This window comes from Corynebacterium aquilae DSM 44791, assembly GCF_001941445.1.
Taxonomy (GTDB): domain Bacteria; phylum Actinomycetota; class Actinomycetes; order Mycobacteriales; family Mycobacteriaceae; genus Corynebacterium; species Corynebacterium aquilae.
On the sequence record NZ_CP009245.1, the window covers coordinates 2,477,039 to 2,707,724 of the forward strand.

The following is a 230,686-nucleotide window of genomic DNA, read 5'->3' on the forward strand; positions in this document are numbered from 1 at the left end:
GACGCCAAGGCACAGATCAAAGCGGTCGCCAGCGCCTACGGCCTGCACTACTGCCACGTCGACATCACGCTGAACACCATCACGATCTTCACCCATATTGGGCAGGAAAAGCGTCCCGTGAGCGCGTTCCGCGTGGTGCGGCGCCTGTCGATCGATTTCTCCAAGCTCAGTGAGGTCGACCGGCTGATTCGTTCCATTCAGGCGGGCGTGACCCCACCAGATGTCGCGGAGCGCGCCCTGGATGACCTGATGGCTTCTCCCCCACCGTTTGGCATGCGCACTTCCTTGTTCGGCTGGGCGCTGCTGGCCGGCGCGGTTGCCGTGCTGCTGGGCGGTGGCGCGATCGTGTCGATCATTTCTTTCTTTTCGGCGATCGTGATCATGGGCGGTTCCGCCTGGCTCGACAGCCGTGGCCTGCCGCCGTTCTTCCAGAACATCTATGGAGGCTTCATCGCCACCGTGCCCGCCGCCATCACCTACCGCTGGGCGATGCAATCCGGTGTTGATCTGGCACCCGGCCAAATCATCGCTTCCGGGATCGTGGTGATGCTGGCAGGTTTGACGCTGGTGCAAGCGATCCAGGACGGCATCACCGGCGCGCCGGTGACGGCGAGTGCCCGCTTCTTTGAAACCATCATGATGACCGGCGGCATTGTCGCCGGTGTTGGTATCGGCATTGAGGCCTCCGCTGCCCTTGGAATTACTCTGCCGGTGTACGAGTCGACTTCCAGCATTGGGTTTTCCTCCGCCGGCGTGAAGGTCATTTCCGGGGCGCTAGCCTCGGCCGGGTTTGCCATAGCCTGCTATTCGGAATGGGGCTCGGTGATCATTTCCGGCATCACTGCGGGTGCTGGTTCTTTCATCTATTACTTCGTGCTCATGCCTTTCGGGGTGGGCCCGGTTGTTGGTATCGGTATCGCCGCCACTGTTATCGGCCTGGCCGGTGGCTTGCTAGCCCGCCGATTCCAGATCCCGCCGTTGATTACCGCGGTGGCGGGCATTACCCCCCTGCTTCCCGGTTTGGCGATTTATCGTGGCATGTACGCGATGATGCACGACCAAATGCTGGTCAGCTACAAGCTGCTGGTGGTGGCGCTTGGTACCGCCTCCGCGCTGGCTGCGGGCGTGGTGCTGGGCGAATGGGTGGCCCGGAAGCTGCGCCGCCCGCCGTCATTTAATCCCTACCGCCGGTTGCGCCGTCGTAAGAAGTCCGCCTTCGCTTAAGAAAAAACTGCCTGCCCGCCCGGCTTTCACCGCTTTCAGGGCGGCGGACCCACCTGGTGGGCGCATTCCAGTGGCGTGTGGGTTAAACTTGGTCAGTTAACACGCGCCCCCTTTTTAGACGGTGCGCAACGCGAAAAGTCTTTTCCACTGACAATCGGCACATCATTTTCCCCGCGCTGGGGTGTGCCGGTGCTGATGCTCTAGGAGTGAGTGTGCCCCCTAAGGTCACGGATACCCGAAACAATCCCGCCGAGTCTTTGCACGCGGTCGCTGAGGAGACCGCCGCTGCTGCGCGCCGCATTGTGGCCACCTACTCTGATGATTTCTTCGACTTCGCGACCCTGGCGTGCATGCTGGGCGTTGAGCTAAAGGATCTGCGCTACGCGCCGATCGCCGCCGAGCACGCTGAGGCTGAGGCTGCGAAGAAGACCACCAAGAAGGCCACGAAGAAGGCGGCTAAGAAGGCCACCAAGAAGACGACCAAGAAGGCCGCGAAAAAGACGACGAAGAAGGCGGCCAAGAAGGCCACCAAGAAGACGACGAAGAAAGCCACCAAGAAGGCCACGAAGAAGGCCGATTAAGGTGGGTGCGCACGCGCACGACTTTGTCGTGGTTGCCAATCGCTTGCCGGTGGATGTGTCCACCGCCGCCGATGGCACCACAACCGTCACCCCCAGCCCCGGCGGGCTGGTCACCGCGCTGAAACCGGTGCTGGAAAAGCAGCGCGGCTGCTGGGTGGGTTGGCCCGGAACCATTGGGGAGATTCCGGAAGACTTTGCCAGCCCCGGCGATATTCACCTGCACCCGGTGGCCCTGAACCAGCAAGAATTCGAAGAATTCTATGAGGGTTTTTCCAACGCCACCCTGTGGCCGCTGTACCACGACCTGATCGTCACCCCCGTCTACAACTCCGACTGGTGGGAAAGCTACCGGGAAGTCAACCACGCCTTCGCGCGGGCAGCCGCAGAAGTCGCCGCCGAAGGGGCCGTGGTGTGGGTTCAGGACTACCAGCTGCAACTAGTGCCCAGCATCCTGAAACTGCTCCGCCCCGACGTCACCGTCGGCTTTTTCCTCCACATCCCATTCCCCTCACCGGAGCTGTTCCGCCAGCTGCCATGGCGGGAGGAAATCCTGCGCGGCATCTGCGGCGCCGACCTGATCGGCTGCCACGTCCCCACCTCCGCCACCAATCTTTTGCAATCGGCCCGCACCTCCGAATCAGTCGACAGTGTTGAGCTGATCGACCACACCAGCGTGCGGGAACCCCTAGGCCACATCATCACCACCACGGGCCGACGCATCGACGTTGGGGCATTTCCCATCAGTATCGATTCCCACAGCCTCAAGCAGGCCGCCGCCGAAGCCCCCACCCTGCCGGATCTGCCCGGCGCGCCCCAAATCGTGTTGGGGGTGGATCGGCTGGACTACACCAAGGGCATTTTGCAGCGGCTGAATGTGTTTGAGGAACTGTATGCGGCCGGCGCGATTGAGAACACGGTGTTTGTGCAGATTGCGACCCCTTCGCGGGAGCGTATCGACAATTATCGGGCAACCCGCGCCCAGGTGGAGCAGGCGGTGGGCCGGATCAATGGGCTCTATGGGCAGGTGGGGGCGCCGGTGGTGCATTATTTGCACCGGAATTTGAGCCGCCAGGAGTTGTTGTCGTTTTATAACGCGGCGGATGTCATGCTGGTGACTCCGTATAAGGACGGCATGAATTTGGTGGCTAAGGAGTATGTTGCTTGCCACGGTGATGGCAGTGGCGCGTTGGTGTTGAGTGAGTTTGCGGGTGCGGCGGAGGAGTTGACGCGGGCGTATTTGTGTAACCCTTATGACGTTGAGTCGATAAAGGCGCAGCTGGTTGCGGCGTTGAAGGCGGTGGCTGATGGTGCGGCGCGTGGCCGGATGTTGGATATGCATTCCCAGGTGATTGCTTGCGATGTCGCGTTGTGGGCGGAGTCTTTCCTGGCGTGTTTGAAAAACGCCGCGACCCGCACCTAACCCGGGCGCATGGCTGCCGGTGGCGCGCTAATGTGATGTGAGTAGTGTTCGGTGCCTGCGCCCTGTTTTTTCTTCAAGGAGTTTTGCCTACGATGTTTCCCCGCTTTTTCGCCCGCCGCGCGATGGGCGCCGTAGTGACGCTGTGTGGGGTGACGCTTGTGGGCTGCAGTTCGGATGCCCCCATTGAGGATGTGACCTGGCAGATCACCAATATTTATCAGCAGGGTTATCCCAGTGATGTGCCGGATGATGTGGCGGTCGCGCCGCGGATTATTTTTGGCTACACCAGTGTGGTGGGCGATACGGGGTGTGCGCCTTTCCACGCCCATATTGAGTACACCACTGATGATGGCACCAAGGTGGAGCCCTTATCGGCGACGAAGGCGCGGTTTAGTGATGTGCGGGTTGATGATGTTCGCCAGGGCTGTATTGGGCGGGAGGCTTTCGTCCATGATTCTTTGGTGTCTTTGTTGCCGCATGAGTTCAGCATTGATCGGCAGCCCGGCAAGCTGTTGCTGACCCAGACTGGGCCGGTGGTGGATGCCCCGGCGTTGTTGCTGATTAGTGAGCAGTCATGACGATCCCCCCGGTGGCGATTGAGGATCCTTCGGCTTGGGCGCAGCTGCCGGCGCTGAAGGAGTTGTGCGCGGCCGATGAGGTGCTTATCGTCAGTGATTTTGATGGCACCTTGGCGCAGTTCAGTACTGATCCTGACTGTGTGCCGGTGAATCGGCGGGCGGTGGATGCGCTGGTTCGGTTGGCGCAGTTGCCTGCCACTAAGGTGGTGGTGTTGTCGGGGCGTGATTATGCGGGGCTAAAGCGGGTGTCGGGTTTGGGTGCGCCGGTGGAGTTGGTGGGTTCCCATGGGGCGGAGTCAGCGGAGGGTTTCCCGCCGCTTAAACCGGCGCAGCAGCGTCTGCTTGATGAGGTTGGTGTTCGCCTGCGCCAGCTGTGCGCGTCCTATCCCGGGGCGTGGGTGGAGGATAAGCCTTTGCACCGGGTGTTGCACATGCGGGCGGTTGAGGATGCGGCTGCGGCTGCGCAGTTGGCTGCTGCCGCCCGGCAGGTGGGTGCGGGTCTGCACCTGGGTGAGGGCAAGTGCGTGTTGGAGTTTTCTGCTACCGCCATCACGAAGGGCACCTGGGTGGAGGAGCATCGGGGCGGGCGTCGGGTGTTGTATGTGGGTGATGATGTCACCGATGAGAATGCGTTGCGGGTGTTGGCGCCGGGTGATGTTGGGGTGAAGGTTGGTGCGGGGGATTCGGTGGCGGATTTTCGGGTCCCGGATGTGGATGCTGTCGCCGAGCTATTGCATGCGTGCTTGTCGATGCGTGCGGCGTGGTGTGCGGCGTGAGGGAGGCCTCCTAGCTGCGCCTTTAGTGAAACTTGTTGAAAATGCGGGGGTTGCATTTTCAACGTTTTTCACTTGACATTCGTTGTCGTCAAGGGTTGTCTAGGGGCATGAAACTCACCCGTATGCTCGCACCGCTTTTCATCGGTGTTTTGACCCTCGCCGGCTGCTCCAGCGCCGACAACACCACCAGCTCCTCGGAGGCCGCCAGCACCACCGTGGACGGCAACAACATCACCGTTGTCGCCTCCACCCAGGTGTGGGCCGATGTCGCCAAGGAAGTCAGCCCCGACATCGACGCCACCGCCATCATCAACGGCGACGAGACCGACCCCCACTCTTTCGAGCCGACCGCCGCCGACATGGCTAAGGCGAAGGCCGCCGACATCATCGTCGTCGGCGGTGGCGGCTACGACGCGTGGCTGTACACGGCCGTGGACCAGGACAAGATCATCCACGCCCTGCCGCTGACCACCCACGACCACGATCACGGTCACGATCACGGCGAGGAAGGCCACGATCACGACCATGACCACGGTGAGGAGGGCCACGATCACGATCACGACCACGGCGATAAGGACCATGACCACGATCATGGCGCCGCCGAGTCGGAATCCGCCGAAGCCCACGAGCATGAGCACGGCGAGGAAGGTCACGACCACGACCATGCCCACGGCGAGGAGGGTCACCACCACGACCACGACGCCGAAGCCAACGAGCACATCTGGTACGACATCGACGCCGTCGACGCCGTTGCCGAGCAGATCGCCCAGCGCGTCGCAGAGCTCGACCCGAAGGCCACCATCAACGCCGGCGCTGTCGCCGACAAGCTGGCCCCGATCCACGAAACCCTCAAGGATCTGCCCGCCATCACCGTGGCCCAGACCGAACCCATCGCGGACTACATCATCGAACAAACCCCGATGAAGGAAGCCACCCCCTCCGGCTACCGCCACGCCACCCTCAACGAGTCCGAGCCCAGCGCCGCCGACGTGGCAGCCTTCCTCAAAGCCCTCGACGATGGCAGCATCGACCTGCTGATCTACAACCCGCAGACCGCCACCGAAACCACCAAGAAACTGCGCGAAGAAGCAGAAAAGCACAACATCCCGGTGGTAGAGATCTCCGAAACCCCCGCCAAGGATCAAAACTTCTTCACCTTCTACGCCGACGAGGTAGACAACCTCGCCGCAGCTGCTAAAGCGCTGAATAAGTAACCCAGCTTTCCCCCTTGACCTAGGGAAACACCGTGCATCACCCCCTTGCCTTCCGCTCATTGGACGGGCAAGGGGGCTTGTCCGTGTTATCCCCCATGTAACTGATGAAGGGATTCGCGATGGTTTGTGAATTCACAAACGCCACCATCGAGCCCCTGTGGTCGGATATCTCCTGCCGCATCGAACCCGGCGAATTCGTGGCGGTGCTCGGCCCCAACGGGGTTGGAAAATCCACCCTGCTGCGCGCCATCCTCGGCACCACAGCGCTGACCCGCGGCCGGGTCATCACGGAAGGAAACATCGGGTTCATCCCCCAGCAACGCATGTTCCCCACCGAACTGCCCCTGCGCGGACGCGACGTGGTGAGCCTCGCCCTGGCCCACGGCATGCTACGCAACCGCCGCGCCGATAAACGTCGCGTGGATGCGCTCTTAAAGCGGGTCGGCGCCGACTTCTTCGCGGATCGTCGCGTCGGCGTACTTTCCGGCGGGCAGCAACAGCTCATCCGCCAAGCACAGGCGCTGGCCAACGATCCCGCACTACTGCTGTGCGACGAGCCGCTGCTCAGCCTGGATTACGCCATGCAACGCCGCACCGTCGACATGCTCGACCGGCAGCGCACCGAACACGGCACCGCCATCGTCTTTGTCACCCACTCCATCAACCCGATCCTCAAAGTCACCGACAAGATCTTGTATCTAGGCCCCACCGGGCACACCTTCGGCCCCATTGAGGAAGTCATGACCAGCGAAACCCTGAGCAAGCTGTACGGCACCCAGGTGGACGTCCTGACCATCGGCGACCGAGTGGTGGTGGTCTAGGTGAACCTGCATGAGTTTTATCAGGCAACCGTCGATTTGCTCGCCGTCGACTTCGTACAACAAGCACTCCTTGCTGCCGCCCTGCTGGGGCTGGTCTCCGGGGTGATGGCACCCCTGGTGGTGCTCCGCACGATGAGCTTCGCGGTGCACGGCACCTCCGAGCTGGCGCTCATGGGCGCCTCCGCGGCACTGCTCTTCGGCCTCAACGTGGGCGCCGGCGCCGTCGTCGGTTCGATCATCGCCGCGGTTGTGTTGGCCATGCTGGGCTGGAAGCAACAGGATGCGGCCGTCGGCGTGGTCATGAGCTTCGGTATGGGCCTGTCCGTACTGTTCATCTACCTCTACCCAGGCCGATCCAGCACAGCATTCGCCCTATTGACCGGACAGATCGTCGGCGTCACCGGCAACTCCCTGGCAATCCTGGCCGCCGTGGTCGTCATTGTGGTGGGCACCATCGCACTGATCTGGCGGCCGCTGCTCTTTGCCAGCGCGGACCCCATCATGGCGACCGCGGCCGGGGTGAAGGTCAGGCAGCTGTCCATCGTGTTCGCCATCCTGGTCGGCCTCACCAGCGCCCAGTCCGTCCAAATCGTGGGCGCGCTGCTGGTGATGGCGCTGCTGATCACCCCGGGTGCTGCCGCAGTCCACGTCACGGCCCGCCCCCTGGTGGCCGTCGTACTGTCCATCATTTTCGCCGAGGTCGCCGCCGTCGGAGGCTTCGTACTGTCGCTGGCGCCAGGACTACCGGTCAGCGTGTTCGTCACCGGTATTTCTTTCGCGATCTATCTCATCTGCCGCCTCACCGGGTACCTGCAAGCCCAACGCATCGGCGCGGATGCTGGCACCCACACCAAACAGCGCGCAGAAGGCTGCTGCGAGGCCTAAAGCCCACTAGCTAGGCCCCAAACCCACTCAAAAGGCCCTTATCCCCTCTAAGAATCATCTTTTAAGGGGGATAAGGGCCTTGCGGTGTACTGCGCTTGGCTTAAGGCCTACTTGCCGGATACTTCCGCGCGGCGCTGGCGGGCAAACTCGCTGAGCACCACGCCCGCGGCGACCGAGGCATTCAAAGACTCAACCCAGCCGGTCATCGGGATCGACATGATGGTGTCACAGGTCTCGCCGACCAGGCGAGAAATACCCTTGCCCTCAGAGCCGACGACGATCACGGTCGGATCGGTGCCGTCGTAGGTGTCCAGGGTGTGATCCCCACCGGCATCCAAACCGACAACCTGGTAGCCGGCTTTTTGGAATCGCTGCAGGGTGCGGGTGAGGTTGGTGGCGCGAGCCACCGGCAGGCGTGCCGCGGTGCCAGCACTGGTGCGCCACGCGACAGCAGTCACGGAGGCACTGCGCCGCTCGGGGATGACCACACCATGGCCACCGAAAGCGGCCACGCTACGAATCACCGCGCCCAGGTTGCGGGGGTCAGTGATGTTGTCCAACACCACGATCAGGCCGGCTTCACCCGTGGACTTCACGTTATCGATGAGGTCCTCAACATCGGCGTACTCATACGGGGGAATCATCAGGCCAATGCCCTGGTGCATACCGTTGCCGGTCATGCGATCCAGTTCGTGCTTCGGCACCTCCTGGGTAGGGATGCCACGGTGCTGCGCCAGCTGCACAGCCTCCGCCAAACGATCATCGGCGTTCGTGCCCTCCACCACATACAACAGGGTGGCCGGCACCTTGGCGCGCAAGCACTCGATCACCGGGTTGCGGCCCACCACCATCTCACCGGTATCCGGCTTCTCATGGCGACCGCGCGCACGACGCTCCTGCTCCTTTTTGCGCTTATAGGCCGCGTGATACACCCGGTCCTCAGCCTTAGGAGTCGGGCCCTTACCGGCCAAGCCACGACGGCGCTGACCGCCAGAGCCCTTTTCCATGCCCTTCTTATTCGTCTTACGCATAGCGCCGCGGCGCTGTGAGTTACCAGCCATAAATCTTCATCCTCAATAGGTCTTGTGCACGCGAAAGCAAAGGTCGCGTTGTCGTCGGTGTTCCCCGCGATTTCACAAGGCATATCGGGGAAAATAAAGAAAAGTTCACCCGGTGAGAGCACGCATCCGCACTACTGCGCGCTGGATGCCCTCACCGAGTACTCACAAATGCCTTAGAGCGACCACTTCTGGCCGTCAGCGGAATCTACCACGTTAACACCAGCAGCTGCGAGTCGATCCCGCACCTCATCGGCGGTCGCCCAGTCCTTGTTCGCCCGCGCTTCGGCGCGGCGCTCAAGCTCGGACTGCACCAAAACATCCAGGGCGGCATGCGCCTTGGAGTCCTCCCCGCCCTGATTCGCCCACGTGGGCGACTGGGGATCAACCCCCAAAATCGCAGCCATCGCACGCACCTGGCCGGCAAGCTCCACTGCGCGGTCTTTATTGCCCTCTGCCAGGGCAGAGTTACCCGCACGAACGGTGGTGTGCAGGACCGCCAAGGCCGCCGGAACACCCAAATCATCATCCATCGCATCGGTGAATTCCTGCGGCACCTCGGTCTTATCGACCTGGCCGACGCGCTCAAGGAAATCCTCAATACGGCGGTAGCCCTGTGCGGCTTCTTTCAAGGATTCCTCCGAGTACTCCAGCATGCTGCGGTAGTGCGCGGAACCCAGGTAGTAGCGCAATTCGACGGGACGAACCAGCGTCAACACATTCGGCACAGACAACACATTGCCCAGCGACTTACTCATCTTCTCGCCGGCCATGGTCACCCAGCCGTTGTGCATCCAATACCGGGCAAAACCATCCCCGGCGGCGTGCGCCTGCGCGATCTCGTTCTCATGGTGCGGGAACTTCAAATCGAGCCCGCCACCATGAATGTCGAACTCGGCACCCAGGTAAATGGTAGCCATGGCAGTGCACTCAATGTGCCAGCCCGGGCGACCCCGACCCCACGGCGTCGGCCACGACGGCTCACCCGGCTTCGCAGCCTTCCACATGGTGAAATCGCGCGGATCCCGCTTGCCGGTACCGGCAGACTCCCCCTGATCCATCTCATCCAGCTTCTGGCCAGACAACTGGCCATAATCATCCAAGCTCGCCGGCGACAAATACACATTGCCATCAGCCGCATAACCATGGCCCGCATCAATGATGCGCTGCATGTAGTCCACCATCTCAGTGATGTGGCCGGTCGCGCGCGGCTCCAGCGACGGGGGACGCACCCCCAAGACGTCATAAGCGTCAGCAAACTCGCGCTCATGAGTTGCCGCCCACTCCCACCAGGGGCGACCATTTTCCTCAGCCTTGCGCAAAATCTTGTCATCAATGTTGGTCACATTGCGGACGAACAGCACATCAAGGCCCTTGGCTTCCAGCCAATTACGCAAAATATCGAACGCCACGCCACTGCGGACGTGCCCAATGTGCGGGGTGGTTTGCACAGTGGCACCACACAGGTAGACGGTGGCCTTGCCCGGGGTCACGGGCACAAAGTCACGTTGAGTACGGGTCGCGGAATCGTAAATGCGTAAAGTCACGTGCTCAAGTGTAACTGCCCAACCCAAATGCCCCACCATGAGCAACGGGCCCCACCCAACGATGAGGCCCGCACACAAGGCAATCGACTACTTCTGCTCAGCAGACCACACCACAGCCGTCGCAATAGCCGCCCGACCCTCACTGCGGCCCGTAAAACCCATCTTGTCGGTCGTCGTCGCAGACACACTCACCGGAGCCCCCAACAGACGCGACATCACCTCCTGCGCCTCCTCACGGCGCGGCCCCATCTTCGGCGACTGCCCCACCAGCTGCACCGCAGCATTACCGATGGTAAAGCCATTATCACGCACGAAACTGCGCACTTCTTCCAACAACTGCGCGCCGCTCACGCCGGCGTACTCCGGGCGCCCCACCCCCACAAAAGACCCCAAATCCCCCAGGCCCGTCGCGCTCAGCACAGCATCGACCACCGCGTGGGCCACCACATCACCGTCCGAATGGCCCTCACAGCCGTCATCATCCGGAAAATTCAAACACGCGATCCAGCATTCCTTGCCGGGCTCGATCTGGTGGGCATCTGAGGCAATTCCAACGCGGGGGATAAGCATGCCAGCCATCCTAACCGACCCGCCACAGTGCTCCACCCCAACACAACACCACTACCCCACCCACTCACGGCCCCAGAAGCACTACACGCCTCGGCAGCACTTAAGCCAAATAGTGCTCGGCAATGACCACATCGATCGGGTGGGTGATCTTCAGCGCCCGCTCATCGCCCGGCGCCACCACCACAGTGCCCCCAAACCACTCAATCAAGCTGGCATCATCCGTCGGACAAAAATCACCGGATTCATCACGCTGAAAAGCCTCATTGGCTTTCAGCAAAGTGACCAAGCGGCACGCCTGGGGAGTTTGCACCGCACGCAACGCCGCACGCGCAGGAGTACCCACCACCCGCATCTGCTCATCGACCTGCTTAATCGTGTCAGACACCGGCAGTGCGGGAACCACACAATCCACCCCATCAGGCACAACCATCAACCGCTGAATCATCTCTACCGGGGTCAGCGCCCGCGCCGCATCGTGTACCAACACCACATCATCAGCGCCGGCCTCATGACCCAACTGGTCCGCGATCGCGTCAAGCCCACACAACACCGAATCGGCGCGCTCCTTGCCACCCGCGACGATCACCGCATCCGGGCACTCCAGTCGCGCCCGCTCATGCATATCGGGACTCGCCGCAATGATGACCCGATCCACCCCGGCAGCCACCAAAGACTCATACGCCCGGCGCAGCAGCGTCACCCCACCCAGTTCGAAAAAAGCCTTCGGGATGCCCGCGCCCAAACGAGTACCCATGCCAGCCGCGGGAATCACCGCAAAAATCTTGCCTGCCACAAACATCACCATCCATGCTTATCCCAGCCCCGCGACGCGCAGGCCATGTACTACCCTGCAAGTCTTGCACACCCACGCGCCCACCAAAACACCACCGCACCCCGCCCCGGGCCTGGACATAAAAACTGCGCCGGTGCTCTTTCCTCGCAATCGCAAGGCAAGCGCATCGGCGCAGCAATGAAGCGTCGTCTAGCTTCTAGTCGTCGAAATCGATGCTATCCAGGTCGACGTCGTCGTCATCGTCGAGGTCGTCGGCACCCTTGGTGTCTTCCTGAGGTGCAGACGCCTTCTGCTTCTCCAGAGCGTCCTGCATCAAAGCTTCCAGCTCATCGGCTTTCTTCTCGTCGACGTTGTCGGCCAACGCCAACTCGCCGACCAGCACCTGACGGGCCTTGGCCAGCATGCGCTTTTCGCCGGCAGACAGGCCACGATCCTGATCACGGCGCCACAGATCGCGTACCACCTCAGCGACCTTGTTGACGTCACCGGAAGCCAAACGCTCCTGGTTGGCCTTGTAACGGCGGGACCAGTTGCCAGCTTCCTCAACGTCGGTTTCGCGCAGCACGCCGAACACCTTCAACAGGCCTTCTTCGCCCACCACGTCGCGGACACCGACCAGCTCGGCATTCATGGCGGGCACGCGCACAGTCAGGTCGGACTGGTGGATCTGCAGCACCAAGTACTCGAGAGTCTCGCCGCCGAGCTCACGGTGCTCGATCGCTTCGATGACTGCCGCACCGTGGTGCGGGTACACAACGGTGTCGCCGACCTTGAAATCCATGGACTCTCCTGGCTGAGTGAGGTAAACAATGTGCGCCCGAGCTTGAGTTTAAGCTTTAACGAGTTCCCGGCATGCGCCTTAAAGTGTCAGAGGCATCTGGAAGCCCTGAGGGCGTGCGCCAGATATGCGCTGAAATCACCTGTAAGTCACTTACGAGAACCGCTGGTTCGGGCACTAATCCGAAACATTTTAGCACGCCCCACTGCCCTACTTTGCAGCTGCCCCCAAACCGCCTTTGCCCAGCCGGGGAGCCTTGAGTGGTGCGGGGCTGAAAACTGCCTTATCAACAATCCACCGAATGTGGTGCCCAGATGGCTTCAACTACCAATATCCCCCTCGTTTTACCCCCACCTGTGGGAGAAACAACCCCGGCAAGCCCAACAAAACTAGGTCTATGCCGGGTGAAACTAGTAGGCTATGGAAGAACTGACTTAACCACCCGAAGCCTTTAAATGGAGGGCAAGTAAAGTGATGTCCCGAACCGCGGTCGCACGCCGCGTCGCCGTAGCCGCCCTTGTTGGTGTCTCCGCCGCCAGCCTGGCCGCCTGCAGCGCCGGCCAAATTACCCAGACCTCCGACCAGGTTGCAGCCGTCGACGGCAACTCCGCTAACTCGGAGAACAACACCGTCGCCGTCCGCGACGTCACCGTCGTTATCGAGCAGAACAACGCCGCAGCCCTGAAGTTCACCGCCGTGAACCAGGATCCGAAGAACGTTGATCACGTCCTGAAGACCGTGACCATCAACGATATGGATGTTGATCTGCCGGGCGCACCGATCGCCATCAAGCCGGGCTGCTCCCTGGTTGCTGGCCCCGCCTCCATGGTGGATGAAATGCCGAACACCGATGGTGTCTGCATCAACTACATCGCCGTTCCGGTCGAAAATGTTGGCTTCGCTGCCGGCGGCAACCAGAACGTCACCTTCGAGTTCGACTCCGGAAACCTCGAGCTGCCCGCCACCGTCAACGGTGTCGTCCTGCCTGCAGGTGTCGAAGAGCGTAACGCCAGCCAGGACGTTGACGCGGTTCAGCACGGCGAAGGCCACGAGGGCCACAAGCACTAAGCTGCCCGCCTTGTTCTAGGACTTTTTTAAAGGACCGAGTCTCCCCCAGCCCGGGGAGGCTCGGTTTTTTCATGCCCTCCTCTCCCCTTTCGTCCGGTTGGCGCCGATGATGCTTGCTGCCGGCCGGCCCGAGAACTTGCGCCTCCTACACCTAGCACCTGGCGCCAACCTTGTTCATGCGGGGTTGATGCTGAATCTATGCCGGTGCCGGATTCACCGCACCGCGCCTGGATGGTGCTGACAGTCGCTTAGCACCCTGGGACGCGCTCAGGCGCCCTGACAATGCCGAAGGCCCCCTTGGAAGGGGTTTCCCTATGGGAAGCCTTTCAAGGGGGCCTAAGCGCGTGTGAGGGGCGTAAAGCCTGCCGTCACCCTAGCCCCGGTTGCCCGGGGTTAGGTGCTGGCGGTTGCTTTATCCTTCCTCGCGGCGGCGTCGTGCTGCACCGACCAGGAGTGCGCCTGCGGTGATGAGCAGTGCACCTCCGGCGACGATTCCGTAGACGCTCGCGCCGGTGTTAGCCAGGCTGCGAACTTCCTTGATCGTGCGCGGGATTCCCTTGGACGGGGTCTCCTGGGCCGGGGTCGGACGCTGCGGCTGCTGGGTGACACCCGGTGCCTGCGGGGCGTTGGGTGCCTGCGGGGCATCCGGTGCCGGTGCGGGCTGCGCAGGCACGGGCTGCTGTGCGCCCGGTGCCGGGGCATCGGAGCTGCCGCCACCGATGATCAGCGGGATGGTCAGCGGGATGAGCGACCACCACGGGATGTTGCCTTCGACGCTACCGGCCGGGGTACGGGCGGTGGTGACGGTTGCGTCATCCTCGTTGGAGGTGACCTTCTCGCCACCGGTGCTGGTGCCGGTTGCGGTCGCCTTGTTGACGACCACGCCGCGGGCAGCGTCTGCCTCAGTGATGGTGTATTCGCCACTGGTGCAGGTGGTGGAAGCACCCACCGGGAGGGTGGTGGCTTCGCAGGTGACGGTCACGCCAGCCTGCGCGAGCATCGGGTCGTTGATCTCCACGCCAGTCAGCTCGGTGTTACCGGTGTTGGTGACGGTGAAGGTGTAGACGACCTTCTCGCCAGCCTTGGCCGGTCCGGCGTTGTCGACTGCCTTGGACAGGCCCAGCGCGGGCTTGTCGGCCGGTGCGGTCGGCACCTGGAACTTAGCGACGGCCGGGTTGGACTTGATGGCAGTGCCATTGGCTTCCTTGGCCTGTGCGCCAGCGGTGTTGGTGACGGTGACCGCACGGGCGTCCGCTTCGGTGACCTTGTGAGTCTTGGTGCACTCGGTGGAGGCACCAGGCTCCAGGGTGGTCTCGCCGCAGACGAAGGGCTTGTCGCCGAACATCGGGTCGATGACGCGGACGTCGGTGACCTTCACGGTGCTGGTGTTGGTGACCTTCAGGAGGTACTCAACATCTGCGCCGACGGCGAAGGTCTTGTCGGCGTCGCCGTTGGTGATGGCCTTCTCCAGGGCGATGGCGCCGGCTTCCGGCTTAGGCTCCGGCTTCGGTTCCGGCTTGGCCGGAACGGTGAAGGTGGCGGTGCCAGGCTGGGAAGTCACGGTCTTGCCTGCCTCGTCGGCACCGGTTGCGGTTGCAACGTTGGTGACGGTCTTGGCTTCGGCATCGGCCTTGGTGACGACGTGGTCCTTGGTGCAGGTGGTGGAGGCCTTGGGCTCCAGTGCGCTGTCACCGCAGACGAACGGCTCGTCCCCGAACATCTTGTCGGCAACCTTGACGTCCTTGAGTGCAACGTCACCGGTGTTGGTGACCTTGAGCTCGTAGGTGACGGTTGCACCCTCGTCGAAGGAGGCACCGTTGGTGATCTTCTTCTCCAGGGAGATGGCGGGCTGACCCGGGGTCGGGGCGGGGGTTTCGGCCGGAACCTTGAACACGGCCTGGGCCGGGTTCGAAGTCACTGCGGGGCTGTCCGCATCTTCACCGGTGGTGCCGGTGGCGGTTGCCACGTTGGTCACGGTCTTCGCCTCGGCATCAGCCTTGGTGACGACGTGATCCTTGGTGCAGGTGGTCGAAGCCTTCGGGGCGAGGTTTTGTTCACCACAGGTGAACGGCTCGTCGCCGAACATCTTGTCCGAAATCTTGACATTGTGCAGTTCCACGTCACCGGTGTTGGTGACCTTGAAGCTGTACGTGACGTTCTGGCCCTCTTCGAAGGTGTCACCGTTGGTGATGGTCTTCTCGAGTGCGATGGCCGGGTTGGTCGGGGTCGGCTGCGGGGCGGGCTTCGCCGGGACGGTGAAGGCTGCCTTGTCCGGAGCGGACTCGACCGGTACGCCGTACTCGTCCTTGGCCTTGGCGGTCGCAACGTTGATGACGGTCTGCTTCTCAGCATCGTCGGGGGAGACGATGTGGGTTGCAGTACAGGTCGTGGAGATGTTGGGCTCCAGCTCGGTGTCTTCACAGGTGATTGCACCGATGATCATGTCATCGTCGATTGCGATGTCGCTGAGCTTCGTGGCACCGGTGTTGGTGACCTCGAAGGAGTAGTTAACGACGTCGCCTTCCTCGAAGCGCTTGTCCTCACCACCGTTGGTGATGGACTTCTTCAGGGAGATGGCCGGGACGGGCTTCACCGGGACGGTGAACTTGTCGTTGGCCTGCGGGGACAGCACCTGGTAGCCGGTCGGGTCGTTGCCTGCGGCCTGGGCGATGTTGACGACAGTGACGGCCTTTGCGTCAGCTGCGGTCACAACGTGATCCTTGGTGCAGGTGGTTACGCCCTTGGGCTCCAGTTCCTCGAGGCCACAGACGAACGGCTCGTCGCCGAACATCTTGTCGGAGACCTTGACGTTGGTCAGCGCGACATCACCGGTGTTGGTGACTTCGAGCTTGTAGGTGACGGTCTGGCCGACCTGGAATTCCTTGTCCTTGCCACCGTTGGTGATGGACTTGGTGAGATCCAGGCTGGGCTTGGTCGGAACCGGTGCGGGGGTCGGTGCCGGGGTTTCGGCCGGGACCTTGAACACTGCGGTACCCGGGTTAGAGGTCACAGTCTTCGCGTCATCACCCTCACCGGCGGTACCGGTGGCGGTAGCAACGTTGGTCACGGTCTTGGCCTCAGCATCAGCCGCGGTCACCACGTGATCCTTAGTACAGGTCACAGACTCAGTCTTCGGCAGAACCGCATCGGCAGGACCACAGTCGAACGGCTCGTCGCCGAACATCTTGTCGGCCACCTTGATGCCCTTGAGGTCAACGTCGCCGGTGTTGGTGACGGTGAACTCGTAGGTCACGGTCTCGCCGACCTTGAAGGTGTCACCGTTGGTGATCTTCTTGGCCAGTTCGATAGTCGGCTTGGTCGGCTCGGGCTGCGGTGCAGCCGGGACCTTGAACACTGCGGTACCCGGGTTAGAGGTCACAGTCTTCGCGTCATCACCCTCACCGGCGGTACCGGTGGCGGTAGCAACGTTGGTCACGGTCTTGGCCTCAGCATCAGCCGCGGTCACCACGTGATCCTTGGTGCAGTTCACGGACTCAGTCTTCGGCAGAACCGCATCGGCAGGACCACAGTCGAACGGCTCGTCGCCGAACATCTTGTCGGCCACCTTGATGCCCTTGAGGTCAACGTCGCCGGTGTTGGTGACGGTGAACTCGTAGGTCACGGTCTGGCCTTCGTCGAAGGATTCACCGTTGGTGATCTTCTTGTCCAGGGAAATACCCGGGTTGGTCGGGGTCGGAACCGGAGTCGGTGCGGGGACCGGTGCCGGGGTGACCTTGACGACCTTGAAGGCCTTCGACGGGGTGACTGCGGTGCCGTTCGGCGAGGTGCCGTTGGCCTCCGCGGTGTTGACGATGGTGCCGCTGGCCTGATCCTCCGGGGTCACCTTGTGCAGCTTGGTGCACTGGGTGGATCCGGACTTGACCAGGGTGTTGGTGCCACAAACGAACGGTTCGGTTCCGAACATCGGGTCGGTGACGGTGACGTTGTTGAGCTGAGTTTCACCGGTGTTGGTGACCTTCAGGGTGTATTCAACGTACTCGCCGACCTTGAACTCTTCACCGTTGGACTCCTTGGTCAGCTGCAGGGAGCTGGGCTTCGGGGCCGGGATGGTGAAGATTGCGGTGTCTTCGTTGCTCTTGACTTCGCGGTTTTGCGGGTCAAGGCCGGTGGACACTGCGGTGTTGCGGACGATACGGGTCGGGGATGCGGCCTCTTCGTCGGTTACGACGTGCTCACGGACACAGGTGGTTTGCTGCTTTTCAGCAAGTTCCTTGGTGCCACATTCGCTGGGCTCGCCGAACATGGGGTCATTGAGCATGACTCCGGTCAGCGGGACGTCGCCGTTGTTGACGATGGTGAAGGTGTACTTCACGGTCTGGCCGGCTTCGAAGATCTTGTCTTCGCCGCCGTTGCTGATGACCTTGGTCAGCTTCAGGCCGGGGTTGTTCGTCGCGGTCTTGATGGTCGCGCGGGCCGCGTTCGACGGAACGTTCTTGCCGTAACGGGTTTGACTGTCGGCGGTGGCAACGTTAGTGACGGTGCCTGCCTTGGCGTTGTTTTCCGTGACGGTGTATTCGCGTTCGCAGGTGGTGGACTTACCGACCAGGAGGGTGGTGTCGCCACATTCGAACGGTGCTTCGCCGAAGTTGGGGTCGTTGACCTTGACGTTGACGAGGTCAGCGCCGCCGACGTTGGTCAGCTTGAAGACGTAGGTGGCCTTCTCGCCTTCCTTGTAGACCTTCTCGGGATCCTTGACGGTCTTCTCGAGCACGAGGGCGTCTTGGGTACCGACCGGAACCTTTGCGGTGTCGGTGGGTGCGTTGTCCTCGGCGTAGATCGGCTCGTCACCGAACAGGCCCATGACGGCTGCGACGTTGACGATGTTGCCATCGTTGTCGGGCTCGGGCGCCTTATCCAGCGGCACGGACAACCAGCAGGTGGCGACTTCGTCAGGGATCATGGTGCCGAGGTAGGCGACGGTCTTGCCGTCGACCTCGGTGCGACCCTTGAGCTTTTCGCCCTGCTTGGTGGTGCCGGCGTGGCATTCGACGCTGTCAGCGACAGCGACCTGATCGTCGTCGATGTAGACCTCGGTCAGGGTGAACGGGGAGGGGTTGATGACCTTGATCTTCCACAGAACCTCGCCGTTGACCAGCACGGGGCTGGTGTTTTCGGCGGTCTTGTCGATGCCCAGCTTGGGGATACCGACGGTCACGGTTTCGGTGTCAGGGTTGGAGGTCGGGAGGAACTCCTCGCCGGTGCTGTCGTTCTGGTTCGGTCGCATTGCGCGAGCAATTGCGGTGTTGACCAGCTTGCCCTTGGCGGCGTCTTCCTCGGTCAGCTCGACGGGCTTGTCTGCGGTGCAGGTGATCGTCTTGCCGGGCTCGATGACATCGGGGTCACAGGTGACCTGGATGCCACGCTCTGCCAGGGTCGGGTCGGCGATCTTGGTGCCGTGCAGGGTGACGTTTCCGACGTTGGTGACGTCGAATTCGTAGCGGACGGTCTCGCCGGGGACGTAGGTTTCCTTGCGGACCTCGTCCTTTGCGAGTCGCTTGTCGAGTCGGATTTCGCTGCTGGGGGCAGGAACCTCAACGGTAGCTTCGGACTTCTTCGGCTCGAGCTTGTCCTTGCCGAACTTCGGGGTCATGGTGACTTCGTTGACCAGGGTTTCGCCTGCGTCGACGTCTGCCTGGTTGACGGTGTAGTCGGCGGTGCAGACGAACTGCTCGCCGGGTGCGAGGTCGTCACCGATCTTCCATTCGCCACATTCAAGCTTCAGCTTGTCCTTGTTGCCTGCTGCCCAGTTGTCGTCGAGGTCGACGTCGGTGAGCGGAACGTTGCCGGTGTTGCGGCCAACGATCGTGAAGTAGGCAACATCGTCCTTGCCGAGGGTGACGGACTTGTTTTCGGTGGCCTTGTCGCCAGCGGTGTAATCGACGGTCTTGTTGAGCTCGAAAGCGGGCTCAGCACGCAGCGGGGTGACCTTGGCGGAGCTGGTCAGCTCGTCGCCTTCGGCTTCCTCGCCTTCGTCGTCGGTGTACTTGAAGTTGGCGGTTGCCTCGTTGACCTTGTCTTCACCGTTGATGACGTCTTCCATGGTGATGAAGCCGTCGGCGACGCCAGTACAGGTGTAGGTTTCCTTCGGCTTGAGGGTGAAGCCTTCGTCGAAGGTGAACTTGGTGCCTGCGCTGGTTTCACAGGTGAACTCAGGTGCGTCCTTGCCCTTCGGGTAGGTGTCACCGATGGTGACGTCCTTCAGGGTGACGTTACCGGTGTTGGCACCGGTGATCGTCCAGGTCACGCCGTCGCCGGCTGCGCGGGTGACTGCCTTTTCACCATCAACGGTCTTGTTGAGGGTGAGGGCGGGTCGGGGGTCGCGCATGACGACGGTGGCGTCAGCGTCCTGGGTCAACTTGGTGGTGTCGCCCCAGCCGTTGGTGTAGTCGGCGGTGAGCTTGACGTAGTTGCGCAGGGACTGCTGTGCGTCCTGGTCGTCCTGGGTGACGGGGTATTCGCCGTCACAGACGAAGGTCTGGCCGGGGAGAAGGACGCCGGGGCCGGTGCCCATCTCGAAGTCGGCACCCTTGACGTCTCCGATGTCATTGGTGTGGCACTGGAAGGTCAGGGCCTCGTCCTTGGCCCACTCGTCGGTGAGCAGGGCGTTTTCGAGGGTGACGTTGCCGGTGTTTCCACCGTTGATGCGGAAGTAGGCGACTTCGTTGCCGTTGCGCTTGACGGTGTTCTTGTACTTGCCGTCGAAGGTGGGGGCAACTGCCTTGTCAACGGTCATCTGCGGGGATGCAGGCGGAACGTTGATGACGGCGGTGTCGTCGTCGGTCGGGGTGATCTTGGTGCCGCCGGACTTCTGGAAGACGGAGGTGACGACTGCCTTGTTGGGCAGGGGTCGCTGGTCTTGCATGTCGTCCGGGGTGACGGTGTACTCGGCAGTCTTGCAGATTGCGGAGTCCTTGGGCTCGAGCACGAAGCCGGCCTTCGGATCAACCTTGCTCTGATCGGACTGCTTGACACATTCGACGATGTCGAGCGGTGCCTTGTTGAGGTCGTACACCTGGGCGAACTGGTCGTCGATCTTGACATCAGTCAAGGTGACGTTACCGGTGTTCTGGACGGTGATGGTGAAGTGGGTTGCTTCACCGGGCTTGAGAACCTTGCGCTGTTCCGGACCGTCGCCGACGACCTTGGTGAGCTCGATCTGCGGAGCTGCCGGAGGCATGTGCAGGGTGGCGTCGCCGGATCCTTCGACGTTGACGTTTTCGGGATCCTGCGGGTCCACCTTAGAAGTTCCCGTAACAGTGACGTTGTTGACGATGTCTCGACCAAGGTTCACGTCAGCCTGGGTAACCGTGTAGGGCTCCGCCAGCTGGCAGCGAATCTCGTCACCCGGAGCCATGTCCAGGTTGCCGAGCTGAATCTTGTCTTCGCCCTTGTAGCACTCGAGTGCCGGGGTACCCTCAGCGCCGCGGAAGGAATCCTTGGCCTCAGAGTTGTAGTCGAAGATATCCGTCACATTGACGTTGTGCAGCGTGGAGGAACCGTTGTTACGGAACCAGAAGTCGAACTGCATTGCCTGGTCGGCAACAACGTCGCGGCTCTGCTTCTCCTCGTCGCGGTTGACCGGCTCGGAAGCGTCACGGGTGCGCTTGAACACGGTGATCGACGGCACGCCAGCCAACGGGGTAACCGTTGCAGAGTCCTTACGGATCTGCGGTTCGGCGTCGGGCTTGCCCGGGTGGCCGGTGACGGTTGCTTCGTTGGTGAAGGGCTTACCGTTGTCGATGTCGTCCTGGGTCAGGGTGTATTCACCCTCGCACAGTACGGACTCGCCAACCTGGAGGGTTTCGGTGCCGTCCAGCTTGAAGGATGCACCGTCCTTGCCGGAGCAGGTGAAGTCGATTCCGCGGAATTCGTCGTCCAGCTTGACGTTGTACTGACGCATGTTGGACTCGTTGGTGACACGGATGGTGTAAGCAACCTTGTCGCCAACGCGCTTATCGTTCACTTCCTGCTTGGCGTCGACGCGCTTATCGATGCTGATTGCACCGTCAAGCTGCGGCACGGTCACAGAGGCCTGCGGGTCGGGCTGGATGTTTTCAACGGTGGTTTCTTCACCGTCCGGGCCGGTGGCCTTGGCGGTGATGTGAACCTTGTTGAACAGCTCCTTACCAGCGTCGATGTCGTCCTGCGTCACCTGGTAGGTGGCGTAACAGGTCATCGTGGTGCCGGCAGCGAGATCCTGGCCGGGCTTCCAACCGCCGTCACAGCTCAGGTCGAGCTGCGGATCCTTGTCCCAGGTGTCAACCAACTGGACGTCACGCAGGGTGACGTTGCCGGTGTTGGTGAACTCGATCTTGAAGAACGCGTTCTGGTTCAGGTCACGCGGCAGGGTCGACAAGGTGGCCGTGTTACGGGAGTCACCCACGGTCTTGTTCACCAGAACAGACGGAGCTGCTGCCGGCGGCTGGATCGTGGCGTCGTCCTCTTCGCGCACCGGCATGGTGGCGTCAGGATTCTTCGGGTCAACAACCTTACCGGTCAGGGTTGCGGTGTTGGTGATCTTCTTCTGCGCATCCTGATCTGCGGTCGTCATTTGGTAACGAACGGTACAGGTGATGCGCTCCTGCGGGGCCAGGTTGCGAGAGCCGTTGAGGGCAACAGCCTTCGGCGGATCCTGACTGTCGAAGCAGGAAGTGATCTGTGCACCCTTGTCCTGATCCATCACATCTTCGAGGTTGGCCTCGGTGATGGTGACGGCAGAGTTGTTCACAATGGTGATCAGGAACTCAGCGTTTTGCTTCGCTGCAACTTCCTTGTTGTTGTCGAACTGGTCGTCGACAACATCGACATTGCGGACCTGCTTGACCAGGGACACATCCGGGGTGCCGTCCGGAACGGTGATGGTGGCCTTAGCCTCATCACCTTCGTAGACGGTACGCGGATCGGCCGGGGTGTAGTACTCACCGGTCGGCTTTGCAGTGTTCGGGATCTCGCGCTGGGCGTCAACGTCTGCCTGGGTGACCACGTAGTCAGCGTGGCAGGTTGCGGCCTGCTTCGGTGCCAGTGCGGACTGGCCCAGGACGAACGGGGCGCCGTCCAGGTCATCACAAGCAATGGCGGAGACGAACTTGCGGTCGCCGAAGTTGTCGGCAATGTTCACCTTGTTCATGGTGACGTTGCCGTCGTTGGTGACGGTGAAGTCGAAGGTGGCGGTCTCGCCGGCAGCCTTCTGCTTGGAAGCTTCGCCCTCAACCAGCTTGGTCAGGGTGAGGTGCGGCTCGGCCGGCTTCAGCGGAACCTTGGCCTCAGACTTCTGCGGGTCGATCGGCGGGTTTTCAAGGTAACGACCGGTGATCGATGCCTTGTTGAGCAGATCTTCCTGCTTATCGATGTCGGCCTGGGTGATGGTGCCATCAGCCAGCGGCTCGGAGATGCAGCGGTACTTATCGCCACGGGCGAGGTTTGCGCCTTCTTCGCTGAGAAGGTCGCCCTTGGCCTTGAGCTCTTCGCCTTCGTAGGCGACACCATCGGAGTTCATGATGGTGCACTGGAAGGTGAGTTCACCCTTGACCCAGTTGTCGGTCAGCTTGACCTGGTTCAGCGGGACGTTACCGGTGTTGGCGCCTTCGATGGTGAAGACAGCCTTGCCGTCAACTTCGCGCGGGGTATCCGGGTTGTCGACAGACTTCTCGATGCTCAGCTTCGGGTCGGCATTGTAGTAGCCGAAGTCGATGTCGCTGATGCGCTCGGGGTTACCACCGTTACGTTCCGGGGAGATGCCGTAGATCTGCAGCGGGTCAGACTCCCACTTGCCAACGTTGGCAGGGTTCTTGCCGGACTCGGTGTTGATCTCCGTATTGTCATTGTGACGAACCACGACCTTGTAGATACCTGCGGGCAGGTTCTTGAAGAGGTATTCGCCATTGGCCGGAAGCTCCAGGGTTTGAACCGGCTCAGTCTCGTTACACACGAGCTCGCCAGTGTCATTGGAGCAGGACAAAAGCACCACGTTACGGGGCGAACCCGGTGCCTCGCCGTTTTCGTAATCGCCGGATTCGTTCGCATCAACGTAGACGCGACCGGAGATTTCACCGGCGTAAACGCGGGTCTTCACGACCTGGGTTGCGGGAACCGGCGCGACCGGTCGGCCGGCGACACCCTGCACCGATACCGGACCAGCGCTGTTGGCGTAGACGTCGTCGGCGTGGTTACCACGGGTAGCGAAGGTCAAGACCGCAGCGTTGTATGCGCCACCGGGGAAGTTCTTGGAGGTGAACTTCAGCGCGGTGATCTTCTCGCCCTTACCCTGGTTCTTCGCCAGCTCAGCGACGATCTGCGGCGTCAGCGGCTTCCAGTCAGTATTGGAAGGCTGACGGTCGATATTCGGCGCGCGCTGATCGTCACGGTTAATGAGGTCCGGGCTACAGATTGCGGCCTGAGCATCAGGGGCAATACCGTTCGGACACATCGACACGGTCTCGGGCGGAGCGGTGGTGTAGTAGACATCGAAGAAGCCCGCCGGAACGACGGTCGGCATCTGGCTCAGCCAGTATTGGCCACTGTAATCACTTCCGCGGCCGTCCTCAGGGTAGGGCAGCACGTCAATGAACTCGGTGGCACCCAGCATGGAGTCGGCGGAACGGTCCGTCGAGGCCAGTGCCAAGGAGTGGCTGAAGGTGTTGTTCACCGGGATGAGCTTGTCATTCTCGGTCTTGGACAACGCGCCGGAGGACACCTCGGGCACCCAAATACGCATGGTGCCAATGCTGCTATTCAGCGGCTTGTAGTTGTTCGGCCAGGGATCGATGTTGTCGGGGCCGGCAACAACCTGCGGGGAATTCGGCGGGTCGCTCGGGCGCGGCTGCGGTGCGCGGGAATCGACCGGGCCGGCGCCAGGGGCGTTCGGGTCGGTGATTGCCGGGGTACCGGTGAGACGCCACTCGGACATGATGTTGAACTGGGACTTAGGACCAGTCCAGCCCGGGGTCACGAAGCCGAAGGTCGGCTGGTAGCCCCAGTCGGCGGCGTTGCCAGCGTTCTTAGACCAGGTACCGGAGGTCAAAACATCCGGCTTCTTCAGTGCAGGCCAACGGGGCACCAACGGGTCGTTGGAGGACTCGGTGGACAAAGCCCAGGTGGTCTCGATGTAGCGATCCTTGTCATAGCCACAATCCAGCGGATTGTCGCTCTTCGTGCTGGGATCTGCGTGAATGACAGCATTCGGGGGCAGCACGTCCGTGTCGGGCTCAAGACACTTGGAGAAGTAAAGACGGTTGTGGATACGGGTCTTTTCACCATTGGAAGAAACTCCGTTGATGAAGTCGTTACCGTTATTCCAGTTAATGGTCGGCACCAGCTTGAAGGAGTGGTGCGAGGGGCCGAGCTCGGTTGCCTGAGAGGTCTTGGAGTCGAGAGTGTTGCCCTGCGCGCTGATGGACTGGGTGGAAACGCCAGCCTCCGGGCGGGAGAACATAATGCGAGACTTGCGCAGCTGCGGAGCTGCACAGCCGCTTTGAACCTTCATGTAGTTGAAGGTTTCCATGTAGTCTTCACCGGCGGTGTCCTGGATGATGTTGTATCCGGGGTGCTTGCCGTCGAAGAGTTCGCGGGACTTTGTCGCGTCAATGGAGGACACGCGGTATGCCAGGGTGGTCGGCGCGGAGATTGCGCCGTCGCCCGGGAATGCAACATAGAAACCAGTGACTTCGTTAATTCCACCCTCGAAGACATTGGCCGGATCCGTGTTGAGATTCTTGCTGCTGTCGTAAGCGAGGGTCCAGTCTGCACCCTTACAGTCGATGGGCGCGTCTGCGTTGCCCTGGTTCACGAAGGAAGAGTTGGTGTAGTAGATCTTCGCGTCGGGGAAGATGCTCTGCAGTTCCTGTGCACGCCAGCCGTTGATGTACAGCTTGCCGTCCGACATGCGCTGGGTGCCTTGGGCCCAGCCGACACACATGGTGACGTCGGAGCCAGGGGACACGGAGAGCTTGACCTCGGAGGAGTTCACCGGCTCCTTGCCACCGTTGATGGCCATGGAGGGGCTGAAGGTAGCACTACGGGAAAGAATGCGGTCGTCCTTGCGGAAATCCTGGCAGCCATCAGCTTCCGGGTTTTCGTCACACTGATAGTGCTTGATGACGACGTTTGCCAGTGCACAGTTGTTGTTCGGCAGACCCTTGCCGCCGACAATGCCTTCGTCGTTGTTGGTGGTCGCAACGGAACATGCCTGACCGTTGCCGGGGTCAGTGGTGTTGTTGCCGTCGGCGGCGTTGCCAGCCAAACGCGGAATGTACATGCCGAGATCGTCGGCGGTCATGACGCGAGAGTCAGCACCCTGCTCGTCGACGGTGTCCATGCGGACGTTCCACTTGTAGGTGCCATCCTGGTAGCTGGAGACCGGCACGAAGAACTTGAAACGCGCCTGGCTACCGGACTGACCGGTGCTGGTGGTGTAGTGACGATCGAAGTAAGCGTTACCCGCATCGTCGAACTTGACCTCAACGTCCTGCCCCTCATAGGTGGCACGGATCTTCTTCATGTCCGCATCCGGCATATCGGCCGGCTTTTCGAGCATGAATCGGGTCATAGTCGACTGGGAGACACCATTGTCAATACCAATGGTCTTGTCGTACTTGCCGGGGATCACCGACGCGTAGGTCTGGTCCCAGGACTTCGTCAGGTTGGAGACAGCGGAAATACCGATGTATTCCTCGGACTTCTCAGCGGGATCCTTCGGGGCGTCATCGGCAACACACTCACGATCGGAGTTCGGATCCAGATCAACCTTGGGAGCCGGACGATCGAAGTAGGTGAAGTTGCTGTCCACCAGGAGCTGGTCGATGCGCTGATCCATGCGGTTAACAGCGAGGACGTTCAGGTCCTGGTCAGCCTTAGCAATGCCCACTTCCTTGCCGCTGGTGTCGCGACCAACGAAGACCTCGGCACCCATGCGCCAGGAACCGGCCTGATTCTGGGTGGCCTGGTTCTTACGGCGGGGCTCAACGGTGGAAACCATTGCCTTCCAGCCGATCGACTTGGTCACACCCGGGGAGGGAGCGAAGGTGAAGGTGTAGCTGCCGTCCTTGTTACGGACGTAGCTGACGGTGTTGCTGTTGGTCAGCTGGTAGACGATGCTGGGCTCCATTTGGGGAGTACCCATGCCCTCGATCGGCTCAACGTCAGTCCACTGCGGCATGATCGTCATGGTGACGGGCTCTTTACCGGTGCGGTAACTGAAGCCAACGTTGTACAGCGCGCCAACACCGTCGCCGGCACACATGTTGTTGTCATCGGGCGACTCATCGCCGATGGGGTAACCCATGTCCTTGGTGACGACACAGGGCCTATTCTTCGAGTTCGCGGGGTTCTGGCCACGGCCAGCACCCTCGAAGTCGATGGTCATTCGCACGAAGACTTCGCCATCGGAATACTCAATCGAGCGGTCCGGGTCGAAGGCTTGGGGCTCCATTACGACGCCATCGTCTTCGGCAGCATCATCGCCCGCAGCAACCTGGGCCAACAGGGCCGGCTGCTGCGCAGCATCTTGATGCACTGCAGGCTGTGCGTGAGACACGGCAGGCTGCGAAACCATCGCGATGACGACAAAGAGAGATCCGAGCAACGCAACGACACGTGTCGCGAAGTCCCTGATCGGGCTTGTCTTTAACATCTATTCTCCAAAAATCTTTCGATCACAGTCCCTGGCATGGACTCTGACCGTAAGCGGCGTGAGCCTCAAAGCGTCTGACCTGCATCATCCGGCCGGGTGAGGCGGTACCTAACCCATTCAGATAACCCTATGGACAGACTGCTCCCAGGTAATCAACACCATCTTTCCAAAAGGTGTCACTTTAAACAACTTTTCTTCACAGTTTTCTCACAGGTAGACCGAGCCCTTAGGTCCCGTCGCCCACCCAAAACATGCCAAAAGCAACACGGCAACTACATGCAGATTTGCTTTCCTTTACCCCCGGGTGACTTCTGACCAGTGGGTTATAGGCAACCCTGCAGGTACTACTGGAAGCAAAGTCGGACATTTAGCGTCGTCTCAGCAAAGAAGCATTAAATAGTACGCATGTAAAAATTACCCCCGCAGATTTTTTCAGCCAGCCCCAAAAACCCCCAGTTCCCCACCTCTTTCTATGCTGTAACCCATGGCCAAAAAGCAACGCAGCGTCCACGTTTGTTCCGACTGCGGATATTCCAGCCCCAAGTGGCTGGGCCGCTGCCCGGAATGCGGTGCCTGGGGCACCCTCAACGAGTCTTTACCCGCTGTGTCCGCAGCAACGGTCACTGGGATCAGCTCCTCCCCCACCGGGCTCACGCCCACCTCACCCGCGACCGCAATCACCAAGATTGATGCCAACGCGGCAGTCAGCTCCCCCACCGGCATTTCTGAATTGGACCGGGTTCTCGGCAACGGCATTGTGCCGGGCAGCGTTGTGCTGCTCGCCGGCGAACCCGGAGTGGGTAAATCCACCCTCCTATTGGAGGTCGCCAGCCGGTGGGCCACCACCGGTCGCACCGCCCTATACATCACAGCCGAAGAATCCGCCGGCCAGGTGCGGCTGCGCGCGGAACGCACCGGCGCGCTTCACGACAGTCTGTTCCTAGCCGCCGAATCAAATCTGGACGTAGTCTTCGGACACGTCGATCAGCTCAAACCCTCCCTGCTGATCGTGGACTCCGTCCAAACCTTGCAAGCCCCGGGCGTTGAGGGCGTAGCTGGTGGCGTTGCCCAATCTCGTGCCGTCACCGCCGCGCTGACCTCCTTGGCGAAAACCCGCGGACTACCCATCATCCTGGTCGGCCACGTCACCAAGGACGGCCAGGTGGCCGGCCCCCGCGTCCTTGAACACCTGGTGGATGTGGTGCTCAACTTCGAAGGCGACCGGCATTCCTCCCTGCGCATGCTGCGCGGCATAAAAAACCGTTTCGGCGCCACCGACGAGGTCGGCTGCTTCGAGCAGCGCGCCGAAGGCATCGTAGAAATCCCCGACCCCTCCGGACTGTTCCTCTCCCACCGGGACGCCGCCCCCGATGGCACCGCCGTCACCGTCGCCATGGACGGGGTGCGCCCCATCCTCGCCGAAGTACAAGCACTCCTGGTCGACAGCCCCAGCAAAAACCCCCGGCGCGCCGTGACCGGCTTGGATTCCACCCGGGTACCGATGGTGTTGGCCGTGTTGTCGGCGCGGGCGGGCTTGGATTCTGCCGCCAAGGAGGTCTACATCGCAACGGTGGGTGGTATGCGGATCGCGGAGCCGGCGTCTGATTTGGCGGTGGCGTTGGCTACGGCCTCGGCGGCTGCGGCGCGCCCGTTGCCGGAGTCGACGGTGATTATTGGGGAGGTGGGTTTGGCTGGGGAGATTCGGCGGGTGCCGAATGTGGCGCGCCGGGTGCAGGAGGCGCGGCGTCTTGGTTTTTCTCACGCGATTGTGCCGAAGGGCAGTGAGGTTGCGGGGGCTCGTGAGGTGGGCACGATTGCGCAGGCCCTGGAGGCTGTGGGTTTGTCGGGTGTTGCCCGGGGTCGTTCCCGCCAGTCCTAGTGGGCCGGTTGGGGTTGCGTTGGATGCTTAAAGCCCGCACCGTTTTTGCGGTGCGGGCTTTTGAGTGTGTTGGGGTTATTTGAGGTTGAAGGGGTGGGCGTCGGAGTGGTTGTTTCCGACGAGGGTGTGCAGGTAGTAGGCGCCGGCGGGGACGGGCTGGCGGTCGTTGCACTGTTTGGGTGCGCTGGTGGTGCGCGACCATTTTGCTTCGTAGTAGGTTTCGCTGCCGGCCGGGTAGACGCGCTTTTTGGTGTCCTCTGGGGGGTTGCAGTCGACGTCGGACCAGATGCGCCGGTTGGTGGTCATGTCGTAGACCTCGAAGCGCAGGATGTCTTTGCTGAGGTCGATGTCGCAGTCGGCGCCGGTGGGGTTTTTGACCGTCATGTAGAAGGTGGGCTGCGTTTGCTGATCGTAGGTGGGGCGATCGGTGTTTGCGGTGACGATGAGGTCGTCGAGGGTGCAGCTGTCTTTGACGGGTTGTTCCGGTTTTTGTTCCTCGCTGGTGGGCGGGGCACTGGTGGGGGCGGCGATGGCGGCGTCGGAGGGTTTGGACGGGTCACCGGTGGGGGTGGTGTCGGCGTCCTCCCGGGTGGGGGTGGGGCTGGGCTGCTCGGTGTTGGCGGCCTGGCCGACGTCTTCCTGGCTGTTGCTGCCGCCGAGTTTGGTCATGGCTATGACAGCCAGCACCACTAGGAGCAGCACGATGATGACTGCCGCTACGCGGCGTCGGACGTAGTAGACCTCGGGAAGACGCTTTTGACCAGTCACAGTGTTAAACCTTATACGCCGAGCGCTGCGACGGGTTCTGCCATGCCGTCGGAGAGGCGATAACGTACGCCGACGATGCCGACTTTGCCCTGTTGCAGTTTCGCTTTGATTTCGGGGGATCGTGACAGCACCATATCAACGGTTTCTGCCACGTGGTAGGCCTCGAATTCGGCGGTGGTGGTGCAGCCGGCGGCCCGGGCTTCCAGGATGGAGGGGCTGACTTTTTCGATGAGGACGCGCTGGAATCCGCCGGGGATTTCGTGTCCGTCGAGGGCTGCTTGGGTGGCGGCGACCGCACCGCAGGATTCGTGGCCCATGACCACGATGAGGGGCACGTGGAGGGATTCGACGGCGTATTCGAGAGAACCCAGAACTGCGAGGTCGGTGATTTCGCCCGCGGTGCGGATGACGAAGACGTCTCCCAGGCCCTGGTCGAAGATCATCTCGACCGGGACACGCGAGTCGGAGCATGCGAGAACAGCGGCGATGGGGTCTTGCCCCTGCGTCAGCTGTGAGCGGCGACCCTGGTCTTGGTTGGGTCGTTCTTCATTGAAGTGCATGAAGCGCTCGTTGCCTTCGCGCAGTGCCTGCCACACGGCGGTGGGGGTTCTTTCAATAGCCATGTTCTTATTGTGCACCACGACACGGTGTGCTTCAGCCCGTCACACACCCCCATTGCGCGGGGCTTCACCCCCGCTAAAACACCCCGGGGGCGCAGGCGCCCTAGCGCGCGTTCGACGCACGCGCCCGCCCCGGCCGGGGCGGGCTGGCTTGGCGCCACAATGCACAACTACAGTGTGTGCTCATGTCCTCCCCCTTAACGCGCGCGCAGCTTGATGATCTCCGCTCGGCTCTGGTGGAGTGGTTCGACGCCAACAGCCGCGATCTTCCCTGGCGTGCGCCCGGCACGAGCGCCTACGGGGTCCTGGTCTCTGAGGTGATGAGCCAACAAACCCCAGTGTCGCGGGTGGCACCACGCTGGGTGGAGTGGATGCAGACGTGGCCCACCCCAAAAGATTTGGCGCAGGCCCCTACCGCTTTAGTGCTGCGGGCGTGGGGCACGCTGGGATACCCGCGCCGCGCCCTGCGCTTACAGGAATGCGCCCAGGAGATTTGCCAAAGCTACGGCGGGGTAGTGCCGGACGATGTTGAAACCCTTAAGAAGCTGCCCGGGATCGGGGACTACACGGCCGCCGCGATTGCGAGTTTCCACTACGGGCAAGCCGTGGTGGCGATCGATACCAACGTGCGCCGGGTGGCGCACCGGGCATTAGGCGGGCGGCTTATATGCCCCCGCCCAGCCGCCGCGGACCGACAACTAGTCGAACAGTTCATGCCCGCACCCGGCGACCCGTTGGGGCCGCGGCTGCCAGTGGCGTTAATGGAGTTAGGCGCGCTGGTGTGCGTAGCCCGCACCCCCAAATGTCAGCAGTGCCCAATCACCCAATGGTGTGCGTGGCAGCGGCAAGGATGCCCACCACCCCAGCCGGAGGAAATAGCCGACGCAAAGCGCCGGGTACAAAAGTTCGCCGGCACCGACCGGCAATGCCGGGGTCGCATCATGGCCGCCCTGCGGGAGCACCCCACCGGCTGGCGCCTAGCGGATGTGGCGTGGCCCAATGAGCAACAAAAACTCCAATGCGCAGCCAGTTTGCTCAGCGACGGCCTAGCCGAACAAGTAGATGGATTGTGGTTTTTGGCCGGGGAAGCCCCCACCGACTAAACATCAACGGCCGAGTTGGGCTTCACCGTCAAGGGGACGGTTGAAATCAATCAGCCGGCCCAGTGCCCAGTCTTTGTCGGTGAGCATGCGCGCCACCGCCAGCCCGGCGGAAATATAAACCACGATCAGCGCCGCGGTGGTGGCGCTAGCCAGGGCGGTATCAATGTCGTGATTATTCAGCGCATAGGTGGCCTGATACATGGCCGCGCCGGGCACCATGATCACGGCCGCCGGGACGGTCATGGTGATGCGGGGCAGTCGGGCGGGGCGGGCGATCAGGGCTGCCATAAGCCCGATGAGGACGCCGGAAAGAAACGCCGCAAGCTGGGGTGGAGCGTCATAGTTGGCGATGGCGATGATGCGCACCATGTTGGCGGCCCCGCCGACAAGCGAAGCAATCAGGATCATGCGGCGCGAGGAGTTGAACAGCACCGCGAATCCGGCGATGCCGACCAGGCTGGCCAGCAGCAGCACCGGCCAGGGTAGTTCTTCGTGCACCTCCGGCAGCGGGGGCATGCCGGTGATCATGCCGAACACGCTCACTGACAGGGTGGCGGCGGTCATGATGACCAGTGCGTAGGCCAGGCGGGACAGCCCGGCGGTGATATCGAAGCGGATAAGGTCAAGCAGCGCGCTAAACAGGGGGAAGCCGGGGATAACGAACAACACCGCGGCAACGTATCCGGAGGCTAACTCCACTACCCCGCTCATCAGGTAATACACCGCACAGGCCACCAGTGCGCTCAAAGCGACGACGCCGGGGGTGTTGAAGTGGCGGCGGGCGAGAAAACCGCGGGTGGCTTGCCCACACACGGCGGCCAGGAAGATACCGGCGGATTCTTTGGGCGGGTAGTGGTTGAGCAGCGCGAAGGCCGCGCAGGCCACCCCGGCGGCGAAAGCCACCAGCCAGGGCGACCACCGCCGGGTGACGTTGTGTTCGATCTCGTCGAGACGGGCGTTGAGTTCTGCCGCGCTGATACGGCGGTGGAGGTGGTGGGCGAGGTCCTCGATTGCTTCGATGCGGGAGGCGTCCACGGTGGGGTCGTGTTGGTTGGCGACCACGGTGCGAAACTCTTTGCCGCGGTGGAAAGTGCAGGTGATGGTGTTGACGCTGACGACGATGTCCAGCCGGGTAAACCCGAGGGCACGGGCGGCGCGTTTCATGGCGCGCATTACCCGGTACCCGGAGGTGCCTGCCCCCATCAGCAGCAGCCCGAGGCGTAAAACTGCGTCCGCTTCAACGCCCATTTCGAATTGGGCGTGAAAGTCGCTCTCATCTGTGTCGCGCATGCAACAACCACGTACCTTGTCTGGTCAACTTTTGCTTCCTGGCCGATTCGGGCGTGCACGTGGGGCGGCATCAAGTCGTGGCGCGAATCGCGGTGCCGTGTGGCACCCTGTTAAAACTTCTAGCACCGTCGCCCGCCTGGCGCCACATGGCGCCGCTGTAAAGACGACGAAACCCCATACGCCCGGAAACTGTGGGCGCATGGGGTTTTTCAAGTCGATATCACGAAGATGGCGTTGGCTGTTGGCGACCTAACGCCAGCGGCCGCGGAACGTGAAGCCGCCAGGCAGCTTCACCCACATGCCTCCCCGGCTGTTGAAGGTGACCGGGCCAACCTTGGTGGAGCCAGATACCCCGGACCCGGATACGTTGATCCAGGAGTTCTTGCCGAACTTCTTGCGTTTGCGGTAGTTCAGGCCGGAGGGAAACAGTGAGTTGCGTGCCATGACTTTTTACTCTTCCTTATCGTTGTCGTCGGAAGTATCGGCGGCGTCATCGGCGGCCTCGTCGGAAGCGGCGATGGCGTTGTCGATTTCGAGTTCCTCGGCGGTTGCGGTCTCCGGGACCTCACCCTCGGCGGCGTCGGCGACGTCGCGGATGGCTTCAGCGGCCTCGTGGCTCAAGTCGGAGATCTCGGGAAGCGGCTTGGGCTTCGGGGTGAAGGTGTAGCCAGCCTCGTCCTCCGGGTCGACGTCGACGACGACGATCTCGCCGGCACCGATTTCGCCGAACAGAATCTTCTCACTCATCGTATCTTCGATGTCGCGCTGAATGGTGCGGCGCAGCGGGCGGGCACCCAACACCGGATCGAAACCACGCTTGGCGAGACGCTTCTTGGCGGCCTCGGTGACCTCCAGGCCCATGTCCTTGGCGCGCAGCGCCTTCTCCAGGCGGCCCAGCAGCAGGTCGACCATCTCGACGATCTGATCCTGGGTGAGCTGGTGGAAGACCACCACGTCATCGATACGGTTGAGGAACTCAGGCCGGAAGTGCTTCTTCAGCTCATCGTTGACCTTGTTCTTCATCCGCTCGTAGCGGCCCTTTTCGTCGCTTTCACCCGTGGAGGAAAAGCCCATGCCGACAGCCTTGGAGATGTCCTGGGTACCCAGGTTGGAGGTGAAGATCATGACGGTGTTCTTGAAGTCCACCACGCGACCCTGGCCGTCGGTGAGGCGGCCTTCCTCCAGCACCTGCAGCAAGGTGTTGTAAATCTCCTTGTGGGCCTTTTCGATCTCGTCGAACAGGATCACACTAAACGGCTTACGGCGCACCTTCTCGGTAAGCTGGCCGCCCTCCTCGTAGCCGACGTATCCGGGAGGCGCACCGAACAGGCGGGACGCGGTGAACTTATCGTGGAACTCGCCCATGTCGATCTGGATCAGGGCGTCTTCCTCACCGAAGAGGAACTCAGCCAAAGCCTTCGACAGCTCGGTCTTACCGACACCGGAGGGACCGGCGAAGATGAAGGAACCGGAAGGACGCTTCGGATCCTTCAGACCAGCACGGGTACGACGGATCGCACGCGAGACCGCCTTGACCGCATCGTCCTGGCCGATAATCCGCTTGTGCAGCTCGTCTTCCATGTGCAGCAGGCGGGAGGACTCTTCCTCGGTGAGCTTGAACACCGGGATACCAGTCCACGCGCCCAGCACCTCAGCGATCTGCTCCTCGCCGACCTCAACGATGTCCTCGAGCTCACCATTACGCCAGGCTTCCTCGCGCTGCTTACGCTTCTCCCCCAGGGTGCGCTCCTGATCGCGCAGGGAGGCAGCCAGCTCGAAGTCCTGCGCATCAATGGCGGCTTCCTTCTGGCGGCGCACATCAGCCAACTCCTCATCGACCTCACGCACGGATGCGGGGGCGGTCAGGCGCTTGATGCGCATACGCGCACCAGCCTCATCAATGAGGTCAACAGCCTTATCCGGCAGGAAACGATCATTGATGTAGCGATCCGACAGGTTCGCGGCCGCAGCCAACGCACCATCGGTAATGGAGACACGGTGGTGCGCCTCGTAACGGTCACGCAGACCCTTCAAAATCTCGATAGTGAGATCCACGGAAGGCTCCGGCACGGTCACCGGCTGGAAACGACGCTCCAGGGCGGCGTCCTTCTCAATGTGCTTGCGGTACTCATCCAACGTGGTCGCACCGATGGTCTGCAGCTCACCACGGGCAAGCTTCGGCTTCAGCAAAGAAGCAGCATCAATAGCGCCCTCGGCGGCACCCGCACCCACCAAGGTGTGGATCTCATCGATAAACAGGATGATGTCGCCGCGCTGGTTAATCTCCTTAAGCACCTTCTTCAGGCGCTCCTCGAAATCACCGCGGTAACGGGAACCGGCAACCAAAGAACCCAGGTCCAGCGAGTACAGCTGCTTATCCTTCAGGGTTTCCGGCACCTTGCCGTTAACGATGTCCAGGGCCAAGCCCTCCACCACGGCGGTCTTACCCACACCGGGCTCACCGATGAGCACCGGATTGTTCTTGGTGCGGCGGGACAGCACCTGCATCAGGCGCTCAATTTCCTTCTCGCGGCCAACAACCGGATCCAGCTTGCCGTCCTTGGCAGCCTGGGTCAGGTTACGACCAAACTGGTCCAACACCAGCGAGTTCGAGCGCTCACCAACGGAAGACTGCCCGCCACTGCGGGAGCTTGCGCCAACAGTATCGTTGCGCTCCGGCTCGCCCTCGTTGCCTTCGTAACCGCTCAGCAGCTCAACCACCTGCGCGCGCACGCGCTTCAAGTCAGCACCCAGCTTCACCAGCACCTGAGCGGCCACGCCTTCGCCCTCACGGATCAGGCCCAGCAGCAAAAACTCAGTACCGATGTACTTGTGGCCCATTTGCAGGCCCTCGCGCAGGGAAAGCTCCAGCACCTTCTTGGCGCGGGGAGTGAAAGGAATGTGGCCCTGCGGCGGAGTGGAGCCGTGGCCAATGATCTCTTCCACTTCCTGGCGGACAGCCACCAGAGAAATACCCATCGACTCGAGGGCCTTGGCAGCTACGCCCTCGCCCTCGGCGATAAGACCCAGCAAGATGTGCTCGGTACCGATGTAATTGTGGTTGAGGTTTCTAGCCTCTTCCTGCGCCAACACGATGACGCGGCGCGCCCGGTCGGTAAACCGTTCAAACATGGCGTTCAAACCCCTTCGCTAAACAAGATTCACTAATCCTCTAGTTTTCTAATGCCTTCACCCTAACGCGCCCAGCGCCCAGATATTGCACCTCTTAGGCCCCAAATCCCCCCCTCCCACTTCCCACACCACCAACCTCAACACTAAATACACTGGTCAGAGGCAATAAATCCAAATGTAAAGCCCCTGTACGCCGGTAGCGAACATGAGCTACTCCGCGACTAAAATCCTCACGGTTTCTTTGCCCGGGTAAGCATAGAAATCCTTCACACCGAATCGCTTCTGGGGTAAACCCCAAGTTGTAAACAACACGGAAAAGGGCGACACCACACAAATGGTGTCGCCCTGCGACCAGTGGGGCTCACCTAAACGAAGGTCACGACAGCCCTAGTTAGGCGGGCTCACGAAGCTCAAAATTCGAGCGGAAGGAAGCCGTTTCGCCTCCACGCAACTGCTTCTTCCAACTGACGGCCATACCGTTGTCGTATCGTCCATCTTCAGCCATGTTAGGAAGATCGTCAGCTCCACCAATGAGCAGCCAGGTGGTGTCGTATTGGCCTACAAATCGTCGCTCACCTTCAGTGAAAGATTCGAAGGCAATCTGACGACCATCATCCGCAATGCACGCGGCTCCACGGGGGGTCAGCACGCCATGACCCCAATCGTCTCGGTTCAGGTAGCAGTCAACGCCACGATAGACAATAATCTCTTCAGCTTTATCACCTTCGTTTGTGACGTTGATTGTCGTCATGTAGCTACCGGACCCCTCAACGAACGTATCAATTTGCTCAATCAATAGCTTCCGACCACTCGGCCGGACCTTTGTTCGTATCACGAGGGGATCATCAGCCGTACCTGCCCCTGAAACCTCAGGACCACTGACCGGCTCAAACTCATTGCCGGTGATCCAATCATCACCGGAATAGGTCATCCGATCGACAGCAACCGCTAGCGATGTTGAGCAGTGGTCATCACCATAGAAGACACTTCGACCATCGGCGGGAGAATCCACACGACACCGCAGGAATTCGTTAACAGTCAAACCTCTCAGTTCGCCTAAGCGAGAATACAGATTCGGTTTGCTAGGTTTGTCCACCGGCGGCGTCGGCTCATCGGGTGTTGGCGAAGGATCCTTGGGCGATTCTCCACGGCTGACAAGTTCACAGGGCTTGTCAATCCTGCTCCGCGACAACTCCTTTTCCATTCCCGATTCCACCTTGAGAACAAAAATGATGGATGCCCGAACACCACCCCACAGCCTCATTGAACGTTCAAATACAGGACAGGTCTCAACCGTAGTGATAACCGCACCATTAGATTCGGTTTTCGTTGTCTTCGTCGGGTAGGTCGCCTCAATGCTGTAAATGGTGTCCAAGTCAACGGAGACCTCACCAATCCTAGGGCCACCCGCAATTCCGATGCTGGCCCCCAGATCAATTTGGAAGTGCAGCGATTCTTTGGATTCGACAGAACGATCAACGACAGGAGCATGAGGTTTAAGCATCGGAGCATACTTACCCCATCCAGCAGCAACTTCAATCGGCACACGCAGTGAAACCGTGTCTGTTTTAGAAAGCTTATTGGTGACCGAAAAGCCCGCAAGGGGACTTAGCTTCGCCATAAAGGGGCCACCGAGTGGAAGTGCAAACCGGCTCGTCAGGAAATCCGGAAGGGAACAAGTTAAGGACCCCTCCAATTCACTTAATTCACCGTTTGAAATCAACTGGATCCCTGGCGTCACCGCAAAGTAAAATCCTCCATCTTTGCCAGTGAGGTCAGCATCGGCGCGCATATCTGTAAAGTTGATAAGAGATTTCAACTTAGCTTCCTGCTTGGCTTCACCTTTGACCCCACAGAAGAGCGAAAGTTCAAAGCTTGTACCAAACGCCGCTCTATCCATCCTGTTATTAGGATTGCCTGGATCATAGAAGATAATGTCGCCGTCGTTGTATTCCCTGCTTACTTCAAATTTCTCATAGGCATCGTCGACCGATACCGGCTCCGTCGTAATCTTTGTTAACCCACCAGATGTTTTTCCAACCTCGGCCACCCGCCCCATGACGCCTTGAAGATTGTTACGGCCGACCTCGAGGACGTATATTTGCCCAATCTTCGGGGCGTCTTCGAATGGTGTACGAACAATCGAGACCTGCTTCTCCCCGAGTGCACCCTGGACAGAAACCGCTTCCTGATCAGGAGAAATGTAGGTACCGGGCTTAGGAATGATCTCATTGTTACCTTCACCGGTATACGGAATCCGATCCTTCTCCTCTGGGGTAGGGGATTTTGGAGGAGTAGAGGGCTTGGGAGCGGGTTTCTTGATTGGATCCCGGTGAGTAGACGGCTTCGAATCAGGCTCTTTTGTTGGAACCGGATTACTGGAAGGCTTCGGTTCGGGCCTTTTTGTTGGAACCGAATGAGTAGATGGCTCAGAAACTGGATCCTTGGTGCGCTTCTTGGCGGGGCGATCTGAAGATCCGCTGGAACCGCCGCCAAAGAAAGCTACGAAAACAGCGATAAGCGCGAGCAAACCTGCACTAATTGCTGCAATCAGATGGCCTGAGGAAAATTTGCCCCAAGGTGTATCGACCTCAGCTGGTGACGATGAGATGCCAGGAATCACCTGGCCGATGCCTTCCATCATGTTGACGGCCGGTTCGTCACCGCGGGACTGATGATGAACAGTAACCGCCGGTTCCTGTGGAGCCGCCTGTACAGCAGGAGCTGAAAGACTATTTGCGACGACCGCCGTAACAGTCACAATCGCCACAATTGCCATCTTAAAGGGCGGGGAGTGTCTCATAAGTTCTCCAAATTTGTCGAAGGAATGGTCTTAAACACGACGCTTCGTAGTCACGACACGTTTTCCACCCTCACAATACGAACGGGTCTGAGCCCCCACTATCGGGTTTCCTTCATTTAGCCCGTTTTTTCACCCCTCTACGGGTGTCCCATTTATTGGGGTCCCCATTTAAAGGGGCCGAACTCTGAGGCCCCTTTTGTTGATCCTCAACAAATCAATCCCTAATATGAGGAAATGCTCAAGATTATTGTTCGGGTGCTGGGCGCCGTGCTGTTCGCACTAGGCGCGGTCTCTGTGGTGCTTTCCGGCATCGATGCTGCCATCCACCCCTTTACCCCCTGGCCGGCCTTTGATAGCGCAGGCTCCAAATTGGTTGCGGAGTATTCCTACTTCACCTTGTGGTCAGCCATCATTGGAACTGCTGTTGCCGGTTTTTATGCCCTCGGGCACGGCACTCGCAGTAGTGCGTGGGCGAAAGCGTTGCGCTTGGATGCGGCGATGATGCTCATCGTGACGGGGTTGGTGTACAACCTCATCATCGCCGATGGCAGCCCCCACCTGGGCTTGCAGGCCTACACCAACACCATTAACCACGAGCTGCTTCCCATCGCCATGCCCGTCCTGTGGGTTTTGTCGATGCCGCTGCGCACCCAGCGCGATATCACCTGGCCCACGATCGGCCGGGCGCTTATTATCCCCACCATTTGGGTCGGCTACTGCCTCATCCGGGGCACGATGACGGGCTTTTACCCCTATGACTTCCTCAACGTCACCACCTTGGGTTACGCGGTCGCCCTACGCAACATCGCCGGCGTGTATGCCCTGTTCTTCGTCCTCGTGGCCATCCTCGGGCTTATCGAGCGCGTGTTGACCTCTCGCAGTTACAACCCCACCTCCCGGCGCGCCACGCCCATCGCGCCCGCGAAGATCCCTGTCGCGCACTAGGCCTGGCTTTCGCAATAAAAGCGCTGCCCCTCACCGTGTGGTGAGGGGCAGCGCTTTGTGCGTTGTGACGCGTGGGTTACTGCTTCGGTTCGGGCTTGACCATCGGGAACAGGACGGTCTCGCGGATGCCGAGTCCGGTCAGGGCCATCAGGAGGCGGTCGATGCCCATGCCGCAGCCAGCGGTCGGGGGCATGCCTTGTTCCATGGCGGTGAGGAAGTCCTCGTCGAGAACCATGGCTTCGTCGTCGCCACCGGCGGCCAGGCGTGCCTGGTCTTCGAAGCGCTCGCGCTGGATGACGGGGTCAACGAGTTCGGAGTAGCCGGTGGCGAGCTCGAATCCGCGGACGTAGAGGTCCCATTTTTCGGTGACGCCGGGCTTGGAGCGGTGCTGGCGGGTCAGCGGGGAGGTTTCGACGGGGAAGTCGCGCACGAAGATGGGGCCTTCGAGCTGGTCTTCGCACAGGACTTCCCAGATTTCCTCAACGAGTTTGCCGTGGCCCCAGCCACCCTTGGCGGGAACCTCGAGGCCGATGACCTTGGCGATTTCTTTGAGTTCTTCGACGGTGGAGTCGATGGTGACCTCGGGCTGGCCGGGGTATTTGCGGGCCAGTGCCTCGTTGAGGGAGGGGTACATCTCGATGGATTTCCACTCGCCGCCGAGGTCGTATTCGGTGCCGTCGGCCAGGGTGACGGTGGTGGAGCCGAAGACGTCTTTGGCGACGGATTGGATGAGGTTTTTGATCATCTCGGCGCCGTCGTCGTAGGTGCCCCAGGCCTGGTAGGTCTCGAGCATGGCGAATTCGGGGCTGTGGGAGGAGTCGACGCCTTCGTTGCGGAAGTTGCGGTTGACTTCGAAGACGCGGTCGATGCCGCCGACGACGCAGCGTTTGAGGTAGAGCTCTGGTGCGATGCGCAGGTAGAGGTCGATGTCGAGGGCGTTGGAGTGGGTTTCGAAGGGGCGTGCTGCGGCGCCGCCGTGGAGGGTTTGCAGCATGGGGGTTTCGACCTCGACGAAGCCTTCGCCTTCGAGGTGGTTGCGCAGGGCGCGCATGACCTTGATGCGGGTCATGGCGTTGGTGCGGGCCTGTTCGCGCATGATGAGGTCGGTGTAGCGGTGGCGGATGCGGGTGTCTTCGCTCATGTCCTTGTGTGCGACCGGCAGGGGGCGCAGGGACTTGGCGGCCATGTGCCAGGTTTTGGCCATGACGGACAGTTCGCCTCGTTTGGAGGCGATGACGCGGCCGCGTACGGAGACGAAGTCGCCGAGGTCGACGTCTTGTTTCCAGGCGGCAAGGGCTTCTTCGCCGACTTCTGCCAGGGAGAGCATGGCTTGGATTTGGGTGCCGTTGCCTTCTTGGAGGGTGGCGAAGCAGAGTTTGCCGGTGTTGCGGACGAAGATGACGCGGCCGGCGATGGCGACTTCGTCGTCGGTTTCTTCGCCGATCTCGAGGACGCGGGCGCCTTCGGGGGCGACGGGGGCGGGTTCGCCATCGGCGGCGGGCTTGTTGACGAAGTACTTGGAGCGTAGTTCGTCAATGGCGATGGTGCGGTCGACCTCTACGGGGTAGGGTTCGATGCCGTTTTCCAGCAAGCGGGCGCGCTTTTCGCGGCGGATTCGCAGCTGTTCTGGAACGTCGGGGGTGTTTTTCGCGTCAGTCACAATCGTCCAGGGTAGTCGAGGAGGCGAGGTGCTTCCAATAGTGTGCGCCTACTTAACCCCGTTAAACCCTGCGTGGGTGCGGCCGGGTGGAAACCTGGTGGGGGTTTCGGGGTGACGTGGTGGCTGCGGTGGTTGCCGGTGGGCTGCGTTTACATGGGCACGGCAGTCAGGGTGTAGAGGACGGTGACGTAGACGCTGAGCCACACCGCGATGGTCAGCAGCACGGAGGAGGCTGGCGATGCGGTGGTCATGCGTAGCCAGGCGGCTGCGAAGGGGGTTGCGATCACGACGATGGGCACGATCAGGAGGAAGGGGCTGCTGAGCAGCTGGAGCACGGCGGCTACGAGGCCGGTGGCTATTAGGGCTGGGATGGGGGCGAGTTTGGTGTTCAGCAGTGGTTGCAGCATGCCGGCGAAGTAGCCGCTGTTGAGCAGGGGGATGATGATTGCGAGGGGGATGACCAGGGTGATGCCGACGAAGCTTGCTTCGCCGGCGCTGAGGAAGTAGAAGGCTTGTGCACCGGGGCGGGGTTCGGCGCCGGGGGAGCTGTCCCAGGGGCCGAGGATGAGTAGTTGGGTGCCGAAGATGATGGCCCACAGCAGGAGGGTGGGTAGCCATGTGATGTCGGACCAGTGCCCAAGGGCGCTGCGCAGCTGGAAGTTTTCGTGTTTGGCCAGCTGTGCGGTGGCGTAGACGGTGAGCACCGCGGAGAGAGTCACCCCGAGCGCGAAGGCGATGAAAAACCAGGCTTCGTGGATGCGGCTGGTGGCCATCATGTTGATAGCGCCGAAAACTACCGCGTAGACAATCAAGTTGATGACTGCATAGATCACGGGCGCGAGCAGAACCAATTTGGTGCTGGGAATGCGGGGGGTTTCGGGCATTGCTTCACCTAGCGCTTTAGGGGTGATGGACAGGATCATGGTAGCGAAATTCACTACCTGGTGCTGGTGTTTTTTAGGTGCGCCTAGGCGGGGGTGCGTGTGGCGTAGATGAGGGCTATCAGCAGGAAGGTGGTCCACACGGCTTGGGCTAGCACGATTGATGAGGCGGCGTTGCCGGTGCGGGCGCGCAGCCAGGCGCACGCCACGGGTGTGCCGATGGCGGCACCGGGTAATAGCAGCATCCAGGGGGTGGCAGTGATGTGGATGGCGCAGCCGATGGTGGCGCAGCCTAGCCAGCTGGCGCGGTGGGTAAACCGCTGCGCAAGGTAGGGGTAGACGATGCCGGTGTAGTAGGCGGATAACACCGCCGGGTAGGCCATGCCGACGATGGGTATTCCGAAAAATGCCAGGGTGAGTGCTTGGGAGCCGGTGAGGTGCAGCCAGTCGCTGGCTGGTGCATCTGGGCTGGCGCCTGGTGAGGGGCCGGCCCAGGCAGCCAGGGCGAGAATGGGAATAAGCCAGCTTAAGGTGATGGCCGCCCACAGCAGCACGGTGGGTCGGACGCGCAAGCACCGGGGGTGCCCGCACACCTCGGCCAGGCTGGTTCCGTCCGCGCGCAGCAGGGCCTGGGTGCTCAGCACTGTCAGCCCTAGGGCTAGAGCGTGTGCTGCCAGCAGGGCCGTCAGGATGGAATCCGGGTGGGCGGGGTTGGTGGTGTGGGAAGCAAAGAGTACCACCGCGCCATTGCCGAGCAGGCTGGTTGTGGTGTAGACGATGACCGGTTGGATGAGGTGCTTCAGGCGTGGCGGTGGGGGCATGGCGGTGGTTGGTTGGGTTGCTGTGTGGGTTTTGGTGTGGGGTGTTTTTGGTGGTTGCTATGGGTGCGCCCCCGCTCGAGGCGACACTTGGGTTTCGCTTCTGGCGGGGGCGGGTGGGTTGCGCGCTGGACTGCTGTGCGCTGGACTGTGGGGTGCGCTTGGGGGGCGCGTTTGGGGCTAGTCCAGGTATTCGGGCAGTTTCTTGGACCAGGCGACGGAGTCTTTCACACCTTGGGCGATGGATAGTTCGGTGTGCCAGTCAAGCAGTTTGTTGGCTTTGTCGGTGCGGGTAGCGCAGCCGGCGACGTCGCCGGGGCGGGGCGGGGCGGTGGCGACGTCAAGTTTCACGCCCATTGCTTCGTTGAAGCCTTCGACGAATTCGAAGACGGTGGTGCCCAGACCGGTGCCCAGGTTGATGACGTCGTAGTTCGGCTTGGTGGCTTGTGCCATGACGTCGTCGAAGTGGTTCAGTGCTGCGACGTGGGCGCGGGCCAGGTCCCAGACGTGGATGTAGTCGCGCAGTCCGGAGCCGTCGCGGGTGGGCCAGTCAACGCCGGTGACGGTGAAGGTTTCGCCCTTGGTGAGTGCTTCGATCATTTTGCCGAGCACGTGGGTTGGGGCGGGGTTTTGCAGGCCGGTGCGCATCTGGGGGTCGGCGCCGATGGGGTTGAAGTAGCGCAGGGCGATGACGTTCATGGCGCCGGTTGCGGCGTAGTCGGCGAGCACGCGTTCGAGCATGAATTTGGAGGCCGAGTAGGGGCTGTTGGGGTTGGTGGTGGAGTTTTCGTCCACCATGAAGTCGGCTTCCGGCTCGTACATGGAGGCGGTGGAGCTCAGGATGAATTTGTCGACGCCGTGTTCGTGGAGTTTGTTCAGCAGTACCAGGGGCTTGGCGACGTTGTTGTCGTAGTAGTCCAGGGGCTGCTCCACGCTTTCGGGCACGACGATTTTGGCGGCGCAGTGGATGACGGCGTCGATGTCGTTGTGTTCGGTGAGTACCTTGTCGAGCAGCGCTTCGTCGGCGATGTCGCCTTGGTAGAAGGGGAAGCGCTGCCCGAAGGCTTTGAGGCCTTTGGACAGGTCGTCAAGGATGACGACGTCGATGCCGTTGTCGTCGCAGCAGGATGCAATGGTGGAGCCGATGTAGCCGGCGCCGCCGGTGATCAAGACCTTCATGGAAAAGCTGTCCTTTGAGAGGTGTTTTCGCCCCCTTTGTCGGGGGGCGAGTGCGGGTGTCTTTTCCTCGACCTTAGCACCGGCGGGCCGGCGGCGGGTGGGGGTGTTGGCGCCTTTCGGCGGGGTTAGCGGATGAGCCAATCGTTGGGGCTGAACAGCTCGTAGGACACGGTTGCGGGCTGTTGGTCTGCTGGTAGGGCGGCGATTTGTTCGCGCATGTTTTGCAAAAAGCCGGTGCCGCCGCACAGGTAGACGTCCGCATCGCGCAGGTTTTTGCCACAGTCGGTGCCGCCGCAGCCGCAGTCCCCGCTCAGGGTGAGGCGTTGTCCGGCCTGGCGGTAGATGGGGGTGAAGGTGATGTGGGGGTTGTCGGCGATGGCGGCCTGGGTGTGCGCGGCCAGGGCGTGGGTGCTGGCGTCGTCGTCGACATGCCAGTAGGTGACGGGGCGGATGGAGGCCTCGGCGGCGAGGTGGTTGAGCATGCCGACCATGGGGGTGGCGCCGATGCCGGAGGAGATCAGCACCACGGGGCGGTTGCCTGGGGTGAGGGTGAGGTCGCCGGCGGGCAGGGTGGCTTGGATGGTGTCGCCGACGGCGACTGCCTGATCCAGGTGCTTGGAGACCTCGCCGACCACGTCGAGTGCCACCGTCCAGGTGCTGTCATCGCCGGCGATGATGGAGTATTGGCGCAGCTGGCGGGCGCCGTCGGGCAGGGTGACGCCGAGGGAGGTGTATTGGCCGGGCAGTGGGGTGGCCAGCTTTCCGGTGATGGTGATCTCGATGGCCCCACCGGGTAGGGACTTCTTATCGGTGACGGTGACTGTGCGGAACACGTCGCCGTGTTCCACGCCGGCGGAGTCGTAGAGGTTTGCTTCGTAGTCGATGAGGCAATCGGCCATGATCCAGTACACCTCGTCCCAGGCGGCGGCGACTTCCGGGGTGATGGCCTCACCGAGGACTTCCACGATGGCGGCAAAGAGGTTGTCGTGGACGATCTGGTATTGCTCGCGGGTCACGCCGAGGGAGACGTGTTTGTGGCCGATGCGGGCCAGCATGTCCACCGGGTCGGGGGCGTTCGGGTCGACCAGCATGGTGGCGAACACCGCGATGGAGGCGGCCAGTGCTTTTTGCTGGTCGCCGTCTTTTTGATTACCGCGGTTGAACAGGTCTTTTTCCAACTCGGGGTGGTTGGCGAACATGGTGCGGTAGAAGATCGGGGTGATCTGGTTGATGTGGGCGCCGATGACCGGCAGGGTTTCGGCGACGATGGCGGCGTGTTCCTCGCTCAAGCGGCGGGAGGTATCGGGGCTGGTGGTGGCGTGCATGGCTGGTGCGGCCTTCCTGGTGGGGTGAGTTGTGGTCGTCTCCCGCCGCGCCGGTGGCAGTCGGTGCTGCTTTTAGCCGCTGGGGTGGTGGTGTCCGTGGCGGGCTGGTGTGGCGCTGGGGCGGGTGATGGTGACGAGCCTACCGCTAAATGTGCATTTTTGATGAATCTTTTAAAGCCGATTACTCCCTCACCCGCACAGCCGATAACTCAGCACTGCCCCAACCCGCGTGCACACCCCGCGCACCCCCACAAAGAGGGCTAGCCGACTATCCGCGGCATGCCCAAAAAGCCCTGCGCCGGCGCCGGCGCGCTGGTCACCAGCTCCCCAATCGTGGTGTCATCCAGCGCCGCGAAAAAAGCCTCCTGCGCGGCCGCCAGCTTGCGCTCCAGCAGACAATTAGCCGCCGCAAAAGGACAGGGCGGATCAAAACAATCCACCAACGGACCCTGACCCTCCAGCTCGCGGAGCACATCCCCCAACCGCCAGGAATACGCCTTATCCGACAGGCTCACCCCGCCGCCGCGGCCGCGCGTATTCGACACCAGCCCCAACTCCCCCAAGCGGGCAACAACTTTCGCCACATGCGTGGCCGGCGCAGCAATATCCTCACTCAAGGACTTCACCGTGTGCCGCGCATCGCGTCCCGCCCCACAGGTCATGATGATCCGCAGGCCCAAATCGGAAAACCGCGTTACATGCATGTCCATCACCACTTCAGCAATTCAACAAATAAAAGTTCCGCATTAGCCTAATCGCACATGTGCTGCCGGGGGCGAATTTTAGGAAGAAAAAAATGCGATGCTTTTCACCCTAACGGGTGGAGCACAGGGCGCGCCCAGCCCGCCACTGGAAACGGATGCACACCGCAGGAGATGTGACGGGGGTAACCACTTTTCATCGCCGTCCAACTATTGATACCTTGATGTGACTCGCACCACTGCGACGCTTGCTTCGAAAGGTACGCCACAGTGAATTCTCTCATCCTCACCATCCTCGGCATCGCCATGATGCTCGCAGGCTACGCCCTCTACTCCGCCTTCCTCGGCCGCAAAATCTTCGCCCTCAACGCCAACTACACCACCCCGGCCCACACCCTCGAAGACGGCGTCGACTACGTCCCCACCAACAAATACGTCCTATGGGGACACCACTTCACCTCCGTCGCAGGCGCCGCACCCATCGTCGGCCCCGCCATCGCCGTCATCTGGGGCTGGCTCCCCGCCTTCCTCTGGGTCACCATCGGCACCGTCTTCATCGCCGGCATGCACGACCTCGGCGCACTCTGGGCATCCGTCCGCCACAAAGGCCAATCCATCGGCACCCTCTCCGGCCGCTACATCGGCGCCCGCGGACGCAACCTCTTCCTCGTCGTCATCTTCCTCCTGCTGCTCATGGTCAACGCAGCCTTCGCCGTCGTCATCTCCAAACTGCTCGTCTCCACCCCCACCGCAGTCATCCCCACCTGGGGCGCGATCATCGTCGCCCTCCTCATCGGCCAAGCCATCTACCGCCTCAACTGGAACCTCCCCCTCGTCTCCATCGTCGGCGTCATCGCCCTCTACAGCCTGATGGTCATCGGCGACAAATACCCCATCGTCCTCCCCGACAACATCGCCGGACTCACCCCCGGCGCCGTCTGGATCATCACCCTATTCATCTACGCCGGCATCGCCTCCCTGCTGCCCGTCTGGGTCCTCCTCCAACCCCGCGACTACATCAACGGCCTCCAACTCTTCGTCGGCCTCATCATCCTCTACGGCTCCGTCCTCGTCACCAGCCCCACCCTCGTCGCGCCAGTCATCAACCACAACATGCCCGACGGCGCCCCCTCCATGGTGCCCCTCCTGTTCGTCACCATCGCCTGCGGCGCCATCTCCGGCTTCCACGGCATGGTCTCCTCCGGCACCTCCTCCAAACAAATCAACAACGAACAAGACACCCGCTTCGTCGGATACTTCGGCGCAGTCGGCGAAGGACTCCTCGCCCTCGGCGCCATCATCGCCACCACCGCCGGCTTCAAAACCCTCGCCCAATGGCAAGAAATCTACAACGCCTTCGGCCAAGGCGGCGTCAAAGCCTTCGTCGCCGGCGGCTCCACCCTCATCAACGAAGGCCTCGGCATCCCCGCCTCCCTCTCCTCCACCATCCTCGCCACCATGGCCGTCCTCTTCGCCGCCACCACCATGGACACCGGCGTCCGCCTCCAACGCCTCGTCGTCCAAGAAATCGGCGACATCGCCGGGGTCAAAATCACCCCCATCGCAGCCACCATCATCGTCCTCGCCGTCGCCCTAGGACTGACCTTCTCCGCCGGCGGCGACGGATCCGGCGGCATGCTCATCTGGCCCCTATTCGGCACCACCAACCAACTCATGGCCGCCCTGACCCTCTCCATCATTTGCGTCATCCTCGCCCGCCTCGGACGCAACTACCTCGTCGCCATCATCCCCCTCATCTTCGTCCTCATCATGAGCTTCTGGGCACTCATCGTCCAACTCAAAGGCTTCTACAACGACAGCAACTGGCTGCTGCTCACCCTCGACATCATCATCCTCATCGCCGCCGTCTGGGTCACCATCGAAGCCGCCAGCGCACTGTCCAAAGCCAAAAACAACCCCATCACCCAAGAAGAATTCGACGGCGACAACCTCAACACCACCCCCGTGAGCGCCTAAATGGGACACAGATGGCAAGCCTTCGTCCGAGGCTTAGAAGAGTTCTACAACGCCCCCTACCGGGCCGTGCTCAAAAAAGCCCAACGCGAAAACGACGACATGTTCATGATCCTCGTACTCTCCGAAGCACTCGGCATCCCCAACCCCGCAGCCTTCTACACCCTCGAACTCATGCCCATCCTCTACGAGGAATTCCACGACTGGCACACCCGCATGGGCATGGAACACTCACCCCTGGAAAACATCGCATGCTGCTAAACCCCACCCCCATCATCTTCTACGGCGGCAAAGGCGGCGTCGGCAAAACCACCCTCGCCGCCGCCACCGCCACCCACCTGGCCCAAACCGGCAAAAACGTCCTCCTCGTCTCCACCGACCCCGCCCACAACATCGGCCACCTCTTCGGCCAAAAAATCGGCCCCACCCCCACCCGCATCACCACCATCGCGGGCCTCGACGCCATCGAAATCGACCCCGAAGAAACCACCCAACAACACCTCAAAAACGTCCGCCACACCATGCAACGCATGCTGCCGGAACACCTCCACAAACAAATCACCCAACACATCAACATGGCCGCCGAAGCCCCCGGCACCCACGAAGCAGCCATCCTCGAACGCATCGCCCAACTCACCACCAGCCGCAACCTCTACGACCACATCGTCTTCGACACCGCCCCCTCCGGACACACCAGCCGCCTCCTCGCCCTCCCAGAACTCATGACCGCCTGGACCGAAGGACTACTCAAACAACGCGACAAATCCCACAAACTCAGCCGCGCCGTCCGCGGACTCGAAGGACGCGACGCCCACGTCGTCGGCACCAGCGACGAACAAGCCCTCGACCCCATCGACCGCCGCGACCGCGAACTACGCCGCATCCTCACCGCCCGACGCGCCCTATTCGTCGACCTCGCCAACACCATCACCAACCCCCACCTCACCTCCTTTTCCATCGTCCTCCACGCCGAAAGAATCCCCGTCGCCGAATCCGTCGAGCTCTACCACACCCTCAACAACCTCGGCGTCAACGTCGCCGGATTCATCATCAACCGCATCTCCCCCACCGACCAAGGAAAATACCTCGCCGAAAGACGCGCCCTCGAAGACACCTTCATCGCCGAACTCCACCACCAGGTCCCCCACCTCCCCATCACCAAACTGCCCCTCCTAGCCGGCGAAGTCACCACCACCGAACAACTCACAAACCTCATCAACGCAGCCTTCTAACCAGACTGCTGCTGATCACGCACCCCAATCCCAAAAGGAACAAACACACAGTCACACACATCCCCCAACGCCCCAAACAACACGCCCTCACCCAACTCAGGCGCCGGCCCCAAATCCAACCCCGCAGCCACAAACGACGCACCCGGGGCCACCCGGCGCGCAAACTCAACACACGCATCCGCCCCATCCTCCGCAGCCAACACCGCACCCGACAACGCCGCCCCCAACACCACAGCATCCTCAGAAGACTGCTGCGCCACACTAGTGCCATCCGGACGACGCACCACCGGCACCCGCAAAAACTTCGTCTCCAACCCCAAATCCGCACACGCATGCTGCGCCGCCAACAACGCCGGATACTGCGCATCCGACACCGCAACCCCCACCGGCCGCAACAACGCCACCAAACGCACCCACATCGTCACCTGGCGGGCAACAGCCCCCCACTCAACCCCCACAGCAGACACATCCACCCCCGGGGCCGGAACCGACACCAAGGTGCGCTGACCATGAGGCCACACATCCTCATCACCCAAAGCAACCACCACATCAACACCACGCTGTGCCAACAATGGCTGGGCTGATTGCAGTTGCTCCTCGGCGATATCGCCCACCACAATCACCCCGCGCAAACACCCCGGCTGCTTCGCCGCATCAATGGCCGCAGCCACCTGCGCCGAGACAACCGCCTCGGCGGAAAACAGCTCTGTGGCCGCTACGGGAATAATCACCCACGGCCGCGAGGTCTTCGCAAAAGCCGCAGCCACCTGGCGTGCCGCCACTACCCCACGGAAAACCTTTGCCTGCCCGGTGGTGAAGCTCATTGATCAATACTCCTAAATTCTTGGCTCAACAAAGCCATCTCTGTTTGGACAAGCTGCAGCTGATTCAGTAACTGGGTGGCCCGGCGCTGCGCCTCACGATAACGCGGCACGTCCGCATCGAGCACTTCCCCCAGCGGGGCCGGCAGCAATAGCTCCACAATCACCCGGGAGACCTCGCCTGCGGCCGAGACATAAAACTCCAACGGCCCGCCGGCAGAGATGGGGTGAATCAGAATTTTCGCGGTTGCCTCCGGCAAGTCCGCTAACTGGGCGTCGAGGTCGAGCCCCACCACGATGCTGGCCGAGTGCGGGTAGCGGGGTTCGGCCACCAAGGCCTGCTCGTCAGCGATGATGAGCAGCTCCTCGCCGTGATCGACCCGGACGTGGCCATTGTTTTCGAGGTACTCACTAAGAAATCCGGCCACGTGATGGTGACCGGAGATCCTAAAGTTCAGTGTTTTGTGCACCGCACTCACGTTTATGCTTAATCCTCGCTGCGGTGGCGGCGACGCGGGCTGGCGTTCGTGCCGCCCTGGAGGTTCTTCAACAGATCGGCGACGCTGACGGAATCCTGGGACTCGTCGCGGCGACGACGCCCGCCGGTGGTTTCCTGCGGCGCCCGGTGGTGGCCACCCTTGGTGGCTACCTCCTCTTGGGCCTGGCGGAACTTGCGGGCAGCTAGTTCTTCAGCTTCGCGCCGCTTTTCTTCCTCCTTGGCCTTGCGCACGGCTTCTTCCTCAGCGGCCTTCTTGCGCGCCAGCTCCTCGGCCTTTTTCTTGGCTTCGGCTTGGGCGGCAGCTTTTTGGCGCTCGGCTTCACGCTGCTTATCTTGTTCTGCCTTCTTGGCCGCAGCCGCCTTTTCCTCAGCCTGCTTCTTGGCCTCGGCTTCGGCCTTGGCTTTCGCTTCAGCCTCTTGCTGTGCCTTTTTCGCCTTAGCTTCCTCGGCGGCGCGCTTTTCGGCCTCTGCCTTCTTTTTCGCCTCAGCTTCGGCGGCCTTCTTTTCCTCTTCGGCCTTCTTCTTGGCGGCGGCCTGCTCGGCGGCTTTCTTGCGCTCTGCTTCCTGCTTGGCGGCGACCTCGGCGGCGGAAATGCGATCCGGGTCGTCGTCACGGTGGCTGCCCTGGCGGGGTGCGTGCTCGGCAGACCAGTTCACCCGGGCGAAAGCACCGGTGTCGAAACGGCCGCCGGCGTGCTTGACGTCGGTAGCTTCAACGTCGACCACATCAAGCGCGTCATCTTGGGTGTTCGTGGGTTGTGCGGTGGTCTGTTTCGGTTTGTCGTTCTTGGCTGCCGGGGCGGCGTCGATTTCGGCAATCCGGCGGGCTTCTGCCCGCAGCGCGGTCGGCTCGTAGGACAGGTCCTGGCCGGTCAGCATCTCCAGCTGGGAGCGCACCTCATCAAGCTGGGCGCGGATAGCCACCAGCACCTCATCCTGGTGTTCCTTGACGGAATCCATGTAGGTCTGCTCCAGCAGGCGCTCCTGCTCCCGGTGGGTGATTTGCTCCTTTTCGAGCTCCAGGGCCAACAGCTCACGCTCGTGGGCGAGGTTTTCTCGGGCCTGTTCCGCGTCGTAGCGGTACTTGCCCACCAGGAAAAACCCAATCAACGCCGACCACAGTGCCGCGATGACGGCAACTTTCATGGCCCCGGTGCTGTTGGTGACGAGCATGATGACTGTCGCGATGACAGCCAGCGTCAAAAGAAGTGCAGCCAGCAACTGCATCGAAGGCCCGTTGCTGGATCCTTCGTAGTCGCGTTGCTGGCGGTTGCGCTCTTGCTCACTCATGTCGGCTTATCCTACCCGAGTTCTAGGCTGCTTCCCCATCACTTCCGGGTGGCACTGCACACGCCCGCTCCAGAATCAATCCTGCAGCCGCCAATGCGATGCCGCCCAAGGCACTCACGATAACCCCCGGAGCGTCGTCGGCTGCCGCCATCAAAGTGGTGGTGCGTGGCAGCACGTAGGCGGCAATGCCGAGGTAGATACCGCCGACGATGCCACCGGTGTAGGCGCTGGCGGTGCCGAGGATGAGCCAGTTGACTGCAGATAGCGGGTTGAGTTGGCTGCGATCTAGGCCGATGTGGCCGCGGGAGATGTTTTTGCGAACCACCCAGGTGCCAAAGCCGCAAGCAGCGGTAAGCCCCCACAGGGTGACGGCTACCGATGGGGGGATGTGCGGCATGCTGCCGTAAAAGCGGAAGGTAAGGATCAGGCTGGCGGCAGCGAAGAAAAGGGTGAGCGCGATGATGCGTGCCGGTGGGGTCTTTTTCATTGTCGCGGCCGCTCCCTTCTGGTGTCGCAGGCGGTGTGGTTGTCCAGGCTACCGATTGCGCGGATGGTGGCGCGTTCTTCTGGGGTGAAGGTGTTGATCAGGTCGGTGATCTTGTGGCCGTTGAGGGTGGCGGTGGGGTCGATTTCTGCCCAGGGGATGAGGACGAACAGGCGTTGTTCCGCGCGGGGGTGGGGAACGGTGAGGTGTTCTGCGGTGGAGGTGTAGCCGGGGATGTCGATGATGTCGACATCGAGGGTGCGTGGCCCCCAACGAATGTCGCGGCGTCGCTGTGCGGCCTGCTCGAGGGCTTGGGCTGCGTGAAGGAGTTGTTCGGGGGTGCCGTCAAAGTCGACGAGGGCGGTGATGTTGAGGAAGTCGTCTTGTTCTACCCCGCCCCAGGGTGGGGTGGCGTAGATCTGGCTGGTGGCGCTGATGGTGCCGGGGAAGTCGTTGAGGGCGCGCGCAAGGTGGCCGGCGCTGTCGCCGATGTTGGATCCGAGAGAGAGGACTGCTTTCATGCTTTTCTCCGGCTTCTGCGGGCGACGACGGCGACGTCGGCGAAGGCGAGCCCGATGGGGGCTAAAGGTTTGTGGATGGTGACTTCGACGGCGTGCAGGATGGGCCATTCTTTCATGGCGGTGTCGGCGATTTCGGCGGCGACGGTTTCGATGAGGTCGCGGGCGGGGCCGGTGACGATGCGGTGGGCCATTTCGGCGAGTTCGCCGTAGTGGACGGTGTCGGCGACGTTATCGCTAGCGGCTGCCGGGGTGCTGTCTAACCAGCAGGTGATGTCGACGATAAAGGGTTGTCCGGTGCGCTTTTCTTCTTCGAAGACTCCGTGGTAGCCGAAGCATTCGAGGCCGGTGAGTTCGATCCTGTCTGCCATGGTGTTTATTCCTTGCCGGTGGCCATGCGGTGGGCGACGGTTGTGGCGTCGACGTTGTCGGCGACGTTGTGAACGCGGACGGCCCAGGCGCCGTGGTGAGCGCAGAGTGCGGTCAGTGCGGTGGTGGCGATGTCGGGCGCGGGTTCGGCGCCGCGTTCGTCGCGGATTGCTTGGAGGAATCGTTTGCGGGAGGCGCCGATGAGGATGCGGAATCCGGAGTTCACGAATTCGGGGAGGGCGTTGAGCAGTTCCCAGTTGTCGGCGGCGGTTTTCGCGAATCCGAGGCCGGGGTCGAGGATGATGCGGTGGGGGTCAACGCCGGCGTTGGTGGCGCGGGTGACCAGGTCGTCGAGTCCGCGGCGGACATCATCGACGACGTGTCCGGGTTGGTGGGCTGCGCCGGCGGCGTTGCCGAAGGTGTCGGCTTGCCAGTGCATGAGGCACACGTCGACGCGGGCATCGGCCATGACGGAGTACATCTCGGGGTCGGCGAGTCCGCCGGAGACGTCGTTGATGAGGGTGGCGCCGCGGGCGACGGATTCGGCGGCGACGTCTGCGCGCATGGTGTCGACGGAGACGGCAACGCCGCGGCTGGCGAGGTCTTCGACGACGGGGAGGACGCGTTGTTTTTCGGTGTCGGCGTCGACGCGTTCGGCGCCGGGGCGGGTTGATTCGCCGCCGATGTCGATGATGTCTGCGCCGGCGGCGAGCATGCTGTCGGCGTGTGCCAGCGCGTTGGGTACGAGGAGGAATTGACCGCCGTCGGAGAAGCTGTCGGTGGTGACGTTGAGGATGCCCATGACTTTGCAGCGGGTGGGTGTCGTCATGTTGGTCTCCTTGGTTTTGGTGATGCGAAAGCACCTCCAGCCGGCGGTGCGGTGGAGGTGCTTGGGGGGTTAGCCGCGGATGAGCGACAGGGCTTCCGCGCGGGAGCGGGAGTCGGTTTTGAAGCCTCCGCGGACGGCGGAGGTGGTGGTGCGGGCGCCGGGTTTACGGATGCCGCGCATCGCCATGCAGAGGTGTTCGCATTCGAGGACGACGATCACGGCGGAGGCGTCGAGTTTGTCCACGAGGGCGTCGGCGACTTGGCTGGTGAGTCGTTCTTGGACTTGTGGCCGTTTGGCGTAGAGGTCTACCAGGCGGGCCAGTTTGGATAGCCCGGTGACTTTGCCGTTTTTGCCGGGGATGTAGCCGATGTGGGCGTGGCCGTAGAAGGGTACGAGGTGGTGCTCGCAGGTGGAGTAGATGGGGATGTCTTTGACGAGGACGAGTTCTTGGTGGTCCTCGTTGAAGGTTTTCTCTAGTACCACGGTGGGGTCGGTGTGCAGCCCGGCGAAGATTTCTTCGTAGGCGCGGGCGACCCGGGCCGGGGTGTCTTTGAGACCTTCCCGGTCGGGGTCTTCACCGACGGCGATCAGTAGTTCCCTTACGGCCGCTTCGGCGCGCGCTGAGTCGAACTCACCCATTAGTCGTTGTCGCCTTTCGCATGGCGGCCGGAGCGGTTGTCGTCTTCGTCGGCGGTGCTGTCGGTCTCCTCGGTGTCCGGGTGGTCGGGCTTTTCGTGCGCGGGTAGTTCGAATCCGCGCAACGGCTCACCGGTGGGGGCGCTATCGAGGGCGGTGGTTTCGGTGTTGTCCTCGGTGTCCGGGTGGTCGGGCTTTTCGTAGGCGGGCAGCTCGAATCCGCGCAGCGGCTCACCGGGGGCGGGGTAGGCGCCGGTGCCGGGGTGTTCACCGTTGGGGTTGGTGGGCGCCGGCGGTTGGGTGGGCTGCTGGTAGGGGTTGTTGCCGTGGTTTGCCGGCGGCCAGCCGGGGGCTTGCCAGTTGGCGGGCGGCGGGGTTCCGCCGTAGGTGGCGGGTGCCGGGGTGGGGCCTTGGACGGGCGCGACGGGGGTCATGCCCTGGGCTGCTTTTTCGGCGAGCTCTTTTTGGCGACGGGCGCGGGCAGCCTTGGATGCTTCCAGGATGCTGAAACGCTTCGGGGGTTCTTCGCCGCGTTCTTTGGCCAGTTCGGTGGGGGTTTTGACGGGCTCGCGGTCGGTTTGGCCGGGGAAGTAGGTGGCTTCGCCTTCGAAAACTTCGGGGCGTTCGCGTTGCGGCATGTCTTCGAACAGGGCTTCCAGGTCGGGGCGACGCAGGGTTTCCTTTTCGAGGAGTTTTTCGGCCAGGCGGTCGAGGTAGTCGCGGTTGTCGCGCAGGATGTCGTAGGCCATGCGGTGGGCTTTGGCGACGAGCTGGTGGACCTGCTCGTCGATTTTTTCGCCGACGGCGTTGGAGTATTCGAGGCTTCCGCCACCGCCGCGCCCGGCGAAGACGTCGCCTTGTTCTTCGCCGTATTTGACGGTTCCGAGTTGGGGCGACATGCCGTATTCGGTGATCATGGCGCGGGCGATCTTGGTGGCCTGTTCGATGTCGTTGGAGGCGCCGGTGGTGGGCTCGCCGAAGACGAGTTCTTCGGCAGCGCGTCCACCCATGGCGAAGACAATGCGGGCGAACAGTTCGTTGCGGTTGTACATGCCCTTGTCGTCTTCGGGGGCGGTCATGGCGTGGCCGCCGGTGCGACCGCGGGCCAGGATGGTGACCTTGTAGACGCGGTCGATGTCTTTCATCGCCCAGGCGGCCAGGGTGTGGCCACCTTCGTGGTAGGCGGTGACTTTCTTTTCCTTTTCGGAAATGATCTTGGAGCTGCGGCGCGGGCCGCCGATGACGCGGTCGGTGGCTTCCTCGAGGGCGTCGGCGGTGATGACGTTGCCGCCGACGCGGGCGGTCAGCAGCGCAGCTTCGTTGAGGACGTTTTCTAGGTCGGCGCCGGACATGCCGACGGTGCGCTTAGCGAGCGATTTGAGGTCAACGTCGGGTGCGAAGGGCTTGCCTTTGGCGTGCACTTCGAGGATTTTTTCGCGGCCGGCAAGATCCGGGTTGGTGACGGGGATTTGGCGGTCGAAGCGGCCCGGGCGCAAAAGCGCGGGGTCGAGGATGTCGGGGCGGTTGGTGGCCGCGATGAGGATGACTCCTTCGCGGTCGCCGAAGCCGTCCATTTCGACCAGCAGCTGGTTGAGGGTTTGTTCGCGTTCGTCGTGTCCGCCACCCATGCCGGAGCCACGCTGGCGGCCGACGGCGTCGATTTCGTCGACGAAGATGATGCAGGGGCTGTTTTCTTTGGCCTGCTTGAACAGGTCGCGCACGCGGGAGGCGCCGACGCCGACGAACATTTCGACGAAGTCGGAGCCGGAGATGGAGAAGAATGGCACGCCGGCTTCGCCGGCGACGGCGCGTGCCAGCAGGGTTTTACCGGTGCCGGGCGGGCCGTAGAGGAGAACGCCGCGGGGGATTTTCGCGCCGAGCTGTTCGTAGCGCTCGGGGTCTTCGAGGAAGTCTTTGATTTCGTGCAGTTCGTCAACAGCTTCGTCCGCACCGGCAACGTCGGCGAAGGTGTTGGTGGGCATGTCCTTGGTCAGTTCCTTGGCGCGGGAGGCACCCATGCCGAACATGCCCATGCCGGACCCTTGCATGCGGTTGAAGACCAGCATCATCAGGCCGAACAGCAGCAGCAGCGGCAGCAGCATGGACAGCATCGACATCAGGAAGGAGTCGCGGGTGACCTTGGTGGTGTACTTTTCGGCGCCGGACTGCTCGACCTTGTCGAAGACCTGGGGTGCGGTGCGGGCCGGGTACTCAGCCATGATCTCTTTGACATCTTTTTGTTTTTCGATGTCGATGGGGTTTTTCAGCTTCAGCTTCAGGCGCTGTTCGCGGTCGTCGATCTGTGCTTCTTGGACGTTTTTGTCCGTCAGCTGTGCGATCGCGATGCTGGTGTCGACTTTGCGGTAGCCGCGGGCGTCATTGGTGAAGAAGCTGAAGATGAACAGCGACATCAAAATGACGGCGGCGATTCCACCAATCCGAACGATTTTTCTGGTTTCCATGCGTCTCCTGCCCGATCCTTGCTCGCCGTGTGCCCATGGAGGGTGGGGCGGCGCCTGGTTGTCGGGCCTTTCTTAGTGTGCCGGTGCAAATAAAAAGTAGTGCAGTTCCTCAACTGTAACGCGCGGTGTGTGGTCATTGTTCCACTGGTGTTCGCGTAAAGCCCCGCACTCCTGGTGTTGTCCAGGGGCGCGGGGCGCAGTCGGTACGCACTGGGGCGTCGTGTGACGCTTAGTGGCCGGAGTAAACCTCGGGTTTGAGGGAGGCCACGAAGGGCAGATCTCGGCCCATTTCGGCGAAGTCGAGGCCGTAGCCGACTACGAACTCGTTGGGGATGTCGAAGCCCAAGTCGAGTAGGTCGATCTTGGCTTTGACGGCCTCGGGTTTGCGCAGCAGCGCGACGACTTCGAGGGATTTGGGGTTGCGGTTTTTGAGGTTTTTCAGCAACCAGCTCAGGGTGAGGCCGGAGTCGATGATGTCCTCAACGATGATGACGTTTTTGCCTTCGATGTCGCGGTCGAGGTCTTTGAGGATGCGCACCACGCCGGAGGACGAGGCGGAGTTGCCGTAGGAGGACACCGCCATGAATTCCATTTGGCAGGGGATGTCGAGGGCGCGGGCGAAGTCGGTCATGAAAAAAACCGCCCCTTTGAGCACTCCCACGAGGAGCAGGGAGTCCTCGTCGCGGTATTTTTCGGACACGTTTTTGGCGAGTTCTTTGACTCGGTTCTGCAGGGTTTGCTCGTCGATGAGGACGGCCTGCAGCTGATCATGGTAGCGGCCTTCCGGAATGTTCGGGTCCGGGTTGTCATACATAGGGCTATTTTTCCTAGGTGGGTCGCGGTTGTGCTGGGGGCAGCGTAGACATCTCCAGCTTGCCACTATTGCGGGCTACGGCCAACCTGTCGCCACCCAGAGTGGGGGTGGCGGCAGCAACGGCGACGGCTCCTTGGCCATGCCAGTCGGTCACCAGCCGGGTGACCTGGTGGATGCTTCCCGTGGTGGGTTTGGCGCCGTGGTGGATAAGAAATTGGGCGATGGTGCGCTGTAGGACGACTGGTGGGAGTGCGGCGAGTTCCCGAATGGGCAGGTGGGTACGCCGGGTGTCGGGGGTGAGGGTGTCGATGAGGTGGTTGGAGGCGGCGATGGTGTCGGCGGCGGTGGCGAGGGTGGGTGCGGCATCGCCGCCGATGATGTCGGCGAGCAGCGGCAGGAGGCGTTGGCGGATGTCGGCGCGCCGGTAGTCGGTGTCGGTGTTGGTGGGGTCGATGAACAGGCGGTGCCCGTTCACGCCGGCGCCGGTGTCGGGGTCGAGGCCGAGTTCGCGGCAGGCGTTGTGGGTATCCGCGCGACGGATCCCGAGCAGGGGCCGGTGGATGCGTAGCTGGTGGTTGCTGACGGGCTGCATGGCGGTGGCGTTGCCGCGCAGTAGTCCTAGCAGCAGGGTTTCGGCTTGGTCGTCTAGGGTGTGGCCGGTGAAGATGTGGTCGCTGGTGGCGGCGAAGGCGGTGTAGCGGGCTTCGCGGGCGGCGGCTTCTTGGCTGCCTGCTGCCAGGGTGACGGCGATGGTGTGTGTTTGGGCGCCGAGCGCTTCGGCGAGGCTGCGGGCGGTGGCGGTGATGGTGGCGTGTTCGGGGTGGATGCCGTGGTCGATGATGATGGCCCGCACGGTGAGGTTTTCGGCCAATAGGGCTGCCAGTAGTGCGGTGGAGTCTGGCCCGCCGGAGTAGCCGAGGTTGATGCGGGCGTGTGGGTGGTGTTTGAGGTGTGCGCGTACGGCGCGGCGGCAGGCATTGAGGCCGGGGGCGTCGTAGGCGACGGCGAGTTGGCCGATGTGGGCGGGCACGGTAGTCCTCCAGGGGCTAGTTGCGGAGTCCGCTGACGAGCTCGTCGAGGGCTTTGCGGGCCGGCAGGATGGAGGAGTCGTTGCTGATGAAGGCGTAGGAGTAGACGTGGCCTTGTTCGCTGGTGATGACTCCGGCGAGGGCGCTGGTGGTGGTCAGCGTGCCGGTTTTGCCGCGCGCCCAGCCGCGGCCGTTGAGGTCGGTGAAGCGGTTGGTCAGGGTGCCGGTGGCGCCGGCGACGGGGAGGACGTCGAGTAGGGGCCGCAGCTGGTGGTCGGTGGCGGCGCGTTGCAGGATGGCGGTGAGTAGGCGTGGGGGGATTTGGTCGTTGTCGGATAGTCCGCTGTTGTCGACGAGGGTGACGCCGTTGATGTCGAAGCCGTGTCCAGCCAGTGTGTTTAAGGTGGCTTGCGCCCCGCCGGCGATGGTGGGTTCTGCGCCGGTGACAACGGCGATGTTGCGGCCTTCGGCTTCAGCCATGACGTTGTCGCTGTCGAGCATGAGTTCGCGGAGGCGATCAAGCAGCGGCTGGGAATCGACGGTGGCGATGATGGTGTCTTCGGGGGCGTCTTTAGGCAGGGTGCCGAAGCCGAAGGATTCGGTGCCCAAAGCGGTGGCTAGTGCGTGGGCGACGTCGAGGGCGGGGGTGGATGAGCGGGGCAGGTCGCCGGTGGTGCCGCCGATGCGGGCGCCGCGGATCATGGCGGGCTGCATGGGGGCGATGAACCCGGCGCCGATGTTTTCCCGATCCCAGTCGTCGAGGAAGTCCTCGCCTTGCCAGACGCTGGTGTCGATGAGGACGGTTTTGACGGGGGTGCCGCTGGCGGTGATTTGTTCTGCCAGTTGGTTGATCTGTTCTTGGCTCATCATCACATCCCCTGCGGCTTTGATGATGATGGTGCCGTCTTGGTTGGGGTCGCGGTAGACGGTGGTGGTCAGGACCTGTTCGGGGTCTTGGGTGAGCAGGGCGGCGGCGCTGGTGAGGATTTTGGTGGTGGAGGCGGGCCGCACTGCGGTGTTGGCGTTGCGTTGCCAGATGGTGGCACCGGTGGTGGTGTCGATGACTTCGCCGGCGAGTTCGCCGAGGTCTTTGTTGTCGGCCAGCTCGTCGAGGTGGGCGGCGAGCGCTGCTTCGTCGACGGGGGTAGTACCGGTGACGGGGACGATGCCGACGGTGGCGGGCTGGAGGGGCTGCCCGTCGGCGACGACGACGTGTTCTTTGGTGGTGGCCTGCCATACGGCGACACCTGTGGTGCCGGCGACGGCGGCGGCGACGATGACTGCGGTTGTAATCCACCAGTGAGAACGCTTCTGCATAGCTCCCCAGCCTAGCGTCGGGTGTGGACAAAGCTTGGAAGGCGGGGCGGTGACGCTATGCTTGGGGCCATGAGTATTGAAGTCACCATCGAGATCCCCAAGGGTTCCCGCAACAAGTACGAAGTTGATCACGAGTCCGGCAAGGTCTACCTTGACCGCTACCTGTTCACTCCCATGGCTTACCCGGCCGACTACGGTTTCATCGACCACACCCTGGGTGAGGACGGCGACCCGTTGGACGCTTTGGTGATCCTGCCGGAGCCGGTGTTCCCGGGTGTCATCGTCAAGGCTCGCCCGCTGGGTGTGTTCAAGATGACCGACGAGGCTGGTGGCGACGACAAGCTGCTGTGCGTCATCGATGACGTTCGTTTCGATAAGTACCAGGACATCGACGACGTGTCTGATTTCGTCAAAGACGAGATTGAGCACTTCTTCGTGCACTACAAGGACCTGGAGCCGAACAAGGAAGTCACCGGCTCTGGTTGGGGCAACAAGGCTGAGGCGGAAAAGATTCTCGCCGAGGCAGTTGAGCGTTACGGCAAGTAAGTCGTGTAGGCGATTTTCTCGGCCACTTTTCGGGCGTGAGTGATCACGTCCCGGCGGGGTCGGGCTGCCCTTGATGGCGGGCGCGATGTTTTTCGCGCCCGCTTTTGTTGTTGTTATGGTGGCGTCATTTACGTGTTTTTTAGGCCCCTTGTGTGAGATTTTGTGGAGAGCATGGACTCCGATCGCCCGTCGTTTCGTCAAAGATTAGCTGTGTATCAGCCCGGTTCCTGGTGGGAGGCCACGAAGAAGGCCTACCGGCAGGTGTTTCACCGCCGGGTGCCGCAAGGCGCTAGCCGCCAGGCCCGGTGGGAGGCCCGCTTCGAGGGGCCTTTGCTGGTGATCTCGGTGGTGTTTTTGGCGTTGTTCGCCTGGTCGTCGCTGGCGGATCTCGGGCCGTGGGGGCAGGCGATTACCGGGTTGTCTTTCACGCTGATTTGGGTGGTGTTTGCGGTTGACTATGTGGTGCGTTTGGTGCTGGCGGACAATCGTTGGCGGTGGTTTTGGCGCCACATTCCGGAGTTTTTGTTGGTGATTTTGCCGTGGTTTCGCCCGCTGCAGATCCTGCGCATCGTGCCGACCCTGCTGCTGTTGCAGCGGGTGAGCGCCACCAACCGCAACATCACTGTTGCTTCGTACACCATTTTTGGTTCCGTGATCATGATTTTCGTGGCGGCGCTGATGATGTACGACGTGGAGGCTCCCGATCCGGATTCCATGATCAACAGTTTCGGGGATGCGTTGTGGTGGTCGATCGTGACGGTGACCACCGTTGGCTATGGCGACATTGCGCCGGTGACGGCTTTTGGCCGTTTGGTGGGTATTGCGCTGATGGTCGGCGGTATTGCGTTGGCTGGTGTGTTGACCGCGACGGTGTCGGCGACGTTGGTGCGCAGCGTGCAGGGCGAGGATCATGAGGCGGAGCGGGCCGCCGAACGAGCAGCCGAGCAGTCGATGCAGCAGGCGTTGGCGGAGCTTTCCGCCCAGAATCAGCACCTATCCGCGCAGGTGGCAGCCTTGAACGATAAACTAGAGATGTTGCTAACCCACAGTGATCCTCCCGGCGAACGCGCCGTGGATGATGATCGCTGAGATTGATCCGAGAGAAAGCGCTCACGACGGTGGATATGCCTGGCCCGACGACTGCTCGTAATTTTTGGCAGCGGTGTGTGGTGGCGGTGCGGGCGTTGTTTGTGCCGGAGATTCCTGAGGATGCTAGTGCGCAGGCCCGCTGGGAGGCTCGCGTTGAGGGGCCTTTGCTGGTGGTGTCTTTGGTGTTTGTGGGTTTGTTCGTGTTTACCTCGCTCAGCCAGGGGGATTCGGTGTGGGCGTTGGCGGCGGATTGGGGGATGAACCTGGCGTGGCTGGCGTTTGCGGTGGATTATTGTGCGCGGTTGTATTTGGCGCAGCCGCGGGCGCGGTGGTTTTGGCGGCATTTGCCGGAGTTTGCGTTGGTGGTGTTGCCGTGGTTTAGGCCGCTGCGGATGTTGCGGGTGATGCCGAGTTTGTTTTTGCTGCAGCGCATTTCGCCGACGACGCGCCGAACGACGGTGGCTGTGTACACGGGGTTGGGTAGTGTGCTGCTGATTTTGGTGGCGGCTTTGGCGATTTTTGATGCTGAAGGTGGGGTTGCTGGTTCGGGGATTGTGACCTTTGGTGATGCGTTGTGGTGGGCGATTGTGACGGTCACGACGGTGGGTTATGGCGATATTGCGCCGGCCACCCGGTTCGGTCGGGTGTTGGGGACGGTGTTGATGTTTGGCGGTATTGCGATTGCGGGTGTGATTACGGCGCTGATTGCGGCGTGGCTGGTCGAACAGGTGGAGGATGAGTCCGAGGTGCACCGGGATGAGGTGGCGGATCGGCATCAGCGGGAGTTGCTGCTGGAGATCCGGAGTTTGCGCCAGGATTTGGTGGATGTGCGTGCGGAGTTGGCGGCGGTGAAAAAGGCGGCGAAAATGCCGAAGAGTGCGCCGAAGGCGGTGCCGAAGGTACCGAAGTAGTCGGTTGTGCGGTGGTGGGGCGCGGGGGTAGCTGGTGGTTGAGCTTTTTTGTTTTGCGCACCTTAGGCGCGGGTGTGCGACTACAGTGGTCTGTGTTACTTTCACCTACTTGATTCGAGGCCATCATGCAGGAATGCCAAGTTACTGAAGTCCCTGAGGGCGCCCAGCTCATTGATGTTCGTGAGCCGGATGAGTTTGCCAATGTGCACGCGGTGGGGGCGGTGAATGTGCCGTTGGCGCAGATTCCGTCCGCGTTGGATCAGATTGATCAGACTCGCCCGCTGTTTGTGATCTGTCAGGCGGGCGGTCGTTCTGCTCGTGCGTGCCAGTATCTGGAGCAGGCGGGCATTCATGCCACCAACGTTGCCGGTGGTACCAGCGCGTGGGTGGATGCCGGTCTTCCCACTGAATAGGTGGCGTTTTCGTCGAGCTTTTCGCTTGGCGCGTGGAATACTATGACTAATGCATAGCCCGCGCCTGATTGACTGCCGGTTCTGCTTAGCTAGAAACGGCTCCCCTTTTTTGAGCCAAACTGACAGCCCCGTGGAGAAAATTGCCGATGTCTGCCCATCCTGACGTCCCCACCGCCTTGCTTGAGTCGCCTTCTTTCCAGTTGGAGCGTCTTCGTCGTCGCACCCGTGATCATGTGGAAGCCGATCTTGCGGATTACAAGACGACGTTGCGTGAGTACTGGGTGTTGACGTGCCTGGTGTCTGGCGATGCTGCGTCCCAGTCGTCGTTGTGTGATGTGTTGGCTGTTGATGCGTCGGATATGGTGCGTCTGGTTGATGCGTTGGAAAAGCGTGGGTGGGCAAAGCGGGAGCGCGATCCGAAGGATCGTCGCCGCCAGATTGTGACGTCGACGAAGAAGGGGAAGTCGGCTCAAAAAGAGTTGGCTGTGTTGGTCTCTGCTGCTGAGGATCGAGCGTTGGATGATTCCACCTCGAAGCAGTTGAAGCATCTGCGCAAGCTGGCGAAATCGATTATTGCTGCCGAGGAAGATTAGTCACTGTTTCTCCCCGCTTGAACCCTGGTGGTTTGGGCGGGGTGAGTTGTGTGTAGACACGTTATGGATCGCTTGCTCAATAGTCCTCCGCCCCAGTTTTTGTTGCAGTCTCGTGCGCCGGCGCCGCGCACTTTAGTGGAGATTCTTCAGCGCACTGCGGCTGATTTTCCTGATGCGGCGGCTATTGATGATGGGTCGGTGTTGACCTATCAGGAGTTGGTGGACGAGGTGTTCACCACTGCTGAGTGGTTGGCTTCTGTGGGGATTGGTCGGGGCGATCGGGTGGGTATCCGGATGCCGAGTGGTTCCCGGAATTTGTATATTGCGATTTTGTCGACGTTGGCTGCGGGGGCGGCGTATGTGCCGGTGGATGCGGATGATCCGGATGAGCGCGCCGAGATCGTGTTTGGGCAGGCGGGGGTGTCGGCGATTTTTACCGGCGATGGGCTGAAACTTGTGGGCGAGGCGCGCCCTGCGCGCCGGCACGAGTTGCCTGGCACGGAGGATGATGCGTGGATTATTTTCACCTCTGGTTCGACGGGGCTGCCTAAGGGGGTGGCGGTCACCCACCGTAATGCTGCCGCGTTTGTTGATGCGGAGGCGCAGCTGTTTTGCCAGGATGAGCCGTTGGGCCCGGAGGATCGGGTGTTGGCTGGTTTGTCGGTGGCCTTTGATGCCTCCTGTGAGGAGATGTGGTTGGCGTGGCGCCATGGGGCGTGCTTGGTGCCGGCGCCGCGCTCTTTGGTGCGCTCGGGGATGGATTTGGGGCCGTGGCTGGTTAGTCGCGATGTGTCGGTGGTTTCCACGGTGCCGACGTTGGCGAGTATGTGGCCGGCCGAAGCGCTCGATGGGGTGCGCTTGATGATTTTTGGGGGCGAGGCGTGTCCGGCGGAGTTGGTGCGCAAGCTGTGCGCTGAGGAGCGCGAGGTGTGGAACACCTATGGCCCAACGGAGGCCACGGTGGTCACGTGCGCGGCGTTGATGGCGCCTGATGAGGAAGTTTCTATTGGTTTGCCGCTGGCGGGCTGGGATATGGCGGTGGTTGATGCGGATGGCTACCCCGTTTCAATTGGCCAGTCGGGTGAGCTGATTATTGGTGGGGTGGGTTTGGCGCGCTATTTGGATGCGGACAAGGATGCCCAGGTGTATGCGCCTTTGCCGTCGTTGGGTTGGCAGCGTGCTTATCGTTCGGGCGATATGGTGCGTTTGGAGGAAGACGGCGTCTATTTTGTGGGCCGCACGGACGATCAGGTCAAAATTGGTGGTCGTCGCATTGAGTTGGGGGAGGTGTCTGCGAATGTGGCGGCCGCACCCGGGGTGAATGCGGCTGCGGTGGTGGTGCGGCAAACCCCTGCCGGGGATAAGTTGCTGGTGGCGTATCTCAGCCCGGAAGATCCGGCGACCGACTGGGCTGCACTGTCTGATGGGGTGCGTGCCTTTTTGCAGGAGCGCATGCCGGCGGCGTTGGTGCCGCGGATTCATGTGATGGATCCTTTGCCGGTGACGACGTCGGGCAAGGTGGATAAGAAGTCTTTGCCGTGGCCGCTGCCCGGGGCGGATGTGACCGCGGAGGGTTTAACCCCGTGTGAGCGGTTTGTGGCCGAGGCCTGGCTGGAGGAGCTGGGCGTTGCCATTGAGGGGGCGGATGCTGATTTCTTCCATTTGGGCGGCACCTCCTTGGCTGCTGCGGCGCTGGTGGCGCGGCTGCGTGAGAACGTGCCGACGGTCAGTGTGCGTGATGTGTATGACCATCCGCGGTTGGGGGCGTTGGCGGAGCGGCTGGTGCAGTTGGGCTGGTCCCCGGAGGCTGCTGGGGTGGCCGATGATGGGGCGCCGGTGGCGCTGGTGGGGGCGGGTACTCGCGTGGGCCAGGCGGCGGGTTTGGCTGCCGCGTTGTTGGTGCGGGCGAGTGTGTGGTTGGCGTGGATTGTGTTGGGGGTGTTTGTGGCCGGCCGCCTGGGCGCCCAGTGGGCGCCGCCGGTGGGGCTTGTGCAGGCGATCCTGGCCGCAGTGTGGGTCAGTCCTGTTGCGCGCTTGCCGTTGTCGGCGTTGTCGGCCCGGGTGCTGTGCGCGGGCTTGACTCCGGGCGATTATCCCCGGGGCGGGGTGGCGCATCTGCGAGTGTGGGTGGCTGAGCGTATTCAGGATGCGTTTGGCGCACACGGTTTGGGCGGGGCGGTGTGGATTAATTCTTATGCCCGCATGTTGGGTTGCCGTTTGGGCCGCGGGGTGACCTTGCATACGGTGCCGCCGGTGACAGGCATGTTGTCGGCGGGCGATTTCGCGGCCATCGGCCCGGAGGTCGACGTGTTGGGCTATTGGGTGGATTCCACCCACTTCCACCTCGGCCGCGTCACCATTGGGGCGCATGCCCGGGTGGATGCCCGCAGCACGCTGGGCCCGGGCGCGGTGGTTGGGGCGCACGCCCACATTGAGCCGGGTAGCTTGATCGATTCCCGCACCAAGGTCAAGGATCACAGCCGCTGGGCGGGTAATCCGGCGGTGCGGGTGGGCCGCCCGAAACGTACTTTCCCGCTGGATCCTCCGCCGCGGGCGCGGCGCTGGTTGCCGGTGTATGTGCTCATCGCGGGCATGGTGGGCCTGTTGCCCTATTTGTGCTTGGGGGTGGGCGCGGCCGGGCTGTGGGCGGTGATTCCGGATTCCGCCCACGGGGTGCAGGCCGCGGGCTATGCATTGCTGGGCGCCCCGCTAGGCGCTTTGCTGTCCTTTGGGTCCTACATGGCGGCCACCTGGGTGGGGGTGCGGGTGATGCAGCGTGGTTTGGATGATGAGATTCATCCGGTGCGTAGTTGGCACGGGGTACGGATGTGGGCGGCGACCCGCCTGATGGATGAGGCGCGCCGCCACCTGTTCCCGATCTATGCCGCGCAGCTCACGCCCTATTGGTTGCGGAGTTTGGGGGCGCGGATCGGCAAAGACGCGGAGATTTCAACCGCGGTGATGATTCCGGCGCTCACCGATGTGCGGGACGAGTCTTTCCTGGCGGACGACACCATGGTCGGCGGATATGAGGTCGGCAATGGTTGGCTGAAAACCGGAGCCGTGCGGGTGGGTCGGCGCAGTTTCGTCGGCAACTCCGGCATGGTGGCCCCGGGCCGTAAAGTGCGCAAGAATTCGCTTGTCGCGGTGCTGAGCTCAGCGCCGAAAAAGGCGAAGGCCGGGTCGAACTGGATGGGCAGCCCGCCGGTGCGGCTGCGGCGCGTGCAGGTGTGCGCCGCCGGCGGTGAGGCGGTCACCTACCAGCCGCCTTTGGCGAAAAAGGTTGCCCGCGCCACCGTGGAGACCGGCCGCTTGCTCGCCCCCATGACCAGCTTTTCCCTAGCAGTCGGCGCGATTGCCACCATCATCGCCTGCTGGACCATCACCTCCAGCCTGGTGTGGGCATGGCTGGCCACCGCGGGCGTACTGGTTGCCTGCGGGATTGTGGCCTTGGGTATCACGGTGTTGATGAAGTGGGCGTGCGTGGGCCGGATTGCCGCGGGCAGCCACCCGCTGTGGACCCGGTTTATTTGGCTCAACGAGCTGCAAGACGCCTTCGTCGAATCCGTGGCGGCCCCCTGGTTGTTGGATCGGATTCCGGGCACCGGCACCATGGCCACCGCCCTGCGACTCCTGGGCGCAAAAATCGGCAAGGGCACCTGGTTGGAAACCTACTGGCTGCCCGAGGCGGACTTGTGCGTCATCGGCGACGGGGTGTCGGTCAACCGGGGCTGCGTGGTGCAAACCCACCTCTTCCAGGACCGGGTGATGAGCCTGGATTCGGTCTCACTGGGCGAAGGCTCGAGCGTTGGCCCGCACTCGGTGGTGCTGCCCGCATCCAAGCTGGGGCGGCGCACCTGGGTGGGCCCGGCCTCCCTGGTGATGCGCGGGGACGTGCTGCCCGGGGGCAGCCGCTGGCAGGGCAACACCGTCGAGCCCTACCCCACCGACGACAACTAGCAGGCTTCCCGCCGACAACAACCACCCCGGGCCGCATCCTCGACAAGCAAGGGAATACGACCCGGGGTGTTCTTTGCTCCCTTCTCCCCCATCACGGGGCAAAAGCAAGCAAAAAACAGCCCCCGCATTTAAGGCGGGAGCTGTCAATGTTTATGGATGGCCTAAACGCTTAGTCACCGATCTGGTCGCGGCCGCGCAGAACAATCTTCGGATCCGGCTGGCCAACCAACTCGTGGTCCTTGCCGGTGTATTCGAACTTCGACAGCACATAACGCATCGCGTTGATGCGGGCGCGCTTTTTGTCGTTGGACTTAATGGTGATCCACGGGGACTCGTCGGTGTCGGTGTAGCGGAACTGCTCCTCCTTGGCGCGGGTGTAATCATCCCACTTGTCCAAGGACGCCAAGTCCATCGGAGACAGCTTCCACTGACGCACCGGGTCGACCTGGCGGATAGCGAAACGGGTGCGCTGCTCCTTCTGGGTAACAGAGAACCAGAACTTCGTCAGGCTAATGCCGGAACCCATGATCATGTTCTCCAGCATGGGCACTTCACGCAAAAACTCTGCGTGCTGCGACTCGGTGCAGAAACCCATCACGCGCTCCACGCCGGAGCGGTTGTACCAGGAACGGTCGAAGAAGACGATCTCGCCAGCACTCGGGAAGTGCTCGATGTAGCGCTGGAAATACCAGGAGGTCGACTCACGCGGCGACGGCTTCTCCAGGGCAACAGTGCGGGCACCACGGGGGTTGAGGTGCTCGTTGAAACGCTTAATGGTGCCACCCTTACCGGCGGCGTCGCGGCCCTCAAACAGGATGATGTGACGCTGGCCGGTGTCCTTGGTCCAGTTCTGCCACTTCAACAGCTCGATCTGCAGACCGCGCTTGACCTTTTCGTACTCGTCACGAGACATACGCTCGTCGTAGGGGTAGTTTTCCCGCCAGGTGTCAATCGGCTTGCCTTCTGGGGTCAGAAGGACCGGATCGTCTTCGTCAGAATCGTCGACGACGTAGCCTTCCGTGGCCGCGAGATCGACGATGGGCAGGTCCTGTTCTTTTGCGTCAGCCATGGCTACTAGTTTAGTCCTCTCCCCCACCCCGCCGTGCCCGAATATCGTGTTTGCCTGGGAAAACTGCACACCCTCTGCCCCCGAAAAGGGGTATTAGGGGACGTGAGATTGCTATCAGCTTTCAAAACGCCTGGACGAATCCGCCCAAGGGGGTAGATCACAGCCGCAACCACGCAGGAAAGCATAAGCACCACACGCTCTCACACCACCCACCCCACACGACAACAACCCCGTACAGCACACAAACCCCGCTGCAGCAGCACACATCCGCATGCGCCACAGCGGGGCCGTATGAGGGCTTAAACGCCTAAGGATCACCCCTAGCTTTCCTGCGGTGCTACAGCAGCCTTCTTCCTACTCCGAATGACCGCGCCTGCGATGATAAGGACAACCAGACCGATAGCAACGTAGTTCGCGATCTTCATGTAGCCCTCGAGAATCTCCACGGCAGGATCGCCCACCGCAAAACCGAAGTACACATACCCCGCCAGCCACAGGGTCGCGGCCAGGTAATCCAAAATCAAAAACTTCTTCAGGCTCATCCCGTTCGCGCCCGCCAGAACGAACACCACCATGCCGATCGGCTATGGGATTGGAACATAGGCCACAAAGATGCCCAACCAGCCGAGCTTGTGCGCCCATTTTTCCGCCCGCTCGTAATTGCGGCGAGCCTGCTTAGACCGGTTCGCCGCGGACATTTCAATAATGCCGCGCCCCCACAGCGCACCAGCCCACCAGTAGATCCAGTCAAACTTTATTCGCGCCAGCCCGCCCAAAAGGATCGGCCACAACAGGGGCACCTCCTTGCCCACCGCATACATCGCACCCAGGGCCGCGCCACCGGTTTTCGAACCAATCGCCGCCACCGCCCACGGCAGCCGGTGCTCAGCGCCCAATAGGTAGGCGTTGAGCGGCATCATGGCCACCGCAAAGATTCCCATGCCGACAAAGGCTGCAAAACACAGCTTGTCAGCCCTGGTGGGTTTCCTCTTCCACGGCATGCCCGGCTGGTCCCACCATTTTGTTTTCTCCCCCCGGCCGGAATCCTTTGGCTGCGTCTCGCACGCAGCTGTGTCCGGCGCGTCCATATCCGCTTCCACCCCCGCACGATCGCTTTCGGCTGCTGGGAGTTTATCCTCGCGGGTCGCGTGATCGCCCCCACGATTATTGTTGGGCTTCGTTGGGGTGCTAGCTGAGGGAGCACCACCAGCGGTCGGTTCTTCGCCACGCTCAAAAGTGTCAAGTTCGCTTGTCATGTGACGACAGTAACATGCCACTTAACTGGAGAAAAAGGATTTGGAAAAAATCTTTAAACGCAAAAGTCCCCCAGGTCGCAATGAAATGCGACGTGGGGGACTTAGAAAAGCTGAGCTAGAAGCTCAGGCCAAGGTCTTACTTGACCAGGCCCAGCAGCTTAGCGATAGCGCCAGCAACCTTGCCGAAGGGCTTGAGGAAGTCAGCGATGGTGGAGAAGTTGAAGACGTCGCCCTCAGCGGAGAAGGACTTGCCGGAGCCCTCAGAGAAGGATGCGAGCTGAGTAAGGAAATCCATGGTGTTTTACCTTTCGAAGGATTGGAAGTTGACTTAGCAGGCCGTTGTCAGCCAGCCAAGAAGAATTACTTGGAGGACAGGGCGCTGAGCTTGCCGAGCTGGGTAACAGCGGCCGGGAAGTTAGCAACCAGGTCAACGATGGCGGAAACGAAGGTGCTGAAGTCGCCGAAAACGGTCTTAACAACGGAAAGATCCATGATGGGTCTCCTCGAGTAGATTGTGCGGGGCGGCTTTCCAACCCCACGGGAAAGGTGAGAGGCGAAGGGAAAGGATTCCCTAGCGCCGTGTGAAATTATAAACCCGATTACCGGGTCGCGCCTGAACCTTGAGAAAAAGCTCGGGCAAGTTCATTCAAGCTATCGGACAGAGCCGACAACTCGTTACAGGTGCTGTTACTTCACCAGGCCGAGCATGTCGGCGATTGCACCGAAGAAGTCACCGAAGGGCTCGAGAGCGTCGACGATGATCTTCAGGTGGCTCTTCTCGCTGGTGGAGAAGGAAGTGAGGTTGTTGAGGAATTCGAGCATTGTGAAACCTTTTGTTCTAGAGAGCTTAGGAGGAGTGAGCCTGGGTCAGCTTCACGAGAACCTCAACCATCTTCGGGAACTTCTCAACGAGGGTGCCCAGAGCATCGGTAAAGGTGCTGAAATCGCCCAGAACGGTCTTCACGACAGAGAGATCCATAAGTGTCTCCTTGGGTCGGAGCCAGCCATGAATTCTCGGCCGGCTGTCAAAAGTTTTATGTCGACTCGAATTCGAGCCACACCTAAAGGTATGCCCAGGCAGGTAACCCGTCAACCGAAAAGCATTGGCGATGGTCATCACAGGTTTCCTGAGAATTTGTCCGATGTCACACAGTTTTCACATCAGTAAAAATGCACCCCACCTGCCACTTTAAGTCCCGCAATGGAAAAACCCTTCGTTAGACCCAGGTTTTTTCTCACGATTGTTAACACCCCTAGCCCCTTTGGCGATATCGCAAAACCCGCGCCCACCTGCGAAAAACTCGCCAAAAAAAATTCCCAAATTACCCCCAAACAGGGGTGCTTTGGGGCGGTAAATCACCCTTTCGGGCTACTGCTACCCGCGCTGTCGCGAGTCTCCTGCCCTTTGCGGCAACAGGCGCGCACGCTGCACAGATGCTCAACTTTCTGCGCTATCAATCATTGTGGGTTGCACAGCAACCCAGACAAAACCACACGGGCTCACACTCCCCCACCCCCTCCAAGGCGCACCCCCACGCGCACACCGGGCCCTAGCCCCCCACACCGCATCTACACCGACGGACGGGCCACCTGAAAACGCAGAAAGGCGCCAAGCAACCGCAAGGTCACTTGGCGCCCACACAACGCTACGTTGCGCTCAAGCAGGCTTAGAAGCCGCCCATGCCGCCCATCTCGTCAGCACCCGGCATAGCAGCGCCAGCCGGCTGCGGCTTGTCAGCAACGACAGCCTCAGTGGTCAGGAACAGAGCCGCAATAGAGGCAGCGTTCTGCAGAGCAGAACGGGTAACCTTCACCGGATCGTTAATGCCAGCAGCCATCAGGTCAACGTACTCACCGGTAGCAGCGTTCAGGCCCTCACCGGCGGGCAGGGAAGCCACCTTGTCGGCGACAACGCCCGGCTCCAGGCCAGCGTTGAAAGCGATCTGCTTCAGCGGAGCAGACAGTGCCTCACGAACAATCTTGACGCCGGTAGCCTCGTCACCGCTCAGGTCCAGGTCGCCGTCGAGAACGTGGGAAGCCTGCAGCAGGGCCACGCCACCGCCGGCAACGATGCCCTCTTCCACAGCAGCCTTCGCGTTGCGGACAGCATCCTCAATGCGGTGCTTGCGCTCCTTCAGCTCGACCTCGGTGGCGGCACCAACCTTGATGACTGCAACGCCGCCGGCGAGCTTAGCCAGGCGCTCCTGCAGCTTCTCGCGGTCGTACTCGGAATCGGAGTTTTCGATCTCGGCGCGAATCTGGTTGACGCGGCCCTCGATCTGCTCGGAGGAACCGGCGCCCTCAACAATGGTGGTGTCGTCCTTGGTGACAACCACCTTGCGGGCACGACCCAGAAGCGGGATGTCGGCGGTCTCCAGGGACAGGCCAACCTCCTCGGAGATAACCTGGCCGCCGGTCAGGATAGCCATGTCCTGCAGCTGGGCCTTACGACGATCACCGAAGCCCGGAGCCTTGACAGCAACAGACTTGAAGGTGCCGCGGATCTTGTTCACGACCAGGGTGGACAGAGCCTCACCCTCAACGTCCTCGGCGATGATCAGCAGCGGCTTGCCGGTCTGCATGACCTTCTCCAGGACGGGAAGCAGATCCTTAATGTTGGAGATCTTGGAGCTGACCAGCAGGATGTACGGATCCTCCAGGACAGCCTCCTGGCGCTCCATGTCGGTGGCGAAGTAACCGGAGATGTAGCCCTTGTCGAAGCGCATACCCTCAGTCACGTCGAGCTCCACACCGAAGGTGTTGGACTCCTCAACGGTGATGACGGACTCCTTGTTGAGCTTGCCGCCGCCCACGGCGTACATTGCCTGAGCGATCTTGGCGCCGATGGCCGGGTCAGCAGCAGAGATACCAGCGGTCGCGGCGATCTCTTCCTCGGTCTCAATGTCCTTGGCGGTGCTCAGCAGCTGCTCGGTCACCTTGGTGACGGCCTGCTCGATGCCGCGCTTGATGCCCATCGGGTTGGAGCCAGCGGCAACGTTGCGCAGACCCTCGCGCACGAGAGCCTGAGCCAGCACGGTAGCGGTGGTGGTGCCGTCGCCGGCAACGTCGTCAGTCTTCTTGGCGACTTCCTTGACCAGCTCAGCGCCGATCTTCTCGTAGGGGTCCTCCAGCTCGATTTCGCGAGCAATGGACACACCATCGTTGGTAATGGTGGGCGCGCCCCAGGCCTTTTCAAGCACCACGTTGCGGCCCTTGGGGCCGAGGGTGACCTTGACGGCGTCGGCGAGGGTGTTCAGGCCCTTCTCCAAGCCGCGGCGTGCTTCTTCATCGAAGGCAATGATCTTTGCCATGGTGATGATCTCCTTGTTTTCGTTGCTAAGGGTTTGTTGTCTTGCACCGCCGCCAGCACCAAAAATCTGGCACTTGGGGCGGCCAAGTGCTAATGACCGTTGTAGCAGCCCGAAACCACTCGGCGCAACAAAGTTGAGTTGCGTTCGCTCATAGCGCACACGCCCCGGCGCGCAGCACTAGCGAATATTGGCCGCCGGATCCCCCAAGATGTCGATAAAAAACATCGTCGACCAGCCCAAAATCATCAACGCAACCACCGTCAAAATCGCCACCGCCCCACCGATGATTGCGGCGATCGCATTTCGGGTATTGGTGGTCGCCACCTCAGCCTGCGCCGCCCGAATTGCGTCCGTGGTCTCCGCGGCGGTGGTGGTCTGGTGCGCTACGGGCTGCGCGACTGGCGCCGGCTGCTCAGCTTCCTTGGCCGCATAGGGGCTGGTGGTGAAACCGCTAAAGGGGTCTGCCAGGTCATCGAAGCCAGCATTGTTTGGATACGTCATGGCTTTTCCCCTTTAGCCCTTGCCCCAAAAGCGCCGGCCTTTGGTTTTGGGCTGGGGCGCGGGGCCGATGATTTGTGGTTGGCGCCGTCGAATCTGGCGATGCGCGCCGGTGGCGGGTTGTTCTTCCTCCGGCACACTGGTCGCCCGGGGTGCCTGTTGGGCGGCGCGCTCGGCTGAGATCGCCGGGAAGCTCCCGGAGCTTTCCGGTGCCGGCTCTGGCAGCTGCCAACTATCTTCAGCGCTGGTGTCGTCCTCGGGGGGCCAGGTAGCTGCGGCCCGATCAAACCATCCATTCATCAGGCATCCTCACTGGTAAAGATTCCGACAGAGGCAAACATTGCGCGCAGCGGGTCCAGGCAGCGAAATGGTGCGATACCGGAGCGTGCGACTCGGTCGCCTTCCGGCGGCGCGCCCAGGGCGCTGACTGCAAAACACTGGTACGGGTAGGGGTGCTCGCCCAGCATGGGCTGCGCCAACTGGGACAGCATCATCGTCGCCCCCAAGCACTGCAGAAGTGACTGCACTTCCCAGTGCAGTAGCTCTTGATCCGCGATCTTAAATGGCGCATCCAAGTCGCTGGACTCACGGCGGAAACCCGCCCCGCAGTTGCTCATCACCCGCTGCCAGTTCACATGGGTGTTGCCGTCGTAGTACTGGTCGATCTGGTTCACATTCGCCAGGTACTGCATGGTGTCGAACTTGCTCAACGTCAACGCCATGTAGGGGCGCGCCTCCGCGCCTAGGACCCGCAGCACGTTTTGCAGCACCACCGCTGGGTCTTCGTCGCCCACCTCGTGGCGGGGCACCGCACCCTGCAGCAGCTCCCGGATCTGGCTGACCCGCATCGGATCGAAAAGGAAGATGATGCGGTCGGCGTAGCGGAAAAACGTCAGGTCGTCTTTGCGGGCCTCGAAGTTTTCCTCCTTCAAGTCCTCGCCGGCCACGTCCCGAAACACCACAAAAATCTTTTGGGGGCTGCGGTTTCCCTGTTCATCTTTACGGTCGAACATGCCCAGGTCGAAAATCAACGGCTTGCGCTGATAGGCATCGGCGCTGGCCGACGATGGGGTGGAGGGCAGCAAACCCATCTGCTTGAACAGGGGGGTTTCGTATTTTTCGCGATAGGTGCGCCGGGTGTATTCGTCCGCCGGGCGGAAAATCGCGCCATTGGCAACAGCTAGTTGCTCCAGCAGTTTCACCACCACGGCGATGTACAAAGACTTGCCGCTTGCGCGGGCACCAGCCATGGCGAAGGTGATCACTCCACTTCCCTGCCAGCCTTCCGGCAGAGGGCACTCTTTGTCGTCCACATACGGCGAGGAGGTCGCCTCCGGGGGCATCTGCTTGAAGGTGTAGGGGCAGCGGGTGAGCAGCCGTCCTTGATAATGCTTGCTCATGAGCGCTAGTCCTTCCGTGCCAGGGCGTTGATCATGTTTTCGGCAGCGTGTGCCATCCGGGAAATATCTCCGCTCAACACCGCCTGGGTGAGTTCTTCACTAAACAGCGTATGCGTTGCCGAGTGCGGCAGGGTCGGTGGTGTGGCCGTCAACAGGTGAATGGTGCCCGGGTGCTGCACCAAGGTGGCGGGCATGTCGTCGGAGATCACCACCATTGCATCATGCGGATCAATGTCGTGATGGTCGATGTCCCATCCCGCGCTGGTATACCCGGGGTGTTTTTCGACAAAGGTGGTGATGGCGTCCGGTCCGGGTGCTTTGCGGTAAACCGCGGGGTGACTGGAGGTCGCGATGGTGATGCGCTTGCCTTGGGCGGCGACACTGGTGATTCCCGCTGCGAAAGCCGCCATCGCGGCCAGCGCATCATCGGAGGTAGTGCAGCGCATGGATGCGGAGACATCAAAAACCACCGTGACGTCGGTGCGCGCATTTTGGGGCAGCGAGTCCACGCCGATACTCGTGCGCAACGCGCTGCGCACACCAGTTGCCAGGGGGCTCAGCGGCTCGTCGACGGACTGGTCGGCGACTTGAATGTGAATCGTGCCGTTGCGTTCCAGCAGCGTGGCGACCGGGAATGTCGACAGGTTCGACACATCAAAGGCCGGCAGCTGCATCACAATATCGTCGTCACGCGTGCGACCAATGATGGTGAAATGCACGTAGGCAATCACGTTTGCCGGGAAGTTGCTGGCCCCGCTCGGGGCAAGGTTGACCGTCGCAGGCCCCGTGATGTCACGAATCATCAGCTTGCTGCCGCTGCGCTTGTGGGTGCAGGCGTCAACGTGGGTGCTGAAACCGTGGCCGCCAGTCAGGCTGATGGTGAAAAAGCCGCGCAGGTCTCGGGGCAGCCCGGTATCGAAGGTTTGACCGGGACGCAGAGTAATTGACTGCATGATGCGGTGCGACCTTTCTGTGTCGTGGGGATGTCCAAGATCCCCTTTTTTTAAGGGGATACCTGCTGTGGGCTTAAAGGGAGGTGGTGTCCTGGCGGTAGTCCGCCGGGATCAAAGGGTCCTCGGCGATAAGCCCACCAATGTGGGCGACGAGTCTGCCGAGCTGAGCCGAAGACACGCCCGCGATGAGATAGCGCAACCACTGGCCGGCCGCGGCCAGAACCTCCACGTCGCGGGTCGCGTCGATAAGGTCCGCGCGGATAAAACGCTCGTAGATGGCGTTCGCGGTCTCCGGGCCAATATTGGTGTCCGTCGCCGCGGCGACTTCTGCCAGGGACGCCACATGCTCTGCCGTGACGCGGCCAGGCAGGAGCGGGTACGCCTTCGCATACGGCACCAGCACGATCCACAACCGCAATGCGGCAGCCAAAAACGTGTGTGAGCGGGCCAGGTCGGGGTGGATAGTGCGCGAGAGTTCCGCAATATCGCGCCCCCCAACTCCGCGCAGCGCACCAATGATGTCAACCAAATCCTTGGCCGGGTGGATCTGCGCGATCAGGCGGCGTTGGTGGCGGATATCCTCAACGCGGCTAGCGGACACATCGGAACCATGACCGCGGCTTTTCAGCAAAGCAATCAGGTCGGTCACGCTGTCATTGGAGTGAGCACCCGGCGGGCGCGAACCCAAATCCACGGCCGCGATTTCAGCGGCGGTGATATGCGACAACAGGTGCTGAATATCGCCACGGCTGGCGGGTCTTCCAGCCAAAATATTGCCCGCTGTGTCTTCCGCCTTGGTCAGCCCGCCCTGGGCGAAACCATAGGCCGCGCGAGCCGTCGGCGTCGTGGTCGTACCAGCGCGCAACGCCCAATCCGGGTGCGGGTTACCGTGCGGGGTGCTGTGGCGTCGCGTAAACGCTGAACGCACCACGGCAGCCAAAGCTTCTGGAGCCTGCGCATTCGGATCGTGGCTGCCCAGATGCGCCGCAAAAGCCGCGGATTCCGCCAGGGTTGAAACCAGCGGCGCGGTAGCCCCGGTGTCGTTGGCGTAGTCGTCGATGAGATGCGCGGTCGTCGCGGTAATAAGCAACCGGTGCACCAGCTGGGCCCGCGCATGCCCGCGCGTATCACCGCGGGTATCGGCACTGTTAATGACATCAGCGAGGTTGTTGATCAGCTGCTGTTTTTCGGCAACGCTCATGCCTTCGGTGTCCAGACTCGGCAGCAGCAACGGATCATCATTGGTCAGCAAGGTGGTGGGATTGCTAAACACTTCCTCCCATGCCTTGGTGCTACCGCCCAAATGGCGCTTCAGCCCGGTCGCCAGCGGCGTGCCGGAATGCCCCAAAATTTCGCGAGCCAAATGGACAGCCTGTGGCGGATACTCGCTGTCGAAGGTTGCGATCGCCAAGGCCAAGGCCTGGGCGTAGATGTTCGTGGGCGCACCGCTCATAGGCAAAGTGGTTTCCGCAAGCAGGCTGTTTGCCGCGTCACTGACCGTGATGAGGTGTCCGGCGAGTCGGCCCATAGCTGCCGGCTGCTCGACGACGTTGGCGGGCAGCGCCGCCCGGGTGAGCTGCGACCACGCGGTATCCGCGGCAGCAAAAGTCGCCGCATCCGTGGGATCAATAATGCTCAGCAGATGCGCCCCGTGAATATCACTCAGGGCGGCTTTATCCACCGCCGGCACGCACACAATGCGATAGCCCTCGGCGAGCATGCGTTCCGGGTTGAGGTTTCCGGCGCGCTCAAAGGTGCTCAGCCGCCAGGTGGCGCGCGCCATCGACGGGGTCGTCGTCGAGGACAGCGCGGTCAACCAGTAGCCCGCATCCAGATTGTTCTGCACCAGCAGCACCGCCAAAGTGCCGGGCGTTTGCACCGCATTGTGCAACGCCCACAGCGCACCCGTGCGATCACCCAACAGCTGGCTGACGACCAACCAGGCGGTCGCATAGGTGTTGTCATCGCTGCTTGTCGCCGTGTTCTGGCTGGTGTGACTGCTCGGCTGGGTGTCATCCAGCGTCAGCGTATTCACCGCGGTTTTACGGAAAGGAGTTTTAAAACTCGCGCCACGATACGCATCGGTTGGGTAGGGAACCGGCGCCGCAGCCGTCGGGTCGGTGTCGATGAACGCGTGGGTGAAAACGTTACCGGGACGGCCCGTGTTGTCGTTTCCGGCGGGCACCGACTGCAGGTACGCCGCATAGCCTTCGGGCCCCAACGCGGGTGGAACGTATTCGAAACGGCGGGGCAGGTTATCGATATCTTCCTGGGAGAGGAAGTCGTCGACTGCAGTCGTGGGGTGAATAGCGGTCGGCGCTTGGGCCGCAACCCACCGGCTGATTTCCTGGGTCGAATTCAGCGTCGGGCCCACACGCCAACCACCGCCGGCGGGGCCAGACCCCTGGTCGGTGGAGGCAAAAGACGCAAAAGTCACCTGGGCGAAGCGGCTCATGACTGGCCCCCAGCGGTGGAATCAGCAGACACGCTGCGCGCAATGATGTCCTTTAAGCGCCGCAGGTGCAGATATGCCACCGGCGGATCCTCCAAGGCGATCGCCCGGCCGGTGTCGTCGAACAAATCCAGCGGGAACAGACGCAAAAACGCGTTCGGGCCAGCCTTGGTCAACATGCGCGGGTCGATCTCCCAGTAGGTGGTGGGATTATCCGGCCCCAACTGGTCGACGATCAGGCCCGGCAAAAACTCCGAATGCGGGGAACCGTGAGTGATTTGGCGGACGTTGACTTCCAAACCGTCGCCGGCCTCCAAGGGCAGCCTGCCCCGCTGGATGCGCAGGGTAAACCGCCGCTCAACCTGTTCGGGCCGCAAGGACGCAAGGGCGATGCACACATGCCCATTGCGCCCAAAAATGCGGTACTTCATGCGAGTGACGCCCTGGTAGTCCAAGGTGGTGGGCTCACCAAGAATCTTTTCGTTGTTGTAGTACTTCGAAGGCTGCAGCTTGATGCGGCCCTTGTCGTTGAGCTTCAGGCGCATCCCACCGCGCGCATCATAGGTCTCGCGGTCGATGGTGGTCAGGTGCTCTTCGCTGGTTTGGTTCGTGTAGGGGTCTTCGGAGACGAAGTAGGCCGCAACCTCCAACGCGTTGCGCGGCCAACCGAAGGTGGCGACCTGGTGGGTGACGCGCTCAAACAGGGCAGCGTTGGTGACCTCACCGACACGCACAGAGGAGTAGCAGCGACCCACCTGGCACTTTTCGCCCACCACCGTCACCGGGGTTAGGAAGATGGAGTACCAGTGATCCGGCCACGCCACCCGGCAAGAATTTTCACCCCGGGTGAGGTCGTTGACCCAGTTTTCCTGGGGCAGACCGAAGTCCTCCAGGAAGCGCACGTCCACGGTCCGTCCCGTCACCCCATCATCCGGTGCGACATTGGTGCGGTAAATACGCACCTCGCCGGAGGAAGGATTGTCCCAGGTGACATCGAACAGGGTCTCGTCGCCCAGGTTGGTGGTTTCGACGTGAATATCGACGGCGTGCACCTCGGCAGGCACCGCGATCATGTCGACCTCACTCATCGCCGAATAGCGATCAAAACCACGCAGCGTCACAATGCGGCGGGCGACGAACTTCCAGTTCACGCCGCGCTGCGGCGGGGAGAAAATGAATCCCTGCTGGTTGGCCTGGTTCAAGCAGATCTCATTTTTGGGGCTGTGCACGCGACGATCGCGTTCCTTGGCGGCATACACAGCCACCCGGCTGGTGCCCTCCAGCGGCGACCACTGGCCTTTAATCTCTCGGCCAGCAACGGTGAGCGTCATATCCCCCACCGGCTGAATAATCCAGGCTTCGCCCACAAAACGCGGCGGGCTCTTGCGGGCCGCAGCTTCGCTCGTGCCCTCGTGCGCCCACACCTGATAGAAGCGCAAGGCGGTGGTGAACTCGTCCTCATCCACCCAGTGGGTGCCCACGGTGGTGGCGCGATGCTCACCCGAGTCCGGATCCTGATCGAACTCCTCTTCCTCGCTGACCACCCGGTACAGGCGGACGGAACCTTCGGGCGCCTCGGGGGCCTCCCAGGTCAGCGCCACACTGCCGTCGGATTGGATGTGCGCATCGACGGTGCTGTCCGGCAACGGGCCGGCATGCTCATCGCCGAACATGATCAGTCGAGCGAAGTCGGTGTCCACGTAGTCGCGCAGGTCGTCGACCACGGTGCGCAGCAGATCGTCATCGACCATGTCCGCGGTGGTCAAAGAGCTGTCCACAAAATCGTGGTCCACAATCACGTCGTCCATCGGCTGGGCCAAAGAGGAAAAATCCATGCCCGGCTGATTCTCGGCACCCCACCCGCTGTCCGGGTGCGGTTGCGCCGCCGGCTGTGCGGCCTGCGGTTGTGCGGGCAGCGGGGCGGGAGCAGCAGTCGGCATCGCCGGCACCGCCGGGGTGGGCCCCTGCTGCTGTGCGGGTTGGGGCTGCGGGTCATTTTCCTCAAAACCCCCACTAGCGCCCGTCGGGGGAACCATCGGCTGCTCCGGCTGCGGGGGCGCCGCAGGTTGGGAAACCGGCATGGGTGGCAAATTGGTGGCCGGTGCCGGGGAATGCACCCGCAGCGCCGCCCGCGGAATCGGGCCGGCAGTACCCATGGACGGGTTCGCGGCAGGCCACATACTGCCATCATCCAGACCATCGGTCAGCGGGGTGGGGGTGGCCGGCGAACGATCATGCGCCAGCCCCAAAATGTCATCGACCATCGTGTCAGCACCACGGCGGGGGCGGGCAGAAGCCTTATCCTCCGGGACACCTGCCCCTTGCGCCGGGGCGTTGTCGGCAGAAGTATTCGCGGCCGGGGTGGGCTGGGAAGGGCCGGCACCGGGCTGGCCTGCTGCTTCCTGCCCGGGCTGGGCGCCAGCTCCGTTCGGCCATGCCCCACCCGGCAGGTTCGGGGTAAACATGGCCGGCTCGAGGGGCTTGCGGGTGGCTTCCTCAAAACCGGTGGCCACCATCAGCCGGATACGCTGCAGCGGCCCACCCCACACCTTCAAACTGGCGGGGGCCTGGGGGCTGTTAAGCGCCTGGGCATCGTTGGCAGCCAGGGTCAGCGCCTCATCGGTGGGCAGCTGGTTCAGGCTGAATCCATGCTCTTGGGCCTGGGTGCGCCAGCGATGGTAGGCCTCGAGGACACGCTCCGGGAAGCTCGACATTAGAGGTCTCCTTGATCAAAAAAGTCAGGGCTGGCAAAAGGATTCGCAAGCTGGTTTTCCGCCGGCGTTGGGCGCGGTTCGGCGCCCCCACTGGATCGCAGGCGCACATCGCTGATGTGTGCTGGGCGGGACAACTGCACCAGCACTTCCCCACCGCCGATGGCATCGATGGTGGAAGAACCCTTGAAGTAGTAGTGCTGATCGACCGCGCCCACCCGATTGATGGTTTGGCCTTGCTCGGTTAAGAACTGGCCGTTGAAACTACCCACCGCGCCCAGCTCCGACAGCGGATTGAGGGTGCCGTCGTGGCTGCTGACAGCGGCGGCGGTGATGTCCTCGTGCGCGTTACTGTCGGCCAACTGCGCGATGATCTGCATCCACTGCCGCTGGGTGCGGTCGGTGTTCAAAAACTCGGGGCTGGACACGATGGTGGAAATCTTGTCCAAGGCGCTGCCGGTGCGATCACCAGGCAAACCCAGCAGGTGTTCCACATCGACTGTGATGCCACCAGTGTTGTGCAGGCGGGTGGCGGCCTGGGTGAGCGCCTCGCCGGCCAACGGCCCCATCCAGCCTTCTTCGTACAGGCTCATGCGGTGCCGATCGATGGTGGCGCGCACGGCTTGGTGTGGCGGGGTCGCCTCGGCGAGCACGACATGGCGCGGCATCTCATTGGTCGGGGTGACGGCACGCTGCTCGTTTTTCTCGACCTGCCCAAAAGGCTTTTCCAAAATTGCGCCCAGCATGTGGCTGACGGAGAGGAACTGGTTGTAGGCGACATCGATGCGTTTGATCGCGACCTCACAGGCCAGCGCGTTATCGCGGGCGGTGTGCATATCGCTGCGCACGGTGCGCCGCCGGTTGGCGTCCTTGATGTCATCGCGGGTTTCCAAAGCCACCTGGCACAACCACAGGATGAGCCACAGCAGGAACCACACCCCAAAGAAGGTGGCTTTGGTGCCGGCGGTGGTGGCGTCCAGGGCGCGCACCCAAAACCAGTCCGGGCTGCCGGCAGCGTTGTGCACCAGGTGCCCGATGCCATACAGGCCGCTAAACAGCACCAGCGATCCCAAGGACACCCATCCGAAAAAGCGCAACGCGCTGGTGGTGCTGTCGTCGGTGGTGGTTTCGGGCTGTTGTTCCCGGGAGAGGCGATCAATGTCGGCGAGATAGCCATCGCGCTCAACCATGATCTCCTGGCGCATCGCATCCAGTTGCGCACCGGTGCGCGCCGCAAAAGACTGGGCGTGTTTTTGGCGCCACTGCCGAAAATCACCGATGGTGCGGCCGATGGCACGGTGCTGTGAACCTGTCAGCTGTGCGAGCTGGCGTTCATACGCCTTGGCGCCGACCACGTCATAGCCGGCAATGGGCTCACCCATCAGGTTTTTTAGTTGCGGGGGCAGCTTCCGGCCGAAGCGGGTGTGTGGTCCGGGAATCACGTGGTCGGCGCTGCCCGCCACGTACACGTTGGAGGTGCCTGCTTCCAGGCAGGCGGCCGGGTACCGCGCTTCGGCGCTACTGGTACCAAAGGCACGCGGGCTGGCATCCATCATGGTCAACGCCATGTTGGAATAGGAGCGCCACAGCGGCTCAAGCTCACTGGCGATTTCTTCGCGCGTAGCAATCGCCTGGGTGGCGACCTCGGAGTCGGTTTCGTGCTCGTCCTCCCCGCCGGGTGCGGTCGCCAACGCGGCGCGCCCCACCTGCACCCGGGAACCGGTGACACCGTAGAGGTGTTTTTGCACCGCATAGTCGCGGGCGGTGGCCACGTCGTAGCGCAAGCGGCGCGCAAACCGGCTCGGGGCGGTCACCAGGTTCGTGCCATAGGCGCGGGCAAAATCCGCCAGGGCGTGCCCGGCGGTGGTGTGCACCAGCGCCTGGGTGATCGCTTGGTAGCGGGCGCCGGTGAGAGTGTGCTCGTATTCCTGAATCAGTTCCTCGGCACAGCCACCAGCAAATGCTGCCGTGTCGACAGGGTAGTGCGCGTACACCGCCTGACCGGGCCGGTTGAGTTTGGCCTGCGGATTGGTGTCGGTATCGAAGATGGCCAGTTTGATGCGGGTTTGCACCTGTTGGCCGTCGATTCGCCGGTAGTAGGTGCGCACCAGCCGGAAAGTGTCCCCCTGCCCCAAATCCATGTGGTGGGCGGGCACGCTTTTCGACCCGGTCCACGCCCCATAGATGCTGGCGATCCCGGCGGCGTAGTGCAGTGCGAGCCGGTGGGTGCGGCAGCCCGCGTCCAGGGTGGCGGCCGGCTGATCCGGCCCGCCGGCGTCCTCCGGGGCGAGCATTAAGTTCACATACCCGCGCAGGGTCGGCAGCGGCGTTTCGACCACAGCGTTGGCGCGGGTCAGCATGAGGTTGCTGCGGTGCAGCCGGGAGGAATAGCCCACACTGTCGAGCGCCAAAGTCACTGGTGCGATGTTGTCGGGCCCCAGACGGCCGTCGGCTTCGTCGATGTTGTTGACCAGCACCAGGCTGGCCACGCCCGGCTGTTCCCGGTGGTGGCTGTCGATATCGACTAGCGCTTTGGTCAGGCTGGCGTGCTCGATACGGGTGGATCCGTCGGGCATGGTGCGCACCAAACGCACCCCGGAATCGGCGTGGGTGAAAGAGTCCGCGTCGATGAAAATGAGGTTGCGGACGATTCCGAGCGCGGCAAAATCCTCGAGGGCTTGCCGCACGGCCGCGGCGGTGGTGCCGCGGCCCAAAAGAATCGTCAGTGGCGCAACCGTGGGTTCCATTTACAGGTCCCCGAAGTCTTCCATCAGGTCAGCTTCGAAATCGTCATCACCGAAGGGGTCGCGGGCGGCGACATCGGGGCTGGTGCCGGGAGGGCCTGCCAGGTAGGCGGCCTTGACCAGGGTGGCCAGCTTCTCAGTCACGTCGACGATGTCGGAGGCCAGGTCGTGAATCACCGGGGTTTTCGCCGCAATGCGACGGTCGGTGATGTCACCGTAGGCGCGGGAGGTGTTCTTCTGCACCTGGCCGGCGCTGGCAATGCCGGAAGGCAGGAAGGACTGCGCCATCTGGTAGTGGCGGCCCAGCCACGCCAGGGCGGCGTCGCGGCGCTGCTCCGGGGTGGCCTCCGGGCCGGTGCCCTTGACCAGGCCGGTGTCCCCGGCTTCGCGCTCGCCGGAGTGAATCCAGGCGCGCAGCAGCGCCTGGCCGTTTAGGGTGCGGCCATCGCGGGAGGGGCTAGCCGCATTGTCGTAGAGGTGGCGCATCAGCACATAAGGCTTCACCGACTCCATCACCGGGTGCTGGCCGGCACGAGCCCACGCCATCGACTCCGACTCCAGCAGGCTGGGCAGCCAGTCCAGCTGGTGGCGTAGGTGCGAAGTGGGGGTGAGCATCGGGGCATCGAAGTTGACCCACTGGTTATCGATCGGATCCCACACCTGCACGGCGGCATCATCGGCCACGTCCAGGGTGTCGGGATAGACGATGTGGCCGATCAACCGGCCGATGTACCAGCCGGCGATCAGCGCGAAGCGCTCATCGTTGCTCATCGGCAGGGCCGCCGGCAGCGGGCGGGTGCGGCGCAGCGCCCAGAAGCTGCCGCGCTGCATGGTCATTTTCTGCCACTGCTCAGCGATCGGCGGCAGCAGGGACTCGAACACGATCGGCGCGTAGTTCGGGTAGGAGCCAAAGATGTCGATGGCGCGTTCCTCACCCTGGTTGGTGATCGCGGTGCCCAGCGGGCGGGTGCGGTCGGCCGGGGTGTGGTTCGGGAAGTCCAGCACGGTCTTTTCCAACGCCTGGGCGAGCTCGTCGCCGCCGAAGGGGATGGAGGAGAAGGTGAAGCGGTACTCGACGTCGCGGCCGTAGAGCGCCGAAACCAGGTCGCTGTTGACCTGGGCCAACGGCAGCGCGTAGCTCATGGCTTCGCGGAACTTGGTCAGCACCTGGGTGCGGCGGCCGTTGCGCTCCGACTCGGTCAGACCCGGGGTGAGGATGTATTCGCGCAGCGAGGTCGAGATGAAGTTGTTGAAGGAGTAGCCGGGGCGACGAATGTACTGGCGGGCGCGCTCGAGGACGCGTCCGGTGGAGATGTTGAATTCGAAGCGGGCGGCGACCGGGGTGCGCGGCGGGGTGGGGGTAGCGCCGGCGCGCTCCGGGCGGAGCACCAGATCGCGGGGGATCCACTCCCCCTTGAGCACCAGCATGTCGTCCGGGGCCTGCTCGGCGCCGGACAGTGCCTGCCATTGGCCGTTGATGACGGACTGGGCGGCGGTGGCCAGGGAGCTGGTGTAGTCCGGCACGCGGGCCTCCGCGTCGAAGCTGCGGGCGGACTCGATGATGTCGTGGCTGAACTGCGCCGGGAAGGAGTCAACCTCGGTGAGGAAGACTTCGTTGGCGGCGTGGCGGAAACGATCCGGGACGGTGGTTTGGGTTTCGTCCGGCCACAGGTTCGGCACGTTGGTCTTTAGCTGGCTGACTCCCAGGTTGGGGTCGATGCGCACCTGGGTGGAGGTTTCCAGATCCCGGTGGCCGGCGAGCATGGTTTCCTGCAGCGGGGTGAGGAAGTCACCGACGAAGCTCTTGAGCACCGGCGCCAGGGTGGTGGCAATGACCTTGGCGGCGGCGAAGCGCAGTTCCTTGGTCGCGCCGGTGACGATGCGTTCGATGTAGTCGTTGGGGTTGGCGATGGTGTGTTTGCGCCCCGAGAGCGCTTCGCGCATTTCCGGCGACAGGTTCAAGGTGGGCTGGTAGGCCGCGACTTGTTCGGTGCGGGCGATGATTCCGCCGTCGAGTTGTTCGCGGATGGCGCGCACCACGCGGGAGCCGTAGGGCACACCGAATTTGGAGATTTCGGTGCGGATGATCTCCAGCAGGCCTTCCTGGATGCAGTCCGCGTCGGCCCATTCGTAGACCCCGTTGTAGAGGATGGAGTCCTCGTCGCGGTCGAGCTCTGCGAGCACGCTGTCGAGGGCCTGCTCGACGGAGGTGACCCACTCGGTGGATTTCGCGCCCGGGTCTTTGGGGATGCGGGTGCGGATCTTTTCGGCCATCACGTTGACCCAGGCCTGGATGGGGGCTTTGAAGCGTTCCATGATCCAGTTGCCGGGGTGCTGTTCGACCGGCAGGAGGGTGTTGAGGGTGCCGGCGTAGCCGCGGTAGTTGTTGGTGAGTTTTTCGGTCAGCTGCGCGTCGGCGCTGGCCGGGTTGGTGGGGTCGACGTGGCCTTTGAGCAGGCGGCCCACTGCCGAGTGTGCGAGGCGCTGGGCGGCGTATTCGGCGTAGCGGTCGCGGCCCATGCCGAGCTGGGCGTAGCCGTAGGAACCCCAGGGGATGGCTTTTTCTTCGCCAATGCCCCAACCGTAGATGGAGGTGTCCATGGGGTAGCCGCCGCGGTTGGTCAGGGTGTAGGCCTTGAAGTCCTGCATGGCGTGTCGGTCGGCCATCAGCGCGGCGAGACCGCGGCCGAGTGCGCGGTAGACGGTGGTGGGATGCCCGTCGCCCAGCAGGGCGCCGTCGGTGCCGGAGCGCACGCCCACGGGGAAGATGCGCCCGATGGGCGGCTGGGAGGTGTTGCCGGTCAGGCGAATGCCGAGGTCTTCGAAGATGCGCACGTCCGCGTCGGCGGCGGCCCCGGACTGGGCGGCGACCAGTTCGGCGAACATGGCCAGCGCGTTGGGGTTGGTGCCCATCACGGAGTCGGCGTCGAGCTTGTGGAAGATGTCGGGCGTCACCATGAACAGGCTGGTCAGCGCGGGCGACATGCCGTCGAGGCTGGTCAGCAGTCGGCAGATGTCAATAGCCATGGAGGCGCCGGCGCCTCCGGCCATGGAGCTGACCACGAACACCAGGGGCTGTTCTTGGGCGACGTCGTTGTCGACGTGCCCGTACAGGGCGTGGCGCAGCTCGGTGAGTTCGGCGATGGTTTCGGCTTTGCGCAGGATTTCCCAGGCTTTGCGCAGTTCGGTTTGCATATCGCCGAGTTTGCTCAAGGCGAGCATGCGGCCGATGGCGCGGAACTGGCCGGCGCCGTCGGAGACCGGGGTGGTTTCGCTCTTGGGATCCGGGTGAGCCCAGGAGGCGATGGTGCCGAGTTCTTTTTTGGCGGCCAGTTTTTGGCTGACGGCGTAGTCGACTCGTTCGTAGGAGGCGGTGGAGCCGCAGGAGACGTAGTGGCCGCCGGCCTCGGAGACGTTGGGGAGGTTGGGGCCGGCTTTTTCGGCGGCGGTCGGCACATCGACGGTGACGAACTGCCATGCGCGGGGAAGACGTACGTCTTTGGGGCTGGGGTAGCGTTCCGGCAGCCTTTCGGCCAGCGTGGTTTTGAGCTGGTCCATCATGTAGGCGAGGGTTTTTGCGCCGGAACCGCCGCAGCCGACGACGAGAACTTTGTGCATGGTGTGGTCTTTCTGGTGAAAAACGAGTTTTCGGTTGGTGTGTTTTCGTTCGATGCGCCGGCAGGTAAAGTTGCCGGTTTTCCGCACGACCCGCCCTCACAGTCTTGCTGTGGGGCGGGTTGGTGGTCAAGGACTATTTGTCTTTGTTGGGGTCCCAGGGCAGTTCGTCGCCCCAGGTGTCGTCCCCGTTGCCGGGGTCGAAGTTCAGCCCGCCGCTGCCGAAGGGGTTGGCGTCGGTGGCGTAGGGGTTCCACGCCTCCTCGGAGGTGTCCGCGTCGGTGGCGAAGGGGTTGGGGATATCGGCCGGGGCCTCATCTCCAGGTTTAGCAGCCGGGAAAGCAGATTCGCTACCGGGGGTTTGGCTGCCGGTGGTTTTGTCCTCTCCGGCAGGTGCCGCCGGGGGTTTGGTGTCGGCGGAGGTGTTTTTGGGCTGCGGGGTGGGCTTTTTGGCGCTGGCTGCCTCGTCGGCTGTGGGGCCGGTGGCCGCGGTGGTGCGGGTGTCGTCTGCCTTTTTGTGCTGTGCGACCTTGCCGACCAGGCCACCTGCAGCGGCGCCGAGGGTGCCGGCGGCGGCGTTCATGCCGGTGCCGACTCCGTCACCGGGTTCGGTGAAGGGGTTGGGCACTTCCGGGGTGGTCTCTGGGGTGACGGTGGTGTTGTGCTCGGTGCGCGGTTTGTCGTTGGTACCGACCGGGGTTGGCTCCGCGGCTTCTTCGAGGTCTTTGGCTTGCTTGCGCAGGGTTTCCACCAGGCCGGGGGCGGCGCCGGCGATGTCTTCGACCAGGGCGTCGCGGGTGGTGGCGTCCAGCGGTAGGCGGGGCAGCACCACCAGGTCGAGGTGGTTGGAGTTGGTGGGGCTGGCGGCGATGAACCAGGTGTTGTGCACGGCCAGCGGCAGTTTGGCGGCGTTGCCGACCTGGGCGCCGTCGCCGGAGATGGAGGGTACTGCGTCGACTTCCACGTAGGGGCGGGCCAGCGGGTTGAGGCTGAAGGATTTGACCTGCAGGGGGTAGCCGCGGACGACTGCGGAGCGCTGGTCGCCGGTGGGGATTTGGTTTTTGGCGGCGTCGTCGATGCTGATGTGCGGTTCGGCTTTGCCGTTGTATAGGACGCGGTCGCCGGAGACTTTCAGCGGGATGCGCAGGGCCCCGTAGTACTGGGCGGGGATTTTCGCGGTGAGGTAGCGGATGAGGTAGACCAGGCCGAGCGGGATGGCCAGGGCCAGCAGGAGGCTGGCGACGAGGGCGACGGCGAAGATGCCTTTGTTCAGGGGCACGCTCATGGAGCCTTGGACGGGCAGGTTGGCGGTGGTGGCGCCGCTGCCGTCTTCTTTGGCGATGGCTACGGGCAGGCTGCCTTGGACGATGCCGTCTTTGAGTTCGGCGACCTGCACGGTGACGGGCAGCATTTTGGTTTCGCCCTTTTTGACGACCAGCGCGTTGTCTTTGCTGTCGTAGGAGCTGGTGACGTCGATGGAGTCGATGCCTTCGGGCAGCACGGCGGCGTCCATGACGGAGTTTTTGTCGACCCAGGCGCGGCCGGGTCCTTGGATGGGCACCTCGATGGTGGTGGAGGGCTGGTCCATGGTGAAGTCGACTGCCGGTGGGGTTTGTGGCATGTCGGCGTCGGCGACGGCTAGGTCGGTGCGCCCGATGACGGGTTCGAGTTCGGTGCCGGGGGTTTCCTCGGAGCCTTTGGTGGTGACTTTGACGCTGGCGTCGACGTGGCCGTTGGCGGGGAGTTTTTTCAGCCCATCGAGGGGGATGTTGACGGCGTCGCCGCTGCCGATGGGGGTGTCGCCGAGGAGTTGGACTGGGTCGCCGCCGCCGGAGGGGACGAAGTCGACGGAGACGGTGGCGTCGCCGTCGAGGTTGCGGGGTTTGCCGTCGCGGCCGACGAGGCTGACGGTCATGGCGTCGTCGCTGCGCAGGGATAGTCCGTGGTCGGTGGCGGTGGCGCCGTCGCCGGTGGCGGCGATTTGGACTTGCAGGTCGGGTTGGATGCGGACGGAGTTGAACACGCGTCCGTCGCGGCTGCCTTCGGGGTAGCCGGCGAATTCGAGGGTCCAGTTGCCTTCCCAGTCGCTGGCGTCGGTGAGTTTCAGTTCGCCGTCGACTTTGTGGACGGGGGTGTTGGTGGAGGCCCAGGTGACGTCGGCGCCGCCGACGGTGCCTTGGCCGTCGTTTTTGAGGTCGATGGTTTTGCCGCTGGGGGATTTCAGCACGAGGTAGGCGTCGGCGCCGAGGTCGTCTTGGGCGACCGCGGTGAAGCGGACGGAGTCGACGGACTTGTCGAGTACGAAGGTGAAGCCTTCGTCGGCGCGGGTTTCTTTGGAGAAGTCACCGCCGGTGGACAGGACTTTGTGGAAGGAGCCGAAGAGGCTGCCGACGCTGTCGGCGGGGAAGAAGGCGCCGTTGGCGGGTTGGTCGCCGCATTGGACTCCGCCGTCGCCTTGGGTGATGGATTTGTAGAGGGAGAAGTCGGAGGGGTTTTTCGGATCGGATAGGCCGATGCCGATGTTGGTGATGCCGCCGGCGCGGTATTGGTCGGCGATGCCGCCGGGGCGGCAGATGTCGTTTTGGGCTTGTCCGGCCGCGCCGTAGCCGCCGGCGGCGGTGAGTGCGCCGTCGGTGAAGGTGACGAGCAGTTTGCAGGAATCGGGGCTGGAGCTACGCGCGAAGTCTTGGTAGGCGCCGGTCAGGGCGTTGGCGTAGTTGGTGTAGAGCTCGCTGGTGCGGTCTTTTTCGCCGTCGATGAGTTTTTTCATCGTGGCGGCGCCGTCTTTGTTCAGGTCCACCCAGTCGCCGTAGGCGTCGGGGTTGGTGTCGCCGGAGTGGTATTCCTGGCCGAAGCCGGCGAGTTTGATGCGGGCGGTGAAGTCTTCATCACCGGCTTTTTTCAGCAGGTCGTCGACGAAGGATTGGGCGGCGGGCACGCGGTTGTGGTCGGCGTCGGATCCGGGCACGTCGGGCTGGATGATGCCGTTTTTGACGTTGTGGATCAGCGATTCGGTTTCGTCCATCAGCAGGATGACATCCAGTTTGCCTTTGTCGGCCACGCAGGCGCCGAGGCCGGCGAGGGTGCCGGGGTTGTTGCCGTCGGCTTGTGCGGTGGCGGGGAATGCGGTCAGTACGCTGGCTGCGCCGAGGACGGCAAGGCCTGCTAGCGCGCGGCGGGCGGGGTGTGCCTGCGGGGTGTTCTGCTTGCTCATGTGTGGGTGCCTCGGGGAGGTTATCGGGTGGATGGACGCGAGGGGAAGAAAGGGGTTTTGTGGGGGTTGGCGGGCCGGTGGCGGGTTAGAGTTTGCCGACCCACTGGGCGATGTCGATGGCGGACCACAGCACGCCGCCGGTGAGGGCGGCGCAGGTCAGCCAGTACAGGGCGGTTTTCCACCCGATGTAGGAGTAGAAGGATTCGGCGCGGCGGCGGTTGTCGGCGATGAAGTACACGCCGACGAGGCTCACGCCGATGATGCCGCTGACGAACCAGGCGATGGTGGAGAAAGTTTTGTAGGCCTGGTCGGTGGCGGTGTGTGGGCCGAAGTCGAGGTAGGCGCAGGTGACGATGGCTGCGATGCCGAGGATGAGGCTGGGCAGCAGTAGGTGCACGGGGGCGCTTTGGACGGTGGGGGCGGGCTGGGATTCGAAGGTGGCGTTGTCGCCGGGGAATCCAGTCTCGCTGGTGTCGGTGGTGTCGCCGTCGGGGAAGGCTGCGGCGGCGCTGCCGGGGGTGTTTTTGGTGGCCAGGGGCGATTCGACGGGTTCGGCGACCGGCCCGGCACTGTCGGTGCTGTCGAACGCTTCGCTGAGCCCTTTACCGGCGCTATCGCCGGTGTCGGGCCAGCTGAAGCTGTCCGATGTGTTGTTGTCCGCCATGTATTCACCTTTTCTTCGCGCGAGTGGTGTGCCTTGTTATCCCAGTGTGGCGCGGGCTTTCAGCTGTGCTGCAAGCGGTGGCCACGCAAGTGTTGAAGACAATAGGAACATGATAGCGGTCTGGGTGGGTGCGACCATAGGCCTGCGGGGGTATATCTGTGCCGGGGCTTTATATATAGGTGCTGTCCTCGCATGGCAGGTTGGGTTTTTCTGGTCTGGGTTTAGCTGTGGGGTGTGATGCGTATGCTGGGGACTATGAGCACTACTGCGTTGACTTTGAATGATGATTTGGTTGCTGACGTGCGTCAGCGGGTGGCGGGTCTGCGTGATTCGATTCGCCAGAACTTGTCCGAGTTGGTGTCTTTTAACTCGGTGCACAATGAGCCGGGCTGCGAGCAGGATGCTGTGGCGTCGGCGGCGTGGGTGGAAAAGGCACTCAAGGCTCGTGGCTTGGAGGTGGAGGTCATTGACACTGTGGATGGCTCCAAAGCGGTGATTGGCCGGAAGGAGCCTGCCGCGGGCGCGCCGACGGTGTTGCTGTATTCGCACCACGATGTGGTGCCCGCGGGGGATCCGCAGAAGTGGACCAATGATCCTTTCACCTTGACGGAGCGCGATGGCCGCTGGTTTGGCCGCGGCACTGCGGACTGTAAGGGCAATGTGGTGATGCACTTGGCTGCGCTGCAGGTGTTTGAGGAGATCGCCCCGGATTCCCCGTTGGGTATCACGGTGGTCATTGAGGGTTCTGAGGAGCGCGGTGGTGAGGGCTTGGATGCTCTGATTGAGGCGCATCCGGAGAAGTTTGCGGCGGATGCCATCATGATTGCCGATACTGGCAATATTGCCCTTGGGGAGCCGACGTTGACGACCTGTTTGCGTGGTGGCGCCCAGGTGACGGTGAAGGTGTCGACGCTGCACAGCCAGGTGCACTCTGGTGGGTTTGGTGGCGCCGCCCCGGATGCGGTGTTCGCGCTGGTGCGCACGCTGGATAGTTTGCGCAACGCTTCTGGTGCGATCACCATCGATGGGGTGGATTGCACGGGCACTTGGAAGGGGGTGCAGTATCCGGCCGAGGATTTCCGCAAGGATGCCACGGTGCTTGATGGGGTGCATTTGATGGGTGAAGGTGAGGCCACTGTGGCTGATCAGGTGTGGGCCCGCCCGGCGGTGTCCATCACTGGTTTCACCTCCACCCCGGTGGCTGAGGCTGTCAATGCGGTGCCGAATGTGGCCTCCGCGCAGCTGAATTTGCGGGTACCCCCGGGCATGGTTGCCCAGGAGGTCACCGACGGGCTGGTGGAGCATTTGCGGGCGCATGTTCCGTGGGGTGCGAAGATCGAATTCGAGGTGCACTCGGTCAACGATCCTTTCCAGGCGGATACTTCCGGCCCGGCGTTGGCGCACCTGTCGCAGTGCTTGAGTGCGGCGTACCCGGGTAAGCAGACGGTGGAGGCCGGCACCGGCGGGTCGATTCCTTTGTGCACCAAGCTGCAGGAAACCTTCCCCGAGGCCGAGATTGCCTTGTATGGCGTGGAGGAGCCGCTGTGCACCATCCACTCCATTGATGAATCAGTTTCCCCTGATGAAATTCAGGCGATCGGCGTCGCGGAGGCGTTGTTCCTGCTCACTTACGCTAAGTAAGCGAACGGGGGTATTTGCAAATACCCCCACATCAGATATTTTTGCCCATCACAGTTGCTTTGTCCTGTGATGGGCATTACTGTGTGCCACATGACAGTTTTCATCCGTGCAGCAGCCGCCGCACTCGCACACGCGCGAGTAGCCAAGGCTACGTACCCCAGTGAGGCTTAAGGACTGACCCCTCACTCGGGGAAGTAGTCGTTAACCTCACCAGGCCACGTCACGGAGTCGGTCCTCACCCACAGGATTCGGGCGAAACTCACAATCACATATCTCGCGCACCGCGCCACACTCGCCGCCGACGGCGCGAGTACTCAGACTGCGACAGCGCCGCACCTTGTGCACCCACACCAGGAACCGCACGATGCCGCGCCATCCCTTTTTTCTACGCAGCAGTACTTGCGTCGCCGCACACACCTTGCGAGGACAACCTTTTTTCCACAGCGTTGTTGGCCGGTAGGCGTTTTCACCCGCGAGATTTTTTCACCCCAATCAACTGTTTATCCCTTCCCGCATTTTGCGTGACTCACACCCTTCCTTCTTTTTCGGGGGTGTGCTTGCTGGGACATTCCACCGCACAACGCACCTAAGTTTTTCAAAAGGACCGTCATGTCTACCACCACCACTTTCCGTACCCGCACCCGCGGCAGCTTCTCCACCACCTTCGGCACCCACACCACCAGCCCGTCGACGTCCTTTGTGGAGTACCACCGCGACGCCCTGCGCCCGGCCACCACCACCCCGGAGCGTTCCGAGCCGCGCATCTTCGCCGACGATCCTTTCCGCGCCCGTTTCGGCATCCAGCTGCCGCGCGGCCTGCGGGAGGAAGCCTATGGCATGGATTGGCGCACCTTTACCGCCACCTACTCCCCCGCCTCCACCGTGAGCATCCGCCACCTGGAGTCCACCCGCCTGCGCATGGGCAAGTTCCGCTTCGAGGCTGACATCAACGGCACCCACCAGGAGATCATCGCCACCGGCCCGGTCAGCGCCTGCACCCACCTTTTGGCCGACGCTGGTCGCCGCGTGGAGATCCTGTCCTTCCACCAGTTCGACCTGTTCCAGGCCACCGTCACCTTCATCTACACCATGCATGAGGGCACCCGCGCTTGGGCCATGGGCTTCGGTGCCACCCGCGACCTGTCCGCCGCTGCTGCCCTGTCCAGCGCCAGCCAGCGCCTGCACGGATAGATAAGTATCCGCATCTAAAACCCCACAGTTGTGCCACTGTATCGGCCCGGTTCTCATGAAAGGACCGGGCTTTCGCGTATCTTCCCCACGCGGTTCACACCGCCCATTCCAGCCCGCGTTGGGGCACAACCTGTCGGGCACGCAACTGACAGGCACATCGTGTAAGCCTTGCCATAATGGGCCCAAGCGCGCATTCGGAACCGCTTTTATGAGCAGGCGCGTCCAACCCATCAGGCCGCGGAACTATCCGTCTTTTAAGGCTGCAACTGGCGGCGGGACTTAAGCCGCCGGATAACACCCAGACAAGCACATACCTATCGACCTAGACCCACGCCGAACGAGCCGCAAAGGAAAGCCATGTACCACCAGCACAGCAACATGTGGCGCACCCAGCCTGGGCCCACCGCCACCACCGTGCCGCCAACAACCCACCCCACAGCGCCTCCCACAGCACCTCCCACAACAGATCCTTACCGACACCACCCACCCACTTATGCCTACCCGCCCACGTTCGCTGATGTCCCACCCCCGGCCCCCACCCAGCCCCAGGCAGGCTGGATTGCGGCCAAAACCATGTGGCAAGCAACCGGTTTGGTCGTGGGGCTTTCCGTCCTCATTTTCGCGACCGCGCTGCTCATCACCTTCCTGCTCAGCGGGCCCAACGCCCCCATCGCCGACATCATCCTAACCACCGTGCTCATCCACGCGATCACCATGGCGGTCGCGCTGACCCTGTTCATCCAGCGGCGCGGCATCCCCGCCGCCACGCTGGGCCTGGTGGCGCCCGGCGCGAGCATGTGGCACCTGCTGTGGCAGGTTCCGCTCGGGCTGATGCTGGCCAGCGGCACCCAGCTGGCGGTGTCCGCCCTGTTTTTCGGCGGTGAAAGCGCCGAGCGGGAGGCCACCAGCGCCGCCAACCTCGTTGCGGTGAACCCCCTTTTGGCGGTGGCGGGATTTTTCGCCATCACCGCGCTGACTCCTTTTTGGGAGGAACTATTCTTCCGGGGTCTGCTGTTGGGTACTTTCCGCAGCCGCCTGCCGCTGCTGGGCGCCATCGTTGCTCAGGCCGCGATCTTTGCGGCCATACACGGGTTTTTTGTGCTGTTTCCCTACTTGTTTGTCTCCGGGATTATTTTCGCGCTGTTGCGTCTGCACCACGGCAATCTGTGGGCGCCGATGATTTTCCACGCCACCATGAACACCATCGCCACCACGGTCACGCTACTGTCCCTCTAGCACCGCTACTTTTCTAGCTGCTGGTGATGTGGAGGTCTTCGAAAAACATTGTTCTGTCGATAGCAATCGCAGCCGCCACCGCCGTGCCCATGGCTTGGGTGACCTGGTCCGGGGAGCTGACCACATTGCCGACCGCCCACAGCCCCGGCAGGTCGGTGGCGCCATCGCGGGTGGGTACCCACCCGTCCACACGCTGGCAGCCGGCGGCCAGCAACAACTCGTCGTTGGGGCGAAAATCAGGGCCCACAAAGCACACGTCCGCGCGGTGCTGCTCACCACCGACCCGAATCATTACCCCTTGCCCCGGGGTGTCCTCCGGGGCGATCGCGCCCACCGGGCGGGGGTCGATCTCCACCCCGGCATCACGCATCTGCTGCAGCTCAACCGGGGATAGTTCCATGCCGTTGGGATAAAACACCACAGTGTCCGCCCAGCGCAGCAGCATCAGCGGTTGGAAGGCACTAAAGGCGGGATTCGGTCCACCAAACACCGCCACCTTAAGGCCGCGGGTTTCGTAGCCGTGGCAATAGGGGCAGTGAAACACCCGCGTGCCCCACAGCGGCTTGAGCCCAGCAATCTCCGGCAACACATCAGTCAATCCCGTGGCGACTACCACCTGCCGGGCCACAAACTGGCGGCCCGCGGCGGTGGCCACACGCCACCTGTCGGACTGGCGATTGCTGCGCTGTACGGAAGTGACCTCATCGCCAAGGACCACCCCACCGAAACCGACGAACTCTTGCCTAGCCTGGGCGGCGAACTGGCCCGGGTTGACCCCATCCAAGCCCGGGATGGAATGGGCGTGGGCAACCGCTGCGTTCCGGGGGCTTCCCGCATCAATCACCACGACGCTTCGCATGGCGCGCGCCAAGGTGATCCCGGCGGCAATCCCGGCGAAACTGCCGCCCACAATGACCACATCGACCTGTTCAACGGACATGTACGCCTCCACCGTGTTAAAAGAAAAACTCGCCACCTCACGGTGACGCCGTGGCAGCCAAGCCTACATGAAGGCAGTTTTCAGCAACCCTGGGACTTTAACCCCACCCCCAGACCCGCAGCTACAGTCGTGGCGGCACATCCCCCGACGCCAACTCATCGACCGTGTGGTGCACGACCTCAACCCAATCGTTGTGCTGAGCGAACGCCTCACGCTGGCGCACGTACCCCGGGCGAACCTTCGCCAAGGTGCGCATCATCGCCAACTCATCCTCGCAGCCGAGATCTTTCGCGATCGGCGCAAAACGCTGGAGGTAGTCCTCAAGCACCACATCCACAGTGGCCTCATGCGTGTCGCCGTCGGTAATCATGAGGGTCTCGTCGCCGTAGCGGGCAGCCCGCCACTTGTTTTCGACGTTGTGCCAGTACGGCAACTTCGGCACAGCCTCGCCGGCATCAATCAGCGAATCGAAATACACCACCGCGCAATGAATAAACGCCGTCAGCGCAGCAACCTCCCACAAAGTGGCAGGACTATCGCACACCCGCACCTCAATCGTGCCGTGCTCACAGGCGGGACGAATATCGAAATGCATGCTGCCCGTATGGGACACCACCCCGGAGGTTTCCTGATCCTTCATGAAGGACTCGTACTCAGCCCACGTATCGAAACCATAAGGGATACCGGCGGTCGGCAACTGTTGGTACAGCATCGACCGGTTGGAGGCATAGCCGGTGTCCTCGGAAATCCAGGCGGGGCTCGACGCCGAATACGCCAACATCACCGGCATCAAAGTCATCAACCCACCGATGATCGGCCACACCCGATCCTCATCTTTGACCCCCACATGCACATGCAAACCCCAGATCAGCATCTGGCGTCCCCAGTACTGGGTGCGTTCGATGATCTCCTTGTAATGCGGCTTATCCGACACGTCCTGGGTGCGGAAATCCGTCGTCGGGTGCGAACCAGAAGTCCACAACCGCAGCCCCATCTCCCGGGCAGCCTTATCCAACGCCGCCCGGGATGCCTGCAGCTGCTCAAACGCCTCGGCCGTGTTAGTGCACACCCCGGTGACGATCTCCACCGTGTTATCCAAAAACTCCAAATCAAAACGCACCTTGTCGTGCGGCTTCGGAGTCTTCTCAATCAACTCGGCAGCCCTGCCCACCAAATCACCAGTGTCCGGATCGACAAGCGCAAGCTCCCACTCCACACCAATCGTGGGCTGGGGAGAACCTTTAAAAATGTGGGCCACGTTAGCCGCCTAACAGGAGTACGTCCAAAAATCCCGGCCTTCACGCAGCACCAAGCCAGCCCGCGCAAAACCGTGCACCTTGCAGAATATGTGACACCCCCGCCGCACACGCAATCAACACCCCACCCGCGCGGGGGAGAACCCCCACCCACACGCAAAAACTCTCCCCCACACGCGAAGAAAACTGCACGTTAAGGGGAGAGCACAAAAGGGAGAAAAACCTAGCGCAAAAACTAGTTCATGTCCTGCGTCAAAATCAGCAGCACACCAGCCGGCACGTCACTGAGATCCGCCGGACGCGGCTCCGCAACAATATTGAGCTGGCGGGCCACAGCCTTCGCAGTGGCCTCCTCCACCTGATTGCCGGGAGTATAGAAAGCCACCGAACGCGGGAACGGGCGCTCAGGGTAGTTACCCACCTCAGCCACCTCGAAATTCGGGCGAATCCGATCCGCCACATTCGCCGCCAAGCCCTGCACCGTCGAATTATTCAGCACCACCACCGGCGCATTCGTCGGCACATTAGCTGCCGGTGCCGCATCACGGCCACCAGCCGGGGCAGGAGCAGCCTGACCCTGGCCTTCCACCGGGCGCGGCTGCTGCGCCGGGGACGGCGCAGCCTGATCATCAGCAGGCTTTTGAGGCTGCTCATTAGCCGGGGCGGGCTTTTGCCCCTGCGGCGCAGTCAGCGACGGCGTCGCCGTCGCCCGCACCACATCATCACTATCACCACGAGTCATCGACCACACGCCCCACGCCACCAACAGCGCAGCGACAGCCAGCAAAATCATGGCAATCCCACGCAACGGGACACGCGGTGCGGCAGCACCAGTCGCACTCACAGGAGCAGCACCATTGGATTCAAGATCAACTTCGTTGTAGTCAGACACACCCAAACTCTAACCCGCACACCCACTAAGCCCCCGGCACGCCACGCCCCGACCGCACCCGCTGCAAACGCCGCACCAACGCCGGCGCATACTCCAACGCCTCCGCCGAATCCAGCAACACATTCAACCGCTGAAAAAACCGCGTCGAACTCACCCCCAACTCCGCCCGAATCATCTCATCCCGCGCCCCGACCTGTCGCGGCAACCGGGACGCACAATCCAACAAGCGCCGATCGAACTCACTCAACCCCACAACAACCCCCAACCACGCGCACACCAGCCAACAACATCCATGGCCTAAGATTAGCCCCATGACAATTCGCCCCGTTGTAGTCCACGGAGACCCCGTCCTTCACACCCCCACCACAAAGGTCACCGCCTTCGACGACGAACTCAAAACCCTCGTCGCCGACATGTACGACACCATGGACAAAGCCCACGGCGTCGGCCTCGCAGCCAACCAAATCGGCGTCGGCCTCCGCGTCTTCGTCTACGACTGCCCCGACGTCGAAGGACCCAACGGCGAAATCAAAACCGAACAAGACATCGCCGCCCAAGGCGGCCCCAACCGCCGCGGCGTTGTCGTCAACCCCACCCTTGAAACCAGCGTCATCCCCGAAACCATGCCCAACGACGATGGCAGTGACGACGAAGGCTGCCTGTCCGTCCCCGGCTACTCCTTCCCCACCGGCCGCGCCGACTGGGCCAAAGTCACCGGCTTCGACGAAACCGGCCAACCAGTCGAAATCGAAGGCTACGGCTTTTTCGCCCGCTGCCTCCAACACGAAGTCGGCCACCTCGACGGCTACGTCTACACCGACACCCTCATCGGCCGCTGGAAGCGCATGGCCAAAAAGGAAATCAAACACAACGGCTGGACCGAAGCCGGCCACACCTGGATGCCCGGCGTAGACCCCGACCCCTTCGGCGTCGACGACGAGGACACCGACAACTAAAACCCACCCACCCGGTCACGCCCCACCACCACGGCGCGACCGGGTGAATTTCTCTAAAACCCCACACAAAGGCCAAACAACAACCTTGTCCCCGAAAGACACCCCCCGCACCCGCCGCCACCGCACAGCACACCGCGCCCCCACCATCGGCGACCGTGTGATCGTTCGCCGTAAACTTCCCGACACCCCCGGGCACCTCACCGACGTCATCGGTCACGTCGAAAACACCGAACCGCTGACCATCCGCCCCCAATCAGTAGGCGGGTTTGCTTCCACCGCGGAGCCCATCACCATCGACGAGGACCTCATCGTGGTCTGCAAAGTCCTCGCCCCCCGCACCATCAGAAACTCCGATATCCGCAACGTCGAATACGCCACCGCCGAATCCTTCCCCGGCATCGAGCACACCTGGGTCGGTTCCTGGGTGTTGCGCGCCGGCGACGGTGTCACCGAACGTTCCAACTCTGCCGCGCCACTTGGCCCCGGCGCCGTTTTCGACCCGGTGCCCCTCGACGACATCTTCGACTTTTACCGGCGCCACAATCTCCCGCCCCGGCTGCTTATCCCCGACCGCATTGGGCGCGCCGCGGAAAACATCGTCGCAAACCCGGGGTGGGACCTTGGCGAAGAAATCCTGGTGCTGACCGCGGATATGGACGACGAGCACCGCGCCATGTACGCAAACCCCCAGCTCACCCTCGCCCAGCTGGCGAAGCGCTGCAATATAGGCACGGATGTAATCGAATTCCGGGTCGATGACCAACCGGATGAGGCGTGGCTGGCTATGTACCACTTCCGGGGACAACAGCTGCCCACCCACGCTTTGAACCTCTTGCGCGAAAACATCAACGGTCGGATGGGGTTCGGCCGCATCACCATCGACGGCCATACTGTTGCCATCACCCGCGGCACCATCACCACCAGCCCCGATGGCCGCACGTGGTTGGGGTATTCCGCCGTCGAAGTCGCCGATGCTTGGCGCCGCAAAGGGCTTGGCCGCACCCTGGGGCAGCTCATGCTTGGCTGGGGTGCGACCCACCACGCAGATCATGCTTATCTCCAAGTCATTGAAAACAACCACGCCGGGCGCGCCCTCTACGACAGCCTCGGTTTTATCGAACACCACCGCCACCGCTACGCCACCTACCACCAAACCCCCTAAACACCCCGCCGCAGCACCTTGCGGGCGGAGAGCCAACTAAGGTGGTGGCATGCGTATTGCGACCTTTAATATCAACTCGGTTCGTGCCCGCGTGGACCGGGTGTTGGACGTGCTGGAGCGGCACGACCTGGATGTGCTGGCCCTGCAAGAAACCAAGGCATCGGAGAAGAACTTCCCCTATGCTGCGTTTGAACAAGCCGGCTACGAGGTCGCCCACGTGGGCACCGGCCAGTGGAATGGGGTGGCGATCGTGTCCCGGGTCGGCATCGAGGACGTCTGGGAGCAGTTCCCCGGCCAGCCCGGGTTTCACAAGGATCCCACCAAGGAGCAGGCGGTCGAACCGCGCTGCGTGTCGGCGGTGTGCGGTGGGGTGCGGGTGATGAGCTTGTATGTTCCCAACGGTCGCGAGGTCGCCGACCCCCACTACACCTACAAGCTGCGCTGGCTGGACGTGCTCAGCCATGTGGTGCGCGACGAGTTGGCCTCCCACCCGGATCGACCGCTGCTGCTGGTGGGGGATTTCAACATCGCACCCCGCGACGAGGACGTGTGGTCGATGGAGTTTTTTGCGGATAAAACCCATGTGACCGAGCCGGAGCGGGCCGCTTTCGAACGACTGCTGGATGCGGGCCTGTACGAGGTGACCCGCAAATTCACCCCCGGCGAATACACCTACTTTGATTACACCGCCGGCCGTTTCCCCAACCGGGAGGGCATGCGCATCGACTTCCAGCTGGCCTCGAAGCAGCTGGCGCGCACGGTGCAGGCAGTGACCATCGATATCAAGGAACGCCAGGGCAAAGGTGCCAGCGACCATCTGCCGGTCATCGTCGATTACACCTGGCCGAAGACCAGCGATGAGGATGTACGATGAGTGATTTTCTATCCAATGTTTGGTCGAATACGGACATCCGTGTCGTCGGCCTGATTATCGACTACACGATTAAGGCCATTGCGATCGGTTTCGTCCCGGAGGGCCGGCGACCGTCTTCTTCAATGGCGTGGCTGTTGGCCATCATGCTGATCCCGGTGTTGGGTTTGCCGCTGTACCTGCTGATGGGTTCGGCCTACATTAATCGCCGCCGCCACCGCATCCAGGAGGAAGCCGCCGAGTTGATCTCGGGCGCGCAGGCAAACCAGCCGGATTGTCCCGATAATGCGGAGCTTTCCCCGGAGCTGCGGTCGATCATTCGGATGAACCGCAAGCTGACGGGTTTTCCCGCGTTTACGGGTACCGCACTGGGTTTCCACCACGACTATGTGCAGTCTTTCCGGGCGATGGCGGAAGCGATCGACAAGGCGCGCGACTATGTTCACATCGAGATCTACATCGTGGCCTGGGACCACACCACCGATGTGGTGTTTCAGGCGATGGCGCGCGCCGTGGATCGCGGGGTGAAGGTTCGCCTGCTGATCGACCAGGTCGGCTCGTGGAAATACCCGGGCTATGTGCGTTTGGGTAAAAGGCTGGACGCTATCGGGGTGGATTGGCATTTGATGCTGCCGCTCGCGCCGTGGCGGTGGCGATTCCGCCGCCCGGATCTTCGTAATCACCGCAAGATGGTGATCGTGGATGGCGAGGTGGGTTTCATTGGGTCCCAGAACCTCATTGATTCGACCTACCTGTCGAAGAAAAACATGCAGGAGGGCCGCCATTGGATTGATGTGATGGTGGAGCTGACCGGCCCGGTGGTGACCAGTATGAACACGGTGTTCGCGGTGGATTGGTATCAGGAGTCCGATGAGATCATCACCGAGTTCCGCGATCTGGAAAACCCGCAGCTGCCGGCCAAGGGGGAGGAAAACCCGGATCACATTAACGTGTTCCAGTTGGTGCCCTCCGGACCGGGTTATGACACTGAGCCGAATTTGCGGATGTTTAACCAGGCGGTGCATCACGCGAAGAAGCATTTGGTGATTTGTTCGCCGTATTTCATCCCGGATGAGTCCCTGCTGGAGGCGGTGACCTCTGCGTGCTATCGGGATGTGCGGGTTGATTTGTTGGTCAATGAGGTTGCTGACCAGTTCATGGTGGGGCACGCCCAGTCGTCCTACTATGCGGCCTTGTTGGAGGCGGGGGTGCATATTCACCTTTATCCGGCCCCGTTTATCTTGCACACCAAGTTTGTGGTGGCAGACCCGGAGGGTGAGGATCCGATTGGGATCGTGGGGTCGTCGAATCTGGATATGCGCTCTTTTGGTTTGAACTACGAGACCTCGTTGTTTACTGCCCGCGGCAATGTGACGGATTCTCTGTGGGAGTTGGGCCAGGGCTATATGGCGTCTTCGCGGGAGTTGACGTTGGATCAGTGGGAGAAACGCCCGTTGCGTCGCCGCTACATCGACAATGTGATGCGGTTGACTTCGGCGCTGCAGTAGGCCCACCGTCTGGTTTTGCGCCGCCATAAGCAAACGCGCCCTTTCCCCCTTGAGCGAGGTGGAGGGAAAGGCGCGTTGTGCTGGTGGCGCGTTTTTTAAGCGTCGCGGCGGCTGGTGATGATGCAGCCGAGGATGAAGATGGCGAGCGACCAGGCGGCGAAGTAGTACATGCCGGTGCTGGCTTGCTCGAAGTGGGTGTTGAAGATCCGGTCGGAGATCCAGGCGTTGTAGTTGGTAAACGGCAGCCATTGACCGATCTTGATGCCGACCTTCGGCAGGATGGCGATGATGTTTTCCAGCACCGCGAACCACAGGATCATCAGGGTGGTGGCGCCGGCGGTTTGGCGCACGATGGTGGCGATGCCGACGCAGAAGGGCACCAGCAGCAGTGCGGCCAGGGGCAGCACCCACAGCAGGCGTTTGACGACATCGTCGCCGGCGATGGTGATTTGGTCGGAGTAGGGGCCGACGGTCATCTTCAGCGCGAGGATGGACAGGAAGCTGGTGACACTGGTGAGGATGACGGCGATGACGCCGTACAAAAGCGCCTTAGCGACCAGCACCAGCGGCCGGTTGGGGGAGGCCAGGAAGGTGGTGGGGGCGTAGTTGTGCCGGTATTCGGCGGTGACGACCATGACGGCGCCGATGATGATGAAGATGAAGCCGAGCTGGTTGACGAGGCCCAGTGCGCTGGCGGCGTCGTAGTTGAGTTTGGCGTCGCTGCCTTGGCCGGAGGAGTTCATCAGTTGGGCGGTGCCCCAGCCGGTCATGGCGTTGAGGCCGACGCAGAAGATCAGCATCAGGGCGCTGACCCACCAGAAGGATTTGGTGGAGCGAAGTTTGGTCCACTCGGAGAGCAGAAGTCGGGGGAAAGTCATGGTTTATGCGTCTCCTTTATCCGCAGCGGGCTGAGTGGAGGTTTCCGTGGTGCCGGGCGCGCGGTATTCGACGGAGTCCGAAGTAAGTGCCATGAAGGCGTCCTCGAGGGAGGTTTCCTGCTCGGTGAGTTCGCTGAGCGGGATGCCGTAGGTGTAGGCGAGTTTGCCGATGAAGTCGGTGTCGTTGCCGGTGATCAGAATGCTGTCGCGGCCGCGGGCGTCCTGGCCGAGGCTGTATTCGACGCCTTCGCTATCGAGGGCGGCGGACATCTCTTCGATGTTGTCGGTGCGGACCCGGGTCAGGGACCCGGCGGCCATTTGGGTGAATTCCGCGGTGGAGGTGGCGGCGATCAGTTTGCCGCGGCCGATGACGATGAGGTCGTCGGCCATCAGCGCCATTTCGGACAGCAGGTGGGAGGAGACCAGCACGGTGCGGCCTTCGGCGGCCAGTGCCTGCAGGAAGGTGCGCACCCAGCGGATGCCTTCGGGGTCGAGGCCGTTGACGGGCTCGTCAAGCAGCAGTACTTCCGGGTCGCCGAGCATGGCGGTGGCCAGGCCTAGGCGTTGGCCCATGCCGAGGGAGAAGCCGCCGACCTTTTTGCGGGCGACGTCTTGAAGTCCCACCATGGTGAGGACTTCTTTGACGCGGCTGGTGGGAATGCCGTTGGTTTGGGCAACCCATTTCAGGTGGTTGTAGGCGCTGCGGTTGGGGTGGACGGCTTTGGCGTCCAGCAGCGCGCCGACGGTCTCCAGGGGCTTGCGGAGCTTTTTGTAGCTGCTGCCACCGATGAGGGCTTCACCGCTGGTCGGCCGGTCGAGGCCGAGGATCATGCGCATGGTGGTGGACTTGCCGGCACCGTTGGGGCCGAGGAAGCCTGTGACCACTCCTGGCTTCACGGAGAAGGTGAGGTCGTCGACGGCCGTGACAGGGCCGTATTGTTTCGTCAGTCCGCGGACTTCAATCATGGTCAATAGTGTTGCACATTTGCGGATTTTCTACAGTAACGACAGTCTTTTGCATCCTTTTGGGGGCGGGATGTGTGCGCTGGTTGTCTGTGGTGTGGCTGCGCGGGGGCGGGGAGGGGGGATCCAGTGGGGTGTGTTGGGTGACCGCGGTCGGGGTGGGGGTGGTGTTTTCGGCGGTGTTGTTTGCGCACAAGTGAAGTCGAACACGTTATTCTGGGGCAATGCAGACCACCGACCCCCATGCGACCCATCCCGCCATGCCGGGCGGGTCGCCTGTGGGTTCCGATCCGACAGATCAGTGGATCGAAGCCGCCGGCCACGAGCATTTCCGGCAGCGCCACCCGGCGTTGGCGCTGGCCCAAGAAACCTTCATCGCGCCGCTGGCGCGGGCGCGCCGCACCGCGAGTTTTTTCACCACCTCCCCCGGCGTGATCACCCTCGTGACGGTCATTATTACGGTGGGGATTTTGGCGGCCGGTTTGTCGATGGCGCAGTCGAGTGTGCAGCGCCAGCAGCAGCTGGACATGCTGATCACCAACGCGGAGCCCATGAGCTATTCCGCCCACAACGTCTACACCTCCCTATCGATCGCGAACACCGCGGCGACGACCGGTTTCGTGCAGGCCGGGGTGGAGGATCAACTGACCCGGGCCCGCTATACCGAAGCGATTAAACGGGCCGGGGAGTCGCTGGCGGAAACCGCCGCCGGCATGTCGACGACGCAAAGCCGCAGCAGCGACGAGCATGCGTTGGCGCTGATCATCGACATTCAGCAGCAGTTGAATATTTATGTGGGGTTGGTGGAGACCGCGCGCGCCAACAACCGGGCCGGCAACCCAGTCGGTGCGGCCTATCTCTCGGAGGCCAGCACCCTGATGCGGGAAAGGATCCTGCCGGCCGCAAGTGACCTGTTCGTGCTGACCACCGGTGAGGTGATGACTAAGCAAAGCAACCTCTCCAAACCGCAGTGGGTGCCGATCTCTGGTTTGGTGGCTGCACTGGTGATGCTGGCGCTGGGCCAAATCTGGCTGTCAAAAAAGACCCGCCGGCGCCTCAACAAGGGCTTCGTCACCGCCACCGCACTGATGTTTGTGGCGCTGATGTGGGTGGGTTCCGCTAACTATGTGACCTGGAAGGCCGGCACGGAAGGATTCGCGGAAGCCGCCGCGCCTTTGAATTCGCTGACCAACGCGCGCATCCGCGCCGAACAGGCCCACACCCAAGAAACCCTGGCGCTGGTGCTGCGCCAGGAAGTCGGCGCCAGCGGCAACGACTTCGGGGAAACCATCCGCACCCTCAACCGGGCGCTGGACGAGTTTGAAGATTCCTCCCTGGGATCAAGCTCGCAAGCCATCGGGCATGTCTACAGTGCCCGCAGCGCCATCGACAAGTGGGTCACCGCCCACGAACAGCTCGTCAAGCTCCTCGCCGCCGGAAAATATCAAGAAGCCCTCCCCGCCGCCACCGGCCTGGGCGAAGGCTCCGAAAACTCCTCCGCCGCCGCCTTCCACGACCTGGACGAAAACCTCGCCACCCTCATCGCCGACGCCCGCGCCAGCTTGCGGGCCTACATCCGCGACGGCGTCACCGCCGCCCGGGCAGTGCCCGCAGTCGTGCTGATCCTGTCCTTCGTGTCCGTCGTCGCACTATGGCTGGGCATCCGCCCCCGACTGCAGGAGTACCTGTGATGCGCCCCCACCTGCTCCGCACCACCTCCTGCCTGCTGCTGGCCACAGGGCTCACACTCAGCGCGTGCAGCACCCCGGAAACCCCCTCCATGCACGACACCCAAGACGCCCAACCCGTGACCTGGCCACTACCGCCAGGGGCGGTGCTCGAACAGGCCGGCAGCGTCACCCCAGACCCCATCGAAGACGACGCCCTACCGCACGGCTCCCTCGCCCCCGACAACGCCACCCCCGCCGACCGGGTGCCCACCATCGTCGACCGCGGCTACGTCCTCGTCGGCGTCAACCAATCCCAAAACCTCCTGTCCTTCCGCGACCCCGTCACCGGCCAACTCCAAGGCTTCGAAGTCGACATCGCCCGCGAAATAGCCCGCGACATCTTTGGGGATCCCGACCGGGTGGAATTCCGCTACGTCGACGCCAGCGACTTCCAAGAAGCCCTCGACACCGGCCGCGTCGACATGGTGCTGCGCTCCATGTCCATCACCGCCGCCCGCCAACAACACATGGCCTTCTCCGCCCCCTACCTAGCGACCAGCAAACAACTCCTGGCACTAACCCAATCCGGAGTCGACTCCGTCCGCGACCTCAACGGCCGCACCGTCTGCGTCGCCAACATGTCCACCGCCCTCGACCGCGCCCGACAAGTCGCCACCGGCGCCAACATCATCAAAGTCCGCAACTGGGCCGACTGCCTCGTCGCCCTCCAACAACACCAAGCCGACGCCATCCTCGCCGACGACGCCATCCTCGCCGGCATCGCCGCCCAAGACCCCTACGCCACCCTCGTCGGCAACAACCTCTCCCGCGAAAACTACGGGGTAGTCTTCCCCCTCCCGGCCGAAAAACCCGCAGCCGCCGGCGGCATCCGCCAAGTCAACTACACCCTCGCCCGCATCTCCCGCGACGGCACCTGGCAAAAAATCTACAACCGCTGGCTCGGCCCCTACCAAGTCTCCGCCGGACCGCCCCCACCGGTCTACGACAACTAACCCACAGCCCCACCAAAGAAAGCGAAAGGAGGAAACCATGAGCAGGGACGAAGCCACCAGCCCCCAACAGCGCCCCGCCCCCGAAGACACCACCGGCCCCTTCGACATGCCCACCCAGGGCGGATACCTCATGCCCACCGGCGCCACCAACCACCCCGCCGACGACTTCGACATGGCCACCAGCGCCAGCCTTAATGCACCGGGAACCACCGGGGTACCCTTCGACCCCTTCGCCGACGATGACGACGAACCCGAAATGGACCTCGCCGAACTCGACGCCCTGCTCGGCGGGCTCAACCAAGTCGCCCCCACCCCACACGACCCCGGCGCCAACTCCCGCAAACAAGCCCTATCCACCTTCCGCGAACGCCGCACCACCCTCCGCGAAGGACGCATGGTCGCAGACGGCATGGTGGAACTGCCCTTCCAGCAGCTTCGCGACCCCGAAGACTCCCTCATGGACCCCGCGGCGGAAATCGCCCGCGGAATCGCCGCCCCCCAACTATCCCCCGGCGACCTCGTCGCCGGCCAATACGAAATCAAAGGTGTCCTCGCACACGGCGGCATGGGGTGGGTGTATCTCGCAACCGACCTCAACGTCTCCGGCCGGTGGGTCGTCCTCAAAGGCATGATCGCCGACGCCAAACAACACGACCGGGCCGGCGCAGAAGCAGAACGCGAATTCCTCGCCGACATCACCCACCCCAACATCGTCAAGATTTTCAACTTCATCGACGACCCCCGCGTCGACGGCGGCTTCATCGTCATGGAATACGTCGGCGGCCCCAGCCTGCTCACCCGCCAACGCCAACTCACCGGCGGCGTCCTCGACATCGACATCGCCATCGGCTACATGCTGGAAATCCTGCCAGCCCTGGAATACCTCCACTCCCGCGGCGTGGTCTACAACGACCTCAAACCCGACAACATCATCGTCACCGAAGACCAAGTCAAACTCATCGACCTCGGCGCCGTCACCGGCATCGGGGCCTTCGGCTACATCTTCGGCACCAAAGGATTCCAAGCCCCCGAAGTCGCCACCGACGGGCCCAGCATCGCCAGCGACATCTACACCATCGGCCGCACCCTCGCGGCCCTCACCCTCGACCTTGAAGTCGTCGATGGGGTGTTCGCGCCCGGCATCCCCTCCCCTTCCGACTCGCCGCTGCTGCGCCGCAACCTGGCGTTCTACCGGCTGCTGCTGCGGGCCACCCACGAAGACCCGGCCAAACGTTTCGGCAGCGTGCGCGAATTGTCCGCCCAACTCTATGGGGTGCTGCGCGAAATTTTGGCGATCCGGGACGGCAAACAATTCCCGGCCCAGCATTCGCTGTTTTCCCCACAACGTACGACCTTCGGCACCAAGCACGTGGTGTTTCGCACCGACCAGCTGATCGACGGTATCGAAAGGCAAGTACAGATCACCGCCAACGAGGTGGTCTCCGCGCTGCCGGTGCCGCTAATCGACCAGGAGGACGTCGGCGCGCCCATGCTGACCGGTTCCTCCTATACGGAACCGCAAGAAGCTCTGGAAAACATGCGGGCGGCGATGGCCAGCGAGGAGTATTCTTCCTCCGCTGAGCTGCCGTTGGGTGTGGTGCGCGCCCTGCTGGATTTGGGTTTCGTCGACGAGGCCCGCACTTGGCTGGAATCCCTCAAACCCCGCTTGGGCCAGGACTGGCGCCACCAGTGGTATTCGGGGGTGACGGCGCTGCTGTTGGACGATTTCGAGCACGCGCAGGAAAACTTCTCCCGGGTATTAGCGATTGTGCCGGGCGAGTCCGCCCCAAAGTTGGCGTTGGCTGCTACCGACGAGCTGATCCTGCAGCAGCGTGGCTTGGGCCAGCAGGCGCTGCTCACCCCGGAGGTCACCGCCGCCTTGGGTGGTATCGGGGACTCCCTGGCGGAGGTTCCCCGCGACATGATGGATGAGCTCGACAGCACCTGGTCGCACACCACCACCTCCTCGAAGTCTTTGCGTTTCCACTCGATGCGCCTGTACGCGCTGGTGTGGGCGACGAATCCGACGACCGTGTCCAGTGCTTTCGGATTGGCGCGGCAGCTGTTGGCGGAAAACCATGTGGAGTTGGCGGTGGATGCCCTCGATCGGGTGCCGCAGGCTTCCCGGCACCAGCGCATGGCGAAGCTGACGACGATTTTGCATTTGGTTTCTGGGGAACCGCAGGCGTTGTCGGAGTCCCGGATTCGCCGTGCTGCCCGCCGGTTAGAGGAGATTCCCACCAATGAGCCGCGTTTGCTGCAAATCAAGATTGCGGTGGTGGCGGCCGGGGTGAACTGGTTGCGGGCGCACGATTTGGATGCGGCGGCCTCCCGGGCGGATCTGTTTGATGTGCCGTTTACGCAGCGGGGTTTGCGGCGGGCGCTGGCTGGCTCTTTGCGGCTATTGGCCCGCAATGCGCCTTTTGCCCGGCACCGTTATGCGTTGGTGGACATGGCGAACTCGGTGCGCCCCACGACGTGGTTCTAGCGGGACTGCCAGCCAAACTGCCCCCGGTGATGGGTGTTGCTGCGCTATGCTTGTCGGCACATCCTGTCATCACGTGGCCTGTCGCGTGGTGTCGCCGCAACGACGAGGAAGGTTGTGTTTGTCGATGACGTATCCCGGCAACCCGTATTCCGCTAGCCCCTACCAGTCGCGTACTGTGCCGACCTACCTGTTTTGGTCTGTGCTGTCGGCGTTTTTGTTCCCCATCTCTGGGGTGTTTGCGGTGTGGGCGTCGACTCGTGTGGTTGAGGCTTTGGGAGCCGGGGATATGAACGCGGCACAGATGTATTCTTCCCGTGCCAAGACTTTAATGATTGTGTCTTTTGTGCTGTTCGTGGTGATGATTCCGGTGAGCTGGATGATGCAGAATGCGTGGGGGATGCTTGCCGGTTCGGGGTCTTTTGACTCCTCCGTGCAGTCTTACTAGCAGGTATTAAAAAGCGCTGCGGGCCTTAGGAGTTCTTCCCTAGGCCCGCAGCGTTTGTTGTATCTGGGGTGGGTTATCGCTGTTGCTCGGCGAGTTTGACGGCGTAGCGGGCGATGGCGAGTTCTTCGTTGGTGGGGATGACGAAGACTTTGACTTGGGAGTCGTCGGCGGAGATTTCGCGTGCCCCATCGTTGGGTTGGGCGTTTTTCTCGGGGTCGATTTTGATGCCGAAGCCTTCGAGGTCGGCGAGCGCGTCGGCGCGCACGTCGACGGCGTTTTCGCCGACACCGGCGGTGAAGGTGATGGCGTCGACGCGGCCGAGGGCGATCATGTAGGAGCCGATGTAGCGGCGCAGCTGGTGGATGTAGACGTTGTAGGCCAGCCAGGCGTCTTGGTCTTCGTTGTCGATGCGGGCTTCGATGTCGCGGAAGTCGTTGACGCCGCAGAGGCCTTTGACACCGGAGTCGCGGTTGAGCAGTTTGTCGATGTCGTCGATGCTCATGCCGGCGGAGCGGTGGAGGTGGAAGACGATTCCGGGGTCAATATCGCCGGAGCGGGTGCCCATGACGAGGCCTGCCAGGGGGGTCATGCCCATGGAGGTGTCGATGGCGCGGCCGCCGCGGATGGCGGCGGCGGAGGCGCCGTTGCCGAGGTGGAGGGTGATTTGGTTGACGGCGGCTGCGGGCATGTCCAGCATTTCGGGTACGTGGGAGGAGACGTATTCGTGGCTGGTGCCGTGGAAGCCGTAGCGGCGCACGCCGTGTTGGGCGGCGATGTCGGCGTTGATGGCGTAGAGTGCTGCCGCCGGTGGCATGGAGTGGAAGAAGCCGGTGTCGAACACTGCGACGTGGGGTACGTCGGGCAGGAGGGTGCGGGCGACTTCGATGCCGTCGATGTTGGCGGGGTTGTGCAGCGGCGCCAGGGGGATGAGGTCCCGGATCATGTCGAGGATCTCGTCGGTGATGATTTCTGGCTGGGAGAACAGGATGCCGCCGTGGACGACGCGGTGGCCGACGGCGGTGATGTCGACGTCTTTAATGCCGCAGCCGTGCTCACCCATGAGGTTGAAGGCCATGTCGAGGCCGACGGAGTGGTCGGGGATGGGGGCGTTGAGGGTGTATTTTTCGCCCTGGTATTTGAGGGTGATTTTTCCTTCGGGTTCCCCGATTTGTTCGACCAGTCCGGAGGCGAAGGGGTCGTCGGTTGCGTGTTTGGTGGGGTCGACGAGTTGGAACTTGATGGATGAGGATCCGGAGTTCAGTACGAGTGCGAGGCTCACTTGCTGCTCCCAGCCTGGATTGCGGTGATGGCGACGGTGTTGACGATGTCGGGGACGGTGGCGCCGCGGGATAGGTCGTTGACGGGCTTGTTCAGGCCCTGCAGGATCGGGCCGACGGCGAGGGCGTGGCCGGTGCGTTGTGCGGTTTTGTAGCCGATGTTGCCGGCTTCCAGGTCGGGGAAGATGAACACGGTGGCTTGGCCGGCGACTTCGGATCCGGGCATCTTCTTCTTGGCGACGCCCATGTCGACGGCGGCGTCGAACTGGAGGGGGCCGTCGACTTTGACGGTGGGGTCGAGTTCGCGGGCGTGCTGCACGGCGGCGATGGCGCGGTCGACGTCTTCGCCGCTGCCGGAGGTGCCGGTGGAGTAGCTGAGCATGGCGACTTTGGGGTCGATGCCGAACTGGGCTGCGGTTTTGGCGGAGACGATGGCGATTTCGCCGAGTTGTTCGGCGGTGGGGTTGGGGTTGACGGCGCAGTCTCCGAAGGCCCAGAGGCGCCCACGGAGCACCATCAGGAAGATGGAGGACACCACGGAGGCGCCGGGGGCGGTTTTGATGATCTGGAAGGAGGGTTTGATGGTGTGGGCGGTGGTGTGGGCCGCACCGGAGACCATGCCGTCGGCCAGGCCCTTGTGGATCATCATGGTGGCGTAGTAGGAGATGTCCCGCATGGTCTCGCGGGCTTGCTCGATGGTCACGCCCTTGTTTTTGCGTAGTTCGGCGAATTCTTCGGCGAACTGCTCGCGCATGGGGTCGGTCTCTGGGTCTTTGAGGTGCGCTTGGCTTAGGTCGAGGCCGAGTTCTTTGGCGCGCGCGGTGATCTCATCGGGGTTGCCGAGGATGGTCAGTTCGCAGACTTTGTCTTTGAGCAGCTGGTCGGCTGCGGTGAGGACGCGATCGTCTTCGCCTTCGGGCAGGACGATGTGGGACTGGTATTCCTTGGCTTTGTTCAGCAGCCAGTATTCGAAGGTGACGGCGTTCATCACGGGCTCGACGCCGCGGCTGTTTTCTTCGATCTTGGCGGCGATCTCATCGATGTCGCCTTCGCGGATTTGGGTGCCGGTGAGTACGCAGGCGACGACGGCGCCGAGTTCTTCGGCGTGCACCTGGGACAACTCGACGCGGTAATCACCCATGTCTTCGCGGGTGTGCACCAAAAAGACCAGCGGGATGCCCAGGGCGGCGGCGGCTTTGGAGTCGAAGTCCAAAGAGCCGGTGCCTTGGAGGAGGACGTGGCCGTCTTCGAGTGGTTCGCTGGCGATGACGGCGGCGAGGGTGGGTTCGCCGGTGACCAGCGTGCGGTGCTTGAGCCCGAGGCGGTGTGCGAAGTCGACGACGTCGACGTCTTCGCAGGTGCGTCCAATGGAGGTGAACAATACGGACTTGGTTAGTGCTGTCACGTGGTGTCCTTTCGGTGACGTCGTCGTGCGCCGGGGTCGGGCGGTGGCATGCGGTTAGTGGCCACGCACGGTTTTCTTTGGTCCCACAGCTGGTTGTGCGGGACTGCGCGCCTGCTGGTGGTTGGCCGTGCCTTGTATGTTCTAAAGCCCCACCGCACGTCGTGTCGGGGCCTGTGGTGTGGCCTGAAACGACTGTGGCGGGACTTGTGATTCAACGCATAAGCCTACCGTGTTAGGCCCAACCTGGCACGGCGGACGGGAGCATTTTTCGCGCATTCACGCCCCACCTGGGATATCTCTGGTTATCTTGTCTTGCACGGCGCAGACTGCTGGAAGTTCTTTTCTTTTGCTCCCCTTCGACACCGTTGGCCATGACCGCAAAAACCGCGCCACCGAAAAGCTTCGGGACGCGGTTTCATGGAATCGGTGTTGAGGTTATTTCTCCGTCGGGGGCTGAACCGGGTTGGTGATGGTCGGCTTTTCGGCAATCTTGGACAGGCTCGGCTGCAAGACAGGGTCAGTGGTGGGCTGGTTGGTCGGCGGCGGAACAGGTGCCACGGTGGGCTTTTCCGGCACGACAGTCGGGACGGGCTTGACCGGATCAGCAGGCTTGGGGGCGGTCGTCGTCTCGATGGGCTTTGCGGCGGGTTCCGGCTTGTCGCTGGAGGCGGAGGAGCCGCCGTCGCCGACGGCCACGGCGATAACCAGCAAGATGGTGGCGATCAGGGCGCCGATCATGCGGTTGACGTCTTGTGCGTTGCGGGGGACGAGGTCGAGGATTTCGCCGAGCTTCATAAGGTTTTGTCCTTTGGTGGTTCTAAGGGCTGGCCCCCGGTGGGGGCGCGTTGTGGTTTTATCCCATCACTTCCCCGGGGTGCGTGTCTGGGTTTTGGTGAAAATTTTCTTCATTGCCCACCGCAGTCAGGAAAACCCCTCAGCACCAGATGACACTGAGGGGTTGGCGCATCTGCCGCGATGAAAGATGCGAGAGATTCAATTCCCGAGAGGGCTTACTTGTAGAGTTCCGGCGCCAACAGTGCGCCACCCGACCAACTAACAGCCTTGTTGTCGAGGTTGAATGAATACAACTCAAGCCGCAAACGGTTGACACCCTCGACATTGATTTCTACTGGAATTTCATCGGGGTAGGTTGCGTTCCAAGTGCCAACCTCACGACCGTCGGCGTAGGCCTTCAGCATGACACGTTGCTGATAGGTACTAACCTCTTCACGAACAGCGAGGGTGGTCTTGAATGTTTTGTACTTGCGGGAGAGCACTGCATCCCAGGTTTCGCGGTGGTAATACCCCCGCTTCCTCAGCGAATGGGGGTACGCTTTTCCGTTCACCGTCACGGTTCCCCTCAACACGCCCGAGCTGTCACGGTCGAGGGAATCAAACATATAGGGCCCATCGACCACGGGCTTCGGCGCAGGCTTGGGTGCCGGTGCGGGCGCCGGAGCCGGGGCGGGCGCCGGATCCGGATCGGGAATCACCGGGGCGGGCGCGGGAGCAGGGATGACCGGGGCGGGTGCAGGTGCGGGGGCCGGATCCGGGATAACAGGCGCGGGAGCGGGCTTCGGTGCCGGCTTGGGCGCGGGTTTGGGCGCCGGCTTCGTGGTGGGCTTGACCTTGCTGGTGGTGGGCTGAGCCGCGGTGGTGTTTCCTCCGGAGCTAATGCCCATGCTGCTGAGCATGCCCAGGACGGTGACCAGGCCGGTCACGATCGTTGCGATGACTTTGAGGACCTCAACCCAGTTGGTGTTGGCGGCTTGCTGCAACATCTGCTGGATGGCCCGAGGAAAGTGAAGGCGACGCATGGGTGCGTTCTTCCTTTCTATATCCGGTGGGGTGTTTCCTTTTCATGCCAGCACGCGACGTAGCTGTGGTTATAGCTGGTTCACCTCTACGGGTAACTTCCTCATGAGTATCTGCATTAACAGCAGTCACAAAATGATTGCGGACGCGCCACCTGTGAGCGAACCTTTGCCCTGTTTCCCCAGGAAAAGCACGGGTGAACTGCAGAAGGGGAATTCACCCGATAAAGTGCCCCCTTTCCCCTGTTCAGTGCCCTATTTTTCGGGGGCAGCTCGGCGCCCCAATTCACCTTATTGAACACGCTTACATATGGTTGCGCGTGCATGTTTTATGGTGTCGTGGCGCCCAAGGTTTGGGATAGCTCACGAAAGGATTGCCCAAGCAAGCAACATCACGGTGCATTTAGGCACGCAAACGACTAGACTGAGTCGGTCTATAGTTTCGCCGTTTATCGACTAGCCCCGGCAATCACCTGCACTTTCCCGCGACAGTAGCGTCGCTGGGACTGGACAAGGATGCTTGCACCTGGGGCATGTGAAGGAAATACAGCCGATATGTCTCGCCCCTTGCGCGTCGCCGTCATCGGTGCCGGCCCCGCCGGCATCTACGCCTCCGATCTTTTGATGAAGTCGGACACCCCGGTCGAAATCGACCTGTATGAGCGCATGCCGGCCCCGTTCGGCCTGATCCGCTACGGCGTGGCACCCGACCACCCGCGCATCAAGGGCATCGTCAACGCCCTGCACAAGGTGATGGAAAAAGACGAGCTGCGCCTGCTCGGCAACATCGCCGTCGGTGAGGACGTCACCATCGACGAACTCAAGCAGTTCTACGACGCCCTGGTGTTCTCCACGGGCGCGACCGGCGACCGCGACCTGGACATCCCGGGCTCCGACCTGGAGGGCTCCTACGGCGCCGCCGAGTTCGTCGGCTTCTACGACGGCAACCCGGACTTCAAGCGCGAGTGGGACCTGTCCGCCGAAAAGGTTGCCGTGGTCGGCGTCGGTAACGTCGGTCTCGACGTGGCCCGCATCCTCGCCAAGACCGGCGAAGAGCTGCACGTCACCGAGATCCCGGACAATGTCTACGAGGTCCTCAAGACCAACCAGGCTAAGGAAGTGCACGTCTTCGGTCGCCGCGGCCCCGCCCAGGCGAAGTTCACCCCCTTGGAGCTCAAAGAGCTCGACCACTCCCCCACCATCGAGGTTGTCGTCAACCCCGAGGACATCGACTACGACGAGGCCAGCGAAGCTGCCCGCCGCGAATCCAAAACCCAGGACATGGTGTGCTCCACCCTGGAGCAGTACGCCATCCGCGACCCCAAGGGCGCACCCCACAAGCTGTTCATCCACTTCTTCGAGTCCCCCGTCGAGATCCTCGGCGAGGACGGACGCGTCGTGGCCCTGAAAACTGAGCGCACCCAGCTCGACGGCAACGGCGGCGTGACCGGCACCGGCGAATACACCGAATGGCCCGTCGGCGCCGTCTACCGCGCCGTCGGCTACCGCTCCGACGCCGTCACTGGTGTGCCCTTCGACCCGAACGCTGCCGTCATCCCCAACGACGGCGGCCACGTCCTGACCGAACCCAACGGGGAGATCGTGCCCGGCCTGTACACCACCGGCTGGATCAAGCGCGGCCCCGTCGGCCTGATCGGCAACACCAAGGGCGACGCCAAAGAAACCATCGAGATGCTGCTCGCCGACTACGCCGACGGCAAACTCGACGAGCCCGCCAAGCCCGAAAAAGACGACGTCATCACCTTCCTGGAGGACAAAGGCCTGGCCTACACCACCTGGGACGGCTGGCACCAGCTCGACGCCGAAGAACGCCGCCTCGGCGAGGCCGAAGGCCGCGAGCGCAAAAAGATCGTCGAATGGGACGAAATGGTGAAGCACTCCCGCAAGGACGCCTAAGCAACGCCCCCGCTTAGACCACAGCCACCCCACCCGCCGAAGAAGTGAAGCAACTCACAGGCGGGTGGGGTGGTGTATTTTTGCCATAAATTGGTGTTTCAATTCGCCAACAAGCGACCAAGAGGTCTAAGTTAGCCCGCTATGACTTACTTCTTCGCTGTCTCCAACCTCCGCGCCATGTCGCCCATGGAGGTCCACAACCTCTACAAGCTCCGCGTAGACATCTTCGTGCACGAGCAGCGCTGCCCGTACGCCGAAATCGACACCACCGACGCGCTGGACACCACCAGCCACGTCCAAGCCTTCGACACCGACCGTGTCCTGCGCGGCACCGCCCGCGTCTACACCACCACCGCCGCCGAATTCGCCGCCGAAGCACACCTGCCCGCACCGGCCGACAGCACCGCCCCCGTCGCCCACATCGGCCGCCTCTGCGTCGACAAGGACGCCCGCCACGCGGGTCTGGGCTCCGAAATCATGCGCCAAACCATCCGCCTGGCCGAGGAACAATACCCCGGCATGCCGGTCGTGATCACCGCCCAGGAACACCTGGTCGACTACTACGCCACCTTCGGCTTCGTCCCCGCCGGCAATACTTTCGACTGGGATGGGGTCAACCACGTTCCGATGCAGCTGGAAAAGAACTAGCGCAACACGCCCCAACGTAAAAACCCCGACCGCTTCGCACACACTCGTGCACGGCGTCGGGGTTTTCGTGATGTGTAAAGCTAGTTCACCGGGTGGGCATGAATGCGCTGAGCCGCCTCACTTGCGCGCTGACGGGCGGTATCGACGTCCTCCGCGGTGGCGATAGCCACGCCCATGCGGCGGCGCTCATGACATTCGGGCTTACCGAACAGGCGCACCTCGACCTCAGGCAGGGCTAGCGCTTCCGCCAAACCGGTAAAGGACACGTCTTCTGCCTCGCAGCCACCGTAGATCACAGCGCTGGCACCGGGCGACGTCAAGGTCACATCAATCGGCAAACCAAGGATCGCGCGGGCATGCAGTTCGAACTCGGAGAATCGTTGCGACGCCATGGTGACCATGCCGGTGTCGTGCGGGCGCGGGGAGACCTCGGAGAAGTACACATCATCGCCACTGATAAACAGCTCCACGCCGAACACGCCCCGGCCACCCAAAGCATTGGTGATGCGGGCTGCCACGCTGCGGGCGGTATCGAGCGCAGCTTCGGTCATCGGCATCGGCTGCCAGGATTCGACATAGTCGCCGGATTCCTGACGGTGACCAATCGGCTCGCAGAACCAGGTCGCCGGCTTGCCGGTGGCCGGGTCAATGGAGCGGACCGTCAGCAGGGTGATTTCGTAGTCGAAGTCGACGAAACGTTCCACGATGACTTTTTCGGCGTGCACGCGACCGCCACTCATGGCGTACTCCCACGCCGCCACGATGTCTTCCTCGGAGCGGATCACGCTTTGGCCCTTACCGGAGGAGCTCATCACCGGCTTGACCACGCAGGGGTAGCCCATCTGGCCGACCGCGATTTCGAACTCGGCAAAAGTCTCGGCGAAGGCGTAGGCGCTGGTGGGTAGCCCCAATTCTTCCGCGGCGAGACGGCGAATACCTTCCCGGTTCATGGTCAGTTGGGTGGCATTTGCCGTCGGAATGACGGTGAAGCCTTCCTTCTCCAACTCGGCCAGCGCGTCGGTGGCCAGGGCCTCAATTTCGGGCACGATGAGATCCGGGCGGATTTTTTCCGCCAGCGCTTTAAGCGCTTTCGCGTCACTCATGTCCAGGGTGTAGGCGTAGTGCGCCACCTGCTGGGCGGGGGCATTGTCGTAGCGGTCCGCGGCGTGCACCTCCACGCCGAGGCGCTGGCAGGCGATAGCGACTTCCTTACCGAGCTCACCCGATCCAAGCAAAAGGACTTTCGTGGCGCTGGGATTCAGGGGAGTTCCGAGGGCATCTAAGGTGAACATGACGCCAACTTTACCCACCTTGGGGCGCAACGAAAACGATCCCGGCTACCCCCAAAGCTCCCCTTTAGTCCGCCACGCCCACGAGCGTGTCCGCCTGGCGCAGCAGATCGGTGGCGAAAAATTCGCGCCGCAGCCGTTTTCCTTCCGCCAGGCGGGGCTCGTCCGGGGTGCACAGCAGCACGGTGGCAACCCACCGGCCGGGCCATTGCTTGGCCCCATAGGCGCTGCCCAGCAGCGCGCCGGCGATCGCGGCGTGGGTGTCGGTGTCACCGCCGACCGAGATCACATCCACGAGGGCCTGCTCGACGCCACTGGTGCGGCTGGCTGCCAGCGCCCAAAAACTCAAGCAAAGGCTCAGCAGCACCCACCCCATGTGCTGCTCGTACGCGTGGTAATCCCCCGCCACCGCCCTATCGAGGGCTTCACGCACCTGGGGTGTTTGCGCCTGTGCGCGGGCAGTCGCAATCATCTCATCCACGCCGCCACCCCGGATGCCTACCACCATGGCAGCAACGTAGACCCGATTGCTATCGATCACCACCTCGTTGAGGTGGGTGATCTGTGCGTCTTGTTCGGCCGCATCCATTGCCCTGGCAATAGCCTGCTGCTGGTCATCGGCTGCCGCATAAGCCACCGCGATGGGACTGACTCGCATCAAGGAGCCATTGGATTGGGAGTCCACCCCCGGCGCGCCCAGCAGTGCTGCGGCGACGGTGTTGCCGACGTCGAAGGGGTCTGTGTCGAGCCACCAGCGGTAGCGGTTGCGGCAGTCGTCGGCGTCGTAGTGGGGGAGTTTGTTCTCATCGCGGGTGGCGCCTAGCAGGCTGTGGATGAGCATCATGGCCATTTGGGAGTCGTCGGTGGGTTGTCCGGCGAGGATGTTGAAGGTTCCGCCGTCGGCCATGTCGCGCACTCCGTGGGGGTAGGTGGCGCGGATGTGTTCGGGTGGTTGGAATTCGACGAGGGAGCCGAGGGAGTCGCCGATGAATTGTCCGAGGAGGCAGCCGCGGGCGCGGTCGCGCAGGGTGGTGTGTGTCTGGTGGTGTGGGTTCATAGGTTTACTGTATGCGGTGGGAAAGTGTTTTTTGTGCCCATTGTGTATGCGGTTGCGGTGGCGCGCTGTAACATCGGACTATGGCTTATCACGCAGACTCTTCAGACCTTGAGGTCAAGGAAATTTTGACGTGGGACGGTTTCGGTGCCGCTTCCCGCGAACTTGCTCAAAACATTGCCGATTCCGGTTTTGAGCCGGATATCATCATTGCGGTTGCTCGCGGTGGTTTGTTGCCCGCTGGTGCGTTGGGTTATGCCATGGGGGTGAAGTTGAGCGATGCGATCAATGTTGAGTTTTATACCGATGTTGAGGAGACTCTGCCTGATCCGGTGCTGCTGGAGCCGTTGTTGGATGTGAATTCGATCCGTAATAAGAAGCTGCTGGTGGTGGATGATGTGGCTGATTCGGGTCGTACTTTGGCTTTGGTGTTGGAGCTGTTGACCAAGGAAGGTGCGACGTGTAAGTCGGCTGTGTTGTATGCGAAGTCTCGTTCTGAGGTGGATCCGGATTTTGTGTGGAAGCGCACTGATGAGTGGATTGTTTTCCCGTGGTCTGCGGAGAAGCCGGTTACTCCGAACGTTTAAGTTTGTTGTTTGTGCCACCGCTTGGCTGTGCTGGGCGGTGGTTTTTTCATACCCACGTGTATTACTTTTCCCAACACAGTGGGGTGGTTTTTCAGCTAGGATGGGAAACCATGATTCCTTTTCTCGCACCTTTGCACCCGGATCCGCGTGTACCCGCTATCGCTTTGCGTGGGTTGACCAAGGTTTTTGGTGAGCATACGGCTGTCAATAACCTTGATCTGGATATTCCTCGCGGGAGTTTTTATGGCATTGTCGGCCCTAATGGTGCCGGCAAGACGACGGCTATCACGATGGCGACTGGTTTGTTGCGGCCCAGTGATGGTCAGGCGTGGATTGCCGGGCATGAGGTGTGGAGCAAGCACAGTGCGAATGTGTCTGCGAAGTCGGCTTATGGCTTGTTGGCGGATAATTTGCCGGTGTTTGATCGCCTGTCGGCGACGGAGTTTTTGTCTTATGTGGGCTTGTTGCGGGGGATGGATGAGGGCACTATCGCGCAGCGTACGCAGGGTTTGCTTGAGACGTTGGATTTGCCAAGTGATTCGAAGCTGATTGTGGATTATTCGGCCGGTATGACGAAGAAGATTCTGTTGGCTGCGGCTTTGTTGCACCGCCCTGAGGTGTTGATTTTGGATGAGCCTTTTGAGGCCGTCGATCCGGTGAGTGCCCGCCATATTCGCCAGATCTTGTCGTCGTATCGGGATGCGGGTGGCACGGTGGTGATGAGTAGCCACGTGATGGAGCTGGTGCAGGGCTTGTGTGACCACGTCGCTATTGTTGCCCAGGGTCGGGTGCTGACTGCGGGTACTAGTGATGAGGTGCGCCAGGGTTCCAGTTTGGATGATGTGTTCGTCGATTTGGTTGGCGGCGGCGATGTCGATACTGGTTCTTTGGGCTGGTTGGGGGGTGCTTCCTCGTGACGCGCACTATCCTGAAGCTGCATTTTGCGCTGTGGAAGCGCTCTATGCGCGGCAACGTGGGCGCGATTTTGCAGCTGGTCTTTTTCGTGTTGTACGGCCTTGGTGGCGCGGTGGCCTTGGGGTTCGCGATCGCGTTCATGCCGGGTGAGAACTATGAGAACCTCGTGGGTGTTTCCGCCCTTGGGGTGTTTACGTTTTTGCTGTTTGCTGGGGTGATTCCTTCGTCGGAGTTTCAGATTCAGCCGGAGAAGTTTGCGGCGTTGCCGGTGAGTGCGAACGATATTCGTACTGGTCTTGCCGTGGCTACGTTTGCGCAGGTGCGTTCCGCGTTGGCTGTGCTGTGTTCGGTGATCACGATCGTTGCCGGCAGCTACGCCCTGTTTGAGGGCGGTGATGGGCTGTGGATTCCGGTGTGGGTGATCGGTTCGTTGCTGGCCTCTGTGACTGCGATTTTGGGCGCTGAGGCTGTTGCTCAGGCGTCGAATTTGGCGAAAAACCGCAAGAGTAAAGAGCGCATGGGTTTGGTGACGTCCCTGGTGATTTTCTCCGCCTGGATGGCTTTTAGTGTGGTCACTAACGGGCAGGTCAGCCCGGATACTCTGTCGCGTATTACTCGGGTGTCTTTGTACACCCCCTTTGGTGCTATTGCAGGTGTTGGCCCGGCTTTGGCTGGGGGCAATGTGTTCGGCGCGCTGTGTGCGCTACTCATCGGTGGCGGCACGTTGTATGGGCTGTGGTGGTTGTGGGGCAGGTCCTTTGTGAAGGCCCTGTCGGAGCCGACTGCTTCCGATGTGGATGATTCTCCGACTCGTACCTCCGATAGTGTGCTGCTGCGGGGTCAGCGCCCCACTGTGGCGGCAGCCCTGAGGAGCCGTATTTGGCGTTATGCCCGCCGTGATAGCCGGATGACTCAAACCTTGGTGGCGATGCCGATTATGGCGGTGGGTTTTTTGGCGGTTGGCGCCGTGATGGAGAATTCTCCCCTGCCCTATTTTGGTGCGATGCTGCTGGCGATGGCTGGCGGCAACTTGCTGATGAACGCGCTCGGGCTGGATGGCCCCAGTAACTGGGTGAACATGGTGTGTGGGGTGAACCCGAAGGTGCTGTTGAAGCAGTACGGGATCGCCTACGCGTCGTTGGCGCTGCCGCTGCTGGTTCCCTATGAGATCGTCATGTTTTTCATCCTGCGCGATCACGCGTTTTACCCTTATGCGGCGGTCGCGATCCCGGCAATTGCGATTTCCAACCTGGGTATCGCGTTCATGTTGTGCGTGTTTAATCCTTTCCCCACCGCAAAGCCTGGCACGCCGGCGATGAAGGATCGTTCCCAGCAGTCGGGCAATGCCTTCATCACGGTGTTTGTGGCGCTCGGTGGCGGTGCGATTCCGTTGGTTCCGGGGTTGGTCTTGTCCTACTGGTTCTTTGTCCCCGGCATGGTGCTCGCTTACGTGCTGTCGATTGTCACGTTGGTGGTGTGTTATTCCGTCGCCACTAGCCGCCTTGAGCAGCGGTGGCCGGATATCTTCGCCAAGGTGCAAAACTACGTTTAAGGGCCAATCCCCGGCCACAGGCATGGGCCCGTCTCCTCAGCTTAGGCAGGAGACGGGCCCATGCTTTTTGGCGTTATGCCCACACGCCGGCTGCCGTGGGAAGAAGATGATGCGCATACCGCTGATGGCACCGGCACAACAAAGCCCCGCCCAAGCGAAGCTTGAAAAGTCGCTTTGGCGGGGCTTGGGGGCTGACCGAAAAGGTAGCTTTTGGCTACTTGCCTTCCTGCATCACATCGTGGCGCACGATGGTCTGGTCGCGGCCGGGGCCGACACCGATGTAGGAGATCCGGCAGCCGGAGACCTTCTCCAGGAACAGGACATAGTCCTGAGCCTTTTGGGGCAGTTCCTCGAAGGTCTTGCAGTTGGTGATGTCCTCATCCCACGCCGGCATGGTCTCCAGGATGGGGGTGGCGTGGTGGAACTCGGACTGGGTCAGTGGCATTTCGTCGTAGCGCACACCATCAACATCGTAGGCGACACACACCGGGATCTCACCGATACCGGTGAGCACGTCCAGCTTGGTAAGGAACAGGTCCGTGAAGCCGTTGACGCGGGAAGCGTAGCGGGCGATCACGGCGTCGTACCAGCCACAGCGGCGCTTACGGCCGGTGTTCACGCCGACCTCACCGCCGGTGGTCTGCAGGTACTCGCCCCACTTGTCGAACAGCTCCGTTGGGAACGGGCCGGCGCCAACGCGGGTGGTATAAGCCTTGATAATGCCCAGGGAGCTGGTAATCCGGGTCGGGCCGATACCGGCACCAACGCAAGCACCACCGGCGGTCGGGTTGGAGGAGGTCACGAACGGGTAGGTGCCGTGATCCACGTCGAGCATGGTGGCCTGGCCACCCTCCATCAGCACGTGCTTGCCCTCATCCAGAGCCTTATTGAGCACCAGCTCACTATCAATGACCATGGGGCGCAGACGATCCGCATAGGACAGGAAGTAATCCACGATCTCATCGGCGACAATCGCCTTGCGGTTGTACATCTTCACCAGGATCTGGTTTTTGACATCCAGGGCAGATTCGACCTTCTGACGCAGAATCGACTCATCAAAGATGTCCTGCACGCGGATACCGACGCGGGAAACCTTATCGGCATAGGTCGGGCCAATGCCGCGACCCGTGGTGCCGATGGCGCGCTTACCGAGGAAACGCTCCTGCACCCGGTCAAGCACCTGGTGGTAGGGGGCGACAACGTGTGCGTTGGCGGAAATACGCAGCCGGGAGGCGTTAGCGCCACGGGCCTCCAGGCCATCGATCTCGTCGAACAGAGCCTCCAAGTTGATCACCACACCGTTGCCCAAAATCGGGGTGGCGTTCTCGCTGAGAACACCCGCCGGCAGGAGCTTCAGCTCGTACTTCTCGCCGCCCACAACCACGGTGTGACCAGCGTTGTTACCGCCGTTGGGTTTGACGACATAGTCGACGACACCGCCGAGGATGTCCGTAGCTTTGCCTTTACCTTCGTCGCCCCACTGGGCGCCGACAATGACGATTGCGGCCATAGTGGCAGTACCGTCCCTTTGCATCTGATCGAGAGTTTTTAAACCGGCTGCCCATTCTACCCCGGCGACCAGGCAACCACATACACTAGGCACATGATTGTTTGTCTGTGCGGCGTCAACGGACCAGAGCTCGAAGGAGCCGAAAACCACCACCTTCCGCCCGTACCCAGCCAACGGGAACTGAAGTTCATCGACGCCGCAGCCAAAGACATCCTGCCGGTCGACCCCACCCCCTCCCTAGAGGAAATCGCCGCCCAACCGGATGTGGCCGAACAAGGCGCCCCCGGCCCCGCCCCACAACAACCCCCGCGCCCACTACGAGTCATCGTCATCGGCAACGACTCCGCACTATCCGCCGTCGCCACCAGACTGATGCGCGCCGACATCATGTGGGTGGAACTCGCCTACGTCCCCACCGACCCCGCCTCACCCGCCGCCCAAGTACTAGGCCTGCCCGACACCCCCAGCCAATGCCTCGTCCAAGCGGTCAAAGGGGACGCCAAACCCATGCCCCTCATCCGCGACGATGCCGGCATCGCCTTGATGGGTGCCGCCACCATCACCCAAGCCGGCGCCGGGCAACTCACCGGAGAAATCGTCATCGACAACGACGTATTGATTTCCCACCACGCACAAACCGGACTATTCGGGCGGGCCAAAAAGACCGGGCCCAAAGGCGCCCGCATCGTCCCCACCACCGACGCGCCCGGGCTCGCAGGGGTCGCACTACACAACGAAGACCTCACCGCCGACGCCTCCAGCGTGCTCACCGGGCGCGCCGCCCAAGCCGGCGGACCCGCACTCACCGTCACCGTCGACGGCATCCAACGGCCCCGCTCAGTAGAAAAAGTCACCTTCTACCGGCACCTAAGGGACGCACAAGTCGTACGCCCCGACTAGGCCTTAGCCTAAAAACACTCCGGGGAGCACCAAACTCTTCTCCCCTCACACAAAATCGCCACAACGTACCCAGAGGAAACCCCCCTCCTCGGCGAGGATTTAACGCCAACCAACTCAGCACAAGGCAGACCCTGCCTGCCAGGCTGGGTGAGATCCACCCCCAAATACACCCACAGCTATTGCGACGGGTGACTTTTCCAATAACCTGCCCCCCAAGTCGGAAGAAATACTTTCGCACCTGCCTTAAGCACCTTCCACAAACGAAAGATCGACCATGTTCATCATTGACATTGTTCTCGCACTACTCGCCGCAATCGCCGCCCCCTTCCACTTCGCCGGCGAGGCGCTGCTCCAGCCGGAATATTCTCACGTTGCCGCATCCGACAACGACAAAGCTTCAGACAAGGATGAATTCTTCGCCAAGGTTCATCAACACGTCTTCAGCAGCGTGCCCAACAAAAACAACTGCACCGCACCCAATGCTGGGACCCCAGCGTTGCAGACCGCCGAAGCTCCGCAGCCTGTGAAGTGCGCACCCACCACCTACCACCCGCTAGGTTCTTCCTAACCCCACATACTTTGGCGGCGTGACCACAATAGCTGATGGTCACGCCGCCAAAATTATTCTTCGACAACCTCCGGCGGAAGCGCCGGATGCTCACTAGTGGGCCTCAACGTGGCCTGCGCACTACGGCGCGACATGCCACAAATCTGCAACAAATCCACAATGATCGAACGGGTCTGCCCCAAAATAACCTGGGCAGACAACACCCGATCCTGGGCGATCTCCAAACCCGACTGGGCCGCCAACTTGCGCAGCACCTTCGTCAACTCCGCGGTCTCCGCCGAAGCATCTTTTGCACCACTGCCCGCATACATATGCGCCAGCCGATCAGTCACGGCCGCCAACTGCTGGATGATGTGGATCTGTTCCTCGCTGACGGTGTCGTGATCCTGGGCCAGCACCACCGAACGGCGCGCCATCACGCGCGTATTACGCATGACATTATCGACCGGGTTAAGCACCCGCACCAAGGAATTCACCTGATGCTTCTGGCGCCACAACAGCGGCGACACCTTCAAAGACTCCTTGCCCTCCTTCGCGGCCGCAATCATGGCGTTGATGTTTGCCTGGGAACCGCGCGCCCGCTGCAATGCAGCCTGAATACTATCCGGATCGCTCTCCCGCACCCCGCTTGCGACCTTCTCCAGCGTCGCCGACGCCAAAAACAGCACCTTGGAAATCTCCTGGCGCCCACCCTTCAACGGACTGGTGGGCAGCAGCGCAATCACCATCACGCCCACCAAACCACCGACGAAGGCGTCCAGCATGCGGCCCGAACCGCCGCTAGTACCCGGCGGCATGATGGTCGCGATCAGCACCGAACCAATCGCCGCCTGGGTCGCCATCAGCGGTCCCTTATCCACAAAAACGGCCAACGCTAGCGACACCATCACCAGCAACGGCATCTGCCACCAGCCGGTGCCGAAATGCCCGACAAACAAATCGCCGATGCCGACGCCGAGGGAGACACCAATATTGAGCTCCACCGCGCGCCGCAAACGGTCACCGCCGGTCAACCCCAGCACAATCACCGCCGCCATCGGCGCAAAAAACGGCTGATGGTGGCTGAAAAGGTGCTGGGCGATCCAGTTCGCTAAACCGGCCGCCACACCCACCTGCAAGATGGGAAACAGCGAGGCGCGCAAACGATGCCAGCGGGTAGTGATCAGCTGGGGCGAATAATGCAGATCCAACATGTGGAAAGTTTTAGCCTTCGTAGGGGGAACAACAACGAACCCCGGGCGCATCCCACCCAAAGGAAAGGGGGATGCGCTCGGGGCTGTGTAACACTTACATGCCGACCACCCTAGTCGGGTGGCAGGCCGTGTCGGCTTACTTGCTCAAAGTGGTGCCAACGGAGTGCAGGTCGGTGCAGGACTCAACGATGCGCTCAGCCATGCCGGCCTCAGCAAGCTTGAGGTAGGAACGCGGGTCGTAAACCTTCTTGTTGCCGACCTCGCCGTCGATCTTCAGCACACCGTCGTAGTTGTTGAACATGTGGCCAACGATCGGGCGGGTGAAAGCGTACTGGGTGTCGGTGTCGACGTTCATCTTCACAACGCCGTAACGCAGAGCCTCTTCGATCTTCTCCTTCTCGGAGCCGGAGCCACCGTGGAAGACGAAGTCGAACGGCATAGCGTTCTCATCCAGGCCCAGCTTCTTGGCAGCAGCCTTCTGGCCCTCGAGCAGCACCTCGGGGCGCAGCTTGACGTTGCCCGGCTTGTACACGCCGTGAACGTTGCCGAAGGTTGCGGCCAGCAGGTAGCGGCCCTTCTCGCCGGTGCCGATAGCATCGACGGTCTTCTCGAAGTCCTCAACGGAGGTGTAGAGCTGAGCGCCGGCCTTAGCCTCAACGCCGTCCTCTTCGCCACCGACGACACCGATCTCCAGCTCCAGGATGATGTTGGCGGCCTTAGCCTTAGCCAGCAGTTCCTGAGCGATCTCGAGGTTCTCGTCGATCGGAATAGCGGAACCATCCCACATGTGGGACTGGAACAGGGGCAGCTCGCCACGGTCGACGCGCTCCTGGGAGATAGCGATCAGCGGACGAACGTAGGTGTCCAGCTTCTCCTTCTGGCAGTGGTCGGTGTGCAGCGCGATGTTGATCGGGTAGTTCTTGGCGGCCTCGTGAGCGAAAGCAGCCAGAGCGGTTGCACCCTTGACCATGTTCTTCACGTTCAGACCAGAGCCGAACTCTGCGCCACCGGTAGAGAACTGGATGATGCCGTCGGACTCGGCATCGGCGAAGCCCTTCAGAGCGGCGTTGATGGTCTCGGAAGATGTGCAGTTGATGGCCGGAAGAGCGTAGCCGTTCTTCTTGGCCTTGGTCAGCATCTCGGCATAGACCTCAGGAGTTGCGATGGGCATAAGGGGGAACCTCCGAAGTGGAAAGGCGGTTGATAAGAATCTGCCCTCAATTATGCCCCGCAAAGTGCCCGCTTGGTTGCCCGATTGCTCCCGATTTTTCTCACATTGGTGCCCATTCGGGAGGATTACCAAAAAGAGAACGCGATGACCTGCACTTTTGAGGCCTAGGCAACGTTGGAAATACAAACGTGAGTTGCGCCACCGTCTGCGAGTTGTTGGCCACCCTCTACCCCCGCACTACGGCTAAGATGGCAAAACTATGAGCTCCGCTTGTTTCACCGACTGCACCACCACGATCACCCAAGTCATGGCCCTCGGCCCCGACTGGATGGATCCGATGTACCTCCTGTCCGGCTCCGGACCTTTCGGAAACTTCATCCTCCCGGCCGTTTTCACCATCGTCTTCATCGAATCTGGTCTTCTCTTCCCGCTGCTGCCTGGTGATTCCTTGCTGTTCACCGCGGGCATGCTCTCCAGCCAACCGGATCCTTTTGCCCCGCTGTGGCAGCTGCTGATCTTCATCCCGCTGGCGAGCTTCCTCGGCGACCAGTCCGGATACTGGATTGGCCGTAAATTTGGCGAGCACCTCCAAAACCGGCCCGACGGCAAAATCTTCAAGAAGGAATACCTCGAAGAATCCCACGCCTTCTTCGAAAAGCACGGCCCCATTACCGTCATCATTTGCCGCTTTGTTCCGATCGTGCGCACCTACGCCCCACTCGTCGCCGGCATGAGCCGCATGGATTACCGGGTGTTTTTCCCCTTCTCCATCGCGGGCGCTCTGATCTGGGGCGCCGGCGTCACCCTGCTGGGCTCCTGGCTGGGCCAGTACCAGTGGGTTGCCGACAACATCGACATCATCTTCATTTCCATCGTGTTGGTGTCCATCATGCCGGGCGTCATCGGCGCCATTAAGGGTCGCAAGGCCTCCAAAAAGGCAAACAGCACCCCGCGCGTGAAGTAACAGCTCACAAGCCCAAAAGGTCCTGACTCCTCGTGTGAGGGTCAGGACCTTTTTTAGTGGCTTTTCATGGGCGCACCCACCCAGCGGGCGGCCGGACCTAGCGCTCGTAGCCAGCGGCCGCGACGCGGGCTGCAGCCTCCAGCAGCATCCAGCCGGACAGCTGTACCGACAGGTCGCGCTCGGGGATGCTGGAACCGCTGACTGCACCACCATGGGAGGAACCGACTGGGCCGGTGTTTTGCGGCAGGCGCGCATCCTCAGTCCAGGAGGCCGCGAAAACGGGCAGGCCATCGACTTCGAGGCGGTGGTTCCACACGCTTTCCGCACTCGACAGCACCAGTCGAGCAGCAATTTTCTTAGTGGCCTTATTCAGCCGGGTGTCATCCGGCAACGAAACGGCCACGTCCGCGAGATAACGCACCAGGATGCCTTTGAATAGGCCTCCGTCACCGCCGCCAGTGTTCCAGTCGATAACACCCTGCGGGGTGGCCATGTCTTTGGCGATGGCGTGGACCAAGTCCCGCAAACGCGTCACATAGCGCAGTACCTCGTCGGCTTTCTCGGCGTCCTCCACGCTGGCCACATCGGTGACACCAGTGTGTTCTCGCAGGCGATTGGAGATCTCCAGGCAAGCACCCAACATCACGCCCTGACAGTAAGGGTGGATGTCTTTAACAACGTCGGGCCCGTGCATGCGCATGCGCACCCCGTCCATGATCAAGCCGCGCTCGTCGACCAGGTTGTCATAAACCCAGTCCGTCAGTGCCATCGCCTGATCCAGTCGACCGGTACGCGCCATCATGATTGCGGCCGGCCCATTGGTGGGCACGTTGTAGAAGGTTTCGTTGGTGCGCCAGGGCAGCACCCCCGTCAGCCCATCCTTGCCGGAGATGATGTCGAGTTCTAGCTCGCGGATGCGGGAAGGCACGCGCAGCTTTTTCACTCCGCCGACGCGCCCGGCCGCCAGCGCCAGCCAGGACTTGTCGTCGTAGTAGCGGTTGGACGCCAGCCCCCGCAGGTTTCGCAGGCGGATGCCACGCATGGTGTTTTTGATGATGCGCACCCGCGGGGCGGTGGTGCGGCGATTTGCCGCGTCGATGAGGCAATCCAGGTAGTGGGCCTGCCACCAGTAGTGCCACCGGAAAAAAGCCTTGTCTTTGGCGGTTGCCGGCCAACTAACCACTGCCAAATTGGTGCGGGGGATGCCCCACACTCGGCTGGAGTGTCGCTCATTGATGGCTGCCTCAGCCAGGTCAGCCCGGTGCGCCCATTTTTCTTGCACGATTATCTCTTCGCGTTGATCGTCTGCATTGTTACACAGTCGTTACACACTTCTACCACGCTCATCCGCGTGGGTTAAATGCCCGCACCCCCGCCAGGGACCTACCACGCGTTGCGCAGGTCAGCATGCTGCCGAATCCATGCATGCATCGCGATACCGCTGGCGACACCGACGTTGATGCTGCGCGTCGACCCAAACTGGGCAATGGAACAGGTCATTGTCGCAGCCTGCTGCGCGTCCTCGCTCACCCCGGGGCCTTCCTGCCCAAACAGCAGCAGGCACCGGCGCGGCAGCTCGGCCGTCTCCAAGGGAACGCAACCGGGGGTGTTGTCGATGGCCACCACGGTCAGGTCTTGCTCCCGCGCCCACGCCATCAGATCAGCAACACTGTCGTGGTGCAGTAGGTGCTGATAACGATCGGTCACCATCGCCCCGCGACGATTCCAGCGTCGCCGGCCCACAATATGCACCGTCGCCACAGCGAAAGCGTTCGCGGTGCGCACCACCGTGCCGATGTTGGCATCGTTTTCGAAATTTTCGATCGCGATGTGCAGCTCATGGCGGCGGGTGTCGATGTCAGCGACGATGGCATCGCGGGTCATGTACCGGTAGGCGTCCACCACGTTGCGGCTATCGCCACCATCGAGCAACTCCGGATCGTAGCGCTCATCGCTCGGGCGTGGCTGCCCGGGGTGTTCTTCCTCCCAGGGGCCTACGCCACGTCGGGCGGGAAACCATTCCGTCGGCCCCCGCTCGATGGGCGGTGTGAAAGGTTGTTCAGCCATGTGTACTTAGGCGAGGTCCAGGTCGTCCAGACCCAGCAGGAAGCGGTATTCCAGCCCCTCGTCCGCAATCACCTTGTCGGCGCCGGTAGCGCGGTCCACGACGGTGGCGACACCCACCACGATGGCACCGGCTTCTTTCAGCGCCGCCACTGCGGTGAGGGGGGAATTGCCGGTAGTGGTGGTGTCTTCGACCACCAACACCCGCTTGCCCACCACGTCTGCGCCCTCAATGCGGCGCTGCATGCCGTGCTTTTTGGCTTCCTTGCGCACCACGAAAGCATCGATGGGGCGACCGGGGGCGAGCATGATGGCGGTGGCCACCGGGTCTGCACCCAGCGTGAGTCCACCCACGGCATCGAAGTCCCAGTCCGCGGTGAGCTCACGCAGGAGCCGACCGATCAGCGGCGAGGATTCGTGCTGCAGGGTCGCGCGCCGCAAATCGACGTAGTAGTCGGCTTCCTTGCCGGAGCTCAAAGTCACCTTGCCGTGCACGACGGCGAGTTGTTTGACGAGCTCCGCCAGGCGGGCACGGTCTTCAGCATTCACGGTGGGCACACTCACGGCGCACTACTCCTCAATCACATGGTTGGCGTGGGAAAGTTTTTCCTCACCGCACGAGTCTAGTCGGATTGTCCATCCTCGCCGTCGCTGGCGTCGTGGAAGATCGACGAATCCAGTGGCTGGTTTCGCACCAGCCGGGAACCATTGAACCCAGCGGAAGCCGGCGGCGTCATCTTGTCCGCGATGGCATCCAACTCGTCAGCGCCGATGTCCGTCAAGGGCACGTGGCCGAGGCTGGTGCCGACCGCGCGGGACGGCAGCTCAGGGGCGACCTCGGGGCGTACCACCTGCGGCCGGGATGGTTCTTCCGGCTCTGGCGATTCGCTGTCTTCTTCCAACATCACCGGCTGCGGTAGAGCGCGCGTCGGGTCGGTGACGATGTCGGTGGGCCAGTGCGCCAGAATTCCACGGGCGGGCAGAGCGTGCATCACGTCAGCCACCATCGCGAGCGGGGCCAGCGCGTCATCCCAGTCTGTGGGGTTGGAGTGCCGGTCCAGGCTGGCGACAACCCAATCGGATTCCGCCCACACCATCTCAACTGCTTCGGGCATGTTGCTAATGGCGGTGCGCAGCCGGGCATCAACCAGGCGGTCAACGGCTACTTCCTCGCTGCAGGACATGGTGAAGTCTCCCAGGCTGGGCCCGGGAATGAGGTCTTCGGATACCGGGGCGGAAGCCCGGGTGAATTCGACCAGCGCGTCACTTGCGGCGGCGCGCCGCAGTGCCAGCAGCGTGGATCCTCCCAGATCGACGACGTGCATGTCGTAGCCGCAGGCCACACCGGAGACGATGTCGTGCGCGGTAGACGGCAAAGTGGCAGGGCCACGGGACCACTCATCAGCGAGGTATTCGTCCTGTTTGTCGTAGACAAAGTCGTTGACTTCCGCCCAGGCTTTGCGTTCCCGGCGCGCCCCTCCGGGCAGCGCCTTGATCAGCGGGTGGAGTTTGCTGTGGGCGGGTTCTTCTTCGGCTGGTGCACTGGTGGCAGTCTCTGTGGAGGTTTCTGCCGTGGGTGCGGGTTCGCCGGCGGTGTCGGCTAGTTCTTCTTCGGTGGCGCCGGCGATAGCGTGGTCCTCGCCGGTGGGGTGGTCCACATCGGGTGTGCCTGGGATGCCTTCGGCGGGGGTTTCGGAGGATGCAGATTGCGCGGTGGTGTCGTTGGCCGCGATGGTGTCGGCAGAGTCGACCGTGCCACTGTCGGCAGTGTCATCCGTGCCGGAGTCAGTAGAGTGTGCAGACTCCGCCGGCGCGGGGGTGTCGTCGTTGTCTGCGGGCTCGGTTGGGTCGACAGTTTCTGTGGTGTCGGCGGGCTCGGTGGGGTGTGCGAGGGTGCGGTAGACGGGCACGTCTCCGAGGGAGGATTCCACGTCGTCGTCGATGTCGACTGCGGTGGGCTCGCTGCTTGGGCCCGCGGTGGGTTCCGGGGCTTGTGTTGGGGTGGGTTCGGTGGCGTGGGTGAGCTCGCCGACGGTGGGAAGTTTGGGTTCGTCTTCGTAGGTGACGGGGGTGGTTTCCGGGGCGTCGTCGGCCAGGGCTTCGAACCAGTCGTCGGTGGGGTCCTCCTGGGCGATGGGGGGCTCAGGGGGTGTGTGTACGGTCTGGTCGGGCCGTGGGGTGTCGGTGGGGGTGGTGTGCTGGTGGTTGTGGCGTTCGAGCCACAGCAGTACGCCGCCGATTGCGGCGACGCCCACGCCGGCGAGTATGGCGATCACTCGGTGCCACGCTCCACGGGGTTTTTGGGGTTGGCGCACCATTGGGACCAGCCGCCGATGTAGACGGCGGCGCCTTCGAGGCCGGCTTGGTGCATGGCTGCGATGGCGACGGCGGAGTGGATGCCGGAGCCGGAGTAGACGATGACCTTGGAGGGGTCGTCGACGCCTGCGTCGCGGAAGATTTTTTTGAGTTCTTCGGGGCTGCGGTAGGTGTTGTCCTCGTTGAACAGTTCGCGGGTGGGGACGTTGACGGCGCCGGGGATGTGGCCGGCTTTGAGGTCGAGGTGTTCTTTTTTGCCGGCGTAGCGGTTGGCTTCGCGGGTGTCGAGGAGGAGGTATTTGCCGGATTTCACGTCGTCGATGTCGGCGACGGGGAGTTGTCCGGGGTTGGGGCGGCGGGTGCAGTGGCCGTGGAGGTTGCCGGGTCCGCCGACGACGTCGTAGCCGGCTGCTTCCCAGGCGGCCATGCCGCCGTCGAGGATGCGCACGTTTTCGATGCCGGCCCAGGTGAGGATCCACCAGGCGCGGGCTGCGAATAGTCCTTTGCCGCCGTCGTAGACGATGACGTTGTGGTTGACGTCGAGTCCCCATTCTTCGAAGGCCCGTTGGAGGGTGTCTGCGTCGGGCAGGGGGTTGCGGCCCTGTCGGGAGGAGGGAACGGAGGACAGGGAGGTGGCGGGGTCGCAGAACAGGCTGGTGGGGATGTGTTCTGAGTTGTATTTGGTGTGTCCGGCTCCTTCGCCGGGGAGCCAGAAGGACGCCAAAATGGTGTTTTTGCCGCCGCGGCGGATCTCTTGTGCGAGCTCGTGTGCGCTAATGGTGATGCCCATGGCCGCAAGTTTAGCGCCGTCGGCCTGTGGATTTGGTGTGTGGGCGGAAAAAAGAAACAGTGCCCCGCCCCTTTGTTGGGAAAGGGGTGGGGCACTGGGGGGTGTTTAGCCGCGGGCTAGCTCGAGGCTTTCGCCGTCTTCGGCGAGGGTGACGCGGACGGTGTCGCCGTCGCGAATGTCGCCTGCCAGCAGTTTCTTGGCGAGGGTGTCGCCGATGGCTTGCTGGATGAGGCGGCGCAGCGGGCGCGCACCGTAGGCCGGGTCGTAGCCGCGTTCGCCGAGCCATTTCTTGGCGTCGGTGTCGACGTCCAGGGTGAGGCGGCGGGCTGCCAGGCGGGCGGCGAGCTGCTCGATTTGGATGTCGACGATGCTGGTGAGCTGGTCGGCGGACAGGGCGTCGAAGATGACGACGTCGTCGAGGCGGTTGACGAATTCCGGTTTGAAGGCTGCTTTGACGGCGTCCATCATCTGCTCCCGGGTTCCTCCTGCTCCGAGGTTGGAGGTGAGGATCAGGATGGTGTTGCGGAAGTCGACGGTGCGGCCTTGGCCGTCGGTGAGGCGGCCTTCGTCGAGGACCTGCAGGAGGATGTCGAAGACGTCCGGGTGGGCCTTTTCCACCTCGTCGAACAGGACGACGGTGTAGGGGCGGCGTCGGACTGCTTCGGTGAGCTGTCCGCCCTGGTCGTAGCCGACGTATCCGGGGGGTGCACCGACGAGGCGGGCGACGGCGTGCTTTTCGCCGTATTCGCTCATGTCGATGCGCACCATGGCGCGTTCGTCGTCGAAGAGGAACTCGGCTAGGGATTTAGCCAGTTCGGTTTTGCCGACGCCGGTGGGGCCGAGGAACAGGAAGGAGCCGGTGGGCCGGTTGGGGTCGGCTACTCCTGCGCGGGCGCGGCGGACGGCGTCGGAGACGGCGGTGACTGCTTCGGCTTGGCCGACGACGCGTTTGGCGAGGTAGGACTCCATTTCGAGGAGTTTTTCGGTTTCGCCTTGCATCATCTTGCCGGCGGGGATGCCGGTCCAGGCGGAGACCACTTCGGCGATGGTGTCGGGGGTGACCTCTTCGCTGAGCATGGATTGTCCGCCGGAGGCTTCGACCTGTGCTTGGGCTTCGGCGACCTCCTTTTCCAGCTCGGGGATTTTGCCGTAGCGCAGTTCTGCGACGAGTCCGTAGTCGCCGTCGCGTTCGGCGATTTCGGATTCTTGGCGCAGCCGTTCGAGTTCTTCCTTGGCGCCGCGAACTTTGTCGATGGCGTTTTTCTCGTTGGACCAGCGGGCGGTGAGCTCGCCGAGTTTTTCACGCTCGTCGGCGAGTTCTTGGCGCAGTTTGGCTAGGCGTTCGACGCTGGCGGCATCGGATTCTTTGGCCAGGGCCATTTCTTCGATCTCGAGGCGGCGTACTACGCGTTCGAGGGCGTCGATTTCCTGTGGGGAGGAGTCGATTTCCATGCGCAGGCGGCTGGCTGCCTCGTCGACCAGGTCGATGGCTTTGTCCGGCAGGAAGCGGGAGGTGATGTAGCGGTCCGATAGGGATGCCGCGGCGACCAGTGCGGAGTCCTGGATGCGGACACCGTGGTGGACTTCGTAGCGTTCTTTGAGTCCGCGCAGGATGCCGATGGCGTCCTCGACGGAGGGTTCACCGACGTAGACCTGCTGGAAGCGGCGTTCCAGGGCGGCGTCTTTTTCGATGTATTTGCGGTATTCCTCCAGGGTGGTGGCACCGACCAGGCGCAGCTCACCGCGGGCGAGCAGCGGCTTGATCATGTTGCCGGCATCCATGGCGGAATCCCCGGTAGCACCGGCGCCGACGATGGTGTGGATCTCATCGATGAAGGTGATGATCTGGCCGTCGGCGTTTTTGATCTCGTCCAGGACTGCCTTGAGGCGCTCCTCGAACTCGCCGCGGTATTTCGCGCCGGCGACCATGGAGCCCAAGTCGAGGGAGATCAACGTTTTGCCCTTGAGGGACTCGGGTACGTCGCCGGCGACGATGCGGCGGGCTAGGCCTTCGACGATGGCGGTTTTACCGACGCCGGGCTCACCGATGAGGACCGGGTTGTTCTTGGTGCGGCGCGAGAGCACCTGTACCACGCGGCGGATTTCCTCGTCACGGCCGATCACTGGGTCGATTTTGCCTTCGCGGGCACGTTTGGTCAGGTCGGTGGAGTATTTCTCCAGGGCCTGGAACTGCCCCTCGGGGTCTTCGGTGGTGACCTTTGCGGATCCGCGCACGGTGGTAAAAGCGCCCTTGATGGCGTCGTAGGTGCCGCCCATTTCGGCGAGCATCTTTGCGGCGTCGGATTCGCCGCGGGCGATGCCGGCCATCAGCACCTCGGTGGAGACGTATTCGTCGCCGAGTTCGCCGGCGAGCTCTTGGGCTGCGGTCAGCGCGTTGAGGGCGTCGCGGTTAAAGTTCGGGTTCGCCATCCCGGAGCCTTGGGCCTTGGGGTAACTGTCGACTAATGCCTGGGCCTTTTTCAAGGCCTCTTGGGGTTCTACGCCTGCGGCTTTAAGGACCGGGGCGGCAATGCCGTCGGTCTGGTCGAGTACGGCCACCAGCAGGTGGGCCGGGCGGATATCGGGGTTTCCGTTGCTGGAGGCCTGCTGCAGGGCTGCCTGCATGGCCTCCGAGGTTTTGGTGGTGGGGTTAAAAGCGTTCATTGTGAAGTGTTTCTCCTTATTTAAATTTTTGTCTCCCCCGGGTGGATTCGCGGGGCGGTGTATCACCGGCCCGTGGCGGGGGCGTCACTAGATGCAACCAACCACAAGTTGAGTCTATTCCACTCAAGTCTAACTTTTTTTAGATTTTTTCCAACCTGTCACAACCGGCTAGTCCCCTTTCTTCCCAGTTCGTCATTGAGTCAACGTCACTCAACCCCGTTGGGTTCCGCAAAGCACCCCAGTTTTTCACGGTGGTGGCACAATAGAGCAATGCCCACCCCCAGCGTCTCCACGGTCGCCACCGCCATCGCAACGCACCCCCGCGTCTTCCACCGCGCGGTGCACACCGATTTCGCCTCCCGCTGCCCACAGGCCCTGACGCTGAACAAGCAACCCGCCGCCCACGAGGAATTGGTGCTCGCGGTGGTTTGGGCGTTGCGCACCACCGTCGCCGACACCGGGGAGGATAACCCCACCACCATCGGCGAATTTACCCAGGCCGTCATCAGCCAGTTGGGCACGGAACATCGCCGCTCGGATACCGACCCGGCACACTATCCCCTGTTTGCCCGCTCTCTAGCGGCCGGGGTGGATGCGGCCTGCAGGGCGGCTTTACTGCCGCCGAATTCGGCAGCCCAACAGGCCGCCACCTCGCTTTTGAACCAGTGCTGCCAGACCATGGCCGCCGCCGCACACCAGGCGGATATGGCCGGCTACCCGGCCTACACCGGCGGCACCGTGGTGGAAGTCGACAAACGCTGCCGGCGTTTCCATGTCATCCGGGTGCAGGCAGACGCCCCCGTCAAGCACCCTGCCGGCGGGGCGCTCGCCGTGTGCGGCGAGCTCGACCCCGGGGTGTGGCGCACCCTCTGCCCCGCTTTTCCCGCCAACGAGTACGGGCAGTTGGAGTTCCACATCCCCATCCCGGATATCCCCGGGGCGGACGCCTTCATCACCACCCCGAAAGTCGGCGACCGCTGGCGAATCGCCGCCCCCTACGAGCCGATCAACGTCACCCTCGACAGCGACCTGCTGCTCATTTCGGCCGGCGCCGGCATCGCTCCCCTGCGCGCCATCACCGCAGACGTGATGATGCAGGCCACCCCGCCACGGATTCATTTCTTCGTCGGCGCCGACTACCCCGGGGAACTGTACGACCTGCTCTCACTGTGGCACACCGCCGCCACCTCCCCTTTGCTTTCAGTAGTGCCGGTCGTCAAGCACGACACCGACACCTGGTGGGTGCGCCCCAGTGAACACAGCCAGCCACCCCGCGGCCTGCACGTCACCCGCGTCGGCGACGTCGGGCAGGTCGCCGCCAGCTTCGGCACCTGGGAAGACCGCAACATCATCGTGGCAGGCGCGCCCGCAGAAGTCGACGCCATCGTTTCCGCCCTAACCGCCGGGGGAACCCCGGTAGACAAGATCCAGCGCCTCGAGCTGGACAACCGGCTGCCCACCGCACGCCCCCTCTAACCCCACAACGCCTCCCCCCAGGGGCTGCTACTGCTGGTCAGACACCGGGTGCAGCCCCACCACCGGCATGTCTTCCCGCATCGCCACCACCGGCACCTGGGCGCGCATCGCACCGACCTTGTCCAGGTCAATGTCGACGTGAACCACCTCCTCATAACTGCCGGCACGGTGCTCGACCTGCCCGTTGGGGGCCACCACCACCGAACGGCCCACCCCCAAAGGCACCTTGGTGGGGCTTTCCGGATCCTCATCCGCAGGACACCCCTGATCGCAGGCCAACACAAAACTGGTCGAATCCAACGCGCGGGCACGCGCCAATAGCTCCCACTGCTCAGCCTTGCCCGGCCCCTGCGCCCAGGAGGCGGGAACCACAATGACTTCCGCACCCAACTGCGCCAAACGCACAAACTGCTCGGGGAAACGGATATCGAAACAGATCGCCACCCCCACCTTCACACCATCGACCTCGAAGACAACGAGGTCCTCGCCGGCGCGCACAGTATCGGACTCGCGGAAACCGAAAGCGTCATAGCAGTGGAATTTGGCGTAAAACTGTTGGGCATCAAGGCCGAAAATGCCGGCCAGATTTTCCACCCGGTGAATCGTTTTCCCGTTGCGCTGCACCGTATCGGCGGGGCTAAACATGCCGGCAACCGCCACCACGCCACACTCCCGGGCGGTTGCCTGCAGGCGGGCAGCAAAAGTATCGCCGTATTCGGCGGCCACACCATCAAGCTTTCCAACCGCAAAAGACGCCATGGTCGCTTCGGGAAACACCACCAGCGAGGAACCCTTTTCAGCTGCCTCACGAATGAAATCGCAGGCGCGTTCAATATTGGTGGGCACATCCTTGCCGGAGGTCATCTGCACGAGGGAAATACGCATGCGTCCACCCTAACCGCAACCCCACCCCCAGGACTGTGGACAAGAGGAAAAAAGATGCCCCCCACCCACTTTTTTCACACAACCAAGGCTCTTAGCCACCGCCGCACACCCTGCCCATGCGCCAGGCTAACTAGCCATGCTGACGTATCACCCAGACCTTGACCGTGCCCGCGACACCATCGCCAGCGCCCCAGCATTTTCCAGCCACCGCTTTCACCCCACAGTGCATTCAGGTCGCACCGCAACGGCCCTAAGCCGCTTTGCTACTGCACTGGCAGATGCCGACACCCGCAGTTATGACGGCTCCGAGGATCTCCGCGCGGACATGCTGGCGGGCTGCGACGCGGTGCGCGCCGTGGAGGAACGCAACGCCGCCGAAATTGCCGGGCGGTACCCATGCTGACCCAATGGGCCGGACAGGCCGCCGATCTGGAACACACTGCCACCCAGCTGCGTCAACTTGCCCGTAGCCGAAGCCCGATTCCCGCCTTGGCGGATGCGGTAACACACCACGTCGCCGGCTGGGTGGATCAGGCGCGCCGGCGCCAAGAACACCTCGAGGCCGAGGCGCTGAAGTCTTTTGAGGCGATCGCCGCCGTGGAAGACACCCTAGTTTCCGCCGCTGCCGCATTAACCCAACTGACCGGGTGGGCCGAATTAGTGCGCCGCACCCTACCGGCTGACTCGCCACTGATCGCACAACTGCACCAACTGGTCGCAGAGCTCGGCCACGAACTGGATGAGGCGTGCGCCCACCACATCGACATCGCCACAGACTTGCTGTGCCCCAATCCGGATCCGACCACGCGGGTGGGGCTGGCTGACTTCGGCACCGTCTCCGCCGCCCACATCGATGCCATCAACCGTCAAACCCTGCAACACAGCGCACTGCCCGAAGCTATGCGGGAAGTGGTGGCGGCGCAGGATGTGCAGGTGCTGGAGGCCGGGGCCACGACAGCGGTGATGGCCATCGGCGATATCGATACCGCCCCAGCGGTCATCACTATCGTCCACGGGGTGGGTTCTGCCGACCCGGCCCGCTGGGCTGGCAACCTCGATCGGGCCCGGCACCTGGCCACGTTGTCGGGAGCGGCGGTGGTGTCATGGTTCGGCTACCACGCGCCCCCAACTGTCCTAGCGGGGATAGCACACGATCCGGCGGACACCGCCGGTCGCGCCATAAATGACTTCCAGCAGGCCTTGCGCGCCCGGCGCCCCGACGCACGTCTGGTGCTGGTGGGGCATTCCTATGGCAGCGTGGTGGCGGGGCAGGCGGCCTCCCGGGCTGCGGATCCACTCGCAGCGGACGCGATCATTTTTGCCGGCTCTCCAGGAGTGGGGGTGCCCAACGCCGCCGAGCTACATGCCACGCCCGGCGGCAGTGTGATTGCTTCCTTAGGCACCCGCGATGCCATTGGGGTGGTCTCTGGGATCCATGGCCCCGACCCCACAAGTGCCGCCTTTGCCGCCGATACCGTGCCCATTGCCGGTGGCCACAGTGACTACTTTGAGGACCCGGATTTCGTGCAGGCGGTGGTAGACAGCACAAAGCGGCCCCCGCACTAGCAGTGCAGGGGCCGCAGCATCTGGTGAGACGTGGGCGCTTGGGGGCCGCATCCCTCTCGTTCCCCTAGAAGCGCCACACGCTTCTAGCCAGATGGTCTTGGGCGCCGGGGTCTAAAAGTCCCCGGCAAGTCTGATTAGAACAGGCCGGTGGGGCGCTCGCTGTAGGAGACGAGCATGCACTTGGTCTGGGTGTAGTGACTCATCATCATCTTGTGGGTCTCGCGTCCCAGGCCGGACTCCTTGTAGCCACCGAAGGCGGCGTGTGCCGGGTAGGAGTGGTAGTTGTTCACCCACACGCGACCGGCCTGGATGGCGCGACCTGCCCGGTAGGCGGTGTTCTGGTCGCGGGTCCACACGCCGGCACCCAGGCCGTATTCGGTGTCGTTGGCGATCTCCATGGCCTCGTCGAAGTCCTTGAAGGTGGTCACCGCCAAGACGGGGCCGAAGATTTCCTCCCGGAAGCACTGCATGGAGTTGTCACCCTTGAGGATGGTCGGCTGGATGTAGTAGCCGCCCTCGAAGCCGTCGATCTTGGCCACGGCACCACCGGTGAGGACCTCTGCACCTTCGGCCGGTCCGGAGGTGAGGTAGCCGGAGATTTTCTCCATCTGCTCCTCGGAGGCCTGCGCACCCATCATCGTGTCGGTGTCCAGCGGGTCGCCGGTGCGGATGGATTCGACCTTTTCGACGACCTTCGCGATGAACTCGTCGGCGATGTCTTCGTGGATCAGGGCGCGGGACGGGCAGGTGCACACCTCGCCCTGGTTCAGGGCGAACATGGCCACACCTTCGACGGCCTTGGCGAGGAATTCGTCATCCTTGTCCATCACGTCCGGGAAGAACACGTTCGGGGACTTGCCGCCGAGCTCCAGGGTGACGGGGATGATGCGGTCGGCGACGGCCTGGTGGATGAGCTTGCCGACGGCGGTGGAGCCGGTGAAGGCGACCTTCATGATGCGCTTATTGGCGGTGATCGCCGCACCGGCTTCGGTGCCGATGCCGTTGACCACGTTGAGCACACCCGCGGGGAGCAGGTCGCCGATCAGGTCGAGCAGGTACAGCACGGAGGCCGGGGTTTGCTCGGCCGGCTTGAGGATCATGCAGTTACCGGCGGCCAGGGCGGGCGCAATCTTCCACGCCGCCATGAGCAGCGGGAAGTTCCAGGGAATGATGGCTCCGACAACGCCAATGGGCTCCTGGAAGTGGTAGGCGACGGTGTACTCGTCGATCTCGGAAATGCCACCTTCCTGGGTGCGGACCACACCGGCAAAGTAGCGGAACTGGTCGATGGCCAGCGGGATGTCGGCGGCGAGGGTCTCGCGGACGGCTTTGCCGTTTTCCCAGGTTTCCGCGACGGCCAGCTCTTCGAGGTGCTGTTCCATGCGGTCGGCGATCTGCAGCAGGATATTGCCGCGCTTCTGGGCGCTCATCGCACCCCAGGAGGCCTTGGCCTTCTCGGCGGCCTCGACTGCCAGTTCGACGTCCGCGGCCTTACCGCGGGCAACCTGGCAGAACACTTCACCGGTAATGGGGGTGATGTTGTCCATGTACTCGCCATCGACGGGGGCGACCCATTGTCCGCCGATGTAGTTGTCGTAGCGCTCGCGGTAGTTGGCGATTGCGCCTTCGGTGCCGGGACGTGCGTAAACGGTCATGACGCTCCTTGATAAGAAGAGATGTGGTTCGCGCGGTCTCGTCTTTTCCTTGTGGGACAGATGCGGGAACCTGGGATGTGTCACACCAAAGTAGCCACGTATGGCTGTGACCGCAATCATATTTTTTGCAGCCCCTTAAACCTTGGTTTGCAAACTTCACAAACTTGCAGATGTGCGCTGCACCACACATGCATGTGGAGATATGTGAGGCTTCGCGAACTCCACACAACCCACCCCCGAGAACTACCCCCACCGCCGCGCTATGGCTGAGGCTTCGTTGTACTGCTACCGTTAATACAACAAGCCGTTTTTAGGGAGACACCATGCCGATCATCGTTGACCCATTCAGCACCACCCCCATCTTCACCCAACTGCACGACAGCATCGTCAAGGCAATCGCCTCCGGCGAGCTCGCCCCGGGCACCAAACTGAACTCAGTGCGCATGGTCGCCGCGGAATTCGGCATCAACCCGGCCACCGTAAAAAAGGCCTACGACCTACTCCAGGAGGAAGGCGTGGTGGTCACCCACCCCCGCGAAGGCACCGTGGTTGCCCGCCCGACCCGCGCCACCGCCGTACAGCGCAAGGCCATTGCCGCCCAGGTAGAGACCGCGCTTGCACTCGGCAAAGCCCAAGGCATGACCCCCGCCCAGTTGGCCAGCGCCTGCAGCAGCGTGCTGGCATCCTTTAGCGCATCATAGGCAGACACCCATCATGCTCAGTTTCGTCCTCATTGCCGAACTATCCCTGCTGACAAGCACCCTCATCCTGCTGATGCTGGGACGCTTTCGACAGCAGCGCACCCCCTACGGGGTCCCCATCCCAAAATCCAAGGTTGATGATCCCGCTATCGCTGCGGCGGCTCGCCGCTACCGGCTCATCGTCGGCGGCGCCGGGCTGGTGACGTGCGTGGTGGCCGCCATCCCGCCGGCATCCCACACGGTGTGGCCGTTGCTGCTGGGAAGCTTCGCGCTGTCCATCGCTAGCATCATCGGCTGGAAGCAGGCCGCCAGCCACATCCGCCGGCAGGGCTGGACCGTGCCTAAACAGGGCATGGTCGGCAACGTCGCCGGCACGAGCCTCAATCAGATCACGCCTGGCACCATTTCCTGGGCGCCTCACATCATGGCGCTCGTGGTCATTGTGGCGACCACCTTGATGTTGATTGCCCAGTGGTCACAGATCCCCGACACCTTCGCCACCCACTTTTCCACCTCCGGGGAGCCTAACGGTTTCACCGATAAGGGCCCTGGGGTGTTTTTCGCCCAGTTTATGGGTTTTGGGGTGACTGCCCTGTCGCTGGGGATGTCGTGGATGCAGACTGCGGGGCTGGCGTACACGCGCAGCACCAAAGGCGCTAAGGACAGGGCCCGCCTGCAGGCCATGATGCAAGCCAGCGAAAAGGGGTCTGCCTGGTTGATGTGTTCCTTGTCGGCGCTGGTCGCGGTGTTGGGTTTGGCGCTTGCGCTGCCGGATACCACTCCGCTGCCGCCGGGAAATTCCAACGTGTGGGTTGCCCTGTTCGTCATTGTTGGCATCATCGGATCCTTGGCCATGGTGGCCTGGATCATGATCTCCGGGGAGCGCTCCGCGGGGTTGGCGGAGCCGGATCTGGATGAGCCGGATGAGCAGGTGACTTTTGACCGCACCCCGTATCTGAAGTGGGGATTGTTTTATTACAACCCCGATGATCCGGCCCTGTTTGTGGAAAAGACTATTGGTATGGGCATTGACTTCAATTACGCCCATTGGCCGGCGAAGGTTTTTGGAGTGGTGATCGTGTGCCTGCTGCTGGCGCCACTGAGCTTGGCGCTGCTGTAGACGAATGCAGTGCGTGCCCGCTGGGTGCGAAAGACAGCTGATATGCAAAACAAGTGGGGTGTGCTCGTGGTGTTCGAGCACACCCCACTTGTGCGTGTTGGGGCCGTGTTAGCTGCGTTTGGTTAGTTGCTGCCTCGTTTGCGGGCGGGGCGTTTTTCCCACATCACCACGGCGGTGGAGCGGGGCACGTGGACGAGCTCGCCGCGGGGCCTTGTGGAGGTGGCGCGCAGGTGCTCGTTTTCTTCCCGCAGTTGCTGGTTGGCGCGGCGCAGCCGTTCGTTTTCGGCTTTGAGGTGCAAGATCTCTTTGATGCCTGCGAGGTTGACGCCTTCGTCTTGGCTGAGCCGCTGGATGGTGCGTAGCGTTTCGACGTCGCTGCGGGAGTATCGGCGGCCACCGCCGCGGGTGCGTTGCGGGGTGACCAAGCCGATGCGGTCGTAGGTGCGCAGGGTTTGCGCGTGCATGCCGGATAGCTCAGCCGCCACGGAGATGACGTACACCTCGGTGTTGTCCGTGTTGTCGGTGTTTTCAGCCATGGTTTTTCTTCATCTCCTTTCACGCGCTGGGTTAGTCGTTGCCGGCCCAGTCGGCGCGGGGGTCGAAACCGGAGTCTTTTTCCGCCTGCGCATAAGTGCGCAGTGCGCTGGTGGCTGCGGCGTCGAGGTTGGTGGGCACTTTGACTTCCACGGTGACTAGCAGGTCGCCTTTGGATCCGTCGCGCTTTTCCACGCCCCGGCCGCGGACCCGCAGGGTGCGACCGTTGGGGGTGCCGGCGGGCACCTTGACGCGCACTGGGGTTCCCAGGGTCGGCACGGTGATGGTGCCGCCCAGGGATAGTTCGCCGAAGGACACCGGGACGGTGACTGCGAGGTCGTTGCCGTCGCGGGTGAAGATCTTGTCCGGGGTGACGTGCACGGTGACGAACAGGTCGCCGGATGGTTTGCCGTTGGGGCCTGCCTCACCTTGGCCGGCAAGCCGGACTTTTTGGCCGTCGATGACTCCGGCGGGGATTTTCACGCGAATGCTGCGGGTTTTGTGGATGGTGCCGCGCCCGGCGCAGTCGCCACAGGGGTCGGTGATGATGGACCCGGAGCCGTGGCATTTGTCGCAGGGGGCGCTGAATCCGAAGGCACCTTTGTTTTCACTGGTAAACCCGGAGCCGTTGCATTTGTCGCAGCGGGTGGGCTGCCCGGAGGCGCTGCCAGATCCGTGGCAGGTTGCGCACGGTGCGTCGCCGGTTAGTTGAATCGGGATCGTCGTCCCTTTGGTGGCTTCCCGAAAGTCGAGCGTGATGTCGGCTTCCACGTCCGCGCCCCGCGAGGGTTGTGCTTGGCGGCCAGTAGTGCCGCCGCGGTTGAAAAGACCACCGAAGATGTCACCAAGAGAGCCGTCCGCGCTAAATCCTCCGCTTTGCCCGAAGATGTCCGAGATGTCGAAGTCTTGCGTGCTCGTCCGAAACCCGCCGGGAAAGCCGGCGCCTCCTGCCTGACCGAATCCGCCCATGCGCCCGGAGGCGAGCATGGCTTTGAGTTGGTCGTATTCTTTGCGCTTGGCTTCGTCGCCGATGACGTCGTAGGCTTCGGCGGCGCGTTTGAAGCGGTCCTCGGCTTTTTTATCCCCGGGGTTTTTATCGGGGTGATTGTCGCGGGCTAATTTGCGGTAGGCGCGTTTAATGTCGTCGTGGCTGGCGGACTTAGAGACACCCAGGTCCGCGTAATAGTCTTTGTCTGCCCATTCGCTTTTGTTCACTGGGCGTCCTCCTTCCGGCGTATGACCGGTTGTTTGTTGCTAAATATTTTGTCTTGTTAGTGGTTTTTAGTGGTTGTTAATAACTAAAGCTAAGGGGAGCAAACGGGCCGGCGGGGCAGCGGGTGCCTCGCCGGCCCGTTTGTTCTTCGGTGATGGTTTATTCTGCCGGGTCGGAGATCATCACCATGGCGGTGCGCAGGATGCGCTCGCCGTGGGCGTAGCCCTGGCGCATGACGAGGCCGAGGACCTTGTCATCGCCGGTGGAGGTGTCCTGGACGGCTTCGTGCCGTTCGGGGTCGAATGCTTCTCCGGCTTCGCCGAAGGGTTGCACCCCGAACTTGGTCAACACTGCGTGCAGTTTGTCGTTGACGCTTTTCAGTGGGCCTTCCAGGTCGCCGTGCTGGGCGGCCAACCCCAGATCGTCGAGGATGGGGAGCAGTTCGGTGAGCACGGAGCCTTTGGCGGTGTCGATGACTGCTGCGCGGTCGCGCTCGGTGCGCCGGCGGAAGTTGGCGTACTCGGCGGTTACTCGCTGCAGGTCTTCGGTGCGCTCTGCCAGTTGGGCTTCGATGTCATCGTTTGCTGCTGGCTCGGCGGACTGTGCTGCTTCTGCTTCGGCTGCGTCGGTGGTGGTTTCGGCGTCAGCGTCGGCGGGAGTAGCTTCCTGCTGCTGGCTGTCCTCGAAGACCTCGGCTGCCTCGTCGGGGGTTGGTGCCTGTTCCTCGGGGTTGGTCGTCATGGTTTACTTCTTTTCTTCGTCTTCGTCGACGACCTCGGCGTCGACGACGTTGTCGTCGGCGGGGGCGTCGGCCTGGGTGGCGCCTTCGTCGGCCTGTGCGGCGTAGATTTCGCTACCCATTTCCTGGGATTCCTTGGACAGGGTCTCGACGGCGGTCTTGATGGCCTCGATGTCGTCGCCCTTGAGGGCTTCGTCGACGGCCTTGGCTGCCTCTTCGACCTTGTTCTTGCGGTCCTCGGAGAGCTTGTCGGAGTTGTCTTCGACGAACTTGCGGGTCTGGTATGCCATGGACTCGGCAGAGTTGCGGATTTCCTGCTCCTCGCGGCGCTTCTTGTCCTCTTCTGCGTGGGCCTCAGCATCCTTGACCATGCGGTCGATTTCTTCCTGGGACAGGCCGGAGCCGTCCTGGATCTTGATGGTGTTTTCCTTGCCGGTGCCCTTGTCCTTGGCGGTGACGTGGACGATGCCGTTGGCGTCGATGTCGAAGGTCACCTCGATCTGGGGCACACCGCGCGGTGCCGGTGCGATGCCGCCGAGCTCGAAGGAGCCGAGCAGCTTGTTGGCGGAGGCGATTTCGCGCTCGCCCTGGAAGACCTGGATCTGGACGCTGGGCTGGTTGTCCTCAGCGGTGGTGAAGGTCTCGGAACGCTTGGTCGGGATGGTGGTGTTGCGCTCGATGAGCTTGGTCATCACGCCACCCTTGGTTTCGATACCGAGGGACAGCGGGGTGACGTCGAGCAGCAGCACGTCCTTGACTTCGCCGCGCAGCACGCCGGCCTGCAGGGCAGCACCAACGGCGACGACCTCGTCCGGGTTCACGCCCTTGTTGGGCTCCTTGCCGCCGGTGAGCTCCTTGACGAGCTCGCTCACGGCCGGCATACGGGTGGAGCCACCGACGAGCACGACGTGGTCGATGTCGCCGACGGAGATGCCGGCATCCTTGACGACCTGGTTGAAGGGAGCCTTGCAGCGATCCAGCAGGTCCTGGGTGATGCGCTGGAATTCTGCGCGGGACAGGGTCTCGTCGAGGAACAGCGGGTTCTTGTCGGCGTCGACGGTGATGTAGGGCAGGTTGATGGTGGCGGACTGGCTGGAGGACAGCTCAATCTTTGCCTTCTCGGCAGCCTCACGCAGACGCTGCAGGGCCATCTTGTCCTTGGTCAGGTCGATGCCGTTGGCGGACTTGAACTTCTCGACGAGCCAGTCAACGATGCGCTGGTCCCAGTCGTCGCCACCGAGGGCGTTGTCACCGGAGGTGGCGCGCACCTCGACGACACCGTCGCCGATTTCGAGCAGGGAGACGTCGAAGGTACCGCCACCGAGGTCGAAGACCAGGATGGTCTGTTCCTTATCGCCCTTTTCCAGGCCGTAAGCCAGGGCGGCTGCGGTCGGCTCGTTGACGATACGCAGCACGTTCATGCCTGCGATCTGGCCGGCCTCCTTGGTGGCCTGACGCTGAGCGTCGGAGAAGTATGCGGGAACGGTGATCACCGCGTCGGTGACGTCCTCACCCAGGTAAGCCTCGGCGTCGCGCTTGAGCTTCATCAGGGTGCGGGCGGAAATTTCCTGCGGGGTGTACTTCTTGTCGTCGATGGCGACGGTCCAGTCTTCGCCGATGTGGCGCTTGACGGAGCGAATGGTGCGGTCGACGTTGGTGACGGCCTGGTTCTTGGCGGACTGGCCGACCAGAACCTCACCGTTCTTGGCGAAAGCGACGACAGACGGGGTGGTCCGGGCGCCTTCAGCGTTAGCGATGACGACGGGCTCGCCGCCTTCGAGAACAGATACGACAGAGTTGGTGGTACCGAGGTCGATGCCTACTGCACGTCCCATGATGTGGTCTCCTTAAAAGTTGATTTTTATTGTTGTTGAGATGAAGTTGCGTGAACCCCACTCAACACTGGCGACCACTCTAGCAGTCGCCTTGAGTGTGGGCCACTCAAGCTTTCTACTTGACTTAACTACAGCCCACCCAAAGTTGTTCCCACCCGACTCAACTTTTTTAATATGAGCTACATCACATAGCCTTGACCTGCAAAAACACGCCACCCCACGCAAAAAACATCGCATCCGCCCCCACGCCCCCACACCACTGACCTACAACACTGACCCCCAACACGCCCCACAAAACACCACCCGACAGCCGACACAGCTCCCCCAAAAAGATAAGGACTAGTGGCCAACAAGGAATCAACGAGGAATCAACGAGGAATACCTAGCCGCGAGGAATGACCGCCCACAGCACCGCATACAACAACACCTGCGCCCCGGGAAGAACCAAGGAGGCCACAAAAAGCACCCGCAGCAAGGTGACATTGATGTTGTAGGTGCGCCCCAGCCCGGCGCACACCCCAGCGATCATCTTGTTTTTCGTATCGCGCGTCAGCCGCGCCGCATGCGGGTGCGAGATGCTGACATATCCGTTATCTGCGGGGTACCCATGAGACTTCATAGCTTCACTGTAAAAGAGCCACACCCTCCCCCACAGCAAAACCCGGCCCCGGCATCACCACAAGGGCGACACCGGGGCCTGGAAATCTTTTCGGGGAACCTTAATCGGCCGGCATGATCATCCACAAAATGAGGTACAGCAAGATCTGAGGGCCCGGCAGGAGACAGGAAGCGACAAAAGCAAGCCGCACCAAGTGCACATTGAGACCATAAGTGCGGGCAATACCGGCACAGACACCGAAGAACCAGCCATTGGCGACATCGCGGCGCAGGCGGGGCCGAAGTTGGAGGGATTGAAATCATTGTTGTTGCTCATGGTGTCCACCGTATTCCCCCGAGCGGGTGTCGCGCATCAGGGATTGCCCTGAAAAACTCCACTTTTACCCTCATCTCCCCTACTTCCCTGCGCCGACGGCGGGTTGGAAGACTTGTGAAACGCAGTGGCACACATTGTTAAAAAGGCGCGCACTTGGGTAGTGTTGTCGCGAACCTTGTCGGCGCCACCAGGAGTTTTCCTGAGAATTCGCCGAGTTTAGCGGTCTTTGCTCAGCAAAGCCCGCTGGAGGTTTCGCATTACATCCCTTTTAAGCAAGAGGACTTCACTGAACACTATGACGTCTCAATCACCGTCCGACGGGACCGTTGAGAAGCTCGATCGCGCCAGCATTATTGGTCGCGATGGTCGCTGGCTCGCGTCCTGGGCGCTGCGCTTCATCATCCTTGCCATCGCTGGCTACATCGCGTTTTTGGGGCTCGGCAAAGTGTGGAGCGGCCTGCTTCCCATCCTGTTGGCCATCTTGTTCTGCACCGTCCTGTGGCCGCCAGTGCGCTGGCTGCGGGAGCACAAGTTCCCCCCAGCCTTGGCTGTACTGACCACCATCCTGGGTGTCTTCGCAGCCTTCGGCGGAATTTTCTCCGCCATGGCCCCGTCGGTTGCTGACCAGTCAAAGGAGCTGTACGAAAAGGCTTTCGTCGGCGTCGATCAGCTGCAGTCCTGGATCCAGGGCCCGCCGCTAAACATCCGCACCGAGCAGGTCAACAACGCTCTCGACCAGCTCATCGTGCGACTCAAGAGCTCCTCTTCCGACCTGGCATCCGGAGTTGTCGCCGGCGTGTCCACCGCCTCCGAGGTTGTCGTCACCGGTGTTATCGCACTGGTGCTGTCCTTCTTCTTCCTCAAAGACGGCCCGAAGTTCCTGCCGTGGGTGCGCCGCGTCAGCGGCCCGACCTGGGGCTGGCACCTCACCGAGGTCCTCACCCGCACCTGGAACACCCTCGCCGGATTCATCCGCGCCCAGGCCGCCGTGTCGCTGGTGGATGCCATCTTCATCGGCATCGGCCTGGTGCTGATGAAGGTGCCGCTCGCACTGGTGCTGACCGTGCTGACCTTCTTCGCCGGATTCATCCCGATCATCGGCGCAATCTCCGCGGGCGCAATCAGTGTGCTCATCGCACTGGTATCCAACGGCCCCACCACCGCCATCGGCGTGCTGATCCTGATCATCGCCGTGCAGCAGCTGGAAAGCCACATCCTGTCCCCCATCCTGCAGTCCAAGGCCATGGATCTGCACCCGGTGATCGTGCTGCTATCCGTCACCGTTGGTGGCACCTTGTTCGGCATCATCGGCGCCTTCCTGGCGGTGCCCGTCGCCGCCACCCTGGCCGTATGGCTGCGCTACCACGGCGACCTGGTCTCCCTGCGCGCAGGAGAAAAAACCCTCGAGGACATCGAGGTGGCCACCAAAAATGGTTCCCACAAGCACGGCGACAGCGCCGAAGGTTTGGAAGCGGTGAAATCCAAGCTGCGCTCCATTAGCCGGATGGAAAAGAAGTCTTAAAAACACTTCCGCTCTGCCCGCTTAGGCAATCCCGTCGCACCCCGGTGCGGCGGGATTTTTTTAGGGCTGGCTTCATTGAGGGGTTTATGCACTCTAGCCATATGATTGGGAACATGCTCGACAGCCTTATCGCCTCCTGCCCCACGATCACCGCCCAGACGATGACGCTGGGGCTTTTAGGTGTCTTGCTGTCGCTACCCGCATGGGGCTACTTCCTGACGGGCGCGGTGAAACTATTCCGCTTCGTCAAGGCGGGAAGACCCGATAGTTTTACCCGCACCGACCAGCTCCCCACCCGCCTAGCAACCCTGCTCAAAGAGGTGGTCTTCCACACCGAACTCGCCCGCAAACCGTTTGTGGCGGCCGCCCACTGGCTGGTGATGGTGGGCTTCCTGCTGGGCAGCATCGTGTGGTTCGAGGCCTACATTCAAACCTTCAACCCCCAGGGGTCTTGGCCAATCATCGGCGACACCCACGCCTACCACCTCGTCGACGAACTGCTGGGGCTGGGAACCGTCATCGGGGTGCTGTTCCTCATCGGGGTGCGCCTTTCCACCCGCGGCAGCGAGCGCAACCGCTTCTACGGCTCCAATGCCACCGCCGCCCACTTCGTCGAAGCCGTCGTCCTGCTGGAGGGCCTGGGCATGCTGATGGTCAAAGCTGGCCGAATCGCCACCTGGCCGCTACTCTTCGGCAACCCCCACACCGACTTTTTCACCATCCAGCTAGCCAAACTCCTGCCCGCCAACGCCACCATGGTCAGTGTTTTCGCCCTGATCAAACTGCTCACCGGCATGATCTGGCTGTTCATCGTCGGCCAACAGCTGCGCTGGGGCGTGGCCTGGCACCGCTTCTTGGCGTTTTTCAACATCTTCTTGCAGCGCAACCCCGACGGCGCACCCGCCCTCGGGAAACTAGCCACCCCCGACCTTGAGGCCGACGGCCCGGTCGGGGTGGGGCGCGTCGGTGATGCCTCCTGGAAAATGCTTTTGGATTCAGCCACCTGCACCGAGTGCGGCCGCTGCCAGGATGTGTGCCCGGCATGGAACACCAACAAACCCTTGAGCCCCAAAAAACTCATCATGGCCGAACGCGACGCCGCCCTTTCCGGCGAATCAGCATTCACCTTGGTCGGCAATTCCATTCACCCCGATGAGCTATGGAGCTGCACCAACTGTGGCGCGTGCGTCGAGCAATGCCCCGTCGATATCGAACACATCGACCACGTGGCCGCATTGCGCCGCTACCAGGTGCTGGAGGAAGCAGACTTCCCCCAAGAACTCACCGGGCTGTTCAAAAACCTCGAAAACAAAGGCAACCCCTGGGGCCGCAACGCCTCCGAGCGGCGCACCTGGATCGACAAAGCCCGCGACCGCGGATTGCAGGTGCCAGTCATCGGCGACGACGCCACCATGGACAACATCGAGTACCTGTACTGGGTGGGCTGCGCCGGCGTCTACGACGATGCGGCCCAACAAACCACCATCGCAGTGGTCGAATTGCTCAACACCGCCGGGGTGCCCTTCGCCGTCCTCGGCGACGGGGAAACCTGCACAGGTGACCCGGCGCGCCGCGCCGGCAACGAGTTCTTGTTCCAGATGCTCGCGGAGCAAAACGTCGAAACCCTCAACGAGGCCTTCGACGGCGTGCCGCGAGGGCAGCGCAAAATCATCACGACCTGTGCGCACTGTTTCAACACTATCCGCAACGAATACCCAGATTTCGACGGCCACTTCGAGGTGTTCCACCACACCCAGCTGTTGAACCGTCTGGTGCGGGAGGGACGTCTAACCCCGGTTCCGCGCACCGATGCCAACCGCCGCCCGATCACCTACCACGATCCGTGCTTCCTGGGCCGCCACAATAAGGTTTTCGATCCTCCACGCGAGCTGCTCGGCGAAGTCGGGCCGCTCAATGAGGCGCCCCGCAATAAAGACAATGCGATGTGTTGCGGTGCCGGTGGCGCCCGCATGTTTATGGAAGAAAAACTGGGCACCCGCATTGCCGATGCGCGCGCCGCGGAACTGCGGGATACGGGCGCTGGCACGGTAGCCGTAGGTTGCCCCTTCTGCCACACCATGCTCACTGGCGGCATGAAAGCGACCGGATCCACAAACGATGCCGTCGACATCAAAGACGTCGCCGTATTGATGCGCGACGCAGTAACGGTCGATGGGAAATTGCCGAAGCCGTTGCCGCTCAAGCCCTTGCAGCCGCTTAAGCGGGAACCGAAGAAGGCCGACACTAAGACAGCTCAAGCGTCTGAACCCACGCAGACTCCGGCGGTGACCTCCACCCAGGTTTCCGCCCCAGCTGCCCCAGCAACAGCAACCACGCCGACACCGCCGGCTGCTGCTACTCCCCCGGCGCCCGGCATGAAAGCACCCGGTGTGAGCACCCCCGCTGCGAGCGCACCCGCACCTGGCGCGTCTGCGCCGGTGGCACCTCAAGCACCTGGTGCTGCCGCACCTCAAGCACCTGCCGCTCCGGTTGCTTCTGCACCGGCAGCACCGCAAGCACCGGGTGCGGTACCTCCCGCACCAGCAGCCCCCAGCGCTCCTCAAGCGACCGCACCAGCAGCAGTTCCCCCAGCCCCCAGCGCACCACGCCCACCCAGCGCAGTCGCACCACAAGCGCCTGTCGCTCCGGGAGCATCCGCACCGACTGCGCCTCAGGCACCTGGCGCTGCCGCACCCCAAGCACCTAATACTGCCGCACCTGCACCGGCTGCACCCACTGCGCCAGGAGCAGCAGTAGCACCGGGTGCTGTGCCTCCTGCACCGACTGCACCTGCTGCGCCAGGAGGATCTGCACCGGCCGCACCGCAAGCACCGGGTGCGGTACCTCCCGCACCAGCAGCCCCCAATGCTCCTCAAGCGGCCACACCAACAGCCGTTCCCCCCGCCCCCAGCGCACCACGCCCACCCAGCGCAGTAGCACCACAAGTGCCTGCCGCGCCGGGAGCATCTGCACCGACTGCACCGCAAGCACCGGGCGCGGTACCTCCCGCACCAGCAGCACCCAATGCTCCTCAAGCGGCCGCACCAACAGCCGTTCCCCCCGCCCCCAGCGCACCACGTCCTCCCAGCGCTGCCGCACCGGCCGCACCGCAAGCGCCTAGTGCTGCCGCACCTGCACCGGATGCACCCACTGCGCCAGGAGCAGTCGTAGCACCGGGCGCTGTGCCTCCCGCACCGGCCGCACCTGCTGCGCCGGGAGCAGTCGTAGCACCGGGCGCGGTACCTCCCGCGCCTGTGGCACCAAAGCCTTCCAGTGCAGCAACACCTCCGGCTAAAAGGGATTCAACTACCTCACCTGAAGACACACATCCTTCACGCGGGGAAGAAGAGTAAGCCCGGTAGGCGGCTTTGCATTTTGGGTTGAGATGCCCAATTTCCTAGACATACCCATGTCAGACTTTTTATTGAAGCTATTGACATGTATTTCACCCTTGCTAGAATTCACACCACGACAGGCAAGGGCAGGCTTACCATGTTTGGGAAACGTGTTTCGTTCCTTGTCGCACCATCTTTACCGCCCCTCGTAGCCTTCGGGCTGCCCCAAAGTTTTTCGCATCCGAAGGCGCTTCTCGGGCCACGAAATTCGCGTCAGCAGCGAGGGGCTATAGAGGAGCTTTTTGATGATCCACGGGAACAAAAAAATTCAAAATGCCACCGGCTACCACCATGCGCACCTCAAATAGAGTCCTAGTGACTGGGGAATTGAGCCAGCGGGTTTTTCCGATTTCACTTGCGCTGCTCCCGCTGGGAGCTATCGCAATTTCGCTCGCCGTGGCCATCCATATTGCTGTGGGCATTGTTGTCACGGTGCTGTGCTGCGCTGGGTTTAGTTTTCTGCATCTCCGCCAGGAGCGGTACCCGCTTCGGACCGCGCACTTCATTGCTGGAATTTCATTGTTCGTGGTCATCTGCGCGATGAGCGCGGCCGCGATTGTTTGGCGCAGCGCCGGTGAAGGCTGCTACGGGATTCCGGCGGTGGTCTGATGAGTTCGCAAACACAAGCGTCACACTTTGATCACATCCAGTGGCGGCGGCGAAGTGCATGGGTAGCCCTCGCCGCTTTAGTTCATTTGGCGCTGCTCTATGGCTTTATCTGGTTGCAGTCGCCGCTGTATAAGTCGGCGGAAGTGACAACCACGATGGGGTTGGGGATTGAAATTTCTAACGGCTATTTCACCCTCGCCATCATTGGCTCCTACCTGGTAGCTGGCTTTGTCGTGATCAGCAGCTACCTTGGTTGGCGGTGCAAGCCAGAAAGGGTCTTCAACGGAGTTTTCCTGACCGTATACGCATTTTTGATCGCTGTGGTTTTTGTGGGGATGTTCGCCGCGGAGCTGCTCGTGGGGTGCCTGACTGGCGAAGGGGTGGTGTACCTATGGTGAAGTTCGGCCCTGTCTACCCGGTGGTACTTCTTGTGCCCGCAGCTACCGTGGCGGCTTTCCTCTTGGGCGGGTTTGAGCCGCGAACTGCCGTGATTGGATGTGTGATTCTCGGTGGCGTTGTTGGCGCGATGCACCTTCTAACCTCCGGCAGACTCATACAGGCAGTGTCACTGGCTGTGTCTTTGGCGGTTGCTTGGTCGGGCTTAGCTGTGATGACGCATCACTATGCGAGCACTCGCGCAAGCGAGTGCGTTTCGATCGCAGACCGATTCGAGGAGCGCAGTCTTGGTGAGTAGTTCTTCTGGAAATGCTGCTTTTGATCCACAGCTCGGGCAATCAGGTGGCCTCGGCGGGAGTATCCCGCCGGATGCGGCCAACGCACCTGGCGCAGACCACACTGCCGGTTTTTCCGGGCTGTTGATTCTCAGCGGAGTCTATGTGGCTGTGTTTGCTTTCACCGCTAGTTTCCCGGTGCTTGCCAACGACACGTTTAGGCAGTTCTTTATCGGCCCCTTTGGTTTGCGCATGGTCAGTTTTGGGTTGTGTTCCCTTGTTGCCATCACCGCGTGCACTCACGTGGCAACCGCGGCCCCGTGGGATCGGGGGCGGCGGGTGTTGAGCGGCTTGCTCGTGGCAACTCTTTCGGCGCTGGCGCTGTGTGGTCTTGGTGTGCTGTGGGTACTACAAGGCCCGGTGGCCTATTGCTAGCTTCCACCCCGCAGTGTCTTTTCGTGGCCGCTTTCACAAACCGCAGCCCACCGGTGTCACCTTTTGAGGTGGTCGTTTCGACGCGAACACCTCTTGCTGTGCGCGTGTTTTTGAGTTTGGAAGCGCGAAAGGCCCTCACGGTGAAGGAAGTCTCGCCGCTTGGCTCGCATTCGCGTTTGAGCACACCCATATTCCCCCTTGCCGGCTGCTAGTTTCGGCTGGTTAATGGGCACTTCTTCACAATTTTTGCGAACACAGTTGGCTTTTTGTGTGTTAGGCCATATGATGTGCGCTACAGAGATGGCACTCACAGTGTGTGAGGCCACTGTTTTTCGAGGAGAACTACCCCTTTGTCTCGGATTGGCGGACGGATTCGTCCCACTGGCGATAGGCCACCGGTGTAATTGACTCGCATGTGGCGCGTGAGTTTTTCGCGACTTTCTCGCGCCCTCGAGCATCCCTACCCCCTTTGTTATTTCACCTGTTGTTAACGGCTGCGCACCCAAGCAGTCTGTTTTCACGAGCCTAATTTCTGGAGAACCCATGTCTTCTACCCGTAATCCTGCTGCGCACACCCCGCTAGCTAACTCCGCTGATCTGGATCAGGCCGTCGACCGCGCCGTCCAGCTCGCCCACACCTGGATTGATGCCACCGGCAAGCAGGCGTCCAAGAAGGAAGCCGCTTCCACCGAGCAGTTGGCCGCCATGGTGCGTAACGCTGATGGTGTTGCTTTCACCATGGACTTCGTCGATCGTGTTGCCCGCCCCGAGGACAACAAGGTCGCAGCCCGCGAGCTGGCGAACCTGGCCAGCCCGCTGGGTGGTCGTGCCAATGTTCCGGACGAAATCATGAGCACCCTGGACTACCTGCTGCTGTCTAGTGGTGCTGTGGTTGCGCCGTGGGTGCCTGGTATCGCTATGCCGCTGGCCCGTAAGCGCCTGCGCCAGCTGGTGGGCCACTTGGTTCTCGACGCGGAGGGCAAGCAGCTTAACGCGTTGTTGGACCGCTCTGCCGATGAGGGTTTCCGCCTCAATGTGAACCTGTTGGGTGAGGCCGTCCTCGGTGAGGCGGAGGCCACCAGCCGCCTGGAGCGCACCGTGAAGCTGCTGCAGAACCCGCGCGTGACCTATGTGTCGGTGAAGGCGTCGAGCGTGTGCGCCCAGCTGAACCCGTGGGACATTGAGGGCAACACCGAGCGCCTCAAGGAGCGCCTGCGCCCGCTGTACCGCCAGGCGGTTTCTCGTTCCCCGCACCCCTTCATCAACCTGGACATGGAGGAGTACAAGGACCTTGGCCTGACGGTGAAGCTGTTCAAGGAGCTGTTGTCCGAGGAGGAGTTCCTTAACCTGGAGGCCGGCATCGTGCTGCAGGCCTACTTGCCGGATACTTTCGACGCTTTGCAGGAGCTGCTGGAGTTCGCCCACGAGCGTGTGAAGGCCGGTGGCGCCCCGGTGAAGGTGCGTCTGGTCAAGGGCGCGAACCTGTCGATGGAGAAGGTGGAGGCTGAGCTGCACGATTGGGAGCAGGCCCCCTACTTCACCAAGGATGATGTGGATGCGAACTACCTGCGCCTGATGGACTATGTCCTGCAGCCGGAAAACGCTGATGTGCTGCGGGTGGGTGTCGCTTCCCAGAACATGTTCACCGTGGCTATCGCCCACGAGTTGGCCAAGGCCCGCGGTGTGGAGCGTCAGCTCGACATTGAGATGCTGCAGGGCATGGCGCCCGCGCAGGCGCGTGCGGTGCGCGACGTGGTGGGGGATCTGATCCTGTACACCCCGGTGGTGCACTCCGAGGAATTCGATGTGGCGGTCAGCTACCTGGTGCGCCGCCTGGAGGAAAACGGTGCGAGCCAGAACTTCCTCTACGCCCTGTTCGCTCCCGAGGTCGCCGCCGCTGATGGTTTGACCCCGCTGCAGGATCAGGAGCGGGTGTTCCGCAATGCGGTTGCTAACCGTTGGGAGACTTTCGCCGGCCCGAACCGAACCCAGGATCGTCGCGACGAGCAGGGTTGTTCTTCCGGAAGCGTGCCCGGCCACTTCGTGGGCGAGCCGGATACCGACCCGGCGCTGCCGCAAAACCGCCAGTGGGCGATCGAGGCTTTGGCGGCCGACCCGGGTGCGGTGCAGTCGCCGCGGGTCACCGATGTGGCGGCCGTTGATGAGGCCGTTGCTCGCGCGGTGGCTGCCGGTGAGCAGTTCGGCAAGAAAACCGGCGCGGAGCGCGCCACGCTGCTGGACCAGGCCGCGGAGGCACTGGCACGCGGCCGCGGCCAGCTGATCACCGTGATGACCCACGAGGCCGGCAAGACCGTTGGTGAGGCCGACCCGGAGGTCAGCGAGGCTATCGACTTTGCCCGCTACTACGCCGAGTCCGCCCGCAAGCTGGACAACACCCCGGGCATGCGTTTCCTGTCCCCGCGGGTGGTTGTGGTGACCCCGCCGTGGAACTTCCCCGTCGCCATCCCCATGGGTGGTGTCTTCGCTGCCCTGGCTGCCGGTGCCTCCGTGGTCATCAAGCCGGCCCCGCAGGTGGTGCGCTGCGCCGAGGTTGCGATCTCCTTGCTGCGCGAGGCCGGTATCGGCGAGGACCTGGTGTGCCTGCTCAACGCCGACGAGGGTGAGGCCGGCAAGCGCCTGGTCTCCCACCCCGATGTCGACCACGTCATCCTCACCGGCGCATCCGACACTGCCCGCCTGTTCACCTCCTTCAAGCCGGACATGCGCCTGTCCGCTGAGACCAGCGGCAAGAACGCCATCATCGTCACCCCGAGCGCCGACCCGGATTTGGCGGTCGCCGACGTCTACAAGTCCGCCTTCGGCCACGCCGGCCAGAAGTGCTCCGCCGCGTCCCTGGTCATCCTGGTGGGCTCCATGGGCCAGTCCAAGCGCTTCATCGGCCAGCTCAAAGATGCGGTGACCTCCCTGCACGTGGGCCCCGGCACCGACATTTCCACCACCATGAACGGCCTGATTGAGGCCCCCGGTGAGAAGCTGAAGCGCGGCCTGACCCAGCTGGAGCCCGGCGAGACCTGGCTGGTCCAACCCAAGCAGCTCGACGCCGAGGGCCGCCTGTGGTCCCCGGGTGTGCGCGATGGCGTCAAGCCCGGCAGCTGGTTCCACACCAACGAGTGCTTCGGCCCGGTGCTCGGCATCATGCGCGCCGACACCCTCGAAGAAGCCATCGAGATCCAAAACACCACCGGCTACGGCCTGACCGGCGGCCTGCACTCCCTCGACGAGGACGAGATCGCCTACTGGAAGGAGCACGTGGAGGTCGGCAACGCCTACATCAACCGCGGCATCACCGGCGCCATCGTGCAGCGCCAGTCCTTCGGCGGCTGGAAGGACTCCGCCGTCGGTGCCGGCGCTAAGGCCGGCGGCCCGAACTACGTGCCGCACCTCGGCCGGTGGGAAGAAGTCGACTCTGCCCTGCTGCCGCAGGCCACCATCACCCTGAAGGTGGCCCAAGCCCTCAAGGAGCTCACCGCCACCGCCGGCCTGAGCGAGCAAGACGTGGTGTGGCTGCGCCACGCCGCCAGCAGCGACGCCCACGCCTGGGCCACCGAGTTCGGCGTCGAGCACGACCCGACCGGCCTGGTGTGCGAATCCAACGTCTTCCGCTACCGCCCCATGCTGGAGCCACTGCAGGTGCGCCTGGGCCGTGGCTTCAACATGCGTGACGCCATCCGCCTGCACCTCGGTTCCCTGCTGACCGGCACCCGCCTGGAGTTCACCTCCGCGGAGGAAACCAACGTGCCCGGCATCGCCGTAAACACCCTGTCCGACGAGGCCTTCGCCGCGCGTATCGGCGCCCGCAACAACGCCCGCGTCCGCGTGCTCGGGGAAGTTCCCGCCGGCCTGTACGACGCGGCCGCGAAGTCCCTGGCCTGCATCCTTGCCGGCCCAGCACTAGCCGACGGTCGCCGTGAGCTGCTGCACCAGCTGCAGGAGCAGGCTGTCAGCCACACCCGCCACCGCTTCGGCGTGGTGCGCGGCGTCTAAAACAGCACCAGCGACACCACAGTGGTGGCCGCAGCCGCGGCCACCACGCTCAGCCCGACCACCCTCAAGGTGGTCTTCGGGCCAAAAGCGCCCCACTGCATGGCAACCAGCTTGATGTCCACCATTGGTCCCACGACCATGAAGGCCAGCTGGGCCGGCAGTGGGGCGTTCGTAAATGAAGCAGCCACAAAAGCATCCGCCTCACTACAAATACTCATCACCATCGCCAGCAACATCATCGCCACCACCGACAGCACCAGGTTGTGCCAAGGCATCACCCCAGCGGGGATAAACACCTTCAACGCGGCCGCAATCATGCACCCCAACACCAAGTAGGCGGTGGTGCGCAAAACATCACGAATAAACGTCTCCCCAAAAGACTCGCGGTGGTGATGATGCTCGCAGTGCTCAGCAGACGCTGGAAGGGCGCGCCGACACGCAAAAGCCACCGCGCACGCCGCCACAAAACCGGCAGCAAAACGAGCCACCGCCACCATAGGGGTGGCCTGATAAGCCAAATACGTCGAGATCACGACCAGCGGGTTAATCCCGGGGGCGGCCAGCATGAACGCAATACCGGCGGCCGGAGACAATCCGCGCCGCACCAGCCCACTAGCAATCGGCACGCTGGCACACTCACAGGTGGGCAGGAAAACTCCCATGCCCGCCGCCGCGGGCACCGTCCAAAACTTTCCGGCCGGCAAGATGCGCTGCAAAAAATGCGGCGGCAGGTAGGCCGACACCGCGGCGGACAGCACACTGCCCAAGACCACCAGCGGGAACGCCTGCACCACCAAAGACACCACGATGGTGGACCACTGCGCGCCCCGATCGGAAATGGGGGTGCGGGCAAAAAATAGGATCAGGATGCAGCCGATCGCGCCGATAATGGCGGCGCGGACACTCATCACGGGCTGCTCCACCACAGCCGGCTGGGCGGGCGCCCGGAAACGATTATCCGCAAGCGGCGCGCTATGTCTGGGGGCTTCGCGAGTCACAGATAGGGCCTTTCCGGCGCCTTCACCGGCACCACACGCGCATCCACAATGCGCAAAGGATTCTCAACCACGGTGCCCTCCACCCGCACCCACTGCCCATCCTGTGGCGGCGGGCTAGCTACCCGAATCCCATAAGGAACAGCATCAGCGGCACAACAAATCATCCGATAGCGCACCAACGTCCACGGGGTGTACTCATCATCCGGGGTAGGCCACACCTGCCCCACCAGATCCACGTGCTGCCCCACCAGGCTTTGCTGGCCACTATCGTCCTGGGCAAGCTCTAAAAATCCCCGCATGTCCTCACCGGGGCCGGTCGGTTGCAAGGGACGTGCGCCCACAAACGCCAGCAGCGCGGTGGGCACCAGGACCAGCATGACCACCCAATTATTGGCATCCGCGCGGACGCTGCCTTTCCACCACTGCCACACCGCAGCGCACACCACCACGATCGCTGCGACCAGCACCGCACTGGCGTAGGAGGGACGCACATAGTTGTACACCGCGCCGGTAGCCCACAGGGCGCCAAGAGTGCAGCCAATGACAAGCAGCAATAACGCATCGGCACTCGGCAGGCGCATAACTTTCCTCAGTCCTATTGCGTAGATGGGGGAGTTTAGTGGTGAACGATGTCATGACCAGTCTAGGGGGCACGGCGTGCCGTGACGTGGCACACTAGAGCAATGACCAGTAGCGAAACTCCTCGCCGCCGCCCGCGGCGCATCTTCGACCAGTCGGAGAAGATGAAAGATGTCCTGTACGAAATCCGCGGCCCCGTGTCCGCCGAGGCGGAACGCCTCGAACTGGACGGCCACCGCATTTTAAAGCTCAACACCGGCAACCCGGCGATCTTCGGTTTCGACGCGCCCGACGTCATTATGCGCGACATGATCGCCGCGCTGCCGACCTCCCAGGGCTACTCCACCTCAAAGGGCATCATCCCCGCGCGACGCGCCATCGTCACCCGCTATGAAGTCATCGAAGGTTTCCCCTCCTTCGACGTCGACGATGTGTTCCTCGGCAACGGCGTCAGCGAGCTGATTTCCATGGTCACCCAGGCGCTGCTCAACGACGGTGATGAGGTTTTGATCCCGAAGCCGGACTACCCGCTGTGGACCGCCGCCACCTCCCTGGCTGGCGGTAAGCCGGTGCACTACCTGTGCGACGAAGACGACGACTGGAACCCCTCCATCGAAGACATTCGCTCCAAGGTCACCGACAAAACCAAAGCCATCGTGGTGATCAACCCCAACAACCCCACCGGAGCGGTGTATTCGCGCCAGGTGCTGGAAAACATCGCCAATGTGGCCCGCGAATTCGACCTTTTGATCCTGGCGGACGAAATCTACGACCGCATTCTCTACGACGATGCCGAACACATCTCCATGGCGCAGGTCGCGCCGGATGTTCTCACCATCACCTTCAACGGCCTGTCGAAGGCCTACCGGGTGGCCGGCTACCGGGCCGGCTGGATGGTGTTGACCGGCCCGAAAAACCACGCGGCCGGATTCATCGAAGGCCTGGAACTGCTCGCCGGCACCCGCCTGTGCCCGAACGTGCCGGCCCAGCACGCCATCCAGGTCGCGCTCGGCGGGCGCCAATCCATTTTCGAACTCACCGGCAAAGGCGGCCGCCTGCTCGAGCAACGCAACGTGGCATGGCAGAAGCTCAACGAGATCCCCGGGGTGTCCTGCGTGAAACCCATGGGCGCCTTGTATGCGTTCCCCAAGATTGATCTTGAGATGTATGACATCCACGATGACGCCCAGATGATGCTCGACCTGTTGCGGCAGGAAAAGATCCTCTTGGTGCACGGTACGGGCTTTAACTGGCCCACCCCGGACCACTTCCGCGTGGTCACCCTGCCATGGGCGAACGACCTGTCCAACGCCATTGACCGGCTGGGGAATTTCTTGGCTTCCTACAAGCAGTAGGTACAGTTATCCGGGTCTTTCAGAAAAAGCCACTGGAAAAAGAAAAGAGTTTCACTCATGGGCCGACACCATAAAGCCGATGAGACGCCGGTAGATATGCCCGAGTGGGGCTCTACACAGTGGCGTCCCTTCACCGCGCGGGCCACCGGCCGCGACTACCGGGAACCGTTCACCCCCGTGCAATGGGTGCTGACCGTGTTCCTCATCGTCGCTGGCATCGCCACCGCGGTGGGAGTGTGGGTGCTGTGGCCGGAAGACACCCCGGCGAATGTGGCACCCGAATTCGCCACCACTTCTCCCCTACCCCAAAACCAGGTCGATGGCGTGGTTGCGGTCCGGGATCAGGGGTCGTGTAATTCGCCCTCGGTGGGTCGGGTTTTCGACCAGAATCCCGTGGCCCCGCTGGCGGGCTCCCAAGAGCGCTGCGAGCGCGCCATCGTCGACATCACCTCCGGACAAAACGCCGGCAAGCGTACCCTGCTGATGATCGGTAACCACCCGGGCGACCCCACCCTGGAACAAGGCCAGCAGATCCGCATGGCCGAGCAACAGGCCGCCGACGGGTCGGTGGGGTACTCCTTCACGGACTACCAGCGTAAAAACGCGCTGCTGTTCTGGGCGATTCTCACCGCGCTGGCAATCATCGTGGTGGGCGCGTGGCGTGGTGCGCGTTCCCTGCTGGGGTTGACCATCACCCTGGCGGCGGTGGGTTTCTTCCTGCTACCCGCCCTGCTGCGCGGTGGTGATCCTTTGGCCCTGGCCGTGGTGTGCGGCAGCGCCGTGCTGTACGCGGTGCTGTACCTGGTGCACGGTTTCTCGTGGAAGACATCCGCCGCGCTGGCCGGCACGGTCATTTCGTTGGGCTTGGCGGCGCTGCTGGCGAAGTACGCTATTGCGTCCTCCCACTTGCGTGGCTTGGGCAATGAGGACAATTTGCTGATCCAGCTGTATTTGCCGGATGTGACGGTGACCGGTTTGATGCTGTGCGGCTTCATCATCGGTGCGTTGGGTGTGCTCAACGACGTGACGATTGCGCAGGCTTCCACCATTAACGAGTTGGCGGAAATCGAACCGGAGGCCAACCCGTGGCGGCTGTTTAAGGGCGCCATGAAGGTCGGCCGCGACCACATTGCCTCGATGGTGTACACCCTGGTGTTGTCCTACACCGGTGCGGCACTGCCGCTGCTGCTACTAGTCAGCGTTGCTGATCGCCCGCTGGGTCAGGTGTTTACCAGCGATGTGATGGCCACGGAGCTGTTGCGTTCCGCGATTGGTGCGCTGGCGTTGGCGCTGGCGGTGCCGATCACCACGATCATTGCCGCGTTCACGGTGGTGGGCCGCCGCCGTTTAGAGGAAGCGACCCACATGCACCCTTAGGCGCGCCCCATGGCGTGGATGTCGAAGCCGGCATCCCGCCACGCCTGGCGATCTAGTGCGTTGCGCCCGTCGATGACGACGGGGCGGCGCACTATTTTTTTGACCTCTTGCGGGTCCAGGTTGGTGTATTCGTCCCATTCGGTGGCGAGCACCACCAGGTCGGCGCCACGCAGCGCGGTGAGGGTGTCGGCCTCATACGCCAGGGTGGGGAACACTCGCTGCGCGCCGGCCAGAGCTTTGGGGTCAGTGACAGTGACGTGGGCGCCCGCCAGGTTCAAAGCGCCGGCAACGGCCAGTGCTGGGGAGTCACGCACGTCATCGCTATTGGGTTTAAAGGCGGCGCCGAGGACGGTCACGCGGACCCCAATCAGGTTGCCGCCGCAAGCTTCCCGGGCCATCTGCACGAGGTGTTCGCGGCGACGCAGGTTAATGGCGTCGACTTCCCGCAAAAAGGTCAGCGCCTCGTTGGCGCCGAGTTCACCGGCGCGCGCCATGAAGGCGCGGATGTCTTTGGGCAGGCAGCCACCGCCGAATCCGAGGCCGGCGCCGAGGAATTTCGGCCCGATGCGATCATCTAATCCGAGGGCGTGCGCCAGGTCGACGATGTCAGCGCCGGCGACTTCGCAGATTTCGGAGACGGCGTTGATGAAGGAGATTTTGGTGGCCAGGAAGGCGTTGGCGCTGGTTTTGACCAATTCGGCGGTGGCCAGGTCGGTGACGATGACGGGTGTGCCTTCGGCAATTGGTTGGGCGTAGACCTGGGTGAGTGTTTCGGCGGCGGTGCTGCCGTCGCGGACTCCCATGACGATTCGGTCGGGGTGGAGGGTGTCGTTGACGGCGTGCCCTTCGCGCAGAAACTCTGGATTCCACATCACTTCCAGGTGGGGGTAGCGCTGCTGGAGGTCGGCGGCGGTGCCGACGGGGACGGTGGATTTGCCGATGAGGAGGTGTTCGCCGCGCAGGTGTTCGGCGATGCTGTCGACGGCGGCGTGCAGGTAGTTGAGGTCGGCGGCGAAGCTGCCGGCTTGTTGGGGGGTGCCGACGCCGATGAAGTGGATGTTGGCAAATTCGGCGGCTTCGGCCGGGTCGGTGGTGAAGCGGAGGCGACCTGATTGGGTGTGCTTGGCGAGGAGTTCGTCGAGGCCTGGCTCGTAGAAGGGGGTGGTGCCTGCGGCGAGTTGGGTGATTTTGTGTTCGTCGACGTCGAGGCCGAGGACCTCGTGTCCGAGTTCTGCCATGCAGGCGGCGTGGGTTGCGCCGAGGTAGCCGGTGCCAATCATGGTCATTTTCATGGCCACCACCCTAGTGGGGTTTGGGTGTGTTGTGGGGTTGGTATACCCCCGTGTCTTTGTGGGGTTGAGCTGGGTGTTGGTGGGTGAAATGTTTCGGCGCCGACAACTATTGGGCGCGTGTGTGCTGCTTGTGTGGGCTGCGGTGTGGTGTTGTGTGCGGCCGTGGTGTGCGCTGTGCCCGGTGGGGTTGGGTGGTGGTTTTAGTGTGGGTGCTCGGCGAGCCAGTCACGGGCGATGGTGTAGGCGCTGGCTTTTTCTTCGCCGATGCTGCGGGTGTTGAGGGCGACCATGTCTTCGGTGGTGAGTTGTTGGTTGACGCGGGCGAGGACGGCGAGTGCTTCGGCGGGGACTTCCTTGCGGGCGACAGGCAGGATGTGTTGGGGCAGGATGAGTTGTTTGGGGTCGGCGAGTTCGACGAGGTCGAGGGGTTGGCCTTTGTCGTCGAGGGTGGGGCTGGTGGTGTAGATGTCGGCGAGTTGGGCGCGTCCGGCGGATAGTGCGGCGATGGTTAGTGGGCCACCGCCGTCGGCGATGGGCAGCATGGTGATCTCGGTGGCGCCGTAGAGCTCTTGGAGTCCTTCGGGGCCGTATGGGCGGGTGGCGAGTTCGGGGTTGCCGGCGAGGGTGAATCCGCCGATTTCTGGGAGTTGTTCGAGGCTGGTGATGCCGAGGCTGGGCAGGACTCGGTAGGAGTCGCGGGATTCGGCGGGGGCTTGGGCGCCGACTTTGAGGTCTGTGGGGAGGTATTGCTTGAGTGCTTGGTCGACGTCTTCTTCCCCGCTGCCGGGTGGTAGGGGGTTGGGGGCGAAGAATTGGGCGAGGTTGCCCGAGTAGTCGGGCACGATGTCGACGGAGCCTTCTTCGACGGCGCCGAGGTAGACCTCGCGGGAGCCGATGCCGGGGATGACGTTGACGTCGTAGCCGTTGTCGCGCAGGGCGCCGGCCCAGATGCGGGCGATGATTTCAGATTCGGGGAAGTTGGCGGCCCCGATGGTAATCCCGTCGCCGCCAACACTATAGGGGCTGGTGGAGCAGGCGGATACAACCAGTGCGAGGCTGGCGAGCAGTGCGCTGAGGAGCTTTTTCATTAGTTGTGCTCCAGTCGTTTTTGTGCCAGTGCCAGGGGTGCGTCGATGACGAGTGCGCTGATGGCGACGAGGAGGGCGCCGGCGATCATTTGGGGGAAGTCGCGGACGGCGAGCCCGTCGAGCAGGAGGCGGCCGAGTCCGCCGAGGCCGATGTAGGCGGCGATGGTGGCGGTGGCGATGATTTGCAGCATGGAGGAGCGGATGCCGCCGATGATGGGTCCGGCGGCCAGCGGGATTTCGACTTCGCGGATGACTTGGGCGGGGCTGTAGCCCATGGCGTTGGCGGCGTCGATGATGGGCCGGTCGATGGCGGCCACGCCGGATTGTACGGCGGCGAGGATGGGTGGCACGCCGAGGACGACGAGCACGATGGTGGCGGGCACTAGTGGGCGGGTGACTCCCATGGGTAGGGCGAGGGCGAGCCAGGTGACGAGGCCGAGGGTGGGTAGTGCGCGCAGGGCGCCGCTGGTGGCGAGCACGATGCCGGTGCCTTTGCCGGTGTGGCCGATGGCCAGGCCGATGGGCAGGGCGATGATGAGTGCGATGGCCAGTGCGAGGAAGGAGTAGCCCAGGTGTTGGGCGAGTCGCCAGCCAACGTCGACTCCTTGGAGTGCGTCCAACATGGTGTTATGCCCCCTTTCGGCGGGTCCAGGGCAGGCAGATGAAGCCGATGAGCTGGAGGATGAGGTCGAAGGCGATGGCTAGCAGCACGGTGGCTAGCACCCCGGTGATGATTTCGGTGGGGAAGGATCGGTTGAAGCCGTCGGTAAACAGGCTGCCGAGGGAGGGCACGCCGATGATGGCGCCGATGCTGACCAGGCTGATGGTGCTGGCGCTGACGACGCGCAGGCCTGCCAGCATGACGGGGGCGGCCAGGGGCAGGTCGACGGTGAGGATGCGGCGCAGGCGCGGATACCCCATGGCGTTGGCTGCGGCGATGGGTTCGGGTGGCAGGTGCAGGAAGGCGTCGGTGGTGCTGCGCACTTGGAGGGCGAGCCCGTAGAGGGTGAGTGCGATGACGACGTTGATTGGCGCCAGGATGGAGGTGCCGATCAGTGGGGGTAGCAGCACGAAGACGGCTAGGGAGGGGATGGCGTAGAGGATGCCGGAGCCGGCGAGGATGAGGCTGCGGAGTTTGGGACGCGCGGCGGCGAGGTATCCCAGGGGGAGGGCGATCAGTCCGGCGAGCACGATGGGTGGCCAGGACAGCCAGATGTGGCTGGTGATCAGTGTCCAGATGTATTCGGCGTTGTCGGGGATCCAGGAAAGACGCACTAGGACACCAGCCCGGTGACGCGTCCGTTGCGGTCGACGACGACGGTGTCGTTGCCGCGTTTTTCGATGGTGACTTGGCGGTCGCGGGCGCCGACGAAATCGGCGACGAAGTCGCTGGCCGGTTTGGTGATCAGCTCGTCGGCGCTGCCGGCTTGGGCGATCACGCCGCCTTTTTCCAGTAGCACGATGTTGTCGGCCAGTAGGAAGGCTTCGTCGATGTCGTGGGTGACGAAGACGATGGTTTTGTTGAGTTTGCGCTGCAGGTTGAGGATTTCGTCTTGCAGGTCGCGGCGCACTAGCGGGTCGATGGCGCCGAAGGGCTCATCCATGAGCAGGATGTTGGGGTCGTGCGCAAGGGCGCGGGCCACGCCGACGCGTTGGGCTTGGCCGCCGGAGAGTTCACCGGGGTAGCGGCTGGCGAGTGCCCGGTCGAGTCCGAGGATGTCCATCAGTTCCAGGGCGCGGGCGCGGGCGGCGTCTTTGGGTTCGCCGCACAGCCGGGGCACGGTGGTGATGTTGTCGAGCACGCTGCGGTGGGGCAACAGGCCGGAGTTTTGGATGACGTAGCCGATGGAGCGGCGCAGCGCCACGGGGTCGCGGTCGGCGATGTCTTCTCCGTCGATACACACCCGCCCCGCGGTGGGGGTCACCATCCGGTTGATGCACCGCAGCAGGGTGGTTTTCCCCGAACCTGAGCTTCCCACCAGGGCGGTGGTGGTGCCGGTGGGCACCGTGTAGCTGAAGTCTTTGACTGCGGGTTTGTCTGTCCCGGGGTAGGTGACTTGGACGTGTTCGAAGGAGATCATTTATTCCTCGTCGACGAAGTTTAAGTAGGCCTTGGATGGGGTGGGGCCGCGCTGGCCTTGGTATTTGCTGCCCAGGCTGCCGGCGCCGTAGGGGGTTTCGGCGGGGCTGGACATGCCGAACAACGCCAGCTGTCCGACCTTCATTCCGGGCCACAGGGTGATGGGCAGGTTCGCCACGTTGGATAGTTCGAGGGTGATGTGGCCGGAAAAGCCCGGGTCGATGAAGCCGGCGGTGGAGTGCGTGAGCAGCCCCAGGCGGCCGAGGGAGGATTTGCCTTCCAGGCGGCCGGCCAGGTTGGCGGGCAGGGTGAATTTTTCCAGGGTGGCTCCCAGTACGAACTCGCCGGGGTGCAGCACGAAGGGTTCGCCTGCGGGCACTTCGACCAGGGTGGTCAGCTCGTCTTGCTGCAGCTTGGGGTCGATGTGGGTGTAGCGGGAGTTGTTGAACACCCGAAACAGCCCGTCCATGCGCACGTCGATGCTGGACGGCTGGATGAGCTTGGGGTCGAAGGGTTCGATGACGAGCTCGCCGGCATCGATGGTGGCCTTAATATCGCGATCTGAAAGAAGCACGGTTCACCAGTTTAGTGAATGATGCGCGCATCAGCCCGGTGAAAAGCTGTGCATGATCCCCCCAACGGCCGCCTGGGGGTGTGTGGCAGATGCGTCTGTTGCCTGCGCAGCGCCTGCTTCGTACCCGGTGTTGGGGTACCACCCCTGCGGGTGTGGTGCCCGCAGCTTTCGCCCGGGTATTTCTGCGCGCTGACAGGGTGTGTGCGGGTTGGGGGTGGTGGTTTTTGCAGCACCAATGAGCGAATCTGCACTCATTTTTTGTCCGCCGTGGTCTCACTGGGCCTTCTTGGACCTTTTGGGGGCGCTGTTGCGGCTTTGGGACGTTTTGGGTGGTTAATGCTGTTCAGCGGGCATTTTTGGGGTGATTCGACAGGGCAGTGCGGATGGTGAGTGCTTGGTGCGGTGTGGGGCGCCGCAGTTGTGAAAGTAGTTCTTTCACTTTTTTGGTATAGTGGGGCGTTTGTAACCATTTCCATGCCTTTTAATGCTTCGTGAAAGTCATCATGTCCTCATCGCGCTATACATCCGCCGCCACCACCGCGCGGCTGACTTCACACCGCTCCGAGTCTGACCACCACCACGCCACCCCGGCCGTCATCGCCGAAGGAATCGGCGTCACCGGCGACCAGGGCCCGGTGTTCGGTCCGCTGGACTTCACCATCCCCGGCGAAGGACTAACCGTCCTGGCCGGCCGCGGCGGATCCGGGCGCACCGCACTTGCGCTGACGATCTCCGGGCGCATGCGCCCCAACAACGGCACCTTGGAGGTGCTCGGCGACACCAACCCGCGCGCCTTCCGCCGCCACGTCGCCATCGCCGGGGTCGAAGAAATCGACCAACTCGACCGCGACGTGAAACTGTCCACCGTGTTCACCGAACACCTCGCCTGGACCCGGCCGTGGTTCTCCCTGCGCAAAAAAGCCGACGAGGACTACTACCGCCGCCTGTGCGAGCCCGTCTTCGGGGACCGCACCCTGCCACCACTTGACGCCTACGTTTCCCAAATCAGCGGCCTCGACCGCATCCTCATCCGCATCTCCCTCGCCCTGGCGCCGGCCGGCGGCGACGAGATCCGAATGCTCGTCATGGACGACATCGAACAAGTCCACGAAATCGACGACCGGCTGGTCCTCATCGGCATCCTGGCGCGACTGTCCGAAACCATGCCCGTCGTCGTCAACGCCGTCAACGAGCTGCCCAAAGAAATCATGCCCCACTACACGCTCATCGAGCTGTTCACCGACGCCGGGCACCTGCAGCCCGAAAACGCCGGCGGCATCAGCGACCTCGTCGACACCATCCGCAGCGACATGCACAGCATCCACACCCCGCGGAACACCCGCACAGCAGAGGAGAACCAGCAGTGATTTCCGGTTTCAACGTCGGCACCGAACTCAGGCGCTTCAAACGCTCCAAACTGGGCCGCATCGCCATCCTGGCGCTGTGCCTGATCCCCCTGCTGTACTCCGCACTGTACCTATGGGGATTCTGGAACCCCTTCGGCAAAGTCAAAGACCTCCCCATCGCCTTCGTCAACGAAGACCGCGGCACCGTCGTCGACGGTAAGCCCCTCAACGCCGGCAACGAAGTCGTCGAAGGGCTCAAAGACAACGACCAAGTCCACTTCGACTTCGTCACCCGCCAAGAAGCACTCGACGGAGTCAAACAAGGCGACTACTACTTCGTCGTCGAACTGACCCCCGATTTCTCCGAGGCAGTCGCCTCCCCCGCCACCGGGCAGCCCCGCCGCGCCGTCATCAACACCATCTACAACGACGCCAACGGCTACCTGTCCACCATGATCGGCGAAAACGTCATGCGCACCATGCTGCCGGTCATCTCCAACAAAATCGGCGCCCAAGCCATCGACAAAGTGCTGCTCGGCGTCCAATCCGCCGGCACCGGACTCGACCAAGCCGCCATGGGCGCCAACGCCCTCGCCAGCGGCGCCGCCCAACTCGACACCGGACTCGACCAAGCCCTCGACGGGGCCAGCGACCTCGCCGACGGCGCCAACAAACTCAACGGCAAATCCCTCGAACTCGCCCAAGGCGCAGACAAACTCGCCGCCGGCACCCAACAACTCAACGGCGCAGTCACCGAAGCCACCGGCAAACTCACCCAACTCACCCAAGGCGTTGACCAACTATCCGGCGGCGTCAACCAGCTCGCCGACGGCGCCGGCCAAATCAACACCGGCGTCCAACAGCTCAAAGGCCGCCTCGACGAAGTCACCGCCGTCCAAGGCAATGCCGCCCGCGACATCACCAACCTCGCCAACCAACTGCGCGGCATCCCCAACCCCGACGTGCAACGCGCCGTGGCCCAACTCGACCAGCTCGCCACCCAAGTCAACACCACCGCACTCGGACCCCAGGCGCCCGCCACCAGCCAGCTCAACCAACTGGCCAACGGCACCCAACAACTCGCCTACCAGCTCGGCGACCCCAACGCCCCCTTCCGCAGCGGCTTCGACCAACTCCACGCCGGCACCGGACAACTGCCCGGCAAACTCGGCGAACTGACCAACGGCGTCAACCAACTCAACTCCGGCGCCCAAGAACTCGCCTCCGGCGCACACCGCCTCCACGACGAAGGCACCCAACCCCTGGCCGAAGGCTCCACCAAACTCGTCGACGGCATCGCCCAACTCGACGACGGCGCCGGCAAACTGGCCGACGGCTCCAACACCCTAGCCACCAAGCTGAAGGAAGGCTCCGAAGCCGTACCCCGCTGGAGCCAAGCACAACGCGAAGGCACCGCCAGCGTCCTCGGCGGACCGGTGGAACTGACCTCCAGCAACGAAGCCGGCGAAAACACCTTCGGTGGCGGCCTCGCCCCCTTCTTCTTCTCCCTGGCCATGTTTATCGGCGGCATGATCATCTTCCTGCTGCTGCGCCCCATGCAAAACCGTGCGGTAGCCTCCGGCGTCGCCCCGCTACGCGCAGCCCTCGACGGCCTGCTGCCCGGCGCCATCATCGCCGCCATCCAAGCAACCGTCATCACCGCCGTCACCCTCTGGGCCGTCGGCCTCGACGCCCGCTACCCCATCTGGCTATTCATCTTCGCCATCGGCGTCTCCATCATGTACACCGCCCTCAACCAGCTGCTCAACGTGGCACTCGGCCCCGGGCCCGGCAAGGTGGCCGCCATGGCTCTGCTGATGTTCATGATCCTGTCCTCCGGCGGCCTCTACCCCGTCCAAACAGAACCCAAACTGTTCCAGGTACTGCACCCCATCAACCCGATGACCTACTCAGTCAACGGCTTCCGCGAACTGATGTACGGCAACCTCGACCACCGCATCTGGATTGCGGCCGGCGCCGTCGCCTTCATCACCGCGCTATGCATCGCACTGACCGCACTATGCGCCCGCCGCGATCGCTTCTGGACCATGAAACGACTCCACCCGGCCATCAGCCTCTAACCCCCCACGCCAAAAGGCCCCACCCGAAAAGCGCGCAGCCCCGCTGCCCACCCCGGGTGGGGCCTTGCCCATGACTACAGTGGAAACCCCACCACACCCGCGAAAGCAACCACCATGGATCCCCGCTACGCACACCTGCTCACCGAACTGGCCTCCCCCGAGGCACACACCCGCGACGACAAAGCCTTCAACACCCTGGCAGAACTCATCGCCAAAGAAACCAACCCCACCACCCGCACCGCCATCCTCGAGCACGCCACCTGCCGGCTGGCCACAGCGCAGGCAAGCGTATGGGAAAAATCCTTCCTCACCCTGATCCTGAGCTGCCTGTGCGAATCCGGCACCCACCACGACCACGCCTACACCACCATGCGCCAGTGGTACCTCACCGAAGAAGACACCCGCGGATACGACCCAGAAATTGGATGGATCCACGCCATCGCCCACGGGGCGGACTACCTCGCCAGCCTGGTCACCCACCACCACCTCGCCCCCAACGAATGCCTGGAAACCATCAGCCTCCGCCTGCTAGGCCCAGGTGGCGCCTACACCGCCCACGAAGACGCCCGGCTAGCACGAACCGCCCTGATCAGCCTCGCCGCCCTTTCCCAACAGCCCAACACCCGCCCAGAAGACATAAACCGCTGGCTAAAACCCATCGAAGAAAAACTCTCCACCAGCACAGAGTTTCACCCCTGGCAGCACAACACCGCCATCACCCTCAACGCCATCCTCCAAGGCCTGCCAGAAAACACCCCTAACCAGCACTTCGAGGCGGTTCGGGAAAGCATCACCCGCATCACGCACCAGATTCGCCCCTATGCGACACCACTTACATGACCCCAGAGAAACATCCGCGGTTGGGAACTGGTATAGTCATCGCGAGAAGAACGATTCCTTCGTTGCGTGTTTTCTCCGAAAACGTCGACGAGAGTTTTCTTCAGCTGCCGATGTAGTTCAATGGTAGAACTCCTGCTTCCCAAGCAGGCGGCGCGGGTTCGATTCCCGTCATCGGCTCTCGTGTCATGTAGCGCGACATTGTTCCAGACAATGTCGCGCTACATTTCTATTTTCTGGGGTGCTGAGATCGGCTCGGGTCGGTGTAATGGGCCGCTGTTTTTTCGCGCAATGAGTGTCGTTGCGAGGCCACACTTTGGGGGTTCGGTTCTGCAACTGGGGCGAATTTTTTGCTGGGCTGAGGGTTTGTGAGGTGGTGTTGGGTGAACTGACTCTTGCTGGGCTGTGGGCGTTGTGTGCAGGCGGGCGGTGCAGGTGTGGTGTTTTTCAGGTCTGGATGGTTGTGGGTGCGGATGTGTTCATGGTGGCCGGAACTATGTCGCGCTACATCGGTTGTGGGGGTTGGGTGAATTTTTTGGTGTGGGGTGTTTTGTGTTTGGGGTGTGGGCCTAGGTGTTGGTGCTGGTGGTGGGGTGTGGATTGGGGTTTGAGTCCTTGGTCGCCGTGTCGTTCGTAGGCTCGGAGAATGGTGTAGATGGTTTGGAGGCTGAGGTTAAGTGCTTTGGCGATGGCGGTGACGGATTGGCAGTTGCGGTTCCTGACGATGATGGCTTTGTTGCGGTTGTATGTGGTGTTGCGACGGGGCTATTGGGGGTGTTCGTAATTGCGATCGTTCTGGATTAGCAACGTGGTTGTGTCAGGTATGTCCCGGGACATGTGGGGGCTGTACTGGTGGGGAGATGTCAGATATGTCCCCGAACTTCACACCATCATCGGATCCATTATCCAGCCCAAAACGGATACAAGCAGTTTCCTCGCGGCCACTGACCGGGCGGTCTGTTTTCCTTGATATTGCGGAAAAGCGGGTGCCCGGGTTTTTCGTGCCTGTCGGCTGTTGGGTGCGGTGTGGGTGCTTCGTTAGCCGAGGACGGTCTGGCGGAGGCGAGTTCATCCAGTTTTGTGATGGCCACGGAGTTCAGAGTTAGTGGCACTGCTGTCGCCGTCAGGGTGTGATTGAGGCACTGGAAGGTGGGAACGAGGTCTCCCACCATGAGTGGGAACGGGTTTGCATTACGTAAGCGCCTACAGACTCTACTTTTTCTCCCAGGCTGTTGCTCTCAGGCGTTGACGCGGTTTTGAGTACCGCACTGACTTTACTGACGCCAAGCAGCCAGGTCGCTATCTTCGAGTCAATAGATCCCAACAGTTCGTAAGCAACAGGTACATAGACGAAGCATCCAAATGCAGCAAAAGCTCAGTGTGAGAGACACGATTACTTACCATGTACAGATGAGCAAGGCTAGGGTATGAGCCCGCAACTTACTCGCACATTTACTGGAAAAGGTTTGACAGTAGTTAGAGTAGGTGCCAAGAAGCGCGTGGATCTCGGTCAGACTTTCCTCTCCAGCGCACTAATTCGGCTTTTCGAAGTGCTTCCAATGCGCGCTTGGCAGTTGGTCGCGCAATACCGACCAGCTCCGCGACTTGTCCAGTGCTCAGCGGGCGATCCTGCAGTCTAAGCACATCTAGGATAATTCGTGCGTTTCGGGGCAGCTCAGCAAGTAATTCTGGGTCCACAGCATCGGTTGCTTTAAGCGTTAAGGTTACGGAGGATGCGTTTTGCCGATAAATAGGGGCGGAAAGTCCCTGTGTTTTCATCTCATGGAAGATACGCTTGATACCTTCGCCTAGTTCTCGAGTGATTCCCATGTCTGCACAGACGCGGGCGATTCGCGGGTTACGGGCATAGCGTGAAATCTGGAGGGGTTCGGTTGTATCAACCAGTCCGGGGAAGCGCCCAGGGGACGTGATCTCTACGCGATGTGGGAAAATTTCGAATCGAATATGGTCACCCGCTATGTTGTATGAGCGATGAACAACCGCATTAACTAATCCTTCTAGCCAGGCATCGCGTGGAATCATAGGTACCGGGTTGAATAGGCCACTTTGAGTGAGCTGCTGCCGGGCGGGGATGGATTGAGTAATTTTCGTAGCTGCCTGCATGATTTGTTGCGGCAAGGGACCTTCGATCCGAGTGTCCTCTAGCAGAGTCATTTGGGATCCAAGCCCACGTTCATCACTGTCATATTTGAGGATTCTGACGTAAGCGCTGGGAAAATCGCGTTGCGGGCGGTCATCGAAAAGTAACTCCGCAGCTACAGTCAGTCTGTCGTGACGGTCTATCAGATCCCTGGCGTACAGCATCTCTTTCACGCTTGAAGAACCAATCGACTGCTGATAGCTTTCCGTGAGTTCTGCTGCTAGGTCATTAATAGTCAGATCAACTGGCGTTGCTTCGAAAGTCTTACTACCTCGATCGTAGGCAAGCGCTTGCTGTTCTGCTAGTGATAGTTTGCGAGATTCATCGCCAATACGCAGGAAGCAGTCTCCCGATTTGCTGGTGTGAACTGTGTCACCAGGTTCGACTCGGATAATAAGCACCTGTTTACCATCGTCCTCGATGGTTGAAATCTGGGTACGCACCGGGGGGATAGTGAAGTCAATAGCGGCTTGGCGGATGGCATTGACCGATTTAGTTGGCACTCCATCGACTTGCCCATTGCTGAGCCCCACTGCCAGAATGCCTCCCTCAGCGTTAGCAAAGGCAATTAACGGTCGAGCGAGGTCTTTGGCTGCTATCCGCCCGGATTTTCGGTCAAACCATTGATCTTCCGCCCTGACCAGCAAATCTTTCAAGGCCCTCGAGTCCGGTTGGGCTAGCACTGCATGAACACTACGGAAACTCACGTATCTACTGTAACATTGTTCCAGTAGATTTCACTGTCTTATATAGATGCTTGTTGGCAGATATTGCCTAGTGGAGAGCTGGAGATATCCTCATTAAGCCGTGCATTACCATTGCTTTCGCGTGACTTTACTTGCGTTACCTTACCGTTCCCGACGCAGGGGCAGGCTGACAGGCGGAGCGAAGCTGCTGGAGCGTTTGGTTGAACACCTACTGCAACATTTTTTTTCAGTAGATGTTTCAGTAGGTAGATGTGGGGATGGGGGGCAGATATGGCAACCCCTGACGCCAAAATGCAGGCCATTGAGAGTGAGACCTTGGCAGATGCGTGGCTGGAATGACATGCTTGCCAAGTTTGACAAGGATCCATCCTGGATTTATTTTCCATCCGATAGCTAACAGAGGCCGAAAAAGCCTTAGCCACCATGCTCCATGCCAATGCCAAAGACCCCCTGATACTGGTGGAGCATGCACGTGCTGACCAATTCGATACCAGTGGGTTGGAAGCCGAAATTAAAATCGCCCGGGCCACTCTCAACGCGGCCAGCCAAGCACTAGCCAACCTAGGAGAAAAGGGAACGAACGCCGCCCTAGCGATGGGGTAATACGAGCAGAAGTATGGCGCCACACCCCACACTTATGACCAGACACAAGCCAAACACCCGCAACTCCAGGAACAGGTCAACGAGATCCGGCATCGAAGCGGGTTCCAGAAAAACTCGACTTTGCCCATCAATGGACGACAGGAGGCATTGAACTGCATACGCTAAACGAAGTGCGTGCCGATCATGTGAATGCCATGACGAAAGAAGGGTGGATGGCATTTTCCTGATTTTCTGCGTAGGCATAAATTCCTTCTACGCTGAATTTGGATGAATGCTTATAGAGCGGAAAGAGGATAAAAGACTGCGACGACGTTTTTCCACTACCGCATCCACTTCAGCCAAAACGGCCAGTTTGACTGAAAACGTCCAGATTCTCCCCACGCAGCACCCTAACCGTTTCGGCATATCCGTTTGGATGGAAAAGTATCTCGTGTCATGTAGCGCCACGATGGAATAAGGGTTGGGGCTAAAAAAGTCCACCCCGCCGGGAGCACGGCACACAATACAACTGGCACGCGCACATGGAAGACAAACCACGCAATCGCGGTGCAAAACCAACGAAAGAGTCTGCGCAAGGTAGCGCGATACCCTCCTGGACTGCAGGCCTAACGAGTTCGGCCCGAGTGGAAAAACGCGCCTATGGCGTTAAATGCTAAAGCCAGCACGCTGTATGCAACGCCATAGATCAGTGCGCTGGCGTTAAAAAAGACGATCATGGGCAATAGGAAGCACAGCACAGGGGCGAGGAGCCAGAGAAAATTAAACCCACTTTTCACCCCATCCCACCCCGCCAAGGCAATAGTCACCAGCGGAAGGGCAGCCAGCAGCACAAGGAAAGCGAAACTCTTCGACCAATCGTTTAGCTGCGCGCTTAAGGAGATGGCAAAAGATAACGCGGGTAGTGCCATATAGAGCACAAACAGCAGCCCGATGCGCCCCTTGGTTGTTTTCACCATCGTCGTCATACCTCCAGGAAAGCTTGCGCTAGATTGTCTTGGCCGAAGGGTTCGGCGAATTGCCCCAGATGGGGTTTTTAAGCAAATTGGGTGTGCGGGCGCGGGTTGGTGTTCGCTGGGTCTTTTCCCTCAATTCCCCAGGGTTCCTACGCTGACAATTATTCCCACTAGCGCCACAATTCTCAAGCGATTCAGCAGTGGGCAGGGGCGGTGTGGATTTCTTGGCAGGTCGGAATGTGTCGATGAAAAATAGGTGTTTGCCGAGCATGTTTTCGTTGCCGTTTTTCTTAGCTAGTTGCTTTGTGGCAACCTCGCTGGCTGTTTATGCGTGCACCAATGCGGAGGTATTGGAGCCTGTCATCATCATGCTTGTGCCAGATCGCATGGCGGCTTTTCTTTTCCGCACATACAAGTCGGGCAAAGCCGGTTCAATGAGGGTGTTGCAGCATTGGGTTTTTCAAGCTTAGGTAGCTGACGGGAAAAGTCCCTGGGAGCGACACTTTGGGGGTGCGATTACCCACCGCCACGGCATCTCATAGCTGGGTGTACAGCCGTTACCTGTTTTGCTGTCTGCTTGCGAGTATTACAGCTGTGAAAGAAAGTGGGGCACCCGCCTGCTTCAAGGGGGGTGCCCCCACGTTTTATTGGGTTGGGCACCTTAGCGGTGGTGCTGTTCGAGGAAGTCCTCGATGCTTTTTTGGCTGTCCTCGTGTGCTGCTTCATTGGCTGCTTGGGTTCCGCCGGTGGCGATGCGCATGTTGGACAGATTGTTCACGCCGTCGCCGAAGAAGATGTGTCCGGCGTCGGGGTAGGTTTTGACGGTGGTGCCTTGGGGGCGTTGCTCCTGGATGAGCTGTGCTGCCTGCGTGCTGTCCCACATCATGTCTTTTCCGCCGGCGATGAGCAGGATGTCGGCGTCTGTGTCTGTGACGGGGATGAGTTTGCTGTCTCGGTCCGGGTCGTCTTCGACGGCATTTTTGTAGACATTTAGGTATTCGACCGGAGCACCAACCAGCATGGGTAGTCCGGCTTCCGCGAAGAAGGTGGCGGGGTTTGTTTCCTTCATGTTGATGAAGGGCAATTGTTGGCCTTGCCAGGTCCAAGAGGAGCTTGCTTCACGGCCGAAGTCGAGGCCGGCGTAGTTGTACGCGGACGGCGCGCGCAGGATGAGCGAGTCTATTTCGTCGTATTTGGTGGCGAGGTTGAGTGCGTATTCCGCGCCCTTGGATGCGCCGATGACGGTGAGGGGGCCTTTGTCTGTGACGTTGGCGTTGATGTAGTCCAACACGTCGTCGAATTGTTCGAGCGGCACCTTCGACAATTCTTGTGGCTGATTGTCCATGCCGAACATGAACACGGCCATGGTTTCATATCCACGTTGCGCGAGCTGTTGAGCATCCTGAAAGCCTGCGGCGCCATCTGAGCCGCCATAGCTGACGATGATTCCTTTGTGCTTTTTGTCTTTCGGCACGAGGTGGAAGCCGTGGAGGGTGTTGTTGTTGACGGTGGTGACTTCTACGCCATCGATGTCGGTGGGGTACAGACTCAAGTTGGTGGGGTCGGTGTAGTAGCTTGTGCTCGCACTGGTGGAGTCGGAGCCGTATTTGTGGTTGTAGAAAACCCTGAGGGCCACGACGATTAGTACGAGGGTGAGGATCAGCGTGAGAATGGACAGCAGTGTGCGTTTGAGAATTTTCATTGCGGCTCCTTGGGAAGGCGTCTACTAGTGTGTGTAACACATCACTATCCCCTTTTGGGGTGAAATAGTTTTTCTCTTTGTCCATTCCGTGGACACCTCCCCCTAGCTGTGAGGTTGCACCGCCGGGGGGAAGCCGCATGTTTGGTGGTTTAAGGGCGGTTGATCAGGTTCGTCATGGGAACGAAGTCTCCTAGTTGGGGTCTAAGGGTGGTGATTTTTCCTTGGGAGTCGAGCGCTGGGATGGTGGCGTTCTTCCCCGGGGTACCCACCGGGCTGAGTGGGTGGGGTGTGCGGCGTTGTGGCGCCGGGGTGACAGTTTCGGGGGTAGCCGCTGGGAGTTGGACGGTGGGGGCGGTCATGGCCACAACTAGTTCCGCGGCGGCGCGGCTGATGCGCTGGTTGAGGGCGCTGCCGGTGGTGCCGAAGTCTTCGGTGGCCGCGAACACGCCAGTGGCGATGGGGTGTGCGCGCAGGGCTGCGGCCAGTGGCCGGAGGGCGTAGTCGATGGCAAGGCTATGCCGGGCGGTGCCGCCGGTGGCGGCGAGTAGGACGGGTGTGTTGCGGATGCGGTCGGTTCCGACAAAGTCCATGAAGGTTTTGAATAGTCCGGAGTAGCTGCCGGCGTAGATGGGGCTGACCAAAATGATGCCGTCGGCGCGTTCCATGGCGTCTAGAGCGTCATCGAGTTCGTTGGGTGGTATGCCGGTTGCTAGTGCTTCGGCCAGTGGGTAGGCCAGGGGTTTGAGGTTGATGTGCTCGAGGGCGATGTCGTGGCCTTGCGTGTGTGCGAGTTGCTGGGTGTGGTGTGCGAGTTGTTGACCAAGCAGGTCGGTGGAGGATGGGATGGAAAGGCCGGCGGTAACGACGGTGAGGGTGTAGGTGCTCATGGGGGTGCTTTCTTTTTTCGGGTGGGTTTGTGGGCTGGTGGTGAGGTTCTCTCCCCCGGCCCGTGTGGGTACGGGCCGGGGAGATGAGGGGTGCGGGCTTTTTACTTGGCGGTGGCTTTGTCTTCGGCGCGTAGTCCGGTCCAGTTGTCGCCGGTGTGGAAGGGGTAGCTGGCGGAAAAGGCGGGTTTGCCTTCGAGTTCGAGCTGGTGATCACGGGCGGCGACCAGGCTGTCGTGGGTGGGGGCGTCAGGGACGTCTGCGGCGCGGTTGCTGTCGTATTCGTGGCGCAGTGCCGGGGCGACGGTGTCGCCGAGCATTTCGATTTGTTCAAGCACGTATTTCAGCGGCAGGCCGGCGTGGTCGATGAGGAACATGATGCGCTGGACGTCGCCGTAGGCTTGGCGCATGCTGGCGTAGCGGTCGATGACTTGTTGTGGGGAGCCGACGGTCAGTGGGGTGTGGGCCATGAAGTCTTCCATGGGCGCACCGTGGCCGTAGACGGGGGCGTTGTTGTAGTAGGGGCGGAAGCGGTCGATGGCGTCTTGGCTGTTTTTGGCCATGAAGGCGTGTGCGCCGATACCGACGATTGCTTGGTCTGCGCGGCCGTGGCCGTAGTGCTCATAACGCTGCCGGTAGAAGTCGATCATTTCCGCGGTGTGTTCTTGCTTCCAGAAGATGTTGTTGTGGAAGAAGCCGTCGCCGTAGAAGGCGGCTTGTTCGGCGATTTGCGGGGAGCGAATCGAGCCGTGCCACACAAACGGTGCGACCCCATCGAGCGGGCGTGGGGTGGAGGTAAACGATTGCAGCGGGGTGCGGAATTTACCTTCCCAATTGACCACGTTGTTATCCCACAGTGTGCGCAGCAGGTCGTAGTTTTCGATGGCGAGGTCGATGCCGTCGCGGATGTCTTTGCCGAACCAGGGGTAGACCGGTCCGGTGTTGCCGCGGCCTAGGGTCAGATCGAGTCGACCGTCGGAAAGGTGCTGCAGCATGGAGTAGTCTTCGGCGATTTTCACCGGATCGTTGGTGGTGATCAGGGTGGTGGCTGTTGTCAGCTGTAATGTGTCGGTTTGCCCGGCGACGTATCCAAGCAGGGTGGTTGGCGAGGATGAGAAGAAGGGCGGGTTGTGGTGCTCACCGATACCGAAGACGTCGAGGCCGGCGTCCTCGGCGGCGCGCGCGATGGTCACCACGTCTTTGATGCGCTGGTTTTCGGTAGGGGTAACACCGGTGGTGGGGTCGGTGGTGATGTCGGAGACGGAGAAGATTCCGATGTGCATGATGGGATTCCTTTTTGTGTGTAGGGGTAGTCAGACAGCTTTTTGTCTATTCGTCTATTTGTCCGTGGTGGATTCAAGGTAGGTGTTCAACTGGTCGAGCACCTGGCCAAGGGCCAGAAGTTCGGTGTCGTTCAACGCGGCGAAGAAGGTGTCTTCGAGGATCCGGTCGTGGAGTGCTCGTGCGCTGTTAAAAGTGGTGGTTCCTTCCGCAGTCAGCGCCAGGGTGAGTGCGCGTTTGTCGTGGTCTGCGGGGATTTTTTCCAGCAGTTCGCGCTGTTCAAGGCGGCTCACAGCCCGGGAGAGTCCGGAGGTGGTCACCAGCACGGTGGCTTTGAGACAGTTCATGGACAGTTGCTGTTCTGGCGCGCGATGGATGGTGGCCAGCACGTCGTAGTCGGAAATACTCAAGCCCAGCTGGCTTTTTAGAGCCGATTCGAGCGTTTGGGTGATTTTGGTGCTGCTGGTGAGGAAGCTTTTCCACACATCCCACTTTGTTGTCATGTCACCAATATAGGCCGATATAGTTGCGCGCGCAACTACCTTGGCAGCAACCACCCACCCCCACACACAGCACCAGCACCACACAGCACCAACACCAGCACCACAAAAGCCTCAAAACACCAGGCCAACACCCATCCGGGAATACCCAAGCCAAAAGAACAACTTGTGTGTTGTATGCGCATTGATATCTACTCCGACGTCGTCTGCCCCTTCTGCTTCATCGGACTAGCCAACCTAGAACAAGCCATCAACAACCTCGGCGACAAACTCAGCGACAACCTCGACATCGACATCCACCACCGCGCCTTCGAACTCGACCCAAACGCCCCACACCAACCCCCAAGCAACCTCATTGCAGCCATCGCGAAAAAATACGGCATCAGCCAAGAAGAATCCGAACGCTCCCAGCAGGCAATCGCCGCCAGCCTAAAAACCGTCGGCGTCAACTTCGACTACCACCACGCCCGCTTCGGCAACACCTTCGACGCCCACCGCCTCATCCACCTCGCCGCGGAAAACAACCAATCCACCCCAGTCAACAAAGCTCTCATGCGCGCCTACCTCGAACAAGGCAAAAACCTCGCCGACCACGCAGTCCTACGCCAAGTCGGCATCGAGGCGGGACTCGACGCAACCGCCATCGATGAGCTACTCAACAGCGACCGCTACGCCGAGGCTGTACGAAACGATGAAACACAGGCAGCACAACTCGGCGTGCGCGGCGTGCCCTTCTTCGTCTTCGACAACGTCTACGCCATCTCCGGGGCACAACCCGTCGCGGTATTCGAACAGGCACTCACCCAAGCGGCCGCCCAGCCGGCAAACGGCAGTGGCGCCTGCGCCGCGGACGGATCCGGCTGCGCCTAAACCACAAAGCGGTACCCGAAACCCAGCTCAGTAATGAAATGAGCTGGGTTTTTCGGTTCCTGCTCCAACTTCTGCCGCACCTGCGACAAATACACCCGCAAATAATTGGTCTCCCGGTTGTAATTCTCCCCCCACACCGCATGCAACAAATCCAACTTGCTGACCAACTTGCCCTGATGCTTGACCAAAAAATCCACAATCCCCCACTCATTAGGAGTCAGCTTCACCAACTCACCATCCCGCCACACCTGCTTATTCGCCAAATCAAAACGCAGATGCCCATCCTTTGTCACCACCAAAGGATCCGCGCCCGAAACCGACGAACCAGTACGTCGCAACGCCGCCCGCAACCGCGCCAACAACTCCCCCATCGCAAAAGGCTTCGTAATGTAATCATCCGCGCCGGCATCCAACGCCTCAATCTTGCCCTGCTGCAACTGACGCGCCGACACGACCAAAATCGGCATATCCGACCAGCCACGCGTCCCCCGCAACACATCCAAACCCGACAAATCCGGCAACCCTAAATCCAGCAGCATCGCATCGGGAACCCACTCCCCCGCAATCCGCAACGCATCCGCAGCATTCTGCGCCACCTGCACCTCATAATCGCGGGCCTTGAGGTTAATGATGATGGCCTGCGCCAACGCATGATCATCCTCAACCACCAAAATCTTGGTCACTGGGCGCTCTCCTTCTTCTCCTTAACAGGTTTCAAGATACGTCCACTCGGCGGCGTCCCGTCAGCATTTCGCAAAGTCAACACAAAAGTAGCGCCCCCACCCGGGGTCTGCTCATAGGTCAACGCCCCATCCATCGCCTCCGCGAAACCATGCGACACCGCCAATCCCAAGCCCAAACCATGCTTACCGCTATCGGTCAAATGCTGGAACGGAGTAAACAGGTCAGCCAATTGCTCCTCACTAATCCCCGGCCCATGATCAATGACCCGGATCTCCACACAATCCTGCACACTGCCCGCCACCAAATGAATATCCGAATGCGGCGCATAGGTCCGCGCATTGATCAACAAATTCGCCAAAATCCGCTGAGTTAACCCCGGGTCCCCCGACACCTGCGGCAAAGACTCCGGAATATCCACCGTCACATGGCTCGCGGCCTCCGGAATCTCACGGCGCACCGCATCGACCAACTCATCCACATTCATCGCCGTGCGCGCCACCGTCACCGCATTCGAATTCAACCGCGACATATCCAACAAGTTGCCCACCACCGTGTCCAAACGGTCCGTGGACTGCTCAATCATCTCAATCAAATCCCGCTGCATCTTCGGCGACAACTCCACATCATCAAGCGTCAAACTCGACACCGCAGCCTTAATCCCCGCCAACGGGGTGCGCAAATCATGACTAACCGCCGTCAGCAGCGCACTACCCACCCGGTTTCCGGCCTGCAGCGCCGCCGTCGCCCGACGCATCGCATCCACATCCTCCCGAGCCAACATTGCCGTAATCCGCGCCCCATGGGCCTCAATAATGGCCAACTGGCTCGGCGAAGGCGTCACCCCCCACAACGTCAACCGCAAATTCTCCCCCAACGCAATCCGCGAAGTATCCCCACCCGGGGTCGGCTCCGCCAACACCTGATGCCCCTTGCTGGAATACAACGGGAACCACTTCTTCCGGCCCGTCGAATAACGCTGCACATCCACCCGATCCAAACCAAAAGTGGACTCCAAACGCCGCAACAACGCCGGCACATCATCGCCCTCACGCAACACCCCAGAGGCCAAATCAGCCAACACCACCGCCTGCGCCTGCGCGCGCCGCGCCTCCCGGCCACGCCGCTCCGCGGCAGACACCACCCACGCCACCGCCAGCGCAATCACCAAAAACAGCACCAACGCCGCCACGTTTTCCGGATCCGACATCGTGAACGTGTGCACCGGGTCGGTGAAAAACCAGTTCGCCAACAACGAACCCACAATCACCGCCGCCAACGCCGGCCACACCCCCGCCAGCAAGGTGGAAAACACCGCAATGGTCAAATACCCCAACAAAATCGGGGCCAAATAATCCTCCGAGGGATTCAACAACTGCACCGCACCCGTCAACGCCAGCGGGCCAGCAATCGCCACCAGCCAGCCCGCCACCCGGCGCGGGGTCGGGAAATTCGTGTTCGGCAAACCCTTAAAAGACAGGTGGGAATCCTGCTTGCCCATCGACACGATGTGCACATCAATGCCCTTGCCGGCACGATCAATGATCTTGCGGCTAATCCGGCCCGACAACGTCAACCGGTTGCCGCCGGAAGTGCCAATAATCAGCTGGCTGGCCGACACATTCGTGGCGAAATCAATCAGCGTCTCCACCACATCGCCGCCCAGCAGCACCCGCCACTCGCCGTCGAGATCCTCGGTCAATTTTTGCAAATTCGACAAGGTCTCCGGGGCGCGCGACGCCAACCCATCGTCCTCGGCGATGTGCACCACGATCAGCTCGCGGCTCGCCTTACGTCCGGCGATCCGCGCGCCACGACGAATCAAAATCTCCGAGTCTGGCCGCCCCGTCACCGCAACCACGATGCGCTCACGCGTCTGCCAGCTATCAGTAATTTCCTGATCCTGGCGGTATTTCTCCAGGCCCTCATCGACCTTGTCGGCCAGCCACAACAAGCTCAACTCGCGCAGCGCCGTCAGGTTGCCCAGCCGGAAATAGTTCGACAGCGCGGCCTCCGCGCGGTCCGGTTGATAAATCTCGCCCCGCGACAGGCGAATCCGCAACGCATCCGGCGACAGGTCCACCAGCACCACATCGTCGGCATCCCGCAGCACCTGGTCCGGCACCGTCTCCCGCTGCCGGGTGGTGGTCACCGCAGCAACTACATCGTTGAGCGACTCCAAGTGCTGAATATTCAGCGTCGAAATCACATTGATGCCCGCATCCAGCAGGGTGTAGACATCCTGCCAGCGTTTGGTGTGCGGATTCTCATCATCGGCATCAACCTGGCCGGCGCCGACAATGGTGTGCGCCAACTCGTCAACGAGCACAAACTCTGGCGCCCGCTCGAGCACCGCGGCGAGATCCATCTCCTCAAACTGCGCGCCTTTATGCTCCACCACGATGCGCGGCAGAATCTCAAGGCCCTCAGTCAGCGCCTTTGTACGCGCCCGCCCATGATCCTCCACCAGGCCCACGAGTACATCGTGGCCCCGCTTCGTCAGCTCATGAGCCTCCTGCAGCATGGCGTAGGTCTTACCGACGCCAGGAGCGAAACCGAGGTACACCTTGAGAGTGCCGCGCCGTGTCATGGTGTGTGCTTATCCTTTCGCCACGTCCAAAACCGCCAGGTTCAGCAAGAGCACATTCACGCCTTGCCCTTGAGTGGAGTCTAGGACGAGACCGGCAACCGTGTCCTCACTCAGCCCCTGTGCCTTGGCCACCCGCGGGATCTGCAGGCGCGCGTACTCGGGGCTGATGTGCGGGTCCAAACCCGACGCGGACGCAGTGATCGCATCGTCGGGAACCGCACTTTCGGCAACGTTTTCTTCCTGTGCGATACGCGCCCGACGCTCGGCAACATCACGCAACAGCGTCTCATCGCCCTTCGCCAGGTTCGTCGCACCGGAATCCAGCGCATCATAGCCGCTGGCCGAGGGGCGGGAGTGGAACAAGGCCGGGTCGTCGAACTCCTGCCCAATTAAGGCAGAGCCCACCACTTGGCCGTCAGCGCCAGTGACCATGGAGCCGTCAGCATTGTGCGCGAACACGCGCCCTGCACCCCACATTGCGAAGGGATACAACACACCCAAAATCACCGTGAACGTCAACAGGAACGTGGCGGCCACGCCGAGGGTCCTGCGATAGGTAGCGGAAAACATCACTTGGGTCCTTTACATTCCGAAGACGCCGCTGAGCAGCATATCGATGAGTTTGATTCCGATAAACGGCACAATCACGCCGCCAAGACCGAAAATCATGAGGTTGCGGTTCAACAGTGCGGCAGCACCACCCGGGGTGTACTTCACACCCTTGAGCGCCAAGGGGATCAGCGCCACAATGATCAAGGCGTTGAAGATCACCGCCGACAAAATCGCGGACTGGGGGCTGTGCAACCCCATGATGTTGAGCTTTTCCAAACCAGGGAAAGCCACCAGGAACATAGCCGGGATGATCGCGAAGTACTTCGCCACATCGTTGGCGATAGAAAACGTCGTCAACGCGCCGCGGGTAATCAGCAACTGCTTACCGATCTCCACGATCTCAATCAGCTTGGTCGGATCGGAGTCGAGGTCGACCATGTTGCCGGCCTCCTTCGCAGCCATGGTGCCGGTGTTCATCGCGACACCCACATCCGCCTGCGCCAGCGCCGGCGCATCGTTGGTGCCGTCACCAGTCATCGCCACCATGCGGCCGCCGTCCTGCTCCTTCTTGATCAGGGCCAGCTTCTCATCCGGGGTGGCCTCCGCCAGGAAGTCATCCACACCAGCCTCGGCAGCAATCGCCTTAGCGGTCAGCTCGTTATCACCAGTGACCATCACGGTGCGGATACCCATGGCACGCAGCGTTGCGAAACGCTCGATGATGCCATCCTTGACGATGTCTTTCAGGTGAATCACACCCAGCACCCGCGCGGTCTCCGGGGTGCCCGGCAGCGCCGGGAAACGCTCCACCGCATCATCACTGCGCACCGGACCGGTCTCAGCGACCATCAGCGCGGTACCACCAGCCATGGACACCTCAGTAGCGGCATCCAGAACTTCCTGCGGCACCTGTGCACCAAAGGTCTCCACCAGCTGAGAAATCTCACTAGCAGCACCCTTGAGGATGCAGGAACCATCCGGCTGGCTGATACCCGACATGCGGGTATTAGCGGTAAAGGGAATGAAGTTCGCGTGCCGGTAGCTTTCCTCCGGCAACTGGCCCAAACCGAGACCATTTTCGGCGAGCTCCACAATGGAACGACCCTCCGGAGTCTCATCCGCCAAGGACGACACCTGGGCGGCACGGGCCACATCCTGCTCACTAATACCCGGGGCAGGGATGAAAGCCACCGCCTGACGATCACCGACGGTAATGGTGCCGGTCTTATCAAGCAGCAACGTGGACACGTCACCAGCGGCCTCCACCGCACGACCAGACATAGCCAGCACATTGCGCTGCACCAGTCGGTCCATGCCGGCGATACCAATCGCAGACAGCAACGCACCAATGGTCGTCGGAATCAAACACACCAGCAACGCAATCAAAATGATCGGGTCCTGGGCGGCACCGTTGAACGCAGCCATCGGCGCCAGCGCCAACACCACCACCAAGAAGATGAGGGTCAGCACGTTCAGCAAAATGCTCAACGCCAACTCGTTAGGGGTCTTCTTACGCTCCGCGCCCTCAACCAAAGCGATCATCCGGTCAATGAAGGTCTCGCCCGGCTTGGAGGTGATGTTGACCAAAATCCGGTCCGACAACACGCGGGTACCACCGGTCACAGCGGAACGGTCACCACCAGATTCACGAATCACCGGCGCAGACTCACCCGTGACCGCAGACTCATCAACACTGGCGGCACCAGCGATCACATCACCGTCACCGGGGATCACATCGCCAGCCACGACCAGCACCGTATCGCCCGGCATCAGGCTGTCAGCGGGAACTTCCTCCAGCTGCGGATCAACCAGATTCTTCTCACCGACCACGCGGTGAGCCACGGCATCAACCTTCGCGGCACGCAAAGAGTCAGCCTGCGCCTTACCGCGGCCCTCCGCGATCGCTTCGGCGTAATTGGCAAACAGCACGGTAAACCACAGCCACGCCGTGATCGACCAGGTGAACAGGGAGGGGTGCAGTGCTGCAAGCACCAAAGTGAACGCCGCACCAACCTCCACAAGGAACATCACCGGGGTGGTGAGCATCTGCCGGGGGTTGCATTTCTTCACAGCCATCCCGAGCAGTTGGGGATTAAAAACCTGGGACATTTACATAACCTCCAGAGCCTCGACCAGCGGGCCAAGAACGAGAGTGGGAAGGAAGGTCAGCGCACTCACAATCAGTGCGACACCAACCATCAAGCCCACGAATTGGGGTCGGTGGGTAGGAAGGGTGCCAGCGGTGGCAGGAACCGGCTTCTGCTGTGCCAAGAACCCAGCCAAAGCCAAAACCATGATGATGGGGATGAAACGGCCAAGCAGCATCGCATAGCCAAGAGTGGTGTTAAACCACGGGGTGTCGGCGCCAAAACCTGCAAACGCAGAACCGTTGTTGTTGGCCGCCGAGGTGTAGGCGTACACAATCTCGGAGAAACCATGCGCGCCAACATTGCCCAGGCTGTCCGGGGTGGCGGGCAGCAAGGTCGAGACTGCAACACCAGTGAGCACCAGCACCGGCATGGTCAGGATGTACAGGCTGACAGCCTTCATCTCCCGCACGCCAATCCGCTTGCCGAGGTACTCGGGGGTACGACCCACCATCAGGCCGGCGATAAACACCGACAGGATGGCGATCATCAGCATGCCGTACAGGCCGGCACCCACACCGCCGGGGCTGATCTCACCCAACAACATGTCGAGGATGAGAGCGCCGCCACCGAGCGGACTGTAGGAGGAGTGGAAGGAATCGACCGCACCGGTGGAGGTCATCGTGGTGGACACCGCGAAGAACGCGGAAGGAATAACCCCGAAACGAACCTCACGGCCCTCCATGGCAGGAGCGCCAGGCTGGTGAATGATGGTGCCAGTCTCGGCAAGAATGACCGTGATCAAGGAACCGAAGTACAGCACCAGCATTGCGGACAGCACAGCCCAACCCTGGCGGGTATCGCCCACCATCTTGCCGAAGGTGCGGGTCAGGGAGAACGGGATTACCAGGATCAGGAAGATTTCCAGGCAGTTGGTGAACTGGTTGGGGGATTCGAAGGGGTGGGAAGAGTTAGCGTTGAAGAAGCCACCACCATTGGTGCCGAGCTCCTTGATGGCTTCCTGGGAGGCGACAGCGCCACCCGGAATGTTCTGCACCGCACCGGTGAGGGTCTGCACCGCCTGAGGTGCGTGGAAGTTCTGGATGGCACCCTGGCTGATCAGGATGAACGCGGCAATCGCCGCACCCGGCAGCAGGATACGCAGCACGGTGCGGGTCAGGTCGACCCAGAAGTTACCGATGCGACCATCGGTAGCTTTGGACACCAGACCACGAATCAAAGCAACCGCAACGCAGATACCAACGGCTGCGGACACGAAGTTCTGCACCGCCAGGCCAGCCATCTGGGTCAGCAAGCTCATGGCCTGCTCACCGGAGTAGGACTGCCAGTTGGTGTTGGTGGTGAAGGAAATTGCGGTGTTGAACGCCTGGTCGGGGTGGACAGGCTCCATCCCGATGGCCAACGGCAACCACGGCTGCAGGCGCTGCAGCGCGTACACCGCCAACACGCTCAGCATGGAAAAGGCCAAAACGCCGGTGGCGTAGTGGGTCCAGTGCTGGCTCGCGCGGGGATCCACGCGCGCAATGCGGTAGATAGCGGACTCAATGTTGGAGTCCTGTTGGGACTGGAACACCCGGGCCATGTAGTTGCCGACAGGAATGTAGGCGATGGCCAAGGCCGCCAAGGTGGCGATGACTGGAAGTAGTGCATTCATGCTCATGAGAAACGCTCCGGATTCAACAAGGCCATGAACACATAGATGATGGCGATGATGCCGAGAACGGCACCGACGATGGCTTCAAGGTTCATAGTTTGTCTGCCCCCTTGATGATCAAGTGCAGCAGACCGAAGCTCACGAGGGTCGCGAGCACAAACACGATGTCTAGCATGCTGATGATTTTCACCCCGCACCCAATCCAGCCACATGCTCCTTAACGCATTCTTTGCGCTATAGGCCGTTCGTGCTGCGATGGTGTTAAGACCGCGTTAAGAACCACTTCACGCTGTCCGCTCTGCCAAGCACATCTTCGCCCCGCAAAAAGCTTTCCCACCCACAGTTCTCTGTCTTCTTGCGCACGAGTTTCTCAGACAACACCTTGGCAGCCGTCCAGTAACAAACTCCCTGTACAGACAGTGTTTATACACCGATGGCCCGACCTGCGGAGCAAGATCGGACCATTGGTGGAATAACTAAGCTACTTCCAGCTCTTTGCGACAGCCTCAGCCTCTTCTAGATCGAAAGCAACATCGAGCTTGTTGGCGAAGTCGGACAACACCGTTATGGCTTTCTTCGTGATTTTCTCCCTCATTCCAAGGGCCTGAACCACGGCACCATAAATCAACTCCCCTTCACCACGAGCATCGCGGATAACTTGTTCCATTTTTTCCTCGTCGATTTCGACGACTGTTCGGAATTCCTCAAAATCCACTTTGTGGCCAGCCTGCTTGGCTTCGGTTTCAGCAGCTATAGACAGGTAGTGAATAAACATGCTTTGTCGCTCGGAAAGCCTTCCAACCCTACGAGCTGCCCACAAAACGGACCAAAGCACAGCTTCATACTCGGTAGACCGCTTCATAATCCGATCCGCGAGTTCAGCCACGCGCACCTCATCACGGATGACCGTTTTTGCGTGATAGCCAACTGCCCTCGTCATCCAGCCGTTGAGTGCAATCGCAACCGGCACACCGACCCCGGGAATAGCCATCTTGACCAGATTGCGCTGAAGAAGCTTCTTACCGATAACCGGCAGTGCCTGGGCTGCCTTGAGTCGTGCCCCAGAAAAAATTGCGCGGATAGCGTGCTGCACGACAGCCGGCACACCCTTCATCGCGACGTTACCGCCGACCTCAGCCCCCTTAACACCGAAGGCAATACGAATAAGTTTCCAGGAATCCTCTGAATCGTTGATATCAAGTGGTTTTCCGTAAAGCACAGAAATGTCATAGGCCAGTCTCATTTGAATCTGTGTGAGAAACACCATGTCAATGAGGAACGCGGAAGCCGCCGCAGGAACTGCGACTGGGGAAGCGCTGCCAGCAGACTGAATGGTTGTGGCAATCGCCCCGGTGTACGCAGAAGATGTTAAACCTCCCTCAATCGCCGCATACCGCGAAGCGAGAGCAATGCGTGTGTTAACGATTTCATCAGTCGGCAGATTGGGATATTTCTTCCGAAAGAATTCTGCATCAACTTGCTTCGTATAGTTAGCGACTGATTGCGTCAAGAGTTTCTTAAACCAATCACCGGATTTGAAGTCCGCCATCGAGGACGTCGAAACAAACTCCTTGACCTGAGCTAATTGATTTTTCAGCTCGGATCGGTCAATTGGCTCGCCATTAATTTCCTCCTCGAACTCCCCATTGAGTTCTTCGGCGATTACTTCGTCAATCTTGTCGTCACTGATGATCGCAGCGATAGCATCATCGGAGTTATCTTCGTTCCCAAACTCTGAGCTGCGCATACCGCATTCTCCTATGTAGAGCTAAAACGTTGGTTCCAGGGTAGTGAGAAACTGCCGTTTAGATAATCGAGTTTTCGCCAACTCCGTCCCCGCTGCTTGTGGCTATGAAGACGAACTGCTGCAAAATGCAAAAAGACAGGACTCCGCTACGAAGTCCTGTCTTGTGTAGCTAACAGCTAGCCTTAGCTTTCGCTACGTATTGTTGCTGGCCACCAGATCTTCTCCCCGACCAGGGCGAAGATTGCGGGCACCACCAGGGTGCGCACGACGAAGGTATCCAAGATGATGCCGAAGCCCACCAGGATGCCAACCTGGGTCAAGGTGATCAGTGGCAGCACGCCAAGCACGGCGAACACTGCTGCCAGGACGATGCCGGCACTGGTGATCACGCCGCCAGTCACGCCAACTGCGCGTACCATGCCGCGACGGGTGTTCATGCCCGGCGCGCTTGCTTCTTCTTTGGCGCGCAGCACCAGGAAGACGGTGTAGTCGATGCCGAGGGCGATGAGGAAGAGGACGGCGTAGAGCGGTGCCGAGGTGTCTAGTCCTGGGAATCCGAAGATGTGGGTGGATACGAGTGTGCCTGCTCCCATGGCGGCCCAGGTGGATAGTGCGGCTGCGGCGAGGAGCAGGATTGGGGCGAGTAGTGCGCGCAGTACGACGATGAGGACGAGCAGTACGGCCAGGAAGATCAGGGGGACGACGACTTTCATGTCGTGGACGATGCCGGCCTTGTTGTCGATTTGTTGTGGGAGTTGTCCGCCGACGACGGCGTTTTCTCCGACGTCGGTGGCGAGGTTTTGGCGCAGGGTTTTGACGGCGTTTGTGTTTTCGCCTTCGACGATGGCGGTTAGGCGTGTCATGTCGCCGTTGGTTGATTGTTGGGGCTGGCCGACAGGGTCGATGCCTTGGGTCTGGCTGATGGCTTTTTGGGCGGCGTCGGTATCAGGGGTCGGGACGTAGATCTGGATGGGGGATGCTTCGCCGAGTAGTTGTGCTGCGTCGACGGCCTCGGACTGGGTGCGGAATTGTTCGATGGAGCTTAGTCCGATGCGGGTGCCGAAGATGCCACCGCCGAGGGCGAGCAGGATGATGACGAGGGGGACGAGGAAGCGCAGGGGGTTGCGGTCGACGGTGTCTGCGATGCGTTCGAAGGTGTGGCCGCCGCCTTGTTCGTGGCCGACGGTGGGAATTTTGGGCCAGAACAGTCCGCGCCCGCAGACGTTGAGTGCGGCTGGCAGGAGGACGAGGGCGAACAGTAGTGCTACGAGTAGGCCGATGCTGGATGAGATGCCGAGGCTGCGGAGGGAGGGAACGCTGGCGAGGAGCAGGGTTTGGAGGGCTAGCACCACGGTGAGGTTGGAGCTGACGATGGCGGGGATGGAGGCTTTCCATGCTCGCTTGAGTGCGATCTTGTGGTCGTGTTCGTGGGCGAGTTCTTCGCGGTAGCGGCTGACCATCAGGAGTGCGTAGTTTGTGCCGGCACCGAAGACGAGCACGCTGGTGATGCCGGCGGTTGATCCGTCGGAGGCGAAAAAGCCGGTGGTTTCAGACAGCCAGCCGGTCAGTACTGCTGCGGCGCGATCTGCCAGGGCTGTGACTAGTAGGGGGATGAGCCATAGCACTGGGGATCGGTAGGTGATGATGAGCAGGATTGCGACGACGAGTGCGGTCACGCCGAGCAGGGTGAAGTTGGCGCCTTTGAATGCTGCTGCGGTGTCGGCTGCAAATCCTGCGGGGCCGGTTACCAGGGCTTCAACGCCTTCGGGGGTGGCGTTTTTGACTGCGGTGCGCAGCTCGTCCACGGCGTCGGATAGTGCGATGCCGTCGAGGTCGCCGGGGAGGTTGATGGTGGCTTGTGCTGTGTCAGGGCCAGCGGGGATGACTGGGCTTGCGGGCTCAGCGCCTTCGAGAGACTGGGCAGCCTGGGCGGGCACTGCCTGCAGTTGGCCGATTTGTTGCTGACTCAGTGGCTGGTTGGTGTGGAATACGACGATGGCGGCGAGTGCGTCGCCACCGGGGAAGTCGGCGGCGAGTTTTTGGGCGCGGGCTGCTTGGGAGTTCGCAGGAAGTGTTTCCGGGGCGCCGCTGCCGTCGCCTGCTCCGCTGAAAAGGCCGAAGAGTGCGCCGATGCCGATGAGGAAGGCTGCGATGATGATCCAGCTGGTGGATTTTTTCAGGCCTTGGTTTACGGAGTGTTCCGCTTCACCCTTTTGGTCGCATCTTTCCATGGGGTTAAGTGTCTCATGAATACTTCCCCAAGGCTAAGCGGAGATAAATACTCTCACATGCGGTTTTTAACCCATATTGGCGTCCGCATCCGAATTTCTTTTCATCACGAGATAGATTCCGAGCCCCAACGCGCTCAGCGCCAAAACCCATGGCACGATCAGGCCGATGGTGGTGTCCCTGTCCATTCGCATGACGTAGGCGATAGCAGAGACGATGCATGCAACGAGGACGTAGACGGCCCACGCACCGAGGTATTTTGGCCGGTGGCGTGGACCCAGGTTGCGCCAGGCGAAATAGAGGGAGCCCACAAAACCGACGACGATGAAGATGGCCATCCACCATTCCACGGCGATGGGTTTGCCGTTACCCAAATCGCCGGCCACTTGGGACAGTTGCGGCACGAAGGCAAAGGTCCAGCTCCACAGGATCAGGTAGGGCGAGAAAAACAGGCAGCCCGGCGCGTGGTTGGGCTGTGTGGTGGGGGTTTGCGTCTCTGGTTCGGACATGGCGGGAACCTTCCTCCCTTTTGGGGCGGACTGCGTGTTGAAAAAGATACCGTATTGCTTAGGGCTTGTTAAGGGCAGTGAGGAATTCTTGCGCCCCAGGCGAGGGTTTTTCTCCTGCCCATAGTGCGGTGATGGGCCGGATGAAATGCAGGCCATTCACCGCGACGGCGACGAGGGTTCCGCGTGAAATGTCATCGGCAACCACCCGGCGCGACAGGATGGCCGGCGCGATGCCTGCGCGGGTGAGGCTGAGTCCTGCGACGGTGGAGGTGACTTCGGTGTGCGCGGGCGCTGGGGTGAGTCCGAGGCGGGCGAAGCCTTGGTCGATGGTGGCGCGGGTTCCGGAGCCTTGTTCCCGGGAGATCAATTGGGTGGTGGCGACGCGTTGGGGGCTGGGGGTGTGGTGTGCCCATGGGTGTTGTGGGGTAACGACGATGTCCATGGCGTCTGTGCTGACCTGGCGTGCTGACAGTGTTGTTGGCCAGGTTGGGGATTCGATAATGCCGAGGTCGATCTCCCCTGTTTCGACTGCGTGCGCGATGGAGTGGGAGTTTTCGGCGCGGACGGTGACATCCCGGTGGGGATGGTGTTCGCGGTGGTGGTGCAGCCAGGCGGGAAGTAGGTATTCGGCGACCGTTAGGGATGCGCCGAGTCGGAGCTGCGCGGTTGGGGTGGGGCTGAGGCTTGCTACGAGGCTATTGAATTCTTGGGCGCCGTTGAGCAGGTTGGCGGCCCAGCCGTTGATGATGCGTCCGGTGTCGGTGAGGGTGAGCCCGGTGGCGGTGCGCTCGCAGAGGGTGTGGCCGAGGTGTTTTTCTAGTGCTTTCAGGCGCGCGGAGCAGGCCTGTTGGCTGATGTTTAAGGCGCGGGCGGCGTCAGAGACGGTGCCCAAACGTTCGAGCGCAGCAAGTGCTTCAAGTTGTCGGAGATCAACCATTTTTCCTCCACTACCTGGCGTTACAAATATTCATTGTAGCCGGACAAAGGGTATTGGTTTCAGTTTCTTTACTGGCATGGTTCAGGATTGTTGCCATGACCGTTACAGCTCCCGCCCCTACCCGCGCGCCGCGTCAGCGTCTGTCGCAAAATCTCACCCCGAACTGGTTTGCATCGGTGATGGGTACCGGCATTGTGGCTAATGCCGCCGCCACGTTGCCGCTGCACAATAGGGGGCTGACGCTTTTTGCCACGGTGGTGTGGTTGGCTGCGAGTACGTGGATGGTGGTGCTGATCGCGAAGACGATTGTGCACTGGGTGAAGTTCAATGATGTGGCGCGTTCACACGTGTTACATCCGACGATGGCGCATTTTTATGGCGCGCCACCCATGGCGTTTTTGACGGTGGGTACCGGCACGTTGTTGTTTGGTCCGCCGCTGATTGGTGTGGATTTGGCGGTCCGCATCGACTGGGTGCTGTGGATCATTGGCACGGTTACTGGCCTGGTGACGGCGGTGTTGATCCCCTTCTTAACGTTTACTCGCTATGAGGTGAAGATGGATAGCGCTTTTGCCGGCTGGTTGATGCCGGTGGTGCCGCCGATGGTGTCTTCGGCAACCGGCGCGCTGTTGATTCCGCACACCCCGGAAGGTGAGTTGCGGTTGCTGATGTTGTTGGGCTGTTACGCGATGTTCGGTTTGAGCTTGTTCGTTTCGGTCGTAATGATCACCATGTTGTGGTCGCGGTTGGCGCACCACAAGATTGGGGCGGCTGCGGCGGTGCCAACACTGTGGATTGTGCTGGGCCCTTTGGGCCAGTCGATTACGGCCACGAACAATCTGGCGAATCAGGCGCATCTGGCGGTTGGCGAGAACTTATCAGCCGCTTTTGAGGCCATGGGCGTGCTCTATGGCATCCCCACGTTGGGTTTTGCCCTGCTGTGGGTGGGTATCGCCGCAGCTGTCACTATTCACACGATCCGAAAGGATATGCCGTTTTCTTTGACCTGGTGGTCGTTTACCTTCCCCGTGGGCACCGTGGTGACGGGTATTGCCGGGCTGGCCGGCCACACGGGTAGCCACGTCTTGGGGGTCATGTCGATCATCGCCTATGGCTTCCTGGTGTGCGCCTGGATGATTGTTGCGGTGCGCACGGTGCGTATGCACTTAGGCCAGTAACTAGGCGCGTTGGAAAAAGCAGCGCCGCGGCTGTGCCCCCTTTGTGGGTAGGGCTGCGGCGCTGCTGTCGCGTTACAGGCTAGGTGGTCTCAAGCGTTGCTTGGGCGGCGGCGCGGGCTTTGACGGTGGCCCAGGCGGTGAATCCGAGAAGCACTACCGGGATGATCAGCAGCATGGTGGAGACCACCTGTTCTTTGCCCATGAAGAAAAACACGATACTCACCACAACAAGGACGATTTGCGCGAGGGTGAGGGCGTTGATGATGGGCAGTGCGGCTTGGTGTCCGGCGATCCAGGCTTCATCGCTGTCGGTGACCGGTTTGATGCGGATGCCCGCGACAGCGTTGCGCCCGGTGCGTCCTTGGGCGGCTGATTTGGTGATGGCCTGCACAACAAGGGCCGGAACACCCAATGCAAGCAAAACGATGATGGGCAGGATTGAGTCCATGATTGGGCTCCTCGTCAGTTCGCGCACGTGCCTGTGGGTCAGCAGGTCGACAGGTTGCTTTGAGTGTAAAAGAAAAACTTGCTCAGGTGCTGCTTTTTGCATGGAAAATGCCCTCGCACAGCGTGCGGGGGCATTTTTCTATGTTTTGTGCTCGCAGGTGGGGGTTAGGAGCACTTCACGATGGGTGCCGGGTCGTAGACCGTGGTGGTGGTGTTGCGGGAGACTTCGTTGCCGGACAGGTCGCGCACCACGCGGGTATCGGAGGTGGTGAAGCCGGGCGCGCCGGTGGAGGGCACGCAGCTGTCGCCGCTGAGGGTGATGGCTTTGGGTTGGGTTTCGGCCCAGCGGCCACCGTTGGTGGAGTCGACTTGGTAGGTCTTTTTGCCCATCATGTCGACGGTGATGGTGTTTTGGTCGCCGTAGGCGCGGATCAGCACCGGGTAGGGGCTGGTGTTTTTGAATTGCAGGTCGATGGCGCCTTCGAAGACGGTGGCTTCGCGGCCCGCGGGGTAGCGGGAGATGTAGTAGCTGTGCGGGGTGTGGGCGACGTCTTCCATGCCGGCGAAGTAGGCGGCGTTGTACAGGGTGGTGGCGAATTGGCTGATTCCGCCGCCGACGGCTTTGTCGGCGTGGCCGTCCATGATGATGCCGGATTCGATGAATCCTTGGGCGGTGCCGCGGGGCCCGGTGTAGCCGTTGAGGCTGAAGGTTTGACCGGGGGCCACGATCGCGCCGTCGACCATTTGGGCGACTTTGCGGATGTTGACGCCGCTGGCGTAGCTGAAGCCGCCGGTGGTGAAGGAGGAAACCTTGTCGTCGAAGGTGGCTTTTTCGGCTTGGGCGGTGGTGAAGGTGGCTTTTTCGTCTTTGTAGGCGGCGGGGAATTCGCGGTCTTTGTCGCCGATGACGCGGTCGGCGAAGCCGTCCATGGTGGCTTCCCAGTCGATGGCTACACCGTCGGCGGAGGGGGTGACGGTCTTGTTGCCGGAGACGAAGGAGATCTTGGCGTTGCGCATTTGCACTTCGGTGGCCGAGAGGTTTTCGGCGAGCAGTTCTTGTGCTTTGGCGGTGTCGACGACGGGTTCGAGTTGGCCGCCTTTGTTGTCGAAGTGGAGGATTTCGCCCATGCGTTCAATGGGGATGATGCCGTCGATGTTGTCGCGGCCTTTGGCGATGATGTCACCGCTGATGGCTTTGGCGGCCGGTCCTTCGGCGGCTTTTTTGACGGCGTCGTTGTTGACTTGGGGTTTGACCGGGTTGGGGGTGATGGTGACTCCGTCGGCGTCGAGCCAGCTGGCGCTGATGGTGCGGCGCAGGTCGCTGGGGTCGACGTCTTGGCCGTCGGCGGCGTCGGTGGTGACGATGTCACCGTCTTGGAAGTTCACCGCACCGTTGGTGGGGTCGATGTGTAGTTGGTTGGTGAGTTCTTGGGTGGCGGGCACGAAGCGTTGCTGGTCGACGTCGGAGACCAGCTCGATGGGGTGTTCCACGAAGAAGGATTTGATGCGCACGATCGGGTTGAGGGAGGGCTCGCCGGCCGCCGCGATGGTGGCGGGGATGTCGATGCCGAGGCCGATGTCGGCGGGGATGAATTCGGCGGTTTTTTCGCCGGCGGTGATCTTCACGGGCCGGGTGTTGCGCTCGTTGGCGACCTGGGTGAGTACCCGGGTGGCTTCCTCGGTGGTGTCGCCGCCGATGTTGGTGCCGGCGACGACGGTGCCGCGGGGGACGCGGTCTTTCATCAGCACAAAGTCAGCGCCGTAGGCGACGCCGCCGGCGATAACCATGCCAAGGAGAACACCGGCGGTGATTTTGGCGCCGCGGTGTCGTTTGGGGTGGGGACTCGTGCTTTTTTCCACGCGGCTATCTTAGCGCGCAGGCATTTCCTTAACGAATGCTTATGGGTTTTCGCCCCGAACTTTCGCCGCCCGCGCCCGAATACTGTCCTCCGGGATGCGCCCGTCGGCGACGGCGGCTTCCACGTCATCGATGGCTTGGTTGAGGTGGGCGGTGGTGATCCACAGGGCCACGTCGGCGCCGGCGGCGATCGCCGCCTCAGCGGCTTGGGCGGGCCCCATCAGGTCAGAAATTGCTTTCATGCCGGACAGGTCGTCGGTGTAGACCACCCCGCCGAAGGGCACCCCGCCCGGGTAGTCGCCGCTGCGCAGCAGCTGGTAGATGGCGGGGTCCAGGGTGGATGGCAGTGCGGGGTCGCCGTAGTCGGGCACGATCATGTGGCCGACCATCACGGCCGCCCCCGGCAGGCTGAGCGCCTGCGCGTAGGGCGCCAGGTCTAAGTCTTTGAGCGACTGTATTGGCGGGGTGACGACTTCGGCGTAGTGGCTATCGCCGCTGGCGCGGCCGTGCCCGGGGAAGTGTTTGAACACCGGGGTGACCCCCGCGTCGAGCAGCCCGCGGCCGAAGGCGGTGGCGAAGGTCGCGGCGGTGGTGGGGTCCCCGGAGAAACTCCGATCCCCAATGGCGCCGTCGGCGGGGCCACTATCGACGTCGAGAACCGGCGCGAAATCCACGTTAATGCCGGCGGCAAACAGTTTGCTGCCCAACTCAAAGCCGGTGGCCTGGACTTGCTCCGGGGTCATTGTCTGGGCCATCACCCGGGGCGCCGGAACCGCCCCAAATAGCCCCGACTGCCGCACCACACGGCCGCCTTCAGCGTCGATGGCAACGTTGAAGGGGCGGGGGAACTCCTGGCGCAGCGCCTGGATGTTGCGGCCCGGCTCCGTGATCAGGGCCGGATCCGTCCAGGACCCGATGAACAAGCCACCGACTCCGGCGGCCAGGGCCTGGCGGGCATCGTCGTAATTGCTCACCCCCACCATCATCAGCGTGGCAATATCTTCCCGCACCGGCCGCTGTGGCGGCGCCGGCGGTGGAGCGGGAATACTGCTGGTCGGCTCAGCGGAGGACGTCGCCGGAGCCTGGCTGGTCGTGGGTGCCGCGCTGGAAGATGGGGCGACCTGGCTGGTGCTACTTGCTAGCTGCTTATCCCCCGCCGAAGCGCAGCTGACCAGCGCCAGCGAGGCGACGGTGCTCGCACCCACCCAGGCCACCAGGCGGTGGCGTGGGCTGTTAGATGCGGGAGAAGTCATCATCAACGGGTCCTTTGACAAAACACGAACAATCCGGGTGCACGCTTTTCAAATGCGTTTCAACAGTACCCCTCTTGCGCCCACCACCCCACCCACAACGCCTGAGCACACCCACCACCACCCCACCGCACAGCCACCGCACACTTTTTCTGCGCCACCGCGCCCACATATCGCCCACCTATGCGCTGATGCCTAGTAGTCTGGTGGATTACTTAGCAAGCCAACCAGTTGAGGCATCTTCTATTTCCCACAAGCCCCGCGCACCAAGAGCGTGGAGCGGATGCCTACAAGGAGTGACTTAAACCCGTGCAGACCATGCTGATCGCCTACGACGGCTCCGACGAAGCTAAACGCGCCCTGGAGTACGCCTCCCAGCTGCTCAAGCCGCAGCAGGTCGACATCCTCACCGCCTGGGAGCCCCTGCACCGCCAGGCAGCCCGCGCCGCCAGCGGCGCCGGCATGAAACAAGCCGACTGGTCCCAACTGTCCGAAGACGGCGACCCCGCCTACGACGAGGCGCTGAACACCTGCCGCGAAGGCGTGGCCCTGGCCGAATCCCTCGGGCTGGTTGCCCGCGCCCACATGGTGGAATCCACCACCGCCATCTGGTCCGCCATCGTCGACGCCGCCGAAGAACTCAAACCCGACGTCATCGTCACCGGCACGCGCGCCGTCACCGGCATTCGTTCCCTGTGGCAGTCCTCCACCGCCGACAACGTCGTCAACCACGCCGGCCTGCCGGTGTTCATCGTCCCGCCGGAAAACGACGACGAAGACGAATAACCCCACCCACCATCCCGGTGGGCGCTTGGGGGTTTTCAACCCCCATCCCCTAGGATGATTCCCCAAGGATAATTTTGTGCAGCAACACCGTTTGGTGCTGGCGCTGCCCACATTGCGTCCACACTTTTTTCGTAAATTTTGCTGACCTTGGAAGGCGGCCCCCTTGGCGTACGAGTCTGATTCCCTCACCCGCCGCACCGTCGGCCCCGCTTTAGCGGCCGCTGTGATGGGTGCGGTTCTCGGCGCCGTCGGCGTCGTCGGGATCGCCCAGCTCAGCGGCGACAACACCCTGCCGCAAGACTCCGCACAGGTCAGCGACGACGCGCTGCTCGGCGGCGTTGAATACGGCTCCCGCAACTAGCAGGCGCGCCAGCCTGGCGCCACACCTGCTCGGCTGGCTGCTGCTAGCACTCGCGGTCTTCCGCCACCCCGGCGTTACCACCGCCGACACCAAACACGACCTCGCCGCACAGCCCGGGCACTTCCTGCGTGGCGCCGCCGAGGCATACACCCCCAACTTTGCCTTCGGGCAAGTGCAAAACCAAGCCTTCGGCTACCTCTTCCCCCACGGGCTATTCTTCCAGCTCACCGCTTTCTTTCCCGACTGGCTAGCCCAACGCCTGTGGTGGCTGTTGCTGCTCGGCATCGGTTACTCCGGCACCGTCTTCCTGCTGCGCAGACTAGCCATCACCTCCCCCATCGCGATCGTGTGCGCCGGCCTCTTATTCGCCCTCTCTCCGCGCGTCATGGGCACGCTGAGCACCATCTCCTCAGAAAGCTGGCCGGCGATGCTCACCCCCTGGATGGTGGCGGTGCTACTCCCCCGCAGGCCAAACCAGCAGTGGTGGCGGGGTATCGCGCCGGCCGTGGTGTGCGTGGCACTGATGGGCGCGGTCAACGCCACCGCCACCATCGCAGCCCTGCTGCCCGGCGTGGTGGTCGTGCTGGCCTCCACCAGATTTTTCGGCCTCCGCCACACCATTGCGCGGCTATGCGTTCTCGCGCTGGGCATCCTGGCGGTGACCGCCTGGTGGATCGTGCCGCTGCTCGTGCTGGGGGCATACGCGGCCCCCTTCGTGGAGTTCATCGAGTCGGCCTACACCACAACGCGCTTTGCCAACCTCGCCGAAATTTTGCGCGGCAGCGACCACTGGGTGGCGTTTGTCTCCAGCGAACGCTTCGCCGGGCACCTCATATCCACCAACGCCACCTACGTGCTCATCACCGGCATCATCGCCGCCATTGGCCTATGGGGGCTGGCACACCCCCGCACACCACACCGGGGACTGTGGGTGTTTTTCCTGTTCGCAGGGGCACTTGTCATGTCCGCCAGCCTGGGCCCGGCAGGTGCCAGCATCCAGGCACTACTCGACGGACCCCTGCTGGCGTTTCGCAATGTCCACAAGTGGGACGTGTGGGTGCGCCTACCCCTCGTCGTAGGCTTCGCCACCGCCACCGCCCCCGTCTTCGGCCGCTACTGGTCCTGGCGGGCGCTCGCCCGCCCTGCCGCCGCCACCGCAGCGCTGGTGGTGCTGGCAGCACTCACCCCAGCAACCGCAGGTCTACTCTTGCCCGCCGGCGCATACCGGGCGGTTCCCGACTATGTGCGCCACACAGCCGACTACCTCAACACCACGCCCTCGCCGACGGCTGTTGCCGCATCGCGCGGCAACGCGGTGCCCGTCACCGCGGAATCCCGCGCTGCTTCCGGGCGCGTGCTGGTTGTTCCCGCGGTCTCCTTTGCCCGGCAAGATTACGGCTGGACCCGGGACGAGCCACTGCAACCATTGCTCGATGTGCCCTGGGCGGTGCGCGACGCTATTCCCCTGATCAACCCCGAAACCATCCGCGGTCTCGACGGGGCACAGGCAGTGCTGCTCAACGACGATATTCCGGCGCACAAGGCCTTTGCCGCAATGGCCAGCATGGGCATCGATCGGCTGGTCGTGCGCACCGATATCGCCGCCGTCCGACACCGCGCCGAGCACATCCTGAGCCGCGCGCACCAGGCCGGCCTTCCAATCAAGGCTTTCACCGAAAAGGAAGACCCCACCACCGGGTACTTCGTGGTCACCTTGGCGGCCTCCACCACCGGCGAGCTTCTGCACGCAGCCCCGGTCCCGGTTGCTGGCAGCGGTGATGTGTTGGCTTTACTTGCCGCACTGTATGGGCCAACAGTTCCCTTCCAGCTGACCACCGATGGCTCAAAAGCTGTACCCGATTCCGGCTCCGTGGATTCCGCTGCCGGCCGCGCAACCCTTGGTGGCAGCGCCCCCATCAGTCACGCCCCAGCCCAGATCATCACCGACACCCCAGCGCTTGCCGTGCGCAACTACGGCACCGTCGAGCGCGCCGAAAGTGCTTTCCTCACCCGGGAGGACACCGCAACCAGCGTGCGCAATCGCCTGCAGAACTACCCCGGCACCGGCCCGGCAACCGTCGCAGATGATCTCGCCGTGTGGGCGAATTCTTCCGCCGCCGACGTCGACGCCTTGGGTGGCGCCGACCAGGAACGGGCACCGGCGATGGCCGTCGACGGTGACCCCGATACCGCCTGGTATCCGCAACCAGGTGCCGCCAACCCGCGACTGGTGCTGCAGCTAACCTCCACCCGCCCCGTCGTCGACATCACCATCACCGGCAGGCCGGCACGGCTGAAAGTGTGGGGCGCGTCCGCATCCGATGCGACATGGATCGATGCGGTTCCTGGAATCCCCCAAAAGGTCAGTGTGCCGGGTGGCCCCACCACCGAAGTCTCCATCGCCATTCCGGGATCCCGGGGCGCTACCGGCATCGCGGAAATAAGCCCCCACGGCGCACTCCTGGCGCGCCCTGTCATCCGGGTGCCCGATGCCCCTCCATCTGCCCGGGCTTTTGTCTTCCAGCGCCTGTCCATCGCCCAACCATCACTCAAGCGGGATTTCACCACCGCGCGCAGCTACCGACTCGTGGTGGGCGCTGGGCGCTGCGATCTTCCGGTCACCATCGACGGCGCGGATTACACCTGCGGGCAGGTGGCCGCGCTTGCCGCGGGCCCACATACCCTGTCCACCGCAAATACTTGGGTGTCCTTGACCGAGGAGGGTTTTATCCCGGGATCCGAATCCGCGCACACCACGGTGGTGCCCACGGGCTTGACGAACCTGCCGGGGCTTTCGGCACCCGGCGCGACACCGATCAGTATCGGCCCGGGTTTGGTGGCTTTCGATTACCCGTCCGCCCCGTCCGAGGTCACGGTCTCTCACGCCGGCAATAGCACCTACCGGGCGGGGGTCGTCGGTGGCGGCATCGTGGGGGTGTTGGCTCTGGTGGTCTGTGCGATTCTTAGCTGGCGCGAGCGCGCCGCATTGTGCGTCGACGTCGCCGTGCCACAGACGTTTTCTTCCCGGGGTGCTGGCCGGTGGCTTCGCGATGGGGTGGCGCTGTGTTCTGCGCTGCTGGTGGCGTGGTGTGTTGGTGGGATAGCCGGGGTGTTGGCGGCGGTGGTTGTGACAGCGGTGGTGGCTGTGCGCCCGAATCTTGCTCCGGTGCTGGCTGCTGGTGGTGTCGCTGGTGCGTGTTGGTGGTTGGCGCATGGCCCGTGGACGCAGCCGCAGGGTTATGCGGGGGATTCCTGGGTGGTGGCCGCCAGTGGTGTGGCTGCGTTGGTGGCGTTGGTTGCGCCGAGTTGGCGGAGGTAGGTGATTCCGCGGTCGGCGAAGGGTTTTTCGACGGTTTCGTAAAGGATCCAGGCGGCGATGATTGCTGTGGGCACAGCGACCAGGGTGAGGGTGAGGGCGTGCCCGGTAAATGGGGCGATGGTGGCTAGTTGCATGATGGTCTCGATCACGGGGAGGTGGATGAGGAAGATGCAGTAGGAGATGCGGCCCAGCCAGCGCGCGGTGGGGTGCTCGAGGGCGGTGGAGCGGGGGTTGAATGCGTAGGGGGTGACGATGAACGCGGCAACGAGGCCGCCGGCGAGGGTGCGGCGGGCGAACTCGGGCGCGGTGGGGTGCACTAGGCCTAGTGGGCCGAAAAATTCTTGGGCGGCTAGCCACATGGTGGCCAGCGCGAGAGCCCACCATAGGGGGCGAAGGCCGCACACCTTGACGATCCGGGGGCTAGAGGTGGCCCATGGTTCGGCCTCGGCGGCAATGATGCCGACCGCGAACCAGGAGAAAAACGCCGGGGGGAAGATTTGCCCGTTGATGCCGCCGGGGGTGAAGTGGTTGACAAATGGCAGCCATGCCCATCCGAGGGACAGCGCTGCTGTTGCGCACACGATGAGGATGCGGCTGCGGGTGCTGTGGATGCGGCGCAGGGCCGCCACCAGCAGGGGTAGTGCGAGATAGAAGGCCACTTCGACGCACATGGACCACAGGTGTGTCAGGGCTGGTGCGAGCCCATCCGGCAGGTAGATCTGCGCGAAGAACACGGTTGCTGCTTTGACTTCACCGCGGGTGGGATAGGCCGCTGGTACCAGCAGGAAGGTGCCGAGGACGACGGCTAGGTAGGCGGGCACGATGCGGCGGATGCGGCGGGTGGTGTAGCGGCGCAGATCGAGGTTTGCGCCAGCGACTCCGTGGCGGCGCCACAGCAGGAATGCTGATAGGGAGAAGAAAACGGCGACGAAGAAGTCGCTGCGCGCCAGCAGGGCCCCGATGAGGGTGCGCTGGTCGATACCGGTGAGAAACGCAATGTGGGTACCCATCACTCCGAGGGCGGCCACGGCGCGCAAACCCTCTAGTGAATCCAGGAATTGCTGCCTGGTTGCGTAGGATGATGGGGACATACTCGTTCAACTTAGTTGAGCGATACGTAAATTGTTCCTTTTCCGCCGCGCACAGCACATCGTTTCTTAGGAGTTTGTGTGCGGATTTTCATGGCCTCACGGGGCCTTTCACACGAAGGACTATGCATTTGGCGAAGCGAAACGGCCGCGATCTTCTCGCGCGAGTATTGGCGTTTGTTGGCGCGTTGTTGTTGGCGTTTTCCGCACTGATGCCCGCTGTGTTGATGCCGGCGTTGAAAACCATCCCACTGTCGGCGGGCGGTAAGACCGTCACCAACGAGGTGCCGGCGGTGTTGCTGGATGCGCGCGCTTTCGCCACCGGCAAGGTGCTTGAGGAACACGCCGAGGATCCCACCTGTCGCGCGGAGGGCGCTAAGGAGTTGCCGGTGCACTGCTTCGTGGGCTCGGCAGTTCCGGTGAAGGGCGTGCGCAATGTGGCCGCCGTGGAGCCGTCGGATAAGGACGACATCACCCTGCGGGCCGGCAACGTGCTGTTGCGGATGGATAAGCCGGAGGACACTGGCCTGATCAGTGCCTCGGTGGACCAGGTCACCCTGGATCGTCACGACGCGTTCCCCATTGAGGAACCCACCAGCACGTTCCACATGACCGCCCCCGATTTGGGTTTGGATGACACCACCGGTGGTTTCTTGCGTGATGGGCTGCAGTACCAGTTCCCCTTCGGAACCCAGCCGAAGTCCTACCCCTATTTCGATACCACCGCCCAAAAATCTACCCCCATTGATTTTGTCGACGAGCAGCAGTTCAAGGGCCGCAAGGTACTGCACTTTGGCCAGCAGGTCGGCGCGGTGAACATGTTCGATTCGGTCTCTATCGCCTTAAATCGCGACGGTGAGCTCACCGACAGCGAAAAGGGCGTGCTGGCGGGCCTGCGCCTGGTTTCTACCTATGGCCGCTGGTACACCCCGGATGAGATGGCCAAGATGGGCGTTGCCCCGGAGGATCAGGTGGTGATGACCCGCTACTATGCGGTCGCCCGCGACCTGCTGGTGGAACCCCGCACCGGGGTGATTGTGCGTGGCCAGGAGCGCCTGCACTATTTCTTCGCGTCCTCCCAACAGGAAGCTCAGGCTGCGGCGGATGCGCACTTTGCGGATCCGGACGCGCCGGTGAGTATGGATCGTTCCGCGCTGGTGGCCACCGCCGCGTGGAATGAGGACACCCAGGATCGCCAGTTCGCCAAGGCCGATGATGGTGCCTCCAAGTTGCGGCTGCTGGATAGCCTGCACCTGCTGGGGCTTACCCTTGGCGCAATCCTGCTGATCATTGGCCTGTTCCTGGTCTATAAGAACCGCTCCACAAAGGCCGAATAAACTATCCGCATGCCTTCCACACACCCGCGCCACCTCGCTGTTGTCGCGGGTGTTGTCATTGTTGGGCTCAGCGTCCTGTGGCCGTTTTTGCTGCCGGGTGGGCTGTTGGCGCGCGACATGGTGGTGCTTGGCCACATGGCGCTGAGCGATCAGGCCACGGGTTTTTCTGTACTGCCTGCCCGGGCCGCGCCCCAGGATGGGTTTCTCGCGTTGATTCCTTTCGGGCTTGCGCCACTGGTGGCGCGGGCTTTGGTGTTGAGTTCCGCCTGGTGGGGTGCGCGCGCCGCCTGGCGCATCGGCGGACCAGTCGCTGCGATTTTGCTGCTAGCGAATCCTTTTGTGGTCTCTCGGCTGTTGCAGGGCCATTGGTCGTTGGTGGTCGCGTTTTTCGCGCTTGCAGTCCTGACTTACGAGTTCTGCGCATCGCCCCGCCCGCGCTGGTTGCTGGTGGCTCTCGCCATGTGGATGGCCAGCCTCACCCCCACCGGCGCGGTGTTTGCGATCGTTGTTGCGCTGCTACTGGCCACCTCTTGGCGCCACAGGCTCATCCTGCTGGCTATCGGGGGCGCACTGTCGCTGCCGTGGCTGGTGCCGAGTGTTCTTGCCAGCAGTCGTGGTGCGAGTATTACCGCAACTGCTGCAAGTTTCGTCGCCTTCGCTCCCCGCGGGCAGGGACCTATGGGCGTTGTCCTGAATGTGCTGGGCACAGGCGGTATCTGGAATACTTCGGCTGATCTGGCGTCACGCAGTGGCGTGTTCTCGGTGTCTGTGCTCGCCGGGGCGCTGGTGACCGTGCTGCTGTTGGTCGCCGGCTGGCGTACACCACGAAGTGTGCCGCGCCAACTCTGGGCACTGGGCGTTTTTGCCCTTTTCGCCACCTGCCTGGTGGGGCTTTTCCCATCTACTGCCGGTGCGCTGCTGTCCCCACTGCCAGGATCTGGCCTGATTCGGGATGGGCAGAAGTTGGTGATGTTGGCGCTGCCGGCGCTGCTTCTTGGGGTGCGTCCCGCCATCGACATGTTGTGCACTTGGTTGTCGCGTGTGCCCACCAAAGCAGTGGCGGCACAGGCATTGTTAGCAGCATTGCTGGTCATCAACGTGTGGGGGGCGCCGTTTGCGATGCGCCAGATCACCCCCATCCCTGAGCCGCGTATGGATTTCCTGGCCCAGCAGGTCGGCGATCGGATGCTGCTCATCGTGCCGGGTTCCACCACCGTCAGCTTTCACGATCGCACGATTGTGGATCCGCGCACCAAGGCGATGAGTGTGCTCAGCAGCGGGGAGCTGATCGTTGACGGTGAAGTCGTCGACCCGCCGAATCCCGCGTATATTTCTGCCGTCAACGCGTGGAACGCGCACGATATGTCGGCGCTACAGGCTCTGGGAGTTGGGGTGGTTCTGGATGAAAAAACTGGTGCGCTCACCGAGGTCCCCGGCGCGCAGCCCGCGCGCCCGCAACTGATGGGTGTGATGTTGTGCGCCCTGTGGAGCCTGACAGGTGTTGTCCTGTGTGGTACTTGGGCCGCCAGTAGCTGGCTGGCGTCCCGCCGGTAGTTACCCCCGAACGATGGATTGCTTGAGGACGGTCTCCATCGATGCACCGGTGGCTGTCCAGTTAAGGCCCGCGGCCTTGTCGCGCGCTGCTGCGCCCAGCCGGCAGCGCAGCTCATCGTCCTGGAGCACACGCACGGTGTGAGCGTAGAACTGGTCGAAGTCATCCGCCAACAGGCCGGTGCGTTCGTGATCGATGGAGTCCTGCAGGCCTTTGGCTGCCCGGTAGCCGATGGTGGGAACCCCGTGCTGGGCGGCCTCCATGACGGTAATACCCCAGCCTTCTTTGGCTGACGGCATCAGGTGTACGCGGGAACGTTCCAACAGAGCGTGCTTGTATTCCTCGCTGACATGCCCATGGAAGTGCACGCAACACCCAAGCCCGAGGTCGTCAGCGCGGGCGCGGAGTTTGTCCTCCCACCAGCCGGCACCAACCACGTCGAGGGTGACTCGACCGTGAAAGTCGGTTTCCCGATCCAGCCGGGCAACCACATCAAGGGCATGCTCAAGCTGTTTATGGGGAACCAGGCGCGCGAGTGTCACCAAGTGCACATCGTGCGTGGCGGGTGCGACGACCTCGGCAGCAGGCAGTGGATCGCAGCCGTTGCGAATGATGGTGATGTTGGCGGCCGGAACGCCTAACTCAATGAGCTCATCGGCACTAGGGATGGATACGGTCACCCACTGATTGTTGCGATGCACCCTTGGGGAGACTTTGGACTCCAGCATCCAGCCGATGCGCCCTAAGACTTTGCCGGCAACCGGCCACTGTTCCTTGTGGCAGTGGTGGCTGAGCAGTACCACCGGGCAGTCGGCCACCAGGGTGGCGAAGAAGGGGATGCCGTTGTGGACGTCGATGATGGCGTCCATCCCACGCAAAGGGCCGATGCCCATGCGCCCCATGGCCAGTGCCATGAGCCCCCGCGGGTAGACGGTGAAGGCACCACCGGCGCGGCTGTAGGTCACTCCGTGGCGGCGGCTGGTGCGCATGGAGCCGGTGTAGCGTGCCGTGCGGATGACGACGTCGTGGCCGGCGCGCGCCAGATATTCGGCGACCGCCTCAACGTAGCGCTCACTGCCCCCACCTTCGGGGTGTTGGCTATCGCGCCAAGACATCACAACGACTTTCACGTTGCAGTAGCCTAAAGCCTTATGCCCACCTTTGACCATCTGCGGCGTACCCGCGCCCGTGCGAGCCTGCGGCGCAGCGTCGACTTGTTGGCGTCGTTCCGTTTCGAGCAAACCGCGCCGGAAAAGTTTTATGGACCACTCGCCGAGGACACCGCGAACCTCATTGAGGATCTCGTCGCGGATCTCTCACGCGGTGATGTCGCAGGTGATAGCCCGCTTCGGGGGTTGAGCATCCTGGATGTGGGTGGCGGCCCCGGGTATTTCCACGAGGCTTTCGCTCGCCGGGGGGCTGAGTATTTCACGGTGGAGCCGGACGTCGGCGAGATGGCGGCCGCTGGTATTGATGTGCCGGCCAGTGTGCGGGGAAGCGGCATGGATTTGCCGTTTCAAGATGATGCGTTCGATGTGGTGTATTCCTCCAACGTCGCAGAGCATGTGCCCGATCCGTGGCGTATGGGTGAGGAAATGCTGCGCGCCACCAAGCCGGGTGGGCTGATGATTTTCAGCTACACCATCTGGCTGGGTCCTTTCGGTGGCCATGAGACGGGGCTGGTCCCGCACTATATCGGTGGTGGTTTCGCCCGCGATCGCTACACCTCCAAGCATGGGCATCCGCCGAAGAATGTGTTCGGCGAGTCCCTGTTCGACGTGTCGTGCGCTGAAGGTTTACGGTGGGCGAACTCGACAACGTCCGGGGAGCTTGTGGCGGCGTTTCCCCGCTATCACCCGAGCTGGGCATGGTGGCTGGTAAACGTGCCGGTGGTGCGCGAGTTTTTGGTCAGCAACCTGGTGGTCGTGCTTCGGAAATAGTTGCTGCCACGACAGCACCACGAAGGCCGGTCGGTCACCGCTTCTAAAACGGTGGCCGGCCGGCCTTTGTGTGTCAGGTGTTAGTGAGTCCTGGTTTTACAGGGCGTCGTGGACGCGCTTCTTCAGGGCCTCGAACTGCTCGTGCACCTCGGCGGGGACCTTCGGGCCGAGCTTCTTGAGCCATGCGGCGTTGTCCTCGAGGTCGCCTTCCCACTGGGAGGGGCGGGCGCGCAGTGCCTCGCGGACGTCGTCGATGTCGACGTCCAGGCCGGTGAGATCGAGGTCTTCGACGTTAGCGGTGTGGCCAGCGACGGTCTCGCGGGCGCCGACGCGGCCTTCGATGCGGTCAACGACCCACTTGAGGACGCGGGAGTTGTCGCCGAAGCCGGGCCAGAGGAAGCGGCCGTCGTCGCCGCGGCGGAACCAGTTGACCAGGAAGACGGCCGGCATCTTGTCGCCGCCCTTCTTGCCCATGTCGATCCAGTGCTGCAGGTATTCGCCGGCGTTGTAGCCGATGAACGGCAGCATGGCCATCGGGTCGTGGCGCAGGGAGCCGACCGGGCCTTCGGCGGCTGCGGTCTGGCCGGAGGCCAGCAGGGCGCCGATCATGGTGGCGTGGTTCCAGTCGTAGGCCTGGGTGACCAGCGGGATGGTGTCGGGGCGACGACCACCGAACAGGATGGCGTCGATCGGGACACCCTTGGGGTTGTTGAAGTCGTCGATGGCTGCCACCGGGCACTGCTCCAGGGGCACACAGTAGCGGGAGTTCGGGTGGCTGGACAGGCGATCAGAGTCGGGGGTCCAGTCCTTGCCGAGCCAGTCGATGAGGTGCTCCGGCTTGCCTTCGAGGCCTTCCCACCAGACGTCACCGTCGTCGGTCAGTGCGACGTTGGTGAAGATGGCGTTGCCCGGCTCCAGCGACTTCATGGCGTTGGGGTTGGAGGAGTAGTTGGTGCCCGGTGCCACGCCGAAGAAGCCGTTCTCCGGGTTGATGGCGTACAGGCGGCCGTCCTCACCGAAGTGCATCCAGGCGATATCGTCGCCGATGACCTCGGCCTTCCAGCCGTCGATGGTGGGCTCGAGCATGGCCAGGTTGGTCTTGCCACAAGCGGACGGGAAGGCGGCGCAGATGTTGTAGGACTTGCCCTCGGGCGAGGTCAGCTTCAGGATGAGCATGTGCTCGGCCATCCAGCCCTCGTCGCGAGCCATCACGGAGGCGATGCGCAGGGCGTAGCACTTCTTGGCGAGGATGGCGTTTCCGCCGTAGCCGGAGCCGTAGGACCAGATCTCACGGGTCTCGGGGAACTGGGTGATGTACTTGGTGTCGTTGCAGGGCCAGGTGACGTCCTCCTGGCCTTCCTCCAGCGGGTAGCCGACGGAGTGCAGGGCGCGGACGAACTCGCCGTGCTCGCCGATCTTGTCCAGGGCGGCCTGTCCCATGCGGGTCATGATGCGCATGGACAGTACGACGTATGAGGAGTCGGTGAGCTGGACGCCCAGCTTGGGGTCATCGGCGTCGATGGGGCCCATGCAGAAGGGCACCACGTACATGGTGCGGCCCTTCATGGATCCGCGGTAGTGCTCGGTCATCTCGGCCTTCATCTTGGCCGGGTCTGCCCAGTTGTTGGTGGGGCCGGCGCCTTCCTCGGTTTCCGAGCAAATGAAGGTGCGGGATTCGACGCGGGCAACATCGTCCGGGTTGGAGCGGGCGAGGAAGCTGTTGGGCTTCTTCTCCGGGTTCAGGCGGATAAAGGTGCCAGCATCCACGAGTTCCTGCGCGAGGCGGTCCCACTCTTCCTGCGAGCCGTCAGCGAACTCGACGGAGTCGGGCTGGAACAGCTCAACTGCGTCGGCGATCCACTTCAGCATCTCCTCGTTGCGAGTGGGGGCTTCACCCTTGAGGCCGGGGATGACGGTTTCGGACATCGTGTCTCCTGACATTGACTACGAACTACGCCGTGGTGTCGGGCGCATAAAAAAAGGGGCTAATTCAAAGAGTCCTTACGGGTTCACACTAGCGCGTGGGCACACCGGTTGCAGTTGTTTTTTCCATCCTGATGGCCCGTGTTGTCATATCCAGTCGGTGGATAGAAAGTATTCGCACGTTACCCCCGAATTATGAGACTCGGCACACTTTTGCCGTTTCATACAAACGGGGGTAGTGATGGGGGTGTTTCGAGTGGGGCGGGGGTTCGATCTGGGTACGGGAAATCATCGACGCACCCCAGCAGTCGGGCCTCCCACCCGCACCCGCAGCACCCACCCACGATGAAAAGATTTTCACTTTTAGTTGCCACGGATTCCCCTATCACACAGCGGAAACTTCAGACCTTTCGCCGCCACACCACCTTCCACCCGGCGCGCCTACCACCGCCCCGAGCGCGTAGTGTGCCCGCATCTTTCCTCCCGTTTTTAGTGGGCCCAACGACCCGGTTCGCGTGTCCGCTTTTGTGGTGCCGGTTTGGATCAACCGGACATTTAGCAGATGTGATGGGCGTGGGTTTCTTGGCGCAGCACAGATCTTGGGGTGTGAAAGTGTGGTTTTTACCCCTTGCGCACCCCACTGCTTGGTGGGTGCTGGCGGGTGGTGTTGGTGGCACTGGTGCTACCCAGTGGTAGCTGCTTGGGACTGCCCGGTGTGGGTGGGGTGTGGGCGGGGTGTGGTTTGTGGTTGGGGCTGATGGGGGTTTTATGCCTGGCGGGATAATTGAATTTGGGTCACTTACCGGGCAAAATGAGGCTCGATGACTAATTCTGATAATTCCTCAAACACTGGCGAGCTGCCTGCGGGCCGCCCGTTGCAGTCCGAATTCGATACTGGCTTGGATTATCCGCGTCTGGGAAGCGTGAGCTTTCGTCGTGGCACCTTGACCGATAACCAGGAGAAGCTGTTCGACGAGCATTGGCCCCGGTTGGGCACTTTGCTGTCGGATGAGCGCATTGATGTGGAGCAGTGGTTTGGCCGTTCGGGCCACCCGACGATCCTGGAGATTGGTTCTGGCACTGGCACGTCTACTGCGGCGATGGCTCCGCTGGAGGCTGATACGAATGTGATTGCGGTCGAGTTGTACAAGCCGGGCCTGGCGAAGCTGTTGGGCGCGGTGGTGCGTGGCGATATTGACAACATTCGTATGGTGCGTGGCGATGGCGTGGAGGTGCTTAACCGGATGTTCCCGGAGCATTCCCTCGATGGGGTGCGCATTTTCTTCCCTGATCCGTGGCCGAAGGCCCGCCACCATAAGCGCCGCATCATTCAGTCGGGCACGTTGAATCTGATTGCTTCGCGTTTGAAGCCCGGCGGGGTGCTGCATGTCGCCACCGACCACGCCGATTATGCGGAGTGGATTGATGAGCTGGTGGATGTGGAGCCTGCGTTGGAGTTTATGGGTTGGCCGTGGGAGCAGTGCCCGCAGCTGACGGATCGTCAAGTGATCACCAAGTTTGAGGGCAAGGGCCTGAAGAAGGATCACGTGATTCGCGAATATTTGTGGCGTCGCCGCCCGCTGGCGTAGCGCTGGTGTTTGTCGGCACCTGGTGCGGGGCTGTTTTGTGGCTTTCGCACTGGGGGTGCGCCGGGCGCCGGTGAAGTGTCGGCGTGATGTGTGCGCTTCTGTTTTTCTTTTTTGTTTTATTTATTTTCCAGGCTCTGTGTGCGGCTGCTTTGAGTGGTTGGCGCTGTGGGGCTTGGGTTTTTTGAGGATTTTGCCTTGAGTACTCACGCAAGTTACCCCGCACCGGGGCCGAACACCTTGTTGTTGGTGTGGGATGCCCCGAACCTTGATATGGGTTTGGGGGCCATTCTTGGTTCCCGCCCGACCAGTGCCCACCGCCCGCGTTTTGATGCGGTTGGCCGGTGGCTGGTACAGCAGGCCGCCGAGTTGTCTGCTTCTACTGGTCTTGACATTGTTCCGGAAGCGACGGTGTTTACCAATGTGACTCCGGGGAGTGCGGATTCGATCCGCCCCTGGGTGGAGGCGTTGCGCAACGTTGGTTTTGCGGTGTTCGCGAAGCCGAAGTTGACGGAGGATTCCGATGTGGATCCCGACATGTTGGCCCACATTGAGACCCGCGCGAATGAGGGTGTGTTGGCGGGGCTGGTGGTTGCCAGCGCCGATGGCCAGAACTTCAAGGATGCGCTGGAGCGCCACACCCAAGAGGGTGTGTCTACCACTGTGCTGGGTTTCCACGAGCACGCGTCGTGGGCTGTCGGTTCAGAAGTTTTGAACTTTGTGGATTTGGAAGAGATTCACGGGGTGTTCCGGGAGCCGCTGCCGCGTATCAATCTGGATCATCTGCCCGAGGGCGGTGCGTGGCTGCAGCCGTTCCGTTCCCTGGACAATCTGCTGTAACCATCAGGTGTGGCTGGATGCTTTCGCCTTCCCGCGCCCGGTTGGGGCGCGTAGGGTGTTGGTTTTAGTGCCACGAATATTCGTTACCCACTGTCGCACTCCCGCCGCCGGTTGTCGGTGGCCGCGCACCCTGGTGCGCGTGGGACGTGGGGTGTGTTCACCGTGAGTCGAGGATACAAAGGGGAGACGGACACCAGTGTTTGAGAAGTGGGGCCACTTCGCCTACCGTCACCGAGTCGCTGTGCCGATCGTCGTGATTGGTTTCATTGTGGGGCTGTTTGCCCTGTTTGGTACCCAGTTGGGTGCGTTGATGAGCCAGGAGGGTTGGGACGATCCGGGATCGTCGTCTACCAAGGCTGCTGCGATTGAGCAGGAGGTCTTTGGTCGCGATAACGGCGGTGATGTGGTCATCGTCTATACCGCGCCGGAGGGGCGCACGGTCGATGATCCGGCGATTGTGGGCCCGGCCCAGCGCCATTTAGATCAGTTGGCTGCCAGCAATCCCGACACCATTGATCACGTCACTTCTTATTTTGAGAAGCGCACCCCGATGCTTGCCACGCAGGACAAGCACATGGCGTTTGCTGCGATTGGGTTGAAGGGTGACGGGGAGGATGTGCTGAAAAACTTCCGCGCCGTGGAGGATCAGCTGGTCGACCCCGATCTTGAGGCCACTGGGGTGGTGCAGCAGGTGGCGGGCCAAACGGCTATTGCGGATGCCCTGGATGATGGGATGAGCGGTGATATTCACCGCGCCGAGATTTACGCGTTGCCTGCGGTGGGCCTGTTGTTGCTCATTGTGTTTGGATCCCTGGTGGCCGCCACTATGCCTTTGATTGTGGGTGTGCTGTCGATTTTGGGGTCTTTGGGTGTGCTGGCACTGTTGGCGCATGTTGCCCAGGTCAATGTGTTTGCCCAGTCGGTGGTGACTTTGCTCGGGTTGGGGTTGGCGATCGATTATGGGCTGTTTTTGGTGTCCCGCTTCCGGGAGGAGCTGGATGCTGGTCATGACGTGCGGCAGGCCACGATTACTGCGACTGCGACTGCTGGTAAGACGGTGGTGTTTTCTGCCGCGATGGTGGCGGTTGCGTTGTCGGGTCTGTTGCTGTTTCCGCAGGCGTTTTTGAAGTCGGTGGCCTATGGTGCGATTAGCGCGGTGGGGTTGGCGGCGTTGCTGTCGATTACGGTTTTGCCGAGTATTTTCGCGCTGTTGGGCCACAAGATCGACAAGTTTGCCTTGCGTCGCAAGCCGTTGACGCAAGAGCGGATTGAAAATTCCGTGTGGGCGCGCATCCCGGATTGGGCGATGCGGCATTCCGGCATTGTGACCACTGTGATCGTTGCTGGTTTGATTGCTTTGGCGGTTCCGTTGGGTGGGGTGAAGTTCGGCGGTATTAACGAAACGTATTTGCCGCCGGGCGATGAGGTGCGTGCCGCTCAGCACACTTTTGACGAAAACTTCCCCCAGTTCCGTACTGACCCCATCAAGGTTGTCATTACCGGGGCGGATAATCAGCAGATTGTTGACATTTACCGCCAGCTCAATGAGGTTCAGGGGATTACTGGCCGGTTCGCGCCGAGCCAGCCCGCCAAGGATGAGACCACGGTTATGGCGGCCGGCATCATCGACCGTGAGGACAATAAGGCGGTGGTGCATCAGCTGCGTGAGATCACGGTGCCTGAAGGCGTCAACATGTACATCGGTGGCAGCCCCGCCCTGGAGGTGGAGTCCATCGAGGCGCTGTTCCACACCTTGCCGTGGATGGCGTTGTACATCGTGGTTGCGACTTTCATCCTGTTGTCTTTGGTGTTTGGTTCGGTGATTTTGCCGGCCAAGGCAATCATTATGACGATTCTGGGCATGGGCGCGACCCTGGGTGTGCTGACTGCCATGTTTGTTGATGGTTTTGGCGCGGATTTGTTGAACTTCACTCCGGGTCCGTTGATGAGCCCGGTGCTGGTGCTGATCATGGCGATCATTTATGGCTTGTCCACAGACTATGAGGTGTTTTTGCTCTCCCGCATGGTGGAGGCCCGGGATCGGGGTAAGAGCACTGACGAAGCGATTCGTATTGGTACCTCGCATACCGGCAATATCATTACGGCGGCCGCAATCATCATGATCGTGGTGTGTGGTGCTTTCGGGTTCTCCACCATCGTGATGATGAAGTACATCGCTTATGGCATGATCGTGGCGCTGATTTTGGATGCGACCATTATTCGTATGCTGCTGGTGCCTGCGGTGATGCACATGTTGAAGGAAGACAACTGGTGGGCGCCGCGGTTTGTGAAGAAGGCGTCTTTGGTGTTGGGGCATAATGCGCCTGACAATTCCCTGATGCACACCCCTGTGGTGCCTGCCGTGGCCGGGGCTCCTGCCGTGGAAGCTTCCGAAGCGTCCACTGGCCCGGCTGGTGGTGCTGAGTCTGTTGCCGGCGCAGCCGATGCTGGGCTGGCCGTCGATTCCCCGGAGCACTCCCCTGCCGCCGTAACCCCTGCAGACCCTGCAGACCCTGAATTCCCCGCAGATTCGCCAGCGCCGGCAGCCCCTGTCGAGGATGACGTTGTTTCGGCTGATCCAGCTGATGCGGATGATCAGGTGGATGCGGCTGCTGATCTCGAGGGCGGTGTCGATGGTGATTCGGTGCTGGAGATGGATGAACCGGTGGTCGACGAGGTCGATATCATCGCCGATAACGAGGCCAAGCGCGCAGGGCGTTCCACGACGGAAGACACCCAGCTGATTCCTTTCGCGGAGCTTTTGCGCCGCCTAGAAGAAGACGACAACAACGAGTAGGACTACCAGGACTCGGCTACAGCTCATGCCCCACACCCCGGCGCGTGGCTTGTGGGTCGAGAACCGGGCCTGAGACACCATGGACGCCACCCGCAGCAACACCAAGAGGGCCAAAGCCGCCATCACCACGGCGCTGCCCTTTGTTGTGGTGGCGGCCATGGTGTTTTTCGTGTGGCGTTATCATGCGCTGATCGCCCAAGCTTTTCACGAGATTCGAGGCGCGGAGCCTGCGGTGCTGCCGCTGACTGTGGTTGGTGCGGCAGTTTCCATGTATGCCATGGGCTATGTCACCCATTCCTTGCTGTATGCGGGGGATGTGAAAGTGTCCACCCGCAACTGTGTTCACCTGGCCTTGGCTTCTAATGCGTGGTCGGCATCGCTGCCCGGTGGGCAGGCTTTCGCCGCCATGTTGAGTTTCACCGTGATGCGTTCTTGGGGTGCCAGCGCCTTGGTGTGTTCTTGGCAGATTGTGTTGTCTGCTGTGTTGTCTTCCACCTGGCTGGTTGCCCTTGGGGTGGTCACGATTTTTGTGTTGGGCGCGTCGCTGTCTTTGTCTTCGCTTGGTTTAAGCCTGCTCGGGTTGAGTGCCACGGTGTGGGCGGTGTACTACATCGCCCACCACCCCCACGTGTTGCGGCCGCTGGCGCGGTGGGGGTTGGGGATGGTCAACCGGGTGCGGCGCGCGCCCGCGGGCACGGGGCTGTCCGCGGTGGAAGATCACATTTCTCGCCTGGATGCGGTGTATTTGTCGCCGAAGCGTTTTGCAGCGACTGCGGCAGCTTCGTTGCTGAATTGGTTGGGTGACGTGGTGGTGTTGTGGGCGTGCGTGTGGGCGGTGTCCGGGGCGATGCCCCTGTGGGAGGCCCGCTCAGACGAAACCACCATCATGGGGGTGGTGCTGGCGTTTGTGACCGCCAAGATTGCCGGCACTGTGCAGGCCACCCCGGGCGGAATCGGCCCCGTGGAGGCCGCCCTGACGGGCACCTTGGTGGCTGCCGGCTTGCCGGCAACTACTGCGCTGGGGGCGGTGCTGATTTTCCGGCTGGTGACCTTTTTTGGCCTGGTGGCTATCGGCTGGGTGGTATATGCCGCCAAGTACGCCAGCATTGGTAAGTCTTTGCGTGCCGGTAAAACGTCCACCCCCGGCGAGGTCGGTTACGAGGCGGCCTAATTGCGCCCCGTGGGCGGTTGTGGGCTAGCGTTGGGGGCGTTGTAGTGCCGTCGCGTCAGCGCTGCGCACTCCCCCTTTGCTGTGTCGAAAGGCTCGTAGTTTCTCATGACTTCCCGCACCACCCGCAACCCTTCGAAGTTTTTGGTGTTTGATCTTCTCGCGGTTGCGGTTTTTGCTTTGTTGGCGCGCGCCGCCCACCAGTCAGAAAGCATGCCGTTTACTTTCACCGGGTGGTTGAGCACCGTGTGGCCGTTTTTGCTGGGCACTCTGATCATGTGGGTTGTTGTGCCGGCCGTGCGGAAGGCGCCGGTGGCGTTGGTGCCCGCGGGGGTGGCTGTGTGGTTGGGTACCGCGGCCTGTGGCCTGGTGGTGTGGGGGTTGCGCCACGACCACGTGCCGCACATTAGTTTCATCATCGTCGCCACCGTGATGAGTGGTCTGCTGTTGCTTGGTTGGCGTGGCATTGTTGCCGTGCTTTCGCACCGGCGCTAGTTGTCTTTTCACGCTAACCGCCCTTGTGCCCCTGGTGTGGGGCACAAGGGCGGTTGGTCGTTTTGTGGGGGTTATAGAGCTGTTCCCCGCACACGGGTGGTGTGCGGGGAACGATACAAACCCACCAGGGCTTGGCTTATGCAACCTGCGGTGATGTGGTGTTCACCTGGTGTGCGCTCTTAGCGGGTGTAGAGGCGCAGGTTGTCGATGGTGGCGGAGCCTTCGTAGTAGTTGAGGTGGGGCACACCGATGACGAAGTTGTCCGGGTACTCGGAGCCTGCAGGCCACATTTCCTTGCTCCACTTGCCGAAGGGGCCTTCGAACTCGAGGGTCTGGTTGTGCTCACCCTTGTACTGGTCGGCCTTCTGGTTGTAGTGCCAGATGCTGTGGCCGTCGGCTTCTTCGAACTTGCGCTCGTAGCGCAGGGTCTTGTGTCCGACGTGGCGGAAGTTGCCGGTCATCTCGGTGACGTAGGAGTCCTTGTGACGCTCGATGGCGAAGGTGTAGGTCTCGTTCGGCATGAGATCGGGCTGCAGTTCGGCGGTGGCGACGATGGTGGCGTTCGGGTCGTCGCCGACCTTCAGGCCGCATTCGGTCGGCATGACGAACTGGTTGTAGGCGAACTTCGGGTCGCGGAAGCTGTTGCCGTCGAAGAAGATCTGGTTGATGCCGTTGGCGGTGGAGTCGGTGTATTCCTCGACCTGGCCGGTGGCGGGGTTGCAGACCTTGTAGTTCTTGGCCCAGCTGGCGTCGACGCTGTAGGTGTCCATGCCGACCTTGCGGTGGCTGTGGATGAAGATGTTGTTGTGGGGGGCGGGCTTTGCGTAGTCCATGATGGACAGCAGGTAGTAGCCGTTTTCCTTGGTCACATCACCCCAGGGCTTTTCGCAGGGGTTGGGGGTTTGTGCGCCGTCCTGGCTGTAGTCGCCCTTGCGGACCCAGGGGAAGTTGGTCTTGCAGTCGCCGGGCTTGTAGCCGTTGTACTTGCCGTCGTAGTTCCAGGTCAGTTCGCCGTTGCGTTCGCGCTTGCCGCCGAAGTCGACGGTTTTGAGTTCGTATTCGATGCGGTACTCGTCGGGCAGCGGGTTGGAGGAGGTCAGCACGACGCCGGAGTTCCAGGCGGGGACGTCGATGATGCCGTCGCCGTTTTTGGTGGCCAGGGTGGGGTTGGCGTCGGGCTTGCCGTCGCCGTCGAGGTCTTGTGCGGCGACTTCAACGGTCAGCCAGCCGTCTTGGCCGGTCTTGACGGACTTGCGGTAGATGTTGGCTTTTTCTACTGCGCGCTTAAACGCTTCGCCGCCGAGCTTGTCGAAGTAGATGTCGTCGTCGGAGAATTCGTCGACGAACCAGGGGCTGTCTTTGCCCAGTGGGTCTTTTTGCCAGGCGGCGTCTGTGACACCGAGATCCCGGTCGAACTTTTCCTGGTGAGCCAGTTTCCAGCCGGCGCGATAGGGGGCGCCGGAGGATAGGGCGTTTGCGCCGTTGGCGAGTTCGCTGGACAGGTTGGAGCTGCCGGAGCCGATTGTGCCTGCGATGTCGAGCGGGTTGCAGGCTGCCAGCGGCAGGGTCATGGCGAGCACGCTGGCCAGGGCCAGGACTTGGCGTTTCATGTGGGTGTGCCTTTCTGATGTGAAAGTGTGTGCGCGCTGCCACGGGTGTGTGGCGGTTTTTCTCGCAGTGCGTCCCTTTGCCACGGTGGGGTGCACCGGGTGGGGGTTGGCCGCGTGGGTGAGAAAAACGCCGTGCGTGCACATGCATAAGGGGGTGGGTACGAAAAGCGAACTGCACGTGCCCGCGCGCGATGGTGCGCGGGTGGGTGTGTGTTGTTTTCGGCGCTAGTGGTTTTTTAAGGGCGCTTAAGGTGGCGTTTCGCGGTACTGCGCGGGTGCGAAGGGCGCTGGTGCGCTTTGGGGGTGTCGTATTTTTTCGACTGGCCTTGTCCGGCTGTTCTCTTTGGCGAGGCAGCTTTGGTGGGGCCGTTTTTTTGGGGGCCAGCTCCGGTGGTGGGTTTTGGCCGCTGGTGCCGCGGTTGGCTAAGGCGCCTGGAATGCGGTGGCGGGGTGATGGGCCGGAGGTGAAGAAGAGGTGGCCTTAGAAGAAATCAGTATTAGTTTGGGGGTGGGGTGCTGGTTGCTGGGACAGAAAAACAGCGTCCGGCACCCCGGTGGTTCATGGCTGCGCGGTGTGTCAGCTATGAACCAGGTGTGGGGTCACACCGGTGGCCGGTGGGGCTTGCGGGCGTTTGTGACAACGGGGGTTTTGCGTATGCCGGGTGTTGTCGCTGGTGGTGCGCCCGCGGGCGTGTGCGGTTTGGCCGGTGTGAGGTGTGTGGGGCGGCAGCCTTTTTGGCTGCCGCGCGGGTGGCCGCTTAGTTCAGGTAGAAGATGCGGTCTTTGTTTTCTGCCATGTGCTTGGCGTTCCATTCGGCGCCACCGTCGAGGTTGGCGGCGAGGAAGACCGGTGCGGAGATGCCGAGCTCGAGGAGGTTTTCGATGATGGCGGCGGACAGGGAGTGCAGGATGGCGGTGGAGGTCACGCCGGATGCGGGGGTGAACTTCTGGGGCACGCCTTCGAGGGTGAGCACTGCGTCGCCGGCGTCGACCTGGTTGTCGAGGAGGATGTCGGCGTGGTCCTTGAGCTTGGTGCCGTCCGGGACGCGGGAGGTCACGGCGTCGGTGTACTTGCTGGAGGTCAGGCCGACGACGAAGACGCCGTTGGCGCGGGCTTCGCGGGCGAGTTCGACGGGCACGGCGTTGCGGCCGGAGACGGACACGCAGATCAGCACGTCGCCTTCTTTAAGGGGGCTGTTGTCGAACAGCACCTTGCCGTAGCCGGGCATTTGCTCCATTTGGGAGCCGAGGGTGGTGGGGCGGGTGGTCAGTGCTTCGATGCCGGGCCCGTAGAGGGGGTTGATGAGCATCAGGCCGCCGGCGCGGTAGACGATGTCCTGGACCGGCAGGGAGGAGTGGGAGGCACCGAAGGCGAAGATGCGGCCGCCGTCCTTGACCTTTTGGGCGATGGTTTTGGCGGCTTCGTCGATGGTGTCGATCTGGGTGTCGCGCACCTTCTGCAGCAGGGCGATGATTTCGTCGTAGTAGTGGTTGGTGAGCTTGGACATGGGGGTGTCTCCTTGGGTTGGGGGAAGAAAAGAACGGGTGGTGCTGCGCGGGGGCAGGACCGTCGGTTATTGAGTTGTGGTCGACCTGACACCGGGTGCGGCGGGGTCGGCAAGTCGGGGGCCACCGGCGGCGGGGTAGAAAGTGCCGCCGCCGGTGGGGGTGGCTTTAAAGCCCTTGGTGGGGCTTTAGGCCGGGGTGCGGTCAAGCCTGGCTGTTAGAACAGGGAGGCAATGCCGTGGAGGATGATGCCAGGAACGATGGCGTCCGGGACGGTGAAGCCGAGGTTTTCGGCGCCGAGGGAGGACAGGTCACCGAAGACCTGGAACTTGTAGGCGAAGGAGATGAGGATCCAGCCGAGGAAGCCCCACAGGAAGCCACCGATCCAGGCGGCGACGCGACCGCCGGTGGAGTTGGCGAAGATGGCTGCGGTGCCGGAGGCGAAGAAGGCGACGATCATGGAGGGGATCGGGACGGGCCATCCGATGGCGACGCACAGTGCCATGCCGGCGATTTGGCCGATCAGGCCGGAGATGAGGCCGACGAGCAGGGCGTTGGGTGCGTAGGCGAACAGCACCGGCACGTCGAGGGCGGGGATGGCGTTCGGGATGACCTTGCGGGAGATACCTTCGAAGGCGGGGACGATTTCGCCGATCAGCATGCGGACACCGTAGAGCAGGATGAGCATACCGGCGGTGAACTTCAGGGCCATGAGCAGGGCGAAGACGATCCAGTTCTGGCCGTCGGAGATGCCGCCGTCGTCGACGGCTGCCTGGAAGGTGGACACGCCGGCCACGGAGACCGCGGAGATAGCGGACAGCAGGGAGACAACGAACATGACCAGGAAGGTGGAGACTGCGACGTCACGGAAGAAGGAGAGCTTCTCCGGCATCTCGATGTCCTCGGTGGACTTTTCCTTGTTGCCGATGACCATACCGATGTAGCCGGCCAGGACGTTGAGCAGGGTTTGGCCGTGGGCGAAACCGACGTCGTTGGAGCCGGTGATGCGGCGGACGAAGGGCTGTGCGATGGCCGGTGCGAAGGTGTAGTAGCAGCCGACGAGCAGGGAGGCGATGGCGACGGTGACGAAGGGGTTGAAGCCGAACTGGTACATGGCGATGGTGAATGCACCAGCGTGGACCCAGATCATGTGGCCGGTCAGGTAGACGTAGTGGAACGGGGTGACACGTGCCAGGAACAGGTGGAACATGTAGCCGAACAGCATGGTCAGGCCGATTTCACTGCCCAGGGTGGTCACGGGACCGGTCTGGACGGCGGAGACCACCATTTCGTCGAAGGTGACGAAGGTGGAGATGTTGCCCGAGGGGAATGCCATCTCGAACATGGACTGGATGGGGCCGAGGCCCTCAACGATGACGCCTGCGCCGCCGCCGATGATCAGCAGGGACAGTGCGGTTTTGACCGTACCGGTGATGACATCGCCGGCGGATTTCTTCTGTACGACCAGGCCAAGCAGTGCGATGAAACCGACGATGATGGCCGGGATCTGCACCAGCTGGACAAAGAAGTCTAGAACTGGGTTCATGGTGTGCTCGCGTTTCTTATAAACAAGCGGATGGTGGGCTTGGTGCCTCGTGTCCTCGCAACAACCCCGTGCCAATGGCGGCAAGAAGGCGGTTGTCGCGCCCGCAAAAGATGGTGAAGTTTAAAAAAACCTTCACCTTTGTCCACCGCGCCGCGGTGTGTGGTGCTGTACAGCTCCTGCCCGCACCTTTTGCAAAGGGGGGTGTTGTTGTCGCCTGTGGTGGGGCGAATCGTGGCGCGTCGGGGTGCAACCTGTGGTGTGGTCCACGACGGCAAAATGAAGTTAGTGAAAAGAAGAAAGCTTGTGTGCGAAAAACACTTCGCACCGGTGTCCCTGCGCTACTGCCCCCTTTTTTGTCACCAGCTTGTGCAAGGCTGGGTGGGGGCAGCGCGGCGGGAAAATATGTGCGCTGTGGTGTTTAGCGGTTGTTGAACTCGTCGACCGCAGCCATGACCTTGGTCTTGACTTCGTTTTTGTCGATGAGGTTGTCGATCAGCACGACGACGGCCTTGGTGCCCTCGACGTTCTTAGCCATGGCGGTGGTGGTGACCACGATGTCGGAGGGCTGGGACTTGAAGGAGCCCAAGTCGACGGGCTGGACCTTGGCGGCGATGCCTGCGTCTTCACACATGGCGCGAACCTGGTTTGCCAGCATCATGGAGGTGCCGAGGCCCATGCCACACACGGTTGCAATCTGGATCATTTTTTCTGTCCTTTACGGTTTGTTTTTCGGCGCGCGGTGGCGTCGAAAAAAGGGGGGTTATTTGGCGGCGTCGGTGAACACGGCGAGGAGTTCCTCGTCGGTGGTGGCGGCGCGTGCCCGATCGAGCAGTTCAGTGTCTCCGAGAACTGCGGCCAAAGACTGAATCATCTTGATGTGGCCCTTCTTGTCGCCGGCGGCGAAAGAGATGAGCACATCGACGGGGTCGTTGGCGGGGCTGCCGAACTCGACGGGTTCGTCAAGGGTGACGACACAGGTTCCGGCCTTTTTCACGCCGCTTGCGCTTTTAGCGTGAGGCATGGCGACACCGGGGGTGAGCACCATGTAGGGGCCGAATTCTTTGACTCCGTTGATCATGGCCTCTGCGTATTCGGCAGTGGCGATGTCTTTGGATTCGTAGAGCTCGCCGACGATGCGGATGGCTTCCTGCCAATCGGCTGCGTGACGTCGAGCTGCAACAACATCAGGGAGAAAAGTCATAGCGACCGTCCTTTGTGGTTTTGATCGTCTAGGCGATGTCCCGTGATGTGGGTCAGCCGTATCGATCGTGTGGCTTTGTTGCATGCTTCAGCCTAGTAATCGTTCCGCTCACTCTGCAAGCACGAATGTGTGTTTCGATGACTTTTTTTGATTGTTTGCATTGCGTCACAGCCATGCTTTAGGCATGCTTTCTACCATTTTCCTTAAACGCTTTTCAGTATTTTGCCAGGTAGTTGACCTGCTTATTTGCCCCCATCTTTGTTGACATCCGACACACACAACGACACCGTATGACATATTTCACAAGATCTCAGCGTGCCTTTTTTCGCCCAAACCAGCATGATTGAAGGTGACGCGATGGACAGCTTTTCAATCATGTGCAATCATCAAATGTGCATGCTTAGCCCCCAGTCACCGGCCCCCGCCCCCACGAGAACCACCTCGACACCACACATAAGCAGGCGATATGCCACGACTGACGGGCAACAGGCACCCCTGAGAAAAGCAAAGGTCCACCCGCCACCCGACAACTGCACACCACCCGCCAGCGCCCACACGCTCAACAACAATCACACAGCGCGCATCATTCGGGGTTTATCACTCACCCCGCGGACGCCAGCGGACACCGGAATGCACCCACCCCACCACACCCAAACACAGAAAAGGAACCCTCCAATGAGCAACACTCTTGGCGCCCACATGGAAGCCGAACTCTACAGCCAGCCCGAAATGTGGCGAAAAGTCACCGAACTCGACAACAGCTGCCTGCCCACCAACGGCGAACGCGTCGTCGTCATCGGCTGCGGCACCTCCTGGTTCATGGCCATGGCCTACGCCGCCATGCGCGAAGCAGCCGGCCAAGGCCTAACCGACGCCTTCACCGCCACCGAAGTCCCCATGGACCGCGAATACGACGTCGCCATCGTCATCACCCGCTCCGGCACCACCAGCGAAATCATCGACTACCTCACCAAGGTCAAGGGCACCGTCCGCACCATCGCGCTGCTCGGCGCACAGGACACCCCCGTCGCAGAACTCGCCGACGACGTCGTCAACCTCGAATTCGCCGACGAACAATCCGTCGTCCAAACCCGCTTCGCCACCACCGCCCTGTCCTTCCTGCGCGGCTCCGTCCACGGCAAGCAAGCCGTCCTCGACGCCGCCGACCAGGCCGCAGAAGTCCTCCAGACCGAACCCGAAGCAGAACTCATCAACGCCGAGCAATACTCCTTCCTCGGCCTCGGCTGGGTCTACGGTGTCGCCATCGAAGCCGGCCTGAAAATGCGCGAATCCTGCCAAGCCTGGACCGAGTCCTACCAGTCCATGGAATACCGCCACGGCCCCATCGCCATCGCCGCCCCCGGCCGCATCACCTGGCAGCTCGGCACCTCCCCCGAAGGCCTAGCAGAACAGGTCAAAGCCACCGGCGCCCGCTACGAAGACGTCGACCGCGACCCGCTGGCCCAACTCGTCCGCGTCCACCAGGTCGCACTGCTGACCGCCCGCGCCCGCGGCCTCAACCCGGATGAACCCCGCAACCTCACCCGCTCCGTCATCCTCAAATAACCCCCACGCGCGCCCACACCCCGCGCGCACCACCACCCGCCAGGGCCAGCACCCCACCACAGCCCACCAGCCACAGTGAACCGCCGGCCCTGGCACCCCCACCCCACGCAACACGCCACCAACCGCCAGGCCACCACAACCCCACCGGGGAACACACCACACGGACGGACGATGGCCACACGCAGGAAGAACACGCGGAAATGCCCCCCACCAACACCCCGGCAATTCTCGCCATCACCCCCAACCCGGCACTCGACATCACCCTGCCCATCGAGCAGCTGATCCCCGAAGCCACCCACCGCATCGACACCGCCCTACGCAAACTCGGCGGCAAAGGCGTCAACGTCGCCGCCGTCGCAGCCGAACAAGGCTACACCGCCTACGCACTCGGCCCCGTCAGCGAAGCAGACCTGGCAGACCTCAACAACCGCACCGACGGTGTGGTTGCCCTACCCGACGGCGTACACCTCGCATTCACCCCCACCCCCGTTCCCCTGCGCGCCACCTTCGCCATCTACCAAAACACCACCGGCGAAACCGCCATCATCAACGAACGCGGCGGCGCCCACCCGGACGAGGTCTACCACAACATGGTCACCACCCTGACCAGCTACCTCGACCAACACCCCGGCTCCGTCGTCACCGTCTCCGGCAGCTTCGCCCCCGGCGCCCCCGCAGACTTCGTCACCCGGCTCGTCGACATCACCCACCACCACGGCGGCAAAATCATCGTCGACTCCGCCGGAGCCCCACTGAAAGCCGCCTGCGCCGCCGGCGCCGACCTGGTCAAACCCAACGCGGCAGAACTCAAAGAAACCACCGGCAGCGACTCCCTGATCGCAGGAGCCCGCCAACTGCTAGCACTAGGCGCCGGCATGGTCGTCGCCTCCGCAGGCCCCGACGGACTCGTCGCCGTCACCCCAGACACCATCGTCGCCGCCAAACTCGACGAAGTCCTCAAAGGCAACCCCACCGGCGCCGGCGACGCCCTGGTATCCGCCCTGGCCACCGGCCTCATCGACGGCCTGGAGCCCAAACAACTGCTGCAACGCGGCGTCGCCTGGTCCGCCGCCGCCGTCCTCCAGCCGGCCGCCGGAACCATCGGCGAAGACTACAAGCCCCTGCTGGACAGGGTGGAATTCCCCACCCCGCCCACGGAATAACAACTACACCCACCCCCACCCCCATCTTTTCCCGATAGGACACTGACATGCCCCAAGCAAACACCTTCGACCTCGTCCGCGACGCCGCCCAACGCAACGTCGGCATCGGCGCCTTCAACGTCATCCACCTGGAGACCGCAGAAGGCCTCGTCGCCGCCGCCGAACGCGCCGGCCTGCCCGTCATCCTGCAGCTCAGCCACAACTGCGTGCGCTTCCACAACGACGAACTCGAACCCCTAGCCCTGGCCATGCTCTCCCTGGCCAAAAACTCCAAGGCTGACGTCGCCGTCCACCTGGACCACTGCGAATCCGTCGAACTCGCCAAGCAAGCCATCGACCTCGGCTTCTCCTCCGTCATGTTCGACGGCTCCACCCTGCCCACCGAAGAAAACATCGCCAAAACCGCAGAGGTCGTCGCCTACGCCCACGAACGCGGCGTCACCGTCGAAGCCGAACTCGGCGAAATCGGCGGTAAAGGCGCCCACGCCCCCGGCGTACGCACCGACCCAGCCGAAGCCAAGCAATTCGTCGCCGACACCGGTGTTGACGGCCTCGCCGTCGCCGTCGGCTCCGAACACGCCATGCAAGAACGCACCGCCACCCTCGACCACGAACTGATCGGCCGCCTCAAGGAAGCCGCCGGCGTACCCCTGGTCCTGCACGGCTCCTCCGGCGTCCCCGACGAAGAAATCTCCCAGGGCATCCGCTCCGGCATGACCAAAATCAACGTCTCCACCCACCTCAACGGCCACTTCACCCGCGCCGTGCGGGCATTCCTCGACGAAAACCCCACCGTCACCGACTCCCGCAAATACATCAAGGCCGGCCGCGAAGCCCTCTCCGCTGAAGCCGAGCGCCTGCTGAAGCTGTTCGCCCAGGTCTAAACAGCCCACTGAAGGATTTTTCGCATCCCGCAAGGGAACACATGCGAAATCCAAGATTTTTGCCCCACACTGCCCATAAAGTGTGGGGCAAGGATCGCACCACCAGGTGCCCCCACTCCCCTCTTTTCTTTCTCTTCCTCCGCCATCCCCCACCACAGGCCACCAGCCTGCGCCCGCAACCAGCCCAGGATGGCCACCACCCCACACCTTCTGGTAGCTAAAACAAGGGTGCAAGGGTGGAAAAACACCGTCGACCACAGGAAGGGCCCT

The 230,686-nt window shown here is 62.0% G+C and carries 186 protein-coding genes and 1 tRNA gene (1 of these 187 only partly in view); 74 read left to right on the top strand and 113 right to left on the bottom strand.

Going from position 1 to position 230,686, the window contains the following annotated elements; genetic code table 11:
* From thrE to CAQU_RS10565, 8 genes are all read left to right on the top strand, one after another.
* A protein-coding gene (gene thrE, locus CAQU_RS10530; RefSeq protein WP_245797263.1) for a threonine/serine exporter ThrE crosses the window boundary here: on the top strand, positions 1-1,224 show its 3' portion. It extends 186 nt beyond the left edge of the window; only the last 1,224 of its 1,410 coding nucleotides appear in the window; the start codon falls outside the window, past its left edge; its stop codon occupies positions 1,222-1,224.
* Between the two features lie 212 nt (positions 1,225-1,436).
* Complete coding sequence (locus CAQU_RS10535; protein ID WP_075727552.1) at positions 1,437-1,805, top strand: attachment glycoprotein G; 369 nt, start codon at positions 1,437-1,439, stop codon at positions 1,803-1,805.
* A gap of 1 nt (position 1,806) precedes the next feature.
* Positions 1,807-3,225, top strand: a complete 1,419-nt coding sequence (locus CAQU_RS10540) for an alpha,alpha-trehalose-phosphate synthase (UDP-forming) (protein WP_075727554.1) — start codon at positions 1,807-1,809, stop codon at positions 3,223-3,225.
* Between the two features lie 92 nt (positions 3,226-3,317).
* Positions 3,318-3,803, top strand: a complete 486-nt coding sequence (locus tag CAQU_RS10545; protein WP_075727556.1) for a hypothetical protein — start codon at positions 3,318-3,320, stop codon at positions 3,801-3,803.
* Entirely contained in the window at positions 3,800-4,579 is a 780-nt protein-coding gene (otsB, locus tag CAQU_RS10550) for a trehalose-phosphatase (RefSeq protein WP_084563042.1), read from the top strand. The genes CAQU_RS10545 and otsB overlap by 4 nt, the downstream gene beginning before the upstream one ends.
* Positions 4,580-4,686: 107 nt before the next feature.
* A complete protein-coding gene (locus CAQU_RS10555) occupies positions 4,687-5,793 on the top strand; it encodes a metal ABC transporter solute-binding protein, Zn/Mn family (RefSeq protein ID WP_075727558.1) in 1,107 nt (368 codons plus the stop codon).
* Between the two features lie 119 nt (positions 5,794-5,912).
* Entirely contained in the window at positions 5,913-6,614 is a 702-nt protein-coding gene (locus CAQU_RS10560; RefSeq protein WP_075727560.1) for a metal ABC transporter ATP-binding protein, read from the top strand.
* Complete coding sequence (locus CAQU_RS10565) at positions 6,615-7,499, top strand: metal ABC transporter permease (protein ID WP_075727562.1); 885 nt, start codon at positions 6,615-6,617, stop codon at positions 7,497-7,499.
* A 107-nt stretch (positions 7,500-7,606) separates the two neighbouring features.
* Here the strand turns inward: CAQU_RS10565 and rlmB are convergent, their stop codons facing one another.
* The 5 genes from rlmB to CAQU_RS10590 all read right to left on the bottom strand — a co-directional run bounded on the left by rlmB (position 7,607) and on the right by CAQU_RS10590 (position 12,248).
* Entirely contained in the window at positions 7,607-8,560 is a 954-nt protein-coding gene (rlmB, locus tag CAQU_RS10570; RefSeq protein WP_075727564.1) for a 23S rRNA (guanosine(2251)-2'-O)-methyltransferase RlmB, read from the bottom strand.
* 173 nt (positions 8,561-8,733) lie between these two features.
* Positions 8,734-10,104: a cysteine--tRNA ligase gene (gene cysS / locus CAQU_RS10575; RefSeq protein WP_075727566.1), complete on the bottom strand. Its 1,371-nt coding sequence runs from the start codon at positions 10,102-10,104 to the stop codon at positions 8,734-8,736.
* Between the two features lie 87 nt (positions 10,105-10,191).
* Positions 10,192-10,683 carry a 2-C-methyl-D-erythritol 2,4-cyclodiphosphate synthase gene (gene ispF, locus CAQU_RS10580; protein WP_075727568.1) on the bottom strand — a complete coding sequence of 164 codons (492 nt, stop codon included), beginning with the start codon at positions 10,681-10,683 and terminating at the stop codon, positions 10,192-10,194.
* 91 nt (positions 10,684-10,774) lie between these two features.
* The gene (gene ispD / locus CAQU_RS10585) at positions 10,775-11,473 is read right to left on the bottom strand and encodes a 2-C-methyl-D-erythritol 4-phosphate cytidylyltransferase (protein WP_075727570.1); all 699 of its coding nucleotides are present in this window, start codon (positions 11,471-11,473) and stop codon (positions 10,775-10,777) included.
* Positions 11,474-11,663: 190 nt separating this feature from the next.
* Positions 11,664-12,248 carry a CarD family transcriptional regulator gene (locus CAQU_RS10590; protein ID WP_075727572.1) on the bottom strand — a complete coding sequence of 195 codons (585 nt, stop codon included), beginning with the start codon at positions 12,246-12,248 and terminating at the stop codon, positions 11,664-11,666.
* Positions 12,249-12,719: 471 nt separating this feature from the next.
* On the opposite strand from CAQU_RS10590, the gene CAQU_RS10595 reads away from it, so the two are divergent.
* Positions 12,720-13,313 (top strand): hypothetical protein, encoded by a 594-nt coding sequence (locus tag CAQU_RS10595; RefSeq protein ID WP_075727574.1) that lies wholly within the window; start codon positions 12,720-12,722, stop codon positions 13,311-13,313.
* 412 nt (positions 13,314-13,725) lie between these two features.
* On the opposite strand, the gene CAQU_RS10600 is transcribed toward CAQU_RS10595, so the two are convergent.
* Positions 13,726-26,961 carry a DUF7507 domain-containing protein gene (locus tag CAQU_RS10600; RefSeq protein WP_075727576.1) on the bottom strand — a complete coding sequence of 4,412 codons (13,236 nt, stop codon included), beginning with the start codon at positions 26,959-26,961 and terminating at the stop codon, positions 13,726-13,728.
* 484 nt (positions 26,962-27,445) lie between these two features.
* Between CAQU_RS10600 and radA the strand changes: the two genes are divergently transcribed.
* Positions 27,446-28,840, top strand: a complete 1,395-nt coding sequence (gene radA / locus CAQU_RS10605; protein WP_075727578.1) for a DNA repair protein RadA — start codon at positions 27,446-27,448, stop codon at positions 28,838-28,840.
* A 75-nt stretch (positions 28,841-28,915) separates the two neighbouring features.
* On the opposite strand, the gene CAQU_RS10610 is transcribed toward radA, so the two are convergent.
* Together CAQU_RS10610 and CAQU_RS10615 are read right to left on the bottom strand one after the other, a co-directional pair.
* Entirely contained in the window at positions 28,916-29,608 is a 693-nt protein-coding gene (locus tag CAQU_RS10610; protein ID WP_075727581.1) for a P-loop NTPase family protein, read from the bottom strand.
* Positions 29,609-29,619: 11 nt separating this feature from the next.
* Positions 29,620-30,231: a carbonic anhydrase gene (locus CAQU_RS10615; RefSeq protein ID WP_075728705.1), complete on the bottom strand. Its 612-nt coding sequence runs from the start codon at positions 30,229-30,231 to the stop codon at positions 29,620-29,622.
* A gap of 182 nt (positions 30,232-30,413) precedes the next feature.
* Between CAQU_RS10615 and CAQU_RS10620 the strand changes: the two genes are divergently transcribed.
* The gene (locus CAQU_RS10620) at positions 30,414-31,331 is read left to right on the top strand and encodes an HhH-GPD family protein (RefSeq protein WP_075728706.1); all 918 of its coding nucleotides are present in this window, start codon (positions 30,414-30,416) and stop codon (positions 31,329-31,331) included.
* 3 nt (positions 31,332-31,334) lie between these two features.
* On the opposite strand, the gene CAQU_RS10625 is transcribed toward CAQU_RS10620, so the two are convergent.
* The 4 genes from CAQU_RS10625 to CAQU_RS10640 form a co-directional block, all read right to left on the bottom strand.
* Positions 31,335-32,621, bottom strand: coding sequence for a threonine/serine exporter family protein (locus CAQU_RS10625; protein WP_075727583.1), 1,287 nt, complete (start codon positions 32,619-32,621; stop codon positions 31,335-31,337).
* Between the two features lie 249 nt (positions 32,622-32,870).
* Entirely contained in the window at positions 32,871-33,065 is a 195-nt protein-coding gene (locus tag CAQU_RS10630) for a DUF4236 domain-containing protein (RefSeq protein WP_075727585.1), read from the bottom strand.
* 6 nt (positions 33,066-33,071) lie between these two features.
* Entirely contained in the window at positions 33,072-35,753 is a 2,682-nt protein-coding gene (locus CAQU_RS10635) for an ATP-dependent Clp protease ATP-binding subunit (RefSeq protein WP_075727587.1), read from the bottom strand.
* Positions 35,754-36,144: 391 nt separating this feature from the next.
* The gene (locus tag CAQU_RS10640; RefSeq protein ID WP_157108999.1) at positions 36,145-38,523 is read right to left on the bottom strand and encodes a hypothetical protein; all 2,379 of its coding nucleotides are present in this window, start codon (positions 38,521-38,523) and stop codon (positions 36,145-36,147) included.
* Between the two features lie 267 nt (positions 38,524-38,790).
* On the opposite strand from CAQU_RS10640, the gene CAQU_RS10645 reads away from it, so the two are divergent.
* Complete coding sequence (locus CAQU_RS10645; protein ID WP_075727591.1) at positions 38,791-39,501, top strand: Pr6Pr family membrane protein; 711 nt, start codon at positions 38,791-38,793, stop codon at positions 39,499-39,501.
* A gap of 76 nt (positions 39,502-39,577) precedes the next feature.
* Here the strand turns inward: CAQU_RS10645 and lysS are convergent, their stop codons facing one another.
* The 6 genes from lysS to CAQU_RS10675 form a co-directional block, all read right to left on the bottom strand.
* Positions 39,578-41,161 carry a lysine--tRNA ligase gene (lysS, locus tag CAQU_RS10650; protein WP_075727593.1) on the bottom strand — a complete coding sequence of 528 codons (1,584 nt, stop codon included), beginning with the start codon at positions 41,159-41,161 and terminating at the stop codon, positions 39,578-39,580.
* A 149-nt stretch (positions 41,162-41,310) separates the two neighbouring features.
* Positions 41,311-42,099: a hypothetical protein gene (locus CAQU_RS10655; protein WP_075727595.1), complete on the bottom strand. Its 789-nt coding sequence runs from the start codon at positions 42,097-42,099 to the stop codon at positions 41,311-41,313.
* 29 nt (positions 42,100-42,128) lie between these two features.
* The gene (locus CAQU_RS10660; protein ID WP_075727597.1) at positions 42,129-42,863 is read right to left on the bottom strand and encodes a hypothetical protein; all 735 of its coding nucleotides are present in this window, start codon (positions 42,861-42,863) and stop codon (positions 42,129-42,131) included.
* A gap of 177 nt (positions 42,864-43,040) precedes the next feature.
* Positions 43,041-44,039, bottom strand: coding sequence for a UDP-glucose 4-epimerase GalE (gene galE / locus CAQU_RS10665; RefSeq protein WP_075727599.1), 999 nt, complete (start codon positions 44,037-44,039; stop codon positions 43,041-43,043).
* A 125-nt stretch (positions 44,040-44,164) separates the two neighbouring features.
* The gene (locus CAQU_RS10670; RefSeq protein WP_075727601.1) at positions 44,165-45,364 is read right to left on the bottom strand and encodes a globin domain-containing protein; all 1,200 of its coding nucleotides are present in this window, start codon (positions 45,362-45,364) and stop codon (positions 44,165-44,167) included.
* 260 nt (positions 45,365-45,624) lie between these two features.
* The gene (locus CAQU_RS10675; RefSeq protein ID WP_245797264.1) at positions 45,625-46,074 is read right to left on the bottom strand and encodes an RrF2 family transcriptional regulator; all 450 of its coding nucleotides are present in this window, start codon (positions 46,072-46,074) and stop codon (positions 45,625-45,627) included.
* Positions 46,075-46,335: 261 nt separating this feature from the next.
* On the opposite strand from CAQU_RS10675, the gene CAQU_RS10680 reads away from it, so the two are divergent.
* The 3 genes from CAQU_RS10680 to CAQU_RS10690 are packed head-to-tail and all read left to right on the top strand — an operon-like array spanning position 46,336 to position 49,271.
* Positions 46,336-48,042, top strand: a complete 1,707-nt coding sequence (locus CAQU_RS10680; protein ID WP_075727603.1) for a carbon starvation CstA family protein — start codon at positions 46,336-46,338, stop codon at positions 48,040-48,042.
* Complete coding sequence (locus tag CAQU_RS10685; protein WP_075727605.1) at positions 48,043-48,300, top strand: cory-CC-star protein; 258 nt, start codon at positions 48,043-48,045, stop codon at positions 48,298-48,300. It abuts the gene before it with no gap.
* Positions 48,291-49,271: an ArsA family ATPase gene (locus tag CAQU_RS10690; protein ID WP_075727607.1), complete on the top strand. Its 981-nt coding sequence runs from the start codon at positions 48,291-48,293 to the stop codon at positions 49,269-49,271. Before CAQU_RS10685 ends, CAQU_RS10690 begins: the two co-directional genes overlap by 10 nt.
* On the opposite strand, the gene CAQU_RS10695 is transcribed toward CAQU_RS10690, so the two are convergent.
* The 12 genes from CAQU_RS10695 to dacB all read right to left on the bottom strand — a co-directional run bounded on the left by CAQU_RS10695 (position 49,268) and on the right by dacB (position 60,338).
* Positions 49,268-50,095, bottom strand: coding sequence for a hypothetical protein (locus CAQU_RS10695; RefSeq protein WP_075727609.1), 828 nt, complete (start codon positions 50,093-50,095; stop codon positions 49,268-49,270). The two genes, CAQU_RS10690 and CAQU_RS10695, sit on opposite strands and share 4 nt — an antisense overlap.
* Positions 50,092-50,520, bottom strand: coding sequence for a hypothetical protein (locus CAQU_RS10700; RefSeq protein WP_169836042.1), 429 nt, complete (start codon positions 50,518-50,520; stop codon positions 50,092-50,094). The genes CAQU_RS10695 and CAQU_RS10700 overlap by 4 nt, the downstream gene beginning before the upstream one ends.
* 59 nt (positions 50,521-50,579) lie before the next feature.
* Positions 50,580-51,881: a DUF6779 domain-containing protein gene (locus CAQU_RS10705; protein ID WP_075727613.1), complete on the bottom strand. Its 1,302-nt coding sequence runs from the start codon at positions 51,879-51,881 to the stop codon at positions 50,580-50,582.
* A 22-nt stretch (positions 51,882-51,903) separates the two neighbouring features.
* Positions 51,904-52,368 carry a DUF3180 domain-containing protein gene (locus CAQU_RS10710; RefSeq protein WP_075727615.1) on the bottom strand — a complete coding sequence of 155 codons (465 nt, stop codon included), beginning with the start codon at positions 52,366-52,368 and terminating at the stop codon, positions 51,904-51,906.
* The gene (gene folK / locus CAQU_RS10715) at positions 52,365-52,886 is read right to left on the bottom strand and encodes a 2-amino-4-hydroxy-6-hydroxymethyldihydropteridine diphosphokinase (protein ID WP_075727617.1); all 522 of its coding nucleotides are present in this window, start codon (positions 52,884-52,886) and stop codon (positions 52,365-52,367) included. The genes CAQU_RS10710 and folK overlap by 4 nt, the downstream gene beginning before the upstream one ends.
* On the bottom strand, positions 52,883-53,254 hold the full coding sequence (gene folB / locus CAQU_RS10720) for a dihydroneopterin aldolase (protein ID WP_075727619.1): 372 nt from the start codon (positions 53,252-53,254) through the stop codon (positions 52,883-52,885). The genes folK and folB overlap by 4 nt, the downstream gene beginning before the upstream one ends.
* A gap of 5 nt (positions 53,255-53,259) precedes the next feature.
* On the bottom strand, positions 53,260-54,081 hold the full coding sequence (gene folP / locus CAQU_RS10725; protein WP_075727621.1) for a dihydropteroate synthase: 822 nt from the start codon (positions 54,079-54,081) through the stop codon (positions 53,260-53,262).
* 69 nt (positions 54,082-54,150) lie between these two features.
* Positions 54,151-54,720: a GTP cyclohydrolase I FolE gene (gene folE, locus CAQU_RS10730; protein WP_075727623.1), complete on the bottom strand. Its 570-nt coding sequence runs from the start codon at positions 54,718-54,720 to the stop codon at positions 54,151-54,153.
* The gene (gene ftsH, locus CAQU_RS10735; protein WP_075727625.1) at positions 54,720-57,179 is read right to left on the bottom strand and encodes an ATP-dependent zinc metalloprotease FtsH; all 2,460 of its coding nucleotides are present in this window, start codon (positions 57,177-57,179) and stop codon (positions 54,720-54,722) included. Before ftsH ends, folE begins: the two co-directional genes overlap by 1 nt.
* A 229-nt stretch (positions 57,180-57,408) precedes the next feature.
* Positions 57,409-57,993 carry a hypoxanthine phosphoribosyltransferase gene (gene hpt / locus CAQU_RS10740; RefSeq protein WP_075727627.1) on the bottom strand — a complete coding sequence of 195 codons (585 nt, stop codon included), beginning with the start codon at positions 57,991-57,993 and terminating at the stop codon, positions 57,409-57,411.
* Positions 57,994-58,006: 13 nt separating this feature from the next.
* Positions 58,007-59,023, bottom strand: a complete 1,017-nt coding sequence (gene tilS / locus CAQU_RS10745; protein ID WP_075727629.1) for a tRNA lysidine(34) synthetase TilS — start codon at positions 59,021-59,023, stop codon at positions 58,007-58,009.
* A 16-nt stretch (positions 59,024-59,039) separates the two neighbouring features.
* Positions 59,040-60,338 carry a D-alanyl-D-alanine carboxypeptidase/D-alanyl-D-alanine endopeptidase gene (dacB, locus tag CAQU_RS10750; RefSeq protein ID WP_075727631.1) on the bottom strand — a complete coding sequence of 433 codons (1,299 nt, stop codon included), beginning with the start codon at positions 60,336-60,338 and terminating at the stop codon, positions 59,040-59,042.
* Between the two features lie 69 nt (positions 60,339-60,407).
* On the opposite strand from dacB, the gene CAQU_RS10755 reads away from it, so the two are divergent.
* The 6 genes from CAQU_RS10755 to CAQU_RS10780 all read left to right on the top strand — a co-directional run bounded on the left by CAQU_RS10755 (position 60,408) and on the right by CAQU_RS10780 (position 67,850).
* Positions 60,408-60,884 (top strand): inorganic diphosphatase, encoded by a 477-nt coding sequence (locus CAQU_RS10755; RefSeq protein ID WP_075728710.1) that lies wholly within the window; start codon positions 60,408-60,410, stop codon positions 60,882-60,884.
* A 171-nt stretch (positions 60,885-61,055) separates the two neighbouring features.
* Complete coding sequence (locus CAQU_RS10760; protein ID WP_084563044.1) at positions 61,056-61,973, top strand: potassium channel family protein; 918 nt, start codon at positions 61,056-61,058, stop codon at positions 61,971-61,973.
* 2 nt (positions 61,974-61,975) lie between these two features.
* Positions 61,976-62,884, top strand: coding sequence for a potassium channel family protein (locus CAQU_RS10765; RefSeq protein ID WP_075727633.1), 909 nt, complete (start codon positions 61,976-61,978; stop codon positions 62,882-62,884).
* Between the two features lie 125 nt (positions 62,885-63,009).
* Positions 63,010-63,297, top strand: a complete 288-nt coding sequence (locus tag CAQU_RS10770; protein ID WP_075727635.1) for a rhodanese-like domain-containing protein — start codon at positions 63,010-63,012, stop codon at positions 63,295-63,297.
* Between the two features lie 146 nt (positions 63,298-63,443).
* On the top strand, positions 63,444-63,890 hold the full coding sequence (locus CAQU_RS10775) for a MarR family winged helix-turn-helix transcriptional regulator (RefSeq protein ID WP_075727637.1): 447 nt from the start codon (positions 63,444-63,446) through the stop codon (positions 63,888-63,890).
* A 63-nt stretch (positions 63,891-63,953) separates the two neighbouring features.
* Positions 63,954-67,850, top strand: a complete 3,897-nt coding sequence (locus CAQU_RS10780) for a Pls/PosA family non-ribosomal peptide synthetase (protein ID WP_075727639.1) — start codon at positions 63,954-63,956, stop codon at positions 67,848-67,850.
* 169 nt (positions 67,851-68,019) lie between these two features.
* Here the strand turns inward: CAQU_RS10780 and ppk2 are convergent, their stop codons facing one another.
* From ppk2 to CAQU_RS12460, 18 genes are all read right to left on the bottom strand, one after another.
* Positions 68,020-68,919 carry a polyphosphate kinase 2 gene (gene ppk2 / locus CAQU_RS10785; protein ID WP_075727641.1) on the bottom strand — a complete coding sequence of 300 codons (900 nt, stop codon included), beginning with the start codon at positions 68,917-68,919 and terminating at the stop codon, positions 68,020-68,022.
* Positions 68,920-69,239: 320 nt separating this feature from the next.
* Positions 69,240-69,494 (bottom strand): DedA family protein, encoded by a 255-nt coding sequence (locus CAQU_RS13130; RefSeq protein WP_084563046.1) that lies wholly within the window; start codon positions 69,492-69,494, stop codon positions 69,240-69,242.
* A 9-nt stretch (positions 69,495-69,503) separates the two neighbouring features.
* Positions 69,504-70,007, bottom strand: coding sequence for a hypothetical protein (locus tag CAQU_RS10790; protein WP_084563048.1), 504 nt, complete (start codon positions 70,005-70,007; stop codon positions 69,504-69,506).
* A 304-nt stretch (positions 70,008-70,311) separates the two neighbouring features.
* Positions 70,312-70,470, bottom strand: a complete 159-nt coding sequence (locus CAQU_RS12750) for a hypothetical protein (protein WP_157109000.1) — start codon at positions 70,468-70,470, stop codon at positions 70,312-70,314.
* 65 nt (positions 70,471-70,535) lie between these two features.
* Positions 70,536-70,667, bottom strand: a complete 132-nt coding sequence (locus CAQU_RS13225; RefSeq protein WP_281247989.1) for a hypothetical protein — start codon at positions 70,665-70,667, stop codon at positions 70,536-70,538.
* Positions 70,668-70,862: 195 nt separating this feature from the next.
* Positions 70,863-70,997, bottom strand: coding sequence for a hypothetical protein (locus CAQU_RS13230; protein ID WP_281247990.1), 135 nt, complete (start codon positions 70,995-70,997; stop codon positions 70,863-70,865).
* A gap of 25 nt (positions 70,998-71,022) precedes the next feature.
* The gene (locus CAQU_RS12860) at positions 71,023-71,154 is read right to left on the bottom strand and encodes a PorH family porin (RefSeq protein WP_169836043.1); all 132 of its coding nucleotides are present in this window, start codon (positions 71,152-71,154) and stop codon (positions 71,023-71,025) included.
* 688 nt (positions 71,155-71,842) lie between these two features.
* The gene (gene groL, locus CAQU_RS10795) at positions 71,843-73,486 is read right to left on the bottom strand and encodes a chaperonin GroEL (protein WP_075727643.1); all 1,644 of its coding nucleotides are present in this window, start codon (positions 73,484-73,486) and stop codon (positions 71,843-71,845) included.
* A 177-nt stretch (positions 73,487-73,663) separates the two neighbouring features.
* A complete protein-coding gene (locus tag CAQU_RS10800) occupies positions 73,664-73,987 on the bottom strand; it encodes a hypothetical protein (RefSeq protein WP_075727645.1) in 324 nt (107 codons plus the stop codon).
* Positions 73,988-73,999: 12 nt separating this feature from the next.
* A complete protein-coding gene (locus tag CAQU_RS10805) occupies positions 74,000-74,284 on the bottom strand; it encodes a hypothetical protein (RefSeq protein ID WP_075727647.1) in 285 nt (94 codons plus the stop codon).
* Positions 74,284-75,384, bottom strand: a complete 1,101-nt coding sequence (locus CAQU_RS10810) for a TRAFAC clade GTPase domain-containing protein (RefSeq protein WP_075727649.1) — start codon at positions 75,382-75,384, stop codon at positions 74,284-74,286. The genes CAQU_RS10805 and CAQU_RS10810 overlap by 1 nt, the downstream gene beginning before the upstream one ends.
* A gap of 5 nt (positions 75,385-75,389) precedes the next feature.
* The gene (locus CAQU_RS10815; protein WP_075727651.1) at positions 75,390-76,337 is read right to left on the bottom strand and encodes a hypothetical protein; all 948 of its coding nucleotides are present in this window, start codon (positions 76,335-76,337) and stop codon (positions 75,390-75,392) included.
* Positions 76,338-76,410: 73 nt separating this feature from the next.
* The gene (locus CAQU_RS10820; protein ID WP_075727653.1) at positions 76,411-78,792 is read right to left on the bottom strand and encodes a GAP1-N2 domain-containing protein; all 2,382 of its coding nucleotides are present in this window, start codon (positions 78,790-78,792) and stop codon (positions 76,411-76,413) included.
* A complete protein-coding gene (locus CAQU_RS10825) occupies positions 78,789-81,503 on the bottom strand; it encodes a SaeA-related protein (protein ID WP_075727655.1) in 2,715 nt (904 codons plus the stop codon). The genes CAQU_RS10820 and CAQU_RS10825 overlap by 4 nt, the downstream gene beginning before the upstream one ends.
* A complete protein-coding gene (locus CAQU_RS10830) occupies positions 81,503-84,247 on the bottom strand; it encodes a hypothetical protein (RefSeq protein ID WP_075727657.1) in 2,745 nt (914 codons plus the stop codon). The genes CAQU_RS10825 and CAQU_RS10830 overlap by 1 nt, the downstream gene beginning before the upstream one ends.
* Entirely contained in the window at positions 84,248-87,862 is a 3,615-nt protein-coding gene (locus CAQU_RS10835; RefSeq protein WP_157109002.1) for a tubulin-like doman-containing protein, read from the bottom strand.
* A 133-nt stretch (positions 87,863-87,995) separates the two neighbouring features.
* Positions 87,996-91,073, bottom strand: a complete 3,078-nt coding sequence (locus tag CAQU_RS10840) for a hypothetical protein (RefSeq protein WP_075727661.1) — start codon at positions 91,071-91,073, stop codon at positions 87,996-87,998.
* A gap of 85 nt (positions 91,074-91,158) precedes the next feature.
* A complete protein-coding gene (locus CAQU_RS12460) occupies positions 91,159-91,737 on the bottom strand; it encodes a hypothetical protein (RefSeq protein WP_084563050.1) in 579 nt (192 codons plus the stop codon).
* A gap of 243 nt (positions 91,738-91,980) precedes the next feature.
* Between CAQU_RS12460 and CAQU_RS10850 the strand changes: the two genes are divergently transcribed.
* The 3 genes from CAQU_RS10850 (at position 91,981) to CAQU_RS10860 (ending at position 95,805) form a co-directional block, all read left to right on the top strand.
* Positions 91,981-93,378, top strand: a complete 1,398-nt coding sequence (locus CAQU_RS10850; RefSeq protein ID WP_075727663.1) for a dipeptidase — start codon at positions 91,981-91,983, stop codon at positions 93,376-93,378.
* Positions 93,379-93,987: 609 nt separating this feature from the next.
* The gene (locus CAQU_RS10855; protein WP_075727665.1) at positions 93,988-94,569 is read left to right on the top strand and encodes an acetyl-CoA acetyltransferase; all 582 of its coding nucleotides are present in this window, start codon (positions 93,988-93,990) and stop codon (positions 94,567-94,569) included.
* Between the two features lie 573 nt (positions 94,570-95,142).
* Complete coding sequence (locus CAQU_RS10860) at positions 95,143-95,805, top strand: CPBP family intramembrane glutamic endopeptidase (RefSeq protein WP_157109004.1); 663 nt, start codon at positions 95,143-95,145, stop codon at positions 95,803-95,805.
* Between the two features lie 13 nt (positions 95,806-95,818).
* Here CAQU_RS10860 and CAQU_RS10865 read toward each other — a convergent pair whose 3' ends face one another.
* The 4 genes from CAQU_RS10865 to CAQU_RS10880 form a co-directional block, all read right to left on the bottom strand.
* Entirely contained in the window at positions 95,819-96,745 is a 927-nt protein-coding gene (locus CAQU_RS10865; protein WP_075727669.1) for an NAD(P)/FAD-dependent oxidoreductase, read from the bottom strand.
* 121 nt (positions 96,746-96,866) lie between these two features.
* Positions 96,867-98,003: a glutamate--cysteine ligase gene (locus tag CAQU_RS10870; protein WP_075727671.1), complete on the bottom strand. Its 1,137-nt coding sequence runs from the start codon at positions 98,001-98,003 to the stop codon at positions 96,867-96,869.
* A 233-nt stretch (positions 98,004-98,236) separates the two neighbouring features.
* Positions 98,237-98,893 (bottom strand): LytR C-terminal domain-containing protein, encoded by a 657-nt coding sequence (locus tag CAQU_RS10875; protein WP_157109005.1) that lies wholly within the window; start codon positions 98,891-98,893, stop codon positions 98,237-98,239.
* 25 nt (positions 98,894-98,918) lie between these two features.
* On the bottom strand, positions 98,919-99,146 hold the full coding sequence (locus tag CAQU_RS10880) for a DUF3263 domain-containing protein (RefSeq protein WP_075728716.1): 228 nt from the start codon (positions 99,144-99,146) through the stop codon (positions 98,919-98,921).
* Positions 99,147-99,204: 58 nt separating this feature from the next.
* Here CAQU_RS10880 and CAQU_RS10885 point away from each other — a divergent pair, with 58 nt between their 5' ends.
* The 4 genes from CAQU_RS10885 (at position 99,205) to cls (ending at position 103,390) form a co-directional block, all read left to right on the top strand.
* The gene (locus CAQU_RS10885) at positions 99,205-99,849 is read left to right on the top strand and encodes a peptide deformylase (RefSeq protein WP_075727672.1); all 645 of its coding nucleotides are present in this window, start codon (positions 99,205-99,207) and stop codon (positions 99,847-99,849) included.
* An 85-nt stretch (positions 99,850-99,934) separates the two neighbouring features.
* Positions 99,935-101,011, top strand: a complete 1,077-nt coding sequence (locus CAQU_RS10890) for an N-acetylglutamate synthase, CG3035 family (protein ID WP_075727674.1) — start codon at positions 99,935-99,937, stop codon at positions 101,009-101,011.
* A gap of 49 nt (positions 101,012-101,060) precedes the next feature.
* Positions 101,061-101,885, top strand: a complete 825-nt coding sequence (locus CAQU_RS10895) for an exodeoxyribonuclease III (RefSeq protein WP_075727676.1) — start codon at positions 101,061-101,063, stop codon at positions 101,883-101,885.
* Entirely contained in the window at positions 101,882-103,390 is a 1,509-nt protein-coding gene (gene cls / locus CAQU_RS10900) for a cardiolipin synthase (protein WP_075727678.1), read from the top strand. The genes CAQU_RS10895 and cls overlap by 4 nt, the downstream gene beginning before the upstream one ends.
* Before the next feature lie 95 nt (positions 103,391-103,485).
* Here cls and CAQU_RS10905 read toward each other — a convergent pair whose 3' ends face one another.
* Together CAQU_RS10905 and CAQU_RS10910 are read right to left on the bottom strand one after the other, a co-directional pair.
* The gene (locus CAQU_RS10905) at positions 103,486-104,268 is read right to left on the bottom strand and encodes a hypothetical protein (protein ID WP_075727680.1); all 783 of its coding nucleotides are present in this window, start codon (positions 104,266-104,268) and stop codon (positions 103,486-103,488) included.
* Between the two features lie 3 nt (positions 104,269-104,271).
* A complete protein-coding gene (locus CAQU_RS10910) occupies positions 104,272-105,234 on the bottom strand; it encodes an ABC transporter ATP-binding protein (RefSeq protein ID WP_075727682.1) in 963 nt (320 codons plus the stop codon).
* A gap of 221 nt (positions 105,235-105,455) precedes the next feature.
* Here CAQU_RS10910 and CAQU_RS10920 point away from each other — a divergent pair, with 221 nt between their 5' ends.
* The 4 genes from CAQU_RS10920 (at position 105,456) to CAQU_RS12865 (ending at position 110,847) form a co-directional block, all read left to right on the top strand.
* Positions 105,456-106,922, top strand: coding sequence for a hypothetical protein (locus CAQU_RS10920; protein WP_157109006.1), 1,467 nt, complete (start codon positions 105,456-105,458; stop codon positions 106,920-106,922).
* Positions 106,922-107,914, top strand: coding sequence for a glutamate ABC transporter substrate-binding protein (locus CAQU_RS10925; RefSeq protein WP_075727686.1), 993 nt, complete (start codon positions 106,922-106,924; stop codon positions 107,912-107,914). The genes CAQU_RS10920 and CAQU_RS10925 overlap by 1 nt, the downstream gene beginning before the upstream one ends.
* Before the next feature lie 37 nt (positions 107,915-107,951).
* The gene (locus CAQU_RS10930) at positions 107,952-110,402 is read left to right on the top strand and encodes a serine/threonine protein kinase (protein ID WP_084563055.1); all 2,451 of its coding nucleotides are present in this window, start codon (positions 107,952-107,954) and stop codon (positions 110,400-110,402) included.
* A 124-nt stretch (positions 110,403-110,526) separates the two neighbouring features.
* Complete coding sequence (locus CAQU_RS12865) at positions 110,527-110,847, top strand: CD225/dispanin family protein (RefSeq protein ID WP_075727688.1); 321 nt, start codon at positions 110,527-110,529, stop codon at positions 110,845-110,847.
* 73 nt (positions 110,848-110,920) lie between these two features.
* Here CAQU_RS12865 and CAQU_RS10940 read toward each other — a convergent pair whose 3' ends face one another.
* From CAQU_RS10940 to CAQU_RS12470, 4 genes are all read right to left on the bottom strand, one after another.
* Positions 110,921-112,126, bottom strand: coding sequence for an acetate kinase (locus CAQU_RS10940; RefSeq protein ID WP_075727690.1), 1,206 nt, complete (start codon positions 112,124-112,126; stop codon positions 110,921-110,923).
* Positions 112,123-113,529, bottom strand: a complete 1,407-nt coding sequence (gene pta, locus CAQU_RS10945) for a phosphate acetyltransferase (RefSeq protein WP_075727692.1) — start codon at positions 113,527-113,529, stop codon at positions 112,123-112,125. The genes CAQU_RS10940 and pta overlap by 4 nt, the downstream gene beginning before the upstream one ends.
* A gap of 435 nt (positions 113,530-113,964) precedes the next feature.
* Entirely contained in the window at positions 113,965-114,324 is a 360-nt protein-coding gene (locus tag CAQU_RS10950) for a hypothetical protein (protein WP_075727694.1), read from the bottom strand.
* A 215-nt stretch (positions 114,325-114,539) separates the two neighbouring features.
* Positions 114,540-115,346, bottom strand: coding sequence for a hypothetical protein (locus tag CAQU_RS12470; RefSeq protein ID WP_084563059.1), 807 nt, complete (start codon positions 115,344-115,346; stop codon positions 114,540-114,542).
* A gap of 552 nt (positions 115,347-115,898) precedes the next feature.
* On the opposite strand from CAQU_RS12470, the gene CAQU_RS10960 reads away from it, so the two are divergent.
* Both CAQU_RS10960 and CAQU_RS10965 read left to right on the top strand, forming a co-directional pair.
* Positions 115,899-117,260 (top strand): FAD-dependent oxidoreductase, encoded by a 1,362-nt coding sequence (locus CAQU_RS10960; RefSeq protein ID WP_075727696.1) that lies wholly within the window; start codon positions 115,899-115,901, stop codon positions 117,258-117,260.
* 141 nt (positions 117,261-117,401) lie between these two features.
* Positions 117,402-117,908, top strand: coding sequence for a GNAT family N-acetyltransferase (locus CAQU_RS10965; protein WP_075727698.1), 507 nt, complete (start codon positions 117,402-117,404; stop codon positions 117,906-117,908).
* 80 nt (positions 117,909-117,988) lie between these two features.
* Here CAQU_RS10965 and purT read toward each other — a convergent pair whose 3' ends face one another.
* Positions 117,989-119,200: a formate-dependent phosphoribosylglycinamide formyltransferase gene (gene purT, locus CAQU_RS10970; RefSeq protein WP_075727700.1), complete on the bottom strand. Its 1,212-nt coding sequence runs from the start codon at positions 119,198-119,200 to the stop codon at positions 117,989-117,991.
* Positions 119,201-119,264: 64 nt separating this feature from the next.
* Positions 119,265-120,254: an ADP-ribosylglycohydrolase family protein gene (locus tag CAQU_RS10975; protein ID WP_075727702.1), complete on the bottom strand. Its 990-nt coding sequence runs from the start codon at positions 120,252-120,254 to the stop codon at positions 119,265-119,267.
* An 80-nt stretch (positions 120,255-120,334) separates the two neighbouring features.
* Here CAQU_RS10975 and CAQU_RS10980 point away from each other — a divergent pair, with 80 nt between their 5' ends.
* The 3 genes from CAQU_RS10980 (at position 120,335) to CAQU_RS10990 (ending at position 123,305) form a co-directional block, all read left to right on the top strand.
* The gene (locus CAQU_RS10980) at positions 120,335-120,838 is read left to right on the top strand and encodes a phosphoribosyltransferase (protein ID WP_075727704.1); all 504 of its coding nucleotides are present in this window, start codon (positions 120,335-120,337) and stop codon (positions 120,836-120,838) included.
* A 110-nt stretch (positions 120,839-120,948) separates the two neighbouring features.
* Positions 120,949-121,755 (top strand): ABC transporter ATP-binding protein, encoded by an 807-nt coding sequence (locus CAQU_RS10985; protein ID WP_075727706.1) that lies wholly within the window; start codon positions 120,949-120,951, stop codon positions 121,753-121,755.
* On the top strand, positions 121,752-123,305 hold the full coding sequence (locus CAQU_RS10990) for a hypothetical protein (RefSeq protein WP_157109007.1): 1,554 nt from the start codon (positions 121,752-121,754) through the stop codon (positions 123,303-123,305). Before CAQU_RS10985 ends, CAQU_RS10990 begins: the two co-directional genes overlap by 4 nt.
* Before the next feature lie 214 nt (positions 123,306-123,519).
* On the opposite strand, the gene CAQU_RS10995 is transcribed toward CAQU_RS10990, so the two are convergent.
* Positions 123,520-124,815, bottom strand: a complete 1,296-nt coding sequence (locus CAQU_RS10995; RefSeq protein ID WP_075727710.1) for an adenylosuccinate synthase — start codon at positions 124,813-124,815, stop codon at positions 123,520-123,522.
* 93 nt (positions 124,816-124,908) lie between these two features.
* Between CAQU_RS10995 and CAQU_RS11000 the strand changes: the two genes are divergently transcribed.
* Both CAQU_RS11000 and CAQU_RS11005 read left to right on the top strand, forming a co-directional pair.
* Positions 124,909-125,715: a hypothetical protein gene (locus CAQU_RS11000; RefSeq protein WP_075727712.1), complete on the top strand. Its 807-nt coding sequence runs from the start codon at positions 124,909-124,911 to the stop codon at positions 125,713-125,715.
* Between the two features lie 274 nt (positions 125,716-125,989).
* Positions 125,990-126,283, top strand: coding sequence for a hypothetical protein (locus tag CAQU_RS11005; protein WP_075727714.1), 294 nt, complete (start codon positions 125,990-125,992; stop codon positions 126,281-126,283).
* Positions 126,284-126,336: 53 nt separating this feature from the next.
* Here CAQU_RS11005 and CAQU_RS11010 read toward each other — a convergent pair whose 3' ends face one another.
* Positions 126,337-127,476, bottom strand: coding sequence for an FUSC family protein (locus CAQU_RS11010; RefSeq protein WP_075727716.1), 1,140 nt, complete (start codon positions 127,474-127,476; stop codon positions 126,337-126,339).
* A gap of 136 nt (positions 127,477-127,612) precedes the next feature.
* Positions 127,613-128,647 carry a class II fructose-bisphosphate aldolase gene (gene fbaA, locus CAQU_RS11015; protein WP_075727718.1) on the bottom strand — a complete coding sequence of 345 codons (1,035 nt, stop codon included), beginning with the start codon at positions 128,645-128,647 and terminating at the stop codon, positions 127,613-127,615.
* Between the two features lie 259 nt (positions 128,648-128,906).
* On the opposite strand from fbaA, the gene CAQU_RS11020 reads away from it, so the two are divergent.
* On the top strand, positions 128,907-129,611 hold the full coding sequence (locus CAQU_RS11020; protein WP_075727720.1) for a DedA family protein: 705 nt from the start codon (positions 128,907-128,909) through the stop codon (positions 129,609-129,611).
* A 97-nt stretch (positions 129,612-129,708) separates the two neighbouring features.
* On the opposite strand, the gene CAQU_RS11025 is transcribed toward CAQU_RS11020, so the two are convergent.
* The 6 genes from CAQU_RS11025 to clpB form a co-directional block, all read right to left on the bottom strand.
* A complete protein-coding gene (locus CAQU_RS11025; protein ID WP_075727722.1) occupies positions 129,709-130,893 on the bottom strand; it encodes a glycoside hydrolase family 76 protein in 1,185 nt (394 codons plus the stop codon).
* A 101-nt stretch (positions 130,894-130,994) separates the two neighbouring features.
* Entirely contained in the window at positions 130,995-131,678 is a 684-nt protein-coding gene (locus tag CAQU_RS11030) for a TrmH family RNA methyltransferase (RefSeq protein WP_075727724.1), read from the bottom strand.
* Positions 131,679-131,684: 6 nt separating this feature from the next.
* Positions 131,685-132,239: an orotate phosphoribosyltransferase gene (gene pyrE / locus CAQU_RS11035; RefSeq protein WP_075727726.1), complete on the bottom strand. Its 555-nt coding sequence runs from the start codon at positions 132,237-132,239 to the stop codon at positions 131,685-131,687.
* A gap of 59 nt (positions 132,240-132,298) precedes the next feature.
* On the bottom strand, positions 132,299-133,951 hold the full coding sequence (locus CAQU_RS11040; RefSeq protein WP_075727728.1) for a hypothetical protein: 1,653 nt from the start codon (positions 133,949-133,951) through the stop codon (positions 132,299-132,301).
* Complete coding sequence (locus CAQU_RS11045; RefSeq protein WP_075727730.1) at positions 133,948-134,781, bottom strand: sulfurtransferase; 834 nt, start codon at positions 134,779-134,781, stop codon at positions 133,948-133,950. The genes CAQU_RS11040 and CAQU_RS11045 overlap by 4 nt, the downstream gene beginning before the upstream one ends.
* Positions 134,782-134,886: 105 nt before the next feature.
* Positions 134,887-137,445, bottom strand: coding sequence for an ATP-dependent chaperone ClpB (gene clpB, locus CAQU_RS11050; protein ID WP_075727732.1), 2,559 nt, complete (start codon positions 137,443-137,445; stop codon positions 134,887-134,889).
* Between the two features lie 270 nt (positions 137,446-137,715).
* Here clpB and CAQU_RS11055 point away from each other — a divergent pair, with 270 nt between their 5' ends.
* A complete protein-coding gene (locus tag CAQU_RS11055; RefSeq protein WP_075727734.1) occupies positions 137,716-138,921 on the top strand; it encodes a hypothetical protein in 1,206 nt (401 codons plus the stop codon).
* A 27-nt stretch (positions 138,922-138,948) separates the two neighbouring features.
* Here CAQU_RS11055 and CAQU_RS11060 read toward each other — a convergent pair whose 3' ends face one another.
* Entirely contained in the window at positions 138,949-139,806 is an 858-nt protein-coding gene (locus tag CAQU_RS11060) for a nitrilase-related carbon-nitrogen hydrolase (protein ID WP_075727736.1), read from the bottom strand.
* Positions 139,807-139,942: 136 nt separating this feature from the next.
* Between CAQU_RS11060 and CAQU_RS11065 the strand changes: the two genes are divergently transcribed.
* The gene (locus CAQU_RS11065) at positions 139,943-140,209 is read left to right on the top strand and encodes a hypothetical protein (RefSeq protein ID WP_075727738.1); all 267 of its coding nucleotides are present in this window, start codon (positions 139,943-139,945) and stop codon (positions 140,207-140,209) included.
* The gene (locus CAQU_RS11070; protein WP_075727740.1) at positions 140,203-141,372 is read left to right on the top strand and encodes an alpha/beta hydrolase; all 1,170 of its coding nucleotides are present in this window, start codon (positions 140,203-140,205) and stop codon (positions 141,370-141,372) included. Before CAQU_RS11065 ends, CAQU_RS11070 begins: the two co-directional genes overlap by 7 nt.
* A 134-nt stretch (positions 141,373-141,506) precedes the next feature.
* Here CAQU_RS11070 and exaC read toward each other — a convergent pair whose 3' ends face one another.
* The gene (gene exaC / locus CAQU_RS11075) at positions 141,507-143,027 is read right to left on the bottom strand and encodes an acetaldehyde dehydrogenase ExaC (protein WP_075727742.1); all 1,521 of its coding nucleotides are present in this window, start codon (positions 143,025-143,027) and stop codon (positions 141,507-141,509) included.
* A gap of 323 nt (positions 143,028-143,350) precedes the next feature.
* Between exaC and CAQU_RS11080 the strand changes: the two genes are divergently transcribed.
* Together CAQU_RS11080 and CAQU_RS11085 are read left to right on the top strand one after the other, a co-directional pair.
* Entirely contained in the window at positions 143,351-143,728 is a 378-nt protein-coding gene (locus CAQU_RS11080; RefSeq protein ID WP_075727744.1) for a GntR family transcriptional regulator, read from the top strand.
* A gap of 13 nt (positions 143,729-143,741) precedes the next feature.
* Positions 143,742-144,848, top strand: a complete 1,107-nt coding sequence (locus tag CAQU_RS11085; RefSeq protein ID WP_075727746.1) for a DUF1648 domain-containing protein — start codon at positions 143,742-143,744, stop codon at positions 144,846-144,848.
* Between the two features lie 122 nt (positions 144,849-144,970).
* On the opposite strand, the gene CAQU_RS11090 is transcribed toward CAQU_RS11085, so the two are convergent.
* From CAQU_RS11090 to CAQU_RS11115, 6 genes are all read right to left on the bottom strand, one after another.
* A complete protein-coding gene (locus CAQU_RS11090; RefSeq protein WP_075727748.1) occupies positions 144,971-145,384 on the bottom strand; it encodes a heat shock protein transcriptional repressor HspR in 414 nt (137 codons plus the stop codon).
* A 31-nt stretch (positions 145,385-145,415) separates the two neighbouring features.
* Positions 145,416-146,597 carry a molecular chaperone DnaJ gene (gene dnaJ, locus CAQU_RS11095; RefSeq protein WP_075727750.1) on the bottom strand — a complete coding sequence of 394 codons (1,182 nt, stop codon included), beginning with the start codon at positions 146,595-146,597 and terminating at the stop codon, positions 145,416-145,418.
* Positions 146,598-146,754: 157 nt separating this feature from the next.
* Positions 146,755-147,336, bottom strand: a complete 582-nt coding sequence (grpE, locus tag CAQU_RS11100; RefSeq protein ID WP_075727752.1) for a nucleotide exchange factor GrpE — start codon at positions 147,334-147,336, stop codon at positions 146,755-146,757.
* Between the two features lie 3 nt (positions 147,337-147,339).
* A complete protein-coding gene (gene dnaK, locus CAQU_RS11105) occupies positions 147,340-149,169 on the bottom strand; it encodes a molecular chaperone DnaK (RefSeq protein WP_075727754.1) in 1,830 nt (609 codons plus the stop codon).
* Between the two features lie 382 nt (positions 149,170-149,551).
* Positions 149,552-149,788 (bottom strand): PspC domain-containing protein, encoded by a 237-nt coding sequence (locus CAQU_RS11110; protein ID WP_075728722.1) that lies wholly within the window; start codon positions 149,786-149,788, stop codon positions 149,552-149,554.
* 100 nt (positions 149,789-149,888) lie between these two features.
* On the bottom strand, positions 149,889-150,059 hold the full coding sequence (locus tag CAQU_RS11115) for a PspC domain-containing protein (RefSeq protein ID WP_075727756.1): 171 nt from the start codon (positions 150,057-150,059) through the stop codon (positions 149,889-149,891).
* 339 nt (positions 150,060-150,398) lie between these two features.
* Here CAQU_RS11115 and CAQU_RS11120 point away from each other — a divergent pair, with 339 nt between their 5' ends.
* The 6 genes from CAQU_RS11120 to CAQU_RS11150 all read left to right on the top strand — a co-directional run bounded on the left by CAQU_RS11120 (position 150,399) and on the right by CAQU_RS11150 (position 160,740).
* Positions 150,399-151,625, top strand: a complete 1,227-nt coding sequence (locus tag CAQU_RS11120) for an AI-2E family transporter (protein ID WP_075727758.1) — start codon at positions 150,399-150,401, stop codon at positions 151,623-151,625.
* Between the two features lie 113 nt (positions 151,626-151,738).
* A complete protein-coding gene (locus CAQU_RS11125; RefSeq protein WP_084563261.1) occupies positions 151,739-154,978 on the top strand; it encodes a (Fe-S)-binding protein in 3,240 nt (1,079 codons plus the stop codon).
* 357 nt (positions 154,979-155,335) lie between these two features.
* Complete coding sequence (locus CAQU_RS11130) at positions 155,336-155,629, top strand: hypothetical protein (protein WP_075727760.1); 294 nt, start codon at positions 155,336-155,338, stop codon at positions 155,627-155,629.
* Positions 155,629-156,027, top strand: coding sequence for a hypothetical protein (locus tag CAQU_RS11135; RefSeq protein WP_075727762.1), 399 nt, complete (start codon positions 155,629-155,631; stop codon positions 156,025-156,027). The genes CAQU_RS11130 and CAQU_RS11135 overlap by 1 nt, the downstream gene beginning before the upstream one ends.
* Positions 156,028-156,315: 288 nt before the next feature.
* Positions 156,316-156,735: a hypothetical protein gene (locus tag CAQU_RS11145; RefSeq protein WP_075727766.1), complete on the top strand. Its 420-nt coding sequence runs from the start codon at positions 156,316-156,318 to the stop codon at positions 156,733-156,735.
* 543 nt (positions 156,736-157,278) lie between these two features.
* A complete protein-coding gene (locus CAQU_RS11150) occupies positions 157,279-160,740 on the top strand; it encodes a bifunctional proline dehydrogenase/L-glutamate gamma-semialdehyde dehydrogenase (RefSeq protein WP_075727768.1) in 3,462 nt (1,153 codons plus the stop codon).
* Here CAQU_RS11150 and CAQU_RS11155 read toward each other — a convergent pair.
* Entirely contained in the window at positions 160,737-161,738 is a 1,002-nt protein-coding gene (locus CAQU_RS11155; protein ID WP_157109008.1) for a permease, read from the bottom strand. The two genes, CAQU_RS11150 and CAQU_RS11155, sit on opposite strands and share 4 nt — an antisense overlap.
* Complete coding sequence (locus tag CAQU_RS11160) at positions 161,735-162,319, bottom strand: TIGR03943 family putative permease subunit (protein ID WP_075727772.1); 585 nt, start codon at positions 162,317-162,319, stop codon at positions 161,735-161,737. The genes CAQU_RS11155 and CAQU_RS11160 overlap by 4 nt, the downstream gene beginning before the upstream one ends.
* A 102-nt stretch (positions 162,320-162,421) precedes the next feature.
* Here CAQU_RS11160 and CAQU_RS11165 point away from each other — a divergent pair, with 102 nt between their 5' ends.
* Together CAQU_RS11165 and CAQU_RS11170 are read left to right on the top strand one after the other, a co-directional pair.
* The gene (locus CAQU_RS11165; protein ID WP_075727774.1) at positions 162,422-163,672 is read left to right on the top strand and encodes a pyridoxal phosphate-dependent aminotransferase; all 1,251 of its coding nucleotides are present in this window, start codon (positions 162,422-162,424) and stop codon (positions 163,670-163,672) included.
* A gap of 57 nt (positions 163,673-163,729) precedes the next feature.
* The gene (locus CAQU_RS11170) at positions 163,730-165,049 is read left to right on the top strand and encodes a YibE/F family protein (RefSeq protein ID WP_075727776.1); all 1,320 of its coding nucleotides are present in this window, start codon (positions 163,730-163,732) and stop codon (positions 165,047-165,049) included.
* Here the strand turns inward: CAQU_RS11170 and CAQU_RS11175 are convergent.
* The 6 genes from CAQU_RS11175 to dcd form a co-directional block, all read right to left on the bottom strand.
* On the bottom strand, positions 165,046-166,341 hold the full coding sequence (locus CAQU_RS11175) for a UDP-glucose dehydrogenase family protein (protein WP_075727778.1): 1,296 nt from the start codon (positions 166,339-166,341) through the stop codon (positions 165,046-165,048). The two genes, CAQU_RS11170 and CAQU_RS11175, sit on opposite strands and share 4 nt — an antisense overlap.
* Positions 166,342-166,541: 200 nt before the next feature.
* Positions 166,542-167,429: an ABC transporter substrate-binding protein gene (locus CAQU_RS11180; RefSeq protein ID WP_075727780.1), complete on the bottom strand. Its 888-nt coding sequence runs from the start codon at positions 167,427-167,429 to the stop codon at positions 166,542-166,544.
* On the bottom strand, positions 167,429-168,052 hold the full coding sequence (locus tag CAQU_RS11185) for an ABC transporter permease (RefSeq protein ID WP_075727782.1): 624 nt from the start codon (positions 168,050-168,052) through the stop codon (positions 167,429-167,431). Before CAQU_RS11185 ends, CAQU_RS11180 begins: the two co-directional genes overlap by 1 nt.
* Before the next feature lie 4 nt (positions 168,053-168,056).
* A complete protein-coding gene (locus tag CAQU_RS11190) occupies positions 168,057-168,704 on the bottom strand; it encodes an ABC transporter permease (protein ID WP_075727784.1) in 648 nt (215 codons plus the stop codon).
* Positions 168,704-169,510: an ABC transporter ATP-binding protein gene (locus CAQU_RS11195; protein WP_075727786.1), complete on the bottom strand. Its 807-nt coding sequence runs from the start codon at positions 169,508-169,510 to the stop codon at positions 168,704-168,706. The genes CAQU_RS11190 and CAQU_RS11195 overlap by 1 nt, the downstream gene beginning before the upstream one ends.
* Entirely contained in the window at positions 169,511-170,083 is a 573-nt protein-coding gene (gene dcd, locus CAQU_RS11200) for a dCTP deaminase (protein WP_075727788.1), read from the bottom strand.
* Positions 170,084-170,586: 503 nt separating this feature from the next.
* Between dcd and CAQU_RS11205 the strand changes: the two genes are divergently transcribed.
* The 4 genes from CAQU_RS11205 to CAQU_RS11220 all read left to right on the top strand — a co-directional run bounded on the left by CAQU_RS11205 (position 170,587) and on the right by CAQU_RS11220 (position 174,527).
* A complete protein-coding gene (locus CAQU_RS11205; protein ID WP_075727790.1) occupies positions 170,587-171,450 on the top strand; it encodes a hypothetical protein in 864 nt (287 codons plus the stop codon).
* Positions 171,447-173,510 (top strand): YhgE/Pip domain-containing protein, encoded by a 2,064-nt coding sequence (locus tag CAQU_RS11210; RefSeq protein WP_075727792.1) that lies wholly within the window; start codon positions 171,447-171,449, stop codon positions 173,508-173,510. Before CAQU_RS11205 ends, CAQU_RS11210 begins: the two co-directional genes overlap by 4 nt.
* A gap of 114 nt (positions 173,511-173,624) precedes the next feature.
* Entirely contained in the window at positions 173,625-174,350 is a 726-nt protein-coding gene (locus tag CAQU_RS11215; RefSeq protein WP_075727794.1) for a DUF2785 domain-containing protein, read from the top strand.
* 106 nt (positions 174,351-174,456) lie between these two features.
* Positions 174,457-174,527, top strand: a tRNA-Gly gene (locus tag CAQU_RS11220).
* A 324-nt stretch (positions 174,528-174,851) separates the two neighbouring features.
* On the opposite strand, the gene CAQU_RS13315 is transcribed toward CAQU_RS11220, so the two are convergent.
* Together CAQU_RS13315 and CAQU_RS11230 are read right to left on the bottom strand one after the other, a co-directional pair.
* On the bottom strand, positions 174,852-175,076 hold the full coding sequence (locus CAQU_RS13315; protein ID WP_084563263.1) for a helix-turn-helix domain-containing protein: 225 nt from the start codon (positions 175,074-175,076) through the stop codon (positions 174,852-174,854).
* A gap of 747 nt (positions 175,077-175,823) precedes the next feature.
* A complete protein-coding gene (locus CAQU_RS11230) occupies positions 175,824-177,164 on the bottom strand; it encodes an ATP-binding protein (protein ID WP_245797265.1) in 1,341 nt (446 codons plus the stop codon).
* 474 nt (positions 177,165-177,638) lie between these two features.
* Between CAQU_RS11230 and CAQU_RS11235 the strand changes: the two genes are divergently transcribed.
* Complete coding sequence (locus tag CAQU_RS11235) at positions 177,639-177,818, top strand: hypothetical protein (RefSeq protein WP_075727798.1); 180 nt, start codon at positions 177,639-177,641, stop codon at positions 177,816-177,818.
* Positions 177,819-178,423: 605 nt separating this feature from the next.
* Here CAQU_RS11235 and CAQU_RS11240 read toward each other — a convergent pair.
* The 5 genes from CAQU_RS11240 to CAQU_RS11265 form a co-directional block, all read right to left on the bottom strand.
* On the bottom strand, positions 178,424-178,783 hold the full coding sequence (locus tag CAQU_RS11240; protein WP_075727800.1) for an iron ABC transporter: 360 nt from the start codon (positions 178,781-178,783) through the stop codon (positions 178,424-178,426).
* Positions 178,784-179,432: 649 nt separating this feature from the next.
* Complete coding sequence (locus tag CAQU_RS11250; RefSeq protein WP_075727804.1) at positions 179,433-180,473, bottom strand: acyl-CoA thioester hydrolase/BAAT C-terminal domain-containing protein; 1,041 nt, start codon at positions 180,471-180,473, stop codon at positions 179,433-179,435.
* A gap of 149 nt (positions 180,474-180,622) precedes the next feature.
* Positions 180,623-181,360, bottom strand: coding sequence for a CE1759 family FMN reductase (locus tag CAQU_RS11255; protein WP_075727806.1), 738 nt, complete (start codon positions 181,358-181,360; stop codon positions 180,623-180,625).
* Between the two features lie 101 nt (positions 181,361-181,461).
* The gene (locus CAQU_RS11260) at positions 181,462-182,640 is read right to left on the bottom strand and encodes a CE1758 family FMN-dependent luciferase-like monooxygenase (protein ID WP_075727808.1); all 1,179 of its coding nucleotides are present in this window, start codon (positions 182,638-182,640) and stop codon (positions 181,462-181,464) included.
* Between the two features lie 54 nt (positions 182,641-182,694).
* Positions 182,695-183,141 carry a MarR family winged helix-turn-helix transcriptional regulator gene (locus tag CAQU_RS11265; protein ID WP_084563065.1) on the bottom strand — a complete coding sequence of 149 codons (447 nt, stop codon included), beginning with the start codon at positions 183,139-183,141 and terminating at the stop codon, positions 182,695-182,697.
* A 174-nt stretch (positions 183,142-183,315) separates the two neighbouring features.
* Here CAQU_RS11265 and CAQU_RS11270 point away from each other — a divergent pair, with 174 nt between their 5' ends.
* Positions 183,316-184,008, top strand: coding sequence for a DsbA family oxidoreductase (locus CAQU_RS11270; RefSeq protein WP_075727812.1), 693 nt, complete (start codon positions 183,316-183,318; stop codon positions 184,006-184,008).
* On the opposite strand, the gene CAQU_RS11275 is transcribed toward CAQU_RS11270, so the two are convergent.
* The 10 genes from CAQU_RS11275 to CAQU_RS11320 form a co-directional block, all read right to left on the bottom strand.
* Positions 184,005-184,691 carry a response regulator gene (locus CAQU_RS11275; protein WP_075727814.1) on the bottom strand — a complete coding sequence of 229 codons (687 nt, stop codon included), beginning with the start codon at positions 184,689-184,691 and terminating at the stop codon, positions 184,005-184,007. The genes CAQU_RS11270 and CAQU_RS11275 overlap by 4 nt on opposite strands.
* Positions 184,688-187,279: a DUF4118 domain-containing protein gene (locus tag CAQU_RS11280; RefSeq protein ID WP_075727816.1), complete on the bottom strand. Its 2,592-nt coding sequence runs from the start codon at positions 187,277-187,279 to the stop codon at positions 184,688-184,690. The genes CAQU_RS11275 and CAQU_RS11280 overlap by 4 nt, the downstream gene beginning before the upstream one ends.
* A 9-nt stretch (positions 187,280-187,288) precedes the next feature.
* Positions 187,289-187,849 carry a potassium-transporting ATPase subunit C gene (locus CAQU_RS11285; RefSeq protein ID WP_075727818.1) on the bottom strand — a complete coding sequence of 187 codons (561 nt, stop codon included), beginning with the start codon at positions 187,847-187,849 and terminating at the stop codon, positions 187,289-187,291.
* 12 nt (positions 187,850-187,861) lie between these two features.
* On the bottom strand, positions 187,862-189,940 hold the full coding sequence (gene kdpB, locus CAQU_RS11290; RefSeq protein WP_075727820.1) for a potassium-transporting ATPase subunit KdpB: 2,079 nt from the start codon (positions 189,938-189,940) through the stop codon (positions 187,862-187,864).
* Positions 189,941-191,599 (bottom strand): potassium-transporting ATPase subunit KdpA, encoded by a 1,659-nt coding sequence (gene kdpA / locus CAQU_RS11295; protein WP_075727822.1) that lies wholly within the window; start codon positions 191,597-191,599, stop codon positions 189,941-189,943.
* On the bottom strand, positions 191,596-191,688 hold the full coding sequence (locus CAQU_RS12760; protein WP_075727824.1) for a potassium-transporting ATPase subunit F: 93 nt from the start codon (positions 191,686-191,688) through the stop codon (positions 191,596-191,598). The genes kdpA and CAQU_RS12760 overlap by 4 nt, the downstream gene beginning before the upstream one ends.
* A 386-nt stretch (positions 191,689-192,074) precedes the next feature.
* The gene (locus CAQU_RS11305) at positions 192,075-193,340 is read right to left on the bottom strand and encodes a hypothetical protein (RefSeq protein WP_084563069.1); all 1,266 of its coding nucleotides are present in this window, start codon (positions 193,338-193,340) and stop codon (positions 192,075-192,077) included.
* A 182-nt stretch (positions 193,341-193,522) separates the two neighbouring features.
* Positions 193,523-195,571, bottom strand: a complete 2,049-nt coding sequence (locus tag CAQU_RS11310; RefSeq protein WP_084563071.1) for an MMPL family transporter — start codon at positions 195,569-195,571, stop codon at positions 193,523-193,525.
* A gap of 66 nt (positions 195,572-195,637) precedes the next feature.
* Positions 195,638-196,078, bottom strand: coding sequence for a hypothetical protein (locus CAQU_RS11315; RefSeq protein WP_075727826.1), 441 nt, complete (start codon positions 196,076-196,078; stop codon positions 195,638-195,640).
* 58 nt (positions 196,079-196,136) lie between these two features.
* A complete protein-coding gene (locus tag CAQU_RS11320) occupies positions 196,137-197,015 on the bottom strand; it encodes a LysR family transcriptional regulator (protein ID WP_075727828.1) in 879 nt (292 codons plus the stop codon).
* Between the two features lie 95 nt (positions 197,016-197,110).
* On the opposite strand from CAQU_RS11320, the gene CAQU_RS11325 reads away from it, so the two are divergent.
* On the top strand, positions 197,111-198,193 hold the full coding sequence (locus CAQU_RS11325; protein WP_084563073.1) for a TDT family transporter: 1,083 nt from the start codon (positions 197,111-197,113) through the stop codon (positions 198,191-198,193).
* Between the two features lie 79 nt (positions 198,194-198,272).
* Here the strand turns inward: CAQU_RS11325 and CAQU_RS11330 are convergent, their stop codons facing one another.
* From CAQU_RS11330 to CAQU_RS11340, 3 genes are all read right to left on the bottom strand, one after another.
* Positions 198,273-198,641 carry an SdpI family protein gene (locus CAQU_RS11330; RefSeq protein WP_075727830.1) on the bottom strand — a complete coding sequence of 123 codons (369 nt, stop codon included), beginning with the start codon at positions 198,639-198,641 and terminating at the stop codon, positions 198,273-198,275.
* Between the two features lie 164 nt (positions 198,642-198,805).
* Positions 198,806-200,428 (bottom strand): VanW family protein, encoded by a 1,623-nt coding sequence (locus CAQU_RS11335; RefSeq protein WP_084563265.1) that lies wholly within the window; start codon positions 200,426-200,428, stop codon positions 198,806-198,808.
* Positions 200,429-200,539: 111 nt separating this feature from the next.
* Positions 200,540-201,751, bottom strand: coding sequence for a glycoside hydrolase family 3 N-terminal domain-containing protein (locus CAQU_RS11340; protein ID WP_084563267.1), 1,212 nt, complete (start codon positions 201,749-201,751; stop codon positions 200,540-200,542).
* Positions 201,752-202,066: 315 nt separating this feature from the next.
* Here CAQU_RS11340 and CAQU_RS11345 point away from each other — a divergent pair, with 315 nt between their 5' ends.
* The 3 genes from CAQU_RS11345 to CAQU_RS11355 all read left to right on the top strand — a co-directional run bounded on the left by CAQU_RS11345 (position 202,067) and on the right by CAQU_RS11355 (position 206,214).
* Entirely contained in the window at positions 202,067-202,534 is a 468-nt protein-coding gene (locus CAQU_RS11345; protein WP_075728734.1) for a universal stress protein, read from the top strand.
* 163 nt (positions 202,535-202,697) lie between these two features.
* On the top strand, positions 202,698-202,895 hold the full coding sequence (locus tag CAQU_RS11350) for a DUF2613 domain-containing protein (protein ID WP_075727834.1): 198 nt from the start codon (positions 202,698-202,700) through the stop codon (positions 202,893-202,895).
* Complete coding sequence (locus tag CAQU_RS11355) at positions 202,873-206,214, top strand: alpha-(1->3)-arabinofuranosyltransferase domain-containing protein (protein WP_084563075.1); 3,342 nt, start codon at positions 202,873-202,875, stop codon at positions 206,212-206,214. Before CAQU_RS11350 ends, CAQU_RS11355 begins: the two co-directional genes overlap by 23 nt.
* Here the strand turns inward: CAQU_RS11355 and CAQU_RS11360 are convergent.
* A complete protein-coding gene (locus tag CAQU_RS11360) occupies positions 206,133-207,305 on the bottom strand; it encodes an acyltransferase family protein (protein ID WP_075727836.1) in 1,173 nt (390 codons plus the stop codon). The two genes, CAQU_RS11355 and CAQU_RS11360, sit on opposite strands and share 82 nt — an antisense overlap.
* Before the next feature lie 128 nt (positions 207,306-207,433).
* Here CAQU_RS11360 and pgfA point away from each other — a divergent pair, with 128 nt between their 5' ends.
* Together pgfA and CAQU_RS11370 are read left to right on the top strand one after the other, a co-directional pair.
* Positions 207,434-208,639, top strand: coding sequence for a cell envelope lipid trafficking protein PgfA (gene pgfA, locus CAQU_RS11365; protein WP_169836044.1), 1,206 nt, complete (start codon positions 207,434-207,436; stop codon positions 208,637-208,639).
* Positions 208,640-208,648: 9 nt separating this feature from the next.
* A complete protein-coding gene (locus CAQU_RS11370) occupies positions 208,649-210,193 on the top strand; it encodes an MmpA family trehalose lipid delivery protein (protein ID WP_075727840.1) in 1,545 nt (514 codons plus the stop codon).
* Here CAQU_RS11370 and CAQU_RS11375 read toward each other — a convergent pair whose 3' ends face one another.
* The gene (locus CAQU_RS11375; RefSeq protein ID WP_245797266.1) at positions 210,194-211,306 is read right to left on the bottom strand and encodes a glycosyltransferase family 4 protein; all 1,113 of its coding nucleotides are present in this window, start codon (positions 211,304-211,306) and stop codon (positions 210,194-210,196) included.
* Between the two features lie 36 nt (positions 211,307-211,342).
* Between CAQU_RS11375 and CAQU_RS11380 the strand changes: the two genes are divergently transcribed.
* Entirely contained in the window at positions 211,343-212,131 is a 789-nt protein-coding gene (locus tag CAQU_RS11380) for a class I SAM-dependent methyltransferase (protein WP_075727844.1), read from the top strand.
* 96 nt (positions 212,132-212,227) lie between these two features.
* On the opposite strand, the gene CAQU_RS11385 is transcribed toward CAQU_RS11380, so the two are convergent.
* Positions 212,228-214,057, bottom strand: coding sequence for a phosphoenolpyruvate carboxykinase (GTP) (locus CAQU_RS11385; RefSeq protein WP_075727846.1), 1,830 nt, complete (start codon positions 214,055-214,057; stop codon positions 212,228-212,230).
* 818 nt (positions 214,058-214,875) lie between these two features.
* Between CAQU_RS11385 and trmB the strand changes: the two genes are divergently transcribed.
* The 5 genes from trmB (at position 214,876) to CAQU_RS11410 (ending at position 220,940) form a co-directional block, all read left to right on the top strand.
* Positions 214,876-215,643: a tRNA (guanosine(46)-N7)-methyltransferase TrmB gene (gene trmB, locus CAQU_RS11390; protein WP_075727848.1), complete on the top strand. Its 768-nt coding sequence runs from the start codon at positions 214,876-214,878 to the stop codon at positions 215,641-215,643.
* A 195-nt stretch (positions 215,644-215,838) separates the two neighbouring features.
* Positions 215,839-216,480 (top strand): NYN domain-containing protein, encoded by a 642-nt coding sequence (locus CAQU_RS11395; RefSeq protein WP_075727850.1) that lies wholly within the window; start codon positions 215,839-215,841, stop codon positions 216,478-216,480.
* Positions 216,481-216,676: 196 nt separating this feature from the next.
* Complete coding sequence (locus CAQU_RS11400; RefSeq protein ID WP_075727852.1) at positions 216,677-219,277, top strand: MMPL family transporter; 2,601 nt, start codon at positions 216,677-216,679, stop codon at positions 219,275-219,277.
* A 79-nt stretch (positions 219,278-219,356) separates the two neighbouring features.
* Positions 219,357-220,448 (top strand): lysylphosphatidylglycerol synthase transmembrane domain-containing protein, encoded by a 1,092-nt coding sequence (locus CAQU_RS11405; protein WP_075727854.1) that lies wholly within the window; start codon positions 219,357-219,359, stop codon positions 220,446-220,448.
* A 105-nt stretch (positions 220,449-220,553) separates the two neighbouring features.
* Positions 220,554-220,940, top strand: a complete 387-nt coding sequence (locus CAQU_RS11410) for a DUF3054 domain-containing protein (RefSeq protein ID WP_075727856.1) — start codon at positions 220,554-220,556, stop codon at positions 220,938-220,940.
* Between the two features lie 179 nt (positions 220,941-221,119).
* Here the strand turns inward: CAQU_RS11410 and CAQU_RS11415 are convergent, their stop codons facing one another.
* From CAQU_RS11415 to CAQU_RS11435, 5 genes are all read right to left on the bottom strand, one after another.
* The gene (locus CAQU_RS11415) at positions 221,120-222,550 is read right to left on the bottom strand and encodes a hypothetical protein (protein ID WP_075727858.1); all 1,431 of its coding nucleotides are present in this window, start codon (positions 222,548-222,550) and stop codon (positions 221,120-221,122) included.
* A 758-nt stretch (positions 222,551-223,308) separates the two neighbouring features.
* The gene (locus CAQU_RS11420; RefSeq protein WP_075727860.1) at positions 223,309-224,058 is read right to left on the bottom strand and encodes a sugar isomerase domain-containing protein; all 750 of its coding nucleotides are present in this window, start codon (positions 224,056-224,058) and stop codon (positions 223,309-223,311) included.
* A gap of 215 nt (positions 224,059-224,273) precedes the next feature.
* Positions 224,274-225,602 carry a PTS ascorbate transporter subunit IIC gene (locus tag CAQU_RS11425; protein ID WP_075727862.1) on the bottom strand — a complete coding sequence of 443 codons (1,329 nt, stop codon included), beginning with the start codon at positions 225,600-225,602 and terminating at the stop codon, positions 224,274-224,276.
* Between the two features lie 418 nt (positions 225,603-226,020).
* A complete protein-coding gene (locus CAQU_RS11430; RefSeq protein ID WP_075727864.1) occupies positions 226,021-226,305 on the bottom strand; it encodes a PTS sugar transporter subunit IIB in 285 nt (94 codons plus the stop codon).
* Between the two features lie 57 nt (positions 226,306-226,362).
* The gene (locus CAQU_RS11435) at positions 226,363-226,803 is read right to left on the bottom strand and encodes a PTS sugar transporter subunit IIA (protein ID WP_075727866.1); all 441 of its coding nucleotides are present in this window, start codon (positions 226,801-226,803) and stop codon (positions 226,363-226,365) included.
* A 675-nt stretch (positions 226,804-227,478) separates the two neighbouring features.
* On the opposite strand from CAQU_RS11435, the gene CAQU_RS11440 reads away from it, so the two are divergent.
* From CAQU_RS11440 to CAQU_RS11450, 3 genes are all read left to right on the top strand, one after another.
* Positions 227,479-228,369: an SIS domain-containing protein gene (locus tag CAQU_RS11440; protein WP_075727868.1), complete on the top strand. Its 891-nt coding sequence runs from the start codon at positions 227,479-227,481 to the stop codon at positions 228,367-228,369.
* 200 nt (positions 228,370-228,569) lie between these two features.
* A complete protein-coding gene (locus tag CAQU_RS11445) occupies positions 228,570-229,532 on the top strand; it encodes a 1-phosphofructokinase family hexose kinase (RefSeq protein WP_075727870.1) in 963 nt (320 codons plus the stop codon).
* A 47-nt stretch (positions 229,533-229,579) separates the two neighbouring features.
* Positions 229,580-230,416, top strand: a complete 837-nt coding sequence (locus CAQU_RS11450; protein ID WP_075727872.1) for a class II fructose-bisphosphate aldolase — start codon at positions 229,580-229,582, stop codon at positions 230,414-230,416.
* Positions 230,417-230,686 lie beyond the last annotated feature (270 nt).

Excerpts from the sequence above, each read along its gene's own strand:
- radA (WP_075727578.1), top strand. The coding sequence starts at position 27,446 with ATGGCCAAAAAGCAACGCAGCGTCCACGTTTGTTCCGACTGCGGATAT.
- galE (WP_075727599.1), bottom strand. The coding sequence starts at position 44,039 with ATGAAGGTCTTGATCACCGGCGGCGCCGGCTACATCGGCTCCACCATT.
- CAQU_RS11445 (WP_075727870.1), top strand. The coding sequence starts at position 228,570 with ATGCCCCCCACCAACACCCCGGCAATTCTCGCCATCACCCCCAACCCG.
- CAQU_RS12760 (WP_075727824.1), bottom strand. The coding sequence starts at position 191,688 with ATGAACCTTGAAGCCATCGTCGGTGCCGTTCTCGGCATCATCGCCATC.
- CAQU_RS13130 (WP_084563046.1), bottom strand. The coding sequence starts at position 69,494 with ATGGTGGTGTTCGTTCTGGCGGGCGCGAACGGGATGAGCCTGAAGAAG.
- CAQU_RS10660 (WP_075727597.1), bottom strand. The coding sequence starts at position 42,863 with ATGCCCCCACCGCCACGCCTGAAGCACCTCATCCAACCGGTCATCGTC.
- CAQU_RS11260 (WP_075727808.1), bottom strand. The coding sequence starts at position 182,640 with ATGCACATCGGAATCTTCTCCGTCTCCGACATCACCACCGACCCCACC.
- CAQU_RS10755 (WP_075728710.1), top strand. The coding sequence starts at position 60,408 with ATGAGTATTGAAGTCACCATCGAGATCCCCAAGGGTTCCCGCAACAAG.
- CAQU_RS10925 (WP_075727686.1), top strand. The coding sequence starts at position 106,922 with ATGCGCCCCCACCTGCTCCGCACCACCTCCTGCCTGCTGCTGGCCACA.
- ispF (WP_075727568.1), bottom strand. The coding sequence starts at position 10,683 with ATGGCTGGCATGCTTATCCCCCGCGTTGGAATTGCCTCAGATGCCCAC.
- CAQU_RS11265 (WP_084563065.1), bottom strand. The coding sequence starts at position 183,141 with ATGACAACAAAGTGGGATGTGTGGAAAAGCTTCCTCACCAGCAGCACC.
- CAQU_RS10670 (WP_075727601.1), bottom strand. The coding sequence starts at position 45,364 with ATGCACGCCACCACCAGCCCCGATACCTCCCGCCGCTTGAGCGAGGAA.
- CAQU_RS11125 (WP_084563261.1), top strand. The coding sequence starts at position 151,739 with ATGCTCGACAGCCTTATCGCCTCCTGCCCCACGATCACCGCCCAGACG.
- CAQU_RS10960 (WP_075727696.1), top strand. The coding sequence starts at position 115,899 with ATGTCTCGCCCCTTGCGCGTCGCCGTCATCGGTGCCGGCCCCGCCGGC.
- CAQU_RS11330 (WP_075727830.1), bottom strand. The coding sequence starts at position 198,641 with ATGGACTCAATCCTGCCCATCATCGTTTTGCTTGCATTGGGTGTTCCG.
- CAQU_RS10905 (WP_075727680.1), bottom strand. The coding sequence starts at position 104,268 with ATGACTTTCCCCCGACTTCTGCTCTCCGAGTGGACCAAACTTCGCTCC.
- CAQU_RS11430 (WP_075727864.1), bottom strand. The coding sequence starts at position 226,305 with ATGATCCAGATTGCAACCGTGTGTGGCATGGGCCTCGGCACCTCCATG.
- CAQU_RS13225 (WP_281247989.1), bottom strand. The coding sequence starts at position 70,667 with ATGGATCTTTCCGTTGTTAAGACCGTTTTCGGCGACTTCAGCACCTTC.
- purT (WP_075727700.1), bottom strand. The coding sequence starts at position 119,200 with ATGTTCACCTTAGATGCCCTCGGAACTCCCCTGAATCCCAGCGCCACG.
- CAQU_RS11315 (WP_075727826.1), bottom strand. The coding sequence starts at position 196,078 with ATGTCCGAACCAGAGACGCAAACCCCCACCACACAGCCCAACCACGCG.
- CAQU_RS10775 (WP_075727637.1), top strand. The coding sequence starts at position 63,444 with ATGTCTGCCCATCCTGACGTCCCCACCGCCTTGCTTGAGTCGCCTTCT.
- CAQU_RS11090 (WP_075727748.1), bottom strand. The coding sequence starts at position 145,384 with ATGGCTGAAAACACCGACAACACGGACAACACCGAGGTGTACGTCATC.
- CAQU_RS11250 (WP_075727804.1), bottom strand. The coding sequence starts at position 180,473 with ATGAAAATTCTCAAACGCACACTGCTGTCCATTCTCACGCTGATCCTC.
- kdpA (WP_075727822.1), bottom strand. The coding sequence starts at position 191,599 with ATGAGCATGAATGCACTACTTCCAGTCATCGCCACCTTGGCGGCCTTG.
- CAQU_RS11370 (WP_075727840.1), top strand. The coding sequence starts at position 208,649 with ATGCCTTCCACACACCCGCGCCACCTCGCTGTTGTCGCGGGTGTTGTC.
- rlmB (WP_075727564.1), bottom strand. The coding sequence starts at position 8,560 with ATGGCTGGTAACTCACAGCGCCGCGGCGCTATGCGTAAGACGAATAAG.
- CAQU_RS11160 (WP_075727772.1), bottom strand. The coding sequence starts at position 162,319 with ATGCGCCTGCCGAGTGCCGATGCGTTATTGCTGCTTGTCATTGGCTGC.
- CAQU_RS10690 (WP_075727607.1), top strand. The coding sequence starts at position 48,291 with ATGCTGCTAAACCCCACCCCCATCATCTTCTACGGCGGCAAAGGCGGC.
- CAQU_RS11135 (WP_075727762.1), top strand. The coding sequence starts at position 155,629 with ATGAGTTCGCAAACACAAGCGTCACACTTTGATCACATCCAGTGGCGG.
- cls (WP_075727678.1), top strand. The coding sequence starts at position 101,882 with ATGAGTGATTTTCTATCCAATGTTTGGTCGAATACGGACATCCGTGTC.
- CAQU_RS10895 (WP_075727676.1), top strand. The coding sequence starts at position 101,061 with ATGCGTATTGCGACCTTTAATATCAACTCGGTTCGTGCCCGCGTGGAC.
- CAQU_RS10590 (WP_075727572.1), bottom strand. The coding sequence starts at position 12,248 with ATGGATTTCAAGGTCGGCGACACCGTTGTGTACCCGCACCACGGTGCG.
- CAQU_RS10815 (WP_075727651.1), bottom strand. The coding sequence starts at position 76,337 with ATGCAGTCAATTACTCTGCGTCCCGGTCAAACCTTCGATACCGGGCTG.
- CAQU_RS11335 (WP_084563265.1), bottom strand. The coding sequence starts at position 200,428 with ATGGTTATCGCCGGCGGCGTCGCCTACGGCGCTGACTTTGTGCTGATG.
- CAQU_RS10615 (WP_075728705.1), bottom strand. The coding sequence starts at position 30,231 with ATGGCTATTGAAAGAACCCCCACCGCCGTGTGGCAGGCACTGCGCGAA.
- CAQU_RS10780 (WP_075727639.1), top strand. The coding sequence starts at position 63,954 with ATGGATCGCTTGCTCAATAGTCCTCCGCCCCAGTTTTTGTTGCAGTCT.
- CAQU_RS11170 (WP_075727776.1), top strand. The coding sequence starts at position 163,730 with ATGGGCCGACACCATAAAGCCGATGAGACGCCGGTAGATATGCCCGAG.
- CAQU_RS11280 (WP_075727816.1), bottom strand. The coding sequence starts at position 187,279 with ATGACACGGCGCGGCACTCTCAAGGTGTACCTCGGTTTCGCTCCTGGC.
- CAQU_RS11305 (WP_084563069.1), bottom strand. The coding sequence starts at position 193,340 with ATGCGCAGCTCAGAGTTTGGGAACGAAGATAACTCCGATGATGCTATC.
- CAQU_RS11435 (WP_075727866.1), bottom strand. The coding sequence starts at position 226,803 with ATGACTTTTCTCCCTGATGTTGTTGCAGCTCGACGTCACGCAGCCGAT.
- CAQU_RS11045 (WP_075727730.1), bottom strand. The coding sequence starts at position 134,781 with ATGGGCATCACCATTAGCGCACACGAGCTCGCACAAGAGATCCGCCGC.
- dacB (WP_075727631.1), bottom strand. The coding sequence starts at position 60,338 with ATGCAGAAGCGTTCTCACTGGTGGATTACAACCGCAGTCATCGTCGCC.
- CAQU_RS10985 (WP_075727706.1), top strand. The coding sequence starts at position 120,949 with ATGATTCCTTTTCTCGCACCTTTGCACCCGGATCCGCGTGTACCCGCT.
- CAQU_RS11020 (WP_075727720.1), top strand. The coding sequence starts at position 128,907 with ATGAGCTCCGCTTGTTTCACCGACTGCACCACCACGATCACCCAAGTC.
- CAQU_RS11440 (WP_075727868.1), top strand. The coding sequence starts at position 227,479 with ATGAGCAACACTCTTGGCGCCCACATGGAAGCCGAACTCTACAGCCAG.
- groL (WP_075727643.1), bottom strand. The coding sequence starts at position 73,486 with ATGGCAAAGATCATTGCCTTCGATGAAGAAGCACGCCGCGGCTTGGAG.
- CAQU_RS10560 (WP_075727560.1), top strand. The coding sequence starts at position 5,913 with ATGGTTTGTGAATTCACAAACGCCACCATCGAGCCCCTGTGGTCGGAT.
- CAQU_RS11385 (WP_075727846.1), bottom strand. The coding sequence starts at position 214,057 with ATGTCCGAAACCGTCATCCCCGGCCTCAAGGGTGAAGCCCCCACTCGC.
- ispD (WP_075727570.1), bottom strand. The coding sequence starts at position 11,473 with ATGTTTGTGGCAGGCAAGATTTTTGCGGTGATTCCCGCGGCTGGCATG.
- CAQU_RS11030 (WP_075727724.1), bottom strand. The coding sequence starts at position 131,678 with ATGGCTGAACAACCTTTCACACCGCCCATCGAGCGGGGGCCGACGGAA.
- CAQU_RS12860 (WP_169836043.1), bottom strand. The coding sequence starts at position 71,154 with ATGGATCTCTCTGTCGTGAAGACCGTTCTGGGCGATTTCAGCACCTTT.
- CAQU_RS10620 (WP_075728706.1), top strand. The coding sequence starts at position 30,414 with ATGTCCTCCCCCTTAACGCGCGCGCAGCTTGATGATCTCCGCTCGGCT.
- CAQU_RS10760 (WP_084563044.1), top strand. The coding sequence starts at position 61,056 with ATGGACTCCGATCGCCCGTCGTTTCGTCAAAGATTAGCTGTGTATCAG.
- CAQU_RS10820 (WP_075727653.1), bottom strand. The coding sequence starts at position 78,792 with ATGAGCCGCTTCGCCCAGGTGACTTTTGCGTCTTTTGCCTCCACCGAC.
- clpB (WP_075727732.1), bottom strand. The coding sequence starts at position 137,445 with ATGAACGCTTTTAACCCCACCACCAAAACCTCGGAGGCCATGCAGGCA.
- CAQU_RS11110 (WP_075728722.1), bottom strand. The coding sequence starts at position 149,788 with ATGAAGTCTCATGGGTACCCCGCAGATAACGGATATGTCAGCATCTCG.
- CAQU_RS10840 (WP_075727661.1), bottom strand. The coding sequence starts at position 91,073 with ATGAGCAAGCAGAACACCCCGCAGGCACACCCCGCCCGCCGCGCGCTA.
- ftsH (WP_075727625.1), bottom strand. The coding sequence starts at position 57,179 with ATGGAAACCAGAAAAATCGTTCGGATTGGTGGAATCGCCGCCGTCATT.
- CAQU_RS11185 (WP_075727782.1), bottom strand. The coding sequence starts at position 168,052 with ATGTTGGACGCACTCCAAGGAGTCGACGTTGGCTGGCGACTCGCCCAA.
- CAQU_RS10830 (WP_075727657.1), bottom strand. The coding sequence starts at position 84,247 with ATGGAACCCACGGTTGCGCCACTGACGATTCTTTTGGGCCGCGGCACC.
- CAQU_RS10630 (WP_075727585.1), bottom strand. The coding sequence starts at position 33,065 with ATGGCACGCAACTCACTGTTTCCCTCCGGCCTGAACTACCGCAAACGC.
- folB (WP_075727619.1), bottom strand. The coding sequence starts at position 53,254 with ATGGCAGACAGGATCGAACTCACCGGCCTCGAATGCTTCGGCTACCAC.
- CAQU_RS10600 (WP_075727576.1), bottom strand. The coding sequence starts at position 26,961 with ATGTTAAAGACAAGCCCGATCAGGGACTTCGCGACACGTGTCGTTGCG.
- CAQU_RS10885 (WP_075727672.1), top strand. The coding sequence starts at position 99,205 with ATGACAATTCGCCCCGTTGTAGTCCACGGAGACCCCGTCCTTCACACC.
- CAQU_RS10595 (WP_075727574.1), top strand. The coding sequence starts at position 12,720 with ATGTCCCGAACCGCGGTCGCACGCCGCGTCGCCGTAGCCGCCCTTGTT.
- CAQU_RS11310 (WP_084563071.1), bottom strand. The coding sequence starts at position 195,571 with ATGGAAAGATGCGACCAAAAGGGTGAAGCGGAACACTCCGTAAACCAA.
- CAQU_RS11410 (WP_075727856.1), top strand. The coding sequence starts at position 220,554 with ATGACTTCCCGCACCACCCGCAACCCTTCGAAGTTTTTGGTGTTTGAT.
- CAQU_RS11325 (WP_084563073.1), top strand. The coding sequence starts at position 197,111 with ATGACCGTTACAGCTCCCGCCCCTACCCGCGCGCCGCGTCAGCGTCTG.
- CAQU_RS10790 (WP_084563048.1), bottom strand. The coding sequence starts at position 70,007 with ATGGACGCGCCGGACACAGCTGCGTGCGAGACGCAGCCAAAGGATTCC.
- CAQU_RS10545 (WP_075727556.1), top strand. The coding sequence starts at position 3,318 with ATGTTTCCCCGCTTTTTCGCCCGCCGCGCGATGGGCGCCGTAGTGACG.
- CAQU_RS10625 (WP_075727583.1), bottom strand. The coding sequence starts at position 32,621 with ATGCGCGACACAGATGAGAGCGACTTTCACGCCCAATTCGAAATGGGC.
- kdpB (WP_075727820.1), bottom strand. The coding sequence starts at position 189,940 with ATGTCCCAGGTTTTTAATCCCCAACTGCTCGGGATGGCTGTGAAGAAA.
- CAQU_RS11065 (WP_075727738.1), top strand. The coding sequence starts at position 139,943 with ATGCTGACGTATCACCCAGACCTTGACCGTGCCCGCGACACCATCGCC.
- CAQU_RS11270 (WP_075727812.1), top strand. The coding sequence starts at position 183,316 with ATGCGCATTGATATCTACTCCGACGTCGTCTGCCCCTTCTGCTTCATC.
- CAQU_RS10635 (WP_075727587.1), bottom strand. The coding sequence starts at position 35,753 with ATGTTTGAACGGTTTACCGACCGGGCGCGCCGCGTCATCGTGTTGGCG.
- CAQU_RS11255 (WP_075727806.1), bottom strand. The coding sequence starts at position 181,360 with ATGAGCACCTACACCCTCACCGTCGTTACCGCCGGCCTTTCCATCCCA.
- CAQU_RS11340 (WP_084563267.1), bottom strand. The coding sequence starts at position 201,751 with ATGACTTCTCCCGCATCTAACAGCCCACGCCACCGCCTGGTGGCCTGG.
- CAQU_RS11360 (WP_075727836.1), bottom strand. The coding sequence starts at position 207,305 with ATGTCCCCATCATCCTACGCAACCAGGCAGCAATTCCTGGATTCACTA.
- CAQU_RS12750 (WP_157109000.1), bottom strand. The coding sequence starts at position 70,470 with ATGGATTTCCTTACTCAGCTCGCATCCTTCTCTGAGGGCTCCGGCAAG.
- CAQU_RS10860 (WP_157109004.1), top strand. The coding sequence starts at position 95,143 with ATGTGGCAAGCAACCGGTTTGGTCGTGGGGCTTTCCGTCCTCATTTTC.
- otsB (WP_084563042.1), top strand. The coding sequence starts at position 3,800 with ATGACGATCCCCCCGGTGGCGATTGAGGATCCTTCGGCTTGGGCGCAG.
- folE (WP_075727623.1), bottom strand. The coding sequence starts at position 54,720 with ATGGGTGAGTTCGACTCAGCGCGCGCCGAAGCGGCCGTAAGGGAACTA.
- CAQU_RS11205 (WP_075727790.1), top strand. The coding sequence starts at position 170,587 with ATGTCCTCATCGCGCTATACATCCGCCGCCACCACCGCGCGGCTGACT.
- CAQU_RS11415 (WP_075727858.1), bottom strand. The coding sequence starts at position 222,550 with ATGAAACGCCAAGTCCTGGCCCTGGCCAGCGTGCTCGCCATGACCCTG.
- CAQU_RS10965 (WP_075727698.1), top strand. The coding sequence starts at position 117,402 with ATGACTTACTTCTTCGCTGTCTCCAACCTCCGCGCCATGTCGCCCATG.
- CAQU_RS11320 (WP_075727828.1), bottom strand. The coding sequence starts at position 197,015 with ATGGTTGATCTCCGACAACTTGAAGCACTTGCTGCGCTCGAACGTTTG.
- CAQU_RS11420 (WP_075727860.1), bottom strand. The coding sequence starts at position 224,058 with ATGTCCAAGCTCACCAACCACTACTACGACGAAATCATCGCCCTGCTG.
- CAQU_RS10835 (WP_157109002.1), bottom strand. The coding sequence starts at position 87,862 with ATGCACAAAGTTCTCGTCGTCGGCTGCGGCGGTTCCGGCGCAAAAACC.
- CAQU_RS11005 (WP_075727714.1), top strand. The coding sequence starts at position 125,990 with ATGTTCATCATTGACATTGTTCTCGCACTACTCGCCGCAATCGCCGCC.
- CAQU_RS10645 (WP_075727591.1), top strand. The coding sequence starts at position 38,791 with ATGCTCAAGATTATTGTTCGGGTGCTGGGCGCCGTGCTGTTCGCACTA.
- CAQU_RS10975 (WP_075727702.1), bottom strand. The coding sequence starts at position 120,254 with ATGAACCCACACCACCAGACACACACCACCCTGCGCGACCGCGCCCGC.
- CAQU_RS11235 (WP_075727798.1), top strand. The coding sequence starts at position 177,639 with ATGCTCCATGCCAATGCCAAAGACCCCCTGATACTGGTGGAGCATGCA.
- CAQU_RS10910 (WP_075727682.1), bottom strand. The coding sequence starts at position 105,234 with ATGATTGAAGTCCGCGGACTGACGAAACAATACGGCCCTGTCACGGCC.
- CAQU_RS11055 (WP_075727734.1), top strand. The coding sequence starts at position 137,716 with ATGCCCACCCCCAGCGTCTCCACGGTCGCCACCGCCATCGCAACGCAC.
- CAQU_RS11425 (WP_075727862.1), bottom strand. The coding sequence starts at position 225,602 with ATGAACCCAGTTCTAGACTTCTTTGTCCAGCTGGTGCAGATCCCGGCC.
- CAQU_RS11080 (WP_075727744.1), top strand. The coding sequence starts at position 143,351 with ATGCCGATCATCGTTGACCCATTCAGCACCACCCCCATCTTCACCCAA.
- CAQU_RS10865 (WP_075727669.1), bottom strand. The coding sequence starts at position 96,745 with ATGTCCGTTGAACAGGTCGATGTGGTCATTGTGGGCGGCAGTTTCGCC.
- CAQU_RS11120 (WP_075727758.1), top strand. The coding sequence starts at position 150,399 with ATGACGTCTCAATCACCGTCCGACGGGACCGTTGAGAAGCTCGATCGC.
- CAQU_RS11165 (WP_075727774.1), top strand. The coding sequence starts at position 162,422 with ATGACCAGTAGCGAAACTCCTCGCCGCCGCCCGCGGCGCATCTTCGAC.
- CAQU_RS10855 (WP_075727665.1), top strand. The coding sequence starts at position 93,988 with ATGTCTACCACCACCACTTTCCGTACCCGCACCCGCGGCAGCTTCTCC.
- CAQU_RS12865 (WP_075727688.1), top strand. The coding sequence starts at position 110,527 with ATGACGTATCCCGGCAACCCGTATTCCGCTAGCCCCTACCAGTCGCGT.
- CAQU_RS11375 (WP_245797266.1), bottom strand. The coding sequence starts at position 211,306 with ATGTCTTGGCGCGATAGCCAACACCCCGAAGGTGGGGGCAGTGAGCGC.
- CAQU_RS10685 (WP_075727605.1), top strand. The coding sequence starts at position 48,043 with ATGGGACACAGATGGCAAGCCTTCGTCCGAGGCTTAGAAGAGTTCTAC.
- CAQU_RS11450 (WP_075727872.1), top strand. The coding sequence starts at position 229,580 with ATGCCCCAAGCAAACACCTTCGACCTCGTCCGCGACGCCGCCCAACGC.
- CAQU_RS10950 (WP_075727694.1), bottom strand. The coding sequence starts at position 114,324 with ATGAAGCTCGGCGAAATCCTCGACCTCGTCCCCCGCAACGCACAAGAC.
- CAQU_RS10555 (WP_075727558.1), top strand. The coding sequence starts at position 4,687 with ATGAAACTCACCCGTATGCTCGCACCGCTTTTCATCGGTGTTTTGACC.
- CAQU_RS11215 (WP_075727794.1), top strand. The coding sequence starts at position 173,625 with ATGGATCCCCGCTACGCACACCTGCTCACCGAACTGGCCTCCCCCGAG.
- CAQU_RS10920 (WP_157109006.1), top strand. The coding sequence starts at position 105,456 with ATGCAGACCACCGACCCCCATGCGACCCATCCCGCCATGCCGGGCGGG.
- CAQU_RS11070 (WP_075727740.1), top strand. The coding sequence starts at position 140,203 with ATGCTGACCCAATGGGCCGGACAGGCCGCCGATCTGGAACACACTGCC.
- CAQU_RS10810 (WP_075727649.1), bottom strand. The coding sequence starts at position 75,384 with ATGAGCAAGCATTATCAAGGACGGCTGCTCACCCGCTGCCCCTACACC.
- grpE (WP_075727752.1), bottom strand. The coding sequence starts at position 147,336 with ATGACGACCAACCCCGAGGAACAGGCACCAACCCCCGACGAGGCAGCC.
- CAQU_RS11000 (WP_075727712.1), top strand. The coding sequence starts at position 124,909 with ATGATTGTTTGTCTGTGCGGCGTCAACGGACCAGAGCTCGAAGGAGCC.
- CAQU_RS11405 (WP_075727854.1), top strand. The coding sequence starts at position 219,357 with ATGGACGCCACCCGCAGCAACACCAAGAGGGCCAAAGCCGCCATCACC.
- CAQU_RS10695 (WP_075727609.1), bottom strand. The coding sequence starts at position 50,095 with ATGAGCTTCACCACCGGGCAGGCAAAGGTTTTCCGTGGGGTAGTGGCG.
- CAQU_RS11010 (WP_075727716.1), bottom strand. The coding sequence starts at position 127,476 with ATGTTGGATCTGCATTATTCGCCCCAGCTGATCACTACCCGCTGGCAT.
- dnaK (WP_075727754.1), bottom strand. The coding sequence starts at position 149,169 with ATGGGACGTGCAGTAGGCATCGACCTCGGTACCACCAACTCTGTCGTA.
- CAQU_RS11240 (WP_075727800.1), bottom strand. The coding sequence starts at position 178,783 with ATGACGACGATGGTGAAAACAACCAAGGGGCGCATCGGGCTGCTGTTT.
- CAQU_RS10800 (WP_075727645.1), bottom strand. The coding sequence starts at position 73,987 with ATGACGTATCCAAACAATGCTGGCTTCGATGACCTGGCAGACCCCTTT.
- ppk2 (WP_075727641.1), bottom strand. The coding sequence starts at position 68,919 with ATGGCTGACGCAAAAGAACAGGACCTGCCCATCGTCGATCTCGCGGCC.
- CAQU_RS10980 (WP_075727704.1), top strand. The coding sequence starts at position 120,335 with ATGGCTTATCACGCAGACTCTTCAGACCTTGAGGTCAAGGAAATTTTG.
- CAQU_RS11195 (WP_075727786.1), bottom strand. The coding sequence starts at position 169,510 with ATGATCTCCTTCGAACACGTCCAAGTCACCTACCCCGGGACAGACAAA.
- folP (WP_075727621.1), bottom strand. The coding sequence starts at position 54,081 with ATGACGACACCCACCCGCTGCAAAGTCATGGGCATCCTCAACGTCACC.
- CAQU_RS10825 (WP_075727655.1), bottom strand. The coding sequence starts at position 81,503 with ATGTCGAGCTTCCCGGAGCGTGTCCTCGAGGCCTACCATCGCTGGCGC.
- CAQU_RS12460 (WP_084563050.1), bottom strand. The coding sequence starts at position 91,737 with ATGGCGGACAACAACACATCGGACAGCTTCAGCTGGCCCGACACCGGC.
- CAQU_RS10995 (WP_075727710.1), bottom strand. The coding sequence starts at position 124,815 with ATGGCCGCAATCGTCATTGTCGGCGCCCAGTGGGGCGACGAAGGTAAA.
- trmB (WP_075727848.1), top strand. The coding sequence starts at position 214,876 with ATGACTAATTCTGATAATTCCTCAAACACTGGCGAGCTGCCTGCGGGC.
- CAQU_RS10770 (WP_075727635.1), top strand. The coding sequence starts at position 63,010 with ATGCAGGAATGCCAAGTTACTGAAGTCCCTGAGGGCGCCCAGCTCATT.
- CAQU_RS11285 (WP_075727818.1), bottom strand. The coding sequence starts at position 187,849 with ATGTTTTCCGCTACCTATCGCAGGACCCTCGGCGTGGCCGCCACGTTC.
- CAQU_RS10850 (WP_075727663.1), top strand. The coding sequence starts at position 91,981 with ATGCTGGGGACTATGAGCACTACTGCGTTGACTTTGAATGATGATTTG.
- CAQU_RS10930 (WP_084563055.1), top strand. The coding sequence starts at position 107,952 with ATGAGCAGGGACGAAGCCACCAGCCCCCAACAGCGCCCCGCCCCCGAA.
- folK (WP_075727617.1), bottom strand. The coding sequence starts at position 52,886 with ATGAAAGCAGTCCTCTCTCTCGGATCCAACATCGGCGACAGCGCCGGC.
- CAQU_RS11175 (WP_075727778.1), bottom strand. The coding sequence starts at position 166,341 with ATGAAAATGACCATGATTGGCACCGGCTACCTCGGCGCAACCCACGCC.
- CAQU_RS11060 (WP_075727736.1), bottom strand. The coding sequence starts at position 139,806 with ATGCGTATTTCCCTCGTGCAGATGACCTCCGGCAAGGATGTGCCCACC.
- CAQU_RS11180 (WP_075727780.1), bottom strand. The coding sequence starts at position 167,429 with ATGAAAAAGCTCCTCAGCGCACTGCTCGCCAGCCTCGCACTGGTTGTA.
- CAQU_RS10705 (WP_075727613.1), bottom strand. The coding sequence starts at position 51,881 with ATGAGTGAGCAAGAGCGCAACCGCCAGCAACGCGACTACGAAGGATCC.
- fbaA (WP_075727718.1), bottom strand. The coding sequence starts at position 128,647 with ATGCCCATCGCAACTCCTGAGGTCTATGCCGAGATGCTGACCAAGGCC.
- CAQU_RS10675 (WP_245797264.1), bottom strand. The coding sequence starts at position 46,074 with ATGGACATGCATGTAACGCGGTTTTCCGATTTGGGCCTGCGGATCATC.
- exaC (WP_075727742.1), bottom strand. The coding sequence starts at position 143,027 with ATGACCGTTTACGCACGTCCCGGCACCGAAGGCGCAATCGCCAACTAC.
- CAQU_RS11380 (WP_075727844.1), top strand. The coding sequence starts at position 211,343 with ATGCCCACCTTTGACCATCTGCGGCGTACCCGCGCCCGTGCGAGCCTG.
- CAQU_RS11345 (WP_075728734.1), top strand. The coding sequence starts at position 202,067 with ATGCTGATCGCCTACGACGGCTCCGACGAAGCTAAACGCGCCCTGGAG.
- CAQU_RS12470 (WP_084563059.1), bottom strand. The coding sequence starts at position 115,346 with ATGCGTCGCCTTCACTTTCCTCGGGCCATCCAGCAGATGTTGCAGCAA.
- CAQU_RS10805 (WP_075727647.1), bottom strand. The coding sequence starts at position 74,284 with ATGAATGGATGGTTTGATCGGGCCGCAGCTACCTGGCCCCCCGAGGAC.
- CAQU_RS11085 (WP_075727746.1), top strand. The coding sequence starts at position 143,742 with ATGCTCAGTTTCGTCCTCATTGCCGAACTATCCCTGCTGACAAGCACC.
- CAQU_RS10710 (WP_075727615.1), bottom strand. The coding sequence starts at position 52,368 with ATGAAAAAGACCCCACCGGCACGCATCATCGCGCTCACCCTTTTCTTC.
- hpt (WP_075727627.1), bottom strand. The coding sequence starts at position 57,993 with ATGTATGACAACCCGGACCCGAACATTCCGGAAGGCCGCTACCATGAT.
- CAQU_RS13230 (WP_281247990.1), bottom strand. The coding sequence starts at position 70,997 with ATGCTCGAATTCCTCAACAACCTCACTTCCTTCTCCACCAGCGAGAAG.
- CAQU_RS11150 (WP_075727768.1), top strand. The coding sequence starts at position 157,279 with ATGTCTTCTACCCGTAATCCTGCTGCGCACACCCCGCTAGCTAACTCC.